137 protein-coding genes and 12 pseudogenes (1 of these 149 only partly in view) are annotated in these 230686 nt (G+C 70.0%); 75 read left to right on the top strand and 74 right to left on the bottom strand.

Annotation, left to right across the window (positions count from 1 at the left end):
• Positions 1-41 precede the first annotated feature (41 nt).
• The 3 genes from OHS59_RS38120 to OHS59_RS38130 all read left to right on the top strand — a co-directional run bounded on the left by OHS59_RS38120 (position 42) and on the right by OHS59_RS38130 (position 5267).
• Positions 42-2330 (top strand): ArnT family glycosyltransferase, encoded by a 2289-nt coding sequence (locus tag OHS59_RS38120; protein ID WP_328497883.1) that lies wholly within the window; start codon positions 42-44, stop codon positions 2328-2330.
• A 466-nt stretch (positions 2331-2796) separates the two neighbouring features.
• Positions 2797-4212 (top strand): NAD-dependent succinate-semialdehyde dehydrogenase, encoded by a 1416-nt coding sequence (locus tag OHS59_RS38125; RefSeq protein ID WP_328497884.1) that lies wholly within the window; start codon positions 2797-2799, stop codon positions 4210-4212.
• A gap of 227 nt (positions 4213-4439) precedes the next feature.
• Complete coding sequence (locus tag OHS59_RS38130; RefSeq protein ID WP_328497885.1) at positions 4440-5267, top strand: aldo/keto reductase; 828 nt, start codon at positions 4440-4442, stop codon at positions 5265-5267.
• Here OHS59_RS38130 and OHS59_RS38135 read toward each other — a convergent pair.
• Entirely contained in the window at positions 5257-7851 is a 2595-nt protein-coding gene (locus OHS59_RS38135) for an MMPL family transporter (RefSeq protein WP_328497886.1), read from the bottom strand. The two genes, OHS59_RS38130 and OHS59_RS38135, sit on opposite strands and share 11 nt — an antisense overlap.
• Positions 7852-7933: 82 nt before the next feature.
• Positions 7934-9295: a serine hydrolase domain-containing protein gene (locus OHS59_RS38140; RefSeq protein WP_328497887.1), complete on the bottom strand. Its 1362-nt coding sequence runs from the start codon at positions 9293-9295 to the stop codon at positions 7934-7936.
• 316 nt (positions 9296-9611) lie between these two features.
• Between OHS59_RS38140 and OHS59_RS38145 the strand changes: the two genes are divergently transcribed.
• Positions 9612-11057, top strand: coding sequence for a sensor histidine kinase (locus OHS59_RS38145; RefSeq protein WP_328497888.1), 1446 nt, complete (start codon positions 9612-9614; stop codon positions 11055-11057).
• Positions 11042-11686 (top strand): response regulator transcription factor, encoded by a 645-nt coding sequence (locus tag OHS59_RS38150; protein ID WP_328497889.1) that lies wholly within the window; start codon positions 11042-11044, stop codon positions 11684-11686. The genes OHS59_RS38145 and OHS59_RS38150 overlap by 16 nt, the downstream gene beginning before the upstream one ends.
• Positions 11687-11768: 82 nt before the next feature.
• Here the strand turns inward: OHS59_RS38150 and OHS59_RS38155 are convergent.
• The 3 genes and pseudogenes from OHS59_RS38155 to OHS59_RS38165 all read right to left on the bottom strand — a co-directional run.
• A pseudogene (locus OHS59_RS38155) lies at positions 11769-11992 on the bottom strand (Tat pathway signal sequence domain protein); the annotation flags it as partial.
• Positions 11993-12027: 35 nt separating this feature from the next.
• A complete protein-coding gene (locus OHS59_RS38160) occupies positions 12028-12654 on the bottom strand; it encodes an SMI1/KNR4 family protein (protein WP_328497890.1) in 627 nt (208 codons plus the stop codon).
• An 89-nt stretch (positions 12655-12743) separates the two neighbouring features.
• Entirely contained in the window at positions 12744-13085 is a 342-nt protein-coding gene (locus tag OHS59_RS38165) for a hypothetical protein (RefSeq protein ID WP_328497891.1), read from the bottom strand.
• Between the two features lie 270 nt (positions 13086-13355).
• Here OHS59_RS38165 and OHS59_RS38170 point away from each other — a divergent pair, with 270 nt between their 5' ends.
• Positions 13356-15065, top strand: a complete 1710-nt coding sequence (locus OHS59_RS38170) for a thiamine pyrophosphate-binding protein (protein ID WP_328497892.1) — start codon at positions 13356-13358, stop codon at positions 15063-15065.
• 27 nt (positions 15066-15092) lie between these two features.
• Positions 15093-16079, top strand: a complete 987-nt coding sequence (locus tag OHS59_RS38175) for a patatin-like phospholipase family protein (RefSeq protein WP_328497893.1) — start codon at positions 15093-15095, stop codon at positions 16077-16079.
• A gap of 147 nt (positions 16080-16226) precedes the next feature.
• On the opposite strand, the gene OHS59_RS38180 is transcribed toward OHS59_RS38175, so the two are convergent.
• From OHS59_RS38180 to OHS59_RS38190, 3 genes are all read right to left on the bottom strand, one after another.
• Positions 16227-17447, bottom strand: a complete 1221-nt coding sequence (locus OHS59_RS38180) for a metallophosphoesterase (protein ID WP_328497894.1) — start codon at positions 17445-17447, stop codon at positions 16227-16229.
• A gap of 137 nt (positions 17448-17584) precedes the next feature.
• Entirely contained in the window at positions 17585-18346 is a 762-nt protein-coding gene (locus tag OHS59_RS38185) for a hypothetical protein (protein WP_328497895.1), read from the bottom strand.
• A gap of 106 nt (positions 18347-18452) precedes the next feature.
• Positions 18453-18872 (bottom strand): hypothetical protein, encoded by a 420-nt coding sequence (locus OHS59_RS38190; protein WP_328497896.1) that lies wholly within the window; start codon positions 18870-18872, stop codon positions 18453-18455.
• A gap of 307 nt (positions 18873-19179) precedes the next feature.
• On the opposite strand from OHS59_RS38190, the gene OHS59_RS38195 reads away from it, so the two are divergent.
• Both OHS59_RS38195 and OHS59_RS38200 read left to right on the top strand, forming a co-directional pair.
• The gene (locus tag OHS59_RS38195) at positions 19180-20394 is read left to right on the top strand and encodes a PucR family transcriptional regulator (RefSeq protein WP_328497897.1); all 1215 of its coding nucleotides are present in this window, start codon (positions 19180-19182) and stop codon (positions 20392-20394) included.
• Positions 20395-21455: 1061 nt separating this feature from the next.
• Positions 21456-21755, top strand: coding sequence for a DUF6083 domain-containing protein (locus OHS59_RS38200; protein WP_328499516.1), 300 nt, complete (start codon positions 21456-21458; stop codon positions 21753-21755).
• Here the strand turns inward: OHS59_RS38200 and OHS59_RS38205 are convergent.
• The 5 genes from OHS59_RS38205 to OHS59_RS38225 form a co-directional block, all read right to left on the bottom strand.
• Positions 21689-22474: a hypothetical protein gene (locus OHS59_RS38205; RefSeq protein WP_328497898.1), complete on the bottom strand. Its 786-nt coding sequence runs from the start codon at positions 22472-22474 to the stop codon at positions 21689-21691. The genes OHS59_RS38200 and OHS59_RS38205 overlap by 67 nt on opposite strands.
• Before the next feature lie 29 nt (positions 22475-22503).
• Complete coding sequence (locus OHS59_RS38210; RefSeq protein WP_328497899.1) at positions 22504-23046, bottom strand: SigE family RNA polymerase sigma factor; 543 nt, start codon at positions 23044-23046, stop codon at positions 22504-22506.
• A 177-nt stretch (positions 23047-23223) separates the two neighbouring features.
• Positions 23224-24174 (bottom strand): hypothetical protein, encoded by a 951-nt coding sequence (locus tag OHS59_RS38215; RefSeq protein WP_328497900.1) that lies wholly within the window; start codon positions 24172-24174, stop codon positions 23224-23226.
• Between the two features lie 108 nt (positions 24175-24282).
• A complete protein-coding gene (locus OHS59_RS38220; RefSeq protein ID WP_328497901.1) occupies positions 24283-24702 on the bottom strand; it encodes an arsenate reductase ArsC in 420 nt (139 codons plus the stop codon).
• Positions 24703-24761: 59 nt separating this feature from the next.
• A complete protein-coding gene (locus OHS59_RS38225; protein WP_328497902.1) occupies positions 24762-25376 on the bottom strand; it encodes an arsenate-mycothiol transferase ArsC in 615 nt (204 codons plus the stop codon).
• Between the two features lie 124 nt (positions 25377-25500).
• On the opposite strand from OHS59_RS38225, the gene OHS59_RS38230 reads away from it, so the two are divergent.
• The 3 genes and pseudogenes from OHS59_RS38230 to OHS59_RS38240 all read left to right on the top strand — a co-directional run.
• On the top strand, positions 25501-25809 hold the full coding sequence (locus tag OHS59_RS38230) for an ArsR/SmtB family transcription factor (protein WP_328497903.1): 309 nt from the start codon (positions 25501-25503) through the stop codon (positions 25807-25809).
• Positions 25806-26915 carry an ACR3 family arsenite efflux transporter gene (gene arsB, locus OHS59_RS38235; RefSeq protein ID WP_328497904.1) on the top strand — a complete coding sequence of 370 codons (1110 nt, stop codon included), beginning with the start codon at positions 25806-25808 and terminating at the stop codon, positions 26913-26915. The genes OHS59_RS38230 and arsB overlap by 4 nt, the downstream gene beginning before the upstream one ends.
• Positions 26916-27167: 252 nt before the next feature.
• Positions 27168-27623, top strand: a pseudogene (locus tag OHS59_RS38240) (TetR/AcrR family transcriptional regulator); the annotation flags it as partial.
• A 267-nt stretch (positions 27624-27890) separates the two neighbouring features.
• On the opposite strand, the pseudogene OHS59_RS38245 reads toward OHS59_RS38240, so the two are convergent.
• The 3 genes and pseudogenes from OHS59_RS38245 to OHS59_RS38255 form a co-directional block, all read right to left on the bottom strand.
• Positions 27891-28016 (bottom strand): annotated as a pseudogene (locus OHS59_RS38245) (methylmalonyl-CoA mutase); the annotation flags it as partial.
• 56 nt (positions 28017-28072) lie between these two features.
• Positions 28073-28987 carry a transposase family protein gene (locus tag OHS59_RS38250; protein ID WP_328499001.1) on the bottom strand — a complete coding sequence of 305 codons (915 nt, stop codon included), beginning with the start codon at positions 28985-28987 and terminating at the stop codon, positions 28073-28075.
• Positions 28988-29111: 124 nt separating this feature from the next.
• Positions 29112-30026 (bottom strand): transposase family protein, encoded by a 915-nt coding sequence (locus OHS59_RS38255; RefSeq protein ID WP_328499001.1) that lies wholly within the window; start codon positions 30024-30026, stop codon positions 29112-29114.
• 210 nt (positions 30027-30236) lie between these two features.
• Between OHS59_RS38255 and OHS59_RS38260 the strand changes: the two genes are divergently transcribed.
• A complete protein-coding gene (locus OHS59_RS38260; protein ID WP_328497905.1) occupies positions 30237-30638 on the top strand; it encodes a hypothetical protein in 402 nt (133 codons plus the stop codon).
• A 12-nt stretch (positions 30639-30650) separates the two neighbouring features.
• Positions 30651-30941 (top strand): annotated as a pseudogene (locus OHS59_RS38265) (transposase); the annotation flags it as partial.
• 410 nt (positions 30942-31351) lie between these two features.
• Here OHS59_RS38265 and OHS59_RS38270 read toward each other — a convergent pair.
• Complete coding sequence (locus OHS59_RS38270; RefSeq protein ID WP_328497906.1) at positions 31352-32176, bottom strand: GNAT family N-acetyltransferase; 825 nt, start codon at positions 32174-32176, stop codon at positions 31352-31354.
• Between the two features lie 1265 nt (positions 32177-33441).
• On the opposite strand from OHS59_RS38270, the gene OHS59_RS38275 reads away from it, so the two are divergent.
• Positions 33442-33909, top strand: a complete 468-nt coding sequence (locus OHS59_RS38275) for an SRPBCC domain-containing protein (protein ID WP_328497907.1) — start codon at positions 33442-33444, stop codon at positions 33907-33909.
• A 262-nt stretch (positions 33910-34171) separates the two neighbouring features.
• Here the strand turns inward: OHS59_RS38275 and OHS59_RS38280 are convergent, their stop codons facing one another.
• Positions 34172-35143 (bottom strand): AraC family transcriptional regulator, encoded by a 972-nt coding sequence (locus OHS59_RS38280; RefSeq protein WP_328497908.1) that lies wholly within the window; start codon positions 35141-35143, stop codon positions 34172-34174.
• A gap of 44 nt (positions 35144-35187) precedes the next feature.
• Here OHS59_RS38280 and OHS59_RS38285 point away from each other — a divergent pair, with 44 nt between their 5' ends.
• The 3 genes and pseudogenes from OHS59_RS38285 (at position 35188) to OHS59_RS38290 (ending at position 37547) form a co-directional block, all read left to right on the top strand.
• On the top strand, positions 35188-36069 hold the full coding sequence (locus tag OHS59_RS38285; protein WP_328497909.1) for an NmrA family NAD(P)-binding protein: 882 nt from the start codon (positions 35188-35190) through the stop codon (positions 36067-36069).
• Positions 36070-36440: 371 nt separating this feature from the next.
• Positions 36441-36677 (top strand): annotated as a pseudogene (locus OHS59_RS44640) (IS701 family transposase); the annotation flags it as partial.
• Between the two features lie 438 nt (positions 36678-37115).
• Positions 37116-37547, top strand: coding sequence for a DUF5980 family protein (locus tag OHS59_RS38290; RefSeq protein ID WP_328497910.1), 432 nt, complete (start codon positions 37116-37118; stop codon positions 37545-37547).
• 276 nt (positions 37548-37823) lie between these two features.
• Here OHS59_RS38290 and OHS59_RS38295 read toward each other — a convergent pair.
• Both OHS59_RS38295 and OHS59_RS38300 read right to left on the bottom strand, forming a co-directional pair.
• Positions 37824-38045, bottom strand: a pseudogene (locus tag OHS59_RS38295) (transposase); the annotation flags it as partial.
• Positions 38046-38332: 287 nt separating this feature from the next.
• On the bottom strand, positions 38333-41233 hold the full coding sequence (locus tag OHS59_RS38300; RefSeq protein WP_328497911.1) for an AfsR/SARP family transcriptional regulator: 2901 nt from the start codon (positions 41231-41233) through the stop codon (positions 38333-38335).
• A 251-nt stretch (positions 41234-41484) separates the two neighbouring features.
• On the opposite strand from OHS59_RS38300, the gene OHS59_RS38305 reads away from it, so the two are divergent.
• Together OHS59_RS38305 and OHS59_RS38310 are read left to right on the top strand one after the other, a co-directional pair.
• On the top strand, positions 41485-41928 hold the full coding sequence (locus OHS59_RS38305) for a peptidase inhibitor family I36 protein (protein WP_328497912.1): 444 nt from the start codon (positions 41485-41487) through the stop codon (positions 41926-41928).
• 120 nt (positions 41929-42048) lie between these two features.
• Positions 42049-42450: a peptidase inhibitor family I36 protein gene (locus tag OHS59_RS38310; RefSeq protein ID WP_328497913.1), complete on the top strand. Its 402-nt coding sequence runs from the start codon at positions 42049-42051 to the stop codon at positions 42448-42450.
• Between the two features lie 23 nt (positions 42451-42473).
• Here the strand turns inward: OHS59_RS38310 and OHS59_RS38315 are convergent, their stop codons facing one another.
• From OHS59_RS38315 to OHS59_RS38360, 10 genes are all read right to left on the bottom strand, one after another.
• Positions 42474-45395: an AfsR/SARP family transcriptional regulator gene (locus OHS59_RS38315; protein ID WP_328497914.1), complete on the bottom strand. Its 2922-nt coding sequence runs from the start codon at positions 45393-45395 to the stop codon at positions 42474-42476.
• A gap of 713 nt (positions 45396-46108) precedes the next feature.
• Positions 46109-47449, bottom strand: coding sequence for a hypothetical protein (locus OHS59_RS38320; protein ID WP_328497915.1), 1341 nt, complete (start codon positions 47447-47449; stop codon positions 46109-46111).
• 238 nt (positions 47450-47687) lie between these two features.
• Positions 47688-47912, bottom strand: a complete 225-nt coding sequence (locus OHS59_RS38325; RefSeq protein WP_328497916.1) for a response regulator transcription factor — start codon at positions 47910-47912, stop codon at positions 47688-47690.
• Between the two features lie 102 nt (positions 47913-48014).
• Entirely contained in the window at positions 48015-48761 is a 747-nt protein-coding gene (locus OHS59_RS38330; protein WP_328497917.1) for a trypsin-like serine peptidase, read from the bottom strand.
• A 91-nt stretch (positions 48762-48852) separates the two neighbouring features.
• Entirely contained in the window at positions 48853-50124 is a 1272-nt protein-coding gene (locus OHS59_RS38335) for an MFS transporter (RefSeq protein ID WP_328497918.1), read from the bottom strand.
• 252 nt (positions 50125-50376) lie between these two features.
• The gene (locus OHS59_RS38340; RefSeq protein WP_328497919.1) at positions 50377-51357 is read right to left on the bottom strand and encodes a TauD/TfdA family dioxygenase; all 981 of its coding nucleotides are present in this window, start codon (positions 51355-51357) and stop codon (positions 50377-50379) included.
• Positions 51335-52264, bottom strand: coding sequence for a thioesterase II family protein (locus OHS59_RS38345; protein WP_328497920.1), 930 nt, complete (start codon positions 52262-52264; stop codon positions 51335-51337). Before OHS59_RS38345 ends, OHS59_RS38340 begins: the two co-directional genes overlap by 23 nt.
• Positions 52261-52467, bottom strand: a complete 207-nt coding sequence (locus OHS59_RS38350; RefSeq protein WP_328497921.1) for an MbtH family protein — start codon at positions 52465-52467, stop codon at positions 52261-52263. Before OHS59_RS38350 ends, OHS59_RS38345 begins: the two co-directional genes overlap by 4 nt.
• Before the next feature lie 90 nt (positions 52468-52557).
• Positions 52558-55674, bottom strand: coding sequence for an amino acid adenylation domain-containing protein (locus OHS59_RS38355; protein WP_328497922.1), 3117 nt, complete (start codon positions 55672-55674; stop codon positions 52558-52560).
• A gap of 216 nt (positions 55675-55890) precedes the next feature.
• Positions 55891-71535 carry a non-ribosomal peptide synthase/polyketide synthase gene (locus tag OHS59_RS38360; protein WP_328497923.1) on the bottom strand — a complete coding sequence of 5215 codons (15645 nt, stop codon included), beginning with the start codon at positions 71533-71535 and terminating at the stop codon, positions 55891-55893.
• Positions 71536-71915: 380 nt separating this feature from the next.
• Here OHS59_RS38360 and OHS59_RS38365 point away from each other — a divergent pair, with 380 nt between their 5' ends.
• On the top strand, positions 71916-72254 hold the full coding sequence (locus tag OHS59_RS38365; RefSeq protein WP_328497924.1) for a hypothetical protein: 339 nt from the start codon (positions 71916-71918) through the stop codon (positions 72252-72254).
• Between the two features lie 113 nt (positions 72255-72367).
• Positions 72368-72670, top strand: a complete 303-nt coding sequence (locus tag OHS59_RS38370) for a peptidase inhibitor family I36 protein (RefSeq protein ID WP_328497925.1) — start codon at positions 72368-72370, stop codon at positions 72668-72670.
• A 207-nt stretch (positions 72671-72877) separates the two neighbouring features.
• On the opposite strand, the gene OHS59_RS38375 is transcribed toward OHS59_RS38370, so the two are convergent.
• Genes OHS59_RS38375 through OHS59_RS38385 form a run of 3 tightly spaced genes read right to left on the bottom strand, consistent with a single transcriptional unit; the run spans position 72878 to position 74021 of the window.
• The gene (locus OHS59_RS38375; protein ID WP_328497926.1) at positions 72878-73069 is read right to left on the bottom strand and encodes a hypothetical protein; all 192 of its coding nucleotides are present in this window, start codon (positions 73067-73069) and stop codon (positions 72878-72880) included.
• A gap of 46 nt (positions 73070-73115) precedes the next feature.
• The gene (locus OHS59_RS38380) at positions 73116-73493 is read right to left on the bottom strand and encodes a peptidase inhibitor family I36 protein (RefSeq protein WP_328497927.1); all 378 of its coding nucleotides are present in this window, start codon (positions 73491-73493) and stop codon (positions 73116-73118) included.
• 60 nt (positions 73494-73553) lie between these two features.
• Complete coding sequence (locus tag OHS59_RS38385; protein WP_328497928.1) at positions 73554-74021, bottom strand: peptidase inhibitor family I36 protein; 468 nt, start codon at positions 74019-74021, stop codon at positions 73554-73556.
• A gap of 405 nt (positions 74022-74426) precedes the next feature.
• Between OHS59_RS38385 and OHS59_RS38390 the strand changes: the two genes are divergently transcribed.
• The 4 genes and pseudogenes from OHS59_RS38390 (at position 74427) to OHS59_RS38405 (ending at position 80320) form a co-directional block, all read left to right on the top strand.
• Positions 74427-75449 (top strand): helix-turn-helix domain-containing protein, encoded by a 1023-nt coding sequence (locus OHS59_RS38390; protein WP_328497929.1) that lies wholly within the window; start codon positions 74427-74429, stop codon positions 75447-75449.
• A 145-nt stretch (positions 75450-75594) separates the two neighbouring features.
• On the top strand, positions 75595-78480 hold the full coding sequence (locus OHS59_RS38395) for an AfsR/SARP family transcriptional regulator (protein WP_328497930.1): 2886 nt from the start codon (positions 75595-75597) through the stop codon (positions 78478-78480).
• Positions 78481-78639: 159 nt separating this feature from the next.
• Positions 78640-79114 (top strand): annotated as a pseudogene (locus tag OHS59_RS38400) (IS5 family transposase); the annotation flags it as partial.
• Positions 79111-80320 (top strand): annotated as a pseudogene (locus OHS59_RS38405) (IS701 family transposase). The pseudogenes OHS59_RS38400 and OHS59_RS38405, both read left to right, overlap by 4 nt.
• A gap of 634 nt (positions 80321-80954) precedes the next feature.
• On the opposite strand, the gene exaC reads toward OHS59_RS38405, so the two are convergent.
• From exaC to xylB, 6 genes are all read right to left on the bottom strand, one after another.
• Entirely contained in the window at positions 80955-82478 is a 1524-nt protein-coding gene (gene exaC / locus OHS59_RS38410) for an acetaldehyde dehydrogenase ExaC (protein ID WP_328497931.1), read from the bottom strand.
• Positions 82479-82702: 224 nt separating this feature from the next.
• Entirely contained in the window at positions 82703-83971 is a 1269-nt protein-coding gene (locus OHS59_RS38415; RefSeq protein WP_328497932.1) for a GAF domain-containing protein, read from the bottom strand.
• A 225-nt stretch (positions 83972-84196) separates the two neighbouring features.
• A complete protein-coding gene (locus OHS59_RS38420; protein ID WP_328497933.1) occupies positions 84197-84808 on the bottom strand; it encodes an N-acetylmuramoyl-L-alanine amidase in 612 nt (203 codons plus the stop codon).
• Positions 84809-84918: 110 nt separating this feature from the next.
• Positions 84919-85932: an acetamidase/formamidase family protein gene (locus OHS59_RS38425; RefSeq protein ID WP_328497934.1), complete on the bottom strand. Its 1014-nt coding sequence runs from the start codon at positions 85930-85932 to the stop codon at positions 84919-84921.
• 478 nt (positions 85933-86410) lie between these two features.
• A complete protein-coding gene (locus OHS59_RS38430) occupies positions 86411-87619 on the bottom strand; it encodes an ROK family transcriptional regulator (RefSeq protein WP_328497935.1) in 1209 nt (402 codons plus the stop codon).
• A 106-nt stretch (positions 87620-87725) separates the two neighbouring features.
• Positions 87726-89171, bottom strand: coding sequence for a xylulokinase (gene xylB, locus OHS59_RS38435; RefSeq protein WP_328497936.1), 1446 nt, complete (start codon positions 89169-89171; stop codon positions 87726-87728).
• A 189-nt stretch (positions 89172-89360) separates the two neighbouring features.
• Between xylB and xylA the strand changes: the two genes are divergently transcribed.
• Both xylA and OHS59_RS38445 read left to right on the top strand, forming a co-directional pair.
• Positions 89361-90527, top strand: a complete 1167-nt coding sequence (gene xylA / locus OHS59_RS38440; protein ID WP_328497937.1) for a xylose isomerase — start codon at positions 89361-89363, stop codon at positions 90525-90527.
• A 362-nt stretch (positions 90528-90889) separates the two neighbouring features.
• Positions 90890-91492 (top strand): hypothetical protein, encoded by a 603-nt coding sequence (locus OHS59_RS38445; RefSeq protein WP_328497938.1) that lies wholly within the window; start codon positions 90890-90892, stop codon positions 91490-91492.
• 158 nt (positions 91493-91650) lie between these two features.
• Here the strand turns inward: OHS59_RS38445 and OHS59_RS38450 are convergent, their stop codons facing one another.
• The 3 genes from OHS59_RS38450 to OHS59_RS38460 all read right to left on the bottom strand — a co-directional run bounded on the left by OHS59_RS38450 (position 91651) and on the right by OHS59_RS38460 (position 97151).
• Positions 91651-92991, bottom strand: a complete 1341-nt coding sequence (locus OHS59_RS38450) for an esterase-like activity of phytase family protein (protein ID WP_328497939.1) — start codon at positions 92989-92991, stop codon at positions 91651-91653.
• 189 nt (positions 92992-93180) lie between these two features.
• Positions 93181-94449: an SWIM zinc finger family protein gene (locus OHS59_RS38455; RefSeq protein ID WP_328497940.1), complete on the bottom strand. Its 1269-nt coding sequence runs from the start codon at positions 94447-94449 to the stop codon at positions 93181-93183.
• On the bottom strand, positions 94446-97151 hold the full coding sequence (locus tag OHS59_RS38460) for a DEAD/DEAH box helicase (RefSeq protein ID WP_328497941.1): 2706 nt from the start codon (positions 97149-97151) through the stop codon (positions 94446-94448). The genes OHS59_RS38455 and OHS59_RS38460 overlap by 4 nt, the downstream gene beginning before the upstream one ends.
• 580 nt (positions 97152-97731) lie before the next feature.
• Between OHS59_RS38460 and OHS59_RS38465 the strand changes: the two are divergent.
• Positions 97732-98773, top strand: a pseudogene (locus tag OHS59_RS38465) (acyl-CoA desaturase).
• A gap of 105 nt (positions 98774-98878) precedes the next feature.
• Positions 98879-99061: a hypothetical protein gene (locus OHS59_RS38470; RefSeq protein ID WP_210891122.1), complete on the top strand. Its 183-nt coding sequence runs from the start codon at positions 98879-98881 to the stop codon at positions 99059-99061.
• 257 nt (positions 99062-99318) lie between these two features.
• Here the strand turns inward: OHS59_RS38470 and OHS59_RS38475 are convergent, their stop codons facing one another.
• The 3 genes from OHS59_RS38475 to OHS59_RS38485 all read right to left on the bottom strand — a co-directional run bounded on the left by OHS59_RS38475 (position 99319) and on the right by OHS59_RS38485 (position 101690).
• Positions 99319-100179 (bottom strand): hypothetical protein, encoded by an 861-nt coding sequence (locus OHS59_RS38475; RefSeq protein WP_328497943.1) that lies wholly within the window; start codon positions 100177-100179, stop codon positions 99319-99321.
• 226 nt (positions 100180-100405) lie between these two features.
• A complete protein-coding gene (locus tag OHS59_RS38480) occupies positions 100406-100723 on the bottom strand; it encodes a hypothetical protein (protein WP_328497944.1) in 318 nt (105 codons plus the stop codon).
• 367 nt (positions 100724-101090) lie between these two features.
• Positions 101091-101690, bottom strand: coding sequence for a class I SAM-dependent methyltransferase (locus OHS59_RS38485; RefSeq protein ID WP_443061567.1), 600 nt, complete (start codon positions 101688-101690; stop codon positions 101091-101093).
• Between the two features lie 199 nt (positions 101691-101889).
• On the opposite strand from OHS59_RS38485, the gene OHS59_RS38490 reads away from it, so the two are divergent.
• The 5 genes and pseudogenes from OHS59_RS38490 to OHS59_RS38510 all read left to right on the top strand — a co-directional run bounded on the left by OHS59_RS38490 (position 101890) and on the right by OHS59_RS38510 (position 106973).
• Complete coding sequence (locus OHS59_RS38490; RefSeq protein ID WP_328497945.1) at positions 101890-102663, top strand: MHYT domain-containing protein; 774 nt, start codon at positions 101890-101892, stop codon at positions 102661-102663.
• Between the two features lie 62 nt (positions 102664-102725).
• Positions 102726-105439 (top strand): annotated as a pseudogene (locus OHS59_RS38495) (sensor histidine kinase).
• Positions 105436-105873 (top strand): roadblock/LC7 domain-containing protein, encoded by a 438-nt coding sequence (locus OHS59_RS38500; protein ID WP_328497946.1) that lies wholly within the window; start codon positions 105436-105438, stop codon positions 105871-105873. The pseudogene OHS59_RS38495 and the gene OHS59_RS38500 overlap by 4 nt, the downstream one beginning before the upstream one ends.
• Positions 105874-105890: 17 nt before the next feature.
• Complete coding sequence (locus OHS59_RS38505; protein ID WP_328497947.1) at positions 105891-106304, top strand: DUF742 domain-containing protein; 414 nt, start codon at positions 105891-105893, stop codon at positions 106302-106304.
• A 63-nt stretch (positions 106305-106367) separates the two neighbouring features.
• Positions 106368-106973: a GTP-binding protein gene (locus OHS59_RS38510; RefSeq protein ID WP_328497948.1), complete on the top strand. Its 606-nt coding sequence runs from the start codon at positions 106368-106370 to the stop codon at positions 106971-106973.
• A 32-nt stretch (positions 106974-107005) separates the two neighbouring features.
• Here OHS59_RS38510 and OHS59_RS38515 read toward each other — a convergent pair whose 3' ends face one another.
• Positions 107006-107434, bottom strand: coding sequence for a PPOX class F420-dependent oxidoreductase (locus OHS59_RS38515; RefSeq protein WP_328497949.1), 429 nt, complete (start codon positions 107432-107434; stop codon positions 107006-107008).
• Positions 107435-107529: 95 nt separating this feature from the next.
• Between OHS59_RS38515 and OHS59_RS38520 the strand changes: the two genes are divergently transcribed.
• Together OHS59_RS38520 and OHS59_RS38525 are read left to right on the top strand one after the other, a co-directional pair.
• Entirely contained in the window at positions 107530-107943 is a 414-nt protein-coding gene (locus tag OHS59_RS38520) for a roadblock/LC7 domain-containing protein (protein ID WP_107018871.1), read from the top strand.
• Positions 107944-108067: 124 nt separating this feature from the next.
• Positions 108068-108949, top strand: a pseudogene (locus OHS59_RS38525) (DUF6397 family protein); the annotation flags it as partial.
• A gap of 526 nt (positions 108950-109475) precedes the next feature.
• Here the strand turns inward: OHS59_RS38525 and OHS59_RS38530 are convergent.
• Positions 109476-110348, bottom strand: a complete 873-nt coding sequence (locus tag OHS59_RS38530) for an acyl-CoA thioesterase (RefSeq protein WP_328497950.1) — start codon at positions 110346-110348, stop codon at positions 109476-109478.
• 19 nt (positions 110349-110367) lie between these two features.
• Complete coding sequence (locus OHS59_RS38535; protein WP_328497951.1) at positions 110368-112881, bottom strand: DEAD/DEAH box helicase; 2514 nt, start codon at positions 112879-112881, stop codon at positions 110368-110370.
• Positions 112882-113026: 145 nt separating this feature from the next.
• Here OHS59_RS38535 and OHS59_RS38540 point away from each other — a divergent pair, with 145 nt between their 5' ends.
• Complete coding sequence (locus OHS59_RS38540; RefSeq protein ID WP_328497952.1) at positions 113027-113821, top strand: metal-dependent hydrolase; 795 nt, start codon at positions 113027-113029, stop codon at positions 113819-113821.
• A 116-nt stretch (positions 113822-113937) separates the two neighbouring features.
• Here the strand turns inward: OHS59_RS38540 and OHS59_RS38545 are convergent, their stop codons facing one another.
• The 4 genes from OHS59_RS38545 to OHS59_RS38560 all read right to left on the bottom strand — a co-directional run bounded on the left by OHS59_RS38545 (position 113938) and on the right by OHS59_RS38560 (position 118871).
• Positions 113938-114219 (bottom strand): type B 50S ribosomal protein L31, encoded by a 282-nt coding sequence (locus OHS59_RS38545; protein WP_328497953.1) that lies wholly within the window; start codon positions 114217-114219, stop codon positions 113938-113940.
• 55 nt (positions 114220-114274) lie between these two features.
• Positions 114275-114745, bottom strand: coding sequence for a DUF5709 domain-containing protein (locus OHS59_RS38550; protein ID WP_328497954.1), 471 nt, complete (start codon positions 114743-114745; stop codon positions 114275-114277).
• Between the two features lie 521 nt (positions 114746-115266).
• Complete coding sequence (locus OHS59_RS38555) at positions 115267-117057, bottom strand: ABC transporter ATP-binding protein (protein WP_328497955.1); 1791 nt, start codon at positions 117055-117057, stop codon at positions 115267-115269.
• Positions 117054-118871: an ABC transporter ATP-binding protein gene (locus tag OHS59_RS38560; RefSeq protein WP_328497956.1), complete on the bottom strand. Its 1818-nt coding sequence runs from the start codon at positions 118869-118871 to the stop codon at positions 117054-117056. The genes OHS59_RS38555 and OHS59_RS38560 overlap by 4 nt, the downstream gene beginning before the upstream one ends.
• Positions 118872-119067: 196 nt before the next feature.
• On the opposite strand from OHS59_RS38560, the gene OHS59_RS38565 reads away from it, so the two are divergent.
• A complete protein-coding gene (locus tag OHS59_RS38565) occupies positions 119068-119811 on the top strand; it encodes a hypothetical protein (RefSeq protein ID WP_328497957.1) in 744 nt (247 codons plus the stop codon).
• 78 nt (positions 119812-119889) lie between these two features.
• On the opposite strand, the gene OHS59_RS38570 is transcribed toward OHS59_RS38565, so the two are convergent.
• Positions 119890-121386, bottom strand: coding sequence for a glycosyltransferase family 39 protein (locus OHS59_RS38570; RefSeq protein WP_328497958.1), 1497 nt, complete (start codon positions 121384-121386; stop codon positions 119890-119892).
• A gap of 118 nt (positions 121387-121504) precedes the next feature.
• On the opposite strand from OHS59_RS38570, the gene OHS59_RS38575 reads away from it, so the two are divergent.
• The gene (locus OHS59_RS38575; RefSeq protein ID WP_328497959.1) at positions 121505-123160 is read left to right on the top strand and encodes a peptide-N4-asparagine amidase; all 1656 of its coding nucleotides are present in this window, start codon (positions 121505-121507) and stop codon (positions 123158-123160) included.
• A gap of 102 nt (positions 123161-123262) precedes the next feature.
• On the opposite strand, the gene OHS59_RS38580 is transcribed toward OHS59_RS38575, so the two are convergent.
• Together OHS59_RS38580 and OHS59_RS38585 are read right to left on the bottom strand one after the other, a co-directional pair.
• Positions 123263-124714 (bottom strand): Gfo/Idh/MocA family protein, encoded by a 1452-nt coding sequence (locus tag OHS59_RS38580; protein ID WP_328497960.1) that lies wholly within the window; start codon positions 124712-124714, stop codon positions 123263-123265.
• Between the two features lie 128 nt (positions 124715-124842).
• Positions 124843-125328: a MarR family winged helix-turn-helix transcriptional regulator gene (locus OHS59_RS38585; RefSeq protein WP_328497961.1), complete on the bottom strand. Its 486-nt coding sequence runs from the start codon at positions 125326-125328 to the stop codon at positions 124843-124845.
• Between the two features lie 95 nt (positions 125329-125423).
• Here OHS59_RS38585 and OHS59_RS38590 point away from each other — a divergent pair, with 95 nt between their 5' ends.
• Together OHS59_RS38590 and mltG are read left to right on the top strand one after the other, a co-directional pair.
• Positions 125424-127223 (top strand): ABC transporter ATP-binding protein, encoded by a 1800-nt coding sequence (locus tag OHS59_RS38590; RefSeq protein WP_328497962.1) that lies wholly within the window; start codon positions 125424-125426, stop codon positions 127221-127223.
• A gap of 43 nt (positions 127224-127266) precedes the next feature.
• Entirely contained in the window at positions 127267-128112 is an 846-nt protein-coding gene (mltG, locus tag OHS59_RS38595) for an endolytic transglycosylase MltG (RefSeq protein WP_328497963.1), read from the top strand.
• 141 nt (positions 128113-128253) lie between these two features.
• Here mltG and OHS59_RS38600 read toward each other — a convergent pair whose 3' ends face one another.
• The 4 genes and pseudogenes from OHS59_RS38600 to OHS59_RS44645 all read right to left on the bottom strand — a co-directional run bounded on the left by OHS59_RS38600 (position 128254) and on the right by OHS59_RS44645 (position 130646).
• Positions 128254-129465, bottom strand: a complete 1212-nt coding sequence (locus OHS59_RS38600) for an NAD(P)-binding domain-containing protein (protein WP_328497964.1) — start codon at positions 129463-129465, stop codon at positions 128254-128256.
• A gap of 54 nt (positions 129466-129519) precedes the next feature.
• Positions 129520-130359 carry an ABC transporter ATP-binding protein gene (locus OHS59_RS38605; protein ID WP_328497965.1) on the bottom strand — a complete coding sequence of 280 codons (840 nt, stop codon included), beginning with the start codon at positions 130357-130359 and terminating at the stop codon, positions 129520-129522.
• Positions 130332-130409 (bottom strand): annotated as a pseudogene (locus OHS59_RS38610) (ABC transporter permease); the annotation flags it as partial. The pseudogene OHS59_RS38610 and the gene OHS59_RS38605, both read right to left, overlap by 28 nt.
• Before the next feature lie 153 nt (positions 130410-130562).
• A complete protein-coding gene (locus OHS59_RS44645; protein WP_373466074.1) occupies positions 130563-130646 on the bottom strand; it encodes a putative leader peptide in 84 nt (27 codons plus the stop codon).
• A 182-nt stretch (positions 130647-130828) separates the two neighbouring features.
• Here OHS59_RS44645 and OHS59_RS38615 point away from each other — a divergent pair, with 182 nt between their 5' ends.
• The gene (locus OHS59_RS38615; RefSeq protein WP_328497966.1) at positions 130829-131251 is read left to right on the top strand and encodes a secondary thiamine-phosphate synthase enzyme YjbQ; all 423 of its coding nucleotides are present in this window, start codon (positions 130829-130831) and stop codon (positions 131249-131251) included.
• Positions 131252-131344: 93 nt separating this feature from the next.
• Here OHS59_RS38615 and OHS59_RS38620 read toward each other — a convergent pair whose 3' ends face one another.
• Entirely contained in the window at positions 131345-132163 is an 819-nt protein-coding gene (locus OHS59_RS38620) for an endo alpha-1,4 polygalactosaminidase (RefSeq protein WP_443061568.1), read from the bottom strand.
• A gap of 307 nt (positions 132164-132470) precedes the next feature.
• Complete coding sequence (locus OHS59_RS38625; RefSeq protein WP_328497968.1) at positions 132471-133181, bottom strand: GntR family transcriptional regulator; 711 nt, start codon at positions 133179-133181, stop codon at positions 132471-132473.
• Positions 133182-133300: 119 nt separating this feature from the next.
• On the opposite strand from OHS59_RS38625, the gene manD reads away from it, so the two are divergent.
• From manD to OHS59_RS38655, 6 genes are all read left to right on the top strand, one after another.
• Positions 133301-134509, top strand: coding sequence for a D-mannonate dehydratase ManD (gene manD, locus OHS59_RS38630; RefSeq protein ID WP_328497969.1), 1209 nt, complete (start codon positions 133301-133303; stop codon positions 134507-134509).
• Positions 134506-135975, top strand: a complete 1470-nt coding sequence (locus OHS59_RS38635) for a mannitol dehydrogenase family protein (RefSeq protein WP_328497970.1) — start codon at positions 134506-134508, stop codon at positions 135973-135975. The genes manD and OHS59_RS38635 overlap by 4 nt, the downstream gene beginning before the upstream one ends.
• Positions 135976-136092: 117 nt before the next feature.
• Positions 136093-137487: an MFS transporter gene (locus OHS59_RS38640; RefSeq protein ID WP_328497971.1), complete on the top strand. Its 1395-nt coding sequence runs from the start codon at positions 136093-136095 to the stop codon at positions 137485-137487.
• A complete protein-coding gene (locus tag OHS59_RS38645) occupies positions 137484-138569 on the top strand; it encodes an L-idonate 5-dehydrogenase (protein ID WP_328497972.1) in 1086 nt (361 codons plus the stop codon). Before OHS59_RS38640 ends, OHS59_RS38645 begins: the two co-directional genes overlap by 4 nt.
• Positions 138570-138703: 134 nt before the next feature.
• Positions 138704-139828, top strand: a complete 1125-nt coding sequence (locus OHS59_RS38650) for a sugar kinase (RefSeq protein ID WP_328497973.1) — start codon at positions 138704-138706, stop codon at positions 139826-139828.
• Between the two features lie 142 nt (positions 139829-139970).
• A complete protein-coding gene (locus OHS59_RS38655; protein ID WP_328497974.1) occupies positions 139971-140786 on the top strand; it encodes an SAM-dependent methyltransferase in 816 nt (271 codons plus the stop codon).
• Between the two features lie 121 nt (positions 140787-140907).
• On the opposite strand, the gene OHS59_RS38660 is transcribed toward OHS59_RS38655, so the two are convergent.
• The 3 genes from OHS59_RS38660 to OHS59_RS38670 all read right to left on the bottom strand — a co-directional run bounded on the left by OHS59_RS38660 (position 140908) and on the right by OHS59_RS38670 (position 155484).
• Complete coding sequence (locus OHS59_RS38660) at positions 140908-141813, bottom strand: helix-turn-helix domain-containing protein (protein ID WP_328497975.1); 906 nt, start codon at positions 141811-141813, stop codon at positions 140908-140910.
• 129 nt (positions 141814-141942) lie between these two features.
• Positions 141943-154239, bottom strand: a complete 12297-nt coding sequence (locus tag OHS59_RS38665; RefSeq protein ID WP_328497976.1) for a non-ribosomal peptide synthetase/type I polyketide synthase — start codon at positions 154237-154239, stop codon at positions 141943-141945.
• A 258-nt stretch (positions 154240-154497) separates the two neighbouring features.
• Positions 154498-155484, bottom strand: a complete 987-nt coding sequence (locus OHS59_RS38670; protein ID WP_328499518.1) for a mannose-binding protein — start codon at positions 155482-155484, stop codon at positions 154498-154500.
• Between the two features lie 543 nt (positions 155485-156027).
• Here OHS59_RS38670 and OHS59_RS38675 point away from each other — a divergent pair.
• From OHS59_RS38675 to OHS59_RS38690, 4 genes are all read left to right on the top strand, one after another.
• Entirely contained in the window at positions 156028-156867 is an 840-nt protein-coding gene (locus OHS59_RS38675; RefSeq protein ID WP_443061672.1) for a type VII secretion system-associated protein, read from the top strand.
• Positions 156864-158144, top strand: coding sequence for a ricin-type beta-trefoil lectin domain protein (locus tag OHS59_RS38680; RefSeq protein WP_328497977.1), 1281 nt, complete (start codon positions 156864-156866; stop codon positions 158142-158144). The genes OHS59_RS38675 and OHS59_RS38680 overlap by 4 nt, the downstream gene beginning before the upstream one ends.
• 166 nt (positions 158145-158310) lie before the next feature.
• Positions 158311-161628 (top strand): right-handed parallel beta-helix repeat-containing protein, encoded by a 3318-nt coding sequence (locus OHS59_RS38685; RefSeq protein ID WP_328497978.1) that lies wholly within the window; start codon positions 158311-158313, stop codon positions 161626-161628.
• Entirely contained in the window at positions 161625-162887 is a 1263-nt protein-coding gene (locus tag OHS59_RS38690) for a S8 family serine peptidase (RefSeq protein ID WP_328497979.1), read from the top strand. The genes OHS59_RS38685 and OHS59_RS38690 overlap by 4 nt, the downstream gene beginning before the upstream one ends.
• A 250-nt stretch (positions 162888-163137) precedes the next feature.
• On the opposite strand, the gene eccCa is transcribed toward OHS59_RS38690, so the two are convergent.
• Positions 163138-167172, bottom strand: coding sequence for a type VII secretion protein EccCa (gene eccCa / locus OHS59_RS38695; RefSeq protein ID WP_328497980.1), 4035 nt, complete (start codon positions 167170-167172; stop codon positions 163138-163140).
• A 455-nt stretch (positions 167173-167627) separates the two neighbouring features.
• Here eccCa and eccD point away from each other — a divergent pair, with 455 nt between their 5' ends.
• From eccD to OHS59_RS38755, 12 genes are all read left to right on the top strand, one after another.
• Positions 167628-169028, top strand: coding sequence for a type VII secretion integral membrane protein EccD (eccD, locus tag OHS59_RS38700; protein WP_328497981.1), 1401 nt, complete (start codon positions 167628-167630; stop codon positions 169026-169028).
• A gap of 44 nt (positions 169029-169072) precedes the next feature.
• The gene (gene eccB / locus OHS59_RS38705; protein WP_328497982.1) at positions 169073-170689 is read left to right on the top strand and encodes a type VII secretion protein EccB; all 1617 of its coding nucleotides are present in this window, start codon (positions 169073-169075) and stop codon (positions 170687-170689) included.
• A gap of 492 nt (positions 170690-171181) precedes the next feature.
• Positions 171182-171517, top strand: a complete 336-nt coding sequence (locus tag OHS59_RS38710) for a hypothetical protein (RefSeq protein WP_267024489.1) — start codon at positions 171182-171184, stop codon at positions 171515-171517.
• 85 nt (positions 171518-171602) lie between these two features.
• On the top strand, positions 171603-171911 hold the full coding sequence (locus OHS59_RS38715; protein WP_328497983.1) for a WXG100 family type VII secretion target: 309 nt from the start codon (positions 171603-171605) through the stop codon (positions 171909-171911).
• Between the two features lie 218 nt (positions 171912-172129).
• Complete coding sequence (locus OHS59_RS38720; protein ID WP_328497984.1) at positions 172130-172594, top strand: type VII secretion system-associated protein; 465 nt, start codon at positions 172130-172132, stop codon at positions 172592-172594.
• A gap of 124 nt (positions 172595-172718) precedes the next feature.
• Positions 172719-176372: an AAWKG family protein gene (locus OHS59_RS38725; protein WP_328497985.1), complete on the top strand. Its 3654-nt coding sequence runs from the start codon at positions 172719-172721 to the stop codon at positions 176370-176372.
• Between the two features lie 244 nt (positions 176373-176616).
• Entirely contained in the window at positions 176617-177072 is a 456-nt protein-coding gene (locus OHS59_RS38730) for a YbaB/EbfC family nucleoid-associated protein (protein WP_328497986.1), read from the top strand.
• A 2-nt stretch (positions 177073-177074) separates the two neighbouring features.
• Complete coding sequence (locus OHS59_RS38735) at positions 177075-177452, top strand: hypothetical protein (RefSeq protein ID WP_189773767.1); 378 nt, start codon at positions 177075-177077, stop codon at positions 177450-177452.
• Between the two features lie 81 nt (positions 177453-177533).
• The gene (locus OHS59_RS38740; RefSeq protein ID WP_328497987.1) at positions 177534-203225 is read left to right on the top strand and encodes a hypothetical protein; all 25692 of its coding nucleotides are present in this window, start codon (positions 177534-177536) and stop codon (positions 203223-203225) included.
• 535 nt (positions 203226-203760) lie between these two features.
• A complete protein-coding gene (locus tag OHS59_RS38745; protein WP_328497988.1) occupies positions 203761-205140 on the top strand; it encodes a hypothetical protein in 1380 nt (459 codons plus the stop codon).
• A complete protein-coding gene (locus tag OHS59_RS38750) occupies positions 205140-205538 on the top strand; it encodes a hypothetical protein (RefSeq protein ID WP_328497989.1) in 399 nt (132 codons plus the stop codon). Before OHS59_RS38745 ends, OHS59_RS38750 begins: the two co-directional genes overlap by 1 nt.
• 124 nt (positions 205539-205662) lie before the next feature.
• Positions 205663-206004, top strand: a complete 342-nt coding sequence (locus OHS59_RS38755) for a DUF5713 family protein (protein WP_328497990.1) — start codon at positions 205663-205665, stop codon at positions 206002-206004.
• A gap of 36 nt (positions 206005-206040) precedes the next feature.
• Here OHS59_RS38755 and OHS59_RS38760 read toward each other — a convergent pair whose 3' ends face one another.
• On the bottom strand, positions 206041-206850 hold the full coding sequence (locus OHS59_RS38760; protein WP_328497991.1) for an alpha/beta fold hydrolase: 810 nt from the start codon (positions 206848-206850) through the stop codon (positions 206041-206043).
• 234 nt (positions 206851-207084) lie between these two features.
• Between OHS59_RS38760 and OHS59_RS38765 the strand changes: the two genes are divergently transcribed.
• Positions 207085-207690, top strand: coding sequence for a TetR/AcrR family transcriptional regulator (locus OHS59_RS38765; RefSeq protein ID WP_328497992.1), 606 nt, complete (start codon positions 207085-207087; stop codon positions 207688-207690).
• 121 nt (positions 207691-207811) lie between these two features.
• Here OHS59_RS38765 and OHS59_RS38770 read toward each other — a convergent pair whose 3' ends face one another.
• Positions 207812-208573, bottom strand: coding sequence for a TetR/AcrR family transcriptional regulator (locus OHS59_RS38770; protein ID WP_328497993.1), 762 nt, complete (start codon positions 208571-208573; stop codon positions 207812-207814).
• Between the two features lie 325 nt (positions 208574-208898).
• On the opposite strand from OHS59_RS38770, the gene OHS59_RS38775 reads away from it, so the two are divergent.
• The gene (locus OHS59_RS38775) at positions 208899-209924 is read left to right on the top strand and encodes an LLM class F420-dependent oxidoreductase (RefSeq protein WP_328497994.1); all 1026 of its coding nucleotides are present in this window, start codon (positions 208899-208901) and stop codon (positions 209922-209924) included.
• Positions 209921-211846 (top strand): AMP-dependent synthetase/ligase, encoded by a 1926-nt coding sequence (locus OHS59_RS38780; protein WP_328497995.1) that lies wholly within the window; start codon positions 209921-209923, stop codon positions 211844-211846. Before OHS59_RS38775 ends, OHS59_RS38780 begins: the two co-directional genes overlap by 4 nt.
• Before the next feature lie 72 nt (positions 211847-211918).
• On the opposite strand, the gene OHS59_RS38785 is transcribed toward OHS59_RS38780, so the two are convergent.
• A complete protein-coding gene (locus OHS59_RS38785) occupies positions 211919-213058 on the bottom strand; it encodes an acyl-CoA dehydrogenase family protein (protein WP_328497996.1) in 1140 nt (379 codons plus the stop codon).
• Positions 213059-213148: 90 nt separating this feature from the next.
• Here OHS59_RS38785 and OHS59_RS38790 point away from each other — a divergent pair, with 90 nt between their 5' ends.
• Positions 213149-213775 (top strand): TetR/AcrR family transcriptional regulator, encoded by a 627-nt coding sequence (locus OHS59_RS38790; protein ID WP_328497997.1) that lies wholly within the window; start codon positions 213149-213151, stop codon positions 213773-213775.
• Between the two features lie 69 nt (positions 213776-213844).
• On the opposite strand, the gene OHS59_RS38795 is transcribed toward OHS59_RS38790, so the two are convergent.
• From OHS59_RS38795 to OHS59_RS38810, 4 genes are read right to left on the bottom strand one after another with little or no spacing between them, the layout of a single operon-like run.
• Positions 213845-215410 carry an aldehyde dehydrogenase family protein gene (locus OHS59_RS38795; protein WP_328499520.1) on the bottom strand — a complete coding sequence of 522 codons (1566 nt, stop codon included), beginning with the start codon at positions 215408-215410 and terminating at the stop codon, positions 213845-213847.
• Between the two features lie 11 nt (positions 215411-215421).
• Positions 215422-216399 (bottom strand): oxygenase MpaB family protein, encoded by a 978-nt coding sequence (locus OHS59_RS38800; protein WP_328497998.1) that lies wholly within the window; start codon positions 216397-216399, stop codon positions 215422-215424.
• A gap of 11 nt (positions 216400-216410) precedes the next feature.
• Entirely contained in the window at positions 216411-217727 is a 1317-nt protein-coding gene (locus OHS59_RS38805; protein ID WP_328497999.1) for a DUF6114 domain-containing protein, read from the bottom strand.
• A 21-nt stretch (positions 217728-217748) separates the two neighbouring features.
• A complete protein-coding gene (locus tag OHS59_RS38810; protein ID WP_328498000.1) occupies positions 217749-218381 on the bottom strand; it encodes a DUF6230 family protein in 633 nt (210 codons plus the stop codon).
• A 201-nt stretch (positions 218382-218582) separates the two neighbouring features.
• On the opposite strand from OHS59_RS38810, the gene OHS59_RS38815 reads away from it, so the two are divergent.
• Both OHS59_RS38815 and OHS59_RS38820 read left to right on the top strand, forming a co-directional pair.
• Positions 218583-219446 carry an oxygenase MpaB family protein gene (locus OHS59_RS38815; protein ID WP_328498001.1) on the top strand — a complete coding sequence of 288 codons (864 nt, stop codon included), beginning with the start codon at positions 218583-218585 and terminating at the stop codon, positions 219444-219446.
• A 1-nt stretch (position 219447) separates the two neighbouring features.
• Complete coding sequence (locus OHS59_RS38820; RefSeq protein WP_328498002.1) at positions 219448-220311, top strand: oxygenase MpaB family protein; 864 nt, start codon at positions 219448-219450, stop codon at positions 220309-220311.
• A gap of 76 nt (positions 220312-220387) precedes the next feature.
• On the opposite strand, the gene OHS59_RS38825 is transcribed toward OHS59_RS38820, so the two are convergent.
• Positions 220388-221035: a helix-turn-helix transcriptional regulator gene (locus OHS59_RS38825; RefSeq protein ID WP_328498003.1), complete on the bottom strand. Its 648-nt coding sequence runs from the start codon at positions 221033-221035 to the stop codon at positions 220388-220390.
• 454 nt (positions 221036-221489) lie between these two features.
• On the opposite strand from OHS59_RS38825, the gene OHS59_RS38830 reads away from it, so the two are divergent.
• Complete coding sequence (locus tag OHS59_RS38830) at positions 221490-222377, top strand: hypothetical protein (protein WP_328498004.1); 888 nt, start codon at positions 221490-221492, stop codon at positions 222375-222377.
• A 130-nt stretch (positions 222378-222507) separates the two neighbouring features.
• Here the strand turns inward: OHS59_RS38830 and OHS59_RS38835 are convergent, their stop codons facing one another.
• Positions 222508-225435 carry a helix-turn-helix transcriptional regulator gene (locus OHS59_RS38835; RefSeq protein WP_328498005.1) on the bottom strand — a complete coding sequence of 976 codons (2928 nt, stop codon included), beginning with the start codon at positions 225433-225435 and terminating at the stop codon, positions 222508-222510.
• Positions 225436-225619: 184 nt separating this feature from the next.
• Between OHS59_RS38835 and OHS59_RS38840 the strand changes: the two genes are divergently transcribed.
• The 3 genes from OHS59_RS38840 to OHS59_RS38850 all read left to right on the top strand — a co-directional run.
• Positions 225620-228946, top strand: coding sequence for an AAA family ATPase (locus OHS59_RS38840; RefSeq protein ID WP_328498006.1), 3327 nt, complete (start codon positions 225620-225622; stop codon positions 228944-228946).
• 103 nt (positions 228947-229049) lie between these two features.
• Positions 229050-230225: a cytochrome P450 gene (locus OHS59_RS38845; protein ID WP_328498007.1), complete on the top strand. Its 1176-nt coding sequence runs from the start codon at positions 229050-229052 to the stop codon at positions 230223-230225.
• An 84-nt stretch (positions 230226-230309) separates the two neighbouring features.
• Positions 230310-230686, top strand: the 5' end (the start) of a protein-coding gene (locus OHS59_RS38850) for an MGH1-like glycoside hydrolase domain-containing protein (RefSeq protein ID WP_328498008.1). It continues 2311 nt past the right edge of the window; 377 of the gene's 2688 nt are visible here — the first part of the coding sequence; it begins with the start codon at positions 230310-230312; the stop codon falls past the right edge of the window.

Below are 230686 nucleotides of genomic sequence, written 5' to 3' on the forward strand. Positions count from 1 at the left end.
GATCACCTTCCGACCAGCCGGTTTGGGCACGGCCCGCGTTGTTGGGCATCGCGGCCCTCGCCGCGCTGCTGTACGCCTGGAACATCACCGAGAGCGGCTATGCGAGCTACTACTCGGTCGCCGCCCGCAGTATGACGGTGAGCTGGAAGGCGTTCCTGTTCACCGCGCTGGACCCGTCGGCCACCATCACCCTGGACAAGATCGGCGGCTTCCTGTGGCCGCAGGCCCTCTCCGCCCGCGTCTTCGGCTTCCATGCCTGGGCGCTGACCCTGCCTCAGTGTGTCGAGGGCGTCGTCTCGGTGCTGGTGATGTACCGGGTGGTACGTCGTTGGCAGGGGCCTGCGGCCGGGCTGCTGGCCGCCGGTTCGCTGACGCTGACACCGGTGGCCGCCTCGATGTTCGGGCACGCGATGCTCGACGGCATGGTTGTCATGTGCCTGACACTAGCGGCGGACCAGTACCAGAAGGCGGTCGGCACCGCCCGGCTGCGCCCGCTGATGTTCAGCGGCCTGTGGATCGGACTGGGCTTCCAGGCCAAGATGATGGAGGCCTGGATCATCGTCCCGGCGCTGCTCGTCGGCTACCTCGTGGCAGCGCCGATCGATCTCCGCCGGCGGGCGGCGCACCTGCTGGCCGCGGGTGCGGTCATGCTCGCGGTCTCGCTGTCCTGGGTGGCCATGATGACCTTCACCCCGCAGGACGCACGCCCGTACGTCGACGGCACCACCGACAACAGTGCCTTCTCGATGGTCTTCGGCTACAACGGCTTCAACCGCTTCGAGCCGGGTCTGATCAGCGGCGCGGATGACGGGCCGTCAGGCGCCCCTGGAAGTGGGGGTGGTGGCGGGCCCGCGCGTGAGGGTCAGGGTGGCCGGGGTGAGGAGGGCGGCGGCCCGAACCCCGGGAGCGGAGAGGTGGCTCCGCCTTCCGGGGCCGGAACCGGGACCGGGGCCGGAACCGAGGCCGGGGCTGGGGATGGGAGCGCGCAAGAGACTCCCTCCTCCGGTGCCGGTGCGGCGAGTGGGCAAGCGGCTCCGCCTTCCGGGGCCGCGAGCGGGCCGGCGGCTCCTTCGCCCGGTGCGGCCGGCGGATCACGGGGCCCGAATACGGCAACTCAGGGCCCGGACCAGGCAAGCCGGGGTCCGAGCACGGGTGATGGTGACGCCACCCGGGAGACCGTGGCCCCCGCGCCTGCCCCCGCACCCGGATCGGGCGGCTGGCTCAAGCTGCTCCGCGACGACTTGTACACGGTGCAGATCGGCTGGCTGTTCCCGCTCGCGCTGTTCGGTCTGATCGCGGGTCTGGTCCGGCATCGCGGCGGCCCGCGTACGGATCAGGCGCGCGCCGGTTACCTGATGTGGGGCGTCTGGCTGGCCATGACGGCCGGCGTCCTGAGTTCCTTCTCCTTCGCCCATGTCGCGTACCTCGCCACCCTCGCGCCTGCGGTCGCCGCACTGTCCGGCGCCGGAACCGTGGCGCTCTGGCGGGCCCACCGCACCGCACGCGCCGGGTGGCACCTCTGGCTGCTGCCCGCGGTCGTCGTGGCGGAGACGGCCTGGACCATCCATCTGGCGTCCGACCACACCGACTTCGCGCCCTGGCTCATCCCGGTCGTCTCCGCGGCAGCGCTCCTCGCCGTCGTGGCCCTCGGTCTCGCGGCCAGGGACGTACGGATCGGAAGCCCGCGTGGCGACGGTCCGAGTGTCGGTAGCCCACAGGTCGGAGGTCTACGGGTGAAGGGCCTGTACGTCGGAGGCGTTGGACTCGGGGTCGCCGGATTGCTGGCCGGATGCGTGGCGATGTTCGCCGCACCGACGGCGTGGTCGCTCTCGGTACTGGACGAGCGGTACGCGGGCTCGGCCTTCGAGGCGCACGCCGGACCTCCCGTCGGGATCGGCGACCCCGACGGCCCCGAGTCGACTTCGCTGACCGCCGCGCAGCGCAGGCTCCTCGCCTACGTCGAGGAGAACAACGGCGACGCCGAGTTCACGCTGTCCGCCGACAGCTGGAGCACCGCGGCGCCCTTCATCCATGCCGAGGGCCTGCCCGTGCTCCCGCTGGGCGGATACTCCGGTACGGCCAGGTCGGTCACCCTCGCCGAGTACAAACGCATGGTCGCGGAGGGCCGTCTGCGCTTCGCCCTGCTCAGCGGGCTCGGCCCGGCAACCGGCGAGCCGCGACCGGACCCGCCCGCTCTCGGAAAGGACGCCCCCGAGACCTTGAAGATCAACAGCTGGGTGTACTCGACCTGCATGGAGATCGCGCCCAGGACCTACGGTGTCACCACCTCCGACCAGGGCCCGATGCTGACCTTGTTCCGGTGCGCCTGAACCGTAACGGCTGAGAAGAGGCGCTTGACGGAGCAGTTGCCCCGTCAAGCGCCCTCTGCCGTTTCCGCTGGTACGGAACCGTCACGTGGTGTCCTGCCTGGTGGGCACCGTTACCTGGCTCTGCAGGTGAGCGTCGTCTCCCGCGGCGTGATCGTCGAGGCGTTCGGTGCTCCGGAAGGCGTGAGTGTGACCCACGTCCGACTGAAGCCGCAATTGGCCCGCCCGTCGTCGTGAGACACCCGCCGACACCCCGAGAACGCGCTGCTTGATGTGCGCTCGCAACGCGACGGAGGGCGCGTGCCGGAAGGCCGTTGACCTGGGGCTCGGACGGGCATCAGAAGAACATCGGAACGTGCGCACCCATTTAGGCCATATGAACGGTTTCGCATTTGGCTGTCGGGTACCCGGGTCGTGGGCGGAACGTGCTGTTCCGCCTGCGCACCTCCCTCGTCGTTCTGGAGATTCCATGTCAGGCCAGCGCAAGAGCTCATTCGCGACCGTGAACCCGTACACCGGGGAGACCCTCGCGGAGTTCCCGGTCGTCGAGGGCGAAGAAGTCGATTCAAAGCTTGAAACCGCAGGTCACGCTTTCGACGCATGGCGGAAACGGCCGATCGCGGAGCGTGCCTCCGTGGTGGGACGCGCGGGTCGACTGATGAGGGAACGGAAGGAGGAGCTGGCCCAGCTCATCACCCTGGAGATGGGCAAACTGATCTCCGAAGCACGCGGAGAGGTGGACCTCGCCGCGTCGATCCTGGAGTACTACGCGCGGAACGGGCCGGATTTCGCCGCCGCCGAGCCGCTCGACGTGGAGGAGGGGGAGGCGTACCTCGTCACTGAGCCCCTCGGCGTCCTGCTGGGCGTCATGCCCTGGAACTTCCCGCTCTACCAGGTGGTCCGTTTCGCGGGCCCCAACCTCGTGCTGGGCAACACCGTGCTGGTCAAGCACGCAGGTATCTGCCCGCAGTCGGCGCTCGCGCTGGAGTCGCTGTTCCGTGACGCGCAGGCCCCCGAGGGCGTCTACACGAACCTGTTCGTGAGCCACGACGAGATCTCGCGCATCATCGACAGCCCGGTCGTCCGAGGAGCCTCCCTGACCGGCAGCGAGAAGGCAGGGGCCCAGGTCGCCGAGCGCGCCGGACGGAACATGAAGCCCAGCCTTCTGGAGCTGGGCGGCAGCGACGTCTTCATCGTCCTGGACGGCGAGGGGCTGGAACGCACGGTCGGAGCCGCGGTGGCGGGGCGGATGGCGAACACCGGCCAGAGCTGTGTCGCCTCGAAGCGGTTCATCGTGCTGGATGACGTCTACGACGACTTCGTGGACGGACTGCGCCGCGGGTTCGAGGCGCTCACGCCGGGCGACCCCGCCGACGAGGCGACCACCGTGGGCCCGCTCTCCTCGGAACAGGCGGCCGCGGACCTGGCCGACCAGATCCGCGAGACGGTCGACCAGGGCGCGGAACTGGTCACCGGCGGCCACCGGATCGACCGTCCGGGAGCCTTCGTCGAACCCACGATCATCACCGGCGTCAAGCCGGGCATGCGCGCCTACGCCGAGGAGCTCTTCGGACCGGCCGCGGTGGTCTACCGGGTCGCCGACGAGGACGAGGCCATCGCCCTCGCCAATGACAGCCAGTACGGTCTCGGCGGATCCGTGTTCTGCGCCGACGTGGAGCGGGGCCGCAGGGTCGCGGAGCGCGTGGAGACCGGCATGGTGTGGGTGAACCACCCGACGTCGACCCAGCCCGACCTGCCGTTCGGCGGCATCAAGCGCTCCGGCTACGGACGGGAGCTCTCGAAGCTCGGCATGCAGGAATTCGTGAACCGCAAGCTGGTGCGCGTCCTGCCGCCCGACGCCGAGCTGCGCGGAATCGCCGGTTGAGCGATCCCCGTCCGATGACGTCCGCACATCGAGTCCGCACGTCGAGTTCCGGACATCGAGTCCGCACATCAAGTTCCGGACATCACGTCCGCACGTCACGTCCGCACACCACCTCCGCTCATCCCTACGCGGACGTGACTCGCACAACCGACCTGTGCGGCAGAGCTGAGCGGGGCCGACCCCGCGCACATCCTCTGCCCTTCCAACCGCGACAGCCAGGAGCCACCGTGACCGCAGTACCCGCCATCACCCTCAACAACGCGGTGCAGATCCCGCAGCTCGGCTTCGGCACCTTCCAGATCCCGCCGGAGGACACCCGCGAGACGACGCTGGCGGCGCTGAAGGCCGGCTACCGGCACATCGACACGGCGCAGATGTACGGCAACGAGAAGGAGGTCGGCCAGGCGGTCCGCGACTCCGACCTCGATCGCGCCGACGTCTTCGTGACCAGCAAGCTCAACAACGACTCGCAGGGCCACGACAACGCTCTCCGGGCGTTCGACCGCAGCCTGGAGGAGCTGGGCCTCGACCACCTGGACCTCTTCCTCATCCACTGGCCGCTGCCCGCCAAGGGCCTGTTCGTCGAGACCTGGAAGGCACTGGAGGAGATCTACCGCTCCGGTCGGGCCAAGGCCATCGGAGTGTCCAACTTCCAGCCCCGCCATCTGCGCCGGCTGCTGGAGAACAGTGACGTGGTGCCCGCGGTCAACCAGATCGAGGTGCACCCCTACCTCACCCAGGACGATGTCAGGGCCTTCGGCGCCGAGCACGAGATCGCCACCGAGGCCTGGTCGCCCATCGCGCAGGGCAAGGTGCTCGACGACCCGACCATCAAGCGCATCGCGGAGCGGGAGGGCAAGTCGCCCGCCCAGGTGACACTGCGCTGGCACATCCAGCGCGGAGACATCGTCTTCCCCAAGTCGGTGACCCAGAAGCGCATCGAGGAGAACTTCGACCTCTTCGACTTCGAGCTCGACGAGGGCGACATGGGCGAGATCTCCGCACTGAACCGCAACGAGCGCACCGGGTTCGACCCGGACCGCTTCAACGGCTGAGAGAGGCCCCGGTCGTGTCGGCCGCCGCGTCGGCCCGGGGTGCGCCGTCCCGTACGAAGGTACGGGCGTTCGCACTCCGGACCTGACGGGGCAGCGTGTACGCGTCGGCCAGCCAGCCAAGTCCGCAGATGCCGAGGGTGCACAGGTGCAGCAGCCCTCGGCGGGTCCTGCCGAGATAGAAGTGGTGCGCGCCGAACAGGCCGAGGAAGAACCACCAGAGGTACGCCACGGCGACCGACTTCCGAGCCCGTTTCGGTATCCGCAGGGTGTCGAGTCGTAGTGGCGGCTCGGTCAGCGTGCTGTCCCGCAGCGGTGCCGCTGCCGCCACCGGATCGGGCCGAGAAGGCGGCGCCACCGCTGCCGGCCGGCCCACGGGGGCGACGGGGATGACGGATGCGGATGCGGGTCTGCGGGAGGGCGCGCCCTCGATGGACACACGCGGCAGGATCCGCTCCAGCCAGACGGGCAGCCACCAGTTCGCCCGGCCCAGCAGATGCATCAGCGACGGCACCAGCACGGTGCGCAGCACGAAGGCGTCGATCGCCACGGCCGCGGCCAGTCCCACTCCGTACTCGGCGATGACCCGCTGCCCGCCGAGGACGAAGGCGGTGAACACACAGATCATGATCAGGGCGGCGGCGTTGATCAGCCGGCCGGTCTCGGCCTGACCGATCCGGATGGCGCGGTGGTTGTCGCGGGTGTGCTCCCACTCCTCGTGCATCCGGCTGACCAGGAAGACCTGGTAGTCCATGGACAGGCCGAAGAGGATGGCCAGCATGATCACCGGAAGCTCGGCCTCCACCGGCCCGGCCTTACCCAGGCCCAGGAGTTCGGAGCCCCACCCCCACTGGAACACGGCGACGACGACTCCGAAGGACGCGGCCGAGGCGAGCAGATTCATCACGGCGGCGGTCAGTGGGACCAGGATGCTGCGGAAGGCGACCATCAGCAGCAGGCAGCCGAGTCCGACGATCACCCCGAGGAAGAGCGGCAGTTTGCCCGCCAGCAGGTCGGCCAGGTCACGGGAGGCAGCCGTCGTGCCACCGACGTAGACCTTCAGGCCGCTGCCCCGCTCGACGGCGGGGACGACCTCCTCGCGCAGGTTGCTGATCAGGTCGCTCGTGGCCTCGTCCTGCGGTGCGCCGGTCGGCACCACGTCGATGACGGCCAGTCCGGTCGCCGCGGTGACGGGCCCGGCCGTCGCCGTCGCCACGCCGGGGGTACCGCGCACGGCCGAGACCAGCCTGTTCAGGGCCGGCGCGTCGCTGGGCGCGCTCAGCTGCGCGACCAGCACCAGCGGACCGTTGGAGCCGGGCCCGAAACCCTCGGCCAGCAGGTCGTACGCGGCCCTGGTGGTGGTGCCCTTCGGGTCGTTCCCGGCGTCCGAGGTTCCCAGACGCAGCGACAGCGCGGGCAGCGAGAGGGCGGCGACGACGAGGAGCGCGGCCAGGGCGAACAGCGTCTTGTGGCGCTCGACCCGCTCGGCCCAGCGACTCCGGGACTTCACTGGCGAGTGCCGCTGCGTGTTCAGAGGCAGTTGAACGGACTCTGGGGACCGGATGGCCGCGGCTCGCCGCTGACGCCTGTTCAGCAGTTTGCCGCCGAAGAGGCCGAGCAGGGCCGGCAGCAGGGTCACCGCCGCGATCACCGTGAACAGGACCGCCGTCGCCGCGCTGATCCCCATCCCGGTGAGGGGACCGATCCGCAGGACGAGCAGGCCGAGGAGGGCGGTCACGACGGTGAGTCCGGCGAAGACCACCGCACGCCCGGAGGTGTCCAGCGCGCGTACCGCCGCCTGCTCGGGTGCCAGGCCGCTCCGCAGTCCGGTCCGGTGGCGGGTGACGATGAACAGGGCGTAGTCGATGCCGACTCCGAGCCCGATGAGGGCCGCGACCGTCGGGGCGTCGGAGCCCAGGGTCATCACGTGCGAGGTCAGCCCGATGGCGATCAGCCCGGCGCCGAGTGCGGCGATCGCGACCAGCAGGGGTACGAGCACGCCCAGCAGCGAGCCGAAGGCGACGAAGAGGATGATACCGGCGGCGACCAGCCCGATCGCCTCGGTGCTCTGCGTCTCGCCCTCGGCCGCGTAACTGATGGCCTGGCCGCCGAGCTCCACCTCCAGATCCGCGTCACGGGCGGCTTGAGCGGTGTCGATGACCCGGGTGACATCGGCGACCGGTATCCGGTCCGCCTGCGCGTCGAACGTCACCGTCGCGTAGGCGGTCCTGCCGTCCTCGCTGATCCGGGGCGCCCCCTCGGAGCCGTACATGCCGGTCACCGAGGCGACCGAGGGCAGTGCCGCGACCCGGTCCAGCATCGAGGTCACCTTCCGCCGGACGGCGGCGTCCCGGACCGACCCCTCGGGTACGTGCACCACGATCCGGTCGCTGTCTCCGGCCTGCCGGGGCTCGGACGCCTGGAGCCGCGCCTGCGCCTTCGACGACTCGGTTCCCGGCAGGGTGAACGCGTCGGAGTAGCGGGTGCCGAGTGTCGCGTAGGGCACGGCGAGCGCGACCAGCACGATCACCCAGATCCCGACGACGAGGAGGCGGTGCCGGAAGCACCATCTGGCCAGTGCGGACATGGCTGAACAACCTTCTTTGCGGCGGTGGGACGAGGTGAGGTGAGACGAGGTGAGGCGTTGTGCGGTCAGGTGTGATGGGGTCTCAGGAGCCGGCCGGCGGGGACGCGGGCGTGGTGGGGATCGGCTTGCCGAGCATGGTGCACACCGCTGCGTTCACCAGGGCCTGATTGGCGGGCCCGGCGGGGTTGGCGGGGCCGTTCTTCGGCGAGGCCAGACCGAAGATCGTGGTGGTGAAGACCGAGACCGTACGGCGGCCGGTCGCGTCGGTGTAGTCCTCGCTGGAGTAGCCGGGAGCCTGACCGTTGTGGCCCCAGACGGTGCCACAGGGGGTGGACACCTCCTCCAGACCGAGCCCGTACCTGCGGTTCGGGAACTCGGACTCCTCGGCGACGGTGGTGCGCATCTCCTTCAGCAGGGCGGGCGGCAGGAGCTTGCCCGAGTTCAGCGCACCGGAGAAGCGGGCCCAGTCCTGCGCGGTGGAGACCATGCCGCCGGCGGCCCACAGCGTGCTGGCGTTGACCCAGGTGGTGTCGACGTGACCCGCGGACCGCTCGGGGCCCGCGAACACAGTCCCCGCGGCGGCGTACGGGGGGAGCAGCGGGCCGACGCGGCTGGCGTCCGGCTCGTAACCGTGCGCGAGACGGGGGTTGTTCGGCTTCCCGAAGCCGGTGACCAGGTAGGTGTCCTTCAGTTTCAGCGGCCTGGCGATCCGCTCCTGGACCAGGTCGTCCAGGGCGTGTCCGGTCACCTTCTCGGCGATCAGGCCGAGCGCGGTGTAGTTGGTGTTGCTGTAGGCGTAACTCGTGCCGGGTGCGAACAGCGGGTCGTGCCGGACGGCGGCGGCGAGCAGCTCCCGGGGCGTCCAGACCCTGGTGTCCTGGCCGGTGAACGCCTTGAGCACCGCGGGATCGGTGGTGTAGTTGAACAGGCCGCTGGTGTGGTTGAGCAGCATGCGCAGGGTGATCGCGGTGCCGTCGGGGACCAGACCGGGCAGCCACTTCTCGACCGGGTCGCTCAGCTTGAGCCGGTGTTCGGCGACCAGTTGCAGGACCACGGTGGCCACCGTCGTCTTGGTGTTGGAGCCCATCCGGAACTGGTCGTTCGCGGTGAGGATGTGGTCGGCCCTGGTCCAGGAGGCCTGCCTGGCGATCTCGATCACCCGCCCGTCGCCCTTGTCGACCCGCACGACGACGCCGGGGGCTCCCGCGTCCACGTCCTTCTGGGCGAGCGCTGCCAGTTGATCCTTCTGGCCCTTCTGGCTCTTCTGGTCCTTCCGGTCCTTCTGAGCCGTCGCCGTGCTGGGCCGTCCGGTCGGGGTGTGGGCGGTGCTCTCCGCCGCGGCGGACGCCTCGCAGCCTGCGAGCGTGGCCGTCAGCGCGGCGGCCAGAGCCAGCGTCAGGTATGCGTGCCGGGCGGGGCGCGGGCGGGGAGTGTTCCGGGGCATGAGGTGTCCTCCTGGAAACAGGTATGGGCCGAGGGAAGGTGGGGAGAGCGCCGGTCAGCTCCGGCGTGGACCGCATCCACGTGGGGCAGGCCGCATCGCGCTCTCCGACCGCTTCAGCCTCCCGGCCCCGGAGACGAGGAACACGGGTGCTGGGCCCCCGCGATGGTGGAGACAACCCCAGTGCGCGGACTCGGTCCGGCCGGTCATCATCAACTTCTGGCCCGTGACAGTGGCCTGACCTGACTCGACTTGACCTGTGACTTGACCTGAGCTGGCGTAGGTCGGCCGACCGACCGACGCACGATGATGGAGCGCGATGACCTACCCCGGCGAGCGTCACTCCTCCCGTGGCACACCACGGTCGGGCGAACACCCCGCGACCGGTGCCAACCAGCGCGCCGACCTTTCCTCACGCACCGGCCCTGCCCCACGCGCCAGCCTCGCCTCGCGCGTCGGCCTCGCCCCGCGTGCCGGTCTCGGTCTCGCCCTGCGGATGAACCTGCTGGGCTGGTCGCTGGTGCTGCTGCTCGGCTCGCTCCTGGGTTTCGGCCTGGCGACGCTCTGGATCACCTCGGTGTCGCTCGTCGCGCTCGGGGTCGGCATCCCGCTGGCCCTGCTCTCTACCGTCCTGGTGCGCTGGTTCGCCGACCTGCACCGCCAGTGGGCCGCCGACCGACTCGGTGAACCGGTGGCCAGGCCCTACTTGCCGGCGCCCGACGGCGGTTGGGCGGTACGGCTGTGGACGATCCTGCGCGACCCGGCGACCTGGCGGGACTGGGCCTGGCTGGTGACCAACTCGATCACCGGGTGGTTCACCTACGGGCTGACGTTCCTCTTCTTCCTCTGCGGCGTCTTCTACCTGAGCTATCCGCTGCTGTACGCGCTGACTCCTCCCGAGGTGTTCCGCACGCCGCTGGGCAACGGATTCCGTCTGCACAGCGTCCGGCAGTCGTTCGCGCTGGTTCCGCTGGGCCCGGCGTTCCTGCTGCTCTGGTACACCACCGCCGAGCGGCTGGCGCACCTCAACGCCCTGGTGGTCCGCTCCCTGCTGGCACCCACCAAGCAGGCACGACTACGAGCCCGTGTGGCGCAGTTGGCCACCTCGCGGGCCGCAACGGTCGACACCCAGGCGGGCGAACTGCGCCGGATCGAACGGGACCTGCACGACGGCGCACAGGCCCGACTGGTGTCACTGGGCATGAGCCTGGGCCTGGCCGAACAACTGCTGCCCGAAGATCCGCAGGCCGTACAGCAGTTGCTGGCCGAGGCCCGCGCCTCGACCGCGGGCGCCCTGGCCGAACTGCGGGACCTGGTACGAGGTATCCATCCGCCGGTGCTCGCGGACCGAGGCCTGGACGGCGCCCTGCGGGCCCTGGCCCTGATCAACCCGATACCGACGCGGGTGGTCACCCGCCTGCCCGGACGGCTGCCCGCGCCCGTCGAGTCCGCGGCCTACTTCGCCGTCGCCGAGGCCCTGGCGAACGCCATCAAGCACGCCCGGGCCCAACGCATCGACATCACCGTGGAGTTCACACCCGACCCGGACACGCCCCATCTGGGCACGCCCCACCCGGGCACGACGGCCGGGATGCTGACGATGCGGGTGTCCGACGACGGCCGCGGGGGCGCCGACCCTGACGGCGGCACCGGCCTGCGGGGCGTCGCGCGCCGCCTGTCGGCCTTCGACGGCACCCTGACCGCCGACAGTCCGCCCGGCGGGCCCACCGAGATAAGGATGTCGCTGCCGTGCGCGTCGTCATAGCCGAAGACCTCGCCCTCCTCCGAGAGGGCCTGATCAGAATTTTCCAGGCCAACGGCTTCGAGGTCGTCGAAGCCGTCGACAACGGCCCCTCCCTGATCAGGGCGCTGACGACCCACCGGCCCGACGTCGCGGTCGTCGACGTACGGCTGCCGCCGACCTTCACCGACGAGGGCCTGCGTGCCGTGATCGACGTACGCGAACAGATCCCCGGCCTGCCCATCGTGGTGCTCTCGCAGTACGTCGAGCAGCTCTACGCCAGGGAACTGATGTCGGACCGCGCCGGGGCGGTGGGCTACCTGCTGAAGGACCGGGTGCTGGACGTCGGCCGGTTCGTCGCCGACGTCCGGCAGGTCGCCGCAGGCAGCACGGTCATGGATCCCGAGGTGGTCAGCGCCCTCCTCACCCACCGCTCGGCGGACCCTCTCCTGCGGGAGCTGACCCCGCGTGAGCACGAGGTGCTCTCGCTGATGGCCGAGGGCCGCTCCAACACCGCCATCGCCGGCCGGATGTTCGTCAGCGAGAAGACCGTCAGCAAGCACAGCTACAACATCTTCGCCAAGCTCGGACTCGAACCGTCCGAGGACGACAACCGCCGGATCCTCGCGGTGCTCGCCTACCTGGAAGGCTGACCGGCCCCGGGCACCGGATACGTGTCATGCCGAAGCCTCCGCGCCACCGCCCGACGCTCGCGCCGCCGCATGGACCGGCTCCTCACAGGAGTTGGTAGCCGCGCAGATCGCTGAGCAGGAGACAGCAGTCCCGCAGAGACCCCGAGGTGTCGCCGAGGGACCGGTAGATGCCCCACTTCGGGCGCACGCGGTCGGTGAGGAAGGTGTCGACGCCGGTCTTCGACTTGTCGATGACGGTGGTGGAGCGTTCTTGAGGATCCAGCGGACCGACCCCGCCGAGCCGTCGCCCACCTTGATCTGGAAGTTCTCCGGCGGACGTCAGGCGCGCCCGCCCGGTCGGCTCACCAGCCGACCAGGTCCATGGAGTTGCGGCCGAGCCAGGATCCGAACGACACCGGCTGCCCGTTCCGCTTCATCGGCAGGATCCGGTCGCACGTGGCTCGGGCGTCGAACCACATCGTCCCCCGATGCGGACCGGTGACGACGAGCAGCGTCGAGAAGCCGCAGCCGTTCTCCTGGATGAACACGGCGCCGGACGTCCTGCGTTCCTGGAACACCTCGTACTCGGCGTCCCACTGCGCCCACGCCGCCCGGTAGGCGTCGTCGCGCGCATGGTTCTCCCGCAGCGGTTCGCGCGCGTCCAGTTCGTCCTGGTAGCCGCGATAGGAGTCCGGATGGGGGAAGGCGGCGGTGAGCAGGCCGTAGTTGGTGCTGGAATCTCCCTGCCAGCCCCAGCCTTCCGCGGCCCGGCGCAGGCGGTTCACCCTGCTGTCGACGTCGTGCCGGAGCAGCCACTCCCGGTACTCGCCCGGAAACGGGATCCCCAACTCCGCCTCCGCCTCACGAATCTCCGCCTCGGACAGCGGTGGATCGGGGGAGCGGTCCTGCGCCGCCGACGGAGAACCGGCCGCGTCGAAACGCCGTCCACGCGTCACGCGTCGGGCCTCCGCCACCCAGTCGATCGTCATACGGGGAAGGGTAGTCAAGCGGTGCGCCGACACCTTCTCTCGGCCAGGGGGGAGGCCGATTCTCGCAGCCAGGGCCGATGCCGGTTCTCTCAGCCAAGGCCGATGCCGACACCGATGCCGACACCGATGCCGACACCGATGCCGACAAGGGCGAGGGTGGGGACAAGTGTGCCGAGAAGGCTGAGTGTCCAGTACGGGGCCGGCCGGAGTCGGGTGCGGTGGGCGAAAGGCCGATTGACCAACCACCAGAGGAAGCCGCAGAGGGCGACGGGGGTTCCGAAGCCGACGAGGACGACGATGAAACCGTCGTTCTCCTCCGGTGCGGGATGTACCCAGGTCGCGGCGATGAAGTAGAGCATCCACAGCGGAATGACGCCGGGGACACCGAGCAACACGTTGGCGCCGAACGCTACGTACCACCGCCCGATCATGGCTCCCCTGCTCCCTTGATCATCTGCCTGGTGACAGTAGTCGACGGTCGGTGCGCTCGATGCGTGAGCCCTCGCTTCGACGCTGCCGCATGTCCACCGCGCCTCCGTCGGCCGGTGCCCCGTCCGCCCGGCACGGAGTGGCCGGTTCCTCCCGCGTGGAGCCTCGTGGCCTCAACTACGCTGCTGACTCCGAGAACGGACAGAACGTAAGGAAGATCGCAAGACGGACATGTGGCGGGTTGTGCGGGCGGGTCGAACGGGGGAGAGTCCATGAAGGTCTACGAGGCCATCGTCAAAGGTCTGGAAGAAATCGGGGTGCAGACCGCCTTCGGCGGTGCGGGGGAGAGCGTGGCCGACCTGATGCTGGCCCTGGAGGACTCGCGCCGGATCCGGACGGTCATCACCCGCAACGAGCAGGCGGCGTCCTTCATGGCCTGCGGTGAGGCCATGTACACGGATCGGCTGGGCTTCTGCTTCGCCACGGCGGGCCCGGGCGCGTTCAACCTGATATCCGGGCTGGGCGTGGCGATGACCGACTCCTATCCGGTGCTGGCCGTCTCGGGCTACGCACGGATGGAGTGGGAGGGCTGGGGAGCGCTCAACGAGACCTCGGGCCTGCACCGTACTGCCGACTCCCGGACCATGTTCGCGGCCACGACCAAGAAGTCGTTCCTGATCTCAGACCCGTCCGACACCTGCGACGTCCTGGAAGAGGCGGTCGACCTCGCTCTGAGCGGACGGCCCGGACCGGTGCACATCCACGTGGCCAGCGACCTGAACGAGCGCGGTTACGACGTGAAGAACTACCGGCCCCTGCGGCTCGACGTGGCGCCGGTACTGCCCGACCCCGCGCGGGTGGAGGAGATCTCGTCGGTTCTGGCGGACGCGCTCGGCCGGCGGAAGAAGATCGTCCTGCTCGCCGGCTTCGGCGCGGTCCGCGGTGGAGCCGGGCCCGGGATCAGGCGGCTGATCGAGCGGTTCCAGATTCCCTTGGTCACCACGCTGGACGGCAAGGGCATCGTGTCGGAGGGGCATCCGCTCGCCGTGGGGGTCTTCGCCGACAGCGGTCACTCCAGTGCCTGGAAGGTCTTCCGTGAGGCCGACGTCGTCCTGGCCGTCGGCAACTCCTTCAACCAGCACGCCACCTTCGACTTCCGCGGCGACCTGTTCGAGGACAAGCTGCTCATCCAAGTGAACATCGACGGGAACGAGTTCAAGAAGAGGTACCGGGCCGACCACACCCTCGTGTCCGACGCCCGCCCGGCGGTGGAGGCACTCGTCGAGGCGCTGGAGCGGCGGGTCGGTGAGGTGCCGAAGGCCGAGGTCGAAGGGCAGGACTACGAGGCCCGGCGCATCATCCGGCTGCCCGGGAAGCTGCATCCCGGGGAACTCGCGCAGGCGATCGGCCGGATGCTGCCGCCGCAGGGGATCCTGCTGGGCGACGCGGGCGCCCACACGGCCTGGCTCGGCTACTACGTGGAGCTGGAGGACGGGCAGCGCTTCCGCAAGGTCGGTTCCTTCGGACCGATGGCAGGCGCCGTCAACGGCGCCATCGGCGTGAAGCTCGCACACCCGGAACGGGCCGTCGTCGTCGGCTGCGGCGACGGGTGCTACGCGATGGGCGGGTTCGAGCTGATGACCGCCGTCGAGCACGAGATCCCTGTCATCTGGGTCATCTTCAACGACGAGGAGTTCAAGCTGATCAAGCTCTACCAGCTGTCCCAGCACGGGGAGTCCGGCCTGGTCGAGTTCCGCAACCCGGACTACGCGGCCTACGCGCGCGCGTGCGGCGCGGACGGCTACCGGGTGGACGCCCTCGACGAGTTCGAGGACGCGTTCCGCAGGGCGCTGGGCTCCGGCCGACCCACGCTCATCGACGCCCACATCACCCGGTGGGCCGTTCCGCACTACAGCCCCTCACCCGACGGCGTGATCGCCGGTCTCGTGGAGGCCGTCGAGGAACGCCTCCGGGAGGACTGAGGAAACCCACACCGGAAGGGGGGAGCCATGCCCGACGCGGACCTGGTTCTGGAAGGCGGCGGAGTACGCGGTCTGGGCACCGCAGGTGCGGTGACCCGGCTGCTGGAGGAGGGGTACACCTTCCAGCGCGTGGCCGGCACCTCGGTGGGTGCCATCGCCGCGGCCTTCGTGGCGGCCGGCATGGACGCCGGCGAACTGCGCAAAGTCATGGAAGACCTGGAACTGAAGCTGATATCCGACCGGGATCCGCTCGGACGGCACCCGATGCCCGGCGTTCCGCTGCTGAGCGAAGGCGTTTCACTGCTCCGTCGGCACGGGGCCTACCGGGGTGCCTGGATCCACGACTGGATCAGGACCGTACTCGCCCGCAAGAAGATCCATACCTTCGCCGACCTGCGACGCGAGGACAGCGGAGACTCCTCGGAGCTGACCGAGGACCAGAAGTACAAGCTGGTGGTGACGGCCACCGACGTCACCCGCGGCAGGCTGCTGCGGCTCCCCTGGGACTACCACCTCTACGGCCTGAAGGCGGACGATCAGTCGGTGGCCGACGCCGTACGGATGTCGCTGTCGATTCCCTTCTACTTCCAGCCGTGCACACTCACCCACGGCGAGACCGGCCAGGATTCGGTGATCGTCGACGGCGGGGTGCTGTCCAACTTCCCCGTCGATGTCTTCGACCGTACCGACGGGGCGAAGAGCCGCTGGCGGACGATCGGGGTGCGCATCCTCCCCGACCTGCCCGCGGGCATCGCCCAGCTGTTCCCGGTCCCGGTCCTGAGGCTGTTCCCGTTGCTGCAGCTGCTCCAGCAGGTCGTGACGACCGCCATCGTGGGCAACGACCAGAGCCACCTGGACCGCCCCGGGATACGGGACCGGACCATCGCCGTCGACCTGCCGGCCCTCGGCGTCACCGACTTCGGCCTGACCCCGGCCCAGCGGCAGGAGGCCTTCCGACTCGGCCGGCAGGCGGCCGAGTCGTATGTGCAGCGGTGTCCCACCGATCCGCCGTGACGGCCGACAGTGTCGCGTCGGTCCGGCGGCGGCCCTCTCCGCCGGGCTCGGCCGCTCCGGCTCCTCGGCCCTGGCGGGTGCCGCCCGGCACGCCCACCTTCTCCTCGGCCACGGAGCGGCACGGACGAGCGCGCCGCCCGTCCGGTGCTACATCGAGGTGGGCTGCTGAGGGGAGCGGAGCACGAGCAGGGTGATCTCGCTGGGGGCGAAGACGCGGAACGGCGGCCCCCAGAAGCCGGTGCCGCGGCTCGTGTAGAGGAGGGTGCGGGTGCCGTGGTGGCTGAGGCCGGCGAGGGCGGGCTGGTCGATACGGACCAGGTGGTGGAAGGGCCAGATCTGGCCGCCGTGGGTGTGCCCCGAGAGCTGGAGGTCGACGCCGCCTGCCGCGGCCCGGTCGATGAACTTGGGCTGGTGCGCCAGGAGCAGGACGGGCAGGTCGGGATCGGCGCCGGCCAGGGCTCCGTCGAGGTGGGCACCATGTCCCTCCAGACCGGAGGACTCGGCGGTGACGTCGTCCACGCCGGCGACCACGAGGGTGTCGCCTTCGCGTTCGAGGAGCAGATGCCGGTTGCGCAGCGGCTCCCAGCCCAGCTCGTCCATCAGGTCGACCCAGCCCTGGGCCTCGCTGTAGTACTCGTGGTTGCCGGTGACGTAGACCCGGGCCCGGGTGGCCCGCACGGTGGCGAGTGGGGCGGCCTGGGCGCGGCGGCGTTCGGCCGTGCCGTCCGCGATGTCGCCGGTGTGACAGACGAGGTCGGCCTCCAGTGTGTTCACCGTCTCGCACACCCGTGCCGACCAGCGGGCTCGGTCGAGGGGACCGTAGTGGGTGTCGGTGATGAGCGCGACGCGAAGACCGTCCAACCCGGCCCCCAGACGCGGCAGTTGCACATCGAGTCGGCGCACGCGTGGCACGCGGCGGGCCTCGGCGTACCCCCAGGCCAGTAGTACGGCGCTCACGCCGAGGACGGCCCAAGTGACGATCCGGGCCCGGTCCTGGCTCTCGCCGACGCCGGCCACGGTCAGGGCGAGCCGCAGGAAGACGCCGAGCAGGACGGACCAGGTGAACAGAACCCAACTGCTGCCCAGCAGGGTGTCACCGATGATCGCCGCCCAGTCCTGCTGGCGCCGGCCGTGGCCGCGGGCCATCGCGAGCGGCATACCGATGAGGCCGAGGACGAACAGGGCGGTGCCGACGAGCGTGACGGGCAGCGGCCAGTGCTGTCCGGCGTACAGGAGCACCCAGCAGGGCACGGCCCACAGCAGGACGGGGGCGATCAGTGGGAGGTATCGCATCACGCGGTGCAGTCCGCCCTGCCGCGGCGCTTGCGCCTCACCGTCGGTGGATCGGGTGTTGCTGGTGTCGGTCACGCTTCCACTCCTTGACCAGGCTGCCGTCTCGCGCACTGTATCCGGTCGTCCTGGGGACGGCCGACGTCGCGCTCCTGGGCTCAGCCCGATGGGACGGAGGGGCCTCGGCGAGGCGCCCATCACCGGATGGGCGCGGCTCACTTCGACAGCAGGGCCTGGGCGGCGGTGAGTTCGGTCCGGTTCATCGCCGCCACCCGGGCCAGCGCGTCGTGGTTCCGCTCGACGAGCGACCGTTGGACGGCCGCCTCGGCCGTGAACCACACGCCGACCAGGTTCGTCCGCCTCTTGCAGCTGACGTCGGCCTTCGCGGTGGCGCGCTCGGCCGCAGACAGCACGCTGCCCTGGAAACGCGGGTCGTCCGGCGGGTCGAGCGGACCGGCATAGTCCTGTCCGTTCGCCCGCATGCACCGCGACCACTGTTCCGTGACGGCCCGGACGACCCTGTCCTGCAGCGACCGCTCGTAGCTCTCCGTCGACAATGCCTGGGCCAGACCCCGGTCCACGTCCCCGGGGCCGCCCGCCCGGAGCCGCCGCCCGGCCTCCCCGGCACACCCCCCTTCCGGCACCGCGAGACCCTTGACCCGCTTTCCTCCCGAACCGGTAAGGACGATGCGTTCCCGCGGCCCCGGCTCGGCCGCCGAGGCCGGCCCGGCCGGGGTGCGCAGCCGGTACCCGCGGGCCGCCGCTTCCGCCGGGTCGGTGATCCCGTACCGCCGCTCCGTCCAGCTCGTCAGACCGCCGCCCGTTCCCCCCTCGGTGACGGGCGGATAGTCGAACCCGAACCGGACCATGCACCGCCGTACGAGCACCCGATGCGCCTCGGTGACCTTCGTCGTCTCGCCGGGGGACAGCAGATACGCGTCCAGCGGGAGCCGGAGCCCGGTGCTCCGCAGCAGCACGGGTGCCTCAATGGGCTGTTCCCGATGGGCTGCGGAGCACCCCGCGGTGAACGCGGCAGCGGCGGTGGCAGTTGCGGCGAGCGCCACCACGAACCCGCGCAACGGACTATGTCCAGTAAATGGACTCGACATTGCCCCGGTAGGTCACGTTGTACTGGCCCCCGGTGTTCGGGGGCGCGCCCGCACAGCTGCCCGTGTAGTTGGTGCCTGTGCAGATCACGGCACTGCGCGTCGAGTCGTAGTTCCAGCCCCACTTCGCGGTGTTGCCCAGCGGCGTGCCCTGACCGAGACCGGGCGTGGTGTAGACGTTGTTGTTGAGGTTGCCGTCGGCGACGGAGAAGTCGGACAGGCTTCCGTTACCGAGGATGTTGCTGGCGAAACAGTATTCGCCACCGGTGCACACACCGTCCTGATTCGCCTGGACGGTCGAGGGTGCCGCGGCCGCCGACGAGGGGACCAGTACGGCCGCCGTGGCGCCCACCGCGAGCAGGGCACCGGTCAACTTGCCGATGGTAGACGTGATCATCGTTTGTCCTCCGCGATCTCCGTGATCTCCGGGCGCCGGAAGCGCCTTGGCCGTGCATCAGCATCACGGAGGCGGCGGGGACTCGTCTTCGTGACTTCATCAGCAACAGAGACCTGGAACGGCGCCGGATTCTGTCACTCCTCACCAGCGGCCGCGGGCCGGCCGACACCTGCCACCGCAACACCACGTGTCACCGCGAAACATCGCAACACCTCAATCCACAAAGGCAGTTCACACGAACAACTGTCCAGGAGCCCCCGCCGCGACGGCGGCGGGGGCCGGACAGGGACGAGACCGGGAGGACGGGATGGGGAATCTCTTCACGAGGCTGATGACACGGGTGGACGCCAACGCACGGCACGCGATGGACGTCTACCGGCAGGGGGTCCGCGAGTACGAGGTGCTGGAGCGGGACGTCCGCTCGCGGGCGGAGGCGCTGGAGTACACGGTGTGGTTGCGGCGCCGCACCATTGAGCTGGCGGAGCGGGAGCAGCCCCTCGGCTCGGACGATCTCGCGTTGATGGCGTCGGTCGGGAGACAGCGAGCCGAGAAGGGGCTGTCCTTACGGTCGCATCAGCGACTGGTCGTCTCGCACACCAGCCTGATGCTCCGTGAGATCCAGGAAGCGACCGAGCCGGGTGACGGCGACGAACTGATGCGCCTGATGCGGTGGTTCGGGCCGCAGGGGACACGCGGCGGTGACGCCTACATGTCCGGTCACGTCGAGGGGCAGGGGCGCCGCGCGTCCATCGTCAGCCGCGTCCGGACGCTGACCGAAGCGCTGCTCGCCGACGATCCCGCCGCGTCGCACCTGGCGCACGGCGTCAATATGCGCGTTCACCCGGGCTACGTGGTGGCCGTGATCCGTCTCCCCGCTCACCCACGCCCCACCGTCGCCCGCCGAGAGGAGATCACCGAGGCTCTCGTACGGCGTCGCGGGGTGCCCGTCATGTGGCGTGACCCTGAGGAACTGGTGGCGCTGGCCCCTGGACACCCGGACCGGTCGCCGGGCACGGGCCAGTCGGTCGACACGGCGCCGGCGGTGATGGAGAGCCGCGCGCTCTCCCTGGTGCGCGACATCGCGGAAGGGGTGGGCGGCGCGTGCGCGATCGGCGTGAGCGCGGGCCCCGTCGGCGCGCTGGCCGAAGCCTTCACCCGAGCGCGTGCTGTCAGCCGGGTGGCCCCGATGCAGGACAGACCGCGTCGCCTGCACACGCTGGCCGATGTCTTCCTCGAACTCGGCGTCGCGCGGCTGCCGGAAGCCCAGGACTGGCTGCGGGACATCGGCAGGAGGCTCTCGGACGGGCCCGACCTCATCGCCACACTGGAAACCTACTATCGGAACGACATGAACCGGGTCCGAGCGGCCGTGGCGTTGAACGTCCACCCACGAACGCTCGACTACCGCTTACAGCGTGCCCGGGAACTCACCGGGATCCACCCTGGTTCCACCCATGGCGTACGGGTCCTGAGCGTCGCGGTGAACCGGGCACTGTCGGGGAGCTCACCGAGCTCGAACTGAGACGCGGAACGAACCGAGCGAAAGGCGCCTGACGGAGAACAGCCCGGTTCAGGCGCCTTTTCGTCCCCTTGGAAGAAGCCGAGAGAAGAAGCCGAGAGAAGAAGCCGAGCTTCTTTGCCGAGTACGACACCAGGAGGTTCTCCGTCTGCTGGTGGTACGGGCTCGCCATAGCCTCTGACCCGTGGCTACGAGCGAAAGCGCCTGCCGCTGAACCGAGTTGGCCCGCACCTGGTCCGGATCTTGGTCCGACCTGTTGCGTTGGCGTGCGAGGCCCGGAATCCGAAATGACGCAAGTAGCCGGAACTGTCTTGGGGTGCCTGTTGTGGCGGGGACCTCGTATCGGAGCGGTCAGTTGCGACGGTCATCGTTGACCTGCTTCGGCGACATCGATTGCGTAGTCGGCCCTGAGTGTGTAGCCAGCGAAGCCGACTCAGCGCCAGGACCCGGTTGTCTGAACAGATCAAGGTCAGGACCCGGCTGCTGGGATCACCGCAGCCGGGTCACCGTGCACACGGCGTGGGCGCGTTGTCAGGTGTCGGTGCTCTTACCGGCTGCGGGGCCTGGGTACCGAGCGCGGACCGACGCCGGGGAGGCGTACACCACGGTGGTTCTCGACGCCGAGGTGGAGGTGCTGGCGGGAAGGCCAAGGCCCGCAGCCGCGCCTGTATGGCCGACGATGGCTCCTCGTACCAAAGTGCCGCGCGTTCGAGATCGTCAGCCGACGGCACGGCCTGGATCGGCGGGCCTGCGCCGTACTCCGCCAACAGGTGCAGCAGCAAGACCCTGCGCCGCAGGTAGGACCACCCGCGAGTGTCACCGTGCCCGGGATGTTGAAGGACGTCACAGACCGAAGCGCGCAGGTTCGCAGATCCCCGGACCACCCTGCGCACGAACCCGTCCGTTGTTCGGTTCATTCTGCCCAGCCGGGCCGCGAGTTCGCGTGGGCGCGGTCGTCAGGGGCGTGAGGAACGGCGGATGGTCGTCACGCCCTGGAGCAGCGGCGGCCGGACGTACCCGGATACACCGCCACCCCAGACCCGCCCAAAGATCCAGATCAGGCGATCAGACGCAGGTTCCGACCCGCCCTTCGGCAACACCGCCAACAGATCAGTAAGCGGCGGCATCGCCCGCACTGCGACGGCAGCGCGTGGTGTCGCATCCCGCATGCCGTGCTCTGCCCGCGCCGTAACCTCACCTGCCGGGTGAGCCCGGCCCGGAGGGGGGCTCCGGAGGCCGCCGGGCCTCGCGAACCGTCGTCCGGCCTCGGCTCCCCGCGCCCGGTTACCCGCTTCGTCTACTTAGTCACCTTGATCCCCTCGTACGCGGTGGACTTCGGCGCCAGGCAGACGAACCAGTCGTAGGGCGAGTGCTTGGGGCTGTGGATGACCGGAACACCGGCATTCGCCCCGGTGGACGCGGACGCACGTCCCACCTTGGTGGATGTGCCGTCCTTCCAGGTGCAGGTGACCTCCCGGGCGGTCTTGGCGACCTGGCCGATCACCAGGCGCGGGGCCGTGTCGTTTTCGGGGAGCAGCGGGAGCGTGACGGCCCCGTACTCGCCGCCGGACAGGACGTCGTCCTCGGGTAGCGCCATGTCCGCGGTCTGGGTGGTCCTCGCCTCTTCACCGGTGACCCGGTGCACGAAGTGCGCGACCTTGCCCACCAGTTCGGAGGCCGTGGAGACGTCCTCCGGGTGCTCGCCGAACTTGGCCATCGCCGCCAGGGTGGCCTGGGCCTCCGCCGTGTCCGCCGGAGCCTTCCACACGTCGATGTACACCCTCCACGGCACTCCCGCGTCGGTGCCGCTCGCCAGGGTCGTCCGCATGTGCGGCTCGGACGCCTCCGCGCTGGCGGCCGGCCGGCTTGCCGGCGACGCCCCCCGGTCCCCGTCACCGGACAGTCCCGTCAGCGCCAGAGCGCCCGTGGAGCCGGCCACGACCAGGGTGGTGGTCGCCACGACCGCCCAGCGACGGGCCTTGCGGCGGCGACCGCCGCGAATCAGGGCCTGGGCGGGGGCTGTGCCGATCTTCACCTCGTCGGCCGCGTCGGCCAGCAGGAGTGCGATGTCGTGCTGTGTCATGTGGTGGCTCGTCTCCCCGTCCGCGCTTTTCACTTCCGTCCTCCCTGCGTCACGGTCTGCGCCAGTCCCGATATGGCGCGCAGCTTCGCGATCCCCTTGGCTGTGTTGCTCTTCACCGTGCCGACCGAACAGCCCATCGCCTCGGCCGTCTGTGTCTCGGTGAGGTCCTCCCAGTAGCGCAGGACCACTGCTTCCCGCTGCCGTGTCGGCAGTTCGGCCAGCGCCTTCAGCAGCGTGTGGCGGTCGTCGGCCTGGGCGATCCGGTCACCGGTGTCGGCCACCTCGTGTGTCAGGCCCGCGTCCTCGCTCCTGGGCGCCAGGAACTCCCGCAGTTTCCTGCGGTATCTGCGGGCATGCGCGTTGATCATCACTCGTCGTACATACGCCTCCGGGTCGTTGGCCGAGGCGACCCGGTGCCAGGCCACATAGACCTGCTCCAGCGTCGACTGGACCAGATCCTCCGCAGCGTGCTGCTCCCCCGTGAGCAGGAATGCCGTGCGCATCAGCCGCGGCCAGCGGCCGACGACGAAGCCCTGGAACTCTCGGTCCCGGGCCTGTTTTCGAACCCCCATGAGCACCTCCTAGATGTTCAAGAGAGGCGATGAGAAGCCGAGACCGTTGCCTCGCCGCGGAATCTTCTTCCGCGTTCTCGTCGGAGCGGGGGTGCCGGTTGAGTCGGCACGGAGGCCTCACCCCGTGTCCTGATCACGATGACAGAAGCGATCCACAGCCGAGTCCGCGCACCGTGTTCAAACTGGGGCAGGGCTCCGGCACTGCCGGCATCGACGGCAAGGGTGTCCGGACCGCGTCTGCAGTCGCACGCCGTCAGCGGTGCGCCACAGGATCAGCCGGTGACCCCTGTTCTCCAGACGTCGATGTGTTTCATGAGATACCGACGGTTGAGGCTCTGAGCGACCCGGCCCGTCACTCCTTCGGCCCAGTGTCGTTGGCGGTGATGTTGTTGTCGTCCGGGGCCTGGGGTGGGTTGTGACTTCGATGGAGCAGACCGCGTAACCGCGGTTCAAGCGGCTGATCGCCGCGCATGAGCTGCATCTGTTCTCCTCGCCGACTCGGGACGAGCTGGAGTGGGCGGCCGGTGCCACCGCTGGTGATGAGCAATCTGCTGGCTCGGCTGCTGATGCTGAGTCGTACCAGCGCATGGGTTGTTTCCCGGCGGTAGAGGACGTGCCCGGGATGGTGGTGGACCTCGTACGGCGGGCCGTGGAACTGCCGGAGGGCACACTGCCGGTGTACTGGGCGGAAAGGTCATCGCGGGTCTTGAGGTTCCTTTCCGCGGGCGGGCAGGCGGGGTCGGTCTCGGCGAGGTCGAAGAGGTAGTCGACGTCGAAGGCGGCGACGTGGTCACGCAGCCGGTTGATCGTCTCGTTCCAGAGGTGGTTCAGCGCGGCGTCGAACAGCCCTACCGAGCCCGCCATGATCATCTTGGCGATGTAAGGCGTGTCCGCCCGCTCCTCGATGGTGAGCTCCTCAATGACGTCGGGGGTGTTCCTGAGGAGGAACTCACGCTGCTCGGCCGCGACGATGATGTTGTCCGTGGGTAGCCCCCAGGCTTCCAGCACCTGGAACATCAGGTTTTCGAATGCCTCCAGATCCGCGCGACCGGCCTGGACCTGGACCTGGACCTGGACCTGGACCTGGACCTGGACCTGGACTGAAGTCTGCGGTGCGGGAAGGTCCAACAGGTCGACCGAGAGGGTGAAGGTCGGCCGCTCCGTCGCGTCCTCCAGCGTCGCCGCCGACGGCCATGACGATGGCTTCGCGTAGGCCGTTCTACGCGATCACGGCGTTCACACCTCCTGCTTGGCGTCGATCTCGGCGATCAGGGCCTCGATGCGGGCCTTGATCCCGTCGCGGATGGGGCGTACGGACTCGACGCCCTTGCCGGCCGGGTCTTCGAGGTCCCAGTCGAGGTACCGCTTGCCGGGGAAGATCGGGCAGGCGTCCCCGCAGCCCATGGTGATGACGTAGTCGGACGCCTTAACGGCCTCGGTGGTGAGGATCTTCGGCTTCTGGTCGGAGATGTCGACGCCGACCTCGTTCATGGCCTCGATGGCGGCCGGGTTGACCTGGTTGCCCGGGATCGAACCCGCGGAGCGGACCTCGACCCGGTCGCCCGCGAGGTGGTTGAGGAATCCTGCGGCCATCTGTGATCGGCCCGCGTTGTGGACGCAGACGAACAGCACGGAGGCGAGTGGAGTCGGGGACATCGGTTCTTCCTTCACGAGGGTGGATCAGGTGGAGCGTCGGTGCGGCGGCCGGTCAGCGGTCAGGCGTGCGGCAAGGAGGCGAGCAAGCCGGTGATGCGGGCGTCCATCTCGTCGCGGATACCGCGCACGACGGCGACCGGGGCACCTTCGGGATCGGTGATGGGCCAGTCCAGGTAGCGGCGGCCCGGTACGACCGGGCATGCGTCCGCGCAGCCCATGGTGATGACGATGTCGGCGGCCTGGACGACTTCGTCGGTGAGCGGCTTGGGGAACGCCTCGGTGAGATTCAGGCCGGCCTCGGTGAGGATCTGGACGACAGCCGGTTCGACGTCGGAGGCCGGGTGCGTGCCCGCGGAGGAGACGGCCATCCGACCGGCCGCCCGGTGGTCGAGAAGGGCGGCGGCCATCTGGGAGCGGTCGGCGTTGTGGGCGCAGACGGACAGCACTCGGGGCGGGCCGACGCCGGGCGTCCTCTCGGCGTGGGCGAGTGCGTCGAGACGCTCGGGGGCGAGGTGCTCGGCGAGGACGACGAGGTGACTGTGGACGCGGGCGTGCTGGGCGAGACGGTCGTAGGAGTCGGTGACGACGCGCTGGATGGTCTCTGCCGAGAAATGACCGCGATAGCGCAACGCGAGCCGGGCCACGCCCGCTGCAAGGCGCTGGTCAGGGAACACCGGGGGTGGGGAGGCATTCACTGGTGACCCCCTTCTACGGGTCATGGGCCCTGTGGGTGCCGGTGACGGCCCAAAGGTCAGTCCGGACTGGTATCAGTCCCGACTGATGTGACAGTATCAGCGCATGCTGACATCAGTCGACACTGATCTGATCCGGGTTTTAGCCGACCCCCTCAGACTCCACATCGTGACCCTGCTCGCCCGCCAAACGCTGTGCACCACCCACCTGGTGGAAGAGACCGGTGCCAAGCAGACCAACCTCTCCAACCACCTGAGAGTGCTGCGCGAGGCGGGAGTCGTCGAGACCGAACCGTGCGGGCGGTTCACCTACTACAAGCTCCGTCCGGACGTGATCGACCGGCTCGCCGGTCAGTTCGCCGAACTGGCCGAGTCCGCTCGCAGCGCCGCCGACAACAAGAGGGCCTGTCCGTGACCCGCACCGAAACACCCGCGACCACCGCCGAGGACCCCTCGGTCGTCGCGAAGCTGTCGACGCTCGACCGTTTTCTCGCCGTCTGGATCCTCGCCGCCATGGCTCTCGGTCTGGGCCTCGGCCGGCTCATCCCCAGCCTGAACGACGCCCTCGCCAAGGTCGAGATCGGCGGCATCTCGCTGCCCATCGCCGTCGGCCTGCTGATCATGATGTACCCGGTCCTGGCGAAGGTCCGCTACGACAAGCTCGACGCCGTCACCGGCGACCGCAGGCTCATGGCCGCGTCGCTGGTCATCAACTGGATCATCGGCCCGGCCGTGATGTTCGCACTGGCCTGGATCTTCCTGCCGGACCTGCCCGAATACCGCACCGGCCTGATCATCGTCGGGCTCGCCCGCTGCATCGCCATGGTCATCATCTGGAACGACCTCGCCTGCGGCGACCGCGAAGCCGCCGCGGTGCTCGTCGCGCTCAACTCGGTTTTCCAGGTACTCGCGTTCGGCCTGCTCGGCTGGTTCTACCTCGACCTGCTGCCCGGCTGGCTCGGCCTCGGCGACGGCGAGCACCTCGACATCTCCATGTGGAAGATCGCACTGAACGTCGTCATCTTCCTCGGCGTCCCGCTCCTGGCCGGCTTCCTGACCCGCCAGATCGGCGAGAAGAAGCTCGGCCGCGACAGGTACGAGTCCAACTTCCTGCCGAAGATCGGTCCTTGGGCTCTGTACGGTCTGCTCTTCACGATCGTCATCCTGTTCGCCCTGCAGGGGAAGACCATCACGTCGCAACCGCTGGACGTGGTCCGCATCGCGCTGCCGCTGTTGGTGTATTTCGCGGTCATGTGGTTCGGCACCTTCGCCCTCGGCAAGGCGATCGGCTTCGCGTACGACCGCACGGCGACGCTCGCCTTCACAGCGGCCGGCAACAACTTCGAACTGGCCATCGCGGTCGCCATCGCCACCTTCGGTGTCACCTCCGGCCAAGCCCTGTCGGGCGTGGTCGGCCCGCTCATCGAAGTGCCGGTCCTGGTCGCCCTCGTGTACGTCTCTCTGGCCTGGCGACGGAAGTTCAGCGCCGACCGGCAGCCGACCGCATCACAAGAGGGCTGATCCGATGCGGGGCTGCTCGGCAATGAGGCAGCCAGAACACCTGCAACACGGCCCACTCGCCGCCGGAGTGTGGGCCGGAAGACGGCCCATGTGACCCGTACCTCGTGATGAGCGGTCAGTACCAGCAGAGGCAAGGAAGTCGGGGCCTGCCAGCCCTCTCGTATGGCAACTACACGCGCAAGAGTCGGCACATAATTCGGTTGAGAGGTAACGGAGTTGGGAGGGGCACGCGTGCGGGCTCGGAAATCGGATATGGACGCCGCGGGCTGCCGCTTCAGAGGACTGCGGACGGACGCGGCACGTAACCGGGACAGGATCCTGGCCGTCGCCCAAGAACTGTTCGGGGAGCAGGGGCCGCAAGCATCCCTGGACGAGATCGCGCGCCGTGCGGGAATCGGCAACGCCACCCTTTACCGTCACTTTCCGGGGCGCCATGCCCTGCTCGCGGCAGCTCTTGAGCGGATTGCCGTCACCGGCGCCGACGCGGCGGAAGAAGCCGCTGTCCAGGAAGACGATCCGTTTGCCGCACTCAGCAGCTTCGCCCAAGCCGTCGCTCATGCCCGCCTTGCCGCCCTGTGCTGTGTGTCAGACGAACTCACCAAGGAATGGCAGGAACTTGCCCAGCAGAGAGAGCGCCTGGTGCACGCCGCACAGCGCCTGCTGAGCCGTGCGCAGCAGGCGCAACAGATACGGGCGGACATCTCGCTGGAGGAGTTCATGGGGTCGTCGTCCAGCTCAGTCGTCCGCTTCCGGGCACCAGCTGGTCGGCCACCGATCAGTTCAGCCCGCGCCTGCTGCAGGTGTATCTCGACGGTCTCTACATCGCGAACTGAATCCGGCGCCCCTGTCCGGGACTCGGCATCGGCACACCGCCGCTGGTACACGCCGACTAGTGGATGGGGTTCAACGGGCCGGCAGATCCCAGGCGGCGGGAGACTGCGTACGGCGGCGAGTCGTACAGGTCGGAAGTCGTCGTGCGGGACGTATGCGCCCCCACACCTCGCGCAGCGCATGGCACACTTCGCCGACTGTCGCGCCCGCTGCGAGTGCCTCTTCCATCGGATACAGCACGTTGTCGGTGCCCGCGGCAGCCTTCTGCATAACGAGTTGGTGCGTGATAGCGGGCGAGGCGTGTTTGGCCTGCTCATGGCTTATTTTCAGATGGTGCTGGTGCGGTCGGAGACGAGGCCGGCGATGGCGCGGTAGGTGTCGGGCAGGCGGTCACGGCGGTGGGTCCAGCGCGTCAGTTGCTTCCAGCGTTTGTGATCAGCCAGGGCGTGTTCGACGGTGATGCGATCGGATGAGTGCCAGTGACGGTCCCGTTCCCACTGCTCAACCCTGCTGGGCGGTGCTCCGGGACGCGGTTTTCTGGGCGGGGTGATGGCTTGTCCGCGGTGGTCGCGGCTCAGGCCGAGGTAGCCGTCGTCCAAGAGAACCTCGACGTCGGGAAAGTGCTGGAAGCAGTCGGCGATGCCTTCGTTGCGGGCGGCCGTGGCGTCGTGCATCCGTCCAGGTCGCAGGGCATCGGTCCATAACGTGCGACCCTGCCAGTCCGCGATGACGGTGGCTTTCATGGTGTTCTGTTTCTTCTTGCCCGACACGAATGCACGCCGGCCGCTGCGGCCGGCTGGTGGCCGGCGAACCTGGATCTCGGTGGCGTCCAGCCGCAGCTCGATTCCCTCGGCCTGGGCGTAGGCGAAAACATCTGTCAGTGTCCGCAGCCGCAGACCGGGACGGTCGGGGACCGCACACCCCCGCGCGGCCAGGAGAGGTCGTATCTCTGTGATCGCGCGGGTGATGGTGGAGCGGTCGACGCCGAACAGTAGGCCGAGCACGGCGTGCGGCAGGTCGTGGCGTAGATGAATCAGCGTGGCCACCAGTCGGTCGACGAACACCAGCTGATGGCGGGCGCCAGCGCCCTCGGCCCGCTTCCTGGCCCCGCCCCGCGCAACATGACGGCGACCGTCAAGACCAGCCTGCCACGGCGCCGCCAACTCCTCGATCAGACAGGCCAGATGATCCTGCGAGATCCCCGTGAACAGCTGATGCGCCAGCACCGCCCGATTGACCATGATCGCCACAGTCGGATCATGCCACCAGCCAGGCACGACACCTCACCCGCTATCACGCACCAACTCGTAACGAGTTGGTGCGTGATAGCGGGCGAGGCGTGTTTGGCCTGCTCATGGCTTATTTTCAGATGGTGCTGGTGCGGTCGGAGACGAGGCCGGCGATGGCGCGGTAGGTGTCGGGCAGGCGGTCACGGCGGTGGGTCCAGCGCGTCAGTTGCTTCCAGCGTTTGTGATCAGCCAGGGCGTGTTCGACGGTGATGCGATCGGATGAGTGCCAGTGACGGTCCCGTTCCCACTGCTCAACCCTGCTGGGCGGTGCTCCGGGACGCGGTTTTCTGGGCGGGGTGATGGCTTGTCCGCGGTGGTCGCGGCTCAGGCCGAGGTAGCCGTCGTCCAAGAGAACCTCGACGTCGGGAAAGTGCTGGAAGCAGTCGGCGATGCCTTCGTTGCGGGCGGCCGTGGCGTCGTGCATCCGTCCAGGTCGCAGGGCATCGGTCCATAACGTGCGACCCTGCCAGTCCGCGATGACGGTGGCTTTCATGGTGTTCTGTTTCTTCTTGCCCGACACGAATGCACGCCGGCCGCTGCGGCCGGCTGGTGGCCGGCGAACCTGGATCTCGGTGGCGTCCAGCCGCAGCTCGATTCCCTCGGCCTGGGCGTAGGCGAAAACATCTGTCAGTGTCCGCAGCCGCAGACCGGGACGGTCGGGGACCGCACACCCCCGCGCGGCCAGGAGAGGTCGTATCTCTGTGATCGCGCGGGTGATGGTGGAGCGGTCGACGCCGAACAGTAGGCCGAGCACGGCGTGCGGCAGGTCGTGGCGTAGATGAATCAGCGTGGCCACCAGTCGGTCGACGAACACCAGCTGATGGCGGGCGCCAGCGCCCTCGGCCCGCTTCCTGGCCCCGCCCCGCGCAACATGACGGCGACCGTCAAGACCAGCCTGCCACGGCGCCGCCAACTCCTCGATCAGACAGGCCAGATGATCCTGCGAGATCCCCGTGAACAGCTGATGCGCCAGCACCGCCCGATTGACCATGATCGCCACAGTCGGATCATGCCACCAGCCAGGCACGACACCTCACCCGCTATCACGCACCAACTCGTAAGACGTCATCTCAATTGGTGAGTATGTGCGACGATTCGGCGGCCAGCAGGAATCCATGAACGGGGGCGAAGGCCGATGCAGTACGTCGCTCTCGATGCGCAGGTCGGCAACCTGTCAGGGGTCTTGGTCCCGGCTCACTACTTGAGCCACCTCCCCTCGATCTCCGGTGACCTGCCGCCGGGCGCCCGGGCTTTCGCGACTGACGCGGACCACTACGACTTCCGCAGCAGGCGCTGTGTGAAGGACCTGACGCTTCAGGCCGTCCGGGGCGCCGGCGGTGTCGACATGGAGGTCGAGTTCCAGCACAACTGCTGGAAGCACGACCAAGACCTGCTGATCCGCTACACAGGGGTGTCCGGCTTCCTCATCGAGCCCGCCGATGAGGACCGAGGAACAGACCTCGGGACTGTGATCCTCGACGAGATCCTGCCGCACAGGGCCGGCTGCAGCCACGAGATCGCCTGCTGGGACGGCACACTCACCATTGTCTGCCGTGACCTCCAGGCGACCTGGACCGAGACCACCTGCTCAAGCAAGCCGTAGGCGCGACAGCTCGTGGGGATTGTCGAGCGGCTGGTGCCGAATGAGCTGTGGGAGCTGTTCCAGAGAGTGGTGCCGGAAGCGCCGTCGCGGCTTTGGGGCGGTGGTCGGCGCCGACATGGCGACCGGGAAGTTCTGGCAGCGATCGTGTTCGTGCCCACGTCGGGCTGCACGTGGCAGCAACTGCCGACAGCGTCCTTCGGGCCGTCAGGGGCAACGGCCCACCGGCGGTTCAGCGAGTGGTCGAAGGCCCGGGTGCGGGCCAAGCTCCACCGTGTGGTGCTCGACGAGCTCGGTGCCCGCGGTCCGGCTGGGGCCGTCTGGGTCGGCCTTGAGGAGTTCAAGACGTCCTTCGCCGGATTCCACGACTGCCCGGACAGCCACGTCCACACGATGATGGGCCAGCTGTTCGACGTCGACGGGGACAAGGCGAACGCCTTCGGCCACGGCACCTGGATCCTCGTGCGCGAAGCCGCCTAAGGTGGGTCCACCTGGACGGATACCGGCTACTACGACGAACTCGTCCGCACCGATGAAGGATGGCGCATCAAGCGCCGCGTGTGCCGACTGCTGTCGTGGACCGGCAACCCCTCGGTGCCCGAGCCTCAGGTCGAGGCCTGGATCGACGGCCTCAAGCGGGTCACCCAGAGCGCACCTTCCATCTGATCAACTCCTTGGCAATCGGGGAGCAAGCGCGCACGGCTGATCCGTTCGAGCTAGTGCGGCACCGCGTTGATCCTTCGAGGGTATGAAGCAGGGCGGACGAAATGCAGCACTGGTTCCCCGCTGTCGAGCAGGAGGGTGCGTCCGCTGGGCGTGAAGCCAGCACGTCGGTAGAGGTGTTGTGCCCGGTCGTTGCTCTCGCCGGTCCATACCTGGAGGTGTGCGTACCCCTGCTTGTGGGCGTGTCCTGAGATGCCCTCGAGGAGGAGCAGGCCCACACGTCGTCCCCAGTGGTCGGGGTGGACGAAAACCATGGAGATGTGACACAGCTCTTCCAGCCGCGCTCCGTGGCCGTCCTGGTCGCGTCCCGGTTCGGCCAAGGCCATGCCGAGCACCCCATCACCGGCCGAGGCCACCAGGACGAGGGCATCGGGTTCGGCGAGCTTGTCTCTTACCCGGTCGATGCGCTGCTCGGTGGGCGGTCGTCCGCGAGCGGTATTGGCTTGGCGCCAGATGTCCACCGCGGCGACGAGGTCCTCGCCGTGTGCGAGGCGTGCTGTGACCGGGGCGCCGAGATACATGCCGCAGGACCGGTCGAGGGCTTCCTCGGGGGTACCGGACGGGTGACCGGTCGGCAGGAGGGTGTTCTCGTAGCGGCCGGTGTCGTCGGTGTAGAGGGCGAAGCCCCACCGGTCGGGGTCTCCGGTGTCGCGCAGGCGGCACAGCGGGAGTTCGTCGCCGTTGTCGAGCAGCGCGTCGAGGTAGGCGAATCCGGCTCGGTAGCGAACAGTGAGCTCGGTGATGGACGGCCAGCGCCGGGCCCGCTCGGCAAGGCGTTGTCGTAGTGCTTGGGCCTTCACCGTGTTCTGCGTCGCCATGGCTTCCATCATGCCGGGGCCGGCACCGGGCCGGGCTGTCAAGATCTGCGGAGGAGGGAAGGGCCGTACGCCTCCACGGAAGCCCGAGCATGTGCTCGGACGATGACCTGCACGAGTCGGCTGTCGAATCTCAACGACGGAAACTCCCGTAGAGCGCCCACAACCAACGCGTTGACCACTGTGGCGAGCAGTACGGTCGAAGAACTCCGCAGCCCATGGTGTACCAGTCTGTCCATCGGATCCCCCGTGCTCGCGTGCCCCCCGTCCCGGCCGCCAACCGTAGTGCCGGCGCCCCCGGTTCGGTCCCTCCCACGTTGCCAGCGGGATTCGGTAGTGAGGATCAGTGCGCGGACCTGTGCACCACGATCACCGCGGCCCTGCTCATCTGGCTCCGGAGTTCACGCGCTGCACGAGCGTGACCGCCTCCGCGCGGCTCATCTCCCCTTCACTCACCAGGCCCGTGCCAGCTCAGGCGATCACCGTTGCATGTCCTGCGGACATGCCTGAAGTGCGCCGGGAGCTGGTCTCCGCGCCCTCCGCTACGAGGAGCGAGGTGGGGAGAGCACCAGTGTGACCTGGGAATGGCTGCCTTGGGCAGCGTGGGGCCATACACGCCCCGGCGAACCTCCACTCCCCGTGAGCCCCCGTCCGTTCTGGCACGGAAGCGGCACGCCCTGCGATACTTTCGATGCGTACTACAGGCAGAGAGGCCGTTGAGGTCAGTTGGGCCGGCCACTTGGGCTGTGGGGGCCGATACCAGCCTACGGTCACGGCGGTAGCTGTACGGCCGCGGCTTCCCGGCGTGGGTAGGCCGCGGAGTGATCGAGGACTCGGAACCCGACGAGTGACTGTGGGGGCATCGTGAACGGACGGCAGAGGGCACATGCGAACACTCAAGGCACGACAGACAGACGTCGGTGGGCGCGTGCGAACACTGACGGCGCGAGCATTGCCCGAACGATTCATCCCGACAGGGACCAACGCAGCGCAGCCCATGACCGGTTTGTGGGCCGCGCAGTCCTGACGTATCTCGTAGGCGTTCCTGTAGGTGTTGGGCTTTTGTGGCTTCTGGACGAGTCCCGTCTCCTGGACCGCCTCTTCGGGGGGTGACCCCTCAACCCTGGAACGCCGGATGGGCATGCAAGGCAGCGGGACACCACCTAGACCGGACCTCAACGGAGCATGACGCCCTGAACCGCTCCGGTTTCCGCGGGTCGTTCCATGAGCGTGAGCCCAGGGGACTTGCTCGGTCCTAGACTCAGGCCATGGACAGGACCGACCGCGCCAGCCGAGTGATCGCGGCATCACCGGCGGCTGTCTACGCCGCGCTCCTCGACCGAAAGTCCCTTGAAGTCTGGCTGCCGCCGGACGGCATGCGAGGACAGGTCGAGCAATGGGATCCCCGGCCTGGCGGCGGGTTCCGCATGGTCCTCACCTACCTCGACCCCACCGACAGCCCCGGCAAGACTTCAGATGCGACGGATGTTGTCGATGTTGCTTTCGCCGAGCTGGTGCCAGCCGAGCGCGTCGTGCAGCGAGCGGTGTTCGAGGCCGACGACCCGTCATTCGGGAGCACCATGACGATGACCTGGGAACTTGCTGCCGTCGGCGAGGGGACCGACGTGACCGTCACTGCCACGGATGTACCCTCTGGCATCGACCAAGCAGTCCACGAAGCCGGAATCGCCTCTTCATTGGCCAACCTGGCCTCCTACCTCGGAAAAACCAACTGATCCAGGCCAACCGCGCCTCCAACTGAACCCCAGGTGGCTGGCCGACATCACCGTGGGCAGGGCACGAGTCAGGGTTCCGGCACTGATCGAGGACCTGGACGCGGACTTCACCACGCACTACGCCTTCACAGCCCGTTGCCACCTCGACGAGATGGCCACTGGAAGTGGCTCATCGCGGGCTTCGACGAGTGCATCACCGACTTTCCCGGCGAGCATGTCGGAGTGATGTGGTGAGGTATTCACGGATCTGTCCGTCTCGCCTTCACACTTTGCGGGACAACGGCGGGACTCGTCCGGCCCGCCACTGCGCTGTTTCCGAGCTCCGGTGATCACTGGGGCGGGTGCCGCGCAGCCGCTTGAATGCCACGCTCAGCGCGAAGGCGTTGGCGTAGCCCACCTTCCTTGCGATCGTGTCCACCGTGTGGTCGGTGTTGCGCAGCAGGTCCGCTGCCAGGGTGATCCGCCAGTGCGCGAGGTAGGCCATGGGCGGTTCGCCGACCAGTGCGGTGAACCGCCGGGCGATTGCCGCCCGTGATACCCCCACCTCGCCTGCCAGGCCCGCCACGGTCCACGGCCGGGCGGGGGTGTCGTGCAGCAGCCGCAGCGCGCTACCCACGACCGGGTCGTCCAGTGCGCGCCACCAGGCCGGGGCATTGGCCTGTGGGGTGTCGAACCAGCTGCGCAGTGCGGAGACCAGCATCAGGTCGAGCAGCCGGTCCAGCACCATCTGCTGTCCCGGTCGGTCTCTGGCGACCTCCTCGGCCACCGTCTCCACCGACGGGTAGGGGCTGTGCTCGGCCGTCACCACCAGCACGGCGGGCAGGGCCTGCAGTAATCGTTCGCTGATCTCTCCCCGGCGTTCGAATGCCCCGCTGACCAGCACGGGAGCTCTCTCGGTCGGCGTTCCGCAGGTCCGGGCCGGCCCGGAGGAGTGCTCGATGCCCTCGGCCCGTGGGCAGTAGTCGGCGCTGGTCACCACCAGCGAGGGCGTGGTCGCGGGGTGGTCGGCCACCGCGTAGGGCGTGTCACCGCGGACGACGGCGATGTCGCCGACACCGATGGGTACCGGCTCGTGCTGGTCGGGAACGATCCAGGCCCGGCCGCGCAGCATCGTGGCCAGCGTCAGCGGGGCGCCACTGGCCATCCGCAGGGCCCAGGGCGGTCGCATGATCGTCTGCCGGAACACGGCGCCACGCGCCCGTACCTCTGCCAGCATCTGCGACACGACGTCCATGCCCTCAGCGTAGACGCCCAGACATCAAGTGGAGCTTCCTGGCCATGGATCGTCTCGGCGCTCGCCGGTTGGCTGGGGTCATGTCTGAACATCCGATTCTGGTCACCGGCGCAACGGGTAAGTCCGGCCGTCGCGTTGTCAGTCAACTGCGGGCCAAGGGGCTGCCGGTTCGTGCGGCGGCCCGTCACGGCGAGTACATCTTCGACTGGACCGACAGCGGTACCTGGGATGCCGCTCTGGAGGGCGTGCGGTCCCTCTACATCGTGCAGTTGGACGGCACGAAGCTCGTTCGTCCGTTCGTCGAGCGGGCGGCGCAGCATGGGGTGCAGCGGATCGTGCTGGCCTCGGGGCGTGGGATCGACGATCCGCACTACGCGAAGGACAGCAGCGGTGTCTTCGAGGGCATCGCCGACAGCGAGGCCGCCGTGCGGGAGAGCGGTCTGCAGTGGACTATCAGCAGGCCGGGCTGGTTTGCGCAGAACTTCAGTGAGGGCTTCTTCGCCGATGCCGTCCTCGCCGGTGAGCTGCGGCTGCCCGCCGGCGACGGGGCTGCCAGTTTCGTCGATGCCGAGGACATCGCCGCAGTGGTGGTCGCTGCACTGACCGAGGATCAGCACGCGGGCCAGATATATGAGTTGTCCGGACCCCGGGCGGTGACGCTGACCGAGGCGGTCGCCACGATCTCCGAGGCCACCGGCCGCGCAATCCGCTACGTGCCGCTCTCCGTCGAGGGTTACGTCGCGGAACTCGTTCAGCAGGGGTTGCCACCCGCGGACGCCGAAGCCCTCGCGGACGTCATTGAGCCACTCAGGGAGGGGAGGGACGAGTACGTCTCCGATGGCGTGCAGCGTGCCCTTGGCCGCCCGCCGCGGACCTTCGTCGAATTCGCCAAGTCCACTGCTTACGCGGGAGGTTGGCCCGCATGATCGCCTTACCGCAACCGGCGTGACCGGGCAGAATCTGCGGTCGCCCAAGGCCGTCACCGCCCGGCGCGGCTGCGGCCGTCGCCGCCTGAGCATCGCGCGCGGACACTATTGCGCAGCACATGGCGACGAACCAGCAGATCGGCGAGCAGGGCCTGGAACGTCACCTCGGGAATCCTGACCGCTCACCCACCCGCCTCTCCACGCCGCAACGGGATGCACTGCGGGTGGATGCGGACCCGCAGGGAGAGCGGAGAGCCGAAGGCCTTCCTGCCGGTAGGCAGTTCGTTCAATCCGGCGAGGGTGTGGGGGGACGGTGAGGCGGGTTGCTCGTTGGCCGAGGGTAGGAGTCATCAGCTTGGCTGAGGGGGAAAATGACTGCCCGCTGTCCGTGTCCGCCTGCGCCGGGGCTGTTGGGGGAGTACGCGGCCCGGTTCGGCGAGCTCTTCTTCTGCCGGACTCAGCGACGGGCGTTTCGTGCGTACCTGACAGGGCTGCTGGCGCCGCGGGAGCGGAACAGGACGATCACCTGTGACGATCACCTGTCTGGCAGGAGCTGAGCAGGTGGCCGGCGCGGGATGCCGGGGGTGCAGCGGCGGCAATTCTTCCTCCCCGGGCTACAGAACCGGATCCGGGGGGAGGGGCCCGACTCGTACGATCAGGGGGTCCTCAGCGGTCGGCGGATATCGGCCAACGGTCAGCGGTGCCTGGACCGCTTCGGGTGACCGACACTTCGCGGCCGGCCCCACAGGCGGAATGAGCGCCGGTGAGCGGCACGTGCGGTCGGCGGCGACCGCACCCATCGGACGCGCCCACCGCTGAGAAGGCGCGGCCCTGGCCGCCTGTGCTGCGCCGTACCTCCGGGCGGAGTTCCTGGTCAGCCTGAGCACCGTCGGGGGCACGGCCCGCTGCATCACGGGTATTTGAGAGTGAAACTACCCTTGTTCGAAGCTGCCGTCCGGGCGAGACTCGTTGGCGGCTGCCGGTTGGTGGAGTCGGCCGGGAGACCTTTTCGTACTGCCTCAGGCGCCACCAACCAGGAGGTATCGATGAAAAGAAACCATCAAGGGGCCGGGTTGCTCCTTGGTCTGTTATCGGTTCTCACCTTGATGCTCGTCGGCTCGTCCCCTGCCTCGGCCTCGACCTCGACCTGGACGTTGGAGGCCGAGGGCCAGCGGATATGCGTCTCTCCGCAGTACGGGTGGCCCAACACCTACGCGTTCGCCCCGGTCACCGGGAGCTGGTCGAGTGTGATCCACCTTGAGGTCAGGAACCTGCCCCCCGGCTCCTCCAGCACGGGCGGGGCCATTTACCCCGGGACCAACCATCACCTCCCCGACGGCTCCCTCGTCATCAACGGCTTCGTCGGGCTGTCGTTCGCACCGGCACCGGCAGGCGAGTACACCGCCGAGATCCGGGCCACCGACGGCCGGCACACCGAATCCGACCCCCTGCTGCTCGTCTTCCGCGACGGATGCTGAAACCCATGACACGGACACGAGCCATGGCGCCCGGCACCGACGACCGGGCGCCACACCGTGTCTGAGACTGAAGCCGGTGCCCGTCGGGCAGCCATCGACGTGTTCGGGATGACACGGGACGCCGTGCAGTTCGCGGCCCAGGTCTACTGAGCCGCAGCCCTGTTCGCACGGTTGATGGGTCGGCTGGCCGCAGAGTGCGGAATCGCAGCGAGATAGTGCAGGGCCGCGTCGATCGCCGTGGGCCCCCGAATCGCGCGGTCTGCGGGTAGTAGGACCGCCGCGGTTCAGGCCGCCGTACAAGGCGCCACGCCCGCGTCGGCGCTCGGGCTCCAACGACAACTCGACCAATGTCCTCACCGGACCATCCGCGCACAGCAGGGCGTCACTCAGCTCGAACAGCGCATCGCGCCGCCCGGTCAGACAGGCATAGAGCTCCGTCCGGAAGCCCGACAGTTCGGAAAACGCATCCTGCGGGGCGCCGTGGTGCAGCAGACTCATAGCGACGGCCTTCGTGTTGATCCCATGCCTCTGTGACGGAGCACAGGACCAAGCGAAGGCCGCTCTTACGTCCGGAACTTAGGCAAATCCATCAGCAAGTTCGAGGCCGTGTTATACGGCAGACCACAAACGCCAAGCTAGGCAGCGGCTGGTGGTCACCTGGGCCGGATCGTCTTGTCCGGCTTCGTTGCGACTCCGGATCTCGACCTCGACCTCATCGGGACCCCGGCGGATCCGGCCGAACCGGACACCGGTGAGCGGTCTCCAGAGGTACGGGACAACGCTTGTCAGGAGCTGACGACTCCGGTGTCTTCGTCCGCGGAGTCGGTCCGCTCGTCGAGCTGACGCAATCTGGCGCGGAGCGCCTCCGCATCCGTGTGGCTGCCTATCTTCTCTTTGATGGCCAGTGCCTCAGCCCACGCGGAGCCGGCCGCGTCCAGGTGACCGGTGTCCGTATGGGCCTCTCCGAGGCTGATGAGGGTGTCAGCCGTGAACAAGGGGAAATCTCCCCGCCGGTTGATCTCAAGGGCGCTGTTGTACGCGGCAACGGCCGCTTCGGGACGGCCGAGGTGGTGCAGCGCGTGACCAATGTGCCCCCAGGTGTCCGCCGCTCCGGTGTCGTAACCGAGTTCCTGGCACAGCTTCAGCGCCCGTCGGCAGTGATCGAGGGCTTGCCGGTGCCGGCCGAGCAGGCTCAGGTACCCGCCCACCGCGTTGAGTGCGGCTGCTTTCGTCATCCGGTCGCGTCTGTCGTCCGCACCGCGATCTCCCGGAGAGGGCTGGAGGGTGAGAAAGCGCCGCGCGGCATCGAGCGCGGCCGGCACATCGCCCCGCTCCTTTTCCACCCAGGCCAGCGTGCGACAGCACTCCGCGCAGGTCCTCGTGTCACCCAGTTCGGTGAACAGTTCGATGGCCCGCTCGATCTGATGGCGTGCGTCGTCGAACCGCCCGAGGTTCCCCGCGGCCCACCCGAGGCCGCAATGGGCATGGGCCTGGGCGGTCCGGTCGCCCAATCGGAGCGCCGCGGTCATGGCGGTGCGGTGCACTTGTTCCTGCTCACGCCAGAGACCACGCCAATGCAGATGATTGGTCAGGGCCCAGGCGAGTTGCCAGCAGTGGATGTCGTACCGGTGGGTGGATGCCTGCTCGACGGCTGCGAGCAGTACCGCCTGCTCGGCGGCTAACCAGGCCGTCGCCTTCGCGGTGTCGCCTCCGAACTCCTCGGCACGTACTCCCTGCACCGCGGGAGGCAGGATGATCAGCGCCCGGGTGAGCAGTTTCAGCGCGACCGCTTCATGGGCGGTGTACAGGTAGTGGTCGAGCATCCGGTGCCGGGCCGCTCGTACCTCCTGGGGCGGATCGACGGTCCGGGCCAGCTCGGTGGCGTAGGCGCGCAGCAGGTCGTGAGAGGTGTAGCGTCCGGCCGTGGATTCGTCCACGAGGTGGGCCTGGATGAGTTCGGACAACAACTGCCGCGTGCGTGTGGTGCCGAGTCCGGCCAGATTCGCCACCGCCAGTAGGGCGACATCGGGACCGGGGTGCAGGCTGAGGAGCCGGAACAGGCGGGCGGCGTCGGGGGAGAGAGCGTGGTAGGACCAGGAGAAGACCGCGCGTACGTCGGCGGCGGTGTCACCTGCGTGCAACGCGTCCAAACCGTCGGAGCTGTCACGTAGCTCGGCGGCGATTGCCGCCAGGGGGAAGGCGGGCCGGGTGGCCGCGTGGGCGGCGGTGACCGCCAACGCCAGCGGCAGCCGTGCGCACAAGGAGACGATCTCCTCGACCGCTTCCGGTTCCGCCGCGACCCGGTCCGTTCCGAGGCGCCGGGCCAGCAGCGCGCGAGCTTCCGCAGCGGAGAGCACGTCGAGCTGGAGGGGGCGGGCTCCGTCCACGGCCACCAGTTCCGTAAGCCGACTACGGCTGGTCACGATGACCAGACAGTCAGGTGTCCCCGGCAGCAGTGGTCGTACCTGCGCGCTGTCGCGGGCGTTGTCCAGCAACACGAGCATGCGTTTGCCCGTGAGCAGGGTGCGGTACAGGGCAGCGAGCGCATCGACTTCTTGCGGCAGCTCCTGCGGGTCGGTGCCCAGCGATTCCAGCAGCGTCCGCAGGGCGTGTGCCGACGGCAGCGGCGGTGCACCCGGGGCGAAACCGCGTAGATTCAAGTAGAGCTGGCCATCCGGAAAACGGTGCGCGACCTGTCGTGCCCAGTGCACCGCGAAAGTGGTCTTGCCGACGCCCGCCATGCCGGCGACGGTGCGGACTCCCACCACACCGTCGGAGGACGGCAGGCAGGCTTCGGCCAGCTCGGCGTCGCGGCCGACGAACGCCGCCAGCGCGGCGGGCAGTTGGGCCGGAACGAGGGAAGCCCGGGCGGGACGGGCGGGTGCGGGGGCCGGATCAGCCCCCGGCGGGGAGGGCGGCGTGAGGAGTTGGGTGTCGGCCCGCAGAATGCGCTGGTAGACAGTCTGCAACGCCGGTCCGGGATCGACCCCCAGCTCATCGGCGAGCAGTGCCTGCGCCTCGCGGTAGGTGGCGAGGGCCGCCGCCTGCCGTCCCAACCGGTAGAGGGCGAGCATCATCAACTCACGCAGCCGTTCGTCCAGCGGGTGCTCGGCGACAAGCGCGGTCAGCTCCGCGGCCACCTCCGCCTGCCGGCCCAGATCGAGTTCGGCCGTGATGCGGGCCGCCTCGGCGGACAGACGCAACTCGTCGAGCCGTTGCCGCTGGACGCGCGCGTACTCGCCGCGCATACCGGCCAGCGCTGTTCCCCGCCACATACCGAGGGCATCCCGCAGGAGCGACGCCGTGCGCCGCGCGTCTCGCTCGCGTCGCGCTCCCTCCGCCTGGGCCAGCAGTTCCCGGAAGACGCCAAGATCCAGCTTCTGCGGCGGGATACTGAGCTGATAGCCGTTCCCCATGGAACGGATCACGGACGACGCGGCGTATCCGGCAGGCTTCAGCGCCTTCCGCAGCCCATGGATATATGTCCGCAGGATACCGAGCGCGGACGCCGGTGCCCGGTTCCCCCAGACGGCGTCGATGAGCCCGCTCGCCGGCACCTGGGAACCCTCCGCCAGGAGCAGCACGGCCAGGACCGCCCGCTGCTGCGCCGGGCCCAGTTCGATCTCGTCCGTGCCGCGCCATGCCCTGACCGGCCCCAGTACCGAGAACTGCAACTGCTCGCGCACCCTGCACCCTTCCTTGAGATATCGCATTCGAACTTCCGGTCGAGGACGGGGCCGGGAAGCGGCCAGCAGGCTGCTCGGCGCTGAGGTCTGCCCGCGTCTCCTCACGGTGTTGGCACGCGCGTCCTATGCGGCAGTCCGTCCGGGAGATAGATTCAATCTAAACGGCAAATCTGTTGTGCTGCTCACCGAATTGCTTCTCCTTCTGTGCAGCGCCGTCGTTTTTTGTGATGGACTCAGGAAGGTATAGAGGAATGCTCGACATCAAATCGCGGATCGGCGCGGTAGTTCTGGCTACGACGGTCGTATCAGGAGGGGCGCTGGCACTGGCATCCCCGGTGAGCGCCGCATACACGTGCGCCGACAACCAGGTCTGCCTCTATAAGAACTCAGACTTCACGGGGTCGGTCTACGTATTGCCGAAGGTCACATTGAGCAGCGGGGCGACCATCTTCTGTGCGCGGGATCTCTCCGCCAGCAAGTACTCCGACGGATCGTCGGTGAGCGATACGGTCTCCTCTGTTGTCAACAACTCGAACTCGGTCCTTTTCCTGTACGAGAACAAGAACAGTGGCGGAAAGCATATGGGGATCGCGGGTGGTTACCGGCTCTGGAACCTCGACAACGTGCAGGTTTTCGACAGTTCGGGTCACGAGACGCGGGAAAGCTTCAATGACAGGGCCAGCACTGCCTGCTGAAAATCGCGACCCCGTATCGATTTCGGTACCGGTCCCGATCCTGTCCTGTGTCGGACCCTGTCGTCCTGACGGACGAAGATGTCCCTCACATTTCGCTCGCTATGCTGGAGATTACACATCATGACGAAGAGGAAAGGCCTCCGGGCCTCTGTCGTTCTGGCGCTCGCCCTGGGCGCGACAGTCTCTTTCTCGACACATGCCTCTGCTGTTACGCCCTGCCCCGTCAACGCTATCTGCCTGTACCAGGACGAGGCTTTCGGCGGTGGCATGTTCGCCTGGGTGGCACCCCCGACGGCTGTGTTGCAGCAGCAGAACCTGAACACCCCCGGCTTTTATTTCCCTCGTGCGGTACCCGTGAACGACAACGTCTCCTCCATTATCAACAACTCGAACTATGTGGGACACTTCTGGACGAACGCGTCCTATAGCGGCTACAAGATCGACGTAGCTGCCCACGGATGGAACTCGAAGCTGTCCACGGCCGGTTTCGATAATTCGATTTCATCGTTCACCAACAGGTGAACGTACGGAAAATGATGACACTGTCACGGCTGTAGTCCGTCCCTCGACGGGCCGTCCGGCTCGTCGAGCCGGCGCAGTCTGGTGCGAAGGTGCTCGGCGTCGGCGTGGCCGAGCTGCTCCATGATGTCCAGCCCCTCAGTCCACGCCGTGCGTGCCGCGTCCTGGTCTCCGGCGCTCAGACAAGTGTCTCCGAGACGCATGAGAGTGCCGCCCGTGAACCAGGGGACGCCGGCGTGCTGCCGGTAGAGGGCGAGGGCATGACCAAAAGCGGTGACGGCCTCGTCGTGATCTTCGAGGTGATGGTGGGCGTGGCCGATGCTGTCCCAGGTGTGCGCCGCGTTGATGTCGTCGCCGAGCTCCAGGCACAGCGCCAACGCCTGTCGGCAGTTGTCGAGGGCTTGCCGGTGCTGCCCGAGCAGAACGTGGTTCCAGCCGACCGCATTGAGCGCGGATGCTGTCGCCGCCCGGCCGCGGCGTCCGTCACCCTCACGGTCCTCGCAGGTGCGGAACAGGGCGAGCGAGCGCTGCGCGGCACCGAGCGCGGCCTTCAGGTCGCCCTGCTGCTCCGCCGCCCAGGCCAACGTGCGGTAGCTCTCGGCACAGGCTCTCAAGTCTCCGGACGCGGTGAACAGTTCGATGGCCCGCTCGGCATGCTCCGCCGCCTCGGCGAAGCGGCCCAGCCCCGCCGTGGCGGTGCCGAGACCTCGGTGAGCATAAGCCTGGGCACTTCGGTCACCCAACCGGGTCGCCGCTTCCATTCCCGCCCGGTGTGCGGACTCCTCCTCCTTCCACAGACCACGCAGGTGCAGATGGTTGGACAACGCCCAGGCGAATTGCCAGGTGTGGACGTCGTACCGATGTGTAGCGGTCTGTTCGACGATCGCGAGCAACACCGCCTGCTCGGCGGCGAACCAGGCCGCGGCCCTCGCCGTGTCCGCGTGGAACCGCTCGGCACGCACCCCCTCGGTCGCTGGCGCCAGGGGAATCAGAGCGCGTGCACGGTTAGTCAGCGCAGCCGCCTCATGGGCGGTGTGGAGGTAGTGGTCGAACATCCGCTGCCGGGCCGCCCGTATCCGCTCGGGTGGATCGACGGCGTCGGTCAGCTCGGTGGCGTAGGCCCGCAGCAGGTCGTGGGAGGCGTAGCGGCCCGGAGCGACTTCGTCCACGAGGTGGGTCTGGAGGAGCTCGCCGAGGAGCTGCCTGGTGCGGGGGACGGTGCGGCCGGCCAGGCTTGCGGCGGCGGGCAGCGTGATGTCGGGACCGGGGTGCAGAGCGAGCAGGCGGAACAGGCGCGCGGCATCAGGGGTGTGGGCATGGTACGACCAGGAGAACACGGCACGCACGTCAGCCGCGGTGTCACCGTCGTGGAACGCGTCCAGACCACCGGCGCTGTCGCGAAGCTCGGCAGCGATCGCCGCGAGGGGGACGGCGGGCCGGGTCGCCGCGCGAGCCGCGGTGACGGCCAGGGCCAGGGGCAGCCGGGCGCACCGGTCGATGATCTCCTCGACCAGGTCGGGCTCCGCCACGACGCGCTGCTGTCCGATCCGCCGGGCCAGGAGTTCGCGGGCTTCCGGCACGGACAGGACGTCGAGGTTCAGCGAGTGGGCACCGTCCACGGCGATGAGCCCGGTGAGCCGATTGCGGCTGGTGGCGATGACCAGACAACCAGGCGCCCCGGGCAGCAGGGGGCGTACCTGCGCGGCGTCGCGTGCGTTGTCCAGGAGCAGGAGCACTCGCTTGCCGGTCAGCAGAGTCCGATACAGACCCGTGAGCGCGTCGATGTCCTGCGGCAGGCGCCGCTCGTCGGTGCCCAGGGATTCCATCAGCGTCCGTAGCGCATGCTCCGGCGACACCGGCGGACCGAGCGGATCGAAGCCGCGCAGATTCACATACAACTGACCGCCCGGGAAGCGATCCGCGATCTGTCGGGCCCAGTGCACCGCGAAAGCGGTCTTACCGACACCCGCCGTACCCGCGACGGCACCGACCACCACCGTGCCCCCCGAAGGCAGGCCGAGCACCTCGGCCAGCTCTGCGGCGCGGCCGACGAACACCGGCAGGGCGGCAGGTAGTTGGGCCGGCACGGTGACGGAGGGGGCCGGTACGGGGGCAGGCGCCGGGGCGGAGGCGGCCCCGGTCGTGACAGGAGGAGCCAGCAGCCCGCTGTCGGCCCGCAGAACACTCTGGTACATCGCCTGCAGTGCCGGGCCGGGATCGACTCCCAGGTCGTCCGAGAGCAGGGTCTGCGCCTCGCGGTAGGTCTCAAGAGCCGCCGCCTGCCGTCCCGAACGGTACAGGGCGAGCATCAGCAGCTCTCGGAACCGCTCGTCCAGTGGATGTTCGCCGACCAGCCCGGCCAGCTCTGCGGCCGCCTGCGTATGGTTGCCGAGGTCGAGTTCGGCCGTGATGCGCGCCGCCTGCGTGGACAGCCGCAGTTCTTCCAGCCGCCGGCGTGTGTTCTGCGCGAAGTCGCCCCCGACACCGGCCAGCGCCGTCCCCCGCCACAGGCCAAGAGCGTCCTGCCAGCACTTCACCGCGCCCTCTAGGTCTTTGACAGCGCGATTCCGCCCGGCCTCCGCGAGCAGTTCCTGGAAGACACGCAGGTCCAGTTCGTGCGGCGACGTACGAAGCCGGTAGCCGTTCCCTGTGTGACGGATCATGGACGACGCGGGGTCCCTGCCGGGTTCGAGCAGCTTCCGCAGCCGATGGACGTAACCCCGCAGGATTCCGGGAGCGGAGGCCGGAACCTCGGTGCCCCACACCGCGTGGACCAGGCTGTCCGCAGACACCTGTGAACCCTCCGCCAGCAGCAGTACGACCAGCACGGCCCGCTGCTGTGGAGGGCCGAGCCGGACTTCGTCCTCACCCCGCCACGCCCTGACCGGCCCCAGTACCGAAAACCGCAACCGCTCTTCCAACTCGCACCCTCCCCGGAGGATCCGCACCTGAGGCGCTGAACCGTTCCATGATCGGTGATATTTCCGGGCGCAGACTCCAGCCGTCGGTCCGGGCCGTGTTCGGCGTGACGGCGGCAGTGGGCCGGTGACCGCGCAGGGGAGCGCATCCGCAGTCCTGTGCTGCGGGAATGTCAGGACGGTTCTCCGTGCCCGGTCGGCCGGTCCGACGGTCGTCACTGTCATGGTCCGAGACCGTGCTCATCGAGCCAGGCGAGCGTGCCGTCGGGGAGTTCGCGCCGGCCGTGGTCGAACGGCGCTGTGATCCCGGTCCTCATGGGTGCGTCCTTCGGACGACGACGGCCGGCACGGTGGGGTCCTTGCCGGGTCCTGCTGAACGCCTTGATTTCGACGACTAGTGCTGTGAGCAGCAGGTTTGCCGAGTTCAGGCCGCAAGTTGAAGAGGTCTGCTCCATCGTGGTCCTCATGGCTGTCATGATCGCGGCCGAGATCGGTCACTGGAGGCGAGCGGGACCGAGGGGAAGTGCGACCTGTGCGGGACGTGAGAAGACGCGCGGGGACGACAAGACCGCTACCTCCTACGAGGCAGCGGTCGGTGCAGCGCCGCCGGGCTGGTTTTTTCGAGCGGCGGTATCCGGTTTGATCATCGCTCCTGAAGGCTGGCGGCCAAAGGCCGGACGACCCAGGAGCGGAATTTTTCGGTTCAGTCGGACGAAACGATCCAGGCTGCGGGCATCGGCGTTTCAGCCGGTGGTCTCAAAACCCTGCAAGCCCAAAGTCGTCGCAATGGTGGCCGCACCGGGAAACGCCACATCTCGGTAGCAGTTACGATTCTGAGCACCCTGGCAAGTCGCCGGCGTGGTCCCGCCGGCCGAGATGATCCCTGTCGCCGTCACCCCATTGTCGTCGAATGTGAAAATGGGGCCACCGCTGTCTCCCGACCCGGCAACGCCGACGTTGGCACTTCCCAGACCTCGGAACATGGGCCCGCGTGCACTGCCGTCGGAGGCGGTGAAGCGATAGTTGGCGCTCACGACCTCAATGCTTCCGGTGAGTCCGGTGAAAGCTCCACTACCGTATACACCTTCTCCCACAAAGGGACTTGCGTAGCCCTTGACATTCATGAGCGAACCATTGCTGGACGCTTCGCCGTACCACGATCCGTAGTGCATCTGCGGGCGCACCGTGACGCTACTGGTGTAAATAGCGACGTCCTGAGCCTGGTTCGCTGTTTCTACCGTTCCGAGCCCTGCTCCTTGCGCGTTACCTATCGTGTCCCCTATCTGACCGCAGTGCCTCGCGGTCAGCATGCGCAAATTACCGCTATTGTTTCGGACGGCAAATCCGGAAGAGCACAACCCCTCGAGGCGCGGGACCGAGATGACACCTCCGCCGAAATGTGGACTTGTCGCTCGATTGATGTTCAGGTCCTTCGGTGCGGAGGGGACGACATCGACGGTCACCGGAACATCACGGGCGTACACTTCTCGGGCGAGTCGACCCGTTGAAGGTGTTCGCGCGGCACCGTCGGCCTGGGGTGCGGAGTCCGAGGTGATCTGCACAGTTATGCCGGAGCCGTCGATGTTGGGGGAAGTCCCGACTATCTTACCTTCGGGGACCGTCCCGCCATCGTCCGATTTCAGCGATCCGGACACCGGCTTACCCAGTACTTCCCGTGCCGGCACCTGAAGCTCCGAAAGCGAGAACTCGGCGTCGTGCACACGAATGCGGACAGCCCTGTCGGCTGTCCTCACCGAACGGCTGACCGAGGGTGGAAGCTCACCTTTCCAGTACAGGTCGACAGCGCGCGACGTAACGTCGAGTTTGATGCCTGTGTAGCCCGGCTCCGAGGCGTGCTCCGCAGCATCCCTGAGAGGAGTTGCATAATGAATCAGGCGGCTCTGGACTTCGTCTTCCGGGGTCTGGCTCCGACTGGACGAACTCGTCGAGTTGGAGTCGACTTGATCGAAGCCGGATTTTTCTGCCCCGATCCGGGAGTCTGCGTGAACCGATGAGGCGCCGGTCAGGAACGCTAGACTCAACGTAGCTGACCAGATCACCGTGCGGAGTTTTATCTTTGGCACGATTTTGTTCCTCGCTCTAGAAGATGCTACTGGGCCCTGCGTCATGCAACGGCTGGGGAACTTTAACCAGGCTTACGCCCGTCTCCATATAAGGGGAGTGCCAGTTTCTTGGTGACTGCTTTGGGCGGTGGTCCGCAGGAGACGGGTGGGCTTCGGCTGGTCGGCCTGCCTTGTGTGGCAGCCCCCGAAACGCATCGCGGCACCCGGCCGCCGGGCCGACTTCGCCATGTCCCTACCTCTACTGGTCAGGTTGGCAGAGGCCTAGTCGTACAGCGAGAAGCACCAGTTGTGAGCGGTTGAAAATCCCGGTCTTGTGTCGGATGCGCCGAATGTGGGTGTCCACGGTGTGTGGGCTGATCCCTAGCCCGCGTGCTATGGCGTGGTAGGTCTCGCCGTCGCAGATTCTTACAAGGATTTCCCTCTCCCTGGAGCTGAGGGAAAGTTGAGATGACTGTGCAGTCATGGAGCGTCCTGGCTGGGTAGATGAGAGGTGCACGATACTAATTCGGTATCGAACTGCGGGAGCGGCCGGTCCGCTAGGTGGGAGAATTTCGCCGGCTACTGGCTACCAGCTGGGATTTTTGTTCGACACTTCTACAGCCTTGTTGTACGTATTGAAGGCGCCACCGTCGAGATATGAAGCGTAGGAGGCGCTTTCCGTACCTCCGTAATTAAGAGCCTTTATCTGGTTCTTGCCATACTCGAACCATGGGCCCCCACTCGCGCCGGGGACGCTTTTGCAGGCAGTCTTCAGAACGCTGGAGCTGCTGGTGCTGGAAGCCGTCGGCTGGTTTTCGCATCGCAGGTACAGTGTGCCGCTCGCGTCATATCCGTAGAAGTCGATGTTGCCGCTCTTCGGTCCATTGAACGTAATTCCTGAAGGGTGAGCCACCGAAGAAAGCATTTGACCCGATGCATTTTTTCCCACGACTGCGAAGGAGACGTCTCCATAGCCTCCCGATGTCCATCCGTTGATGGTGGTGAATGAATATATCGGAAACGAGCCGACCGGAGTCTGCCCGGCGTGGTACTGAGGCATGAACCTCAGCCCGGTCTTCTCGCTGACGCAGTGTGCGTTCGTAGCGATTATGTTGCCCCGCCCTCCGGCCACGACCACCGCCGTGCAGCTGCCCGAGTTTGACTGGAGGAGACCCACACCGGTCAGATTAGGCACGGCCTTCTTCCCGGAAGGGTCGGCTACCGTAATAGTCTCCCGAGGTGCATCAGGGGCCGCCTCGGCGATGCTTGCACTTCCCAGGGATCCGGCAATCATGAATCCGACGAAAGTCAACTTGGCTATTTTGGGCAGCACTAAATTTCTCCTTCATCGGGGGTTATTATTACTTGTACGGTAGGCGATCACTTCTTCTGACGATAGGTTCTGAGTGCCACCGAGATCCCTCTCACCGGGACCACCGGGACCACCGTGTCGACATGGACGGCGAGCCGTCGACAACGTACTGATGGTGGTGAAGTCTGCGAGCAGCCATGATCGAGATTGCCAGGAGCACGACCGCGCCCACACCGAAGGGGGCGCGCAGACCGAGCAGATGGGCGATTATTCCGCTGGCCGCGGCGCCGAGGGCACTGGCGCCGGCGTTGATCAACTGGTAGGTCATGTTGACTCGGCCGATCAGGCGGTCGGGCACGAGGCTCTGCCGCACGGATACGGCCATGACATTCCATGCCAGCGTCGTGGCGCCGTAGCAGCCCACGAAGAAGCAGAACGCCGTGCTGGAGGAAGCGGAGCCCGCGGCGGCCACTGCCGCTGTCTGGCCGATCATGGCCAGGTTGAGTGTCCTGCCGACGCCGATCCGCTCGGACAGTCGAGTGACCACGGCGGCCCCTGCCAGGCCACCCACGGCGAAGGTCACCATGACCAGCGCATAACCGACACCGCTGAGGTGCAGCACATCCCTCGTGTAGAGCACCAGGATCGTGGTCAGCCCTACGACAACGAGGCTGCTACCACCCGAGGCCACACACAGGAGCCGCAGGAGGCGATGGTTCCAGAGCCAGCCGACGCCCTCGGTCACCTCCTGCCACAAGGAAGTCCGCGCGGCCTGGACGGGCTTGTGCGCGCGGTAACTCCCCGGCAGCAGCGCGACCAGCGCGGCAGCGCCCGCGATGCACGCCGTCTGCAGGGCGAAAGGCGCGGCGAGGGACACGGTGAACAGTACGGCGCTCAGCGGAGATCCCAGTAGATTGCCCGTCACCTGTGCTGTCGCCTGGAGTGCCGCGTTGGCACGAGTGCGGTTGGCCGGGTCGACAAGCGCAGGGACCATACCGGCCCACGCACCGACATACATGACCTGTCCTATCCCGAGTGTCAGAGCGACGCCACCGAGGAGAGCGATCGAGGCGTGCCCCGTGAAGACCGCCGCGGTGAACGCCGCCGCCACCAGAGCTCGCAGCAGGTCCGTGATCCACAGAACACGCCGGCGTTCGAGCCGATCCGCCACGACTCCTGAGAGCAGACCGACCAGCAGCCATGGCAACTGCTCGGCGAGGAAGACGAGGGACACCTCCCGCGGATCGCTCGTGAGCTGGGCAGCGAGTAGCGGAACGGCCGTCAGGCCGATGCCGTCACCGAGACCGGCCACGGACACGGAGCTCCACAGGAGCCGGAACCGGCGACCGAGTGGCTCCCGCTGTCGGGGACGCGGAATGGGCATGGGTGTCATGGGTCCTTCGCGAGGTGAGAAGTCATCTCATGTGCGGGCGATGCGGGGGTGATGTGCCGGGAACGGAGCCGTTACCGCAAGCTCGCCGCGGGAGCCGGGTTCGTCCAGGATCAGGCGGTGAAGTCCGGCCCGCACCGGGCCTTGGACCACTCGGTGAAGCGCCGGCGGGCTGCGGCACCGGACGGCCCGAACGAGCCGGGGCGCCTGGAAGCAGTCGGACGCTCCGAACTCTGCTCCGCCGAGTCACCACTTGATCGCGGCCTGTCCGTAGCCGTGTTCTTCCTGTTCCGAGGGGTGGCGGCCCTGCTGCCCCGGGATCCGGGCCAAAGACCTCTTGAGCCAGCGGTCGGTGCCGTCGTAGCGGGCCTTGAAGGGAACACGCCCATGGACGGTGACGTCGTTGTCGACGACCAGTACGTCGCCCGGCTCCAGAACGAGACCTGTCGACACCTCCGCGAGCCCCGCTTCCAGGCGGCGATAGGCTGCCCGGTATCGTCCATCGGCTTTTTCCAGTGGGGTGTAGGCGGGGTCGAAGCGAAGAGTGAGTTCTTCCGGGGGACCCCACAGAGTGGACACTGCCGGAGGGTTCTCCGTGAACTCCGGAGACGTCGTGTACGCGTCGTCGGGGAGGATCGGGAGTACCGGTCGTTGTAGTTCGGCCAGGTCGGCGGCTGAGAGCCGAAGCCGGCGCACACTGGAGGCAGTGGTGGCGACCCTGTCGTGGTTGCGCATACAGAGCAGGAGCAGCAGATGGGCCCGTTGTGGGTGAAACGCGTCCTCGGTGTGCGGGTTGAGCAGGGCTGAGCTGCTTGCGCCGGTCTGCTCGTGCTCATGGCCGGGAGCGGGAACGATGTTGTTGACCGCACGACCATCCTGTTGGCCGGCCCAGGCGATCGGACGCCCCATCAGCCGGGTGATGATCAGCAGCATGACGTCCCAGAGGGCTCCGGCGTCATGGGCCTCGGACCAGTGGAGGGGAGTGGGGGGCAGGGAGCTGTCGTCGATCTCCAGCCCGCGGACGACGAAGAGTCCCGCAGCGGTGAACTCCGGTCGAAAAGTATGTGCTGTCGAATCGTCGAGCCACTTCGTGGCTTCGTCCAGAGCGCCGAATATGCTTGGATTTGTCGCGGATCCGTGATCCCCCAGCAATTTCTCGGCAGCGGCCTTCACCTGCTCGGCACCGTGAGCACTGAGCAGTCTTTCAGGGCATGGAAGCGCGGTCATTCTTGAGTTCCTTTCCTGGGGGAGCCGTCGTCGTGTGCTGCCGTTCCGGCGACTGGAGCGATGGAGCCTCCGACTGGAACGAGGGAGCGTCGTGGATGATCGAGCGCGAGGAGATCTCGGCGGTGACGGCTGCCGCGTGGGGGACGAGATAGAAATGGTTCCCCTCGAAAACCTGGAGCCCGAAGCCTGAGGCCGTCACTTCCGCCCAGGTGGCCAAGTCCTCGGGCGTACATCCGGGGTCTGCCGTGCCACCGAAGGCGGTGATCGGCGCCTTGAGACGTATGACCTCGGCAGGTTTGTAGGCGTCCAGGAGTGTGAGGTCGCCGCGGAGCGAAGGCAGCAGAAGGTCACGCAGCTCCGGGTCGCGGTAGAGGTGGGATCCCGGCTCTCCCGCCGCTACCGTCCAGTCGGCCAGATCGTCGTCGCTCACCGGATGCGCGGTGCCCGCGAGTTCGTGTCCCGGAGCGCTGCGGCCCGAGACATACAGATGGTTCAGTGCCTGCGGGTACCAGTCCTCCAGCCTGCGGGCCACTTCGTACGCCACGGAAGCCCCCATGCTGTGACCGAACAGGGACACCGGGACGTCGAGGTAGGGCAGCAGCCGGCCGGCTATCTCGTCGGCCAACTCCTCCAGACTCCGCGGGGGCTGCTCGCCCAGGCGGTCCTGCCGGCCGGGGTACTGCACGGCAAGCACTTCGATGCCGGGCGCGAGCAGCTCGTACCAGTCGTGGAACATCCCGGCGGTGCCGCCTGCGTGCGGCAGACACACCAGCCGGACGCTGGGGATGTCCACGGCATAGCGGCGGAACCAGGAATCACCGACGTCGATGAGTGGCTGCTGGGCCAGGGCGCCGGAGCGGGGCACCTGGTCACGAGTCGCGGCGGACGGAGGGTTCCGCGCGGTCATCCCATGCTCTCGATCAGGCTCTTGGGGCGCAGGTCGGTCCAGTGGGTCTCGATGTAGTCGAGGCAGACCTGCCGGGTGTCCGCGGGGTGGACGACCACCCAACCCGCCGGGACCTCGGCGAACTCAGGCCACAGCGAGTGCTGGTTCTCGTCGTTGACCAGGACCAGGAAGGTGCCGTCGGTGTTGTCGAACGGATTGCTCATGGTGGTTCCTTCTCGAAGGCGGATGGTTCGTGTCGGGTTCGCGTGTGCGAGGTGTCGCGCGGAGCGCGGACACAGACGGAGACGGCGGCGTCAGCCGGCCGACGGCACAGAAGGGGTGGCGACTTCCTGCTCGGCGAGGTACGCCGCCAGGCGGCATGGCGTCGGAGATTCGAAGATCACGCGCAGTGGGAGCTTCCTGCCCGCGGTCCTTTGCAACTGGCTGCCGAGCCGGAAGGCCGTCAGTGAGTCCCCGCCCAGTGCGAAGAAGTTGTCGTCGGGGCCCACGGACGGGAGCGCCAGTACCTCGGCGAACAGCCCGCACAGCAACTCCTCGTACGCAGAGGCCGGGGCGCGGCCGGTGCCGGTGCCGAAGCTAGGAACCGGGAGGGCACGGCGGTCCAGTTTCCCGCTGGAGGTCAGGGGCAGTTCGGCCATGTCCACCAGCGCCTGGGGCAGCATGTACTCCGGAAGCCGGGCCGCGAGGTGCTCCATAAGCTCCTCAGGGGCGACGCCACCCGCAGCGGGCACCACGTAGGCGACCAGGTGCTTCGTCCCGGGGCGGTCCTCACGGACGATCACCGCGGCGCGGAGCACGGAAGGGTGCCGGCTGAGCAGCGTCTCGATCTCTCCCAGCTCGATCCGCAGGCCGCGGATCTTGACCTGGTCGTCTGCCCGCCCCTCGAAGACCAGGGCGCCCTCTTCGTTCCAGCGCACGACATCCCCTGTGCGGTACATCCGGGTGCCGGCCGGACCGAAGGGATCCGCGACGAACCGCTCCGCAGTCAGGCCGGATCGCCCCAGGTATCCATGTGCCAGTTGCACGCCGGCCAGGTACAGCTCACCAGGGGCGCCCACCGGGGCGGGGCGCAGATGGGCGTCGAGGACATGGGCACGGGTGCGGGCGATCGGCCGCCCGATGGGCACCGAGACGCCGGGCCTGCCCTCTTGGGACGCCCAGCTGGTCACCTCCACGGCCGCCTCGGTCGGGCCGTAGAGGTTGTGGAGCTCGGCTCCCAGCACCGCGTGAAATCGGTCAGCCAGACTCTGGGAGAGTGCCTCACCGCTGCAGATGACCGTTCTCAGACTCGTGCAGGCCGCGGCCTGCGGCACATGCAGGAACGGATCGAGCATCGAGGGCACGAAATGGGCCGTGCCGATGCCTTCCGTCCTGATCAGTTCGGCAAGGTACTCCGGGTCCTTGTGCCCCTCCGGCCGTGCGATGACCAGCGTCCCGCCGACCATCAGCGGCCAGAACAGCTCCCACACCGACACGTCGAACGTCGACGGAGTCTTGTGGAGGACCCGGTCCCCGGTGCCGATGGGGAACCGGGACTGCTGCCACTTGAGGCGGTTCACCACGGCGGAGTGCGGTACCAGAACACCCTTCGGCCGTCCGGTCGAGCCCGAGGTGTAGATCAGGTACGCCGGCTGGCGAGGGTCGGGAAGCCCGGGTACGGGAGGTCCGTCCGTGGCTCCCGATTCTTCGGACAGGACCCGGTAGGTGTCGGGGTCGACCACCAGCACCGGGGCGGCGTCCTCGATCATGTACCGCACCCGGTCGGCGGGAAGTGAGCAATCCACCGGCAGGTAGCCGGCGCCGGTCTTGTGCACGGCGTACAGCGTGACGACCATCTCGAAGGAGCGAGGAAGGGCCACTGCGACAAGTCGGCCCGGCCCCGCCCCCTTGTCCAGTAGGGCTCGCGCGAGTCGGCCGGCCGACCGGTCGAATTCGGCATAGGTCATCGCCGACCCGTCGAAGACCAGAGCGATGGCCTCGGGGGTACGGTCCACCTGCCGGCTGAAGAGTTCCGGAAGCGTGGTTCCGGGCAGGTCCGTGGATGTGATCGCGTCCGGCGCGTTCCATGCGCGGAGCAGTTCGAGCTCCTGATCGGGGAGGAAGTCCAGTCGCCCGGTGGCTGTCTGCGGATCGTCGGTCATGGCGAGCAGCAGCTTGCGCAGTCGTCCGGCGATCCGCTTGGCTGCCGGGCGGTCGAGGACGTCGGGGCGATAGCTGAGGTCCATCTTCAGACGCTCACCCGGATGGGCCAGGAGGCTCAGCGGGTAGTGCATCGCCCCCGAGACTGAGTCGGGCTGCGCCATGGCGACCTGTAGCCGATCGCCCTCGAACTGCGAGACCTCGTGAAGGGACGGGAGATTTTCGAACACCACCGCGGTGTCGAACAGTTCACCGACTCCCGCCGCACGCTGGATCCCGGCCAGTCCCAGGTGCTGGTGTGCGATCAGCTCGGACTGCTCGTCCTGGATGCGCTCCCACAGTTTCGCGACGGGCTCGGCGGAATTCAGTACGGCCCGCACGGGAATGGTGTTGAGGAACAGGCCGACCATCTCTTCCACTCCGGCGAGTTCGGGAGGACGGCCCGACGACACGGTGCCGAAGACGACGTCCGTGTGACCGGTCAGCTGGCCCATCAGCAGAGCCCAGGCACTTTGGACCACCGTGTTCACGGTCACCCCGTGTTCCCGTGCGACCTGATACAGGGCGGCGGTTTCGTCCGGTGCGAGTTCCAGGGTGACGCGCCGTGTCCGGACCAGCTTGCGGGCGGTGTCCGTCCGCGCTATGAGCGTTCCCTGTTCCAGCCCTTCGAGTGCCCGTAGCCACGCGCTCTCGGCCGTGGACCGGTCCTGCGCGGTCAGCCACGCGAGATAGTCCCGGAAGGGGGCAGGCTCCGGCAGCGTCTCGGTGCCGCCGGGGACGTACAGCTTGAGCAGGTCCTGGACCACCAGGGGAACCGACCAGCCGTCCAGGACGATGTGGTGGTTGGTGAAGACCAGAACGTGCCGTTCCGGAGCCAGTCTGACCAGCGTGAAGCGCACCAGCGGAGGGCGCGCGAGGTTAAAGCGGGTGACAAGATCCCGTTCCAGGAGCTTCCCGAACTCGCCGGCCTGCTCATCGGCGTCGAGGCCGGACAGGTCGACCTCGCACCACGGAACACGCGTCTTGCGCGCGATGGCCTGCACCGCCTCCCCCGACTTGCGGGAGATGAAGCCGGCACGCAGTGAAGCATGCCGGTGCAGCAGTTGTTCAACGGCCCGCTTCAGGTCCTCCACGCGTATCGGTCCGACGAGGTCGACGGGTGTCTGCATGACGTAGACATCGTCGCCCTGGTCGTCGTACGACGCATGGAAGAGCATGCCTGACTGCAGGGGCGTCAAAGGAAGAACGGCTTCCACGACTGGCTGTGCCACGACTCTCCTGTTGTTCGTCGCGTGACTGGGAACCCGTTGGTACGAGTCCTGGGGGGGGGTGGGGTCCGATCCGCACGACGCGCCGACCCATGACTCCATTAGGCGGAAGACTCTCGGCTGCGTCACGTCGCACGATCCCGGGTCTTGAATTACTGCCGCGACACTGATAACTCTCAGGTTCTGGGCGTGGCCGGGGCCGGCCCTCGGGTGGCAGCGTCACTCGGATTCGCGCCACGTGGCTTCGAACTCGTTCATCTCCTCCTCGTCCAATGTGACGAGGGGGTCCGTGTGGAGCTCGGGATCCTCCGTAGCCCCGGCGTGCTCGGCCAGGGCGGCGACGGTCCTGAGGGCGAAGACATCTCTCGGAGTGAGAACGAGTCCGGCCTTGCGGGCCCGGGAGACGAGCTGGATGGAGACGATCGAATCACCGCCGAGTGCGAAGAAGCTGTCGTCGCTTCCGACCGCCGGCAGTCCGAGGACCTCGCAGAAGAGATCTGCCAGGATTTTTTCGCGAGCCGTGCGCGGAGGTCGTATCACCCTGTCGGTGTCGTGCCGCGGTGCGGGCAGGGACTTGCGGTCGAGTTTGCCGTTCGCTGTGAGCGGCAGGGACTCGAGCAGCACGAACGCCGAGGGCACCATGTACTCGGGTACGGCTGCCGCCACGTGCTTCCGCAGGCCCTCCACATCCGGCGTTGTGCCTGAGGTGGGCACGACGTAGGCGACGAGGCGCTCGACACCCGTCTGATCCTCCCGGACGACGACAACGGTCGAGGCCACACCCGGCTCGCGGGTGAGCAGCGACTCGATCTCGCCGAGCTCGATGCGGAACCCACGGATCTTCACCTGGTCATCGGCCCGGCTGAGGTACTCAAGGCTGCCGTCGGCCGTCCAGCGCACCAGGTCACCCGTGCGATACATCCGGGTCCCGGCGGGACCGAACGGGTCCGCGACGAACCGCTCCGCGGTCAGACCCGCACGATTCACATACCCGCGGGCAAGCTGCGCACCGGCGATGTACAGCTCACCGACCACGCCGGCCGGTACCGGCTGCAGAGCCGCGTCCAGCACCCACAGGCGGGTGTTCCACACCGGCCTGCCGATCGGCACCGCGCCCAAGAACCCCGGGACGACGGGGGCGGAGGTCACGTCCACAGAGGTCTCGGTGGGACCGTAGAGGTTGTGCAGCGGTACATCGAGCCGGTCGTGGAACCGCTGCGCGACGGTCGTCGGCAGTGCCTCACCGCTGCACAGCACACGCCGCAGACCCGTGCACGACGCGGCTGCCTCGTCCTCCAGGAAGGCAGCCAGCATCGACGGCACGAAGTGCACGGTCGTCACCCGCTGCCCGCGGATGAGATCTGCCAGATACGCCGGGTCCCGGTGTCCTTCCGGCCGTGCCACGACCAGGGCCGCACCCGTGATCAGGGGCCAGAAGAACTCCCACACCGACACATCGAAACTCGACGGAGTCTTCTGCAGCACCCGGTCGTCGGCGGTCAATCCGTAGGTGTCCTGCATCCACAGCAGGCGGTTGACGATGCCGGCGTGCGGCACCACCACCCCCTTCGGCCGCCCCGTCGAGCCGGACGTGTAGATCACGTACGCCGGATGGGACGGATCGTGGGAACGAGGCAGCGTTCCCGGCTCGCAGGCGTCCAGATCCTCGATGAAGACCGACGGCACCTCGGACTGCGGCACTCGGGAATCCCGAGAGGTCAGCACACACATCGCTCCGGAGTCCGCGAGCATGAACTCCAGCCGCTGCGCCGGGTAGTTCGCGTCCAACGGAAGATAGGCGGCGCCGGCTCGCTGAACGGCCAGCAGCGCGACAACCAGTTCGACCGACCGGGGCAGCGCCACAGCGATCACCGACTCGGCGCCCGCACCACGACCCGCCAGAACCCGCGCCAGCTGTTCGACGCGCTCATCCAGTTCCGCGTACGTCAGTACCTGCTCTTCGAACACGACCGCGGTCGCGTCTGGAGTGTGCGCCACCTGCTGACAGAACAGCTCAGGCAGTGCCATCCTTGGCACCGGCCGCGCCGTGTCGTTCCAGCGCCCGAACCGCTCCCCCTCCCCGGCGGGCAGCAGACGTGCGGTGTGGTGGCTGCCGGAGGGGCGCCGGACCATCTCGGTCAGGGCCGCGACATAGCAACCGTGGATGCCTTCCACCTGTGCCCTGGTGAACTCCCCCGTGTCATAGGCGAGGTGCAGGCCCAGACTTCCGGTCGCGCTGTCGACCTGGAAGTCCGCGCTGAACGGCACGTCGGTTTCGACGGCTCCCGCGTCGCTCACTATCCGTACGCCAGGAGTGTGCGCCTCCTGCTCGACGTGGAAGTGGGTGTAGTTGAAGAAGGTCTCGAACAGAGTCGGCCGGCCGGTGATCCGTAGGATCTCGGTCAGAGGGAAACGGCGATGCAGCTGGACATCGGTGTCCAGGGCGGCGGTTCGGCGGATCAGGTCGGACCAGCTCCCATCCGCCAGTTCCATGCGTACGGGCAGGGTGTTGAGGAACAGGCCCATGACCCGGTCGGCGTCGGCCTCCTCCGTCCGCCCGTTGTAGACGACGCCGGTCACCACGTCCTGCGTCCCCGCCACCAGGCCCATGACGCGCAGGTGCGCCGCGAGCAGCACCGCGCGCACCGGGATGCCGAGCTCCGCGGCGAGGGTGCGCACACCGGCCTGCACCGTTTCCGGAATCGGCAGGTGAACGGCGTCCTTCTCCCCGGCTTCGGGCGTGGGCGTGAGACGGGGCAGGGAGGAGACCGGGGCCCCGTCCATCTCGCGGGCCCAGAACTCGCGGTCCGCCCGGCTCTCCAGGGCGGCCAGTTCCAGCTCGACGAAGGAGCGGTACCGCGTCGAGACGGGAGACGCGGTGTGGGTGCCCGAGTAGCGGTTGAGCAGCTCCGTGAACATGGAACGCTCACTCCAGCCGTCCATGATCGCATGGTGCTCCGTGACGAACAGCTGCACCGTGTCGTCGGACAAGCGCTGCACATGGAAGCGGACCAGTGGGGGACAGGCGGTGTCGAACGGCGTCTGTCGCTCGCGGTCGTACCGTGCCTGGACGAGTTCTTCCCGATCGGCCCTCTCCCGCAGGTCTTCCATGCTCAGCGGGACGGGCACGCTCTCGTGCACGAACTGGAGGGGCTGGTCGAAGCCGGTGAGGGCGAAGGAGGTACGGAGCAGTTCATGGGCGTCCACCAGTCCCGACACGGCCCTGTACCAGGAGGCCTCGTCGAACGACGCCTCGATCCGGTACATGGCCACGTTGTGGTACGCGCCGGACCGTTCGCTCGCCAGGACCATGCCGATCTGCAGACGGGCCATGGGGTAGGCGTCCACGACTCCGGCCGGGAGTGCGGCGCGGCCCGATGCCGGCAGCAGCGCGAACGGCTCATGCCGGGCGACGAGGTCGGTCCTGTCGTCGCGGGCGGTGACGGCGGGTGCCAGAGCCCGGATCGTGGTGTACCGCATCAGGTCGGCGAGCCCGAAGTGCAGTTCGCGCTGCCGGGCCAGCGCCAGCACGCGCAGGCTGCGGATGGAGTCCCCGCCGAGCGCGTGGTAGTTGTCGTCGATACCCACCTTTTCGAGCCCCAGCACCTCGGCCCAGACGTCGGCCAGGTCGGCCTCGCACTGATCGCGCGGCGCGACGTAGGCATCGGTGGGGCCCGTCGCCGGCTCGGGCAGTGCTCTGCGGTCGACCTTGCCGTTGACGGTCAGGGGCAACTGCTCCATGACCACCAGATGTGCGGGCACCATGTAGTCCGGCAATCTGGCCGCCAGCTCCTCCCGCAGGTGCTGAGCGGTGGCATCGGTCACGGCGTAGCCGATCAGCTGGTCCTGCCGGTGCACGACCACCGCCTCGGACACCGAGTCGAGGCCCGACAGGGTCGCCTCGATCTCGCCGAGTTCGATGCGGAAGCCACGGATCTTGGCCTGGCGGTCGGCGCGGCCCAGGTACTCCAGGGCACCGTCCGGCCGGCGCCGCACCACGTCACCGGTGCGGTACATGCGTGTTCCCGCCGGACCGAAGTGGTCCGCGACGAAGCGCTCCGCGGTCAGCCCCGGCCTGTTCAGGTATCCGCGGGCCAGACCGGCACCCGCCACGTACAGCTCACCGGCGCTCCCCGGAGGTGCCGGCCGCAGGTTGCCGTCCAGGACGTACAGGTTCAGATCCGGGATGCCCCGTCCAATGACGCTGCCCCGCGTGTCCCGTGCGGTGCGGCGGTCCAGAAGGGCGTAGGTGACGTGCACCGTCGTCTCGGTGATTCCGTACATGTTGACCATGTCCGGGCTCCGGCCCGGATTCTCCTCGTACCACTCGCGCAGCGGACCGAGATCCAGCGCCTCACCACCGAAGATCACCATGCGCAGCGCGGCCACCGCTCCCGAACGGACCTCCTGTTCGGCTCGCAGGAGTTGATGGAACGCCGAGGGGGTCTGGTTGAGGACGGTCACCCCCTCACGCCGCATCAGGCCGAGGAAGTCCGCCGGCGACCTGCTGACCTCGAAGGGCACCACCACGAGGCGGCCCCCGGTGAGCAGAGGGCCGAAGATCTCCCACACCGAGAAGTCGAACGCGTAGGAGTGGAAGAGCGTCCACACGTCCTGCTCGCCGAATCCGAACCACGGCTCCGTGGCCGTCAGCAGCCGAACGACGTTCTGGTGCGGCACGACCACGCCCTTGGGGCGGCCGGTGGAACCCGAGGTGTAGATCACATACGCCGGATGGGCCGGTACCAGAGCACCGGAGCGGTCGGCGTCCGTCGGATCGGTGTCGGTGGTGGCGAGCTCCAGTTCCTCCAGGAGCACACGTGGCGCCGTGCCCGTGGGCAGCGCCCGCGCCGTCCCGCCGGTCGTGATCACCAGGGCCGGCGAGGAGTCGTCGAGGATGTAGGAGATCCGCTCCGCGGGATAGCTCGGATCGACGGGTACGTACGCCGCGCCCGTCTTGAGGACCGCAAGGACCGCGACCACTGTCTCCGGTGAGCGGTGCAGTGCGATCGCCACGAACTGCTCCGGACCCACGCCGTGGGCCAGCAGGCTGTGCGCCACCCGGTTGGCCCGTGCGTTGAGTTCCGAGAAGGTCAGCCTCTTGGCCCCGCAGACGAGCGCGAGCGCGTCGGGGGTAAGGGCCGCTCGCTCCTCGAACAGTCCGGGCAGGGTCACCTGGGGCAGGGCCGTCGGCAAGTCGTTCCATTCCGCCCGCAGCAGGGCGTGATCCTGCTCGGACAGCACGTCGACCCGGGCCATCGGCACGTCCGGGTCGTCGACGACCGTCTCCAGCACCCGGCGCAGCCACGCGCCTAGTTCCGCCACCCGCTCCCGGTCGAACGCGTCGGGCCGGTAGCTCAGGACGAGGCGCAGGCTCTGCCCGGGAAGCGCCGCGAGCATGAGGGGGTAGTGGGTGGCATCGCTGGCGTCCATGTCCCTGATCCGGACGCCGGGGGCGAGTTCGGCGAGCGCGTCGACGTCGAGGGGATAGTTCTCGAAGACGACTGTGGTGTCGAAGAGCTCACCCAGTCCGGTCAGGCGCTGGATTTCAGCGAGCTGGACATGCTGGTGATCGGTGAGCGCGGACTGCTGATCCTGGATACGGGTCAGCGCGGTGGCCAGTGAATCGGCCGGGTTCCACCGCACGCGCACCGGGAGGGTGTTGATGAACAGCCCGACCATGTCCTCCACTCCGGCCAGGTCGGCCGGACGCCCGGAGACCGTGGCGCCGAAGACCACGTCCTGCCTGCCCGTCATACGGGACAGCAGGACGGCCCATGCCCCCTGGACGAGGGTGTTGACCGTCAGGCCCGCCGCACGGGCGGTCCTCGCCAGCGCCGCGGTCAGTTCCTCACCCAGCTCGACATCGACCTGCTCGGGAAGTACGGACGCGCGAGCACCGCCCGGCGGAACGACCAGGGTCGGCTCCTCCAGCCCGGACAGGGTGTCGCGCCATGCCTCGTGGGCGGCGTCCTGGTCCTGCGTGGCCAGCCATGCCAGGTACTCCCTGAAAGCCGGAGCCGGCGCCAGGTCGGAGCCGCCTTCGCCGTACAGCCTGAACAGGTCCCCCACGATCAGGGGCAGGGACCAGCCGTCGTAGAGGATGTGGTGTGCGGTGAACGCCAGCACATGCCGGTCGGTGGCCAGGCGGATCAGCGTGAACCGCATCAGCGGAGCCACGGTCATGTCGAAGCGGCGGAGCCGGGCCTCACTCACCAGCCTGGCCTGCTCCCGCTGCTGAGCCTGTCGGTCCAGGCCTTCCAGATCCACCTCGACCCAGGGCAGCTCGACCTCACCGGCGATGACCTGGACCGTCGCGCCCGACTTCACCTGTGTGAATCCGGCCCGCAGATTGGGATGACGGTTCAGCAGGGCCTGGCCCGCCGCCCTGAGGGCAGGCGCGTCGAGCTGACCGTCGAGGTGCAGGACGATCTGCATGTTGTAGACGTCCACGCTGGTTGTGTCGTCGTCGTAGAGAGCGTGGAACAGCAGACCGTCCTGCAGCGGCGACAGGGGCAGCACATCGGCGACGCCGGTGCTGACGTGCCGGGCCTCCAGATCCTCGATCTCCCGCTGACCGAGCGACACGAGCGGCAGATCGGACGGGGTCAGACCGCCCGCACCGGTCTCCGTGACGTAGGAGACCAGCGACCGCAGGGCCGTGAACCAGCTCTCCGCCAGCTCACGGACATCGTCCTCGGCCAGCAGCGCGCCGGGCCAGGACCAGGTCGCGACGAGCCGGGGTCCGTCCGGGTGGTCCTCGGTCAGTGCGTTGATCTCCAGCGGATGCGGCATCGCCGTACCCTCGTCGGCGCCCGAACCCAGTGCGTCGGCCTCCGGCGCCACCGCCCAGTCCGTACCACCGCCCGTCTCCGCGACCGGGAACCGGCCCAGATAGTTGAAGCCGATCTGCGCACGGTTGCCCGCCGCCAGAATCGCTCCGCTCTCATGACTGAGGTAGCGCAGCAGGCCGTAGCCGATGCCGTGATCCGGCACGGCACGCAGCCGCTCCTTGATCAGCTTCAGCGTCTCGCCGAGCGCCGCACCATCGCGCAGATCGGCCGCCTCCTGTGCGAGCAGCAACGGGTACGCCGAAGTGAACCATCCGACCGTGCGGGACAGGTCGACCCCCGGCACGATCTCCTCGCGACCGTGGCCCTCCAGGTCCACGAGGAATCCGGCGGCCGGACCGGCGCCGCGGCGTCGTGCCCAGTCCCGCAACGCGGCGCTCAAGGCAGTCAGCAACACATCGTTCACGTTCGCGCCGAAGGCGGCGGGCACCGTCGTCAGCGCCGGTGCGACGATCCCCGCCGGCAGCACGAGCTCCATCGAGCGAGCCGTACCCACGACATCACGGACCGAGTCCAGCTCCGGAACGGTCGGCAGCGGCTCGTGCTTCTCCACCATGGAGGTCCACAGACGCAGCTCCTCAAGGCGAGCCGGATCAGCGGCCGCCCGCGTCAGACGGTCCGACCACGTCCGCAGCGACGTGGGCACCGGCGGGAGCACCGGCTCCCGCCCTGACCTGATCCGCTCCCAGGCGGACCGAAGATCGGGCAGCAGGATCCGCCAGGACACACCGTCCACCACCAGGTGGTGCACCATCACCAGAAGACGGCCCGAAGCCTGCGGACCGGCGTCGAACCACACCACCTGCACCATCACACCCGCAGCGGGAGCCAGCCGGTGCTGCGCCGCGTGGGTCCGGCTCGCCACCACCTCGGCCAGTGACTGCGACGCGAGCTCGCGGACATCCACCCGCTCGACCAGGGTCTCTGCCCGTAGCGCGCCCGCCGCCGGAATCTCCAGCCGCCAGGGAGCGCGATCACCCTCGGTCCGGTCGAGGCGCATGCGCAGTGCGTCGTGACGGTCCAGCACCGCCTGCACGGACCGGTTCAGATCGTCCTGGCACATCGAGGCGGGTGCCCGCACCAGCATCGACTGGTAGAAGCCGTCGACCGGACCGTTCAGCTCCCGCAGCCAGTGGATGATCGGAGTCGGCCGAACCTCGCCCACACCGGCGTCGGCCGCCTCGGTCACCGCCGCGTCCACATCCCGCGCCACCTCCGCCAGCGCCGCTACCGTCCGGTGGGCGAACACCTCCCGCGGGGTCAGTACGAAACCGGCGGTACGGGCCCGGGCGACCAGCTGGATCGAGATGATCGAGTCACCGCCCAGCTCGAAGAAGCTGTCGTCGATCCCCACCTCCGGCAGGCCGAGGACCTCGGCGAACACCGTGCACAGGGTCTCCTCACGCGCAGTGCGCGGCGCCCTGCCGGACGCGGAGGCCGTCACGTCCGGTGCGGGCAGGGCCTCGCGGTCCAGCTTTCCGTTCGGTGTCAGGGGCAGCTCCTCCACCACCACGAAGGCCGAGGGCACCATGTAATCCGGTACGGCTGCGGCGACCCGGGCCCGCAGAACCTGCACGTCCGGGGCCGCTGCGGCCACCACGGGCACGATGTAGGCGGCCAGCCGCTTCACCCCCGGAACGTCCTGACGCACCACCGCCGCCGCCTGCGCCACACCTTCGCACCGGGCGAGCACAGCCTCGATCTCACTGAGCTCGATCCGGAACCCCCGCACCTTGACCTGGTCGTCGCCACGACCGACGAACACCAGCTCGCCGTCCCGGCTCCAGCGGACCACGTCCCCGGTCCGGTACATCCGTGCCCCCGCCGCCCCGAACGGGTCGGCCACAAAACGCTCAGCGGTCAGATCCGGACGATTGAGATAGCCCCTGGCCAGGCCCGCGCCGGCGACGTACAGCTCGCCCGCCACCCCGACCGGAACCGGTTGCAGACCCCAGTCGAGCACGTACACACGGACACCGTCCATGGGCCGGCCGATCGGCACCGTGTCGGCGACGCCGGCCGCCGACCGCAGCGGATGACAGGTCGCGAACGTGGTCGTCTCCGTCGGACCGTAGACATCGACGACCACGATTCCCGGGCACGCCCGGAGCACCTGCCGCAGGACCGGGCCTGGCACCGTGTCGCCGCCCGTCCACACCTCGCGCACTCCGGTGAACGATCGGGCGGACTCGCTCGCCAGCAACCGGAAGAGCCCGATCGTCATGAAGAGAGCCGTCACGCCCCGGCCGCGGATCTCCTGTTCGAGTGCGGGGACGTCGAGGTCGCCGGGTGGGGCGACGACGACCGTGCCGCCGTACAGCAGCGGGACCCAGATCTCGTAGGTGGAGGCGTCGAACGCGTGAGGGGAGTGCATCAGGACGCGGCGGTGGGCGTCGGTCCGGAACCGGCGGTCCGCCGCCAGCGCGAGGACGTCCGCGTGTGTGACCGCGACGCCCTTGGGTACGCCCGTCGAGCCCGACGTGTACATCACGTACGCAAGCTGTTCGGGGTGGCCGGCGATCGCCGGGGCGTGTGCCGGCATCACGGCGAGCTCCGGCGCGTCGTCGACGACAAGGGTTCGCGCGGTGTGCCGGAACTCCGGACCCGTGGAGGCCCGGTCCGTCAGGAGCACCGTGGCTCCGGTGTCGGCCAGCACCGTGCTCAACCGGCCGGTCGGGGAGCGGCAGTCCAGCGGCACGTACGCTCCGCCCGCCTTCAGCACCGCCAGCGTCGAGACGACCAGGTCGATCGACCGGTCCTGCAGAACGGCCACCCGGTCCTCGGCCCCCACTCCGTACTCGATGAGCAGGTGTGCCAGCCGGTTGGCCCGCGCGTCGAGTTCGGCGTAGGTGAGTTCCCGGTCGCCGCAGACCAGTGCGGGCGCGTCGGGCGTATGGGCCGCCTGTGCCTGGAACAGCTCCGGCAGCAGGGCGGACGGCAGGTCCACCCCGGTGTCGTTCCACTTCTCCAGCATCTGCCTGCGCTCGTCCGCACCGAGAACGCTCACACCGGCCAGCGGCGCGTCCGGGTCGGTGGCGAACGCCTCCAGAACCCGTCGCAGCCACGTGCCGAACTGCTCCACCCGCTGCCGGTCGAAGACGTCGGGCCGGAAGTTCAGCCCCAGTGACAGTCTCGGGCCGGGGAAGACAAGCAGGCTGAGCGGATAGTGCAGGGTGTCCCGGCCTTCGACGTCGACTGTGAGCGCGGAGCCCAGTCCCGCCGTGAAGCCGGCGTCCATCGGGTAGCTCTCGAAGACGACGACCGTGTCGAACAGTTCCCCCAGCCCCGCCAGGCGCTGGACGTCCCGCAGTCCGAGATGCTGGTGCTCCGCGAGCGCGGACTGCTGGTCCTGGACCTCTGCCAGTACGGCGCTCAGGGAGCGGGCAGGATCCAGGCCGACACGTACCGGCAACGTGTTGACGAACATACCGACCATCCGCTCGACCTCGGCGAGATCGGCGGGGCGGCCGGCGGAAGTGGCGCCGAAGACGACGTCCTGACGTCCGGTCAGGTGGGACAGCAGGACCGACCACGCCCCCTGGAACAGGGTGTTCAGCGTCAGACCGCGTGAGCGCGCCACCGTGCTGAGAGCGGCGGTGAACTCCTCGGAGAGCTCGAACGAAACCTGCTCGGGCAGAACCGCGGCGCTGGCTTCGACGCCGGAGGCGACGCGGGTCGGTTCCTCCAGGCCGTCGAGAGCCTGGCGCCAAGCCGCTTCCGCGGTATTCCGGTCCTGACCGCTCAACCACTCCAGATAATCACGGAAAGGGACGGCCGCCGGCAGCTCAGAGACAGCCCCGGCGTTGCCGTAGAGCGTGAACAGGTCACCCAGAAGGATCGGGTTCGACCAACCGTCCAGCAGGATGTGATGACTGGTGAACAGCAGCAGGTGCTTGTCCGCGCCCAGGCGGACCAGGGTGAACCTCAGAAGCGGTGCGGCCGTGAGGTCGAAGCGGCGCACCTTGTCCTGGTCCATGAGCTCGGCCAGCTCCTCCTGGCGCGCCTTCTCCTCCAGTCCGCTCAGGTCGACCTCGGCCCAGGGCAGCGCCACCTGTTCGGCGAGGAGCTGCACCGTATGCCCGGAGGCCGGCTGCACGAAAGCCGCCCGCAGGTTGGGGTGCCGCTCCAGCAGCGCCTGAGCGGCGCCGCGCAGCGCGGTCGAGTCCAGTGCCCCCTCGAAGCGGAGGATCAGCTGGGTGATGTAGACGTCCACTTCGCTGCGGTCGTACAGGGCGTGGAAGAGCAGTCCTTCCTGGAGCGGGGAAAGCGGCAGGACATCGGCGAGGCCTGTGTGCGCGTACCGGCTCTCCAGTGCTTCGATCTCGTCCTGGCTCAGGCGGACCAGGGGGAGATCGGAGGGGGTCAGACCCCCTCGGCCGCCGTCGGCCGGCCAGGCGGCCAGCGACCGCAGTGCCCGGAACCACGTCTCGGCCAGTTCGCGCACGTCGTCCTCGCCGAACAGCGCACGAGGCCAGGACCAGTACGCCACCAGCCGCGGCCCCTCGGGCCGGTCCTCGGTGACCGCGTTGAGCTCTAGGGGGTGCGACAGCGGCATGCCCGCGTCGGCACCGGCATAAAGGGGTTCCGCCTCGGGGGCGGTCGCCCAGTCCGCAGCCTTCCCCGTACCTCCGACGGGTAGCCGGCCGAGGTAGTTGAAGCCGATCTGCGGAGCCTCCCCCGCGGCCAGCGCGGCTGCGATCCCGGCGTTCAGGTAGCGGAGCATGCCGTAGCCGATGCCGTGATCCGGCGCGGCTCGCAGCTGCTCCTTGACGGTCTTGAGGGCCCTCGCGAGGGCGGCGCCGTCCAACGGGTCCACCTCTCCGGGCGCGAGCCTGACCGGATAGGTGGTGGTGAACCAGCCGACCGTTCGTGAGAGGTCCACGCCGGGCACGATCTCCTCACGACCGTGCCCTTCCAGTTCGACCAGGACACCATGTGCCTGGGCGCGGTCGCGCCGCCGTGCCCAGTCGCTCACGGCGACGCTCAGCGCGGTGAGCAGAACGTCGTTGATCTCGGCGTGGAAAGCCGCCGGCACGGTGGTCAGAAGCGGGGTCACGATGTCGGCCGGTAGGGCCAGTTCGAGCGTGCGCGCGGTCGCCATGACATCGCGCTTCGCGTCCATGGCGATCGCGCTGAGCGGGGGCGTAGGTCCGGCGGACGCGGTTTCCGTCCACAGCCGCAGCTCCGCCACGCGCCGCGGATCGTCGGCGGCCGCAGCCAGCGCGGTGGACCATGTCCGCAGTGAGGTGGGTACGCCGTCGAGGAAGGGCTGCCGGCCGCTTGCGGCCTGGCGCCAGGCCGACTCCAGGTCGGGTATCAGAATGCGCCAGGACACTCCGTCCACGGCCAGGTGGTGCACCATGACCAGCAGCCGACCCGGCTCCCGCGGCCCGGCGTCGAACCACGCCACCCGCACCATGACCCCGGCTTCGGGAGACAGACGGCGCTGGGCATCGCGCATCTCCTCCGCGACGAGCTCCCGTCGTTTCCCGGCATCCACGCCCGAGGTGTCGATCCTGGCGGTGACCTCGGTCGCCACGACCGCGCCGGCCGGGGGGACGTCCAGCTCCCAGCTGCCGTCATGGGCCCGGGTCAGCCGCATGCGCAACGCGTCATGGTGGTCCAGGAGCGCCTGCACGGCCGTCACCAGATCCGGCCGGGTGAGCCCGGCCGGCGTCTGCAGGAGCCTGGACTGCTGGAACCCCGCCATGGGACCGCCCAGCTCTTCGAGCCACCGCACGATCGGTGTGACCACCACCGCGCCCACACCCGCGCCGGCCGCCTCCGACACCACCGCGTGGGATTCCCGCACCACGGCCGCGAGCGCGGCGACGGTCTTATGGGTGAACACGTCCCTCGGCGTGATCGCCAGACCTGCCTTACGGGCCCGGGCGACCAGCTGGATCGAGACGATCGAGTCTCCACCGAGGTCGAAGAAGCTGTCGTCGGCGCCGACCTCGGACACGCCGAGGACCTCCGCGAAGACCTCGGCCAGCGCCTTCTCCCGCGAAGTACGCGGTACCCGGCCCGCCCCCGATCCGGTGATCTCCGGTACCGGCAGAGCGGACCGGTCGAGCTTGCCCGTGGCGCCGAGGGGCAGCGCCTCCATCACCACCAGCGCGGCAGGCACCATGTAGTCCGGGAGCCGGGTGGCGACATGCTCTCTCAGCCGGTGCGGGTCGAGGTCCTCCGATCCGTCCGCGGGAACCACATAGCCCACGAGACGCCTGATGCCCGGCCGGTCCTCGCGCACCACCACCGAGGCGTGAGCCACTGCCTCGTCGCGGACCAACGCGGCCTCCACCTCGGCGAGTTCGATCCGGAATCCACGCAGTTTGACCTGATCGTCGGCACGTCCGACGAACTCCATCTCGCCGTCGCGCGTCCAGCGGACCACATCACCGCTGCGGTACATCCGGGTGCCGGGTGCTCCGTACGGATCCGCCACGAAGCGCTCCGCCGTCAGCTCCGCCCGCCCCAGATACCCCCGGGCGAGGCCGGCGCCCGCGATGTACAGCTCGCCCGCCACACCGACCGGCGTCGGCTGGAGCCCGGAGTCCAGTACGTAGACACGGGTGTTGCCCACCGGACGGCCGATCGAAGGCCGGGAGGCACCCGCGAGTGGGCGGTACAGCGCGTCGACGGTGGTCTCGCTCGGTCCGTAGAAGTTGAACGCCGCCGGGCGCGGCTCCCGCTCCAGAGTGGCCCACAGCGCGGGAGGGACGGCCTCTCCGCCCAGCAGCAGCACATGGGGACGGCGCGGCGCCCGCAGCAGCCCGCTCACGACCAGCTGCTCGGCGAACGACGGCGTCGTGTCCAGCAGGTCGATGGCGTGTTCCCGCACGTAGTCGATCACTGCCTCCGCGTCGCGGCGAATGCCGTCGTCGACGAGGTGCAGCTCATGGCCGCCCAGCATCCAGAGGAGTTCCGCCCACGTCGCGTCGAAGGACAGCGAGGCGGTCAGAGCCACACGGAACCGGTCGAGTCCGGAGACGGCAACGGCCGGACCGTAGAGGGAGGAGCAGTGCTGCGCGAACAGGTTCACCAGGCCCGCGTGCAGCAGCGTCACCCCCTTGGGACGGCCGGTGGAACCGGACGTGTAGATCACCAGCGCCGGGTTCGAGGGCCGCAGCGGGCACAACCGGTCGGAATCGGTCACCTCGGAGTCGGACTTCGCGGCCTCGTCGGCCGCCTCCTCGGCACTGCCCAGGAGCAGTACCGGAGTCCGCGCATCGACCGGCAGCCCGTCCCTGATGCCCGTATCGGTGATGACGAGTGTCGGGGCGGCGTCGGTCAGCATGTGGACGATGCGTTCCGCCGGGTGGTCCGGGTCGATGGATACGTATGCGGCGCCGGACTTGAGCACACCGAAGACGGCTACGACGGTGTCGATGGATCGGGGCAGAGCCAGGGCGACGACCTTCTCCGGTCCCACCTTCCGGTCGATAAGTACCCGCGCCAGTTTGTTCGCCCTTCCGTTCAGCTGCGCGTACGTCAGCGTCTGTGCGCCGGACACCACCGCGGTCGCGTCCGGGGTACGCGCCGCCTGGGCCTCCAGCAGCTGCGGGAGCGTGGTGCCCGTGGTGGTCGAGGCGTCCTGCCCGACCCCCCACCGGGACAGCAGCCGGGTGCGCTCCTGCGCCCCGACCAGATCGATCTGCCCGATCCTCGTCGCAGGGTCCGCTGATGCGAAGGCCTCCAGGACGCGGAGCAGGCGTTCCTGGTGGGCGGCTGTCTCCTCAGCCTCACAGCCGCCGGCATCTGCGTCGAGGACGACGGTCAGACCGTTGCCGTCGGACCGCTCCAGAATGGCCAGCGCCAGGCTCTCCACCGGACCGTTGGAGATGTTGTGCGGGATGACGGGGTACGTGCCGAACCGCATGTCGTAGTCGAACGACATGATGTTGACGGAGAGGCCGAAGAGTTCCTGGCCCTCCTCCACCATCCGCAGATCCCGGCGCATGTCCTCGTAGCGGTACCGCTGATGACGCAGTGTCTGACGCAGCTCCAGCGCAGCGGCCCTGGACACCTCGGAGAGAGACATCCCGGGATCCATGCTGAAGCGCAGGGGCACCTGGTTGGACGTCGCCGCAGGAACGCCACGGACAGCGGCCGGCCTGGCGGCCACGGCCAGACCGAGGGTCAGATCACCGCTCCCCGTCATCCGGTTCAGGTAGGTCGCGGCTGCGGCGACCACCAGTGTCTGCCAGCCCGTCCGGGCCTGACGCGCGTTGCCGCGCAGGCCGTCGAGGACCGACTGCGGCAGTTGTGCCGTGACCCGGACACGATCGTTCCCGACGGCCGGGGACGGGTGTGTGATCAGCGTGACTGCCTCAGGGAGCCCGGCCAGCCGGTCCTTCCAGAACTGGCGGTCGGTGTCGTGCGCGGGCGAGGCGCGGTAGGTCGCGTCCTCCTCCAGAAGTGTCTCCAGCCGTCCGAACGAGCTCTCCACCGTCGGCGCGCCCTCGGCGAGCGTGGTGTATTCGTGCGCGATGCGGCGCGCCATGGCGGCTCCGCTGAAGCCGTCGAGCAGAATGTGGTGGTAGCGCTGGTAGAGAAAGAACCGGTCCTCCGCCACCTTGACGAGGGCGATCCGCCACAGATCATCCGTGTGGAGATCAACCGCGGTGGAGGTGTCCGCCCGCATCCAGTTCCAGGCGCAGACGTCCGGGTCGTCCTGTTCGCTGAAGTCCATCATCTGCAGGACGAAATCGGGCACGTCGGCAAGCCACTGGAAAGGACCACCCGCGTCCTCTCCCAGCCGGACGCGCAACGTGTCGGCATCCGCGACACACCGCGCCACTGCGGCTTCGAGCATGGCGACGTCTACCGGCCCATGGATCTCCAGGCCCTCGCTGATGTTGTATGCCGCTGCGGAGGTGTCCAGCTGATGAGCGAGCCAGATACCCCTCTGAGGCACGGAGAGAGGCCAGGTGCCGCTGCGTGAATGAGACATCATCGACCTTCGTGAAGACGCCAGTGAGGAAGCACATGCCCGGAATGCGTCGGACACAGGAAAGCCACTGGGAGGACCGGCGGACAGACATGAAAAAGGGTTGCCTCGCGGTGGGCGAACGGCGGCACAGCACTACCTGTACGAGTGCTGCCGGTCGGCGACCACCGCGGCGACCCGGTGGGGCGGGGCTGGAGCAGATGGCTTCCTGTCGAGCGGCCCCTGAATCCATTAGGCAGAAGGATTACCGCCGCGTCACGTCGCGCGATTCCGGGTCTTGAAACTCCGCCGCGAACTTGCTAGGGCCTGTACATGGATGTGTGGATGTGTGTGGGTGCCTGCCGTGCCGCGCACTTGGCACTCAGATCCTATTACTCTCAACTGCCGGAGATTACTTTTGTCGCAGCAGGATCAAAAGTCTACTCGGTAAGAGGATACGTATGGCCAAGAAGAGAATTCTCGCGACCGGTGCGCTGGCAGTGTTGCTCGCGGGTGGAATCACGGCGAGCGCGGCCGCGGCCTCCGCACGTACCGCTGAAAACAGTTCGGTGGCGGCTGTGCCTTCGATGACCCAGAGCGCAGCGCCCACCGACAACGGGGGTGTTCTGCGTCTGGCCCCCTGGACCATGTACGCGGGTTACCTCACTTCCGTGGATTGCAATATAGCGCGGGAGCGGCTTGGCCTCGAAGGGGTGAACGGAAGGACGGTCGAAACGAAGTGCGAGTACTGGTCGGCACATTCCAACCCGTACAAGCTCTTCTACAGGTACGTTGACTGAGGCGCTTCCGAAGGTCCAACCTCCCTCTTTTCGTGACGGTCCACCGACGCACACGGTGGGCCGTCACGTCGGGCAATGAGAACAATCACCATTCGAGCTGAAGGATTCGTCACATGAGGAAGCGTAATGTGGCCGGCGCTGCGGTCTCCGTCGGCATCGCGTTGAGTCTGGTGACCACAGTTACGTCATCGGCTTCTGCCGCGAACGAGAAGTGTCCGGTCGGTTACCTCTGCGTATACGACAGCGATTCGTTCACCGGGCAGGTCTACGCTTTTCCTGCCGCCAACGGATATTACAAGCCGGATCTCAACTATGACCCGCCGAAGTGGCTGAGCGGCGTCTACCTCAATGACCACATATCTTCGATAATCAACAACACGAGGTATTCTGCCACCTTCTTCAAGGACGCGAACTAAAAGGGTGCGAAGATCACGGTTTCGGGCGGAGGATGGAACTCCAAGCTGTCCACCACGGGATTCGACAATTTGATTTCCTCATTCGCGGTGAATGTTTCCGGTGCGTGAGGTCTTCCTGTCCGTGGGGAAGAGTTGAGGGAAAGTCGACCGGCTCCACCTGGTGCAACCAGGTGGAGCCGGTCGTGTGTGAAAGAAGGGCGTACCCGGTTATCCGATGGGAGCGGGGTCTTCGTGGCCGCCGCCGCCCGCTGTACGCGCGTCGGTCAGGTCGTTCTGATCCGGCTCATTCATGCCGGCCTCGCCGCGCTGGTTCACTTCATTCATATGGGCCGGGACTGCTATGGCCGTCACACCACCCATCACCATGGCAGACGCTGCAATCAGTGCTCGAAACTTCATTCTAATCCTCCATTGGGACAGTCCGGATGTAGGTTGGACGATCGTTCTAGATCACTCGCATCGAACTGATCCGGTCGTTCATCGCGACCTGGCTGGTCCAGCGACGAGGCGCCAGGACATCGGCAAGGGACCCCCCGTACGAGTGGTCGGTGTAGAACGCGAAGGTGAAGGTGGTGTTGTTGACGACCGAGCTGATGTTGTCATTGACGGGTGTGCCGTCGCTGAACTTGTGCTCGGTCTTGGACAGAGTCACATAGTTGTTAGCCGGAAATGAATACATGGATCCGGCGAAATTGGCATCCCTGTATACGCACACAGCCTGTTCCGGGCAATGTACTGCCGCCGACGCGCTTGGAGCGAAAGTGAGCGCCGAGGCCGCCATGACGGCACCTGCCGCGACGATTCCTGCGAATGGGATCTTCATTTTTCAGCCTGACTCTCGGAGGTGTGCACCCTACGCAACTCTCGGGGTTTTCAGCAGCCGCTACCTGGTGCAGAAGGAGGAGATCACGTCGTTGAAGGCCCCGTAGAGTTGATTGGTGGAACCATCATGGTTGTAAATCACGAAGCTGTTTGACTTGAGATTTAAGATCTGAGAATTCGCCTTGATGTCGATGTACCTGCCGTTCTGCCCTGAATTCTCGTTCAGGCGAACAGTCTGTCCCGTTTTGTTGACGACGGACGAAGTGCTGTCGTTCACGGGCGGGTAGTTGCCCGGGTAGCTCTCACCCTTGAGATCCGAAACGCGATTGGAGTCGGGTACGTAGATTTCTCCGCCGAAGTTGCTGTCGAGGAAAAGACACAACTTTCCCGATGGGCAGTCGGCTGCCGATGCCGCGGCGGCCGGAGTTGTCGAAGCGAGCGCACCGCCGAAAATCAGCGCCACGGTGAGGGTTACAGCCTTGAGTCGCATTTTTACTCTCAAACCCATGTGGAAGACGGACTTTGGCACCGTAGCGAGAGTAAAACGGGGTGCATAGGAGCTCAGTGCCACGGTGAGGTCGTTCGCCGGCTGAGGGGGATTCTCGCGTTCCGCCGGTTCCGTACCTGACGGGTGACACGGCCCCGAGGTCCTCCCTCCGGCCCTTGCCGGTGATGACGGCCGGAACCACCCGGACCGGTCGGCCGGCCACCGCTCCATGCCCTCCAGGACCTGGTATTGCGTACTGCGTCGGGGTGCCCGACAACGAGCCGTGAATCAGTCGTCAACCGGCCGTGAACAGGCAGCAGGTTGTCTTGTCGACGCAGCGCGCGGCCCGGAGGGGCCAGCGCGAAGCCGTGCTGAAGATGAAATGCACTGACGCCCTCGGCCGTCCTCGAACAGCTGCAGGCGTGGGGCGACCGAAAGAAGGCGCAAATGGGCACTCAGAAGTCGGTAGATCTCTCCGCCATCGGCTCGAACCGCGGTCGGTCGACACGGTTCGCAACAGAGATGAACCTAACGGCGCCGCAGTTCCGAAAAGCTGATCCGGTACTCCGAGGGTGGCGAAGCGGTCCGCTGTCACATCTGACTCGTCTCACTGCTCTTCGAACTGCTCCTCACGGCTTCAGACTGTCCGCCGACGGTCATCACTACAACGGCCTGCTCTCGATCAGGTTCTACAGCGATTCACTGGCGGGAGTTTCGGGTCGGGGTGTGGACCAGGATCCGATCGTGGTCGATCTGGTGAATTCCGGTGGGTTGGAGTTCAGGAAAGGTGGGGAATCTTACGCTGTCATGCCGGGGCAGATCTGCATCAGGGACACGAAGTCTCCGTGGGATTTCTCCTGTGCGCCGGCTACGCGTGTCCGGATGGTCGCGATTACCAGGCACGCGTTGATCCCACGGATCGATTCACCGGAGAAGCTCAATCGGCCATATATCGGGGAAGCGGCCTCCCCCGAGGTTGCTCTTCTGGTGAAATTTCTGAATGTCCTGGAGAGCTCCTCTGATGCCCTGAGCCGCTCGACCTGCGCACAGGACGCCGCGCTCGACGCCTGTGCGACTTTACTGTCGGATATCCTGGGGACGCCGTCCAGCAATGGACTGGACGAGTCCCGTGTGGAGTCGCTGCGGGCGGCAGAGACCGCGATAGAGATCAATCTCGACAGGCCCGACCTGTCACCCGCGCTGATCGCCAGAATCCTCGGAGTGTCCACTCGGACGCTGCATCGCACCTTCTCCGGGTCTGGTCACTCCGTGATGTCGTTCACCCGTTACAGGCGTGTACAGAGGGCGCACGATGATCTCGTGAACTCTGGCAGTATGACGTGCGTTTCGGAAATCGCAGCCAGGTGGCATTTTTCGGACGCGAGTCACTTCATAATGAACTTCAAATCAATATTCGGAGCGACTCCGGCAGCGTATCTACGGACTCGTAGGATGTTGGGTATCCACTAACGCTTGCTGTGTTCCGGCTTCCGGGGTCCGGTACCCGGGCGCCTCGCATCCGGGTCCGCGAGTTCGACGCACTTCCTCCACAGGCTTCGCAGGGCTCCGTGCGGGCTCTGGCAGACTGGAGATCGTTCGCGGGGAGGGTGTCGGTTTGAAGCAGCAGTTGCGGTTCTCGGTGTTAGGCCCGCTCAGGGCATGGCGTGGTGGGGTCGAGATCGAGCTGGGACCGCCTCAGCAGCGGTCCGTGCTGGCCGTGTTGCTGTTGGCGGAGGGTGCCCAGGTGTCCGTGGGCGGGCTGACCGACGCGGTGTGGGGACCACGCGCGCCGGCGTCCGCGTCCGGGATCCTCCGCGGCTATGTCCACCGTCTCCGCAGAGTCCTGGATCCGGAGGCCGATGTCGCGGCGTCGGTGATCCGCTCCCTGGGGGACGGTTACCAGCTGCGCACGGTCGGGGAACTGGATCTGGTTCTCTTCCGGGAACTGTGTACCCGGGCCGAGCGGTCGCGTGCGCAGGGAGCGCCCGAGAGCGCTGTGACATATCTGCGGGAGGCTCTGAGTCTGTGGCAGGGGTCGGTGCTCGCGGGTGTGCCGGGTGAGTACGCGCAAGGTCAGCGGCAGCGACTCGACGAGCTGTGGCTGACCGCGCGGGGGGACTGCCTGAGGGCCGAGCTCGATCTGGGTTCGCACGTGACGGCCGTCGCGGAGCTGGCGGAGCTGGTCGCCGAGTATCCGCTGGACGAGCGGTTCCGAGGGCTGCTGATGCTGGCCCTGTACCGGTCGGGGCGGCAGGCGGCGGCGCTCGACTCCTACCACAGGGCGCAGCGCCTGCTGGCGGACGAATTGGGCGTGGACCCAGGTCCGGCGTTGCAGACCCTGTACCAACAGATCCTCCGCGCCGACCCGGAACTTCTCGCTCCGTCGGTATCGGCCACCCCTACGCCCACCCCCACGGCCACCCCGCCTCCCGCTCCTGCCGCGCCCACGAGTTCCACCACTCCGGCGCAACTACCGTCCGGACTCCCGGCTTTCGTGGGCCGAGACGCGGAGCTGGCCGAGATGGCGCGGTTGTCGTCCGGCGGGACGGTGGTGGTGAGCGCGATCGCGGGTATGGCGGGCGTCGGCAAGACCACGTTCGCCGTGCATTGGTCCCGGCAGGTCGCCGCCCGATTCCCCGACGGCCAGCTCTATCTGAACCTGCGTGGGTTCGACCCGGTCGGCCAGCCCGTGGCACCAGAGCACGCCCTGCGGACCCTGCTCGGCTCGCTGGGGGAGGACCTGCGAGGGCTGCCGCAGGACCTTGACGCCCTCGCGGCCAGGTACCGTACCCTCATATCCGACAAGCGCATGCTGGTCCTGCTCGACAATGCCCGTGATGCCGCCCAGGTACGCCCCTTGCTGCCCGGAACGTCCAGCTGCCTGGCCGTCGTCACCAGCCGCAACCGGCTCACCGGACTCGTTGCGATCGACGGCGCCCACCCCATCCACTTGGATGTGCTCACCCCCGCCGAAGCGCGCGCCCTGCTAGCCCGCCGCCTCGGGTCGGCCCGTGTGGCGGCCGAGGCGGACGCCGTCGACGAGATCATCGACAGATGTGCCCGTCTTCCGCTCGCCCTGGCCATCACCGCCGCCCGCGCCGTGACCCGCCCTGCTTTCTCCCTCGCCTCCATAGCGGCCGAACTGGGCGACAGCGCCGCAGTCCTCGACGCCCTCCAGGACCATGACGACACAGCCGCCGACGCGCGCGCCGTCTTCTCCTGGTCCTATGACGCACTCACCCCCGAGGCCGCCCGCCTGTTCCGTCTCCTTGCCGTGCACCCCGGCCCGGACATCACCGTTCCCGCAGCCGCCAGCCTCAGCGCCCGTGCCGTCTGCGACACCCGCCGGCTCCTCGCGGAACTCGTCCAGGCCCACCTGCTCGACGAGATCACCCCAGGTCGCTATGCCTCCCACGACCTGCTGCGCACCTACGCGGGTGAACTCACCGGGACCACCGACTCACCGGACTGGAAGCACACCGCCCGTCACCGCATGCTCGACCACTACCTCCACACCGCTCACCAGGGAACGGCACTGACCAGCCTCGCGCGCACACTCATCCCGCTGGCTCCGGTGGCCGAGGGCGTACAGGCCGAGGACCTCGCCGCGGACAAGACCAGGGCGATGGCCTGGTTCACCGCCGAGGAGTCGGTACTTCTCGCCGTGTTCAAGCAGGCCGCCGCCCACACGTACGACGCCTACACCTGGCAGCTCGCCTGGGCCGTCTCCAACCACCTTCACCTGCGTGGCCTGTGGCAGGAAGCGGAGGAGATGCACCTCACCGCGCTACGGGCGGCGCGCCGACTCGACGACCGTACCGCCCAAGCACGTGTCCTCCACGGGGTGGTCACAGCGACGTGGGGGCAGGGACGCCACGCGGAGGCACGGGCCCATGCCGAGTACGCCGTCGAACTGTTCTCGCAGACGAACGACCTGAGGGCTCGTGCGGAGGGCCATTTCATGCTGGCCTGGGCGGCGGAGGGCCAGGGCGATACGGAGATCGCTCTGGCTGCCGCAGAACAGGCCCTTGAGTTCCACCGTGCGTGCGGCGACTTCGGCGATGCCGATGCGCGCGCTCAGATGGCGATAGCCTCCGCACTCAATGCCGTCGGCTGGTGCCTCAAACAGCTCGGGCACCTGGACAAGGCCCTCGACCACTGTCAGCAGGCGCTGGCTCTGTGCCTTGCGGTGGGAGACACGACCCTGGCGGCGCACACCTGGGACAGCATCGGACACACCCACCACGGTCTGGAACAGTACGCCGAAGCCGCCACCGCCTTCCGTAGCGCGCTCGACCTCTACCAGCAGCAGGGCGAGCTTCCCTGGTTCAAGGGCGGCACCCTGATGCGTCTCGGGGACACCTGTCTGAGCGCCGGCGATCCCGATGGTGCCCGCGCAGTCTGGATCGAGAGCCTGGCCATCATGGAACACCTTGGCCATGCCGACGCCGAGACCCTACGCACCAGACTGAAGGGGCTGGACCAGCAGGACGCTTCGTGACGCACTCCGCCGCGGTACGAGCACACCAGCATGCCGTCGGCGCGAGGAAGGCACCGCCTGCCGCGGCTGTTCAAAAGGGGGCGGGCCGCGGAACGAATCAGGTCGATCCGGTCCTGCGGCAACTGGCCGTTCGGCTGGCGGAGGTGGTCAGATCGGTGAGCGCCTGGGACGCCCCGCGGCGGCCTCAGCACCAAAATCCATCTCGCCGCCGACGGACGGTGCCGGCCTCTCGCCCTCGTCCTGACACCACGGTGACGGCCCCCAGCTTGAGCACGTCCTGGAGCAGATCTCCGTCCGCCGCACCGCAGGGGGACGGCCGCGCACCAGGCCGGACCATGTCCTGGCCGACAAGGCCTACGCGTCCCGGAGGAACCGCCGCTGCCTGCGGCGACGCGGCATTCCCCACACCATTCCCGAACGACTCGACCCGCTCGGACACCGGCTCAACCGAGGCTCCCGGGGAGGCCGACCCACCGGATTCGACGCCGAGCGCTACAAGAGACGCAACACCGTCGAACGTGCCAGCAACCGTCTGAAAGGCTTCCGCGGCCTCTCCACACGCTACGAGAAACGCGCTTACATCTACCTCGGCACCGTCACCCTCGCAGCCCTCATGATCTGGCTCCGAACATGATCCAAGAAACAGTCCCTAGTAGTGCTTTGTTAGGCCTGTTCGTTGCGGATGTGTTCGTCTCGGTGCCGCGCAAGGATCAGCGGGCGAAGGGCAAGTGTTATCTGCGTGGGTTGATGCTGGACGGTCGGCGTAAGTCGATCCAGCCGATGGCCGAGCGTCTGCCGGACGGGAACATGCAGGCCTTGCAGCAGTTCGTCAGTCAATCGCCGTGGGAGTGGATGCCGGTGCGCCGGCGGATCGCTCAGCGTCTGTGCGAGGTGATTCGGCCCGAGGTGTGGGCGGTCGACGACGTGTCGTTTCCCAGGTGCGGTAAGGCATCGGTGGGGGTGGCCCGGCAGTACTGCGGAGCGGTCGGCAAGCGGGCCAATTGCCAGGTCGCGGTCAGCGTGCACGCCGCCACGGACGTCGCGTCCTGTCCGCTGGAGTGGGAGCTCTTCCTGCCCGAACAGTGGGCGGATGACGCCCGTAGACGGCGGGCTGCCGGAGTTCCCGATCACGTCGGGCATGTGCCCAAATCCCGTTTAGCGTTGGGTCTGTTGGACCGGCTGGCTGCCGTCGGTGCCGGTGATCGTGGCAGATGCCGGCTACGGCCGCAGTGTCTCCTTCCGCCTGGCACTGGAGGACCGCGGCTGGTCCCATGTGGTGGCCGTTGACCCCAAGGAGACCGTCCAGTTGGAGGCGGCCGAGCCGTATCGGGTGCCCTACGGCGGGCTGGGGCCGCCCACTCGGCCCTGCTGTCGCGAACCTGCCCGGGCTCTGAGGGACCTGGTCGATGCCGCCACAGCGTTCGAGCAGGTGACCTGGCGCAACGGCAGCAAGGGCGGCATGGCCTCCCGGTTCGCCGTGCTCCGGGTGTGTCCGGCGGGCAAGATTGCCAGCCACACTGCCCAGGAACAGGCCGGCGGGCGCGATCGATGGGACGGTGTGCTGCCGCTGCGGACCCTGCTGGTCGAACAGCCCCACGAGGACGGTGAGCCGACCGGTTTCTGGATGAGCAACCTGCCCGACACCACCCCGGTCACCGGTCTGGTGCGATGCGCGAAGATGCGCTGGCGCATCGAGCACGACTACCGCGAACTCAAACACGGCCTGGGCCTGGACCACTTCGAAGGCCGCACCTGGCACCACCACGTCACCCTCGTCACCGCCGCCCAGGCCTTCCTCACCCTCCGGCGCCTGGACCCAAAGGCCCTGGCCGGAACCTGACCCTCTACCAGGTCCTCGACACCCTGCAGAGCCTCCTCCGGTGCTGGACCGGCACCTGCACCACCTGCGGCCAGCGCCTCAAAGCCAACCGAGCCAGAACCCAACGAAGCACTACTAGAGAGTTTCGGTGTCGCACCCGATGGACGTCTGTTCCGCAATGCAGCGGGAAATTACGTCGATCCATCCGCGTACGGCATCACATGGGGACGTGGGCGTGAGGCTGCGCTGACTCTCGATGAACACGCCGTTGAGCTTGCGAAACGTTTCTACGACCTGCGCCACGCAGGAATCTCATTCTGGCTTGCCTCCGGTGTCGACCCGGCAGAGTGTGCGCGCCGCGCCGGACAAAGCATCCAGGTTCTCTTCCGCTTCTACGCCAAGTTTTTGGCCGAGGCGCGCGACCATGCCAACAGCCTGATCGAGGAGTCGATGCGAAGGTGGGAGGGGCAGGACGGCAGTGCAGAGGACGCGTGAGCCGGGCCTTGGCCCGGAAATGCCCAGGAACAGCTGGTCAGAGATGGGATAGCAGTGGGGCATATCGGGAGTTGCTCTGCACTTCACCCCGTGGCCTAGACGCATGCCGGGAAGGGCGCCTGACAGGTGAAGTGCCTGGTCGGGCGCCCTTTTTCGACGTCTAGAAGAAGCCCAGCTTCTTTGGCGAGTACGACACCAGCAGATTCTTCGTCTGCTGGTAGTGCTCCAGCATCATCTTGTGGTTCTCCCGGCCGATACCGGACTGCTTGTAGCCGCCGAACGCCGCATGCGCCGGGTACGCGTGGTAGCAGTTCGTCCACACCCGGCCCGCCTGGATCGAACGCCCGGCGCGATACGCCGTGTTCATGTCCCGCGTCCACACCCCCGCGCCGAGCCCGTACAACGTGTCGTTGGCGATCTTGATGGCGTCGTCGAAGTCCGAGAACGACGTGACCGAGACGACCGGACCGAAGATCTCCTCCTGGAAGATCCGCATCCTGTTGTCGCCCTGGAAGATCGTCGGCTGCACGTAGTACCCGCCCGCCAACTCGCCGTCGTACTCGATCCGATGACCGCCCGTAAGTACCTTGGCGCCTTCCTGCTGGCCGATGTCCAGGTAGGAGAGGATCTTCTCCAACTGGTCGTTGGAGGCTTGAGCGCCGATCATCGTCTCGGTGTCGAGCGGGTGGCCGGGCTTGATCAGTTCGGTGCGGGCGACCGCCGCGTCCAGGAACTCGCTGTAGTGGCCCTGCTGGACGAGCGCCCGGGACGGACAGGTGCACACCTCGCCCTGGTTCAGCGCGAACATCGTGAAGCCTTCGAGCGCCTTGTCCCTGAAGTCGTCGTCCTTCGCCCACACGTCGTCGAAGAAGATGTTCGGCGATTTACCGCCCAGTTCGAGCGTGACCGGCTTGATGTTCTCCGAGGCGTACTGCATGATCAACCGGCCCGTAGTGGTCTCGCCGGTGAACGCGACCTTTGCCACCCGCGCGCTCGACGCCAGGGGCTTGCCCGCCTCGACACCGAAGCCGTTGACGATGTTCACGACGCCCGGCGGCAGCAGGTCCGAGACCAGGCTCATCAAGTAGTGGATGGACGCCGGGGTCTGCTCGGCGGGCTTGATCACGACGGCGTTGCCCGCCGCGAGCGCCGGCGCCAGCTTCCACACCGCCATCAGGATCGGGAAGTTCCACGGGATGATCTGCGCCACGACGCCCAGCGGCTCGTGGAAGTGGTACGCCACCGTGTCGTCGTCGATCTCACCGAGCGACCCCTCCTGCGCACGGATCGCCCCCGCGAAGTACCGGAAGTGATCGATGGCGAGGGGGATGTCGGCGGCGAGAGTCTCCCGGACCGGCTTGCCGTTCTCCCAGCTCTCCGCGACCGCGAGCTTCTCCAGGTTCGCCTCCATCCGGTCGGCGACCTTGAGGAGGATGTCGGCCCGCGCGGTCACCGACGTGCGGCCCCAGGCGGGTGCGGCGGCGTGCGCCGCGTCCAGCGCGCGCTCCACGTCCTCGGCCGTACCTCGTGCGATCTCCGTGAACGGCTGACCGTTCACCGGACTCGGGTTCTCGAAGTACTGCCCTCGGGCGGGTGCCACGTACTCGCCGCCGATGAAGTGGTCGTACCGCGACCGGTAGGAGACGATCGCGCCTTCGGTGCCGGGCGCTGCGTAACGGGTCATGTGCTCTGCCTCCCGAGGAAGGGCCGCCCGCCGTTGGACAGCTCTCGCGGCGAGCGTAGGGGCGGGGAGGTTGCATATACGTTGCGCGGCAGACGGCAGACGGCAGACGGCAGACGGCAGACGGCAGACGGCAGACGGCAGACGGCGGACGGCAGGCACCAGGCGGTGCGGCGGCAGCGCTCGCCAGGGCAGCGGGCGTTGTCGTGTCCGCCGAGCCGTGGCCCTCAGTTTCGTGCCCGCCGGGGGAGCACGGACAGCTCCGCCTCCAGCTCTGCCAGTCGCGCCCGTATCTGAGCCGTCGGCCGGACGGCGGCCAGCGCCCTCCACACATCGAGGTCGTCCTCACCCCACGACGCCTGGGCCCAGCACGCCAGCAGATCGGGGTCACCACCGGCGACCAGGGCCGCGCGCAGCCCGGCCGCCAGCCGTCGGCGCAGCCGCACCACCGCCGGGGCCTGGGAACCGGGCAGCAACGGACCGGCGTACGCCGCCACCGCCGCCGTGATCGCACCGGCGCCGAGTCTGCGTTCGACTACTCCGACATCGGACTCGACCGGAACCGCGAGCCGGTAGGGCCGCGAACCGAGGACGCCGGTCCCGAGCAGGCGGCGCAGGCGGGCCAGTTCGGCGCGCAACGTCACCGGCGTCACCGACTCGTCCTCGTACAGCGAGCACAGCAACTCGTCGCCCGTCAGGCCGTCCGGGTGCCGGGACAGCAATACCAGGAGCTCACTGTGTCTGCGGCTCAGGCGCAGTTTGCGGCCGCCCGCCACGAGCAGGGCCTCGTCCCGGCCCAGAGCGGTCAGCTGGAGCGCGTCGGTGGCGGCCGGCACCGGGGTGAGCAGTGCCAGCTGGGACTCGGCCGCGCGTGCCACGGCCTGCACGAACCCCAGGCTGTGCGGATGCGCGAGCCCGTCCCCGCCGGTGATGTCGACGGCTCCGAGCAGCCGACCCGTGCGGGGATCGTGCACCGGAGCCGCCGCGCACGTCCATGGCTGGACGCGCCGGATGAAGTGCTCCGCCGCGAACACCTGCACCGGCCGGTCGAGCGCGACCGCCGTCCCCGGGGCGTTCGTGCCCATGGCGGACTCCGCCCACCGCGCGCCCGGCACGAAGTTCATGCCGTCCGCCTTCTGCCGTGTGGCGGGATGGCCCTCCACCCACAGGAGCCTGCCCTGCGCGTCGCAGACCGCTAGGAGGTGCTCGCCGTCCGACGCGAACGTGCCCATGAGTTCACGGAACAGTGGCATGACCGGAGCCAGCGGGTGCTCCGCCCGATACGACCCGAGGTCCCCGTCGGTGAGTTCGACATACGCGGAGCCGTCCGGCCCGACCCCGGCCCGAGCCGAACGCCGCCACGAGTCGGCGACCACGGACCGCACCGGCCGCGGCACCGTCCCCGCCTCGGTGAACGTCTCATGGGCGCGGCGCAGCACACGAACCCGCTCGACAGGATCGGCGCCCGGATTCAGGGCCACCCATGGATCGGTCAACCCGGCCTCCCGAAAAGTGTTGCGACTTGCCGTGACACGGCTGGTGACATCGTCACTCCGGTGGCGGACGCGGACAAGCGTCGCGGCCCTTCCGGATCAGGCCCGCTCCGTCCCGTACCGCTGACGGCCTCCTTCTTTCTCCTGGTCTTCTCTCCCGGTTCCCGTGCGGCTCTATGCCCTCCGCTCTCGCGCTACTCAGGCGGCTCTCGGGTGGCCTTCGGTCGGTCAGGCGAAATTGACGAGTCTGATGTAACGCGTCCAGTCCCAGTTCGGCCCCGGGTCCGTGTGGTCGCTGCCCGGTACTTCGTAGTGCGCGAGGATGTGTGAGCGGTCCTTGGGGATCGCGTACTTGGCGCAGATCGACGCGGTGAGTTTCGCCGACTCCTCGTACAGGGCGTTGGTGAAGTACGCCGGCTTGTCCACCCAGCCCTCGTGCTCGATTCCGATGCTGCGGGTGTTGTAGTCCCAGTTGCCCGCGTGCCAGGCGATATCGCGCTCGCGCACCATCTGTGCGATGTGGCCGTCGGCAGACCGGACGACATAGTGCGCGGACACCTGCTTCTTCGGGTTCTGGAAGATGGCGAGCGTGTCCGAGTACGTCGCCTGCGTCACGTGGATGACGACGAAGTCGACGGGGTGGCTCGTCGGGCGGTTGGCCACCGTGTAGTTGGACGCGCTCGCCGGGGACCACTCGGACTGCGGGTAGTCGATGCCCTGCGGTACCGCGCCCGCCCGAGGGGTGGGGAGCAGCGCGGTGGAGAGGGTGGCGAGGGCCGCACTCTGCAGCAGGCGCCGTCGGCTGGGCAGTGAGGCGGGCAGGTACTTGACTCGGTCCACAGGTTTCCTCTCGGGTGGGGGCGGTGACTGCTCGTCGGGACGGGACGCACGAGCCTCGGGGCGGAGGTTCGAGCAGGTGCCGGACGTGGTTCAGACCCTGGCGCGAGGGATCAACGACCCAGCGCCGCTGCCGTTTCGCGCATCCGGGCATGCAGCCCCCGATGCGTCTCCCGATCGGGCAGCCACTCCTTGCGGATCTTGGCCACGCAGGTGTAGTTGGTGTCGCAGACATTGGCCAGCGGCGACTCGACGGTCTGGGTGGCGAACTGGTAGGCGTCCAACTCGCTGAACCCGTAGTCGCGTGCCAGCCACCGGACCAGGTCGAGCTGCGATATTCGGAACGCGTCCTCCAAGGGGCGCGCCGAGCCGGTCGAGATGACGTGCGTGTCGGACTCGATGCGGGGCCAGGGCGTCGAGATCCCCTTGAGCAGCTCGACGATCACCACCGTGTTCATCGCGCACTCGACGGCGACTCCGCAGGTCTCGCCCTCGCCCTGCCGTGCGTGACCGTCGCCGAGGCTCAGCAGCGCGCCCTCGACGTTCACCCCGAGATAGCACGTGACGCCGGTCCGCATCTCGGGCGTGTCCATGTTCCCGCCGTGAGCGTCCGGCACCAGGGCCGAGCGCACCTCCAGGTTGGCCGGCGCCACACCCACCGTGCCGTGCATCGGGTCCATGGGCAGCTCGATCCGGATGTCGCTGTCCCGTGCGCTGAACAGCGCGGTGCGGCGCGCCCGGTCGAGCTGCCAGATCCACACGGTCTCCGGCAGCGGCGGCTGCAGCGTGGCCGTGGTGTGCGTGGACGTCAGCGCCCCGAACAGCGGGACCGTAGTCGATGCCGCCCAGTCCCGTGCCGGTTCGATCGACACGAAGTGCACCGCGACCGTGTCACCCGGTTCCGCGCCCTCGACATGGAACGGCCCTGTCTGCGGATTGAGGAAGGGGAACTCGCACACCTCCGACACGAGGTCCTTCTCCGAGCGCACGCGCCCGGCGAAACAGTCCTCCGTATAGAGGTCGAGGACCGTGCCCGGCGCGATGTGCGCCACAGGTGGCGCACCGCCGAACGTCCAGGCGTACTCGCCCGGTTCGGGTCGTACGGTCAAGATCCGCGGGTCGCTCATGCCGACACGGCTCCGTTCTGCCGAAGGGTGCTGAAGGGAGTCCTGAGGCCTGCGGAGTCCCCGTGCTTGCTCGGAAAAGCCTCCGTCCTCCTGACGGCGGCGTCTCGCGTGAACCACGGTACGGGTCTTGCCGGTTGGGGAGGAGTGGCCCGCCCAGGTCCGTGGACAGTGCTGTGACTGTGGACAACTCGGCCACCCGAAAGGGGGATCGCAGCCGCCAGAAGCAGCCGAGAGACGGACGAGAGGCGACCGAGCGGCGGATGAGAGGCGACCGAGCGGCGGATGAGAGGCGACCGAGAAGCGATCAGGAGAGAGCGAACGGCGAGCGGGGGACGAGCGAGTGGCGAGCGGTCAGGTACGCCAGGTCCGTGCGCCGTGCGTCACGCGCCGTGCGTCACGCGCCATGCGCCACGCGCCGCGCGTCGCGCAGGTCGTGGAGAGAGGTAGGTCGAGGCAGGTCGGGGCAGGCCGCCCATGCCTACGCCCCGCCACCCACCGCCGCCGGATCATCGAGCACGGCCCGCACGACGGAATGCGCGGCGCCCAGCAGCGGGCCTTCTGGGCCGAGTCGGGACACCGACACCGCGCAGGCGGGACCCGCCGTCCTGCGGGCCAGTTCCCGCTCCAGCGAAGGCAGCAGCCAGGGTGCCAGCCCGGACAGCGCACCGCCGAGCACGACGGCCTCCGGGTCCAGCAGATTGACGGCGCCCGTCAGCGCGATGCCCAGCGCGGTACCGGCGTCGCGCAAGGCCCGCCGTACGTTCTTGTCGCCTTCGGCGGCGTGCTCGGCCAGCAGCCCGACCCGGTCCTCACTCGGTTCCAGGCCGGCCGCGCGCAGCACGGCCTCCTCGCCCGCGTACTGCTCAAGACAGCCGCGCCCGCCGCAGGCGCACGCGGGCCCCTCGGGCCGCACCGGCACATGTCCCAACTCGCCAGCGAAGCCACGCGTCCCGCGCAGCAGCCGCCCGTCCACGACCACGGCCCCGCCGATGCCGATCTCCGCGGAGACGTGCAGGAAGTCGCGCGGCGCCTCCTCGTTGAGCCAGAGTTCGGCCAGGCCGCCGAAGTTGGCCTCGTTGTCGACGGTCAGCGGCAGCCCGTCCGGCAGCAGCGGACCGAGATCCGTGTCGAGCCAGCCGAGGTTGGGGGCACGCACCACGGTCCGGGCGTCACGCGCCACCAGGCCGGGCACGGCGACGGCGAGACCCGCCGGCCACAGCCCCTCCTGGTCAGCCTCGGCGACGATCCGGCGTACCAACGCGGTCAGTTCGCTCAGTACGGGCTCGGGCGCACGGCCGCGGTTGGTGCCGTGCCGCACGACCCGCGCGCGTACCTTGCCGCGCAGATCGACCGCGCACACGGCGAGGTGGTCGACGCCGATCTCCGCACCGATCCCCGCCGGGCCGCGCCCGCTCAGGGCCAGCGCCGAACCGGGCCGCCCCACCCGCCCCGGCCGCTCGGGTCCCAGCTCGTCGAGAAGTCCGGAGCGGATCAGTTCGTCCACGAGGGTCGAGACGGCCGCTCGGGTCAGCCCGATGCGTGAGGCGACAGCGGCACGGGACAGCGGCCCGTCGGCGTTCACGGTGTGCAACACCCGCGACAGGTTGCGGCGGCGCATGCCCTGTTGCGTATCGGGCAGGCGTCGGCCGGGACTGCTGGGGTGGGCCTCGTGGAGCGGTGCTGTCATTGCCTGAGTCGGTCCTCGTCCGGCCGGTCCCCTGAGGGCTGTCCTGTCCGTGCTGGCGCCCGGGGAGCCGGCGGCGACCGGCCCCCGCTCCCCGGAGGAGAAGCCGTCAGCGCTGATCGGCCTCCCGCTCCAGCAACGGGGCCGCGTCGGAGATTACCCCGGCGATCCGCGCGAGCGCCGCCTCGTCCCGTTCCCCGGCCTCCAGGACCGGCCCGCGTGCCGTGTTCCAGCGCCGGGCCACCGCCGCCGGGTCCTCGCCGGTGAGCACTCCCGCGGCCTGCGCGGCGGCGCCGAGCGCGACCAGCTCCTTGGCCTCCGGCACCTGGACGGCACGTCCGGACAGTCGTCGTACGGTCTGCTGCCAGGCCGTTCCCCGGGCGCCTCCGCCGATGAGCAGGAGCGGCGCCGAACGGTCCGCGTCCTCGTCGAGCACCAGGTCGAGGGCGCCGAGGAGCGAGTGGACCGCCCCGTCGTACGCGGCCTGGAGCAGCTGTCCCGCTGTCGTGTCGTGCCGCAGCCCGTGCAGCAGGCCCGAGGCGTGCGGCAGGGCAGGGGTGCGCTCGCCGTCCAGGTAGGGGAGCAGCGTCACGTTCGTACCGGGTTCGACGGCCTCGCGGTCGATGCCGAGGAGGGCGGCGACGCGGTCCACGGCTTGGGTGCAGTTGAGGGTGCAGGCCAGCGGCAGCCAGTCGCCGCGCGCGTCGGCGAAACCCGCCACGGTGCCGGTGGGGTCGGTGGGCCGCCGCGCCGACACCGCGTACACGGTGCCCGACGTGCCGAGGCTGAGCACCGCGGTGCCGGGGCGCAGCCCCAGGCCCAGCGCGGCGGCTGCGTTGTCACCGGTGCCGGGAGCGACCAGTGTGCCCTTGGCGAAGGGCAGGTCGTCGGAGTCGCGAACGGTTCCGACCACCTCGCCGGGCCGGACGACCCGGGGGAGCAGGGCGGGGTCGAGCCCCACGTGGCCGAGTACCTCCTCGTCGTACGCCTCAGTCCCGGACGCCCACCAGCCCGTACCGGAGGCGTCGCCCCGGTCGGTCGTGCCCAGCCCGGTGAGGAGCTCGGTGAGGTAGTCGTGGGGCAGGCGCACGGACGCGGTGGCGCGGACGGACTCGGGCTCGTGCTCGGCGAGCCACGCCCATTTGGTGACTGTGATGGACGGACCCGGCACGCTGCCGGTGCGCTCGGCCCACGCCTTCGGCCCGCCCAGCTCCTCCACGAGGCGGCGGGCCTGCGGTGCCGACCGCACGTCGTTCCACAGGAGGGCGGGGCGCACCGGAGCGCCCTGGGCGTCGAGCGTGACGAGCCCGTGCTGCTGTCCGGCGACAGAGACCGCCGCGGCCTCGCGTGCCGCGTCGCCGCACTGGTGCAGCGCCTTGCGCAGCGCGTCCCACCACTGGAGCGGATCGCTCTCGCGGCCCGCTCCGGAGGACACGGTGTGCGGCGCCTGTCCGCTCGCCACCACTTCGCCGGTGGCCACGTCGACGACGAGGGCCTTGGTGGATTGGGTGGACGTGTCCACGCCGACGACGAGCGGACCCTCGGCTGCTGACATCGAACTCTCCCTCTTCCGCGGCTCCGCGGGGTCTGACCTGGTATTTTCGGGTTCCAGTCGGGCTGTCACGGACCACTTTCCGTCCGTTTTCCCTTTTCGAAGACATGTTGTCTCTTCCCAGGGATGCCTCCGCATACTAATTTGTTAAGCGCCATGACGAAATAGTCGGAGCAAGCAAGGAGCCGCGGCATGAACTACCAGCCCACCCCCGAGGACAGGTTCACCTTCGGCCTGTGGACCGTCGGCTGGCAGGGAAGGGACCCGTTCGGCGACGCCACCCGGGCCGCCCTGGACCCGGTCGAGTCGGTGCAGCGCCTGTCGGAACTCGGCGCTCACGGAGTGACCTTCCACGACGACGACCTGATCCCCTTCGGGTCCTCGGAGACCGAGCGCGAGTCTCACATCAAGCGCTTCCGGCAGGCCCTCGACACGACCGGCATGACCGTGCCGATGGCCACCACGAACCTGTTCACGCACCCCGTCTTCAAGGACGGTGCCTTCACCGCCAATGACCGGGACGTGCGTCGCTACGCGCTGCGCAAGACGATCCGCAACATCGACCTGGCGGTCGAGCTGGGCGCGCAGATCTACGTGGCCTGGGGCGGCCGTGAGGGCGCCGAGTCCGGCGCCGCGAAGGACGTACGCGTCGCGCTGGACCGCATGAAGGAGGCCTTCGACCTCCTCGGTGAGTACGTGACCACCCAGGGCTACGACCTGCGCTTCGCGATCGAGCCCAAGCCGAACGAGCCCCGCGGCGACATCCTCCTCCCGACCGTCGGTCACGCACTGGCCTTCATCGAGCGCCTGGAGCGGCCGGAGCTGTACGGCGTCAACCCCGAGGTCGGCCACGAGCAGATGGCCGGGCTGAACTTCACGCACGGCATCGCCCAGGCCCTGTGGGCGGGCAAGCTCTTCCACATCGACCTCAACGGTCAGTCCGGCATCAAGTACGACCAGGACCTGCGCTTCGGAGCGGGCGATCTGCGCTCCGCCTTCTGGCTGGTGGACCTCTTGGAGACGGCCGGTTACGCGGGCCCGAGGCACTTCGACTTCAAGCCGCCGCGGACCGAGGACTACGACGGCGTGTGGGAGTCGGCCGCGGGCTGCATGCGCAACTACCTGATCCTCCAGGAGCGGACCGCCGCCTTCCGGGCCGACCCCGAGGTCCAGGAGGCCCTGCGGGCCTCGCGCCTGGACGAACTGGCGCAGCCCACCGCGTCGGACGGCCTCCAGGCGCTGCTCGCGGACCGCGCCTCCTTCGAGGACTTCGACGCCGAGACGGCCGCCGCGCGCGGGATGGCGTTCGAGCGCCTCGACCAGCTGGCCATGGACCACCTGCTGGGCGCTCGCGGCTGATCACACAAGGCCGGAGAACGACCTCTGTGCGGAGGCGTCCGGAATCATGCGGTCCACGCCATGAGTCCGTATCAACTTCCGCGCAGGGGTCGCTTCGTGACCGTTTCGAGGCGACTCTTGACGCTATGGCCACGCCGCCCTTACCGCCCGAGCCACCTCGGCCGCCGGACAACACGCCGCCCCATGGGGGTGGCGGGTACGGTCCACCGCCGGAGGGCTTCGGGCCTCCTCCTGACGGTTACGGCCCACCTCCCGGAGGCGACGGTCCGCCGTGGCACGGTGGGGGAGGAGGGGGAGGCTGGGAGCCGCCGCCTCCGTCGCCGCCCCCCGGGTCTCCCGGTGGCTCCGACCCACGGCGCAAGATGCTCCTGGTTCTGCTGGCCGTGATCCTCGCGGTCGGAGTGATCGCCGCGGTCGTGCTGGTTGCCAGTGGCGGCGACGGCTCATCAGACAAGAAGCGGCCGACGGAGAGCGGTTCCACCACGGGGAAGCTGCCGTCGCCCTCGCTCAGCATTCCGTCGCAGGTGCCGAGCGAACTGCCTTCCCTGCCCTCCGGTGTGCCGTCCGAACTGCCCAGCGGCGTGGAGTCGTTCCTCCCGTCCCTCGCCGGCGACGAAGTGCCGTACTACATGCTGCGAACCGGTGACTGCTTCGACATCGACGACGATCGACCGGGCCAGGCGGTGAAGCGTTCGTGCGGTGGAAAGCACGATGCCGAGGTCGTGAAGGTGACCGAGCTCGAAGGCGCGTACACGACCGATGCCGCCCTCAAGAAGGCGGCATCGGGCCTCTGCCAGGAACCCCTGGACGACAAGGCGGCCAAGCAGCCCACCGGCACCGTCCGCGGCACCCTGGTGCAGTATCCCGATCCCGCGGGATTCAAGATCGGCATCGACAAGGTCACCTGCAGTCTGGCCGCCAACGCCGGCGAGGGCGACCGCAAGCTCACCAAGCCGCTGCGGTGAGCCAGGCAGGCCGGCAGGCGGCAGCCACGCACACGTGCAGACATCAAGCCACGCACACGCGGCCGGAGCGAGCCACGCGCGCACGGCCGAACTGAGTCACGCGCGCGTGGAGGGCGAGAACGCCGAGCGGAGCCGCCCCTCAGATCCCGTCAGATCCGTCAGATCCCGTGCGGCAGGCGTACGTACGTCACGGTCGTCTCTATTCCACTGTCCACCAGGCGGCCCTGGGCGTCGAACGCGCCTGTCCCGTCCGTCATCCCGAAGTCGTTGTCGTTGATGAGCGCGAGCGTGTCATGGTCCACGCGCGCGACGCCCTCGATCTTCCCAGGCACCCCCTTCACCTTGCCGAGGTCGACGACAAGACGCTTGCGCAGCACGGGGACGCCGGACGCCGCGGGATCCTCCAACTGCTCAAGGGACGGCGACGTCGTGCTGTCGTCCCACTGGTTGCCGAGGATGTCCGCGCCGCGACTCAGCTTCACCACCTGCAACCGGGCGGCCTTGTCGGTGCGCTCCTCCACCAGCAGCCGGTCGCGGCCCACGGCCACCACGGACGAGATCTTCAGCTCGGACGGGTCGTCCTCGCCCGGATCGACCACACCCACCGCGTCGAACCGGTACGCGTACTCGGCGGTGACGGCCCGCTTCTTCGGTGAGAAGCGCAGCAGACGTGCGGTCAGCGACGCCTCACCGGCATCCGTGTCCGGCAGGGACAGCGGGCTCTGGACGGCCAGCACCAGATCCCCGCCCGGGAGCTGGGCGAGCCCTTCGAAACCGCGGTTGACCTTCCGGTGCAGCAGAACCGCGGGCAGCGCCTCGACCACCGGGTAACCCGCGCCGGTCAGATTCAGCCCCTTCGGGACGTACCGGGTGAGTACCTTCCCGCGCGCCGAGACGTGTACCAAGGAAGGCCCGTATTCGTCGACGAGCCAGAAACTGCCGTCCTCGGAGCGCACGATCCCCTCGGTGTCCAGACCGTTCGGGTTGTACGAGAGCGGCGTCTTCGCGTCGTAGGAGTAGGGCGCCTCGTCGCGTGCCTTCTGGTTGGACAGCCCGGTCACGGGCCTGCCCGAAGTGGTGGTGATCGGAATCGCGTCCAGCACCTTCACCGAGTCACCGGACACCCGGATCTTCACGATCGCCGGGTCGAAACCGGGCACGGGAAACGTACGCCGCTTCTCGCCGTCCACCTTGACCTGGCCGTTGGGGCCGCGGTCGGTGACGGTCCAGAACTCTCCCTTGCGGCCCGCCGGGTAGATGTCGCTCCCGATGCCGCCGAGGTCCACACCCCGGTCGTCGGCCACGGTGCCCGCCAGCAGCCCGTTGCTGAACGTGCCGAGAGGGACGTCGCCGAGCGTCGCGGAGCCCGTGACCCGCGCGTCCCCCGAGGGCGCGCCGGCCGCGGGACCCGCCACCACCAGGGCGGCCAGCACGGCGAGCGGCACGCCGGTGGCGACGGAACGGTGGACACGGCGCCGGCCTGCGGCGTACGGGGACATGGGGCCTCCTGGAGCACAAGTTCGATGACTGCCGCCAGATTTCGCCCTCGCGCCGAACGCCGTACGGCCGCTGGATGAACGCCGGGCGTCCAGCGCTCATCCAGCGGACGCGGCCGTGCCGGGCCTGTCCCTCAACCCGATGCCTCTGTCCCCCTCAGCCCGATGCCACTGTCGTCCCTCGACTCGATGTCACTCTCGCCCGTCGGCCAGGGCCAGTGCCGTCGCCGGGTCCTGGGAAGCCGGTCCGACGGGAGCCCAGCGGCCCCGTTCCTTGCGGTACGGCCACCAGCGGCCGTCCGGACCCAACCGGAGCTGGGTCTGTCCGCCGACAACGGTCCAGTGGTTGCGGGACGCCCGCAGGACGGGCCGCTCGCCCTCCTCCCAGGCGGACTCCAGGGCGGCACGCGCGCGTGCGAGCGTTTCCGCCTCCACCACCACGTCCGCCTCGTGTATGTCGAGTCCGGCCGCACCCCCGTACTCCCAGGAACGGGCCGCGAGCGCCAGAGCTTCGCGGTCGCGCCCCGACCCTTCGGCGAGTCGAGCCGCCACCCGGACCTCGGGCCCGCCCGAGGCCAGCCGCACGGCATCCTGCGCAGGCGTCAGGCCTACCTCCGCGGCGCGCTGTTCGTGGCCCGTCCTGAGCGCGTCGACGAGCAGCCGGTGAGCCTCACAGGCGGCCTGCGCCGCCAGGAACTCCAGCGCGGCCGGATCGACCCCGGGCGCGGGTTCGGTCTCCGTGTCCAGTGACGGCGGAAGGCCAGGTTCCGCGGGCACGGCGGGCGGTTCGGGCAGTGGCGGCAGGATCTCCCCCGCCGCGTACGCCTCGGCGGCGTCCACGCCCTCGTACGTCTCCTGCCGCACCTCGGCGGTCTCGGTCCGGGGGACGCTGCGCAGCTGCAACTCGTCGAGGAGTTCCCGTTCCCCACGCCCGCGCAGGAGAAGCAGCGCGAACGGATCCTGGTCCAGCAGTCGCGCCACCTGGTAGCAGAGCGCGGCGGTGTGACCGCAGTGGTCCCACGCGTCGCAGTCGCACTCCGCCTCCAGATCGCCCAGGCCAGGCAGGAGTTCGACGCCGGCGGTCGCCGCGTCCTCGACCAGATGCGGCGGCATCTCGCGGTCGAGCAGTGCCGCGATGTGCCCCGCCCGCTCGACCGCCATGCCCAGGAACCGGTCCCACTGCTCCTCGGACAGCTCCTGGAGCAGGACGTCCGCGCGATGCGCCGTGCGGTCGCGGTCCTTGACCACCGCGGTGACGCGCCCAGGGCGCACCGAGACGGCCCCCACGGCTCCCGCGCGGGCGAGCCTGCGGCCCGTCTTCAGCTGCTGCGAGTCCAGCGTGGCGTCCTCCAGCGCCTTGAGCCAGGCCTGCCCCCACCAGCTCTGGGCGAAGCCCCGGCCGTGCGCGGGCGGCAGGGCGGCGAAGGTGCGCTCCGGAGTGTTCTCGTACGGATCGCTCATCGGGCGCCTCCTCGCAGTTCCACCAGGTCGGCCAGTTGCGCGTCGGTCAGTTCGGTGAGGGCCGACTCCCCGGATCCGAGGACCGCGTCCGCCAACTCCCGTTTGCGCAGCAGCATGTCCGCGATGCGGTCCTCGATCGTTCCCTCGGCGATCAGCCGGTGCACCTGGACCGGCCTGGTCTGGCCGATGCGGTACGCGCGGTCGGTGGCCTGGGCCTCGACGGCCGGGTTCCACCAGCGGTCGTAGTGCACTACATGCTCGGCCCGCGTCAGGTTGAGGCCCGTGCCCGCGGCCTTCAACGACAACAGGAAGACGGGTACCTGGCCGTCCTGGAAGCGCTCCACCATGGCCTCGCGCTCCGGGACCGGGGTACCTCCGTGCAGGAACTGCGAGTGCACACCACGCGCGCTCAGATGGCGCTCGATCAGGCGCGCCATGCGCACGTACTGCGTGAAGACCAGAACGCAGGCCCCCTCGGAGAGGATGGTGTCGAGCAATTCGTCCAGCAGCTCCAGCTTTCCGGAGCGCCCGGCGATCCTCGGCCGGTCCTCCTTGAGGTACTGCGCCGGGTGGTTGCAGATCTGTTTGAGCCCGGTGAGGAGCTTCACGATCAGTCCGCGCCGCGCCATGCTGTCGGCGCCCGCGATCTCCGCGAGGGTCTCGCGGACCACGGCCTCGTACAGACCCGCCTGTTCCTTGGAGAGGGACACGGCCCGGTCGGTCTCCGTCTTCGGCGGAAGCTCCGGTGCGATGCCGGGATCGGACTTGCGCCGACGGAGGAGGAACGGCCGCACGAGCTGGGCGAGCCGGTCCGCCGCCCCTGGATCCTGCCCGCCCTCGACAGCCTTCGCGTACTGGTTGCGGAACGTGCCGAGCCGGCCCAGCAGACCAGGTGTCGTCCAGTCGAGGATCGCCCACAGCTCGGAGAGGTTGTTCTCCACCGGCGTTCCGGTGAGCGCCACACGCGCGCGTGCGTCGATCGTCCGCAACTGCCGGGCCGTGTCCGAGTACGGGTTCTTCACGTGCTGTGCCTCGTCCGCGACGACCATGCCCCACGAAGCGTCCGCCAGGCGTGCCGTGTCGAGCCGCATGGTGCCGTAGGTCGTGAGGACGAACTCGCCGTCGGCCAGCCCCTCCAGATTCCGTCGAGCCCCGTGGAAGCGACGGACGGGAGTGCCCGGAGCGAACCTCTCGATCTCGCGCTGCCAGTTGCCCATGAGGGACGTCGGACAGACGACGAGTGTGGGGCCCGCCACGCCCTCGTCGGCCTGCCGGTGCAGATGCAGCGCGATGAGAGTGATGGTCTTGCCCAGACCCATGTCGTCCGCGAGACAGCCTCCCAGCCCCAAGGACGTCATCCGGGCCAGCCAGTTGAGCCCGCGGAGCTGATAGTCGCGCAGGGTCGCGGCCAGCGCGGGAGGCTGCCCGACCGGCTCCTGTCCCTCCGGGTCCGACAGATGCTCCCGCAGCATCGCCAGCCACCCCGTGGGCCGCACGTCGACCCTGCGGCCGTCGACCTCCGTGGAGCCCGTGAGAACGGCGCTCAGCGCGTCGACGGGCGTCAGCTTGCGGTCCTGCTGGTCACGGGCGCGGCGCAGCTCCTGCGGATCGACGAGGACCCACTGGTCACGCAGTCGGACCATGGGGCGGTTCGCCTCGGCGAGTCGGTCCAGTTCATCGCGTGTCAGTTGCTGGTCACCCAGCGCGAACCACCAGGAGAACGTCAGAAGCGCGTCGGCCGACAGGAAGGAGGGCGTGTCCGAGACGGACCCGTTCCCGCTCTGCTCGTCGTCCGGGGGTCCGACGACCGCGCGGGCCGTCAGCTTGTGGGCCAGTTCCCTGGGCCAGTGCACCTCCACGCCGGCGGCTGTGAGTGATCGTGCTCCCTCGCCCAGGAGTTCGGTGACCTCCTCGTCGGCTAGTTCGATCGCGTCGGGCACGGTCGCCGACAGCAGGGGAGTGAGCGGGGCCCAGGCCCGAGCGGCGCGGCGCAGCGCGAGCAGGGCATCCATCCGCGCGCGCGGGCCGAAGGCCGGGCTCGACCCGCTCCACACCTCGGCCGCGTCCGCCAGCAGGGCCGGATCGCTGACGCTGTGCAGTTGCAGCACCGCACGGAACGGCAGCCGGTTCTCGTCCGACACGGCCGACGCGAGACCCGGAACCTCGACACGCAGCGAGATCCGTACGCCGGCGTCGTGCCCCGCCGCGACATCGGCCGCCCACGCGCGGTGCTCTGGCACGTGCTGCGGTTCGGGGGCGGCGAAGGCCGCTCCGCCCGCGGCGAGCGTTGCCGCGGGGGAGCGTGGCAGTGTGTCGGCGACGGCGTCGAGGAAGGCGCGCAGCAGCCACTCCGGATCGGGCAGCCGCAGCGGCTCGGTCTCGTCGACTGGCACCGCGTGGGCGTGCGGCGGCATCGCGGCGCCCAGCTCACGGATGCGCTCCAGGTCCCGAGAGCCCAGGGGGCCCGCGCGCCATGCGTCGTGGTCACCGGCGCTCAAGCCGGGCAGCAGCAGGCCGCGCGCGGCGAGTTGCAGCGCGAGTACGGCCGCGGCACCCCAGAAGGCGGTCGCCGCGTGGGCCTGTGGAGCGGCACGCGCGCTTGTGAGGACCGGGAGTGCGGCCCGCATCGGCAGCACGACGGCCGTCACCGTCACCAACTCGACACCGTCCTCACCGGGAAGGACGACGATCAGCTCCTCCACGGAACCGGAACCGGAACTGGAACCGGAACCGGCATCAGGGCCAGAGACGGCACTTGAGTCGGATCCGGAATCAGATCCGGAATCAGATCCGGAATCAGATCCGGAATCAGATCCGGAATCAGATCCGGAATCAGATCCGAGAACGGATCCGGAATCGGTGCCGAGGGCAGGAGGCTCTTCGCCGTCGGGCAGCCAGAAGGCGACGCCGCCCGTTCGGGCCGGGTCGGCGGGGACGAATACAGCGCAGCAACGGGCCAGTTCGGAGATCTCGGCGGGGGACGGTACAGGAATCCTCTGCACAGCGATGAGCGTGTTCCTCAAACTTGACTACCAGGGGTCGAGGTCGCCGAGGGTACAGCGCGGTAATGGATGAGCCAAGCGCCTGCTCTGTGATGCCGGTCACTTCGCGCCGGGAGTGGTGTCAGGTCCACCCCGCGGGCGAGCTTTCCCCCGGCCGGACCCGGGTGGTGGCGCCATGGTCTCCGGCGGTCGCTGATCCGTACGTTTCTACAGCCGGGCCAGGCCAGGCAGAACCAGTTGTCCGCCCCGCCCGCTCCCCTCAGAGATCCGGAGTTCCGCCATGCCCGAAGTCGCCACAGTCGTGGCGGAGCCGCCCTCCAGGGTCGCTGCCGCCAGTGAGTTCACCCCACTCCTGCGCATGGTCAAAGGCCAGGGACTCCTGAACCGTCGGCAAGGCTGGTACGCGCTCACCATTGCCGGCAACGCGCTCGCCCTGGCAGCCGTCGTCACAGGCGTCGTCCTGATCGGCCACTCCTGGTGGGTGCTGCTCCTGGCACCGGTGTTCGCCGTACTGTGCGGCCGCGCGGCCTTCATAGGCCACGACGCGGGCCACGCACAGATCACCGGCGACCGGTCGATGGGCCGAGCGATCGGACTCGTCCACGCGAATCTGCTGCTGGGCCTGAGCTATGGCTGGTGGAACGACAAACACAACCGGCACCACGCCAACCCCAACCACATCGACAAGGACCCCGACGTCAAAGCCGACGTGCTGGTCTTCACCAGCGGGCAGACGGCGGACCGCACCGGCTTCCGGCGCTGGCTCACCCGCTATCAGGCGTGGCTCTTCTTCCCGCTCACGCTCCTCGAAGGCGTCGCTCTGAAGATCCACGGCTTCCAGGACCTGCGTCGGCGGCCTCCGCGTGAACGCCTGGTCGAGGCGTCCCTGCTGGTCGCGCATCTTGCCGCGTACGCGACTCTGCTGCTGAGCTCCATGCCGTTGGGCACGGCCCTCGTTCGCCGCGATCCACCAGGCACTCTTCGGGCTGCACCTTGGCATGGCCTTCGCGCCGAACCACAAAGGCATGGAGATGCCCGACCCCGACGGCGAGGGATGGGGTCATCTCCGTCGCCAGGTGCTCACCTCGCGCAACGTCCGCGGAGGGTTCCTGACAGACTGGTTCCTCGGCGGTCTCAACTATCAGATCGAGCACCATCTGTTCCCGAGCATGCCCCGCCCCCATCTCAAGCTCGTCCAGCCCCTGGTGCGCGCTCACTGCCGGGAGTTGGGTATCCCTTACGTCGAGGCGGGGCTCGTGGACTCCTACCGTCAGGCACTGCGGCACATGTACGAGGTCGGCGAGCCTCTCAGGGTCGAGTAGGGGGTGCGCCTCAGGGTCGTATCAGGGTCGCGGTCCGGAACCGCCGGGAGCGCGGGTCCGTTCTCAGGACAGAGAGCGGCAGTGGCCGCTAAGGAGGCTACGCACATGTCAAGGAACGCGAAGATAGCCGCAGGCGGTGTCGCGGTCGGCATCATCCTGCTCTTCTGGCTGCCCTGGTGGGCTGCCCTTCTGATCGTCCTGGGAGTTCCCGCGGCGGCGTATCTGACGCTGGACCCCTCACAGCGGCGCAGGCTGCGCCGTGTCGGCCGCAAGGAGCTCGGTCGCTGAGGCGCCACCCGCTAGGTCTCTTCTCCTCCGGAGCGCAGATCTCCACCGGTCCGGAGCACGGGTCTCTTCCGGAACGCAGGAGATGACTGCGTCGCCGCTCGTGGGCCTGCCGATGGTGTGGTCCACGGGCGGCTGCGTGCTGCACTCCCGAAGCCGGTGGGTGCACGCCGCACTTCCGCAGTTGGTGATGCGTGCCGCACTCCCGCGACCGGTGAGTGCGCCGGGCGAGGCACCCAGCCGGACCTGGGTGGCCGGGCTCAGTTCGGGCGTACGGCCATCTTGTCCAGAGCCTCCAGCAGGCCGGGCAACTCGGGCCCGCGGCCGACCGGAAGGATCTCTCCGGGCTTCTCGTCGAGCAGGACGAAGGCGATGTCGTCGGTCCGTGCCACCAACGACCAGCCGGGACCGTCGGCGCGGAGCGTCCGCGCGTCCCCCGGGGCGAAGGACGAGCGCACGCGGCCGAGCGGCGGGGGAGCGGCCACGTACGAGTGTGCTTCGGAGAGAACGCGCTGGACGCCGCTGAGCGGCGCCCGGCCACCGCCCCCGTTCTCGTCGGCTTGGGCGGTCCCGTCATTCGGAGCGGTCTTCTCGTCCGCCGAGACGGCGAACTCGGTCTCGTCGATCTGTTCACGCCAGGTGGCCCACTGGAGTGCGATTTCGTCCGCGCCGAGGCGCCGCTGAGCCGCGCCCCAGGTGGACGCGTCCGGCGGGCACAGCGGTGCCTGCTCCGCGATGTCGGGTGCGGGATCGTGCGGGGCGGGCACACCGGGCGCCGCGACCGCCACGGCGAGCGGCCACCCGGGCAGCGCCGCCACCATCGAGCGATCATCCGGCGACAGGTCGTACTCCATACCGCAGTCCCAGGAGGCGATGGCGACGGCCACCAGCGAGACGTCGTCGATGACGACGGTCCACCGCGCTCCGTCGCTGTCCTGCCCCAGCACCAGGCCGTACCCGTCGGCGAGAGGTGCGAGGCCGAGTGCGGCGCAGGCCTCCGGGTAGTCGTCGCCCAGCACGCTGGGGAACTGCGCCGGCGTAAGGAGCACCGCCGTCAGTACATACAGTGCGTCGTCGTCCTCGGTGGCGACGGCCTCGGCCACATCGTCCGTCCCGGCCATCCCAGCCTCCCCATCGCTTCATCCGTCGGCGCACCCTAATGCGCGTCGCGGCTGTTGTCACGGGGTCGGATCGTGCAGGGAGCCGCACCCCTCTTCCTGGACGGGGGAGAAACGAGCACCAGCGGTCGCGCCGGTTCCGCTTTCGCCCCGGCTCGGTCTCGCCCCCGGTCGGGGCGACGCGCATCGAGACACCAGGATGCGGCGACCTGCCCGCCCTCCGTCGCCGTCAGGTGCCCGGCAGGCCGAGGAGCGTCCGGGCCACCGCGGTGGGCGACTCGTCGCGTTCCCGCGCGAGCGCGATGACGGCCCGGCAGGCCAACTCGTTCACGCCGAACGAAAGGGCTTCCGGTGACACCCAGGTCGCGGCCTCGTCGACCCCGTCCTGGTCGTCCTCGACACCCGCCGCCACATAGGCCGCCGCGGCTTCGAACAGGTTGTGCGTCTGCTTCTTCGGATGACGCTTGGCCGGTGGGGCGGGGGGCCGGGACTCGGCCGGTCGTGGGCGTGAAAAGAACTTCCAGAGCCTGGCCATCGTGCCGGACATTCGGGCCACCTTCCCCCGTGTGCTGGTTCTTCGGTCATCGCCCATCTGTCTCTGTTCAACGTAGAGTTGAATCTTCGACACCAGAAGGGGGCGGTGTCGTGAAGCCTCACGGAATGCCCTTTTCGAGCGTGCCGATCATGGGCCGCAGCCACGCAGCCACGCAGCCACGGCCCGCAGCGAAATCGCCTCCCAGGAGGAAGGCGTCTACCTCGACAGTGGCCACGCGTGTGTGCTGCCTGAAGCGCAGCGGCTTCCTGCGGGCTACGACCATTCCGGGCGTTACGGAAGATCCGGGCGATCTTTCGCGGATGAGCGATGCGGGCGACTCCCGGCGGTTGAGCGGTCAGGACCGTCCTGAGCGCCGCTTTCAGGGGCGGCGCGCGGCCAGTGCGAGGAACCGGTCGTCCTCGTCCACGTAAGACGTCATGCGCCAGCCGGAGGCGGAGAGTAGCGGGCCGAGGTTGGCCTCCGCGCGCAGGTCGTCCGGGGTGATCTGCCGTCCCTGGCGCGCCGCGAGGGCGGCCCGGCCGATCGGGTGGAAGAGCGCCAGGACCCCGCCGGGCCGAACGACCCGAGCCAACTCCCGCAGGTTCTCCGCGGGGTTCGGAAGATGCGCGATGAGGCCGGCCGCGAAGACGGCATGGAGCGATTCCGCGCGCAGCGGCAACCGCGACACGTCGGAGAGGAGCAACCGACCTGCCCGGTCACGGCCCGCCCGCGCCGCCGCCTCCAGCATGGCCGGCGTCAGGTCCGCTCCGAGGACCGTCCCGGAGGTACCCACGGCGTCCCTGAGAGGCGGCAGAGCGCGTCCCGTGCCGCAGCCCGCGTCGAGCACGCGATCGCCTTCGTGCAGCCCCATTTCGGAGACGGCTGCCGCGTACGCCGGGCCGTCGTCGGGAAACCGGTCGTCCCAGCCGGCCGCGCGGGCCGAGAAGAACTCCTGGACATGCGTGTGGTCGTCGGTCATGCACCGCATGATCTCGCATCGCATCTCCTGGCCTCACCTCGCACGGCGAGCGAAGCGATCGAACGGCGACGCGAAACACGAGGCGGTGCACACGTTCGAGCGTGACGCGATCGTTCCCCCGCACCTCTTCGCCATATTGCAACAGCTTTCGAAAGGCGCCCCCTCTGTGAGCCTCGGGCCGGACTAGCGTCCCGGAGCCATGGGACACCTGGACCACGCCACCTTCGGCTGGCTGACCCCCGTGCTGTCGTACGTCATGGCATCCATCGGCGCCGCCCTCGGGCTGCGCTGCACGGTCCGCGCGCTCGGCGCCACCGGCCGGTCGCGCCGCAACTGGCTGCTCACCGCGGCCTCCTCGATCGGCACAGGCATCTGGACCATGCACTCCGTGGCGATGCTCGGCTTCGGTGTGAGCGGCACCGACATCCGTTACAACGTGCCACTGACCATGCTCAGCCTGCTCGTCGCGATGGTCGTCGTCGGTGCGGGAGTCTTCGCCGTGGGCTACGGCCGTGACCGGGGCCGCGCGCTCGTCCTCGGCGGGCTGACCACCGGGATCGGCGTGGCGAGCATGCACTACCTGGGCATGGCCGCGTTGCGCCTGCACGGCGCCGTGAGTTACGACCCGCTGCTCGTCGGGGTCTCCGTCGCCATCGCCGTGGTCGCGGCGACCGCGGCCCTGTGGGCGGCGCTCAACATCAGCTCGCCGAGCGCCGTCGCAGTCGCCTCGCTCGTCATGGGCGGGGCGGTCAGCAGCATGCACTACACCGGGATGATCGCGGTCGGCGTCCACGTCACACCCTCCGGGGAAGCCCTGTCCGGGGCCACGGCGATGCAGTTCATCTTCCCCCTCGCCGTCGGCCTCGGGTCCTATCTCTTCCTCACGTCGGCGTTCGTCGCGCTCTCCCCGACAGCGGGCGAGCGCGAGGCCTCCGAGGCGGCGCAGCGGCCCGTCGAGAGCGCCGCCCGCTAGCGGCGATCCCGGACCGGCGGTCCGGCGGACGCGCCCACCGAATCACAGCGAGCGAGGAGGCCATGCGTACATCCCGAAGGACCCCGACAGGCGGCGCGCAGTCGTCGACAGCCCCGGTGCGGGGCCGTCGCGCGCATGCCGGACCGCCGGCCGACGAAGAATCCGGACCCGAGGAATCCGCCGACACGGAGCCGAAGGACCCGTCCACGCGCGCGAGAAGCTGGAGTCCGCGGCCCCGCACCGTGCGAGCGAAGATCGTCTGCCTGCTCATGGTCCCGGTGGTCTCCCTGCTCGCCCTCTGGGCGCACGCCACCGTCACCACGGCCCAGGACGTCTCACGGCTGCGGCAGTTGCAGCGGGTGGACGCCCAGGTACGTGCCCCGGTCGCCGCGTCCGTCGCGGCGCTCCAGGACGAACGAGTGGCGGCCGTCCGCTATGCCACACGCCCCTCGGCCGAACGGGAGACCGACCTCAAGAACCTGGCCGCACGCACCGACCGGGCCGTGGCGGAACTCCGGCTCGGAGGCGGCAGCACCGTCGCCGACAGCGTGGAACTGCCCGCCGGAGTGGCAGGACGCCTCGAAACCTTCGTGACCGGCGCGGAACGGCTCCGCTCCCTGCGGACCGCCGTACTCGACCACAGGACCGGCTGGGACGAGACGTACAAGGGATACACCGGGACCATCACGACGGCCTTCGGCGTGGGCGGAGCACTCACCGGCATCCAGGACGCGGAAATCGGCTCCGAAGCGCGCGTACTGCTGGAGTTCTCCCGCGCGGGAGAGGCATTGGCACAGGAGGACGCGGTACTCGCCGGCGCCCGCCTCGCAGGGACCCTCGACGGCCGGCGGCTGCGGATGTTCACCGGCGCGGTCGACACGCGCAGGCTGCTCACCGACTCCGCCGTCGCCGATCTCGGCGGACCGGAACGAGCCGCCTGGCAGAAGCTCGTGGAAAGCCGTGCGTACGCCGACATGACCGCCGTCGAGGACAAGGCGCTCACCACCCCGCCCGGCGCGCAGGCCCTCCAGTCCTCGCCCGGGGAGACCTGGAACGCGGCCCACGCACGCGTGCAGGACGACATGCGGACCATCGAGGCGGACGCCGGCCGTGACGTCGCGGACCGGGCCGACCCCCTGCGGCGCGGCCTGTTCTCACCCGCCGGTGCCGCGGTCCTCCTGGGGCTCGCAGCCGTGGCCGCCTCCCTGCTCATCTCCGTGCGCATCGGACGCGGCCTCGTCGTCGAACTGGTGACCTTGCGCAACAGCGCCTTGGAGATCGCCCGGCACAAACTGCCGCACGCCATGCGGAAACTGCGGGCCGGAGAGGAGATCGACGTCCATGCCGAGGCACCGCCGGGCCCGCCCGCCGAGGACGAGGCGGGGCAGGTCGCGGAAGCCCTGACCACCGTGCACCGCGCCGCCCTGCACGCGGCCGTCGAACGCGCGGAGCTGGCAGGTGGCATCTCCGGTGTCTTCGTCAACCTCGCCCGTCGCAGTCAGGTTCTCGTCCACCGACAACTCACGCTTCTGGACAGCATGGAGCGCCGCTCCGAGGACCCGAACGAGCTGAGCGACCTCTTTCGGCTCGACACCTCACGACGCGGATGCGACGCCACGCGGAGAGCCTGATCATCCTCTCGGGAGCGGCCCCCGGCCGGGCCTGGCGTATGCCGGTCTCCTTGACGAACGTGGTGCGCGCCGCCGTCTCCGAAGTCGAGGACTACGCGCGCGTGGAGGTACGACAACTCCCGGAGACCCTGGTCGTCGGAGCCGCGATCGCCGACCTCACGCACCTGCTGGCCGAGATCGTCGAGAACGCCGCTCAGTTCTCCCCGCCCCACACCAGGGTGCGGGTCACCGGCGAGCCGGTCGGCAACGGATACGCCGTGGAGGTCGAGGACCGGGGACTGGGCATGGGCAAGGAGACCCTCGTCGAGGCCAACCGCCGTATCGAGCGGTCCCAGGCACTCGACCTGTTCGACAGCGACCGACTCGGCCTCTTCGTGGTGAGCAGGCTCGCCGCCCGCCACGGCATCAAGGTGCACCTGCGGACCTCGCCCTACGGAGGCACCACCGCGGTGGTCCTGCTTCCCACCGCGCTGTTGCACACGAGTGCGGAGGAACGTTCCGGTGCGGGTCGCGCGAACGCGGAGCGACCTGTGGGACGGCCCGCGGGACGACTTGCCGAACGTTCTGCCCAGCGTCCTGCCCAGCCTCCTGCCGAACGTTCTGCCGGACGCGAGTACGCGCGCGTGCCCGGTCCCGCCCCTCGACAGGATTCCGTTTCCTCTCGACATGACCCCGTGGAGGCCCGCATCGAGCGAGCCGCACTCGTCTCGCCCGTGGCCGCCCCGGCGGAGGCGTCGGCGGACGGCTCGCACGACGGCTCCCCACCCGAGGTGATCACCCTGCGCCTGCACCGTTCCGCCGATGCCGATGCCGATGCCGATGCCGATGCCGACGCGGGCGCCGATACCGGTGCCGATACCGGTGCTCGTGGACGTCCCGGTGGTCCCGGTGCGGAGCCCTCCGACGAACTCCCGCGACGCGTACGACAGGCCAATCTCGCCCCGCAACTGCGCGAAGAACGCGCCGAAGAGCCCGCGGACGCGGCGCGTCACCGGGACGACGCCGAGCGCACCCCCGAAGCGGTACGGGACCGGATGGCGGCCTACCGCGCCGGGTGGGCCCGCGGCGGCGGCCGTTCCTCCGGTCTCCGAGCCACGCCCGGCCCCGCAGGGGGCAGCGACAGCAACGAAGGAGACCCCGCATGATCCAGGATCCGGGTATGGGGGCCGCGGACCGGCCCGGCGAACTCGACTGGCTGCTGGACGACCTGGTGTTGCGGGTCGCCGAGGTGAGGCATGCCGTCGTGCTCTCCAACGACGGGCTCGCGGTGGGCGCGTCCACCGGCCTCAGACGCGAGGACGCGGAGCATCTCGCCGCGGTCTCCTCCGGTTTCCACAGTCTGGCCAAGGGAGCCGGTCGCCACTTCGGCGCAGGCGGGGTTCGCCAGACCATGGTGGAGATGGACGAGGGCTTCCTGTTCGTGGTGGCCGCGGGCGACGGCTCCTGCCTCGCCGTCCTGAGCACCGTCACGGCCGACATCGGCCTGATCGCCTACGAGATGGCACGCCTGGTCAGACGCGTGGGCGAACACCTCTACTCGGCTCCGCGCGCGGCCGCCCGTCCGCCCGCGGCCGGGTGAGCGAGGGGACGGCGGGCATGACCGAGGACCGGGCAGTCAGCACCGAGCAGCCGGGCAGCCAGTGGTACGACAACGAGGCCGGGCCGCTCGTCCGCCCGTACGCCATGACGGGCGGACGCACCGAGCCAGGACCCACCGGGGTGCGCTTCGACCTGATAGCACTCGTCACACTCGACACCGGGGCACCCGAGACCGGCGCCGACACCGCACTCGGTCCTGAGCACCGGGCCCTCATCGAACTCTGCCGGGCCGAGACCCAGTCGGTCGCCGAACTGGCCGCGGACACAGACCTGCCCGTGGGCGTGGTGCGCGTACTCCTGGGCGACCTGCTGGAGCTCGGCTGCGTGACGGTCAGCCGCCCCGTGCCGCCCGCGCGCCTGCCCGACGAGCGCATCCTGCGCGAGGTCATCGACGGGCTGAGGGCCCTGTAGACGATGGACGCCATCCCACGTACCGACGTCGACCGTTACCGGCAATCCCGAGAGAAGTGATCGATGGCCCCTGAACACTCCGATGCCACCAGCGGTGAGACGGCCGCCCTGGCGTTGAAGATCCTCGTCGCCGGCGGCTTCGGCGTCGGCAAGACCACCCTGGTGGGCGCGGTCAGCGAGATCAGGCCGCTGCGCACCGAGGAACTGCTGAGCGAGGCCGGCCAGTCGGTGGACGACACCGGCGGCGTGGACCAGAAGGTCACGACGACCGTCGCCATGGACTTCGGGCGCATCACCATCAGGTCCGGCCTGTCGCTCTACCTGTTCGGAACGCCCGGACAGGACAGGTTCTGGTTCCTCTGGGACGAACTGGCGCAAGGAGCCCTAGGCGCCGTCGTCCTCGCGGACACGCGGCGGCTTGAGGACTGTTTCCCGGCAGTGGACTACTTCGAGCACCGGCACATCCCCTTCGTGGTGGCGGTCAACTGCTTCACGGACGCACGCACGTACGGCGCCCACGAAGTGTCACGGGCGCTCGACCTCGACCAGGGGACACCCGTGGTGCTCTGCGACGCCCGTGACCGCGACTCGGGAAAGGAGGTGCTGGTACGTCTCGTCGAGTACGCCGGACGGATGCACACCGCCCGGCTCCTCGACTCGGTCCGCTGACGCGCGGCCGGCCTAGCGCTCCGGCGGCCCGTTCAGTCGGAGACCGAGGCCTCCGCGAGAACCTTCTCGATCCGCAGCCGTACGAGGAGTTCGCCGGGTACGCCATTGCGTGCCGCGAACTCCTCGGCGCGCTCCGCGCCCATGTACCGGCTGCCGATCCGTCCCGCCCACAGCCGGACGTCGTCGAGGTCCTCCGAGATCCGGGCGTGCCCCTGCACGACGACATACGCGTACGGAGGCCGGTCGTCGTCCACGCACAGGGCCACTCGGCCGTCCCGGGCCAGATTCCGCCCCTTGACGGTGTCCTTCCCCGTGTTGAAGACCAGGTCGTCGCCGTCGAGCACGAACCAGATCGGCGCCACATGCGGGCGTCCGTCGGCCCGGACGGTCGACAACTTGCCAGTGCGGGTTCCGTGCGAGACGAACGCCCGCCATTCCTCATCGGTCATCTTGTGTGCCATGCCCCTATCCTCCTTGCTCGGACGGCGACGGTGGGGAAGGCTGGTCGATCGGATCCTCCGGCCCGGGGGAGCCAATCATCACGGGGAGACGGATCATGGCGGAGAACCGGGGACTTGACTGGCTGCTCGACGACCTGACCCAGCGTGTCGAGCACATACGCCACGCACTCGTGCTCTCCAACGACGGGCTGGTGACCGGGGCGAGCACAGGTCTGAGGCGGGAGGACGCCGAACATCTCGCCGCCGTCTCATCGGGCCTGCACAGCCTGGCCAAGGGCTCGGGCCGGCACTTCGGCGCGGGCCGAGTCCGTCAGACCATGATCGAATTCGATGACGCGGTGCTCTTCGTCACGGCAGCCGGCACCGGCAGCTGTCTGTGCGTGCTCAGTGCGGCCGAGGCCGACATCGGCCAGGTCGCGTACGAGATGACGCTGCTCGTCAATCGCGTCGGTGAGCATCTCCACGTCGATGCCCGACATCCGGAACACTCACCCTCCATAGACATCTGACCTGCGCAGACGTCATCGCGATCGAGGTTATCCACAGGCCCGACGCGACATGCGGCGAACCGGCTACGGTTTTTCTCGAAGCAAGCGCACGCAAGCGCACATCGCTGCACGGGGGAGAACCACCATGTCCGGCAACACCATCACGCAGTCCGTCATGTCCGGCTCGAAAGGCCCTGTCGGTGTCGGGGACCCGTTCGCCGCCACCGCGTCCGCCGTCACCACGAACGCGGCAGTCGCCCCGGCCTCGCCGACGACATACGTCCAGAGCCGCGCCGCCCGAGAGCTTGGGCTCAAGCGAGGCGAGTTCGACCTCGCCGTACGGCTCGGGCGCATCCGCACGACGCCCGACGAAGGTGGCGGAGGACGCCGCGTCACCTGCGCGGAGATCGAGAGGGTGAGGTCGGAGGAAGGTTTCCCGGAGGCCTTGCGGGAACGGATCAAAGCGGTGGGGACCTCGGAAGGCGCGGCCCTCATGGACGTCACGACCGCTCGTTTCACGCGTTTCGCCCGTCTGGGCCTTGTGACGCCCGTAAAGTTCTATTTGAACCGCTACAGGGCTGTGGTGTGGCTGTATCTGGCCGAGGAGCTGCGGCGGTTCGCCGAGGACGAGAAGAACGCGCCGCTACTGAACGGCCGTCTGCCCGAGGGGCTTCGCGGCCAACTGGAAGAGGGCCTGGATCTGCGGGCCCGGAACTGGCGAGGACGGCACCTCGGCTTCCTGCTTCGGCAGACCGAGGATCCATGGGCCCGTGCCGCGGCCGCGGCATCGCTGCTCGATCCCGGCCAGGTCGCCGAGACCGTCACCGACCCCTATGAGCGGGCTTACCTGGACCGGTATCAGCCCGAACCGAACCCCCGCGGCGCGCCCGACACACCCGTCGGCCGAATCACCGCCCGGATCATGACAGCGGCGGATCCGGACGAGATCAGCTGGCTCCGGGCCGACTTGGCGAACGGACTCGACGAGGCGCGCGAGCACCGAGCAGCACCGCGACCGACGACGAAGCCCGTGATCCAGGAGATGGGCCACGACCGGTCGGCCCATCTCGCGAACCACCGGGTGCCTACCGAGCACCGACAGCTCGCTGAGCTACGGCGGGCCACCAAGCTGCGGCACCCGTCCGGAACCGGAGTGCGACGTCCGGCCGAGCGGCAACGACCTGCCGAGCAACGGCGACCGACGGACCGGCGACGGTCGGCCGAAGCATTGCATCCCCCCGGCGTACGGCGTCAGGCCGAAGCACTGCAGTCGGCGGGAGCACGGCGTCCGGTCGAATCGCTGCATCCCTCCGAAGCACGACGGCCGACCGAGGCACGGCACCCGGCCGAGGAACGCCATCCAGCCGAGCCATGGCACCCCGCCGAAGGGCGACCTCCGGCCGAGCCGCGACGAACTACCGACCCGCAACGAACTCCCCACGCGCGACGAACTGCCGAGGCGTCACACGTGATCGACGAGCCGGAACGACCCAAGGGCCTCCTCGGCTGGCTGCGACGCAGAAACCCCTGACACGACCCACGCACGCGCCCGGTCAGCTTTCGAGCTTGCGGAACAGCCCCTCCTGGACGACGGAGACAAGCAGGCGTCCCTCCAGGTCATAGATCCGGCCCCGGGCCAGCCCTCGGCCACCCGTCGCGATCGGGGACTCCTGGTCGTACAGGAACCACTCGTCGGCGCGGAACGGCCGGTGGAACCACATGGCGTGGTCCAGGGAAGCCATGTCGAAACCGCGCTGGCCCCAGAGGGGTTCCACCGGGATTCGGACGGCGTCCAGGAGAGTCATGTCGCTCGCATAGGTGAGCGCGCAGGTGTGGACCAGCGGGTCGTCGCCCAGAGGTCCGACGGCGCGCATCCACACGGCGCTGCGCGGTTCGGCGTTCTCGATCTCCTCGGGAGTCCAGCGCAACCGGTCCGCGTAGCGGATGTCGAAGGGCTGGCGCCGGGCCATGCGCTCCAGCGTCTCGGGGAGTACGCCCAGATGTTCCTTGATCTCCTGAGTGACGCTCGGTAGCGACTCGGGATCCGGGACCTCACGGGCCGGCGGCAGCTGGTGCTCGAAGCTCCCTACCTCAGGCTTGTGAAAGGAGGCGGTCAGATTGAAGATCGTGCGGCCCTGCTGCACGGCGGTGACGCGGCGCGTGGTGAACGACCGCCCGTCCCTTATCCGTTCGACCTGGTACACGATGGGCACGCCCGGCCGGCCCGGACGCAGGAAGTACGCGTGCAGTGAGTGCACGGGCCGCTCCGAGTCCGTGGTACGGCCGGCGGCGACCAGGGCCTGGCCCGCCACCTGTCCGCCGAAGACCCGCTGCAGGGATTCCTCCGGGCTGCGGCCACGGAAGATGTTGACCTCGATCTGCTCCAGGTCGAGCAGATCGACGAGTCGTTCCGCTGGGTTCGTCATGTGTCGCGTTCTCCTGTGCTCACAGCTGGCCGACGGCGGTGACCTTGACGATGGCACGTCCCTCGGCGTCGGAGGCCACGAGGTCGATCTCCGCGCTGATGCCCCAGTCATGATCGCCGTTCGGGTCGGCGAACGTCTGCCGGACTCGCCACAGACCGTTCTCCGGCTGCTCCTCGATCTGCAGGAGTTTGGGGCCACGCGCGTCGGGGCCGGTGCCGAGGTCGTCGTACTCGTCCCAGTAGTCGTCCATCGCCGCGCCCCAGGCATCGGCGTCCCAGCCGGCCTCGGAGTCCAGCTCGCCGAGTTCCGAGACATGGTCGAGGGCGGCGAGCTCCACGCGCCGGAACATGGCGTTGCGGACGAGGACCCGGAAGGCGCGCCCGTTGGCCGTGACCGGCTTGACCTGGTCGGCCCGCTCCTGAGCCTCCTCGGCCGTCATCACCTCGGGGTTGGCGAGCTGTTCCCACTCGTCGAGGAGGCTGGAGTCGACCTGACGCACCATCTCGCCGAGCCAGGCGATCAGGTCCTCCAGGTCCTCCGACTTCAGGTCGTCCGGGACGGTGTGGTCAAGGGCCTTGTAGGCGCTCGCCAGGTAGCGGAGCACGATGCCCTCGGTGCGGGCGAGCTCGTAATGGGACACGAACTCGGTGAAGGTCATCGCCCGTTCGTACATGTCCCGGATGACGGACTTCGGGGAGAGGGGATGGTCGCCCACCCACGGGTGGCTCTTGCGGTAGGTGTCGTACCCGTGGAAGAGCAGCTCTTCCAGCGGCTTGGGGTACGACACGTCCTGGAGCCGTTCCATGCGCTCCTCGTACTCGACACCGTCCGCCTTCATCGCCCCCACGGCCTCACCGCGAGCCTTGTTCTGCTGGGCGGCGAGAATCTGCCGCGGGTCGTCCAGCGTGGACTCCACGACGGACACCATGTCCAGGGCGTAAGAAGGCGATTCGGGATCCAGGAGCTCGAACGCGGCAAGGGCGAAGGTCGACAGAGGCTGGTTGAGAGCGAAGTTCTGCTGCAGGTCGACGGTGAGGCGCACGATGCGCCCTTCCGCGTCCGGAGTGTCGAGCTTCTCCACGACCCCGCCGTCGAGGAGCGAGCGGTAGATGGCGATCGCCCGCCTGATGTGGCGCAGCTGCTGCTTGCGCGGCTCGTGGTTGTCCTCCAGCAGATGACGCATCGCGGCGAAGGCGTTGCCGGGCCGGGCGATCACGGACAGAAGCATCGTGTGAGTGACCCGGAAGCGCGAGGTCAGCGGTTCCGGATCGGACGAGATCAGCTTCTCGAACGTGTTGTCCGTCCAGCCCACGAAGCCTTCCGGGGCCTTCTTGCGCACCACCTTGCGGCGCTTCTTCGGATCGTCGCCTGCCTTGGCGAGGGCCTTCTCGTTCTCCACGACATGCTCGGGAGCCTGCGCCACGACAAAGCCCGCCGTGTCGAAGCCGGCCCGGCCGGCCCGGCCCGCGATCTGGTGGAACTCCCGCGCGCGCAGCGTCCGTACGCGAGTGCCGTCGTACTTCGCCAGAGCGGTGAACAGGACGGTGCGGATGGGCACGTTGACGCCGACACCGAGGGTGTCCGTGCCGCAGATGACCTTCAGCAGGCCGGCCTGCGCCAGTTTCTCCACCAGGCGGCGGTACTTGGGCAGCATGCCGGCGTGGTGCACACCGATGCCGTGCCGTACGTAGCGGGAGAGGTTACGGCCGAACTTGGTGGTGAAGCGGAAGTTGCCGATCAGCGCGGCGATCTGGTCCTTCTCCTCACGCGTGCACATGTTGATGCTCATCAGTGCCTGCGCCCGCTCCACGGCCTGGGCCTGGGTGAAGTGCACGATGTAGACGGGCGCCTGCCTCGTCTCAAGAAGCTCGGTGAGCGTCTCGGTGAGTGGCGTCAGCTTGTACTCGTAGGAGAGAGGGACAGGACGGGTCGCCGAGCGGACCACCGAGGTGGGACGACCGGTCCGCCGGGTCAGGTCCTCCTCGAACATCGAGACGTCGCCGAGCGTCGCCGACATGAGGATGAACTGAGCCTGCGGCAGTTCGAGGATCGGGATCTGCCAGGCCCAGCCGCGGTCGGCCTCGGCGTAGAAGTGGAACTCGTCCATCACGACCTGGCCGACGTCGGCCCGCTTGCCGTCGCGCAGCGCGATCGACGCCAGAACCTCGGCGGTACAGCAGATGACCGGGGCGTCGGCGTTCACGGACGCGTCGCCGGTCAGCATGCCGACGTTCTCGGTACCGAACATCTTGCACAGCTCGAAGAACTTCTCCGAGACGAGCGCCTTGATCGGCGCCGTGTAGAAGGTGACCTCGTCACGGGCGAGCGCCGCGAAGTGCGCACCCGCGGCGATCATGCTCTTGCCGGACCCGGTGGGCGTCGAGACGATCACGTTCGCACCCGAGACCACCTCGATCAGCGCCTCCTCCTGGTGGGGATAGAGGGTGAGACCGCGTTCCCCGGCCCACGACTCGAAGGCTTCGTAGAGGGCGTCGGGATCTGCGGTCTGCGGCAGCTGATCGATAAGGGTCACACACCCATCTTGCCTGTCATCCCACCCGATGAGGGAATCGGATGCGAGGCCGAAGATCACGAACGCTACGCTGTGTCGCCGACCAGGTGTCAGCTCACTCGGGCAACTGGCAGTCAGTACAAGAGGAATGGGGCGGGGCACGGCCATGATGGGACCAGCACACTCACTGTCCGGGGCGGCGGCCTGGCTGGGCGTCGGAGCGGCAGCGGCCGCCGCCGGCCACACGATGCCCTGGCCGGTCCTGGTGGCCGGCGCGCTGATCTGCGCGGGTGCCGCGCTCGCCCCGGATCTGGATCACAAGGCCGCCACGATCTCGCGGGCCTTCGGACCCGTCTCCCGGGGCCTGTGCGAGATCGTCGACAAGCTCTCGTACGCCGTCTACAAGGGGACGAAGAAGCCCGGCGACCCGAGCCGGTCCGGTGGCCACCGGACCCTTACGCACACCTGGCTGTGGGCGGTGCTGATCGGCGCCGGAGCGTCGGTCCTCGCGATCACGGGAGGCCGCTGGGCGGTGCTGGCGCTGCTGTTCGTCCACATGGTGCTCGCCATCGAGGGGCTGCTGTGGCGGGCGACGCGTGGCTCCAGCTCCGACGTCCTGGTCTGGCTGCTGGCCGCGACGAGTGCGTGGATCATCGCGGGAGTGCTGGACAAGCCGGGCAACGGCGCCGACTGGCTCTTCACGGAGCCGGGCCAGGAATACCTGTGGCTCGGACTGCCGATCGTCCTCGGGGCGCTGGTTCACGACATCGGGGACGCGCTGACGGTGTCGGGCTGCCCGATACTGTGGCCGATCCCGGTCGGCCGCAAGCGCTGGTACCCGATCGGGCCGCCCAAGGTGCTGCGCTTCAGGGCGGGCAGCTGGGTGGAGCTGAAGGTGCTGATGCCCGCGTTCATGGTGCTGGGCGGGGTGGGCGGCGCGGCCGCGCTCAACTTCATCTGAAGCCGACCGGCCGGGGCGAGGGGACGGGTACAGCCGCCGACCGACAGCCCGCCACCGCCGTCACCTGCCGCTGGGCAGAACCCGTCCGGCGCGGGGAGGCACCCGTCCCGACCGGGTCACTCCACGTCGCCCCCGCTCGACGCCTTGTCCTGGCCCCCACTGCCGTACCGCTTCTCGAAGCGGGCGACCCGTCCCTCGGTGTCCACGGTCCTGGCCGTGCCCGTGTAGAAGGGATGGCTCTCCGAGGAGATCTCCACATCCACGACGGGGTACGTCTGGCCGTCGTCCCACTCGATGGTCTGGTCGCTGGCCGCGGTGGAGCGGGTCAGGAAGGCGTACCCGGCCGCGCGGTCGCGGAAGACGACGGAGTGGTAGTCGGGGTGCTTGTCCTGCTTCATGAGTGCTCCTTGCCTGAGGGAGGGGTGCGGGGACAGGGCGGGGCAGGAGTCGAGGTCAGCCGGACACGGAGTCCTCGTCGACGATGTGCATGGCGGCCTCCTCCGCCGAGGCGGCCGCTCCGTCGATGCCCACGTCGGTGGCGATCAGCCCGCTCTCGTCGTCCTCGTGCGCGCCTTCTCCGGGGGCCACGAGACGTCCGGAGCGGATGGTGCCCACTTCGTTGTCCAGGGGCTCGCCGTCAGAGTCGGGACAGTCTCCGATGCCGTCGCCGTCGGGGGCCGCGATGTCCGGAAGTTCTTCCGCGAGACGTTCGTCGAGGGTCTCGCCGCGGTGGCGCTCGGCCGCTGTCACGTCTTTGCGTTCCACCGCCCAGGGACGTTCGGGAGGTGACCAGCCGCGATCCAGAGGGTCGCTCACACCGTCCGTTTCGAGTGTGTCCTCGGCGTCGAGCAGTCCGGCGTCGTCCTGAACCTCGGATCCGTCGGGCTGGTAGACATCGTCTCCCCAGCCGTCGGCGCTGTCCACGGGTACCTCCAGGTGGTGCGGGCCGGTCTGCTGTCACCGCGTTCGGCGGCGGGTGCGCGGACCGCTCGGCCCAGGCCTCGTCCGTACGGAACACGTGGAACCGGGCGGTTCCGGGGTGTTCCCCGAGCCGGTGCCGACATCCACACTTCCACCCACCTTCGACACCGCGCAACGGCACGGAGCCCTGCCGAGCACGTCGGACGGCTCATGGGAGCGCGGACAGGGGCCGGTCGGCGAGCTCGACGCGGTGGCGGACCGGCCCGATCACGAGCGGATCCCCCACCGGTCCCGGCCTGCCGGATACCGCCGTCCCCGAGGCCGCCCCGCCCGGTACCGGTCCGCCCGACACGGGACGGTCCGATCCCGGACCGGGCGATCCCGGACCCGGACCCGGTGATCCAGGACGGGGCGATGTCGGATGGACCGGTCCCGCAAGGACCGGTACCGGGCGAACCGCTCCCGAGCAGACCGCTCCCGGGTGGGCCGGTCCCGGACAGGCCAAGGGGCGGGTGGGCGCCCGCTCACCCGTGCCAGGACCGCCACAGTGCCGCGTACGCGCCGTCCGCGGCGACCAGCTGGTCGTGGCTGCCGAGCTCGCTGATGCGGCCGTTCTCGACGACGGCGATGACGTCCGCGTCGTGGGCGGTGTGCAGCCGGTGGGCGATGGCGACCACGGTGCGGCCGTCGAGGACCCGTGCCAGGGAGCGCTCCAGGTGCCGGGCCGCCCGCGGGTCGAGGAGCGAGGTGGCCTCGTCCAGGACCAGTGTGTGCGGGTCGGCGAGCACCAGGCGCGCCAGCGCGATCTGCTGGGCCTGGGCCGGTGTGAGCGCGACACCGCCCGAGCCGACCTCGGTGTCGAGCCCGTCGTCCAGCGCCCGCGCCCACCCGTCGGCGTCGACCGCGCCGAGGGCGGCCCACAGCTCGGCGTCGTCGGCACCCGTGCGGGCGAGGAGCAGGTTGTCGCGCAGGGCGCCCACGAAGACGTGGTGCTCCTGGTTGACCAGCGCCACATGGGAGCGCACCCGTTCCGCGGACATGCCGGACAGCTCGGCGCCGCCCAGGGTGACCTTGCCCGTGCGGGGTGCGTAGATCCCGGCGAGCAGCCTGCCCAGCGTGGACTTGCCCGCGCCGGACGGGCCGACCAGGGCCAGCCGGGTGCCGGGCGCGACCTCCAGGGAGACCTTGCGCAGCACGTCGACGCCCGCCCGGTAGCCGAAGTGCACCTCGTCGGCGTGCACGTCACGCCCGTCGGGGGCCAGCGACCCGTCACCCGCGTCCGGCTCGATCTCCCGGACGCCCACCAGCCGGGCCAGCGACACCTGGGCCACCTGGAGCTCGTCGTACCAGCGCAGGATCAGGCCCACCGGGTCGACGAGCATCTGGGCGATCAGGGCACCCGTCGTCAGCTGGCCCACGTCGATCCAGCCCTGGAGGACGAAGTACCCGCCGATCATCAGGACCGAGCCGAGGACCGTGGTGTGGGTGGCGTTGATGGCGGGGAAGAGCACCGACCGCAGCCAGAGGGTGTACCGCTCCCAGGCGGTCCACTCCTTGACGCGCTGGTCCGACAGGGCGATCCGGCGCTCACCGAGGCGGTGGGCCTCGACGGTGCGCCCGGCGTCCACGGTCTCGGCGAGCACGGCGGCCACGGCGGCGTAACCGGCGGCCTCGGAGCGGTAGCCGGACGCCGCGCGCTTGAAGTACCAGCGGCAGCCGACCACCAGGATCGGGACGGCGACCAGCACCGCGGGCGCGAGCGGCGGCGCGGTCACGACGAGCCCGCCGAGCAGCAGTGCCACCCACACCACGGCGATGGCCAGCTGCGGCACGGCCTCGCGCATGGCGTTGGCCAGCCGGTCGATGTCGGTGGTGATCCGGGAGAGCAGATCGCCCGTACCGGCCCGTTCCAGGACGCCGGGCGGCAGCCCCACCGCCCGGACGAGGAAGTCCTCGCGCAGGTCGGCCAGCATCCGCTCGCCGAGCATGGCGCCACGCAGCTGCACCTGGTGCACGAACACCGCCTGCACGACCAGGGCGAGGACGAACAGTGCGAGGGTGCGCTCCAGGTGGAGTTCGCGTGCGGCGGTCGCGCCGTCGGAGACGTGCTGGACCAGGGAGCCCAGCAGATAGGGGCCCACCATCGAGGAGACGACGGCGACCGTGTTGACGGCGACGAGCACCAGGAAGGTCCGGCGGTGCCGGCGGAACAGTTCGGCCACGTAGGCGCGTACTGTCGCGGGGGCGCCGACGGGCAGGGTCTCCGCGGTCGTCGGGGCCGCCGGGTCGTAGGCCGGTGGGGCCACGCCGATCATGCTGTCTCCTCGATTTCTTCCAGTTCCCGCAGTTCCCGCAGTTTTTGCAGATGGTTCAGCTCGTGCTCGGCGGCCTCGTCGTCGGTCTCACGGGTCACCACCGCGCGGTACCGCGCGTCGTTGTGCAGCAGTTCGCGGTGCACGCCGACCGCCGCCACTTCGCCCTCGTGGACGAGTACGACCCGGTCCGCACGGTCCAGGAGCAGCGGCGACGAGGTGAACACCACCGTCGTGCGTCCCTCCCGCAGGGATCGGACGCCGTCGGCGATCCGCGCCTCGGTGTGCGAGTCGACCGCGGACGTCGGTTCGTCGAGGACCAGCACCCCCGGGGCCGTGACCAGCGACCGGGCCAGCGCGAGGCGCTGGCGCTGGCCGCCGGACAGGGACCGGCCGCGTTCGGTGATCCGCGCGTCCATCGGGTCGCCTGCGTCCAGCGACCCCTGGGCGAGCGCGTCCAGGACGTCGCCGCACTGTGCCGCGGACAGGGCGTCCTCGGGACTCACGTCTCCGGAGGAGGGCACGTCGAGCAGTTCGCGCAGCGTTCCGGAGAGCAGGACCGGATCCTTGTCCTGGACGAGGACGGCACCGCGGGCGGAACCGAGGGGCAGTTCGTCGAGCGGTACGCCGCCGACCAGCGCCGACGGCAGTTCGGAGGACTCCGCCGTATGACCGCCGAGCCGTTCGGCCAGTTCGCCCGCGGTGTCCGGGTCGCCGCACACCACGGCGGTGAGCCGTCCCGCGGGCGCGAGCAGCCCGGTTGCGGGGTCGTACAGGTCCCCGGTCGGTACGACGGCCTCGCGCGATCCCTCACCGTCGGTGGCCCGTTCGAGCGACAGGACCCGAGCCGCGCGCCTGGCGGACGGCTTGGAGAAGGAGTACGCCATCGCGATCTCGGTGAAGTGCCGCAGCGGATAGGTGAGGATCATGACCGCGCTGTACACGGTGACCATCTCGCCGACGGTGATGCGGCCCTCGCCCGCCAGGTTCACGCCGCGCCAGACGACCACGATCAGCAGAAGCCCGGGCAGCAGCACCTGGATCGCGTGGATCAGCGCCCACATGCGGGCGCTGCGTACGGCGGCGTGCCGGACCTCCTGCGAGGCGCGGCGGTAGCGGTCGAGGAACAGTTCCTCGCCGCCGATGCCGCGCAGCACGCGCAGGCCCGCGACGGTGTCCGAGGCCAGTTCGGTGGCGCGTCCCGCCTTCTCGCGCTGGAAGTCGGCGCGACGGGTGGCCCGGGGCAGCAGCGGCAGGACCGACAGCGCCAGGACGGGCACGCCCACGGCGACGACGACGCCGAGTGCCGGCTGGTAGAAGACGAGGGCGACGCACACGAGCACGATGGTCACCGCGGCCGCGGTGAACCGCGACACGGCTTCCACGAACCAGCCGATCTTCTCCACGTCTCCGGTCGAGACCGCGACGATCTCACCGGCCGCGACGCGCCGTGTCAGCGCGGAACCCAGCAGGGCGGTCCGGCGGGCCAGGAGCTGCTGGACGCGCGCGGCCGCGGTGATCCAGTTGGTGACCGCGGCCCGGTGCAGCATGGTGTCGCCCAGCGCGATGCCGAGGCCGCACAGGGCGAGCAGCCCGCCCGCGAGGCCCAGTCGCGCACCGGAGTGGTCCACGACGGCCTGGACGGCGAAACCGACACAGAACGGCAGTGCGGACACGGACACGAAGTGCAGCAACCCCCAGACCAGGGCCTTCGCCTGTCCACCGAGCTGATTCCGGCCGAGCCACACCAGGAACCGGGGCCCCGAGCGTGCGTCGGGCACACCCGGGTCGGGATACGGAAGGTCTTGAATCTGCATGACGTCCCAGAGGCTCGTAGTACGGGTGGGGGATGGTGGGGGATGCAACAAGCTGTGAAAGGTTCGCGTCGTAGCGTGTCCGCAGGCAAACGCTTTTCCGTCGTGGGGCAAAGATTCGGCCCGGACCGCCCGGATATGACCGGTAAGCCGAGGGGGCGGACGCGATCGTCCCGATCGTGGTGCGACGATGGACGGCATGCAGATACGCGGTGGGATGCGCACGACGGCCGTGGCCGCGGTCCTGGGTGCCCTGGTGATGCCCCTGACGGCCTGCGGCGGTTCGGACGACGGAAGCGGGAAGAAGAGCAACGGGCAGGCGGGCGACGGGTCCGGGCCCGGACAGGCGCGCACCGTCGACCTCAAGCGCATTCCCGACGTGGGGGACAAGCTGCGGAAGCAGATCCCCGACGACTCCCGCCAGGTCGTCGCGGTCTACGGACAGGGCAAGGACTCGGCGGACTCCACGATCGTGCTCTACACCAAGTCCGGCTCCACCTGGGACAAGACCCGCAGCTGGGAAGGGCACAACGGCAAGAAGGGCTGGACGACCGAGCACCGCGAGGGCGACAAGCGCAGCCCCGTCGGAGTGTTCACGCTCAGCGACTCGGGCGGCGTCCTCGCCGACCCCGGCGCCAAACTCCCGTACACGCAGTCGTCGGGTTTCCAGGCTCCGCACTACTGGGCCAAGTCGCACTGGAACGACTTCGACTACGTCATCGCCATCGACTACAACCGCGTCAAGGGCACCTCGCCGAACGACCCGACCCGTCCCCAGGGCCAGTCCAAGGGCGGCAGCATCTGGCTGCACATGGACCACGGCAGCGGTACGTCGGCCTGCGTGAGCCTGTCCAAGTCGGGCATGAAGTACCTGCTGCGCACCCTCGACCCGGACCGGAACCCGGTCGTGGTGATGGGCGACAAGGCGGACCTCAAGGCCTGACAGCCACTCACCCCCGGCCGCCGCTCAGGGCCTCGCCGCCCGAACCCCCGGCCCCGCGCAACCTCCGTACCCGCGGCCTCAGTAGTAGTGGCGCAGCGAAGGCCACAGCCGGGACCACGGCTTCGTGGTCCCGGAGCACAGCAGCACCGGCGCGTCCTGCTCCTCGTTCTCCACCTCGTGTCCGTTGTCCACGCGCGCGACCTGTCGGCAGTCGGTGAAGTACCGCCGCGTGCCGCCCGCGTCCTCCTGACGTACGACGAGTACCGGTCCGTCCATCGAGTCGGGCGGCGGGCCCCAGTCGGCGTAGCTCATATGACCGGAGTAGGGGCGAGGCAGCCCGCGCGCGGGTCCGTAGCGGTCGAGGGCGCCGGCCTCGCCGTAGTTGCTGGTGAACACCACGGCCCGTGGCCGCGAGCGGACGGGAATAGCCGACCACCCCTCCTCGGCCGCGTCGGCGAGTTCGGGCCAGCCGATCTGCTCCCCCTGCTCCTTGTTGAGCGCCAGCGGCACGGTGAGCGCGCTCTGCGGCAGCACGGGCAGGGTCACCGCCGCATTGATCGCGACGGTCACGACGACGGCCACCACGGGCCACGCACGGCCGTGCCGCCGCGTCCAGCCGACAGCGGGCTCGCAGCCCGCCACGAGCAGCACGAGCAGCAGAGGCACGACGTAGTACCCCTTGCCGCCCAGCGCCAGGACCAGCACGCACAACAGCGGGTACGCCACCGCCGTCGCCCGGGCCCATCGCAGCGCCGGGTCGCGCCACAGCCGCAGCCAGCCCGCGACCCACACGGGCACGAACAGCGGGGAGAGATAGATGAGTTGCTGCGGCACGAACAGGAGCCGGTTCTCGGTTCCGTCGTCCGTGCCGATCCCCTCCGCCACCGTCAGCTGCGGCCAGTCGTGATCGGCCTGCCACCACAGGTTCGGCGCCGCCACGAGGAGGGCCACGGCCGCGCCGGCGAACAGCCACGGGCTGCGCAGCACCCGTCGCGGGCCCACGGCGAGCACGGCCGCGAGCAGCGCGAGGACCAGCAGCGCCACGAGGTACTTGTTCAGCAGACCGACCCCGACGCACAGGCCGATCGCCGGCCACCACCGCCCGTCGCCGGTGCGCAGCAGCCGCAGCGTCAGCCAGCAGATCACCAGCCATGCCAGCAGGTCGAAGCAGGCGGTCGACACCAGATGCCCGACCGCCAACGGTTGCGCGGACACCCCCGCGAGTCCGGCGGCGAGCACCTGCGTGCGCCGGTCGCCACCCAACTCCCGTGCGACGAGGGCGACCACCACGACGACGGCGAGGAACGCGAGCGTCGCCGGAACCCGCAGCCCGGCGGCCGAGTCCCCGAACACCTCGGTGGCGGCCCGTGCGATCAGCGGCGTCAGCGGCGGCTGGTCGACATACCCCCACGCCGGGTGATCGCCTGCCTCAAGGAAGTACAACTCGTCCCGGTGGTACCCGTACCGGCCGGACAGCACGGTCAGTACGGCTGCGAAGACGGCCGCCAGGGCCGCCACGGGACCGAGGGCGAACCGAGGCAACTCGCGCGGTGCGTCGTCCCGTTCCCGATCCACAGCGCCCCCTCGCCAACCGGTCGTACCACGGTACTGACGAGGTCCGATCCGGTCGAGGGTCCTTTCCGGACCCGAGGCCGCATTGCGGGACCGGCCGACTCCCCGTAGAACACCGCCCATGAGAAGACGGATCATCATGTCCATGCTCGCCGGGGCGACCCTCGTGGCGAGCACCCTCCTCGGAGCGGTCCCGGCCCAGGCCGCCCGGCCGGCGGAGGCCTCGGCGGAAGCCCCGACGGCCGCCCGGCTCGCCGACCCGCCCGCCGAGTTCGGGACCGACTGGCACGACCCGCTGACCGCCGCCCCGCCCGTCACCCGGCCCGCCGGCACGTCCTGCGAAGTGACGGTCGCCGAAGCCCGGTTCCGCGACTTCACGCCGTACAAGGGCGCGTACGCACCCCCGCACGGCTGCGGCGACCGCTGGAGCAAGGTCGTGCTGCGCCTCGACGGCAAGGTCAAGGGGCGGCAGTACGACCGGCTCGGGTATCTGCACATCGGTGGTGTCGAGGTCTTCCGTACGTCCACTCCGCAGCCCTCGCCCGACGGCATCGAGTGGTCGGTGGAGAAGGACGTCACGCGCTACAGCGACACCTTCCGCGCGGGCCACGACGTCGAGATGCTGATCGGGAACGTCGTCGACGACACCTACACGGGAATCATCGACGTCAAGGTGACCCTGACCTTCTACCCGGCCGGAAAGCAGCACACGGCCGAGGCCGCCGCGACTCCCGACCGCGTCCTCACCCTCCAGGACGGCACCCTCACCACGCCCCGCAACAGCGAACGCATCGTCGCCGAGGTGTACGCCACAGGGTCGGGCGGCGGCTGCGAGGAGTACTGGTATCTGACGGTGCCCGACGCCGCTCCCTACTCATGCAAGGCCGGGGACGGCCCCTACCGCGAGGTGCAGGTCGAGGTCGACGGCGAACTCGCGGGCATCGCCGCGCCGTTCCCCACCGTGTGGACCGGAGGCTGGTCCAACCCCTTCCTCTGGTACGTGATCCCGGGCCCGCGCGCCTTCGACATCAAGCCCGTCGAGTACGACCTGACCCCGTTCGCGGGGCTGCTCAACGACGGCCGCCCGCACCGGATCGACGTCTCCGTAGTGGGCGTTCCCGAGGGGCAGAGCGGCTGGAGCACCCCGGTGAACGTCCTCGTCTGGCAGGACGCGAAGCGCACGCACGTCACCGGGAAGCTCACCGCCCACAAGGTCGGCGACCTTACGAACTCCTCGACGTACACGCCCGGCGCCGAGCACCGGCTCGACAGCGGGGCCGGGCACCGGCTGACCGTGTCCGGGTACGTCGACACCTCGCACGGCCGTGTCACCACCACCGTCGACCGCGAACTGGCCGCCGCCTCCGTGCACCGCTGGACCGACGGCGAGAACACCGACGTACTCGACGGGACCTGGACAGACGACGAGAAGGTCACCGTGGACGGACGCGGGCCCGCCGTGACGACCCGTACGGACCGCACCTACACCATGGACGGCACCACGACGCTCGGCGCGGGCGACCGGCTGCGGACCGTGCTGTCGCTGGGGGACCGGGCGTCCGTCGTGGAGACACGCGGTGGCCGGCGCTCCGCGTGGTCGCGGCTCGACGACAGCTACACGGGCGACGCGACCTACACCGCTAACGTGCCGCGCGACCAGCGGCACGCCGTGGCCACGACGAGTGAGCACTACCGGCTGTACGGCTCGGACGGGTGCCACGACCGGCTCCTGACGACCGTGCAGGGCACCCTCACCGGGGCCCGCGACCGCTGCTGACCTCGTCGCGCCGAAGGGCGTGGGGCCCGACGCGTCCGCTCCGCGTCGGGCCCCGGCCTGCCCCGCCCCCCTACTCCCGTCCGCACCGTCCGCGTCGCGAGATCACTCCTGCGGCTTCTCAGAGTCCACCCCGGGCCGTTCCTTCTTCCACAGCCCGCGGGTGAAGTCCGGGATCGCCTGCGGTGCCCCGTGCGCCTTGATCGAGGCATGGCTCAGCGGCACCGGCGCGGTCCACGTGGCGGCGTCGTACACGTCGAAGTCCGGTACGAGCCCGAGCCGCAGGGACTGCATGAGCCGGAACAGCATGATGTAGTCCATGCCGCCGTGTCCGCCGGGCGGGTCGGAGTGCTCCTTCCACAGCCAGTGGTCCCACTCCGCGTACGCCGAGAAGTCGCCCCAGGCGTCATCTGTGTGATCGGGCTCTATATAGATCCGTTCCGGGTAGTCCTCGAAGACACCCTTCGTGCCGCCGAGACTGTTGATCCGCGAGTACGGGTGTGGCGTCGACACATCGTGTTCGAGCCGGATCACCCGCCCCTTGGCGGTCTGTACGAGGCTGACGGTCCGGTCGCTCTCGATGTACGTCTCCTTCCAGCTCGGGTCGCCCGGCGGCATGTGCTCGGCGCGGTACTCGGCCAGGCCGAGCGAGGGTGTCCCGAAACTGGAGATGTGGGTGACGCGGTCACCGCGGTTGACGTCCATGTAGTTGGCGACGGGGCCGAATCCGTGGTTCGGGTAGAGGTCGCCGCGCAGCCGGGTGTGCCAGAGCCGCCGCCAGGGACCTTCGTAGTAGTCGGGGTCGAACATCAGGCCGCGCAGATCGTGGTTGTAGGCCCCGGCGCCATGAAGCAGTCGGCCGAACTTCCCGGCGTGCGCCATCCGCAGGACCCGCATCTCGTTCCGGCCGTAGCAGCAGTTCTCCAGCTGCATGCAGTGTCTGCGGGTGCGTTCGGAGAGGTCGACCAGTTCCCAGAGCTGGTCGAGCCGCATCGCGACCGGACACTCCACGCCGACGTGCTTGCCACTGAGCATCGCCGTCCGCGCCATCTCGAAATGCAGGTCCCAGGGCGTCGCCACGTACACGAAGTCGAGGTCACCGCGTTCGCAGAGGTTGACGAAGTCCTGCTCACCCTTCGTGTACGTGGCCGGCGCGGGCTGTCCCGCGGCCACCACCTTGGCCGCGGCGCTCGCGGTCTTGTCCTTGACCGGATCGCACAGCGCGACGACACGCACCCCGTCGAGAGCCAGGAACAGGTCGATCATGCCGCCGCCGCGGTTGCCGAGTCCGATGATCCCGACCCGCACGGTGCCGCGCCCCTCGAAGGGCACACCGATCATGGTTCTGCCCTGCGCGGCCGGTCCGGCGTCCGCGGCCGCTGCCACCGGGGTAGCGGCCACCGGCGTCCCGGGTTCGGCGGCGTGAGCGGTGCCCCCACCCGCGAACGCACCGAGCCCCAGCCCCGCTCCGGTGATGCCCGCCGTGCGCAGTACCGAGCGCCGGGAGTGGCCCTCGGGGTTCTCGTCGGGTTCCGGTGTCGCGTTCTCGTCGTGCATCGGACCTCCTCGGTGGGGAAGCGCGGGTTGGCGCGCTGTCACCCTCCTAGGGGGTCGGCCGGGGGGCAAGGGACGGAAGTGGCCAGGGGTTGGACTTTCCGCACCGGGCCCTCAGCAGTCGCGCGCCGTCAGCACTCGCGCCCCGGCCCCCGGGCGGCATCGACCCCGTCGGCCGGGGCCGCGGCGCCGTCGACCAGCGTGTCCAGCAGGCCGCCGAGCACCGCGCGCTGTTCGTCCGTGAGGGGCGCCAGGATGTCCTCCGCGGCCGCCCGGCGCGCGCCGTGCAGCTCCCGCAGTGCCCGCCCGCCGTCCTCCGTCAGTTCGATGCGGATGACCCGCCGGTTGGTGGGGTCCGGCACCCGCCGTACCTTGCCGCTCGCCTCCAGGCCGTCGACCAGCGTCGTCACGGCCCGGGGCACCACCTCCAGGCGCTCGGCCAGGTCGGCCATGCGCGGCGGCGAGCCGTAGTGGGCGAGGGTGCGCAGCAGCCGGGACTGCGCCGGGGTGATGCCGAGCCCCCGCGTCTGCAGATGGCGCTTCTGGATGCGGTGCACACGGCGGGTCAACCGCAACAGCTGCTCGGCGAGCAGGCCGTCGGCGTCGGGGGTGTCCATGACGGGAACAATATCAGGACCTAGTTCATTGTGAGTATAGGTAACAATGAGCTATGCTCCGTCAGTCCTCTTCTTCTCACATCCCGTAGGAGCCCATGCCCCGCGACGACATCAACTGGACGCCGCCACCCGTCGAGGCAGGACAGCCCCGGCAGGTGCGCCGCATCCTCACACTCTTCCGTCCCTACCGCGGCAGGCTGGCCGTCGTCGGCCTGCTCGTCGGCGCCGCGTCCCTGGTCTCGGTCGCCACACCCTTCCTGCTCAAAGAGATCCTGGACACCGCCATCCCGCAGGGCCGCACCGGCCTGCTGAGCCTGCTCGCCCTGGGCATGATCCTCAGCGCCGTCCTCGGCGGCGTCTTCGGAGTCCTGCAGACCCTGATCTCCACCACGGTCGGCCAGCGCGTCATGCACGACCTGCGCACCGCCGTCTACGACCGGCTGCAGCGCATGTCGCTCGCCTTCTTCACCAGGACGCGCACCGGCGAGGTCCAGTCGCGCATCGCGAACGACATCGGCGGGATGCAGGCGACGGTCACCTCGACCGCCACCTCGCTGGTCTCCAACCTCACCAGCGTCGTCGCCACGATCGTCGCGATGGTCGCCCTCGACTGGCGGCTGACCGTCGTCTCGCTGCTCCTGTTGCCGGTGTTCGTGTGGATCAGCCGCCGCGTCGGCAACGAACGCAAGAAGATCACCACCGAGCGCCAGAAGCAGATGGCGATCATGGCCGCCACGGTCACCGAGTCGCTCTCCGTGAGCGGCATCGTGCTGGGCCGCACGATGGGCCGCTCCGACTCCCTCACCCGCTCCTTCGCGGAGGAGTCCGACAGCCTCGTCGACCTGGAGGTCCGGTCGAACATGGCGGGGCGCTGGCGGATGGCCGTCATCGGCATCGTCATGGCCGCCATGCCGGCCGTCATCTACTGGGCCGCGGGAATGGCCCTGCAGTTCGGCGGCCCCGCGGTCTCCATCGGCACCCTGGTCGCGTTCGTCTCCCTCCAGCAGGGACTGTTCCGGCCGGCCGTCAGCCTGCTGTCCACCGGCGTCCAGATCCAGGCCTCGCTCGCGCTGTTCCAGCGCATCTTCGAGTACCTCGACCTGCCCATCGACATCACCGAGCCCGAGCATCCGGTCCACCTCGACCAGGTCAAGGGCGAAGTGCGTTTCGAGGGCGTCGAATTCCGGTACGACGACAAGAGCGGTCCGATCCTCGACGGCATCGACATCACCGTGCCCGCCGGCAGCAGCCTCGCCGTCGTCGGCCAGACCGGCGCCGGAAAATCGACGCTTAGTCATCTGGTGCCACGCCTGTACGACGTCACGGGCGGCCGAGTCACCCTCGACGGGGTGGACGTGCGCGACCTGGACTTCGACACCCTCGCGCGCGCGATCGGGGTGGTCTCCCAGGAGACGTACCTCTTCCATGCCACGGTGGCCGACAACCTGCGCTTCGCCAAGCCGGACGCCACCGACGAGGAACTGCGTGCCGCCGCGAAGGCCGCGCAGATCCATGACCACATCGCGTCCCTGCCCGACGGGTTCGACACGGTGGTGGGGGAGCGGGGGCACCGGTTCTCCGGCGGCGAGAAGCAGCGCCTGGCCATCGCCCGCACCATCCTGAGGGACCCGCCGGTCCTGATCCTCGACGAGGCGACGAGCGCTCTGGACACCCGCACCGAGCGTGCCGTCCAGGAGGCCATCGACGCGCTGTCGGCCAACCGGACGACGCTCACCATCGCGCACCGGCTGTCCACCGTTAGGGGCGCCGACCAGATCGTGGTCCTCGACCGCGGGCACACGGCCGAACGCGGCACGCACGAGGAGTTGTTGGAGCGGGACGGGCGTTACGCCGCGCTGGTTCGCAGGGACGCCCAACTGGAGCCAACAACATGACTATATGTCGAGTTTATGACGATATGCGGGTTAACGTGCCCGCATGCAGAACTACACTCCGCCCATCCCGCCACGGAGAACGATCCGACTGACGCGCCGGGGCCGGACCGCCCTCATCGCGACCGGCGCCGTCGTGGCGGCCACCGCCGTGGCGGTGCCGCTGCTGAGCACGGACGACAAGAAGGAACCCCAGGCCCTGGTGATCCCGGAGGGCTGGCGCACCGGCCAGGTCTACGAGGCCATGGACAAGGTCCTCGCCCTGCCGGCGGGCTCCAGCAAGAAGTCCCTGGAGAAGGCGCGCCTCAAACTGCCGAACGACGCGAGCGGCAACCCCGAGGGCTACCTCTTCCCGGCGACCTATCCCATCGACAAGAAGTCGACCCCCGCGTCCCTGCTCTCGTACATGGTCGACACGGCGAACAAGAAGTTCGGCGGCGGTACGGTCACGGCCGGGGCCGAGCGCAACGCGATGAACGTCTACCAGACCGTCACCGTCGCGAGCATCGTGCAGGCGGAGGCGGCCACCAAGGCGGACATGGGCAGGGTGGCCCGGGTCATCTACAACCGGCTCGACCGGGGCATGCCGCTGCAGATGGACTCCACCATCAACTACGCGCTGAACCGCAGCACGCTGCGCACCAGCCAGAGCGACACACAGCTGGAAAGCCCGTACAACACGTACGCGCGGATGGGGCTGCCGCCGACGCCCATCGCGAACCCCGGCGAGGAGGCCATGCGTGCCGCGGTCGCGCCGCCCCAGGGTGACTGGCTGTACTTCGTCACCGTCAAGCGGGGCGACACGCGCTTCACGGCCGACTACGAGCAGCACAAGAAGAACGTCGCCGAGTTCAACCGCGCCCACAAGAGCGCTCCGGCATCGGCGGGCTGAGCCGGGCCGCGGCCACGGCGTGGTGCGTGCTCACGGGGACCACCGCGCCCCTCCGGGGGCGCGGGAAGTCATCACGCCGATCGTCGTGTGTCTTCGCGTGCCGTCGCGCGGGCGCGGCCGGTCCACGCGCTCGGCGATCGATCAGCCGGCGGCCTCCACGGCGACCGGAGCGACGGGACCGACGGGGCCGACGGGCGTGACAGGGCCCACCGTGGTGGCAGGGTCCGGCGGGGCGACCCGCGGAGAGTCCGCCAGCAGCCGCCGGATGTCCCGTACCGCCGCCCGCCCGGCCCGGTTGGCGCCGATGGTGCTGGCAGAGGGCCCGTACCCGACCAGATGGATCCGCGCGTCGGCGACCGCCCGGGTCCCCTCGACGCGGATGCCACCGCCGGGCTCGCGCAGCCGCAGCGGGGCCAGATGGTCGACCGCCGCGCGGAAACCGGTCGCCCACAGGATGACGTCCGCGGCCACGCGACGCCCGTCGTCCCACTCGACCCCGTCCGAAGCGATCCGGTCGAACATCGGCAGCCGGTCCAGGACCCCGTCCGCGAGGCCCTGCCGGATCGCGTCGTTGAGCGGCAGCCCGGTCACCGACACGACACTCTTCGGCGGCAGCCCTTGGCGCACCCGCTCCTCCACGAGGGCGACCGCCTCCCGGCCCACGTCCTCGCTGAACGGCCCCTCCCGGAAGACCGGCGGCCGTCGAGTCACCCAGGTGGTTCCGGCCGCGTACGGGGCGATCTCCAGCAGATGCTGAGTGCCGGACGCGCCCCCGCCCACGACGACGACACGCTGCCCGGCGAAGTCCTGCGGGCCGGCGTACTGGGCGGTGTGCAGCTGCCGGCCCCGGAAGGTCTCCTGGCCGGGATAGCGCGGCCAGAACGGCCGGTCCCAGGTGCCCGTCGCGTTGATCAGCGCGCGCGTGGACCACGTACCGTCCGACGTCTCGACGAGCAGTCGTCCCGCGTCGCCCTCGCGCACGGCCCGCACGTCGACCGGCCGGCGTACGCGCAGGTCGAAGGCGTGTTCATAGGCGTCGAAGTACTCTGCGACGACCTCGGAGGACGGCCGGTCGGGATCGGCGTCCGTCAGCTCCATGCCGGGCAGCGCGTGCATGCCGTGCACCTTGCCGTACGTGAGCGACGGCCACCGGAACTGCCAGGCGCCGCCCGGCCGCGGCGCGTGGTCCAGGACCACGAAGTCCCGCTCCGGCTCGAAGCCGGTGCGCCGCAGGTGGTAGGCGCTGGACAGCCCGGCCTGGCCGGCGCCCACGACGACGACGTCGACTTCCCGGGCGTGTTCCCGCACCGGTTCCTGTACCTGTTCCCGCACCTGCGCTCCGGCATTGTTCACGCTTCTACCAACTCCGACGGAGACGCGGATCTTCCCGGACCCGCCGGGCGGGTTTCAGGAGGCTTCGGCGGGCGTATCGGGGCCGAGGCGCGCCAGCAGCCCCGCGCGCAGTTCGGCGAACCGCGGGTCGGTGAGGTCGCGCGGCCGGCCGAGTTCGACGGCGGCCTCGTACGCGATGACGCCCTCGCCCATCACAAGGACGCGGTCGGCGAGCAGCACGGCCTCCTCCACGTCGTGCGTGGCCAGGAGCACGGCGCACCCGCGTCGCTGCCACAGTTCGCCGAGGAGCCGTTGCGCCTCGATCCGCGTCGGGGCGTCCAGGGCGCCGAACGGCTCGTCCAGCAGCAGGAGATCGGGTGTACGCACCAACGCGCGTGCCAGCGCGACCCGTTGGGCCTCGCCGTCGGAGAGCTTCCTGGGCCGGGCGTCGGCGCGGTGGACGAGGCCGACCTCGGTCAACGCCTGCTCGGCGAGGGCGCGTTCGGGCCGGCCGGGCACGCCGAGCAGTACGTTGCGCCACACCTTCTTCCACGGATTCCACGGCGTCAGCCGCGTGGCCTGGAGGGCGACAGCCTTGCGGCGCGGGACGAGTACCGTGCCCTCGATGTCACGGTCGAGCCCGGCGAGGATGCGCAGGAGGGTGGACTTGCCGCAACCGCTGCGGCCTAGGAGCGCCACGAACTCGCCTGGTTTCACGTCGAGTCGAAGGTCGTCGATGACGGCGCGGCCGTCGAAGGCGCGGGTCAGCCCTTGGACGCGGACCACCGGGTGGATCGCCGAGTGGGCCGCCGGGGCGGGTGCCGGCGGCCCGTGCCGCCGGGTGCTCGCCGAGGCATTGTCGGAGCTGACGGGACCCTCCTGCGGGCTCACCGTCCGATGAACGTCGGTCGCCATCGCAGCAACAGCCTTTCGAGGGTACGGACGTCGAAGCCCGCGAGCAGGCCCGCAGCGACGGGCCGGCGGCGAGGGCGCGCGCGGGCGGTGACGGGTGCGCTTCAGCGGCCCGGCTTCCGGCCCGCGTCAGGCCGACGCGGGGAGGCGGGGAAGAGGGGGCGCAGGAGTGCGGGAATGCCGGGAAGTGCTGGGGCGGGAAGGCGTCAGCGGCCGGTGCGACACGCGGCAGAGGCCACCCGCAGCAGGTCGATGTGACCGCGCGTGGTGAGCAGCACTGAACGCAACATGCCGCCGAAAGTAGCCAGCCCGACCGCGTACGGTCAATGCCGTCTCGCGAAGTGGAACCGGGTGCCAGGAGCAGCGGAGCCGAGTCTCACGGGGGACCGGAGCGGAGTGTCAGGGAGACCGGAAGCGGAGGGCGCTGAGCTGTCGAGGGTGTGGAATTCGGCGGATGGGCGAGGATTGGTTCATGTCCGATGCCTTCACCACCCGTGTTCTGAACATCGCCTCCGGATCCAGCGAGGCTGTCGTCGACCTCACCCGCGAGTGCGAGACCTTCCTGCGGGAAGCGGCGGGCGGCCGTGACGGCCTGCTCAATGTCTTCGTGCCCCACGCGACAGCCGGCGTGGCCGTCCTGGAGACGGGAGCGGGCAGCGACGAGGACCTGCTCGCCGCTCTCCACACCCTGCTCCCCGCGGACGACCGCTGGCAGCACCGCCACGGGAGCCCCGGCCACGGCCGCGACCACGTCCTCCCGGCGCTCGTGCCCCCGCACGCCACGCTGCCGGTGATCGAGGGGCGGCTGGAGCTGGGGACATGGCAGTCGGTGTGCCTGGTCGACACGAATCGCGACAATCCGGATAGGAAGGTTCGGTTGTCGTTCCTCGGCTGAGGGGCGGCGCCCAGGATCCCGTGGCCCCTCCCCGCATGGAGCGAGGAAGGGCCACGGACCGTGAGGGGGCCTACCGGACGGGGGACGTCGGGGTCAGCAGGCCTTGCGGACGTAGTCGCTGTCGCCGGGGGCGGTGACCAGCACATCGCGCAGGACGACGCTGAGGCGGCCGCCCCACTGGGCGCACGTCTCGTCGAAGTACTTCTGCTGGTACTCGATCACGATGACGTCGTTGTCGAAGCCCTCGGTGTAGTCGCCGCATTCCTTCCACTCGCCGCACTCCTCGGCGACGGCGAAGTCCAGGCCCGTCGCGGAGCGCTCGGTGGAGAGTTCAGGTGTGTTCTTCTGCCCGATGGCCAGGCCCTTGCCGTGGGCGTGGTCCGCGAGCAGCCTGACGAACGCCTTGGCGTTGTCCTTGCTGATCAGGTCGGTCCGGGTGAAGGAGTCGAGGTTGTCGGGCTCGACGGCGTCGAAACCCTTGTCGGCACAGCTGTCGATCCAGGCGTTGACCTTCGCGGCGACCCGCTGGCGCTTGGCGGCGGTGCGGATGTCGAGGAAGGCCTCGTCCCAGTCCGGGTCGTAGACGACCTCGCCATTGGCGTCCGTCAGCAGCAGGTCGCCCCACTCGTCCTCGGCTCCCGGCTGAGCCTGGAAGGCGTTGACATAACAGATGTTGTACAGGCCTGCCGCCGGGGAGGCGGTGTGGTCGCGGGAGACGACCTTCACGCCGGCGGCCGGGGTGTAGGCCTGGCCGATCTGGTAGTCGAAGGGCTCGTTGACCGGCGGCGGTTCCACCGCCTGAGGGGCGGCGTTCGCGCTTGCGGAGACGAGCAGGGCGCCGACGACGGCGCAGGTCAGGGACGCTGCCATGACGGCAGGCTTGCGAGATCGCACACGATGGGTGTGGGGCATGTGGAGCTCCAGAAGGTGGGGGTACGTCCCCGCCTCGGACCGCGCTTCGATGCGTCCGTCCTGGCGACTGTGTCCGGACTTGCGGTCGGGAGAACCGCTCTACCGGCTGGGCGTACCTCTGGCGCCAGGAGATCGATGTTGGCGCTGCAGGGAGTAAACCGAGCGGCTCAGGCCGTGTCAACCGGCCGGATCCGGTTGCGGAACGTTCAACACGCAAACTCGTCTTTGGCACCAAGAAGCCCGGTTTCCCGACCGGTTGAGGCACTTTGACGACGTGGGTGAGGGCGAGGGCCGGGCCTCCGGAGGGTTACTCCCAGACCACGATGTTGCGTCGCACCGGCACGGACGAGGCGTCGGTGGCGAACAGTTCCGGCGAGTGCGCGCGGATGCGTTCGATGTCGTCGAAGACGGCCCGCAGGTGTGTGCGCATCGCCGTGCGGGCGAGCGGGACGTTCCCCTCGGTGATGGCGTCGAAGATCTCGCGGTGCTGCGCGACGAACACGGCCGGGGACACGTTCTCGTGGAGGCCGAGGCGGCGGGCCCGGTCCAGGTGCCCCTTGGCGGCGGCCACGGTGGTCCAGACGTTGCCGCGCCCGCTCAGCCGCATCAGGCCCTGATGGAACGCCTCGTCCAGGCCGAAGAACTCCTCCAGGCCGAGGTCCGCCCGACGCTGCCGGTCGAGGTTGTCCCGCAGTTCGCCGACGACCGTGGCGTCGAGTTCCGCGGGCAGGTCGTCCAGTGAGGCGAGTTCCACCGCCTCCCGGAGGAACTGCGCGTCGGCGACCTGTCCCGGATCGACCCGGGAAACGAACGACCCGATCTTCGGGAAGACCTGCACCAGGCCCTCCTGGGCCAGCAGGATCAGGCTCTCCCGCACCGGCGTGCGGCTGACGCCCATCGACGCGGCGAGTTCGTTCTCCGAGAGGGCGGCGCCCGGAGCGAGTTCGAGGGTCAGGACCATCTGGCGCAGTTTCAGATAGATGTCGCGCCGGTTCGTCCGCCCGTTCGTTTGAGCCATGACCCCATCGTACGTAGAGCGACGACACAAGTATTGCCCTGCTGCGATACAGATGCTTGTATACAAGTACTTCGCGACCAGGAGAGCCAAGAAGTACCAAGAAGTACCAAGGAGTGCCTGTGAGCAGGATCGAAAGCGTCGAAGTCTTCGTCGCCTCCCCCGACCGGACCTTCGTCACGCTGCGGATCACCACCACGGACGGGGTGACCGGCCTCGGCGACGCCACGCTCAACGGCCGGGAACTGGCCGTCGCGAGCTATCTGCGCGACCACCTGGTCCCCCTGCTGATCGGCAGGGACCCGGCCCGTATCGAAGACATGTGGCAGTACCTCTACAAGGGGGCCTACTGGCGGCGCGGCCCCGTCACGATGACCGCGATCGCCGCCGTCGACACCGCCCTGTGGGACATCAAGGGCAAGACGGCCGGGCTGCCCGTCTACCAGCTGCTCGGCGGCCGGTCGCGCGACGGCGTGCTGGTCTACTCGCACGCCAGCGGCACCGACGTGCCCTCGCTCCTCGACGACGTCGAGCGCTATCTGGAGCTGGGCTACAAGGCCGTACGGGCCCAGTGCGCGGTGCCCGATGTCGGGGGCACGTACGGGGTGCGCAAGGGCAAGGTCTACGAGCCGGCCGCGACCGAGCTGCCCGAGGAGCAGCCCTGGGACACCGAGGCCTATCTCGCCTTCGCACCCACGTATCTGGAAGCCGTACGGGAGCGCTTCGGCTTCGGCTTCCATCTCCTGCACGACGTGCACCACCGGCTCACCCCGAACGAGGCGGCCCGGTTCGGCAAGAGCGTCGAGGGGGCCCGGCTGTTCTGGATGGAGGACCCGACCCCGGCCGAGAACCAGGAGTCCTTCCGGCTCATCCGGCAGCACACCACCACACCGATCGCGGTCGGCGAGGTGATGAACTCGATCTGGGACGTCCAGCACCTCATCACCGAACAGCTCATCGACTACGTGCGCACCACCGTCGTCCACGCGGGCGGCATCACGCATCTGCGCCGGATCTTCGACCTCGCGGCGCTCCACCAGGTGCGGACCGGCTCCCACGGGGCGACCGACCTCTCGCCCGTGAGCATGGCCGCCGCCGTGCACCTCGACATCGCCGTGCCGAACTTCGGCATCCAGGAGCACATGGGCCACCCCGACGAGACCGCCGAGGTGTTCCGTACGGGGGTGACGTTCTCCGACGGCATGCTGTACCCCTCCGAGGAGCCGGGGCTCGGCGTCGAGTACGACGAGAAGGCGGCTGAGCGCTTCCCCTACCAGCGTCGCTACCTCCCGGTCGCACGCCGGCTCGACGGCACGGTGCACGACTGGTGAGCGCCGACGACCTGCTGGGCCGCGGGACCCTTCCCCGGCTCGCCCCCGAACTGCGGCCCGCCGTCGACCCGGCCGAACTGCGCACCCGTGTCGTCCACTTCGGCCTCGGCGCCTTCCACCGGACACACCAGGCCGTCTACACCGAGCACGCCGCCGCCCGCTCCGGCGAGCCCTGGGGCATCACCGCGGTCGCGCCCCGCTCGGCCGGGACCGTACGCGCCCTGCGGGAGCAGGACTGTCTGTACTCGCTCACCGAACGCCGTCCGGAAGGACACCGCACGCGTGTCGTGGGCTCGGTCGTCGGCGCGCTGGCCATGGGCCCCGACGCCAAGGCCGTCGACTCCCTGCTCACCGACCCCGAGGTGACGGTGGTGACGCTGACCGTGACGGAGAAGGGCTATCACCGGTCGATGGCGACCGGCGGGCTGGACACCACCGCCGGGCCCGTCGCCGACGACCTCGCGGCCTCCCCGGACGGGCCGCTCACCACGGTGGTCGGGCGGCTCGCCGCCGGACTGGCCGCCCGGATGAGGGCCGGCGCGCCCCCGATCGACGTCGTGTCCTGCGACAACATGGCGGACAACGGCGCCGCGCTGGCCCGGGTGGTCCACGACTTCGTCCGCGCGTCGGCCTGGCCGGACCGCGCGGAGATCCTGGACCGGATGGCCACGGCCGTCGCCTTCCCCGCGACCGTCGTGGACCGCATCGTGCCCGCGACGAGCGAGGCCGACCGGGCCGCCGCCGTCGCCGCGCTCGGGGTACGGGACGCCCTCGCCGTGACGGGTGAGCCGTACCGGCAGTGGGTACTGGAGGACTCCTTCACCGCGGCCCGGCCGCCCTGGGAACTCGACGGCGCCCTGTTCGTCCCGGACGTCGCGCCCTACCAGCTCACCAAACTGCGGCTGCTCAACGGCTCCCACTCCGCGCTCGCTCACCTGGGCATGGTCACGGGGCTCAGCACGATCGCCGAGACCATGGCGGCGGACTGGGGCGAACGTCTCGTACGGGCTCTGTGCGCGGAGGTCTCGCCCACCCTCCCCGTGGGCGGCCCGGACCCGGCCGCGTACGCCGACGACCTCGTCGTACGCTTCCGCAATCCCGCCATGCGCCATCTGCTGCGGCAGATCGGCTCCGACGGATCACTGAAGATCACGGAGCGCTGGCTGCCCGCCCTGCGCGCACTGCGCGCCCGCGGCGCGAGCACCCCGGTGCTCGAACTCGCCCTCGCCGCATGGGCGAACGGCACCCGCCGGGCCGCCGCCGACGCCCTCTCCGGTCGTGAGGCGGCCTCCGATCCCGCCGCCGAGGCGCTCGCCGCCTGCTGGGGGCCCGCGACCCGCCCCGTCGAGACGGTACGTGCGCTGCTGCGCGTCCTGGGAGCGACGGATCTGGCGGACGACGGCCCCCTCACCGCCGCCGTCGCGGACCGGCTCCCCGCCCTGACCGCCGGCCGCGTCGAGATCTGACCACCCTGCCCCCTGGCCGCCTGCGCCCGTCCCGGTCCAGCTCCGCGTCCAGGTCCAGGTGCAGGTTCCCGCCCCCGTCCCCAACAGCTTCCTCGGTTCCGGACAATGGAGTTCACGATGAAGGACAGCGTCATAGCCGCTCAGCAGACGCCTTCCGCACAGCGCAGCACACGCGATCTGACCCGCGCCGCCGTCTCGGGCTGGCTCGGTACGGCCATGGAGTTCATGGACTTCCAGCTCTACTCGCTGGCCGCCGCGATCGTCTTCAACAAGATCTTCTTCCCGGACGTCAGCCCGGCCGTCGGACTGATCGCCGCGATGGCCACGTACGGCGTCGGATACGTCGCCCGGCTCGCCGGCGCCGTCTACTTCGGGCGGATGGGCGACCGGCTCGGCCGCAAGAAGGTCCTCTACATCACCATCCTGCTGATGGGTGCCTCCACCACCCTGATCGGCGCACTGCCCACGTACGCGGCCATCGGCATCCTCGCGCCGATCCTGCTCGTCGTCCTGCGTCTCGTGCAGGGCTTCGGCGCGGGCGCCGAGATCGCCGGGGCCACCGTCATGCTCGCCGAGTACGCGCCCGTCAGGCGGCGCGGGCTCATCTCCTCGCTGGTGTCGCTCGGCACGAACTCCGGGACGCTCGCCGCGTCGGGCCTGTGGGCCGTCCTGCTCGCCGTGCTCAGCGAGGACCAACTGCTGTCCTGGGGCTGGCGGTTGCCCTTCCTGCTGAGCTTCCTGCTGATGATCTTCGCGGTCTGGGTGCGGCGCAGCCTCAAGGAGAGCCCGGTCTTCGAGGAGCGTCCCGACGTGGTGGACGGTGTGGCGCTGGCCCGTGACGAGGTCGAGTCCGTGATCGCCACGGCCGACGAGCACGAGGGCAGTGTCCTGGCGGCCGGGATCCGCCAGCGCAAGGGAAGGGCGTTCTTCCTCGCGCTGGGACTGCGCTTCGGCCAGGCGGGCAACTCCGGGCTGATGCAGACCTTCCTCGTCGGCTACATCGCCACCAACCTGGCGGTCGGCCGGTCCGTACCGACGGACGCGATCGTGTACGGCTCGCTGGCGGGCTTCGCCACCGTGCCGCTGGTCGGTCTGCTGGGCGACCGCTTCGGACGCCGCGCGGTCTACCTCGCGCTCTCCGCCCTGACCGTCGTCCTCGCCTTCCCGGTGATGCTCCTCATCACCTCCGGATCGACCCCGGGCGTGATGCTCGGCATGGTCCTCGGCCTGAACATCGGAGTCCTCGGCCTGTTCTCGCTGGAAAGCGTCACGATGGCCGAACTCTTCGGCTCCCGCACCCGGTTCACGCAGCTCGCGCTCTCCAAGGAGATCGGCGGCATCCTCGCCACGGCGATCGGCCCGGTCCTCGCGGCCACGCTCACCGCCGTCACCGACAGCTGGTGGCCCATCGCCGCCATGCTCATCGCCTACTCGCTCATCACCTTCGTCAGTGCGTACCTCGCACCCGAGACACGCGGACGCGACCTGGTCCGACTGGAGGACGCCGTATGAAGACGATCGCCGAGGCAGGACATGTGCCCACGGTTGCCGGAGACCACCGCATGAGGGCGGTCGTGGTGCACGGAGCCGACGACGTACGCGTCGACGAACGGGCCCGGCCCGCACCCGGCGCGGGGGAGGTGCTGCTGGCCGTGGAGTGGGGCGGGATCTGCGGATCCGACATCGCGTACTGGAGGAAGGGCGCGTCCGGCACCGCTTCGCTCGCGCACCCGCTGGTGCTCGGGCACGAGTTCGCGGGCCGGATCGCCGAACTCGGCGACGCAGTCACCGGTCTCGACGTGGGACAGGCGGTCACCGTCCATCCGGCCCGGCTGGTCGGCGACGGAGTTCTCCCCGAGCGGCTCGCCGGGCGGACGAACCTCTACCCCCACGTCCGCTACTTCGGTTCGGCGGCCTTCGACCCGCACACCGACGGCGGGTTCAGCGAGTACCGGACGGTCCACGCGGCCCAGATCCGGCCGCTGCCGGACGGCGTCACCACCGAACAGGGCGCCCTCGCCGAGCCGTTGGCCGTCGCACTGCACGCCGTCGGCCGGGTTCCCGAGCTGCGAGGCCGCACGGTCCTGGTCAACGGCTGCGGACCGATCGGCTCCCTGGTCGTCGCCGCCGCCCGGTACCGCGGCGCGGGCCGGGTGATCGCCGCCGACGTGGCGTCGTCCTCGCTCGCGGTCGCCCGCGCCATGGGCGCCGACGAGACACGGGACCTCTCCGCGGGCGAAGGGCTGCCCGAGGACGTGGACGTGGTCTTCGAGGCGTCCGGCGCCCCGGCCGCGCTCGGGCCGGTGCTACGGGCCACGGCCCGCGGCGGAACCCTCGTCCAGGTCGGCAACCTGCCCGGTACGGCCGTGGCCGCGGCCCTCGGCGACCTGGTGACCCGGGAGATCACCTGGATCGGCTCGTACCGCTTCGTCGAGGAGATCGACGACGCGCTGCGCGCACTCGGGGACGGCCTCGACGTGACTCCGCTGATCACTCACCGCTTTCCGCTGGAACGGGCCGCGGAGGCGCTCGCCGTCGCCGCCGATCCGGGGAGCGGGAGCAGCAAGGTCATGCTGCGGCTGCGCTCCGCCTGAAGCGTTGAGCCGCCGAGCCGCCGAACCGCCGAACCATGGGCGCCGTCCGCCACGGCCGCCCCTTTCCAGCCCCTCCGCCCCGCACCCCTCCGTCTCCCCTCCCAGCCACGTCCGCCATCCGCCAGGAGAAGCCCGTGTCCCTGCCGCCCCCTCCCCGCGCCGCCGACCGTCATGAGCGGGCGGCCGACGTCGTGTGCGTCGGCGAGACGATGGCCGTACTCAGCCCGCCGGACGCACGCCCGCTCGCCGAGCAGGCCATGCTGAGCATGGCCGTCGGCGGCGCCGAGTCCAACGTCGCCTGCGGGCTGGCCGGACTCGGGCACCGCGCCGCCTGGCTGAGCCGGCTGGGCGACGACCCGTTCGCTCGACGCATCCTGGCCGAACTGACCGCGCGCGGCGTGGACGTGAGCGCCGTGGAGATCGATCCGGACCGCCCGACCGGCGTGTACTTCAAGGACCCCGCCCCGGCACCGGACCTGACCACCACCCCCCACTCGGCCCCGGACCCCGCTCCGGCCCCGAACCCGAACCCGGACCCGGACCCGGACCCGGACCCGGACCCTGGCCAGGGGCACACCCGCACGCACTACTACCGCAGTGGGTCCGCCGCGTCCGCGATGGGCCCGGACCTGGCCCGGCACCCCGCGCTCCGCCGCGCCCGGATCCTGCATCTGTCGGGGGTCGCCGCCGCCCTCTCCGACAGTTGCGCCCGGTTGCTGGAGACGCTGCTCGTCGGACGGGACGGCCGCGCCGCGCACGGTCCGCTCGTCTCCTTCGACGTGAACCACCGTCCCGCGCTGTGGCGCGGTCGAGGTACGGACGCCGCACCGAGTCTGCTGGCGCTCGCCCGCGCCGCGGACATCGTGTTCGTAGGACGGGACGAGGCCGAGGCGCTGTGGGGCACGGCACGTCCGGACGACATCGCGGAACTGCTCGCCGCCGCGACCGACGCACCCGCCGTGGTCGTCAAGGACGCCGAGTACGGAGCGACCTCGTACGTCGGCGGACTCCGGACGTTCGTGCCCGCACTGCCCACCAAGGTGGTCGAACCGGTCGGTGCGGGCGACGCGTTCGCGGCCGGTTACCTGACCGGCGTGCTGGAGGGCCGCGACGAACGCTCCCGGCTGCGCCTCGGCCATCTGGCGGCCGCCGCCGCGCTGCGGACCAGGGACGACGTGCCCGTCATGCCGCCGCGTACGGAGACCGACCCCTGCCTCGCCCTGGACGAGGACGCGTGGGCCTCCATGGCGCGTCGCTGAGAGCAAGGCCGGTCACAGCGCCACGGCCGAGGCAATCAAGCCAACGAGTGGCCGGACAGGGCGGGTTGGGGCCGGTGATGCACATGAGTCGAGTCGTGAGGAATAACGTGGGCGCCCACGACTACGAGGCACAGGAGCGTCCATGACTGATGAGGCAGAGAACTCCGAGCGGGAGGCGCTCTCCAAGATCGATACCTCCGTGCCGCAGTCGGCCCGGATCTGGAACTACTGGCTGGGCGGCAAGGACAACTACGAGGTCGACCGGGTGGCCGGCGACGCGTTCCGCGCCGTCTTCCCCGGTATCGAGACCGGAGCGCGTGCCGCCCGGTACTTCCTCGCCCGCGCCGTTCGCCATCTGGCCGCCGAGGAGGGCATCCGGCAGTTCCTGGACATCGGCACCGGACTGCCCAACGTGGACAACACCCATCAGATCGCTCAGCGGGTGGCCCCCGAGAGCCGGATCGTCTACGTCGACAACGACCAGTTGGTACTGGCACACGCCCGCGCGCTGCTCACCAGTACACCGGAAGGTGTCACCAACTACGTCGACGCCGATCTGCGCGACCCGGCCACGATCGTGCGGGAAGCCGCGAAGACGCTGGACTTCGACCAGCCGGTCGCTCTCATGCTGATGGGCATCCTGGGCCACATCGAGGACTACGACGAGGCACGCTCGATCGTGCGGCAACTGGTGGACGCGCTGCCGCCCGGCAGCTACCTCGTGCAGTACGACAGCACCGACACCAGTGAGTCGTACGTCGCGGCCATCCAGCAGTACAACGAGGGCGGTTCGATCCCGTACATCCTCCGCAGCCCCGAGCAGATCGAGGGCTACTTCGAGGGTCTGGAACTGCTCGAACCGGGTGTGGCGTCGTGCTCGCGCTGGCGTCCCGACACCGAGGCCCTGGGCCTGCCCGCCGAGGTGCACCAGTACGGCGGTGTCGCCCTCAAGCGCTGAGTCCACCGGTCGGCGTGGGCCGGTGCCGATGGGCTGCGGTCCGTGCGGTCGGCGTGGGCCGACCGACGGCTCACGCCGAGGGCCCACGCCGGGGTTCACACCAGGGGTTCACGCCCGGCGGTCACGTCTCCTGGAGGATGCGGTGCAGGATCGTCGGCGTCTCCTCCGGTGATTCCGCTTCGAGCCCCAGCCGGTTCATGACATCCCAGTAGCGCTCGATCTCGGCCCGCTTGTCGGGATAGAGAGCGGTCGCGAGGTGTTCGAGGTAGACCACGTCGGGGAGTTGGCCGCCGGGCAGGCGCAGGATGGTGACCGGACCGCCTTCGGCGGCGTAACCGCCGGCGTGGAACGGGATGATCTGGACGGTGACCTGCGGGAGCCGGCAGATCTCGATGAGATGCCTGAGCTGGGCGCGCATCGTGTCGATGCCGCCCACCGGGCGACGAAGCGCCGCCTCGTCGATCACGGCCCAGAGCTGGGTGGCCGGCTTCCGGCGCAGGATCCGCTGCCGCTCCACACGCAGCGTGACGCGCCGCTCGATCTCCTGCGGGGCGGCGCCCGGGTGGGCGAGCTGGATGGAGGCGCGCGCGTAGGCGGGGGTCTGCAGGAGGCCGGGAACGCGCTGGACCTCGAAGCAGCGGATGAGGCTCGCCGCCTGTTCGGCCCCGAGGTAGGTCTGCATCCAGGTGGGCACCACGTCGCCGTAGTACTGCCACCAGGCGAGGGTGTTGGCCTCTTCGGCCAAGGCCAGCAGGGTGGCGCGCTCGGCCTCGTCCGTGACGCCGTAGTGCGTCAGCAGGTCGGTCACGTCACGCAGTTTGAACCCGTGACGGCCGGCCTCCAGACGGCTGATCTTGGACCGGGAGGCGCGGATGACATGCCCGGCGGCCTCACGGGAGATCTCCATCTCCTCCCGCAACGCGCGCAACCGCGCACCCAGGAGCAGACGCGGCATCACAGGACCGGCCGACTGGCCGTCCAGAACCCTGCTGTCGGACGGTGAACCTACGGCCTCTGTGGTGCCCATGAGCAGTCTCCCTGCGGTGAACGCAACTCTGCGCGCATCCGAACACTGTGCCCCGCCATCCTAGAGGCTGTCCTGTACATGATCTTGAACTCGCCGATTGATCGCCACGGCACTCCCGCCCCACCCTGCTCAGTACGGCTGCCGCGGCGAAGGTCGGGGGCCTGTCACCCGTACACCTGCCATCCGCGCACCGGCCATCCGTACGCCTCTCGGAGTGGCCGCCCCGACGGTGTGGCCCAGCAGGTGGAGTGGGCCGGCCGTCACCCCCGCGCGTTCCACGGCCTCCCAATGGGCGAGGGCGGTCGTTTCGTCCACCAGGCCGTGCACCGGCGGCAGTTGGGGATCCGCCGCGTGCAGCAGGGACTCCACGCGGCAGGAGGCGAGGGTTCCCTCCAGCCACGGCTGGGCCAGGTAGCCGGCGGCTGCGGCTGCCGGCAACCCCTCGGCGGTCTCCCTGCTGAGGTCGCCGAGGTGCAGGAGTCCGCCGCCCAGGACGAGTACGTCCTGACGGTCTCTCATCCGGGCCAGCGCCCGGCCGGTGTCGAAGCAGTGCGGGAAGGAGTCGTCGACCACGACGGTGCCGGGCTGCAGCCGGTCGACGTCCAGGAGCGCGACGGGGCTGCTGACAGCTGTCACCAGCAGACCGGCCCCGTACACCGCGTCGGGCAGTGCGGGACGGGACTCCATCACCTCCACCGCACCGGCCCGGCCGCACTTTGTGAGCCGTCGTGCCAGTTGCCGCAGCCGTGGTCCGCTGCCGGGCGCGTCGCACAGCAGCAGTCGCCGGGGCGGCCGGGCGGCCCGGGAGAGCAGCAACTCCAGGGAGGAGGCGCCGATCGACCCCAGCCCGACGAACGCCACGTCGAGGTCCGCCAGATCCTGCCCGGTGGCGTCGAGCGCCGCGTGCACCGTCCGCACCACCGAGACGACGGTCGCCGCGTGCCCGGTCGTGACGGCTGCCGGTCCCAGGTTCGTGGACCGGAGCACGTCGAAGCCGTAACCGGTCAGCGACGGGATCATGCCGGCCAGTGAGACGCACCGGGCTCCGAGCGAGGAGGCGAGCGACACCGCGCGGGCGGTGTGTGCGACGAGGCCGGGATCGCGGGCGAGTTCGTCGGAGAAGAGGGGCACGCAGACGAAGCCCGACCTGCCGAGAGGTGTCCGGACCGTCTCCAGCAGGCGTGGAGCGCCGTCGGGGAACAGCATCCGGCGCAGGTCGTCCCGTCGCAGGGCGTCCTCGGGCAGGCCCGCCAGCCGTGCCAGGTGGCCGGGGGCCGGAAGATAGCCGACCAGCGCGGCGTCCATGGTTTCCCGCGTTTCCCTGGGGCCTGACGGGCGGCTCGCGTCGTGTGGGTTCTCGGCTCGTGGGTTCACGGCGTGTGATTGCGCGGTGAACGGGGCGACGGCGCTCGGGTTCACGGCGTGTGCGAGCCGTTCCTGGAGCGCCCGCGCGAAGTCCTCCAGCGTGGCCGGGGAGAAGGCCGCGGCGGACCCTCGTACCGTCACACGCAGTCCTGTGCCCTCCGGCCGTGCGGCCAGGAACACGTCCGTCGCCGACGACGGCGGCGCGAACGCGCTGTCCCCGTCGTCCCACGACACGGTCAGCGCCTGCCCGTTCGGGGACTCCAGGACGGAGAAGTCGAGGAAGGTGAAGAAGAACTGCGAGGTCAGGGGCAGTCCGTCGGCGTTGCGGGGCACGATGTCCTCGTACCTGCGTGCCTCCTCGACCTCGGCCACGACGCGGCGCAGGGAGGCATCGAAGTCCCCCGACCGTTCGTCGCCCCGAGCGATCGACGGCCTTACGGGTACCGCCGTGGCGAACGGGCCGAAGATCCGGTGCACGTCGGGCAGCGGGCGGTCCCGGCCGCTCACCGCCAGGCCGACGACCACGTCCGCCTGCCCCGTGAGCTGCGACAACTGCTGGTGATACGCGGTCAGCAGCGGTGCGTACAGGGTGGCGCCCGCCTTCGCCGCGAGCACCCGAAGCGCCGCCGTCAGGCCGGCGTCGAGCACGAAGCCCGCCACCTCGAACCCGGCCGACACGGGTCCCGCGCCGTCCTCCCCCTCGGCGGCGCGCAGCATGGGCTGCCGGTAGAGGGCGTCGACCCGTGCCCGGCGCTCCGCCGTGTCCGTCGCGGCGGCGGGCTCCGCCTCGGCGGGGAGCAGCGCGTAGTCCCGGAAGGTGGCGCGGAGGGCGGGGAGGCCGGGGGCATGGCCCGCGGTCAACCGGTCGTAGACCGCGGTCAGTTCCTGTACGAGCAGCGCGGCACTGTATCCGTCGCCGATGAGGTGGTGTGCGTGTACGAGGAGGACGTGCTCGCGCTCTCCGAGGGTCAGGACCCGGAGCCGTAGCAGCGGCCAGGCCCATGGTTCGAAGCGCCGTGCCGCCTCGGCCGCCGCGCGTTCGTCGACCTCGGCCGGCTCGGTGAGGGTCTCGAAGACGACCGGCAGACGCAGCGAGGGCGGGAGTTCCTGCTGGACGGGCGGCCGGGCACCGGCGGGGAAGACGGTGCGCAGCATGCCGTGGCGCTCCACCAGCAGGTCGACCGCCGCCTGGAAGACCTCCGGGTCCAGCGGGCCGGACAGCCGCAGCCGCGCGGGCCAGGAACCGCCTCCTCCCGGCGAGAGGGCTTCGGCGAGGAGGAAACCGCGCTGGGCCGGTGTGACGGGGAAGGGTGCCGCGTGGTCCGCCGTCGTCATGGGCCCCGCCGGAGCGGGGTGCCGTTGCGTGGCGGCCGCGTCCACCGCGGCGGCGAGCTTCGCGAGGGTGCGGTTGTCGTAGATCACGGTGGGCCGGGGCAGCGCTGCCCCGGTCTCACCGAGCCGGGCGAACACCTGGAGGACGAGGAGCGAGTCGCCGCCCAGGTCGAAGAAGTCGTCCTCCGGGGAGACGGCGTCGAGGTCCAGCAACTCACGCCAGATCACAGCCAGTTGCTCTTCGGTCGAAGGGCTCGCCGCGCTCGGGGGCGTGGTCCCGCTGGTGACCGTTGCCGTATCGGCGGGAAGCCCGGCGAGCGCGCGCCGGTCCACCTTGCCGGTGCCGCTGAGCGGCAGCCCGTCCATCACCGTGATCCGCGCGGGAATCATGTACGGCGGCAGGAGGCCGGCCAAGTGGCGGCGAAGCTCGGGCGGTTCGGCCCGCCCGGCGCCGGACCGGGCCGTCACGAACGCCAGCAGCCGCCCCTCACGCGCGATGACCGAAGCCCGCGCGATGCCGGGATGTGTCTGGAGCGCTGCCTCGACCTCTCCCGTCTCCACCCGGTTGCCGCGGATCTTCACCTGGTCGTCGATCCGTCCGAGGAAGTCCAGGACGCCGTCCGCGCGGAGCCGGACCCGGTCGCCGCTGCGATACCAGCGGCGACCGTCCCGCACGGTGAACGCGCGGGCGGTCAGCTCGGGTTGGCCGAGGTAGCCGGGTGTCAGGCCGACTCCCGCAATCAGCAGTTCACCCGGTTCCTCCGCCCGGCAGGACGTGCCGTCGGCGCCGACCACCGCCAGGTCGGTTCCGGCCACCGGCCGGCCGATCGGCAGAGCCCGCACGTCGTCGGCCGGACGCGTCGCGACGACGTGGCAGGTGGCGTTGACGGTCGTCTCGGTGGGACCGTACAGGTTGGCGATGCGCTGTCCGTCGCCGAACAGGTCGAACCACCGGCGTACGTGCGCGGCGGGCAGGGCCTCCCCGCCCACGTGCACCCAGCGCAGCGCCGACAGGTCCGGCCGTCCCTCGCCCCGTCGTACCCGCTCCTCGGCGGCGGACAGCACCTGCTCCCACAGCGTCGGAACGGAACTCCACACGGTGATCCGTGTCCGCTCGGCGTACGCCAGCAGCAGCTCGGGATCCCGCAACAAGTCCCGCGGTACGGTCACCACGGTGCCGCCCACCAGCAGGGGCGCGAGCAGTTGGCGTACCGAGGCGTCGAAGCACGGCGACGCGGTCTGCGCCAGCCGGTCGTCGGCGCGGTAGCCGAACGTCCCGATGGCCCAGTCGAGGTAGTTCTCCATCGACCGGTACGTGATCGGGACCGCCTTGGGGCGGCCGGTGGAACCCGAGGTGAAGATGACGTACGCGATCGCGTCGGCGTCGGCGTCGGCGTCGGGCACGGGTGCGGGAAGGTGCGCGGGCACGGGCATGGGTACGGGCGTCTGGTTGTCCGGGGGGCTGTCGGCTCGTACCGCACGTACTTCGTCTCCGTCGATGCCGAGCAGCTCCGCGGTGTCCGCGGTCGGCGCGTGGCACACCAGGGCGGAGGCGTTCGTGCGCTTCAGCTGATCCGACAGCCGGGCCGGCGGGTACGTCGGGTCCAGCGGGACCCAGCCCGCCCCGGCACGCAGGATGCCGACCACGCCGATCACGGTGTCCGGGCCGGGCTCGGTGAGCAGCCCGACCAGCCCGCCCGCACGCACGCCTTCGGCGCGCAGCCGTGTCGCCAACAGGTGGGAGGCGCGGTCGAGTGCCGCGTAGGTGAGAGTCGATCCGTCGGCCTCCACGGCGGTTGCGTCGGGCGTGGCACGCAACTGGCGAAGCAGTCGGCCGACCACACCGCTCGATGCGTCGGCCGCACGAGGAGGCTCGGTGAACGACGTGCACAGAGCGGCCAGTTCGTCGCGGTACTCCCTGTCCAGACGCGCCACCGTCCGCCGTTCGAACAGTGGCAGCGGGAAGTTCCACGACATGCGCAGCGTCGATCCGTCCGCCCAGCACAGCAGGCTCAGCCGGGTCGCGGCCGAGCCGGTGCCTGCCGCGTCGGCCCGCACCTCGACCGGACAGTCGGCCGCCATACGTGCCGGGAAGCGGGCGAAGCTGAAACCCGCCGGGCTTGCCGTGCGGGGACCTCCACCGGGCAGGAGAGCGGCCAGGTCCAGGCTGCTCAGCCCGGCGTGCTGTTCGCTCTCCAGCCAGCCGAGGCGCAGCCGTCGGGCCAGCGCGACGACCGGTTCGTCCGGAGCCGAGTCGCACAGCAGGGGGAGGGTGTCGGCGAGCGGGCCGACCAGCCGGTCCAAGCCGGGGAAGCGTTCTTCCCGCCGGGCTCGGGCCACGTTCACCGCGATGTCCCGCCGGCCTGTCCACCGCGACAGGCAGCGCACGTACGCGGCGAGCAGCAGATGGAACAGGGACACGTCGTGCGCGGCGGCCAGCCGTTCCAGGCCTGCGGTGAGGGGCGCGTCGAGCGAGCCGTGGTGCTGCACGAGCGGACCGGACGGAGGTGCGTCGGGATCGCCGTCGTACGGCAGCCGCAGTGGTTCGCCCCGCCCGGCCCCGTGCTCTGCCAGACGCTCGGCCCAGTAGCCGCGGTCGGCTTCCGACGCGGCGGTACCGGAGGGCCGGGCGGTCGTCGTCGCGTACACCGCGAAGCTCGGCGCGTCCGGCGCCGGGAGCGGGTGTTCTCCCCGCCAGAGCGCGGTGTACGAGGACCACAGTTCCTCGGCCAGCACGTTCAGGCTGTATCCGTCCGCCGCCGCGTGGTGGACCACCAGCAACAGGTGCGCGACGCCTGCGTCCTGGCGAAACAGCACGGCTCGTACCGGCGGTTCCGTGGTCAGGTCGAAGGGCTGGTTGCAGAGAGCCGTTTCGAGGTCGGTCACCTGCTCGGCACCGCGGTCGCGGACCTCGTACCAGGTCGAGAGTGGAGCGGCGGGTGCGATGCGCTGCACCGGGCCCGTGCCGGGGTCGTCGATCCGCAGGCGCAGCATGCCGTGCCGTTCGGCCAGGCCTGCCAGCGCCCGACCGAGTACATGGGGGTCGAGGGGACCGCGGACCGTCATCCGCAGATGACCGCGGGCCGGGACACCGGGATGCAACCGGCTGCTGGTGTGGAGGGCCAGTTGTACGGGAGTCAGGGCGAAGGGCGTGCCGTCCGCAGGGGGTGTGGGCGCGGGCGTCGCCGCCTGTTCCGTGCCCGGGGCCGACCCGATGCCGGTGAGGTCGGCGTCCAGGTGGGCCGCCAGCTCACGGATGGTCCGGTACTCGAAGAAGAGCGTGGCGGCCAGGGGCCTCCCCACCTTGCGTTCGAGCCGCTTGACGAGGTCGACCGCGCCCAGCGAATCGAGGCCCAGCGAGAGGAACGGCGCCTCGTCGTCGACGGTGGACGCCGGGATGCCCAACGACTGCGCCAGCAGTTCCCGCAGCACCGCGGCGGTGCCGGACAGGGGCGTTCCCCTGGTGACGTCGGCGTCGGCGTCGGCGTCGGTGTCGGCCGCGGATGGCGGCAGGGGCAGCGGCTCACATGCGGCAGGCCGGCGGGTGCGGGCCCGGTCCGGGTGGTCTGACGTCCGGTCGGCGAGGACCAGTTGTGCCAGATCGGTGCCGCAGGCGGACCGCAGTGCCGCCAGCGCCGGTGCGGTCGACAGTGGCCGGCCTCCGCCACCGGTGACGCGGGGGAGGGCGCTTGCGGCGAAGTCGGCGGCGAGGCCCGTCTCGGCGAACGGCCCGAAGTTGACGGACAGCCATGGCCGCCCCGCCTGCCGCTCGGCGCCGGCGAACGAGTCCAGGAAGGCGTTGGCGGCCGCGTAGGAGCCAAGTGCCCCCGCGAGTCCGGGCACTGTCGAGGACACGGAAGAGAACGCCACGCACACACCAGGACTGCGGCCCTGTCGGAGGAGCGCTTCGGACAGCAGCATCGTGCCGAGCGTCTTCGCGCCCAGCGCCTCCATCGTCTCCTCCACCTTCGTCCCGCGCAGACTCCCGGGCCGTACGACTCCGGCCGCGTGGAAGACGGCGTCCGGCGCGGGCAGTTCGGCGACCAGTGCCTCTACGTCGTCCCGCGAGGTGAGGTCGGCCCGGTGGTAGCGGGCGTCGGCGCCGAGAGCGGCGAGTTCCTCCAGCAGGCCCGCGGGCGGTTGCGGGGAACGGCCCGTGAGCCGGAGTGTCGGCCGGCCGCGGCGGGCGAGTTCCCGGGCCAGGGCGGAACCCAGACCGCCACCGCCACCGGTGATGAGGAAGGTGCCGTCGGCGGGCAGCCGGTCCCGGACGCCGGGCAGGCCCACCGTCTCCGGCGCGACAGCCGCCTCGGGGACGACTGTCCGTACCAGCCGCCGTCCGCCCCGCCAGGCGACGGCTCCGGCCGCCTGGGGGGCCGCCACCTCGGCGAGCACGGCCCGCAGTCGGTGCTCGGCGTCGTCGAGTGAGGAGAGGTCGACCCAGTTGGCCGTCGCTCCGGGGGACTCCGACGGCACGGCGAGGGTCAGACCTCCCAGTACCGCCTGCATCGGGTCAGGACGTTCACGCCCGTGTCCCGTTGCGTGCACGTCCTCGGTCACGACCAGCAGACGGTCGGCCCCGGTCAGGTCGAACAGGGTCAGGGCCTCTCGGAACGCCGTGACCAGTTCACCCTGGATCCGCTCCACCTCCGCGGCCGTACCGGGTGCGGCCGGCCCGGCCAGGAGCAGCACCGTCTGCGGACGGGTGCCGGGGGTCGGCGCCGTCAGTACGCCCTGGTCCGAGAGCTGCCGCGTGAGACCGTACACGGCTGTCGAGTCCGGGCCGGTCACCAGCACCGATTCACCACTGTCCGGCGGAAGGGCCGTTGACGGGGGCGTCGCCTGCCAGGTGACGTGGTGCAGCAGCCCGTGCTGCGCGGCCTCGGGCCAGTAGCGGCGCCGCTGGTAGGGATAGGGCGGCAGCGACACCCGCCGACGGCCCGCGTCGAGTCCCGCACGGTCCGATCCCGTACGGCCCAGTCCCGTACCGCCCAGTTCCGTACGGTCCAATGCCGCACCGCGTGCCCACAGATGGGCCACCGTCGCCATCAACTCGCCCGCCCCGACCGCGACATCGCCCTGAGCGGTACCGGAACGCTCCGGGCCGAGGGGCGCGGAGACGACGTGTACGTCCCTGTCGGCGCCGTCCGTCGGTTCCCACGCGGCGGACGCCGCGCGTACGAGACCGGCGAGGCTCTCCCGCGAACCGAGTTCCACGAACGTGTCGTAACCCTCGTCGAGCAGCCGGGTCACGGCCCGCCCGAACCGCACCGGCCGCAGCGCGTGTTCGCGCAGGTGGTCCGGGTCCATGCGCGACCGCCACTCCGCGGTGAGCGTGCTCATCAACGGAAGGGCGCCCGTCAGGCTCCCCAACTCGCTTGCCGCGTCGCCCAGTTCCCGGGCGATCGGCTCCATGAGTGGCGAGTGGAAGGCGCGTGATACCTCCAGCGCCCGTACGGCGGCCCCGCGCGCGGAGAGTTCCCGCATCGCCCGCTCGACGGCGCCGGGGCTGCCCGACATCACCAGCCTGCCCGGACCGTTGTACGCGGCGACCGCCAGCTCCTCGGGAGCCGCGGCGACCAGGGCGGCCACGTCCTCCTCGTCGGCCCCCCGCACCGCCGCCATCGCGCCCGGCGGGGTGGACGCTCCCATGAGCCGGCCACGTTGCGCGACGAACGCCAGCGTGTCCGCGAACGACAGCATCCCGCCGGCACAGGCGGCGGTCAGTTCTCCGACGCTGTGCCCGACGAGCGCGTCCGGCCGTACACCCCAGGCCCGCAACTGCCGGGCGAGCGCGACCCCGTGGGCCACCAGCAGCGGTTGAGCCACCTCTGTCGCGGCCTGGGCCCGCGCGTCCACATCGGGTTCGACGCACCAGGCCGTCAACTCCCGTCCGTGCACCGGGCCGACGAGGGCCGACGCCTCGTCGAGCGTGTCCCGGTACACCGGCGCCGTCGAATACAGCGCCCGGCCCTGGCCCGGTCGCAGCGAACCCTGTCCCGGGAACACGAAGACCGTCCGTGGCCGGTTCACCACCGTGCCGGTGACCACACCCGGCAGTCGACCGGGACCGGGGGCGGGACCGGTGGCGGTGGCAGCGGCCAGGCGTTCCCGCAGGTCGCCGTCGGCCACGACGGCGAGGCGGCGCGGGCCCTCGTCGCGGGCGGTGGCCGCCGCCCGGCAGACGTCTCCCTCGTCCAGCTCCGGGTGCGCGCGCAGATGGCCGAGCAGCCGGGACGCCCAGGCGTCCAGACCGGCCGCGCCGCGCGCCGACAGGGTCAGCAGATGCGGGCCGTCGTTGTCGGTCGGTTCCGGTGCCGGGTACGGCGGTGCTTGCTCCAGGACCGCGTGCGCGTTCGTGCCCCCGAAGCCGAAGGCGTTGACACCGGCCCTGCGGGGGCCGGACGAGTCGGCCGACGGCCAGGGACCCGTCTCGGTGACCAGCGCGAATCCGGACCGCTCCACGGCGGGCGACGGCGGTGTGTGGTGCAGGGAGGCGGGCAGCCGGCCGTGCCGCAGCGTCAGGACCACCTTCACCAGTGAGGGCAGGGCGGCCGCGTTCAGCAGGTGCCCGACGTTCGTCTTCACCGAGCCCAGCAGCCGTGGCGGACCGCCCTCGCGTACGGGAAAGGCGTGGGCCAGGGACCGCAGCTCGATGGGGTCACCGACGGCCGTACCCGTCCCGTGTGCCTCGACGTACGTCACCGATGCCGGGTCGACGCCGCAGACCTCGTACGCGCGGGTGATCACCTCGCGCTGACGGAGCGGGTTGGGTGCCATCAGGCTCAGTGAGGTGCCGTCGTTGTTGACCGCGGTGCCGCGCACGACGGCGAGTACGTCGTCGCCGTCCCGGCGGGTGTCTGCCAGGCGTCGCAGGACGAGGGCCGCGCCGCCCTCGCCGGGTACGAACCCGTCGGCGGCCGAGCTGAAGGCGCGGCTGCGTCCGGTGGGGGAGAGGGCCTGCGCGGCTTCCAGTGCCTGGTGTCCGTCGGGAGTGAGGTGGAGGTTGACTCCGCCGACGACGGCGATGTCGCACTCCCCGTCCGCGAGGCTGCGGCGGGCCAGGTGCAGCGCGACCAGACCCGAGGAGCAGGCGGTGTCGACCGCGAGCGCCGGGCCGTCCAGGTCGAGGCAGTGCGAGACCCGGGCGGCGATGAGGTTGGGGAGGTTGCCCGTCAGTGTCGTCGCGGACGGTGCGGGGGAGGCGTCGGCGAGGATCCGGCGGTAGCCGCTGTCCCCTACGGCGGCGAAGACACCGACCCGTAGGCCGCGTCGGCGCGGTCCGGCGTAACCGGCCCGCTCCAGGGCCTCGTGGGCCAGTTCGAGGAAGATCCGGGCCTGCGGGTCCAGGGTGCGGGCCTCTTCGTCGCCGATGCCGAAATGGCCCGCGTCGAAGGCGGCCGGGTCGTCCAGGAACGCGCCCCAGCGGCCGGTGGAGTCGGTCGGCATCGGCCCGTCCGCCGCTGACTCGGGCAGTGCGGTGCCCCAACGGTCCCGTGGCACCTCGGTGACGACGTCACGCCCGGCCGTCAGCAGCTCCCAGAACTCCTCCGGCGTACTCGCGCCGGGGAAACGGCAGGCCATCGCGACGACCGCCGTCGAGGACGAGGTTTGTCCGTCCGCGGTGGTCCCGTGTGACCTGTGCGGGGCGGCGGCCTCCTCCACCGAGGCCAGGTCCGTCATGGCCAGCAGGTGATCGGTGAGGGCGGCGACGGTGTCGTTGCGCAGCACGGCGGGGCCCAGTGTGATCTCCAGGGCCTGTTCCAGCTCGGCGAGCGTCTCCATGGCTTTGAGCGAGGTGCCGCCCAGCTCGGAGAATCGGTCGTCGTCCCCGAAGGACGCCTCCGGCAGGCGCAGGGCCTGGGCCCAGGCCCTGCGCACCACTTGCCGCATGCCGCTGCGCGAGCGGGGGGCCGGAAGCCGCGACTTCCGGCCCGTCGCAGGAGCTGCGGGAGGTGGAGGAGGTGTAGGAGTTGCTGAGGGTGTGGGGATTGCGGAGGCTGCCGGGATCCCGGACGACGCGGCGGGCCGGTACGTGCCCGCCTCGAAGCGGGCCCGCATCCGCTGCCGTTGCAACTTGCCGCTCGTGGTGCGCGGGAAGGCCGACGGCGGCAGCGCGAGCACGCGTACGTCGTCGTGGCCCAAGGCGGTACGGACCCGTCGCGCGACTCCGTCCAGAACCTCCGCCGCGGCGCGTGGCGGCCGGGCCCAGGGCACGAAGACCACCACCCGCTCGCCGCCGGTCACCGGGTCCGTCGAGCCGATCACCACCGGGGTGCCGGGCGGCAGCCCGGGGCTCGCGCTCGCGACCTCCTCCGTGTCCGGGGCGTGGAACGTACGGCCGTTGAGGAAGAGGACGTCCTTGTGACGGCCGGTGACGCACAGCCGGCCGTCCCGCAGGAACCCCAGGTCTCCGGTCCGCAGCCAGCCGTCGGTGAAGGACAGCGCAGTCGCGTCCGGCAGCCGGTGGTAGCCGCGGGCCAGCTGCGGGCCCCGTACCTCGATGTGACCCACCCGCCGGTCGCCCAGTGTCCGACGGGAGTCGTCGGTGATCCGGACCGAGCAGCCCGGCACGGGCGGGCCGACGTCCATCACTTCCAGGACGTCTTCGCCTGCCTCGCGTTCGGCGACGCCGGCACCCGGCTCGCGTCCTGTGCCGCCACCGTCCTGCTCGTGTCCCGTGACACCATCGTCCGGCTTCCGTTCCACCACCACGCCCCGGGCGAGTGCGGCTCGATCCAGGGTGACGGGCGCGGCCACTTCGCCCAGGGGCGGGAACGTGACGGCCAGGGTCGCCTCGGCCAGGCCGTACACGGGTGTCGCCGCCCGCGGGTCCAGTCGGGCGGGACGCAGCTTGGCGGCGAAGTCCCGCCACACCGTCGCGGAGATCGGTTCGGCCCCCACCAGGATCAGGCGCACCGCACTCAGGTCGAGCCCGGACACCACTTCGTCGGGGATGCGCCGAACGGCCAGCGCGAGCGCGAAGTTGGCGGCCGACAGGACCGTTCCCCGGTGCCGGGCGGTCACGTCCAGCCACAGGCCCGGGTTCTTCGCGAACGACAGCGGGCCGATCTTCACCTGCTTCGTCCGCGCGGCCAGCGGTGCCAGATGGGTGCCGATGAGGCCCATGTCGTGGAAGTAGGGCATCCAGCTGACCAGGACATCCTGCTCGGAGAGGGCCGAGACGGCGACTATCTGCCGCAGGTTGGCCACCACGGCGGCATGGGTCAGTTCCACGCCCTTGGGCGCACCGGTGCTGCCGGACGAGAACTGCAGGAACGCCAGGTCGTCGGGTGCGGGCGTCGCGGGCGCAGCCGGTGTCGGGCACTCCCGGAGCGTCTCCAGCCGCAACACCTGCACCGGGCCAGGCAGTTCGTCGGCCACCTCCGCGCAGGCCGCGTCCACCACGACGGGCGGGCGGCCGAGGTGTTCCCACACCGGTCCGACCCGCCGCACGTCGGGCGCGAGCGGCACCGGTACCAGGCCGGCCGCCAGTGCACCCCAGAACATCGGCTGGAAGTCCTCGCTGCGCTCCGCGAGCAGCGGCACACAGGTGCCCGGGGCGACCCCGGCAGCGCGGAGGCCGCCCGCCACACGCAGCGCCTCCTCAAGGAGTTGCCGGAAGGTGACGGTCACTTCGCTGCCGTCACCGTGGACGTGGACGACGACTTGTCCGGGGGCCCGGCGGGCCGCGTCCAGCAGTACGTCCAGCAGTGTGCGAGGAGTCATGGGTCCGTTCGATCGTGCGTGGGCGGATCGTCAGTGCGTGAGCGAAGCGTCTGCGCGGGGAGAAACGGAGGCGGCGCGCTGCGGGGGCTCCAAGTATGAAGAAGGCACAGGCCCCTGGCCCGTTCCCGGTTCGGTGACCGGGGAACGGGCCAGGGGCCTGTGCCTGTGTCCGTGTGTGCCCGCGTCCGGCGCGGCCGGCCGCGCACTCCGGGCCTGCTGCCCGCGGACACTTCTGGCGGGCGGGCTCGCCGCGCGGCGTCAGGTCGACCAGATGACTCCGCCGTTGTGCAGGACGACCACCTTGCCGTCGGCCCGGAGGATCAGCTGGGCGTTCGCGTGGCCGTGGCTCCGGGAGGCCCAGATCGGGCGGTCGTCGCCGTTGTGGATGACGAGGTTGCCGTCCTCCTGGAAGATCGCCCGGTGGTTGGTGCCGAAGGTCATGGACGCCCAGATGGGCTTGTTCTTCTCGTTGTACACGACGAGGTTGCCGTCGGACTGCATGGTCATGCGGATGCGGTTGGTGCTCCAGGACTGGCCGGACTGCAGGACGCTGGTCGCGTAGACGGTCTTGGTGCCCCAGTTCGGCTTCGGGTCCGCCTTGGGCTTGGCCTTCGGCGTGGACTTCGCCTTCTTCGCGGGCGGGCTGCTCGTCTTGGTCTCCGGCGAGGGCGCGACGGCCTTCGGGACGACCTTCGGCGCCTCGGTCTTCTTCGGCTTCTCCTTGTGGGGGGACGAACTGGGCTTCTCGGCCACGTAGTCGTCGAGGCCGGCGGGCGCGGAACTCGCGTTCAGGACGGTGTCGGAGCCGTCCGCGGCCAGTCCCTTGGTGTCGGGCCGTCCGTCGTCCCGCGCGCTGCCGGCCAGCAGCAGCGGTATCGCGATCAGGACGGCGCCCGCGATCGCGGCACCCGCCAGGACCGGCTTGCGGGGACGCCCGCTGCTGACGCCCGTGCCGGTCTTGGTGCCCGGCGGCGTCGTGCCGACGGCCGCCGCCACGGCGACGCCCTCCTCGGGCGCCTCGGCGGTGTCGGCGGCCGGGGGTGCCGCCGGGGGGGCGGTGGTCTCACCGGCGGGGCCGGTGCCGCTCTCCTCGGCCGGGGCGGTGCCGGACTCCGCCTCGGGGGCCGCGGCAGGGCTCGGCGCCCGCGTCTCCGGTGCCGCGGACGCGGGCGGGGACTCGGCCTCCTCCGGGCGGGCGGCGGCCGCCTCCGCGTTCGCGCCGGGGGTGGGTTGCTGGGGGGACATGCGGTACTCCTCCTCGGTGGCGGAGCTGTCGGTGGTGGGCACGGGCCCGAACAACGGCCGGCCGGACCAACGTCAGCTGTCTCGGCGGGCGTTGGTCATGTGCCGCGTCGAGGTGGGCCGGTCCGGCTCGATCCTGGTCGTCGAGTTCCTTATGACCCGCCGCGGTGGCGGCCGCGGACCGATCCGATGCCCTCCTGAACTGCGAGGTCTTCCCGTACGGGCCCTGGCTTGGACGTCCGGGCGGAAGGCACTTGTACGTGGACGGGTCCGATGGCACACCCAACCTAGCCCGTCACGGGGCCGACAGCAGCACCCTCAGCCCCAACCGCCCCACCGCTTTGTCCACCCACGCCTCACTGCTCCCGGAAAGTTCTCCACCCGGGCAGCAAACGGGCACGCGGCTGCCCGATACGGGTCCGCCCCAACGCCCCACGCGTGGGACCGGTGTGGCATTCTGTTGGCTCCCCGATCTGATCAATGTCGGCTTGCGCGCACGTGGTGCGGCACTCAGGATTTCGTACGGACCGAAGAGTTCAGGTGAAGATGCGGCCCGGAGAACGGCAAGAGGGCAGGCACGACGCCTCGCCCGTGCTGCCCGATGACTCCCGCCCGACCGCCGTCCCCGAGTCACCTGTCGTCGTCACTACGGACGCCACGGACACCAGAGGCGCTGCCCCGGACACCGAAGGCGCCACGGACGCCACGGATGGCACCGAGGCAGTCGACACCCCTGACATACCCGAGGCTGTCCGGGACGCCGCCCGCCGCGCGCCAGGGCACTGGATCGGGGTGGTCGACCCGGAGTGGACCGAGGAGCGGACCCCGCCCGAGTGGGCGGTCCTGGGCGAATGGCAGTCGGACGAGAGCGGGGGCGTGGGTGACTACCGCGCCAACCCGGAGTACCGGCCCTCGGCCCAGGTGCTCGGCTGGCCGGAGCCCACCGACCCGGTGGACGCGGCGGCGCAGCGGGCCGCCACCGGCTACGGCTCGGTGGACGAGGCGATCGCGGCGCTCGCCGAGGCGCAGGTCACCGTGGTGCGCGCGCCGGACGGCGGGCCGCTCACGGCCACCGGGCAGGACGGGGCCACTGTGGTCCTGTTGTTCACCTCACCGGCACACGAGTTCATGTCCCCGGTACTTCGCCATGGCACGCTTCCGGCCCGGGAGTTGGCCCGCTCGCTGAGTGGGTCGGGCACCCTGCTGATGGTCAACGCCGGGGCCGCGGCCCCCTTGCTCGTCCCGGCGGACAGTCTTCTCGGTCCCGTACGCGGACCGGGCGTCGAGGCGATGCCCGCAGCGGACGCCGGGGTGGCCGGGCCCCGGACCGACAGTTCTTCCGAACTCCACTCCCACAGCCCCCACATCGCAGGGAGGACCCCGTGACACGTTCGACCCAGCAGGACCCCGCCTCCCAGAGTGCCGAGTCCGGTTCAGGTTCCGGCTCCGGCGCGGGTTCCGCTTCCGGCTCCGGCTCCGGCGGCGAGGAGACGGCCGCGACCTCCGCGGCCGCCACCGTCGCCGAGCCCAAGCCCAGGCCCGAACCCACGGCCACGCCGGAGTCCGACCCCACGCCCGAGTCCGGGCCCGCGGCGACAGCCACGCCGGGCGCGGCCCCCGAGCCCGGGACCGAGCCTGGAGCCGGGACAGAGCCCGGGGCCGGGCCCGAGAGCGGGTCGGCTTCCGGCAGTCGGTCCGAGGCCGAATCCGAGCCTGACACCGAGCCCGAGACGGATTCCGAGCTGGAATCCGGGACCGACCCCAGCGCCGCCGCGGAAGCCAAGAGCCGACTGCCCGCGCTCGTACGGACCATGACCGCGACCGCCATCGACCGGCCGCAGCAGCAGACCGGACCGGTGGGCCGGCCCGGTAAGGCGGTGCTGGCCGGGGCCGCCGTAGCGGGAGCGCTGCTCGTGTCCGTGCCGCTGCTGATGCTCGGCGGGGACGACGACAACGACCGCAGGGGACCGGCGTCCGCGGGAACCGTGCTCGGTGGGAACGCCCAGGACGTACCGGGCGAGTTCGCGGAGACCTCGCCCGACACCGGGTCCTCGGGCGGCGGGAAGAAGGACCCCGTCAAGCAGGGCAAGTCGCCGCAGAACGCCGCTACTTCCGCCCCGGCGAAGAGCGAGGGCAAGGGCAAGGGCGAGGGCAAGGACGCAGACGAGCCGAAGAAGGACACCGCCGCCCAGAAGGACGAGCCGAAGAAGCAGGGCGGCGGGACGAAGTCCGGCGGTGGCGGCAGCAAGCCCGCCAAGTCCGGTTCGGGCGTGACCCTGAGTGCCGCCGTCTCCCTGCGCAGTCACCTCTCGGGCAAGTGCATCGACGTACCGGGCAGTGATTTCGGCGATGGCAAGAAGCTGTTCGTGTGGGACTGCAACGGCGGTGCCGCGCAGAAATGGCAGTTCGCCTCCGACGGCACCGTCCGCATCAAGGGCTACTGCCTGGACGTGGCCAACGCGAACTACAACGACGGCACACCCATCCAGATCGCCCGGTGCAGCGGCAACGCAGCGCAGAAGTTCGTACTGAACTCCAGCCACGACCTGGTGAACACCGTCGTCGGCAAGTGTGTCGACATCAAGGACAACAACCGGGGCAGCGGTGCCTGGCTGCAGCTGTGGAGCTGCGCGGGGACCGACAACCAGAAGTGGAGCGTCTGAGACAAGGCGCACGCAGCCCGAGAGGGCCCCCGGAGAGCCCGGGAGCACCCCTCTCGGCACCCGCCCGCCCCAGGGCGAGGCATGATGGCACCGTCGGTTTCACCGACACGCGCCCCCGGTGAGGGGGCGCCCGTAGCTGAAGCCCCCGTGGCAAGGAGGTTGGTGCGTGTCGCGCCAGGTACTGACGGTCGGTCCGGGGGACCGGGATCGCTACCGGACGATCGGTGAGGCACTCTCGGCTGCCCGTACCGGCGCGCTCATCAGCGTCCGGCCCGGGACGTACGCGGAGAACCTGGTGATCAACACCAGGGTCACCCTCACCGCCGAAGAGGGCCGGGGCACCGTGGAGATCCGGCCGCGCTCGGGCAGTGTGCTCGCGCTGCGCGCCGACGCCGTGATGCTCTCCGAACTGACCCTGCGCGGCGGCGACGCCGAGCAGCCCGCCGTGGACGTCCGGCGCGGGCAGGCCGCGCTGGACGGCTGCGAGATCATCGGCTCCGCATGGACCGCGCTGCTGGCCGGGGGCACCGGCTCGCTCGCGCTGCGGGAATGCCGGGTGAGCAACTCGCAGGGCGCGGGCATCGTGGTCACCTCGACCACGCCCACCACCGTGGAGTCCTGCACCTTCGAACACCTCGGCACCAGCGGCCTGGTCATCGCGGAACAGGGCGAGGCACGCGTCCGCGGCTGCACGGTGCGCGACGCCCGCGGCAACGGACTGCTCGCCAACGGCGAGGCCCGCGGCACCGTCGAGGACTGCGACATCTCCTCCACCGACAAGCCCTCCATCGCTCTGGAGGAGAACAGCGCCCTCTCGGTGATCCGCACCGTGGTCCACGACACCAGCACCGGGGTGCACCTGAGCAGCGCGGGCCGTACGACGCTGGAGGACCTCCGCGTCACCGGGGCGTCGGGGAACGGGATCGTCCTGGCCAAGGGCACCGACCCGGTGCTCCGCCGCTGCCGCGTCTCGCGCACCCGCGGACACGGCGTGCTCGTCACCGATCGCTCGCGCGGCACCTTCGAGGACTGCTGGGTGGACGGCGCGCAGGGCGCGGCCCTGCGGGTCGCCGGAGCGGCCTCCCCGGCCCTGACCGGCCTGACGGTCCGCGACTGCGACCAGACCGGACTGCTCCTGGAGGAGGACTCGGCGGCGGAGCTCGACCACCTGGAGGTGATCGGCGGCTCGCCCGCGATCGCGGTGCGCGGCGGCGCCAACCCGCTGCTGCGCCGGGCCCGGCTGGTGGAGCCCACCGGTGACGGCATCGTGGTCTCCAAGGACGCCCGAGGCCGCGCCGAGGACTGCGAGATCGTCCGGCCGAAGGGCGCGGGAGTACGTGTCGCCTCCGGCAGCACCCTCTACCTGGCCGGCGGCGGAGTCTCCGACACGACGACCAACGGCCTGGTCGTGGAGGACGGCGGCAACGTCACCGTCCGCGACTTCCGCATCGAGATATCCGGCGAGGAAGGCGTGGTCGTCGCCTCGGGCGGCGAGCTGACCGCCAACCGCACCTCGGTGCACGCCCCCAGGGGCCACGGCTTCCTGCTCCGCGAGGGCGCGCTCGCCTCGCTCAGCGGCTGCGAGGTCTCCGGCGGCGCCCAGGACGGCTTCCGGGTGGAGTCCACCGCACCCGTCTCCGTGGTGAACTGCCTCGCCCGGGAGAACGAGGGCGGCGGCCTGGTGCAGACCGCCCCCGGCGAGCGGCTGGCCGTGGAGGGCCTGAACAGCACCGGCAACGGCAAGCGGGACGCCTGGGGTTCCGGCAGCGCCGAGAACACCGACCCGGCAGGATCAGGCGCCGCCGACGCGCCCGCCGCGGACCGTCCCGAGGGCCCGCTCGGCGCCCTCAACGCGCTCATCGGCCTGGAGAACGTCAAGCAGCAGGTACGTACGCTGGTCAACCTGACCCAGCTCGCGCAGCGCCGCGAACAGCTCGGCATGTCGGCCCCGCCGATGAGCCGGCACCTCATCTTCGCGGGCCCGCCCGGCACCGGTAAGACCACCGTCGCCCGCCTCTACGGGTCGATCCTCGCCGAACTGGGTTCGCTGCGCAGCGGGCACCTGGTGGAGGTCTCCCGCGCCGACCTGGTCGCACAGGTCGTCGGCGGTACCGCCATCAAGACCACCGAGACCTTCCAACGGGCCCTCGGCGGCGTGCTGTTCGTCGACGAGGCGTACACCCTCACCTCGGACAGCAACAACGGCGGCGCCGACTTCGGCCGCGAGGCGGTGGACACCCTGCTGAAGCTGATGGAGGACCACCGCGACGACGTGGTGGTGGTCGCCGCCGGCTACTCCCGCGAGATGGACTCCTTCCTGGCCTCCAACCCGGGTCTGGCCTCGCGTTTCTCGCGCACGGTCGAGTTCGAGAACTACTCGGTGCCCGAACTGGTCGCGATCATGGAGAACATGTGCGCCCAGCACCAGTACGAGCTGGGCGAGGGCACCGAGGCGGCGCTGGCCGCGCACTTCGAGGCGATGCCCCGGGACGCCGGCTTCGGCAACGGCCGTGCGGCCCGCGGGGTGTTCGAGGAGATGGTGGACAGACAGGCGGTCCGGCTCGCCTCCCTGCAGCAGGTCGGCGAGCGCGACCTGCGCCTGCTGCTGCCCGAGGACGTCTCCGCGACCGCCGGCACGAAGGCCTCCGAGACCGCGGCACCGGCCGACGACCCGCTGACCCGCCTCGGCGACATGATCGGCCTGGCCGAGGTGAAGCGCGAGGTCGCGGACCTGGTCAACCTCATCACCACGGCCCGCCACCGGGCCGCCGCCGGACTGCCGGTGCCCTCGCTCAGCAACCACCTGGTCTTCACCGGCCCGCCCGGTACGGGCAAGACGACCGTCGCCCGTCTCTACGGGGAGATCCTGACCCAGCTCGGCATCCTCCAGCGGGGCCAGCTGGTCGAGGCGGCCCGTGCCGACCTGGTCGGCCGCTACATCGGCCACACCGCCCAGCTCACCCGCGAGGTCTTCGAAAAGGCCCGTGGCGGCGTGCTGTTCATCGACGAGGCGTACACCCTCACCCCGAAGGGCGGCGGCGCCGACTTCGGCCAGGAGGCGGTGGACACCCTGCTGAAGCTGATGGAGGACCACCGCGACGAGGTGGTGGTCATCGTCGCCGGTTACACCGACGAGATGGAACGCTTCCTCGCCTCCAACCCGGGCCTCTCCTCCCGCTTCCCGCGCCGGATCGGCTTCGCCGACTACTCCTCCGAGGAACTGGTCACCATCGTGCGGACACAGGCCGCGAACATGGGCTACGAGTGCGGACCCGGCACCGGCCCGCTGCTCAAGGAGTACTTCGAATCACTGCCCAGGGACCGGTCCTTCGGCAATGCCCGCCTGGCCCGCCAGGTGGTCGAGACGATGGTCACCAGCCAGGCACGACGGCTCAGTTCGCTGGCCGCTCCTACCCTGGACGACCTGCGCATCCTCCTTCCCGGGGACGTCGTGACCGTGGCACCGAAGGCGATGCCCCGATGAGGGCCTCCGCCCGCGAGGCCGCCCGTCTCCTGTCCGGTGTCGGCTGCGTCGCCGCCCTGCTGCTGCCCACGGCCGTCACGGCCCAGGCGGCGCCCCTGTCGCGCCTGCCGGCGGCGGACGGGAAGGGCCAGGAACTGCCCGGCATGCCTTCCTCGATCGACCCGGACGCGGCCTGCACCCCGGCCTCCCGCGAGAAGGCGAAGAAGCAGGACTGGTCGCGCCAGCGCCTCGACCTGGACCGGCTGCACGGGTACAGCACCGGTGCGGGCGTGACCGTGGCCCTGATCGACACCGGTGTGGACACCGGCGCCGAAGGACTCGACGGCCGGGTCACCGCCCAGGGCACCGCGGGTGACGACTGTGTCGGGCACGGCACCTTCCTGGCCGGGCTGATCGCCGGGGCCGGCGGGGACAGCGCGCGCCTGACCGGCGTGGCCCCGGGTGCGAAGATCCTGGCCCTGCGCGGCACCGACCAGCGCGGTCAGGTCAGCTCCTCGCTGGTCGTGCAGGCGCTGAACGACGCGACCGAGGCCGGGGCCGAGGTGATCGCCGTCGCGGTGGCGCTGCCGCGCCGTGACGCCGCGCTGACCAGTGCGGTCGCCGCGGCCCGCAAGAAGGGCGCCGTGGTGGTCGCCGCGGCCACCCCGGACCCGCCCCGGGGCAGCAACACCGAGGAGATACCGGCCCGCACCTACTGGCCGGCCGGTGAACCCGGGGTCCTCTCGGTCGCCGACATGCTTCCCGCCGGTGCCCGGCCGGACAACTCCCTGGCCACCGGCGGTATCGACCTGGTCGCTCCCGGCGCCGGAGTGGTTTCCGGCGGGCCGCGCGGAGACGGTCACTACCTCGGTGCGGGTGCCTCGGTCGCGACTGCCTACGCCGCCGGGGCCGCCGCGGCGGTGCGGGGCGCGCGGCCCGACGACTCGGCCGACGACGTCGCTCGTCGGCTGACCGCGACGGCGTATCCGGCCGACATTCCGCAGCTCGACGCGTATGCCGCCGTCACCACGGTCCTCAGTGACTCCGAGGCGGCCGTCAAGGGCGAGCGGGCGGAGCCTGTCACCGTCCGCGACACGGCTGTGGCCGATCGGGCCACCGACCGGGCCACGCTCTTCGTGCTCCTCGGCACGGGTGGCGTGCTCGCCGTCCTCTGGGCCGCGTTTGCCCTTCCCAGGGCTCGGGCACGGGGGTGGCGGCCGGCGGGTGCGGGTGCGGGTGCTTCCGTGCCGGCCGGCGCGGCGGAAGCGGAAGAGGACTGAGCGGGTCGCTCGCCGTCTGCGGGTCGGTGGGGCCGGTCGCGCCGTTCCCCGCGCCCCTTAAAGCAAAAAGACTGCGCCGTTCCCCGCGCCCCTGAGGGCGAACGGCAAAAGCTTGCGCTGTTCCCCGCGCCCCTGAGGGGGAAAAGCGAAAGATTGCGCCGTTCCCCGCGCCCCACTTGGGGCACGGAAGCGGGGGCCACCTGTCGGTGGCCCCCGCTTCCGTCGTTCGTGGGGTGGGGTGTGTGTGGTGTCAGTCGGTCTCCGGGGGGCGCTCGTCCACCAGGGCCGTCTGCATCAGGCGTTCGCGGCGGCGGGCGATGTGCAGAGCCCTGCCGGGCGGCAGGTTGCGGGGCTTCGCGTTGCCGAAGAGGCGGCCCTCCGTGGGCGGGCAGGACAGCAGCACCGCCGGGTTGTTGGCCTCGTCGAGACGGCGGATGAGCGCGTCGCTGAGACCGCGCCCGGCACCCATGGCACTACGGGCGACGACCAGGTGCAGACCCATCTCGAAGCCGAGCGTCAGGTACTCGAAGAGCGGCTCCATCGGACTCTGGAAGGAGTTGCCGGACACCATGTCGTAGTCGTCGATCAGGATGAACAGGCGCGGGCCGGTCCACCAGTCGCACTTGCGCATCCGGCCCGGGGCGATGTCAGCACCCGGCACACGGGTCTTCATCGCCCGCGCCGCGCCCTCGATGGTCTCCTTGAGGTTGTCCAGGGAGATCACATGCCCGATGCGGTACTCCTCCGGGATGGTGTCGATCAGGGTGCGGCGGTAGTCGACCACGATGATCTTCGCCTCGGTGGGCGAGTACCGGGTGGTGATGCCCTCCGTGATGCGGCGCAGCAGGTTGGTCTTGCCGCTCTCGGTGTCGCCGACCACGACCAGGTGCGGGGTGCGGCTGAAGTCGTGCCAGACCGGTTCCAGGGCGTCCTGGTCGATACCGAGAGGCAGCCGCATGCCGTCGCCCTCGGTGGACTCGGGCGCGGGCAGTTCGGCGAGCGGGAGCCGGTGCGGCAGCATCCGGACCTGCGGGGCGGGCGCGCCGGGCCAGTGCTTGGCGACCTCCGAGACCAGGTGGCCGACGCCCTCGCCGAGGTCTTCGAGGGAGCCGCTGCCGTCCAGCCGGGGCAGCCCGGCGAGGAAGTGCATCTTGGTGTCGGCGGTGATGCCGCGGCCACCGCTGCGCGGCACGGAGCGGGCCTTGCGGGTGTCGATCTCGGAGTCCATCGGGTCACCCATGCGCAGTTCGAGACGGGTGGCCGCCTGGTCGCGGACCTGGGCGGACAGTTCCACCCAGCGGGTGGTGGTGATGAGTAGGTGGATGCCGTAGTTGAGGCCGCGGGCGGCCAGTTCGTTGAACTTCGGGATCAGGTCGTCGTAGTCCTGGCGGACCGTCGACCAGCCGTCGACCACCATGAACACGTCGCCGAAGGGCTCGTCGGGGAACTCCCCGGCGGCCCGGCGGCGCCGGTAGGACTGCATGGAGTCGACGGTGTGGTCCACGAAGAACTGCTCGCGCCGGGCGAGCAGCGTCATGACCTCGGCGACCGCCCGGTGCACCCGCTCCGGGTTCAGTCGCGCGGCGACGCCGCCGACGTGCGGAAGCGCGGCGAACTGCGAGAGACCGCCGCCGCCGAAGTCGAGGCAGTAGAACTGGATCTCGGCCGGCGTGTGGGTGAGGGCGAGCGCACCGATCAGGGTGCGCATGATGGTGGACTTGCCGCTCTGTGAACCACCCGCGATGGCGACGTGGCCGCCGGCCCCGGAGAGGTCCACGATCAGCGGGTCGCGGCGCTGGTCGAAGGGCTTGTCCACCAGGCCGACCGGGACCCGCAGGCGGCCCGTGCCGGACCAGCCGGTGGCGATGAGGCCACGCTCCGGGTCGGGCGCGATACCGGGCAGCAGGGCGTCCAGCGGAGAGGGCTCGTCCAGCGGCGGCAGCCACACCTGGTGGGCCGCGGGGCCGGAGTCGCGCAGCCGGTCCAGGGCCACGGCGAGCAGTGTCTCCTCGTCCTCCTCGCTCTCCTCGGTCTCCGGCTCGGGTTCGGGCGCGGCCTCAAGCGTGCGGGGCACCACCCAGCCACTGGTCCACGGCACCACCTGGCTGGCCACCCGGGCCTGCACCACCGCGCCGGTACGACGCCGGTAGATGCCCGAGGAGTAGCCGGCCCGGAACCGGGTCAGGGCCTCTACACCCGACTTCAGATAGCCGTTGCCGGGCGAGGCCGGGAGCTGGTAGGCGTCCGGCACCCCCAGCACACCGCGGCTCTCCATGGCGGAGAAGGTACGCAGACCGATGCGGTACGAGAGATGGCTCTCCAGTTGGTGCATGCGGCCCTCGTCCAGACGCTGCGAGGCGAGCAGCAGATGAACTCCGAGCGAACGGCCGAGGCGGCCGATCATCACGAACAGGTCCATGAACTCCCGGTGCGTGGACAGCAGTTCGCTGAACTCGTCGACCACCACGAACAGGCTGGGCAGCGGGGCCAGGTCGGCCCCCGCGGCGCGGGCCCGCTCGTACTCCAGGGCGGAGGTGTAGTTCCCCGCGGAGCGCAGCAGCTCCTGGCGGCGCATGAGTTCGCCGTGCAGGGCGTCCTGCATGCGCTCCACCAGGGCGACCTCGTCGGCGAGGTTGGTGATGACCGCGGAGGTGTGCGGGAGTTCCTCCAGGCCGAGGAAGGTGGCGCCGCCCTTGAAGTCGACCAGGACGAAGTTGAGGGTCTCGGAGGAGTTGGTCAGGGCCAGCCCCAGGACCAGCGTGCGCAGCAGCTCGCTCTTGCCGGAGCCGGTGGCGCCGATCAGCATGCCGTGCGGACCCATGCCGCCCTGCGCCGACTCCTTGATGTCGAGCTCCACCGGGCGGCCGTCCACGCCGACCGCGACCGGCACCCGCAGCCGGGCGGAGCCGATGTGCTTGCTGAAGAGGGTCTGCGGGTCGTGCCGGTGCAGATCGGGGATGCCGAGCAGGGTGGTCAACTCGACGTCGGTGTCCAGCGGCTGCGAGATGTCGGTGCCCAGGCTGATCCGGCGGGCGGTGAGCAGCCGGGCCAGCGACTCCGCGCCGAGCGGGCCGAGCCGGTCCGGACGGCCGAGCGCCACGGAACGCTCCTTGCGGCTGCGGTCGGTGCGCACCAGGCTCACCCGGTCCGGCCCGACGGTCAGCCGCAGCGTGTTGCGGCCGGGCTTCCAGCGCAGCGCTCCGGAGACGTCGAGGACCACGGCGTTGCGGTAGCCGTGCCCCTCCCAGCGGTGCCCCTCGGGAACACTGACGCCGTCCAGCACGATGACGGTGTACGGCTCGTCACGGCCGGGGCGGGCATCCGCGTCGAAGCCGGGGCGCTCGGCGAACTCGGCGCCGAGCAGGTCGTCCAGCTCGGTGAGTTCGGCGGTGATCCGGCGGACCTGTCCCGCGCCGTCCTCCTCGTGCGGGTGCAGCGCGTGCGGCAGCCACTTGACCCACTCCCAGTCGGGCCGCCGCTCGTCACTGACACAGACCGCGATCCACAGCTCCTCGGGCGCGTGGAACACCGCGAGCTGGCCGAGCGCGGCACGCACCAGGGCGCGTACGGCGTCGGCGCCGGGGCCCTCGGCGGGGGTGCCGGCATCGGGCCCGCCCTCGCCGTTCGGCGGGACGGCCGGATCGGCGGACGCCGCCTGGCCGTGCGTCTCCTCCGGGCGCAGCAGTACGCGGGCCGAGGAGCGCAGATAGAGACCGAGGGGCTGCTCGGGGACGGTGGAGTAGGCGCGGATGAAGCGGCGCAGGGCGTGCGCGCAGAGCGGTTCGAGGTCCTCCACCGGGCGGGTGGAGACCGGCTGCAGGGTGAGCGCGAGCTGCTGCTCGCCGACCGCGAGCCGGGCCTCGCCGAAGTCCTCGTCGGCCGGGCGGCGTTCCCACAGCCGCGAGGTGCGGGCCAGCGAGCGCAGGGACGCGGGGTCGGGGTGGCGCCAGGCGAGCGCCCGCTGCTGCTCCGTGATGGTGGTCCGGACCCGCTTGCGGGTCTGCGCCAGGTAGCGGAGGTAGTCGCGGCGCTCGCCCTTCAGGCGCTGCTTGCGCTCGCTGGAGCGGCGCATCAGCTGCCCCAGCAGCATCGCACCGGCGGAGAGCGCCATGACGCCCATCGCCAGATACATGAAGACGCCGTTCCCGCCGCCGGGGCGCAGGAACATCAGCATCATCGACACCGACATCAGTGCCATCGGCAAATAGGTCCATATCGCCGAGGTGTCGGGGACGCTCTCGGCGAGGACCGGTGGCTCCTGAAGGGTCAATTGCCCCTCGGGCATCTGCGGTCCGCGTCTGCGGGCCGGCCGGCGAAACAGCACGACACTCAAGGAACAGAACCTCCGGTTTTACTGGCTTTCCGGCCCGCACCGAATACCGGCCCACCCGGTAGTGGGAAAGACCGCATCGAGACCATTCTCCGGGTCCCGCGTGTCGCGGCGAACGCGGGGTGAATGTTTCGAGCGGATAGCGGGGACGGTCAACTCCCGTGATGGACAACTCCATACCGGACAATGAGTCCGGTCCGCAGCGCGATCCGGCGGGCGTAGGCAGTAGTCTGCATTCACGGAACGCGACCTGTCCACGCGGGAGGGGCGGTCGCTGGCCACGCGGACGTAATTCACCGGCCCGGCACCCCCGTTCCTGGCCGTGCGCGGACCTTCCGTACTCTTCGCACATCCCCGCTCCCGGGGAAGTCCTCCTGCCAAAGCCCCCACGGAAGACGAGAGTTCTGCTGATGACCGACAGCGCGGTGGCCGAACTGTGCCGCCTGACCGTACGTGCGCCGAGCGTCTCCGTCGATCTGGCCGTGCCGGCCGACGTGCCGGTCGCCGATCTCCTGCCCACGCTGCTGCGCTATGTCGGCGAGGAGGCCGAGGAAGCCGGGCTCGACCACGCCGGCTGGGTGCTCCAGCAGCTCGGAGACGCACCACTCGACGAGGAGACCACCCTCGCCCGCGCCGGGCTCTCCGACGGCGCCGTGCTCTACCTGCGCCCGCACACCGAGGCGTTGCCCGAGGCCAGGCTCGACGACCTGGTGGACGGGATAGCCGACACCGCGGGCCGGCGCCTGAACACCTGGCACCCCGGAGCGGCCCGCGGACTCCTGGTGGGCGCCGCCGCGGCGACCGTGGTGGCCGCTCTCGCGCTGGTGATCTGGCCCGGGACCAGCGGGTCCACTCCCGTCACCTACGCGGCCGTCACCGGGATGCTGCTGCTCGCCGGCGCGGGCTCGGCCAGCCGCGCCGTCGGCGACCGTCTCTCCGCCACCGCGCTCGGCGTGCTGGTCGCGCCCTGCCTGGCGCTGGCCGGCTGGCTGCTGCCCGGCGGCGACCTGACCGGTCCGGACGCGCGGCAGGTCGTGGGCGCCCGGCTGCTGGCGGCGGGCGCCGCGGGTGCGGGCGGCGCGGTCCTCGCGCTCGCCGCCACCGCGGTCGGCGCCCCCGCCCTCTTCGCGACCGCGCTGGTCTCGGTGGCCGGCGCGATCGCCGGCGGCCTGATCGGGTACACCGGCCTGGCCGTACAGGCCTCCGTGGCACTGGTCGCGACCGTGGTCGCGCTCGCCGCCGGAGCCGTGGCACCGTTCGCCTTCAAGCTGGCCGGGATGCGGCTGCCCTCGCTGCCGTCCTCCGCCGCCCAGCTCCAGGAGGGCATCGAGCCCTACGCGGGCGACGAGGTCGCCGAGCGCACCATGCTGGCCGGGCGCTGGGTCACCGCGCTCTTCGCCTCCACCGGCATCATCTGTGTGGCCGCCCTGGTCGTCCTCACCGAGCACCCGAACCTGCCCGAGGTGCTGACCGCCGTCGGGCTGACCCTGCTGCTGCTTCTGCACTGCCGGGGTCTCGTGCACATCTCGCAGCGGCTGACCCTGGCCGTACCCGGCGTCCTGGGCCTGCTGCTGCTCGCCCGCGCCTGGGCCGTGGACCACGACGGCACCGGACGCGCGGTCGTCTTCGCGGTGCTGCTCGCCGCCGCGGCCGCACTCGTGATCGCGGCCTGGACGGTGCCCGGCCGCCGCGTGCTGCCGTACTGGGGCCGTGCGGCGGAACTGGCGCACACCGGCTTCGCGGTGGCCCTGCTGCCCTTCGCCCTCTGGGCGGCGGGGCTCTTCGGCTGGCTGCGCGGCCTGTTCGGCTGAGCACGTCCGCACGCCCGGCATGGAGAAGGAGTTGAGGAGAGGCCGTGCAGTCCAAGCGAGACCAGGTACACGCCCACAGTTTCATGATGGGCAGGCTCAGTTCGGGCCTGCTGATGGCCGACCCGGACGCCCCGGAGAGCCCGCTCGGGCGCACCACCCGCGGTGTGGTCTTCGGCGTACTGGTGACCGTCCTGATCGGCGCGGGCGCCACCGTATACGGCCTGCTGCGCCCCGGCGGGAACGACGGCTGGCGCGACGGTGAGCACCTGGTGGTCAACCGTGACACCGGTGCCCGATATCTGTGGACCGGCACCGACGGCGTACTGCACCCGGTGCGCAACTACGCCTCGGCGCGGCTGATCGGCGGCTCCGACCTGGCGACCGCGGACGTCCACACCCCCTCGTTGCAGGGCGTCCCGGTGGGCACCCCGGTCGGCATCCCCGGCGCCCCGGACGCCGTACCGACGGCCGGCCAGCTCGACGACGGCGCCTGGCACATGTGCGTCACCGGGCCGGAGGGGGCGCTGCCCAACACCTCCGGTGTCGTGGCGACCACCGGCGTGGACAAGCCCGGAGCCACCACCGTGACGGCCGGGACGCCGCTGGACTCCCGCGGCATCGGCCGCGACCGCGGTGTGCTGGTGAGCGGCCCGGACGACACCGAGTACCTGGTGTGGCGGGGCAGCAGGCTCCCGCTGGACCGCGACTCCGACGCCCGCAACGCCCTCGGCTACGGCTCCCAGGATCCGATGCCGGTCTCGGCGGCCTTCCTCGACGCGCTGGCACCCGGCCCCGCCCTCAAGCCGCCCGCGGTCCCGGGGCGCGGCGACAAGGGCCCCGAGCTCGGCGGTGAGGCGAGCCGCGTAGGCCAGTTGTTCAAGGTCAGCGTGCCCGGCGGCGGCAGTACCTACCAACTGCTGCGCGAGGACGGCCTGGTGCCGCTGACCCGGCTCGGCGCCGCCCTGGTGCTGGGCGACCCGGCCACCCAGAAGGACGCCTACCAGGGGCAGTCGCCCGAGGTGCGCACGGTCGGCGCGGACGCGCTGCGCGAGCACCGGGCGAAGGACGCGGACTCCGCCGCGTCCGCCGAGCTGCCGGACGCGCCGCCTCTCCCGCAGTCCGCGGAGCGCGGCACCGCGCTCTGCGCCCAGGTCGACGGCGACCACGGCGGCGTACGGATCAGGTCGGTGCTGGTGCCGCTGACCCAGCTCACCCCGGTCGCGGTGTCGGCGGGCACCGCCCAGCCGCTGGAGCCCGCCTGTGTGCCCACGGAGGCCACGGTGGTACGCCCCGGGCACGGCGCCCTGGTCCGTGCCCTGCACGCGAGCGGTGCCGCGCACGCCGGGACCACCTATCTGGTGGCGGAGAACGGCGTGAAGTACCGCCTCTCCGCGAAGGATTCACTGGCCGCGCTCGGGTACGAGGCCGGGGACATCGGCTCGGTCCCGGCACCGTTGCTCGCCGCCTTCCCGACCGGCGCGGACCTCGACCCGGCCGCCGCCGCAGGGGTCACCGAGCCCAAGGCGACGGCCCCGGAGTGCGGTCCCGCCGCTCGGCCGGACAGGAGCGGAGACTCCGAAAAGGTCGACAAGCCGGGCGAGTTGGACAAGCCGGAAACGAGCGACAAGGTGGATGCGGCGGGCACCGTTCCGCAGAGCTGACACCGTATGGCGATTCCGGCAAGGAACGCATATTGCGTCAAGAAAAGGAAAAAGAAAGGAGCGGGCGCGGGGAAACGTGGAACCGAACTCCGCGCCGACGGCGTGAAGTCGATGGAGGGCCGCGGTCGGATACGAGGGAGAAACCTCAGAAGAAGCTCAAATATTCCGGCCGACCGCACTCGTGGAATCCCGCGGGTGCGCGCACAAAGCCGGGAGTGATGCTTCTCCGTGACCGTTCGGTCTCTTCGGGTGCCCGTTTTCCGCCCGCTTCGCGTGTTACCCGTCGGTCGGTTCACGTCCCGCATCCCGGCCGTGCACGCGCATGCGTTCATCCAGCTGCAACGTTCGCACAACTCCGTTGCCATACAGGCGAATTCTACCGAACAGGCTGTTACTCACATCTTGCCTGCACGCGTTGCGCGGAACCCTGTTTTCTCTTTAGCCTCAGCGGGCAACGGTGCGTGAGACGCGCCTGAACGAAGGGAGCGTGACATGGCGGACAGCGCCGCAAGGAAAGCGGACTATGCCAAGGGCTTGGGGGGCGTCTCCTCTCTGGAGTCGGCCCGCAACCAGGTCGAGAAGACCCAGAACAACGTCGCCGAGATCGCAGCGCGTTCGGGTGTCGGCGGTGACGAGGGCCAGGCACTGCTGAAGCTCTTCCGCAGCTGGAACACCGAGGCGCAGAAGGTCGTCGTCCAGATCAGCACGATGATCGACGCGCTCCAGGAGAACGTGACCTCCGCCAACCGCCTGGCGAAGGAGAACCAGGACCTGACCGAGGTTCTCAACAGCAAGACCAGCCAGGGCGTCTTCGAAGCACTGAGCTGAACCACCCGCGGTACCGGCTCCCTTCGGTGGAGCCGGGCTTCGTGAGCTTCCCGGGCCAGGCGCCCGGCCTTCGAGAGGAGACGTCATGGCCGACGGCATCATCGATGTGCAGTACCCCAAGGTCCAGCAGGCCATCGAGGAATTGATGGAGCAGACCCAGGTGATCATCACCACCCTCAACACCCTGGAGGACGAGCTCAAGCCGCTCGTCAGTACCTGGGAGGGTGCGGACCAGGAGCAGTACCGCGTGGTCCAGGCGGAGTGGGACAACGCCACCAAGAACATGGCCAAGCTCCTCGGCGACAACGGCGAGCTGATCCGGACCATCCACGACAACCACTCCCGTGACGAGCGCAAGAGCGCCGACAACTGGGGCAACGTACGGGCCCGTTAGGACCATGTACGGCGCCCGGCCGGAGCTTCCCCTCGGCCGTCCTGAGGGTCGGGCCGGGCGCGTCGTGTGTGTGATCGATGGCCGGTTCGGCGGACCCGGAACACGGGTCCGCCGAACCGGCCGCCGTCCGTACACACCGAGCCAACGGGCCGTCCCGCACAGCCGTCCGGCACGCACGGAGTCGCGTCAGAAGCCCCCTAGCAGCAGGAGATCGTCCCATGGCCGGTGAAAAGGCCGACGTCAAGCATTTCGACCTCAAGCAGATGGAGAACTTCCGGGACAACGAGGTGCAGCCGGTCTACACCGCAGCGAAGAAGCACCGTGAGGACGGCGACGGGGCCAACATCCGCCCGCTCGGGAAGCTCGTCGACGGGCACACCACCCCGGACAACCTCGACCAGGACAAGCAGCTCCTGCGCATCGGCAAGATGGTCACCGAACCCCTGGTCTCGGGACCGAAGCTGATCGAGGGCGTCCGCACCGCGGCCGAGGCCATCGACAAGCTGCTCGGTGACCAGATGGACCTCTTCAAGGAACTGAAGGAGGCCCTCACGGACACCATCGAGGAAGCCAACAAGACCAAGAACAAGAACCTCGACGCGATCGACGCGCAGACGCTGCTTCAGACGTTCGAAGAGGTCGACACCCTCACCGCGGGTGGTTCGGAAGAAGAAGAGGACTGACCTCCCGCGCTGCCGGCAGCGGCCACGGCCGACCGGCGCGTGCCTGTAAGTGACGCACGCCCGCACCTCCGCACGAAGACGCGGTGTGCGGGCACGGACGACAACCGACCAGAAAGGGCGCCCGGTGGCCGATCGGTACGATCCCAACTCCGGCACAAATCTCGACAAGTTCGACAACGCCGGCGATCCCTCGTCCGACACCTGGGCCACCCTGGTCACGCATATCACCGGCTATCCCGTGCCGGACCGCAACACCATCTTCGACACGCTCCGCTCCGACCACGGCGGCAAGCTCTTCAGGATGGACATCAAGGAGCGCAGTCTCAGCCTGATGGTCAAGGACTCCGGGTTCCTGACCAACTCCGGCGAGGACTACGACATCTTCTTCTTCGACGGCGGGAAGAAGACGAAGATCATGCAGGCCCGGATCGTGTTCGAGGGCCGTGTGAAGGCCGGCGAGGAGATCTACTTCGCCGCGCCGGGCTCCGACGACGTCAATAACGCCCAGGTCCGTGAGGGCAACGAGTTCACGGACTACAACAAGGACAAGATGTCCACCATCCCGCTCGCCCGGTACATGAACGGGCCGCGGACGGCGCTCATGGAACTGCTGAAGGGCGGCACCCAGAACGCCCGGTTCAGCAACCTGGGCGTGGGCGGCAGCGACGCGGTGGACCTGAAGTCCTTCGACTCGACGGGCGAGTCCTTCGACTACGCCGCCAAGTTCTTCCGGGACCACCAGGTGGTCCTGAAGGACTGGGAGGACCGTTTCAGCAAGGACGACGCCAGCTGGAAGGGCGAGGCCGCGGAAGTCTTCCGCAGCCTGCTGAAGAAGATCCGCGAGAACTACGACGCCTACATCGAGACCTTCGACTCCTCGGCCGGCACCGGCGACGAGACCGGCACCGGCAACACGGTGTACTCGCGGGCCCTGTCCCTGGGCCGCAAGTACCTGGAGGACGCCGCCAAGAGCCTGCTGGACGCCTGGCTCACCTGGGCCAAGTCCCCGTACTACGACCCGCTGCAGGTGCTGCGCTACGTCTTGGACGACCTCGCCCAGTGGGTGGACGCGAACAACGTCGCCAAGACGAACATCACCTCCACCACCACCCGCTACTCCACGACCGTCAGGCACAGCCCGCAGGCCGGCTTCCTGCAGTCGCACCCCGACTACGGCGACCTGACCGACATCGCCAACTGGGCCAAGGTCGGTGACGCGGCGGTCAAGATCTGGAACCAGGGCGTCGCCGAGTACCTCGGCAAGCCCGCGGCCACGGTGCAGTCCAACCTGAACAACCACTTCCTCGACCTCGGCGAGGACTTCGCGGACAACGTGCCCAAGCCGAAGTCGACCAGCACGGCCTCGGAGGAGTACGAGGAGAAGAAGGCCGAGGAGGAGAAGGAGGAGATCAAGAAGCAGAACGAGGAGAACAAGAAGTACCAGGACGAGCTGCGGGAGGAGCAGAACCGGCAGCGCGAGGAGGACAAGAAGTACCAGGAGGAGCTGCGCGCGGAGCAGGAGCGCCAGCGTGAGGAGGACAAGAAGTACCAGGACGAGCTGCGGGAGGAGGCGAACCAGCAGCGCGAGGAGGACAAGAAGTACCAGGACGAACTCCGCAACGAACAGAAGGCGGAGCAGGAGGAGGCCAAGCGCGAGGCCGAGGAACTGCGCAACGAGCAGAACCAGCAGCGCGACGAGGACAAGAAGTACGCGGACGAGCTCCGCGAGGAGCAGAAGCGCGAGCAGGAAGAGGCCAAGCGCGAGGCCGAGGAGCAGGCCAAGGCCGTGGAGGAGAGCCTCACAGGCCTCAACGACCCCAACGCGGTCAACGAGCAGAACCTCGACGGCCTCGACGACCTGCTGAACCAGAACAACCCGGTCACCACCGAGAGCCTCGGCGACCTCGGAGACATCAACGGCGAGGGCCAGGGTTCCCAGAACGACCTGAACAACGACCTGAACGAGGTCAACCAGTCCCTCGGCACCCTCGGCGGGCTGAACTCCGGAGGCGGCGCCCTCAGGACCCCGACCGGCGGGAACACCCAGGCGGACGGCGGCAAGCTCACCACCGACTTCCCGGACGGCACCACCACCTCGTTCGACCCCGACACCGGGACGCTCACGACCACCTCGCCGGACGGCAATGTCACCACGCAGGATCTGGGTGACGGTCTGAAGGTGACGAACCCGGACGGTTCGGTGACGTCGTTGGGTGACGACGGCAAGCTGACGACCACGTTCCCGGACGGTACGACGCAGACCGTCGACCCGTCGACCGGCCAGGCGACCACCACCAACCCGGACGGCACCACCACCACGACCGACCTGGGCAGCCTCACCGACCTCAACGGCACGGCCAACGGCGACGGAGTGCTCGACGGCCCGACCGGCGCCAGCACGCAGCTGAACAACGCGGGCGACCTGACGACCGACTTCCCGGACGGCAGCACCACCTCGTTCGATCCGGACACCGGGACACTCACCAGCACCTCGCCGGACGGCAATGTCACCACGCAGGATCTGGGTGACGGTCTGAAGGTGACGAACCCGGACGGTTCGGTGACGTCGTTGGGTGACGACGGCAAGCTGACGACCACGTTCCCGGACGGTACGACGCAGACCGTCGACCCGTCGACCGGCCAGGCGACCACCGTCGACCCGGACGGCAGGACGACGACGGAGAACCTCGGCAACCTGGGTGATCTCAACAGCCAGAACAACCTGAACGATCTCAACGACCTGAACGACCTGAACGACCTCAACAACGACGTGACCACCGAGTCGCTCGGCGATCTCGGGGACCTCAACGCCGACCAGTCGGCCCTGGAGACCCCGACCGGCGGCGAGGTCCAGCTCGACGACAGCGGCGACTTCCTGACCACGTTCGCGGATGGCGGCTCGTCCACGTTCGACCCGGACAACGGCATGCTCACCACCACCGACGCCGACGGCAACACCCAGACCGTCGACCTCACCCACGGCGCACGGGTCGCCAACCCGGACGGCTCCTTCACCACCCTGGACAACGGCCAGCTGACCACCACCTTCCCGGACGGCAGCAAGCAGGTCATCGACCCGGACACCGGCATCGCCACCGTCACCGACGCGCAGGGCAACACCGAGAAGGTCGACCTGCACGACCTCAACACGTCGAACAACGACAGGTCGAGCATCCTCGACGGACTCGGCGACCTCAACGGCGTCGGAGGAGGGGGCGGGGGCGGCGGAGACGGCACCACCTCCCGCGACGTACCGCTCTCCGAGCTGAACCTCGGCGGCGGCAGTACGGGCCTGGGGTCCACCGGCGGCGGCCTCTCCGGGTCGGACTCCCTGTCCTCGGACCTCAGCTCGTCCGGTGTCGCACCCCTCTCCGACAGCACGACCACCGCGCTCGGCGCCGGCGCCTCGGCCGCCTCGGGCGGAACCCCCGGCGCCCCGGGAACGCCCGGCAGCCCCGGTATGCCGATGGGCGGCGGGGGCGGCATGGGCGGCGGCGCCGAGAAGGGCAACGGCGAGCGGGTGCGCTCCGTCCTGGTCGACGCGGCCGAGGAGAGCGAGCGCCGCAACCGCCGACGCCGCAGCCCGTGGAACCGGCAGGAGGACAGCGACACGTTCCTGGCCCCGGCCTCCCGGGTGAACACCACCGGCGGCGGTGGTGACTCCACCGAGGAGGAGCAGGAGCCGGGCCGCAGGGCCACCAGTTCCGACTACCTGGACGAGGACGTGGACGTGTGGGGCACCGAGGAGGGCGGCACTCCGGCCGTCATCGGGCGGTGAGCACCGTGGCGGCCCGGCGCGGCCACCGCGGAGACCAACGCGACCACCGCCGGGACCAACGCGACCACCGCCGGGACCGGCGCGAACACCGCGGAGAGACGAATCCCACCCGGCCCCGGCTTCCGCGGACGAGCCCTCACCAGGCAAGATCAGCAGAGCAGTTGCCGGATTACGGGCCAGGGCCGGACGCACGGCCCGTACGTCCGGACATACGCGCAGACCTACGGAGAAGGGCGGAGAGGGCGTGACGGAACCGCTGGAGAAGCGCCTGGAGAAGGCGATGGCCGAGCTCCAGGCTGCCCAGGAGGCGGTCGCGCGCACCGAGCGCGAGCTGCGGCAGGCGTCGTTCGCGGTGCTCTCCTCCGACCGTGCGGTCCGCGCCAGCGTGGGCCCGCAGGGTGAGCTGACCGGGATCGAGTTCCTGGAGAACAAGTACCGCGACATGTCCCACCAGGAGCTGTCCGCCAGCGTCCTGGAGGCGGCGAACGCGGCACGCCTGAAGATGAACCGGCATGTGATGAAGGCGATGGCACCCTTCGCCGAACCCAGCAGCAACGTTCCGGAGCTGAAGGGCTTCGAGCTGGACTGGGAGCGCATCTTCGGCCCCGAGGTGCTGCGCGAGGACGACGAGGACACGGCACGCGACGTCGAGGCCGCCCCCGGCTGGCGGGACGCGCTCGGCGAGGACGGGGAGGACTGACCATGGGACAGCGCTACTACGTCGACCCGCAGCGCATCGAGGCCCTGGCGGGGCAGCTTGAGGAGATCGGCGCCCTCACCAGGAGCATGACCGAGGAGTTCTTCGACGAACTGGCCCCCACGGTCAGGTGGCCCGGCACGGAGGGCGAGTTCGCCGAAAAGGCCAAGCCTCAGGAGCAGAAGGAGCGGCAGACCACCAAGGACACCATGATGTCCATCCGTGATGCGCTGGTGGGCATCACGGACGCCACGGTCAGCCAGGTCCGGCTGATGAAGAACACCCGTGACGCCAACATCGAGGACATCGAGCAGAACAACAGGGAAATCGACACCCATGGGCTGGACGGCAACAGCGGCCCGGGCGGGCATGGTCGCCGCTGACCTCCGCACCGAAGGCCGCTCCCGCGTGATGCCGGGAGCGGCCCTTCCGTCCTGCCCGAACGGCGCGCGAGGCGGCCCCCGATGAGCATGATGGCCTCGCCCGAGGTCAACGCTATGCTCTTCATCCTCACCGGCGAGAAGCTCATCGACGCCGACGAGGACCTCGCCTTCGAGAGCCGCCGGCCCTACTCCGGACTCGGCCGGAAGCTCGACAGGGTGTCGTCGCTGATCGAGAAGTCGATCCACGACATCGCCGAGGTCATGCCCGACGACCTCTCCAAGTCGTACGCCAAGGCGATGGGCATGCTCATCGACGACGGCGGCAAGAACTACCTGCGCGAGTTCTCCGACCAGCTCGACAAGATCGCCGAGGGCCGGCGCAAGACCTCCATGGACATCATGGAGTCCAAGTGGCAGGTCATCGCCGAGGTCATCCGGCTGCTCATCGAGATCGCCATCTACCTGGCCATGTCCTTCTTCACCGGCGGCGCCTCCGCCAGCCAGATCATGATGGCCAAGCTGCGCAGCCGGTTCATGATCCTCACCACGCTCACCCATCTGCTCCAGCGGCTGCACCTGGCGCCCTCGCTCACCGAGGCGTTCGCCGAGGCGTTCACCACCTTCGCGGTACGCCTCGCGATGATGAACTTCGCCCCGAACGGCCGCCGGCCCGACCACTTCGACTGGAACGACATCCTCAAGTCCGCCGCGTTCGGTGCCGCGGCGGGCTTCTTCACCAGCATCTTCGACAAGTTCGCGAAGGACATCGTCAAGGCCTTCGACAGCAACTTCCTGAAGAAGGGCCCGGACGCCGACTTCAAGAACGGTCCCAACTTCAACAACCCCCCGAAGCTCGACTTCAACAACGGGCCGAACCCCAAGCCGAACCCCGACCCCGGCCCCGGTCCCGGCTCCAAGAACGACAATCCGCCCACCAACAGTCCCGGCCCCAACCCGAACCTGAACAGCCCCAACCTCACGAACAAGAACTTGTTCTCGTTCCGCTTCAACCCCTCGTCCTTCAAGAACAACACCAGCCTCTGGCGGAACAACCAGATCCTGAAGCACAACGCCGACCGGCCGGGCGCACTCGCCGGGCACTACGGCCTCAAGGGCACCGCCGACTTCCTCGCCGCCGGTGCCGGTGAGGCGGTAGCGGAGATCCTGATCAAGGGCGCCTTCGACGGCGACTGGTCCACGAGCTGGTCGACGTTCGTCGGCGCGGGCGTCAGCAGCGCGGTCGAGGGCGGCCTGTCGTCCACCGCTGTGAACAGCGGCGCCGAACTGCGCAACGCCATCGAGAAGTTGCGCAACCAGCCGCCCACCGTCTCCGGCGGCAACACCGACTCGGACACGCGGGACTCCGACGGTGACACGCGCTCCCGCGGGGACTCCGACAGCGCCGACGGGCCCTCGAACACGGACACCTCGGGCTCCTCGGGCGGCGGGGCCACGCGCAACTCGCCCACGCCCGGCTCGCAGCAGAACAACGGCACGGGGGACTTCACCGGAGACTTCACCGGGACCGACTTGCCGCCGCCCTACTCGGTCGGCGACCCGCCGCCGTACACCAGCGTGAACCCGCCTGCGTACACCCCGGGTCCGCTGCCGGTGACCGCCGCGGAGAACGAGCTGTGGCAGCAGGTGCACAACGGACCCGCCGAGGTCCGCGAGCAGGCGCTGCGCGACCTCGCCGCGCTGCGTGGCTCCCAGCAGCCCGGCGGCAGCGAGATCGACGTCCGCGACAACCTGCACAGCAACCTGTCGCAGCTGCCCGAGGTCCGGGTGGTCCCGGCCGGCAACAGCCCCGCCGCTCAGATCGACGCCGATGACGTCCGCCGCGCCCTCGACAGTTTCGGCACCCAGATCACGGTGGACAACCCGATCACGGTGGGTAATCCGGGTGCCGCCGACTCCGGCACCCTCGGTGGTGGCCCCACGGCCAACCCCGCTCCCGGCCCCTCCGGGAACACCTCCGGCTCGGTGGCGGACCAGGACCTCGACGTCCAGGTCGACAACTCCGTCGACCTGGAGAGCGTCGACAACTCCGTGGACCTGGCGAGCGATGTCCAGAACTCTCCGGACCTGGCGGGCGAGCACGGCGACAGTACGTCGCAGTCGCAGTCGCAGGGGCAGGGGCAGGGGCAGGGGACTGCCGGCCCTGTCGCTTCCAACAGCCCCACGACCAACGCGCCCGCCACGGGTACGGGCAACAACAGCGGCGCCCGGCCCGGTGGTGCCCCCAGCACCGGAGGCACCCAGAACTCCTCCGCCACGCAGCCTCAGGGCACGCGCAACCCGGACGGCACGACCTCGGTCGACGAGACGCAGTCCTCGACGGACAACAACGCGCAGTCCTCGACCGACAACGACTCGCAGATCACGACGGACGACAGCGCGCAGATCACGACGGACAGCGGCCCGCAGACCTCGCAGTCGTCGGAGACCACCACTTCTCCGGAGACCACCATCTCTCCGGAGGCCACGGCCACTCCGGAGACCGCCAACTCGGCCGAGACGCAGGTCACCTCGGACTCCGCCGAGAACTCGCCCACCCCGGACGCCGACATCACCACGGCCCCGCCGAAGGTGAGCACCACCGGCTCGTACGCCGACACGGGCGACGTGGGCGACAGCGGTGACCGGGGCGACGTGAAGGCCGGTCCGGCCCCTGCCACGACGAACTCCTCGACCACCCAGCCGCAGCCGCAGACACAGCCGTTGACGATCGTGGTCTCGGAGGTGCCGCCGCCGGGGGAGGGGGCGCCGGAAGCGGCCGAACTGCTGGACGGGGCCGGGGTCGACCGGGCCGTCGTGCTCGGTCCCGCTGTCTCGTCGGACGGGTCGGGGCGTCCGGTACGTGCCGCTGTCGAACTGACCCGCGAGGGTCCGGGTGCCCCGGTCCGGGTCCGACCGCTCACCGGTCCCCCGACCGCCGTGCTGCCGGACGGCACCTCGGACACCTCCGACACCGCCTTCCCCGGCGCGGACGTGCTGCTGCCGCTCAACGACGCCCTCGGCCCGGCGCCCTCCACGACCTCCGACCCCGACACAAAGGGCGGCGTCACGACCGACAGTGACCCGGCCCCCGAGCGAGCCGCGCGCCCGAAGATGGTCTCGGACGCACTGGCCGGTCTGAACGGCAACGGAGTCGCTCCGAACCCCACGGACACCGGCGCACCCGTCACGGCCAAGCTCGCCACCCTGTCCCGCCCCTGGACCGAGACGGCCACCGACCTGCACCTGGAGTCGGGCAACGGCGATTCGACCGGCGGGCAGATCTCCGGCCTCGGCGGCGGGCGCGGGCCCGGCGACGGTGGCACCCCGCCGCCACCGCCACCGACCACGCCACCCACCACCTCGGACAATGCCCCCGCGACACCGCCGCCCGTGGTGCTCCCGCCCACCGGGCGGATCGTCGTGCGCCCCGCGAACAGCGGCCGGACCTCCGCCAACGGGAACAGCCCGGCCCGGCCCACGGGCGAGCCGGTCGTCACCACCCTGGACGGCCACAAGGTGCCCGTCGCGCAGCTCCGGCGCTTGGTGCCGAGCTCGACGGTCAAGCCCCGACCAGGGCGCGCCGTACAGACGTTGACCATCTCGCAGGGCCCGGCCGAGGACGGTACGGCACACGGCGCGGGGCGTCAGGCGCTGCTCGGCCAGGACACCTTCCGCGGCGTGCGCACCACGTCCGTCACCCCGGCCACCGCAACGGCCACCACCTCGGCTCCGGCCCCGGAGACCGCCGCGGACCCGCCCGTCCGCCGTACCGTGTTCACCGGCCCGCCGACCGCACTCCCCGGCTCGGGCACCAAGCGTGGCGCCGACTACTTCGTCGGGCACGCCACCTCCCGTACGGTCACCCTCGGCACCGACGACGCGGCGCTCCCCACGGTGAAGGTCAGCGGCGTACAACTCGGCGAGGTGCTCAAGCTCTGGGCGCAGGACGGCGATCAGGACCGGCCGCTGGTGCTGTTCTCCTGCGAGACCGGGCGGCAGCCGATGATCGCGGGCCTGCCGGTGGCCCAGCACGTGGCGAACCGCACCGGACGGCAGGTGTACGCGCCGACCACCGAGGTGGGCACGGCCCGGGACCGGGACGGCAACGTCCGCGCGGTGCTCACCGAGGGGCCGGACGGCCCGGGAGGGTGGCGGCTCTTCACCCCGGAGCCCACCGGCGCCGACCTGGACGGGCTGGCGCGCGACGCGGGCCTGCACGCGGGCCCGGATCCGGCCGACGCCTTCGCCCAGGCCCGTACCCTCCAGCAGATCCGCACCCTGCGAGGTGTCCTCGGCCCGGACGCCGAACAGCGGCCGGAGAACCGGGAGCTGCTCGCCGGACTCGCCTTCGTGGACAACCTGCGCTGGCTCAGCCAGGAGACGGCATCCCGTTACGGCGACGGCCGGATGACTCCGGACCTGCTGCGCCGGATGGTCGTCGACCGGGGCGCTGCGACGGGCCCCACCGGCAGCGTCACAGTCGGCAGTGTCACCACGGACAGCGATCCGTCCGCTGAACCCACCGTCGAGCAGTACACCGAATTCCTGCGTGCCGCGGCCGAGTTGCGGAGCACCGCCGGGCCCGACACCACGCTCGACGCCCTGCTGCCCCCGCCACCGCCCGCGCTCCCGCCGACCACCCTGGTGTCGCCGGAGGACGTGCGCGGACTCTCCTACTCACCCGCCGCACAGATCACCTGGTCGCTCGCCGGCACGCCGCTGCAGTTGTCCGAGCTGGGCCTGAGCGCCGAGGACACCGCCGAACTCGCCCGCCGCAGGCCCGACCTGGCGCCCGCGTCGAGCCGTCCGGAGAGCCTCGCCGAGGACCTGACCCTCCTCAGCAAGACCACGCCCGGCACCGCGGACATCGTGCACGCGGACGGCCTGGCCCTCCGGCGGCTGGACACCCCCGGCGGCGGCAACTGCCTCTTCCGGGGAGTGCTCGACAGCGCGCGCAGCCAGGACATACCGCCGGCGTGGGCCGCGCAGAACATCGCCAACCTTCGCCGCCTGTTGCGCGACCGGATCGCCGGGACCGAACTGGGCGACAACATGGGCGCGGCGATCGCGGACCCGGTGTTCGCCGTGGTGGACGACCTGCGGATGCGCGCTCTCGCCGGGGTGGAGGACGAGGCCGAGCTGAAGCAGATCACGCAGGACTGGGACCGGATCGCGCAGGACGTCATCACCGGCGCCGACACCGCCGAGTGGCAACGGATCATCGGGGAGAGCGACTACCCGCAGCTCGCCGCCGTGGTGCCCACACCCGCCGCCGCGCGAAAGCTCGGAACCGGGAAACTGGTCGCCGCTGCGGCCGAACTGTCCGACCTGTGGGCCTCCCCCTTCGCCGACCTGCTCCCGGAAGCGCTGGCGCACACCCTCGACCTCGACCTGCGACTCGTCCAGCCCGACCCGAGGACGCCGGGTACCACCTTCGTCAACACCCTCAACCCGGGCGGCCAGGGCGGCACCCTGCACCTGTCCTACAACGGTACCGACCACTACGACGCCCTGGTTCCGGCCTCGGCGCCCATCACCCCCGTACCGGACCCGAACACGACTCCGAACCCCAACAGCAAGCCGGACTCCGGCACCACGAAGGACCCGGCCGTCCAGGACCCGACGGTTCTGGACTCGGACGGCGACGGTGTCTTCGGGGAGTGGCTGCGCAGCATGGGCGGGGTCACCGACCTCGACAGCCCCGACACCGACACCGAGACGTCCGACACGGAGACACCCGACACCGAGACACCCGACACCGAGACGCCCGACCGGGGCGACCCGGTACCGCTGGAGACCCAGCTCGAACGGCACCGCCCGGCGCGCCTGCTGACCGGCCTGGACGCCCCGCCGCCGGGGCCGGCACCGACCACTGTCACGTTCGAGGACGGCAGCCGGCTCCTCACGGTCCTGATCAGCCCGGACGCCGATCCGGGCGACGGCACCCCGGCCGCCCCGACGACCGGAACCCCGCTGAGCCCTCCGACCGGACTCTTCACCGGCCTCGGCAAGACCACGCTCCGCTCGCCCGAGCAGGTGGCCGAGGAGATCCTGAGCAAGCTTCCGGCGAAGCTGCGCGCCCAGTTCGACAGAGCGGAGCTGCTGCGGCTCCTGACCCAGCAGCCCGACGCCTTCACCGCCCCGCGCGGTGCGCGCTTCGTGGGCCGGGAGAAGTCGGGGGTCGGCCACGAGATGACGGTCGAGGCCATCCCGTACCACCGCTGGGAACGCTTCTCCAACGTGGGCGGCGCCACCGTCCGGCTGGACACCATGCGACGCGGCCAGGCAGGCACGGGCGGCGGGCGCAGTGTCGGGTTCGGGCGGCGCATCGCCGGCGGTCTGAGCATGGGACCCCCGCTCAACTGGCTCCTGAAGATCGGCTTCTCGCTCGGCTGGACCCGCAAGACCGACTACGCGCAGGGCACCCAGGCGTACAACCAGTCCGAGTGGCGCAACTGGGAGGGTTCGCACCTGCACCTGGACGACGTCCACTACCGCGTGCGGGTGGACCGTGTCACCGAGGCGCCGACGACCACCACGGCCGCCCCCACGACGACCACCCCGCCCACCCCGGCACGGCCGACCCCGAACTGGCAGCGCACGAACGTGCACACCGCGGAGTTCGCGATGCGCGACGGGCTGAGCTGGCGACTGCCGGACGACCTCACCGTGCCCTACAAGGGGCCGCAGCGGGCACCGAAGACGCTCACCTTCCCGGACGGCATCGAGCCGCGGATGACCGACACCACCGGGCTGCACCTGACGGACTCGCCGGAGGACGTGGCGATCGCCATCTCCGGTGCGCGGCCCGGAAGTTCGGCGCACCGCACCCTGGTCTCCTACGTCCGGCCGGGTCGGCTGCTCTCTCTGTTCGGCCGGTTCTCCGGACCGGTGACCGGGCCCGAGCTGACCCGGGGCAGCGGGCAGCATCCGCTGGGGCACCTGATCGTGGAGCGGTCGGTACCGAACCGGGCGACCCTGGTCACCGAGTCGGTCAAGGCGGAGCTGCGCGACCTCACCCAGACCACCTACCAGAACGAGCGCGGGCACGTCCGTGACACCCGTCTGGGCTTCCAGGTCACCGCGGGACCGAACTACACCCTCGCCGGTCTGGAGACCGACGTACGCCTCCAGGGCGGCCCCCTCGTCCGCGCCGACCTCTCCACCGGGCGCGGTCACTATCTCGGCGTCGACGCGGCCCGGAAGACCACCGGCCGCATCCGTAACCAGCCTGTGGCGCTCTACCGGGTGGAACGCACGCTGATGGTGCGCAAGCCCGGCGAACTGCCGTCGGCGGCCCGCCCGGTGCGGGTGGTCAGCCTGGACTGGATCTCCACGCAGGACGCGCGCCGCCTCGCGGGCTGGGACAGTCGTACCCCCGGCCAGGCGGGCCCCAACCCGGACGCCGAGCCGCCGGTGCCGTGGTACCTCAGCCGGGAGGACCCGGTCCACCTGAGCGGTCAGGTCCGGGCCGAGGGTTTCCGTCCGATCGCCGCCCCTCAGACGCAGACTCCGCCGCCGCTCCCGCCTCCTGTCCAGACCCAGACCCAGACCCAGTCTCAGCCGCAGACTCAGGTGCAGCCGTCCACCCAGGGCCAGACCCAGACCCAGACCCAACCCTCGACCCAGAATCAGCCGTCGACCCAGAAACAGACGCCGCCGCCCGCCCCGCAGGACCCCATGGTGGCGTTCACGGACACCGTGCTGGACACGCTGCACCGCTCGTACCCGTCGCTGTTCGTCCCGCCGTTCATGCTGCGGCATCCGCGGCTGGCCAAGTTCTGGTACGGCGACGGCCGGATGCGGACCGCGCTGCACAACGACCGTCAGGTGCGCGAGGCGCTGAACCGGCCCAGCCTGGCGCAGAGCCTGGACGACCTGTCCACCACGGGTGTGCCGGTCACCCTCACCGAGGACGGCAAGGTGCGCCGCGGCCACCACACGCTCATCCTCAGGGCGCGCCTCACCGACCGACGCTTCGAGACCACCATGAGCGAGCGCTCGCTGCGCAACGCGGTGATCGGCACCGAGGTCTCGGGCCAGGGACAGCAGGCGTCCGTCACCCTGTCCGGCGGTGTCGAGATGGGTGTCGGGCCGCGCGACCACGACAAGGACCCCGAGGCCGGAGTGCCGCGCCAGGCGGGCAGCGTGGCGGTCGGGCTCCGGCACGCGCGGACCGACCAGAAGGCCACCAGGAACACGGTCGCGGTCGTCCACGACCACCTGATGTTCCAGACCGGCGCCGACCTCTACAGCTACCAGGTGGAACTGGGCGCCACCTTCGAGGGCCACCGCCGCCCACGCGGCTGGGCGAGGCTCGCCTCGGTCGGCCTGCTCGGCGCGGGCGTCTTCGTCAGCAAGGTCGAGGAACGGCCCCTGTTCACCCGGGGCAACGAGACCGTGGGCCGGGTGGAGCTGGCCGTACCGGCCGCGCACGGCTCCGACCGGTACGCCCCCGCCGATCCGCCGCAGACCGGTACGACGTCGACCGGCACGACGCCGACGGGTACGACGCCCGCCACCGCGACCACGCCCGCCCCGCGGCAGCTCTCCGCGACCGTGGCGGACGAACTGCTCGACGGCATCCGCCCGTTGCCGGGGACGGACTCGGCCGACCAGCAGCTCACCAAGAAGCTGCTCAGCGCCCCGCACGTGGTACTCAGCGCCGAGGGCGGCCCGCAGCGCCAGCAGCTCATGCAGGACACCGCCGACCGTGCCTCGGGCACCTCCTGGCACGTCAGCGCCCCCGGCGCCCCGGTGCGCACCGCGCTGCGCCGCGCGATGGCGAACCTCAGCGTTGCCGGTCAACTCGGCCAGTACCTGGGCCCGTTCGGCTCCCGCGTCGCCGGCCTCAACGGCGCCGGACCGTTCAGGACCCACTACCTCAAGGGAGTGGTCCGCGGAGAGCTGAGCAACTTCCGCGTCAAGAGCGACCCCAAGCCCGCCAGCTCCGAGACCACCGTCGGCAACGAACACCGCGTCAACGGCAGCGCGAGCACCGGCTCACGCACCACCCTCGGCCTCCAGGGCGCCGACACACCCCTGCAGCGGTCCCCGGGCGGACCGGCGGTGGTCGGCTCCTACTCGGCCGCCCTGCAGTACGCCTGGGGCAAGGGCCGCAGCGTCTCGCAGACCCTCACCCGGGGGCGCAACACCACCCTCTCCTACGCCGGGCGCATGTACCTGGTGGTCGCCGACACCGCCGAGACCATCGCGGTACGGGACCGGTGGACGGCCGCGATGGGCGCGATCGGCACCCGTGCCGGGGCCGGTATCAGCTCCGCGGCCGGACTCGTCTCCGACCGCCTCGGCAACAGCCTCGCCCCGCGCCGGGCCGCCGCCGCGCTCCAGCGCATCCGCGACGCGGTGATGTTCCATCTGCCGATGCAGGACGTCATCGAGGCCGGACTCGCCCCGGACGGGCTGGGCGACAAGACCCCGCACAACCTCGGCCGCGGCTACCGGCTGCCCCCCTACCTGCGGTTCCGCCGCTTCCCCACCCACCCCAGCGGCCAGCTCGACGCCGGCCCCGTGGTGAAGCAGCTGATGCAGCAGCTGGAGCAGATCGGGGTTCCCTCGCACGACCGGGAGCAGGTCCTCCAGCGGCTCTCCCCGGACTTCCTCGCCGCCCACCTGCACGAGCTGACGACCGACGGGCTGAACCTGCCGGTCCGCTACCGCACCTGGAAGAACCCCTTCCACCTGCCCGTCAACGGCAGCCCGGGACAGCTCCAGTTCAAGCTGACACCGATCACCACCACGGTGGACAGGCTGCGTACCGGCTACGAGCTGGAGGACTACCGCACCACCGCCCGCGACGACGCCGGGGGAGTCTCGCAGGACCGCGGCGCCGACGTGACGCTCAGCGGGGGCCAGCGCGCCGCGGAGGACGGCATCCTCATCGCCAACCCCTCCCTCCAGGGCACCGCGGCCAAGCAGCGGTCGAGCAATCGGATCCAGACCGCCGGCACCACCGCGATGCCGAACATCGCCACCACCCAGGCCCACGCCGAGATCATCACCAGCTACTCCCTCACCGTCACCATGACGAACGCGACCGGGGACGCGCTCGCCCCCGGTATCCCCGCCACCCCCGTCGGCACCCTCAACGAGGTCCTCCCGGCCAGCCTGCTCACCCCGGAGGGCGACGGCGCCGACGGCGCGCTCACCGAGCAGGACGTACCGGAACCGCAGCGCGCGGTACGGGTACTGACCGCCGCGCAGGCCCGCCCCGAGGGCATCGCCACCTGGCGCACCTCCGCCGCCGGGGACCCCGGCGGCAGCCCCGACCCGGACGTCCTGCCCTTCGACGACCAGATCGGCTCCGGCATCCTCGCCGTGGACATCCGCGGCGCGGCCAACGTGCACGACGCCCTGACCATCGCCACCGCCCGCGCCGACGGCTTCGGAGACAGCGACCTCGGCAGCCGGCACACCGGCGCCGGCCTCGGCAGCCGGGTACGCATGGCCCGCCTCACCTCGCTCACCGGCCTCGGCACCGCGCCCGGCCAGGCCCAGCAGGAGGCCACCACCCAGGTCGGCCTGACCGGCGGCTTCCGCGAGGCACTCGGCGCGAACGGCGCACCACTGCCCACCCAGGCGTCCTCCCACCTCTTCGGCCAGTCGCACACCGCCGACTCCCGCCTCTACGCCAAGATGCACCGCCGCGGGGCGCGGCTGCTCGCCGTGGAGAACAAGCCGCGCATGGAAGCCATGCAACGGGCCAAGACCTCCGACGCGTTCGAGGCGGGCATCACCGACAACGTCGAGGGCGCGGTCGGCACCGCGCCGCTGGCGGGCAACAGCAACGCCGGTGTGACCAACCCGGGCGCCACGGTCCCGATCGGCGGCACGAACGACGGCACCAACCTCAAGAGCACCACGGACACCACCCTCGGCACCCACAACAAGGTCCTCACCGACCGGAGCATGCTCTTCGCCCTGCCGGTGAGCTGGCTTTCGGTGGCCGAGGTGGACCACCGGTTCACCGACAGCCGCGCGATGCACGCGCTCGGCAAGGCCAAGCGCGGTCCGCGCGCCGCCGAGGCCGAGACCACCGCCCTGGTCTGGCTGCGCGAGGACCTCGCCCGCGACTACGGCCTCCTGGACGAGTCCACGCTCACCGACGAGGTCCTCAAGGCCTGGGACAGCCAGGCCAAGGCCGCTGCCGACCTCGCCACGGCCGAGAAGAACTACTACGACGCCCGGGCGCGGTCCCGGGAGACCTGGCTCGACCTGAGCGACGAGGACCGGACCGCGCTCGGCGACGACAACTCCGGCGAGCCGACCGACCTGCCGCCGGACGTGTTCTACTCCCCGGCCGTCATCGCCTGGCAGGCCGCCCGCGAGGAGGTGTACCGCTGGGAGAAGCGCACCGACGCCGCCGCCGAGGACCACCACCGCCTGCAGCTCGCCGCCTCCCGCCTCACCGCCCACCACCAGGGTTCGGCCACGGTCACGGTGCCGGACCGGCCGCAGGAGTACACCGAGCCGGGCTGGCGCTCCGAGGCACCCGCGCCGTACGTCGTCGCCGACGGGACCGACTCCGCGCCGCGCACCATCACCTCGCCGGACGGCGCCACGGTGCGCGAACTGCACGACATGCCGCACGACGGCGCCTCGTTCTTCCACGCGCTGCTTGCCGCCGCCGACACCCGGGGCCGTCTGCCGTACCTGCTCGGCGACGACCTCGCCGCCCGGTTCACCAGCGACCCCGGCAACCCGGACGTAACCGCGGAAGCCATCGGCACCGCCCGCGACCGCCTCGCCTGGGAACTGGGCAAGGACGGCAACGGCGACCTGCTCGACGCCCTTGCCCTGGACGCCGCGGACACCTTCACCCAGGCCGAACTCGACGCCGCGGGAGTGGAGTTCACTCCCGCTCAGCAGGCCGAGTTCGATGCCTTCGGCCGGCTCCCGCAGACCTACTGGCCGACTCCCGATCAGCGGGCGGCGCTCGCCACGCAGGCGCTGTCCCGCCCGTTCGCGAGCGAGCCGCGACAGGACGGCACGGCCCTCTCGGACAACGAGCCGCCCGAGCGCCGCGCGGGGGACCACGGTGGCGCCGACCTGCTGCCCGCCCTCGCCGCCCGGGTCCTGGGCACGCCGCTCACCGTGGTCACCGACGAGGGCCGCGACCAGCTGTTCCTGCCGCACGGCATCGACCCGGCCTCCGTCGACCCGGCCGCCGATCCGGTCCTCTTCGCCACCGACGGCTTCTTCCACGCAGCCCTCCCGCCCGGCACCCCGCCGCCGGTCGCCACCGCGCTGCCGGGTCCGGCGACCTCTGAGACCTCGGAGACTTCGAAGTCCTCTGAGACCTCGACCACAGCGACCAACTCCGGTACGAACACCGGGACCTCGACCACCGGGACCGTCGCGACTCCGGACACCGACACCACACGGCCCGCACCGGAGAAGCCGCCCGCGCACCGGACCCACACCACCGCGCCCTGGCTGCCGCCCGCCGACAGCACAGGCCCGCGCTACCGCCTGAACCGCGACGGCGTCCTCACCGCACCCGACGGCGCCACCTACACCCAGGGCACGCCCACCGGCCGTGGGAACGGCTTCTTCGGCGCGCTCTCCACCACCTTGCTGCAGGCCGCGCAACAGCCCGGACTCGCCCGCCCGGTGGCGTCTCGGCTGCGCCGGCGCGCCGGGGTGTCGCCCGCCGAACTGATGCGCCTGAACGGTCTGCCCGGCGACCAGGCAGAGCGCGACTCGCTCTTCTCGCCGCCGCCTCCGGTGGTCCGCCTCGGCGACCCGGCGCCGAGCCAGTACACCCTCGACGGCATTCTGCGCCGCCACCTCGCCGAGGCCCCGTGGGGCCCCGGAGCCGACCAGGCGCTGGCCAAGTGGGCCGCCGCGGCGACCGGCGCCACCGTCACGCTGATCGAGGAGAACGGAACCGCCCACACCTACGCCGGCCCGGCCGGCGACGACGGCCCGCACCTCCGGCTCCGCCGCCGGGGTGGGGACTTCGTCCCCCTGACCCTGCACACCCCGGCGCCCCCGCCGAAGGCTTCCGAGTCCAAGGACTCGAAGTCGCCGGAGTCCAAGGACTCGAAGGCCCCCGAGACGAAGGGTCCGAAGACTCCGGAGACCAAGGGCCCGAAGACGCCGACGCCGAAGGACACGACGGCGCCGAAGGACTTGACGGCGCCGGAAGACTTGTTGGCGCCGAAGATCGAGGGCACGGAGGGCGAGGGCACGGAGGTCGAGGTTCTGGGGCCGGACACTTCGACGCAGACTCCGGTGGTGCCGCCCGCGCCGCCCCTGCCGCCGGTCCCGGACCCGGCCTCGCAGGATGCGACGTTGCAGGACGCGGTCGTCCTTCCGTTGCCCCCGTCGCCGACCGGCAACGACCTCCCGGGTCTCCTGGAGGAGGAGGCGTACGAGCTGAGCACGCTGTCCGGCGCCGACGACGGCACGGACGCCCCCGCGAGCTCGGACACGGCGCCGGTCCCGTCGGAACCGGTCCTGCGCCCCTTCAAGCTGGGGAACTTCGAGTTCACCAACCTGAACCAGACGGACAGGTACATCGACAAGGCGGTCAGGATCGCCGGGCTGCTCGACGAGCACAGCACCATCAAGAACTACGTCGGCGACCGCCCGGTCCGGATCACCCTGCACCTGCGCACGACGGAGACCCCGGCCGACGTACGCGACCTGGGTGACGAGGGCGTTCAGATCAACCTGGCGAGCTACTACTTCGAGAAGTACGACACCGGTTACATCATGGGGATGCTGGCCCACGAGATCGGCCTGCACCCCCTCGCCTCCCGCAACACGGAGATTCCGGAGCAGGAAGAGGCGTACCGGGGCATGCCCCTGCCGGTACCGGGGCTGACCGACCTGAAGACGCCGCGCACCATGAACACGGAGGGTGCGGGCCAGGCCGACCACATCATGGCCGCCTACTCCAAGACCATCCGGTACGGGATCTACCGCGACATCGTCATAGAGATGGCCAAGGTGCTCGCTCAGCACGCCCGGGTCGGCGTCGCGGGAGCCAAGTCCCAGGACGTCACCGACCTCTTCGACACCTACCTGATGGACCTCGCCTCCATCGCGGTCACCAGCGACTACCGGATGAACGCGGTCAAGGAGCCCAACTACACGGCGAGGGTCTACAACGCCTACAAGGTCATGCTCCACGACCAGTTGGAGGGCAACACCGCTCTTCGTGACCTCCTGCCGTCGAACAAGAGCCTGTTCGGCATCGCACGGTCCTTCACCCAGCTCGCCACCAGCATCGCGACCAACAACCGCGGCGACAGCATCCAGCAGCCGGTTGCTCCGGAGCAGGCCGCGGGCAACACCGGCGAGGCACGCCCCCGGCTGCCCGAGCCCGGCACCACCGGCACGGGCACCGGTAGCGAGACGCCGACCCCGCCACCCGGCACCTCGCAGCCCAGAGGGCCGCGCGACAACCGCCCCCGGTTCGTGGTGCGTTCCGGCTTCGACGCCCGCCGGTTCTCGTACCGGGGCGAGCCGGTCACCGACCTCACTGTCCGCATCGCGTTGCGCGGCACGGACGGCCAGGCCGCCCATGTGTTCGACCAGCTCACGGCTGGTGTGGAGGAGTTCCTGAACGCCCCGCACCACCGCCTGCTGAACGGTGACCGGCTGCATGTCACGGTCGAGCTGGTCGACCCCTCGCAGTCACCGCGGTCACCGAATTCAAAGTCACCGCATCTGACGGTGGACCTGGCGGGCCGGGACCAGGCGATGGACCAGGTCACCTGGTGGGCCGACGCCGCCCCGGTCCAGTTGGTGCACGAGCTCACCCATCAGCTCGGCCTGCGCGACGAGTACCGGGATGCCGAATCCCCGCACCGCCCGCACATCCTCGGCAGCCTGCTGGGTGATCTCAACGAGGCCCCCGAAGACCCCTCGCTCGCCGCCGCCGGCCTGCGCGACCGGCACATGGCCCTGCTCGGAGCGCTCATCGGAGATGTGACTCCGGCGCCTCAGCAGGACGGCGACCAGGCCGACGAGAGCTGGGCGGCGGCCCGAATGTCCGCCACCGAGCAACCCCGCGAGGCCATCTGGGTGGACCCGGTGTCCCTGCCCCGGCCGGCGGACGACACGGCCGTCACTGAGGTCCCGGCCCGCACGCCGCAGGACCCGGATGCGGCACCCGTCGTGCCGGAGCCGGTCCTGCGTTCCTTCAAGCTGGGGAACTTCGAGTTCACCAACCTGAACCAGACGGAGAAGTACGTCGAGAAGGCGGTCCGGATCGTCGAGCTGCTCGACGAGCACAGCACCATCAAGAACTACGTCGCCGGCCGTCCGGTCCGGATCACCCTGCATGTGCGGACGACGGAGACCCCGGCCGACGTGACGGACCGCGGTGATGCCGGTGTCGACATCAACCTGGCGAGTTACTACTTCGAGAAGTACGACATCGGTTACATCATGGGGATGCTGGCCCATGAGATCGGCCTGCACCCCCTCGCCTCCCGGGATACGAAGATCCCCGAGGAGGAGGACCTGTACAGGGGCATGCCCCTGATGGTGCCGGGCCTGGAGACCCTGAAGACGCCGCGCTTCATGAACACCGAGGACGCCGGTCAGGAAGACCACATCATGGCGGCCTTCCCGCACACCATCCGGCACGGCATCTACCGGGACATTGTGCTGGAGATGGCCGAGGTGCTCGCGCAGCACGTACGGGTCGGTGTCGCGGGCGCGAAGCCCAAGGACGTCACGGACCTGATCGACACGTACCTGATGGATCTCGCGTCCATCGCGGTCACCAACGACCACCGGGCGCGAGCGGTCCGAGACCCGGCCTACACGGCGAGGGTCTACAACGCCTACAAGGCCCAGCTCGCCGAGCGTCTTGCCCAGGACAGTCCCGTACGGCCTCTGCTGCCCGCCGACAAGGGCAGGTTCGGTGTTTTGGGTGACTTCGCCGCACTGGCCACCAGCGTCGGTACCAACAACCGCGGCGACAGCATCCAGCGACCCGTCGCCCCGGAGCAGCCCGGCGGCAACCCCGGCGAGGCTCGCCCCCGACTGCCCCAGACCGACACGGCCAACACGGACGCTACGGCCAACACGGCCAACAGGATCGGCACGGCGGCCACCGGCGTCTCGCCGCGCATGCTGCAGGACCCGAACGCGACGCCCACAGCGCCTGAACCGGTCCTCACCCCCTTCAAGTCGGGGAACTTCGAGTTCACCAACCTGAAGCACACGAACGAGGTGTACCGCGACAAGGCGGTCCGGATCATCGAGCTGCTCAGGAAGCACGACACGATCCGTAACTACGTGGGCAGCCGTCCGGTCCGGATCACCCTGCATGTGCGGACCACGGAGACCCCGGCCGACGTGACGGACCGCGGTGATGCCGGTGTCGACATCAACCTGGCGAGTTACTACTTCGAGAAGTACGACATCGGTTACATGATGGGGATGCTGGCCCATGAGATCGGCCTGCACCCGCTGGCCTCCAAGGACACGAACATCCCCGACGAGGAGGAGATGTTTGCCGGAATGCCGTTGGCCGTGCCGGGGCTGTCGGACCTGAAGACGCCGCGCTTCATGAACACCGAGGGTGCGGGTCAGGCGGACCACATCATGGCGGCGTTCCCGAGCAGTACGAGGCATCGGATCTACCGGGACATCGTGGTCGGCATGGCCCATGATCTGGCGGAGGAGGCGCGGACGGGTGAGGAGGGTGCGAAGGCGAAGGACGTCACGGACCTGATCGACACCTATCTGATGGACCTGGCGACGATCGCGCTCACCAATGACAAGCGCAAGGACGCTGCCTGGGAGCCGCGTTACACGGCGAAGGTCTACAACGCCTACAAGGAGCAGTTCGCCGCACAGCTGACGCAGGACAGCCCCGTGAGGAGCCTGCTGCCGGCCGACAAGAGCTGGTACAACGTGACCGGCAACTTCCTGGGTCTGGGCAGCAGCGTCGCGTTCAACAACCAGGGCGACAGCATCCAGACCGTCGCTCCGGCACAGGCACAGAGCGGCACCGAGACCGGCGAAGCGCGCCCGCGGCTCACCGGCAGCAACACGGATGCGCCACTGGGGTCCCGGCCGAACGGCTCACCGCGCTCTGGGGGATCGCGGGACAGGCGCCCTCGTTTCGTGGTGCGGTCGGGCTTCGACGCGCGGCGGTTCACCTACGACGGTGACCCGGTCACCGATCTGACCGTGCGTATCGCGCTGCGCGGTACGGAGAGCCAGAAGGCGCATGCCTTCGCTCAACTCGGCGCGGGTGTCGCCGAGTTCCTCAACGAACCCGGCTACCGCCTGCCGAACGGTGACCTGTTGCATGTGACGGTCGAGTTGGTCGATCCGTCGCAGCTGTCGCAGCCGTCGCCGGAGTCGTCGCCGAAGGGTCCGCATCTGACGGTGGACCTGGTCGGCCGGGACCGGGCGATGGACCAGGTCACGTGGTGGGCGGACGCGGATCCGGTGCAGATGGTGCATGAGCTGACGCATCAGCTCGGTCTGCGGGACGAGTACCGGGACGCGGACTCCCCGCAGCGTCCGCACATCCCGGGCAGTCTCCTCGGCGATCTCAACGCGGCTCCCGAGGATGCCTCACTCGCCGCCAAGGGCCTTCGCGGCAGACACCTGGCGCTGCTGAGCGCGCTGATCGGGGACGTGACCCAGCGGCCCGAGCGAGGTGCGCAGGAGGACGGCGAGCAGACCTGGGACAAGATCCGCGAGGACACCGACGAGGTCCGCCGCGAGGCCATCTGGGTCGACCCGGTCTCCCTGCCCCGACCGGCGGACGGTACCGACAACAACGCGTCGTCCACAGGGGTCCCGGCGCACATGCTGCAAGGCTCCAACTCCAACTCCAACTCCAATTCCAACCCGACACCTGGCACCGCCGCCGCACCCGACTCCGGACCCTTCGTGATGGAGAACTTCGAGTTCACCAATCTGAAGCGTTCGAATGAGAGGTACCGGGACAAGGCGACTCGGATCGTCGAGCTGCTCAGGGACCATCCGACGATCAAGGCGTACGTCGGCGACCGTCCCGTCCGGATCACCTTGCACGTGCGGACGACGGAGCCTCCGGCGGACGTGCGCGACCTGGGTGACGAGGGCGTCCAGATCAACCTGGCCAGTTACTACTTCGAGAAGTACGACATCGGTTACATCATGGGCATGCTGGCCCATGAGATCGGCCTGCACCCGCTGGCCTCCAAGGACACGAACATCCCCGACGAGGAGGAGATGTTCGCCGGAGTGCCGTTGGCCGTGCCGGGGCTGGCGCACTTGACGCCGCCGCGCACGATGAGCACCGACGGTGCGGGTCAGGCCGACCACGTCATGGCCGCCTACCCCAGTGGCACCAGGCATGGGATCTACCGCGACATCGTGCTGAAGATGGCGGAGATGATGGCGGAGTTCGCGCAGGCACAGGTGCCGGGAGCCAAGCTCCAGGACGCCACGGACCTGATCGACACCTACCTGATGGACCTCGCCTCCATTGCGGTCACCAACGACCACCGGGTGAACGCGGCACGAGAGCCCGGCAACACGGCCAAGGTCTACAACGCGTACAAGGAGCAGTTCGCGGCGCGCATGGCCGACGACAGCCCCGCCCGTGCCCTGCTGCCCCCGGACAAGGGCATGTTCGGCGTCATACGGGACTTCGCCACACTGGCCGCCGGCGTCGCCACCAACAACCGCGGCGACAGCATCCAGCCGCCCGCGCCGACGGACGAGGCCCGCCCCCGTCTCCCGCAGCCGACCGACAGCGCTCAGCAGACCGAGGAGTCCATCGAGCAAGCCCCGTCGACCGAGCAAGCCCCGTCGACCGGACCGCGGTTGAAGGGGCCGCGCGACAGCCGACCTCGGTTCGTGGTGCGCTCGGGCTTCGATGCGCGGCGGTTCACCTATGACGGCGAACCGGTCACGGACCTCACGGTCCGCATCGCGCTGCGCGGAACGGCGGAGGAAACCCCGCGCGCGTTCGGTCAACTCAGCGCGGGTGTGGCCGAGTTCCTGAACAGTCCCGGCTACCGGCTGCCGAATGGTGACCGGCTCCATGTGACGGTCGAGTTGGTCGATCCGTCGCAGCCTTCGATGGGGCGGTCGCCGGAGTCCTTGCCGAAGGGTCCGCATCTGACGGTGGACCTGGTCGGCCGGGATCAGGGGATGGACCAGGTCACGTGGTGGGCGGACGCGGATCCGGTGCAGATGGTGCATGAGCTGACGCATCAGCTCGGTCTGCGGGACGAGTACCGGGACGCGGATTCTCCGCAGCGTCCGCACATTCCGGGAAGTCTCCTCGGTGACCTGAACGCGGCCCCCGAGGACTCTTCGCTGGCCGCCAAGGGTCTTCGCGGCAGGCACCTGGCGCTGCTGAGCGCGCTGATCGGCGACGTAAAGCCTCGTCCGCAGGGGAGCGAACTTGAGGACACCGGGCGGACCTGGGACGAGGTGCGCATCGACACCAAGGAGGTCCTGCGCGAGTCGGTCTGGGTGGACCCGGTGTCCCTGCCCCGGCCGGCGGACGACACGGCCGTCACTGAGGTCCCGGCCCGCACGCCGCAGGACCCGGATGCGGCACCCGTCGTGCCGGAGCCGGTCCTGCGTTCCTTCAAGCTGGGGAACTTCGAGTTCACCAACCTGAACCAGACGGAGAAGTACGTCGAGAAGGCGGTCCGGATCGTCGAGCTGCTCGACGAGCACAGCACCATCAAGAACTACGTCGGCGACCGTCCGGTCCGTATCACCTTGCATGTGCGGACGACGGAGACCCCGGCGGACGTGCGCGATCTGGGCGACGAGGGCGTCCAGATCAACCTGGCCAGCTATTACTTCGAGAAGTACGACATCGGCTACATGATGGGGATGCTGGCCCACGAGATCGGCCTGCACCCCCTCGCCTCCCGGGATACGAAGATCCCCGAGGAGGAGGACCTGTACAGGGGCATGCCCCTGATGGTGCCGGGCCTGGAGACTCTGAGTACGCCGCGCTTCATGAACACCGAGGGTGCGGGCCAGGCCGACCACATCATGGCGGCCTTCCCCCACACCATCCGGCATGGCATCTACCGCGACATCGTCGTAGAGATGGCCGAGGTGCTCGCGCAGCACGCGCGGGTCGGGGTGGCGGGTGCCAAGGCGAAGGACGTCACGGACCTGATCGACACCTATCTGATGGACCTGGCGTCCATCGCGGTCACCAACGACCACCGGGCGAGGGCGATCAAGGACCCGGCCTACACGGCGAGGGTCTACAACGCCTACAAGACCCAGCTCGCCGAGCGCCTTGCTCCGGACAGCCGTGTCCGCCCGCTGTTGCCCGGGGACAAGGGCAGATTCGGTGTCCTGGGTGATTTCGCCGCACTGGCCACCAGCGTCGGTACCAACAACCGCGGCGACAGCATCCAGCAGCCGACCGCCCCGGAGCAGACCAGCGGCGATCCCGCGGAGGCACGCCCCCGACTGCCCCAGACCGACACCGACGGCACGGCCGACACGGACGCTACGGCCGACATGGACGCTACGGCCGACACGGCGACCATCGGCGTCTCGCCGCGCATGCTGCAGGACCCGCCCGCGGCACCGACCACCGCCACCGACACTGCCGCCGAACCGACTCTCATCCCCTTCAAGTCGGGGAACTTCGAGTTCACCAACCTGAAGCACACGGACGAGAGGTATCGCGACAAGGCGGTCCGGATCATCGAACTGCTCCGGAAGCACGACACGATCAAGACCTATGTCGACGATCGTCCGGTCCGTATCACCCTGCACGTGCGGACGACGGAGACCCCGGCGGACGTACGCGACCTGGGCGAGGACGGCGTCCAGATCAACCTGGCGAGTTACTACTTCGAGAAGTACGACATCGGTTACATCATGGGGATGCTGGCCCATGAGATCGGCCTGCACCCGCTGGCCTCCAAGGACACGAACATCCCCGACGAGGAGGAGATGTTTGCCGGAATGCCGTTGGCCGTGCCGGGGCTGTCGGACCTGAAGACGCCGCGCTTCATGAACACCGAGGGTGCGGGTCAGGCGGACCACATCATGGCGGCGTTCCCGAGCAGTACGAGGCATCGGATCTACCGGGACATCGTGGTCGGCATGGCCCATGATCTGGCGGAGGAGGCGCGGACGGGTGAGGAGGGTGCCAAGGCGAAGGACGTCACGGACCTGATCGACACCTATCTGATGGACCTGGCGACGATCGCGCTCACCAATGACAAGCGCAAGGACGCTGCCTGGGAGCCGCGTTACACGGCGAAGGTCTACAACGCCTACAAGGAGCAGTTCGCCGCACAGCTGACGCAGGACAGCCCCGTGAGGAGCCTGCTGCCGGCCGACAAGAGCTGGTACAACGTGACCGGCAACTTCCTGGGTCTGGGCAGCAGCGTCGCCTTCAACAACCAGGGCGACAGCATCCAGACGGCCATGCCCGCGCCGAGCAGCAGTGATACCGGCGAAACGCACCCCCGGCTCTTGCAGGACAGCACCCAGTCCGCGCTGCGGGGCGGGCCGTCCGGCACCGAGCGGCCGAGGAGAGGACCACGGGACAGGCGCCCCCGTTTCGTGGTGCGGTCGGGCTTCGACGCGCGGCGGTTCACCTACGACGGTGACCCGGTCACCGACCTGACGGTGCGCATCGCGCTGCGCGGTACGGAGAGCCAGAAGGCGCATGCCTTCGCACAACTCGGCGCGGGCGTGGCTGAGTTCCTGAACAGTCCCGGATACCGGCTGCCGAACGGTGACCTGTTGCATGTGACGGTCGAGTTGGTCGATCCGTCGCAGCCGTCACAGCCGTCGCTGGAGCTGTCGCCGGAGTCTTCGTCGAAGGGTCCGCATCTGACGGTGGACCTGGTGGGCCGGGATCAGGCGATGGACCAGGTCACGTGGTGGGCGGACGCGGATCCGGTGCAGATGGTGCATGAGCTGACGCATCAGCTCGGTCTGCGGGACGAATACCGCGACGCGGATTCTCCGCAGCGTCCGCACATCCCGGGCAGTCTCCTCGGTGACCTGAACGCGGCCCCCGAGGACGCCTCGCTGGCCGCCAAGGGCCTTCGCGGCAGGCACCTGGCGCTGCTCGGTGCGCTGATCGGGGACGTGACCCCGCGGCCCGAGCGAGGTGCGCAGGAGGACAGCGAGCAGACCTGGAACAAGATCCGCGAGGACACCGACGAGGTCCGCCGCGAGGCCATCTGGGTCGACCCGGTCTCCCTGCCCCGACCGGTGGGCGACGGGACCGACACCACCGCGTCCACCGGGGTCCCGGCGCACATGCAGCAGGACCCGGACCGGACGCCCGCCGCGCCGGAGCCGGCCCTTCGTGCCTTCAAGGTGGGGAACTACGAGTTCACCAACCTGAACCAGACGGACAGGTACGTCGACAAGGCGGTCCGGATCATCGAGCTGCTCGACGAGCACAACACGATCAAGAACTACGTCGCCGGCCGTCCGGTCCGTATCACCTTGCACGTGCGGACGACGGAGGCCCCGGCCGACGTACGCGATCTGGGTGACGAGGGCGTCCAGATCAACCTGGCCAGCTATTACTTCGAGAAGTACGACATCGGTTACGTCATGGGGATGCTGGCCCATGAGATCGGCCTGCACCCCTTGGCTTCCCGCAACGCGCGGATCCCGGAGGAGGAGGACCTGTATCGCGGCATGCCCCTGATGGTGCCGGGCCTGGAATCCCTGAGTACCCCGCGTTTCATGAACACCGAGGGTTCGGGTCAGGAAGACCACATCATGGCGGCCTTCCCGCACACCATCCGGCATGGCATCTACCGGGACATCGTGCTGGAGATGGCCGAGGTGCTCGCGCAGCACGTACGGGTCGGGGTGGCGGGGGCCAAGGCGAAGGACGTCACGGACCTGATCGACACGTATCTGATGGATCTCGCCTCGATCGCGGTCACCAACGACCACCGGGCGCGAGCGGTCCGAGACCCGGCCTACACGGCGAGGGTCTACAACGCCTACAAGGCCCAGCTCGCCGAGCGTCTTGCCCAGGACAGTCCCGTACGGCCTCTGCTGCCCGCCGACAAGGGCAGGTTCGGTGTTTTGGGTGACTTCGCCGCACTGGCCACCAGCGTCGGTACCAACAACCGCGGCGACAGCATCCAGCGACCCGTCGCCCCGGAGCAGCCCGGCGGCAACCCCGGCGAGGCTCGCCCCAGGCTGCCCCAGGCCAACACCGAGCCGACGTCGGAGCCCACGCCCGAGCCCGCGCCGACGCCACTGACGGAGCCGACCCCGGAGCCGGTCCTCACCCCCTTCAAGTCGGGGAACTTCGCTTTCACGAACCTGAAGCACACGGACGAGAGGTACCGGGACAAGGCCGTCCGCATCATCGAGCTGCTGCGGGACCACCCGACGATCAAGTCGTACGTCGGTGAGCGCCCCGTCCGGATCACCCTGCACGTACGGACGACGGAGACCCCGGCGGACGTACGCGACCTGGGTCAGGACGGCGTCCAGATCAACCTGGCGAGCTACTACTTCGAGAAGTACGACATCGGTTACGTCATGGGGATGCTGGCCCATGAGATCGGCCTGCATCCGCTCGCCTCCCGGAACGGGGACATCCCGGACGAGGAAGCCATGTTCCGAGGCATCCCGCTGCCTGTGCCGGGGCTGGCCGACCTGCGGACTCCGCGCACGATGAACACCGACAGCGCGGGTCAGGCGGACCACATCATGGCCGCGTTCCCCAGCAGTACACGGCACGGGATCTACCGGGACATCGTCCTGAAGATGGCCGACATGCTGGCCGAGGCCGCGCAGGCGGGTGTGGAGGGTGCCAAGGCCAAGGACGTCACCGACCTGATCGACACCTACCTCATGGACCTCGCCTCGATCGCGATCACCAGCGACTACCGGATGAACGCGGCGAAGGAACCGGGCAACACGGCCAAGGTCTACAACGCGTACAAGGCGCTGTTCGCGGCGCGCATGGCTGATGACAGTCCCGCCCGTGCCCTGCTGCCGGCCGACAAGGGCATGTTCGGCGTCGTACGGGACTTCGCGACTCTGGCCGCCAGCCTCGCGACCAACAACCGCGGCGACAGCATCCAGCAGCCCATCCCGGCGTCAGAGGCCCGCCCCCGGCTTCCGCACGACACCGATGGCGCCCAGCAGGTCGGGAAGAGCATCGAGCAAGCCCTGGCCGGTACACCGCAGTTGGTGGGCCCGCGCGACAGCCGGCCGCGTTTCGTGGTGCGGTCGGGCTTCGACGCCCGGCGGCTCTCCTACCAGGGCGAGCAGATCACGGACCTCACCATCCGCGTCGCGATGCGCGGCACGGACTCACAAAGGGCGCGCGCGTTCGGTCAACTCGACGCGGGCGTGCATGAGTTCCTCAACGAACCCGGCTACCGCCTGCCGAACGGTGACCTGTTGCATGTGACGGTCGAGTTGGTCGATCCGTCGCAGCCGTTGCTGGGGCCGTCGCCGGAGTCGTCGCCGAAGGGTCCGCATCTGACGGTGGACCTGGTCGGCCGGGACCGGGCGATGGACCAGATCACGTGGTGGGCGGACGCCGACCCGGTGCAGATGGTGCACGAGCTGACCCACCAGCTCGGTCTGCGGGACGAATACCGCGACGCGGATTCTCCGCAGCGTCCGCACATCCCGGGCAGTCTCCTCGGTGACCTGAACGCGGCCCCCGAGGACTCTTCGCTGGCCGCCAAGGGCCTTCGCGGCAGGCACCTGGCGCTGCTGAGCGCGTTGATCGGCGATGTGGAGCCTCCGCTGGAGCGGAGCGGACCGGAGGACACGGGGCGGACCTGGGACGAGGTGCGCATCGACACCAAGGAGGTCCTGCGCGAGTCGGTCTGGGTGGACCCGGTCTCGCTGCCCCGACCGGCGGACGATGCGGCGGTCACCGAAGTCCCGGCCCGTATGCAGCAGGACCCGAACACGGCGTCCGACCCGGCAACAGACCGAGCGACACCGGCCTACGCACCGTTCTCCTCGGGGAACTTCGAGTTCACCAACCTGAAGCACACGGACGAGGCATACCGCGACAAGGCGATCCGCATCATCGATCTGCTCCGGAAGCACGACACCATCAAGGAGTACGTGGGTGACCGCCGTGTCCGCATCACCTTGCACGTGCGGACGACGGAGACCCCGGCCGACGTGACGGACCGCGGTGACGCCGGGGTGGACATCAACCTGGCGAGCTACTACTTCGAGAAGTACGGCATCGGCCACATCATGGGCATGCTGGCCCACGAGATCGGTCTGCATCCCCTCGCCTCCCGGAACCGGGACATCCCTGACGAGGAGGACATGTTCCGGGGAGTTCCGCTCACCGTGCCGGGGCTGTCGGACCTGAAGACGCCGCGGACCATGAACACCGAGGGTGCGGGTCAGGCGGACCACATCATGGCGGCGTTCCCCAGCAGCACCAGGCACCGCATCTACCGTGACATCGTCCTGAAGATGGCCGGTGTCCTGGCGGAGGATGCGCGCCTGGGCGAGGACGGGGCCCGGGCCCAGGACGTCACGGACCTGATCGACTGCTACCTGATGGACCTGGCCTCCATCGCCCTCACCAACGACTACCGGATGAACGCGGCGAAGGAGCCCGGCTACACGGCGAGGGTCTACAACGCCTACAAGGAGATGCTCCTGGCCCAGCTGGCGGAGGAGACTTCCCTCCAGGCACTCCTCCCGTCGAACAAGACCATGTTCGGCGTGATGAACGACTTCCGCCGCATCGGCACGTACATCGCGATCAGCAACAACGGCGACAGCATCCAGCAGGCCCACACGACCTGACCGCACCCCGGCCAGGTCGTCCCGTCGTCGTTTTCGGCCAATTCCCGGCCGTCCCGCGTGGTGGTTCACGTTGTCGCGTTTGCGGTCTGGCGATTCGTGCCGTCCACCGCCAGGATGCCCGCCTGTCGAGGAACGGGGGAGCGGGATGGCGGTCGGGTGGGGCGCGCGTGCTCGGGGGAGGGCACGGGCGGACGAGGCCGAGTGGCCTGCCGTCCCGGTTCAGACGACCCCTGTCGGCCTCGGGGCCGACCGTCCCGTACAGGTGGACCCCACATCGTCCGAAGTGACGCGGCTGCTGTGTCAGGCGGTCTATGCGCGCCCTGACCGGGTGAAGGCATTGCAGGCGTGGTGGCGAAGGATCCGGGGGAAGTCGGGGAAAGCCAGGAAGCCTCGGCGCAGTACGAGGCGGCCGGTCTACCTGGAAGGCCGCGACGACTGTCCGCCTCTGGGGGAACCCACCGCGCAGTGGGTGGTGGACCATGTGCTGCACGGTCCGCCGCTGCCCGTACCGTCGTATGGCTTCGACCTTGTTCCAGTGACGGCGCACAGCCTTCGTGCGCGGCGCCGGCGCTGGGCCCGGCGTCTGTGCATCCTGATCCTTTGTGCGCTGGTCGCCCATGTGCTGCCGTGGGCCTTCGGGATCTGGGCGGCGGCCGTCATCGCCGCCCTGCTCCTGCGATGGACCGCCTTCCGTGCGAAGCGCAGGTCCGGCAAGGGGCGGTGGACGCCTTCGCGGCGCCTGGCGTACGTGGTGCTGCTCGCGCCATGGTTGCTCGCTCCGGTCCCGATCGGACCCGTCGGCGGTGATGTGTTCGAGCTGCGCCTCGAAGTGGCGCTGCTGCCTTTCGGACTGGCGGCGGTCGTCGCGGTGGCATACGCGGTCGACCGCCTCGTGACACGGTCCGCGCTGGGCGCTCTGACGCGGGACGGTGTGTCGTCCGACGACCTGCCGTGGGTCGCTGCCAAGGCCGGCCGCAGGATGTCGGACATCGGCAAGGAACAGTCCCAACTCGCCCTGCCCTACGACACGTCGGAGTGTTTCGTCGGTGCCGGACGCGATGTCTGGGGACCGGCTCGTATCAGCATCCCGCTGACGCCCAAGGATGCCGACGAGTCGGTCAAACCGTTCGGGGAGGCGGAACTCCTTCGACGCACAGGCACCGCTCTCAATGAACTGGGCCGTGGTGCCAGGGAGATCACCGACCCGCTCCCCGGGTTCTCGATGGAGCGCGTACTCGGCCTGCCGGCAGCCCGGTGGCTGCAGCGCACCCGTGAGACGAAGGTGGAGCTGCCCGACCTGACGGGACTGGGCCGCAGGTCCCCTTCCGGTGTGCCGGACCGGCTCTATCTGCGGGCCCAGTGCATCAGCTGGGACGGACAGATCGTGGTGAGCGTGTTCGTGCATGCCGCACTGGAAGCCGGTGAACTGCGGCTGACCATTCGGCCGCACGTCATGACTCCGCTCTACAACGAGCTGCGGGTGACCGCCGCACCGGCCCGGACACGCGGAGCACGCCTGCTCAGGTGGCTTGCCGCGCAGGCGCTCCTGGACACGGCCGCGGGTCCCCTGGCCGTGTGGCGGCTGGTCGCGCGCCTGGGAGAGAAGACCGAGAGCCGTGCCGAGGAGGAAGACCCGGTGAGCCTGCGCGACCGGTACTCCACCGAGGAAGTGACCGACATGCATCAGAGTGACGATGCCAAGCGACACGTCGTGCTGATGCAGTCCTGCGTCTTCCGGACGGTCGCCGAGTACCTCGACGAGCAGGGGATCGACCTGGTCGCGTACGAGCGGCAGGTCGCCACCGTGACCAACAACATCCTCGTCTACGGGGACAACAACGCTCCCATCCAGAACGTCGCCGGTAGCGGTATCAGCGGCGTCGGCCAGGACAACAAGAACCAGGGAGGCAAGTGATGGCAGTGGGACGGCGTCGGCCCGATCCGAACCCGGGCCACGGCTCGGGCATCAGCATCGGCGGCACCAACAACGCACCGTTGCAGAACGTCGTCGGCGAGAACATCTCCGACGTCCGGCAGACGTCCTCGGTTCAGGGAGCGGTCGATGTCGACGCGGTGCGGGACCTCCTCGCGGCGTTCCGCGCGGATGTCGACCGCAACGCGGCGGCACTGCGGAACACGACGGTTCTCCGCGCCATGGCGGACACCGTGGACACCTCACTCGCGACCCCCGACGGGCCACAGGTCGGCACGCTGCGCGGGATCGCACAGGCGTTGCCCGCGCTTGTGGTGGGCACCGCGGTGCAGCAAGGAGGCGAAGCGCTCGCCACTGCGATCGGCGGCCTGTTGAGCTGAGTCGCAGCTTCGGCGGGGAGGCCGGACCCCGTGAGAGCACCGCGTCTGCCGCGGTCGGACCTTCGCCCTGTCAGTGCGGTGCTGCATGATCGGTGCGTCGGTTCTTCTACGGGGATGGGGCACCATGCCGATCACGAATGAGCAGGTGGCGGGGCACGCGTTTCTGCGGCAGTTGTACGCGGACCCGTACTACCCCGATCACGTCGTCGACAAGGGCAAGGCGATCCTGCTGCGGCTGTGCCGGCGGATCGAGGCCGAGCGGCCGGCGGATCTGGCGAACCTGTACGTGCTCACGCATGCCGCGACAGATGAGTTCAACCTGTTGGAGGCGGAGTTCGAGGCGGCCGGGAGCGAGATCGAGACGGTGGCCCGGGAGGAGATCGCCGAGGATTTCTGGTTCGTCTCGTCGGCCTACGGGTTCAGCGACGCCGACGCGGAGGAACTGATCGCCACTCGGGAGTGGTGAGCGGCGGCCGGAAGGCCGACTGGCGGGCCGGGGCGGTCAGTTGTGTGTCCGGCTCGTGGCGTGCGTCTCCGTGAAGTCCCACACCACCGGCAGGAGTTGTTCGGGCGTCTCGGTCTGGGGCATGTGGCCCGTGCCCTCCAGCAGGCGGAACTCCGCACCGGGGACGGCCCGCGCGTACGCACGCCCGTAGTCGGAGTCCACGACCTGGTCGCTCGCGCCCCAGGCGACCAGGGTCGGGTGGGTGACCTCGGCCAGGCGGTCGGTCAGTGTGGGATCGGCCATGTAGTTCGGGCCCGAGTAGACCTGCAGCGCGACACGGTTGGCTGCCATGACCGCAAGCTGCTCCTCGGAGAGCGCACTGGCGTCGAAGCGGAACTTCGAGAGGTCGTGGAACGAGAGGCGGGCCAGCTCGGGGGGAGCGAGGGAGAACGTGTCGGCTATCGGGTGACCCGGCACGCGTACGCCGACCGCGTTGACGAGAGTCACACTGCTGACCCGCTCGCTGCCCAGGATCGCCAGTTCGGCGGCGATCCAGCCGCCGATGGAGTTGCCCACCACCGCGACGTCCCGCAGATCGAGCTCCTCAAGCAGCTGGGCGTAGACCTGAGCGAGGGCCGGGACATCGGTCAGCCACTCGGGCCGGTCCGTGCCGCCGAATCCCGGGTGGAAAGGAGTGAAGACCCTGGCGGGCCGCTGCCCGGCCAGGAAACCCGCGAACGGGGTGACGGTCTGCGGACCGCCGCCTCCGTGCAGCAGCAGGAAGGGGCGCCCTTCCGACCCCCGCAGGTCGACGGTGACGTCGACGGTGCCCTGGTCGAGCTTGAGCGTGTGGGTGGCGCTGGTCATACGGTGCTCCTCAAGTAGGCGCTCTCGTCGTGAGAGCTGACTCTCATGAGATTAGAGGGGCGGAGTGTCGTAATGCAAGTGCACTCTCATGTCGAGAACGCGCTGTTATCCTCTGCATGTCAGTGAGTGACCTCGAATGCCCTCGACGGCCCTCGAATGCCTTTGGGTGCCCTGGGGCGTTCTTGGGTGACCCAGGTGGCATCGAGTGTCGTCCGGAGAGGGAGTGTGATGAGGATGGCGAGCCAGACCGGTGCCGGCCGCACCAACCAGAAACAGCGCACGCGGACGGCGATCCTGACGGCCGCCCGGGAGTTGATAGACGCGGGTGCCGAGATGACCATGCCCGCGATCGCCCGCGCCGCACTGGTCTCGGAGGCCACCGCCTACCGGTACTTCGCCGACCTTCCCTCACTGATCAGTGAGGCACTCGCCGGTGCCTGGCCGTCTCCGGAGGAGGCGCTCGCGCCGGTGGCCGACTCCGCCGACCCCGTCGAACGCATCGCGTTCGCCTGCGAGTACCTGCTCCGCGGCATCCTCGCCAAGCAGGGTTCGGTACGGGCGATGATCGCCGCCACCGTCACCCGCCCCGAGGCGGTCGCCGCACGCCCCGGAATCCGCTTCGGGCTCATCGACCAGGCGCTCCTCCCGCTGGAGGGCACGCTCGGTGCGGCCGACCCGGACGCGTTCGCCCAGCTCAAGCGCGGCCTGGCGGTGGTGGTGAGCGCCGAGGCCCTCTTCGTACTCACCGATCTGTGCCGGCTCGAAGCCGACGAAGCCGTCGCCAGCGCCGTGCGCACCGCGGTCGCACTCACCCGCGCCGCCGTCCCCCCGGTCGCATAACGGCCAAGGGTGTTCGTCAGCGCCCAATTCCCAATTCCCAATTCCCAGTTCCCGGTTCCCAGTCCTCAGTTCCCAGAGTTCAGCTCTCGGCGCCGAGCGCCGAGTGCCCTGCGTCCTGTGCTCAGTGATCGGCGCGCGGTTCGCGCACGGCCTGCTGCTGTCGTATGCGGCCGACGCGGCCGACTCGACCTGTGCGACCGGCGCCGGTGCCGACGTCGGCACCGATGTCGGCGCCCGTGCCGCCGCCGAAGGGCGGCCCCGCGTACCCCACCGTGCCGAGGCTGAGCAGGACGTGCCGCCGGGCGACCTCCTCGGCGGTCAACGGGCCTTCCGTGCGGTACCAGTTGGCCACGCCCTGGCACATGGTGAGGATCGCCCGCACCGCGTCGGCCGGGATCGGTGTGGTGAACGCGCCCTCGCGGATCCCGGCCCGGACGGTGTCCAGCAGCATGTGCTGCAGATAGTCGCGCAGCGCCACGTACCGGGCCCGGTTCTCGGGCTCCAGGCTGCGGATCTCGGTGTCCAGGAAGGCCATGCCCTTGCGGTTGGCCATGTAGAGCACGATCGACTCCACCATGCCGCAGAAGCGTGGCAGCGGATCGTCGCCCGCTTCGGAGGCCGCGGCCCGGCAGCGGTCCAGGACGTCTTTCATGGACGTCTCCAGCAATGTGGTGAGCAGGGCCTGCTTGTTCTCGTAGTGGTAGTACAGCGCGGGCACCGTGACGCCGACCCGGGTGGCTATGTCCCGCACCGAAGTGCCGTGGTAGCCGTGTTCGTTGAAGGCCTCCATGGCGTGCAGAAGGATGGGGTGCAGATCGAGCGGACCGTACGAGCGCCAGTGCTCCCCGGGAGAGACGACGGCCGGGCTCGGTTCGCTGCTCAACTGCGCTCCTCGGATGGCTCGGTGACGAGTGTCATCGTATGTCGACGGGATGCGACGCGTGGGGAACGGGCACTTATCGATCGATCAGCGAGTGCAGGCGAGTTGATGTCGGACGCAGGTCCCCTCCTCCATAGTCTGCCCGAAATCATGCTGTCTGTACGGTACTTGTGCGTGTGATGATCCATCAGGTCTACCAATGATTGTCCTCTGTCGGGGCGTTGACCCCTCCGGCGACTGCTTCTACTGTCTTAGCGAACGCTCAGTAAGTTCTCGGTCTGGTTGAACCGGAGACCGTGTCGACCCCCGCAGCCAAGGACGTCAACTGATGCAACTGTCCACACCCCTGACCTACGCGGGAGACCCGCGCGCCGCCGCGGACCGGGCCGCCGCACTGGAGTCGGCCGGTCTCGACGCGGTCTGGGTGGCCGAGGCCTACGGCTTCGACTCCCCGACGGTCATGGGATATCTCGCCGCCAGGACCGACCGCGTGAAGATCGGCGCGGCTGTTCTCAACGTCTACTCCCGCACCCCGGCGCTCATCGCGCAGACCGCCGCCGGACTGGACGCCCTCACCGGCGGTCGCGCGCTGCTCGGCCTCGGCGCCTCCGGACCCCAGGTCGTCGAGGGCTGGCACGGCCTTCCCTACGACAAGCCGCTCGGCCGTACCCGCGAGACGATAGAACTGGCCCGCCGGATCTGGCGCCGCGAGGTGATCGAGCACCGCGGCATCACCGAGTTGCCCCTGTCCCCGGAGAAGGGCGGCACACTCGGCAAGCCGCTGAAGCTCCTGACACGGCCCGTGCGCGACAGCATCCCGGTGCACGTCGCCGCCCTCGGGCCTGCCAACGTCCGGATGACCGCCGAACTCGCCGACGGCTGGCTGCCGTTCCTCTACGTACCGGAGCACGCGGCCAAGGTGTGGGGCGGATCCCTCGCGCAGGGCGCCGCGCTGCGCGACCCGGCCCTCGGCCCCCTGTCGGTCGTGGCCGGAGGGCTCCTCGCCGTCGGGGAGGACGCGGAGGCGGTACGCGATCTGATGCGGCCCACCGTCGCGCTGTACGTCGGCGGCATGGGCGCACCGGGCCGCAACTTCTACCACGACCTCGTGTGCTCCTACGGCTACGAGGCGGAAGCCGCCGCGATACAGGAGCACTTCCTGGCCGGCCGCAAGAAGGACGCGGAGGCCACCGTCCCGGCCGAACTGTGCGAACTGGTCAGCCTGGCCGGACCCGAGGGCTATGTGCGGGACCGCGTCGAGGCGTTCCGGGAGTCGGGCGTCACCATGCTCAACGTGACGCCCGTCGGGCCCGAACCCGCCCGTCTGGTGGAGCGCGTCAAGGAGTGGCTGTGACAACCGAACCTTCCCCGCAAACCCCCGTCCCCGCCGAACAGACCCTGCCGCTGCTGCTGGAACGCAACGCGCGTCTGTACGCCGAACTCCCTGCCCTGTCCTGGCAGACCCCGGAGGGCAGCGGACCGGGCGGCGGCCGACCGGAGGGTGGCCGATCGGAGGGCGGCCGACCGCAGGGCGGCGGACCGGACGGGACCGGACCCGACGGCGCCGAACCGGGCGAGGGCGGCTGGACGACGCTGACCTGGGCGCAGGTCCGCGAGCACACCACCCGCCTCGCGGCCGGCTACGCGGCACTCGGTGTCGGCCGCGGCGACCACGTGCTGCTCATGATGGCCAACCGGCCCGAACACTGGCTCTCCGACCTGGCCCTCGTGCGACTCGGTGCCGTACCCGTCACCGTCTACGGCACCTCCGCCCCCGAACAGGTCACCCACATCGCCCGCAACTGCCGGGCCCGGGTGGCCGTGGTCGAGGGTGCCGCGCAAGTGGACCTGTGGGAGCCGCTGTTGGCGGACGCCGCCGTCCCGCTCGACCGGCTCGTGGTCGTGGAGGCCGACGCGATCGGAGGACACTTCCCCTACGCCGCCCTGGGCCGGGAGCCGATTCCGGAGCAGTTCGGGAAAGCTCTGGACGCCGCACGCCCCGACGACCCGCTGACGGTCGTCTACACCTCGGGCACCACCGGTGAACCCAAGGGCGTCGTCCTGAACCACCGCCATGTGCTGGCCGACGCGTCGGCGCTGGACGACGTGGTCGAACTGCCGCCGCACGTCGAGCACATCTGCTACCTGCCCTTCGCGCACATCGCCGAACGGATGCTCGGCATCTACCTGCCCTGCCACCGCGCCTCGCACGTCCACCTGTGCGCCGACCCCACGGGCGTCGCCGAGACCGTACGCAAGGTGCGTCCCGCCCAGTTCTTCGGCGTGCCGCGCGTCTGGGAGAAGCTCGCGGCCGCCGTCCGGGCCGTGCTGTCGCTGCTGCCCACGGAACAGCGGGCGGCGATCGAGGAGGCCGGCCGGGTGGCCCGCGAGCACGTCGGGTACCGGGAGCGGGGCGAGCGGCCTACCGCCGAACTCGAAGCGGCCTACGCCCGGCAACGGGCCGAGGTCCTTGAGCCCTTGCTGGCCGCGGGCGGCCTCGACCGGATCACCTGGGCGGCCAGCGCCTCGGCCCCCATGTCGATCGACGTGGTGCGGTTCTGGGCCGGTTTCGGCATCGTGATCATGGATGCGTGGGGGCTCACGGAGACCACGGGCGTGGCGACCACCAACAGCCCGCGCACCGGCTTCCGGCTGGGTTCGGTGGGGCGTCCCGTCTCCTCGGTGGAGGTCCGCGTCGCCGCGGACGGTGAGATCGAGGTGCGCGGCTCGACGGTGTGCTCCGGCTACCTGCGCGAGGACGGCACGGTGCGGTCGGTGGTGGACGAGGAGGGCTGGCTCCGTACCGGCGACATCGGCCGTCTCGACGAGGACGGCTACCTGTGGCTCACCGACCGCAAGAAGGAAATGATCGTCACGTCGACGGGCAAGAACGTGTCCCCGGCGCTGGTGGAGAACGCCCTCAAGGAGCACCCTCTGATCGGCCAGGCACTGGTGCACGGCGACAACCGCTCCTACCTGGTGGCGCTGTTGGTCCTCGACGCGGAGACGGCGCCCGCCTGGGCGGCGGCCCACGGCATCGACGGGGACACCGGCCCTGCCGCACTGGCGGCGCATCCGGCCGTACGGGAAGAGGTGGACCGGGCGGTGGCGGCGGCCAACGCGCGGCTGAACCGAACCGAGCAGGTCAAGCGGTACCGGCTGCTCTCGGAGGAGTGGGGTCCGGCCACGGGGGAGCTCACGCCGTCGCTGAAGATGAAGCGCCGGGTCATCCGGGACAAGTACGCCGCCGCGCTGGGGGAGTTGTACGAGGACTGACCGCCGATCCCGGTGTGAACGACGGGGGGTGCCCCTCCCGGACGGGGGAGGGGCACCCCCCGTCGTCGGTCGTCAGAGCCCGTAGGTCTTGCCGATCACGTCCCGCTGGATCTCGCTCGTCCCGCCGTAGACGGTGGAGACGACCGCGGCGCGCAGATGGCGCTCCATGTCGTACTCGGTGGCGTACCCGTAGCCGCCCATCATCTGCATGCCGTCCAGGGCCGCCCGCTTGGCGGTCTCGGTGGCCTTGAGCTTGGCCATGGACGCCTCGCGCGGGAACAGCCGGTCCGGTTCGGCGTCGCAGTCAAGGGCGACCTCGCGCACCAGCAGACGGGTGCACTCGATCTCCGTGGCGAGGTCGGCGATCCTGTGCCGCAGGGCCTGGAACGAGCCGACGGGACGGCCGAACTGCTCACGCTCGCGTACGTACCCGACGGCGTCGTCGAACGCGCGGCGGGCCAGACCGAGCATGGTGGCGGCGAGGAAGAGCCGTTCGTGGTTGAGCCCGGCCATCAGCTGCCGCCAGCCCGCGTCGACCTCGCCGACGACGGCGTCGGCGGGCAGCAGTACGCCGGTGAGGTAGACGTCGTTCACCTCGCGGCCGCCCATGGTCTCGATGCCCCGGATCTCCACGCCGGGTGTGCCGGCCGGGACGTGGAACATGGTGAGTCCGGCGTGCTTGTCCCCGGAGGTCCGGGCCACGAGCAGGATGCTGTCGGCGATGTGGGCGTTGGAGATCCACGTCTTCTGTCCGTCGATCAGCCAGTCGCCGCCCGGGTCCCGTCGGGCGCGGCACGTCAGCGCGCCGACGTCCGAGCCGGCGGCGGGCTCGGACATCGCGATCGCGAGGACGTCGCCCCGAACGACTCCGGTGAGCACCTCCCGCTTCTGCCGTTCGGTACCGAACCGTTCATAGGCCTTGGCGGTGATGACGCTGGTCACGAAGCCGCCCGCAGGGACCATTCCGTACGAGGTCTCCTCCAGGAAGAGGCAGGCGTCGGCCAGTCCGCCGCCGGAACCGCCGTACTGCTCGGGCAGACACACGCCGAGCCAGCCGAGCCCGGCGAGCCTGCCGTAGAGCCCGGTGTTGTGGGGCTCTCGGCCGCCCCCGGTCAGGGCGTCCCGTTGTTCACGCGTGCCGCACTCGCGCTTGGCGAAGTCGCGGACCGCCGCGACGAAGTCGGACTGTTCCGGGGTGAGTCGACTGCCCATGGGGTCCTCCGGGTTCCGGCTGGTTACAAAGAAATGACAGTTGTCTCATAGTCTCTTCGGTGGATCTCGGGCGGTATCGTGAGGAGCACCATGACGACTTCTGCGAACGACTCCCTGCTCGCCCGGGCCATCGCCCGGCCCGAGACGGAGGAAAAGGTGGCGCGGCGCATCCTGGACGCCGCACTGGATCAGTTCACGACGTTCGGCCTGCGCCGCTCCTCCATGGACGACGTCGCCAAACGGGCCGGGGTCTCCAGGGTCACGGTCTACCGCCGGTTCCAGACCAAGGACGGACTGGTCGAGGCCTGCCTGCTGCGCGAGGGCAGCAGGTTCTTCCAGAAACTGGACACCGCCGTGGCGGCGCTGCCGACCATGGAGGAGCGGGTCGTCGAAGGTTTCGTGGTGGCCCTGCGGTACACCAGGGCCCATCCGCTCTTCGGCGGCCTGCTGCGCCTCGAACCCGAGGTGGTGCTGCCCTACCTGACCGTCCAGGGAGGCCCCTCGCTCGAAGCCACCTGCGACTACCTGACAGCCCATCTGCGACGCGCTCAGCAGGTCGAGGGGCGCGGCGACTCCGACCCCCGGCCGGTCGCCGAACTGATGATCCGCGTCGCCGTCTCCTTCCTGCTGAACCCGTCGAGCTGCATCGAGATGGAGGACGAGGACCAGGCCCGCGCCTTCGCCCGCCGCTACCTCGCCCCGCTCCTGGACGCCTGACGGCCCGTGACGCCGGGATACTGCGCCGGGGCACGGGCGCGGCGTGCCGCCCGGGTGGCATCCCGGCCGTCAGCGCCGATGGTGCAGCCACCGCGCCACCGCGACCGCGCGTGCCCGGGCGGCCGAAGGAGTTCTGAAGGAGGTCAGGTCGACCGGCGGGGCGAAGCGCTGCACCGTGACCGACTGGGGCGCGGTGAACGCCCGCAGCCCGTCCGCGCCGTGGATCCGCCCGAAGCCCGACTCCCCTGAACCGCCGAACGGCAGCGCGGGGACGGCGGCGAAGCCCAGCACGGAGTTGACGGACACCGCCCCGGCCCGCAGCCGGGCGGCGATCGCGGCACCGGCCCGGCGGTCGTGGCAGAACACCGAGGCGGCCAGCGCGTAGGGCGAGGCGTTGGCGCGCTGGACCGCCTCGTCCGTGCTCGCCACCGCGTTGATCGCCACGACCGGCCCGAACGTCTCCTCGGTCATCGCCGCCGACTCCTCCGGTACGTCGACCAGGACGACCGGCGTGACATACGCCCCGGACGCCGGGCCGGAGGTCGAGACGGATACCGAGGTCGATGCGGGGGCGGGGGCGGAGTTGGAGGTCGAGGCCGTGCCGCCGAGCAGCGCACGCGCGCCGGCCGCCAGCGCCTGATCCACGTGCCGACGGACCACGGCCGTCTGGGCAGGCGTCGTCATCGGACCGTAGTCGGCGTCCGGCACCGGACCCACCCGGAGTGCCTCGGCCCGCTCGACCACCTTGCGGCAGAACAGGGCGTGCACCTCCCGTACGCAGTAGACGCGTTCGACACCCGCGCAGGTCTGCCCCGCATTGCTCATCGCGCCCCACACGACCGCGTCCGCCGCCGCGTCCAGGTCCGCGTCGACCGTGACGATCGTCGCGTCCTTGCCGCCGCACTCGGCGAGGAGGGGCGTCAACGACCGCGCGCACACCGCCATCACCTTGCGCGCCGTGCCGGGGGAGCCGGTGAACGCCACCTTGTCGACGCCCGACCGGGCCAGCGCCTCCCCCGTAGCCGCCGCACCGGTCACGATGGTCAGCAGACCGGCGTGCTCGGGCACGGCCGAGGCCAGGAGTTCGGCCAGCAGTACGCCCGTACCGGGGGTGTGCTCGGACGGCTTGAACACCACGGTGTTTCCGGCGGCCAGGGCGTAACCGATGGAACCCATGGGTGTGTAGAGGGGGTAGTTCCACGGGCCGATCACTCCGATCACGCCGAGCGGCCGATGGGCCACGGTGGCCCGCTGGTTGACCGCCAGGAGTCCACCGCGCACACGCCGCCCGCGCAGTACCCGGTCGGCGTTGCGGGCCGCCCAGTCCAGGTGCTCCAGAGTGAGGATCACCTCCAGTACCGCGTCGCCGCGCGGCTTGCCCGTCTCCGCCGCGATGGCCTGAGCGACGGCGTCGAGGGAGGACGCGAGCTTCCGCTTCCACCGCAGCAGGTGGTCGCGGCGGTGCGCCGCGGAAAGCGCCGCCCACCCGGCCGCGGCGGTCCGGGCCCGCTCCACGGCGAGGGCCACGTCCTGCGGACCGTGGACCGGGTGCTCGCCGAGGGGGTCGCCGCCGGCGGGGGAGTGGACGGTGAAGGTGGCGGGGCGGGGCCCCGCGTCCTCGTCCGTGCCGGTCATCTCCGTGCGGGTCATCGAAACTCCTGGTGTGTGGGACTGCCGTCGGCCGGTGGAGGGCGGTGCCCGTCGTCCCCGGGTACGGCGTTCGTGCCGTCGCCGTGTACGGCGTTGCCGCCGTCCTCGTCCGGAAGCGGGCGCAGCGGCCTGGAGTGGGACCAGTGCGGACCCAGGTCGTCCAGCGTCCAGCCGAACGGGTAGCTGCGGGGCTTGGGCCGGTACGGGCGCCAGGCGGGCCGGGGAGGCATACGGCGTACCAGCGCGGCCCGGGCCCGCAGGGCGCGGTGGGTGGCGGTCCGCACCCGGCGCGGCTGCGGGCGGAAACCCAGCGCGGCGAGCAGCGGCTCGTCCAGGACGGCGAGCGAGGCGCGCGCCACCAACGGCCGCAGCCAGTTCGGGTACCACTGGGTGACGACCCTCATCGTGGCTGCCGCGACCCGCCTGTTGGCCGGGTCGTAGGCGAACATCCGCCGCTCGTAGGTGTCGTGGAGGCGGGCGAAACCCGCGTAGTCGACGGGCAGTTCGGCGATGCCCATCATCTCGCCCAGGCGCCGCCCCACCAGTGCGAGACTCTCGGTCTCCTGGGGCGACAACGACCGCCAGCCGAACCGGTCGATCCACCGTTTGGGGCCGACGACGGTCGTGGCCAGGACGTAGAGGAAGTCCTCGTCGGCTATGCGGTAGCGGCCGTGGATGCGGTTGAGATGACGGGCGGCGGCCCTGCCCTGTTCGGAGTCCATGCCGTCGCGCACGATCTCGTGGGCGATCAGCACGGTGTCGTCGTACCGCTTCTGTCCGGCACGCTCGAACTCCTGCGTGTGGTCGAGGAGTCGGGAGATGCGTGGCACGCCGTAGTCGCGCAGGAAGGCGACCGAGACGCCCTGGAGATAGTCCCAGGGGAACTCGTACTCGGTGATCAGGCGGAAGATCTCCTCGTAGTCCTGCTGCGGGTCCATCCGCTCGATGCGGTGGAGCCGGCTGTAGCGGCCCATGAGCGGGTCTCCTATCGATGCCTGCTGTGTACTTTCAGGTCGGTGAAGTTCACGGTCTCGGCGTCGACCAGCACCTGGCCGGCCTCCACGGCGGTCACCGACAACTCGGGCAGCCGCACGGCGATCGGCAGGTTCGCCGGGACGACGTCGGCGCCGACGCAGATCCGCGGGGTGCCGACGCCGATGACGGGGATGGTGAGGGAGCCGGTGAGCCGGGTGACGTAGATGTCCACCTGGGGGATGTCGAGGTCGACGTCGATCGTCTGGACCTGGTCGCCCGCCTCCAGCCGGAAGGCGTAGTCGTCCGCGACCAGCCGGTCGGCGTGCACCCACAGCACCTTCATCCGCCCGCCGGCGACGGTCGGCAGATAGGTGGCGCCGTGGATGACGGCGCCGTACGCGGTCAGGGTGTCGGCGCCCACCTCCGGAGGGGCGGGGCTGACGGGGTAGGTGGCGCGGGGACGGCCGGGCCGGTCGCCCACGACGATCGGCGGACGCAGCGCGGACAGGTCGTCGGAGGTCTCACCGGGGGTGGCCTCGGGGACGGCCTCCGGATCGGGAAGCCCGCCGGTGTCGACACCGGTCAGGCACGGGAGCGTCACCTGCGGACCCTCGTCGTCCACGCGCGTGGTGCCCATGCGTGTCGTCCCGATGTCGCGGTCGGCGACAGCCCGACTGGCCGTCGCCACCAGGGCGGTCACGACGGTCACGGCGATCACGGCGATCACGGTCGTCACGGCGAAGAGGACCGCGCGGCGTGCGGAAATCCGGCGGTTGCCGGACGGCGCGCGGTCCTCACGGGCTTTTGGGGCGTCGGCCTCCGGTATCGGGCCCGTGTGGGGCAGGTGGGCAGCTGTGCGCGCCGCCGCCTTCGGGCGCCCGCCCTCCTCGTGCTCTCCGCGCACGCGGTGCGGCTGCCAGCCGAAGGCCATCGAGGAACCGATCAGGCCCGCCGTCATGCCGATCCCGAACCCACCCAGGTTCGTCGTCGCCAACGAGGTCAGTGAGGCGATCGCGGTGACGACGGAGACGAACATCCGCTGGTCCGGCCTGAAGAGGAAGAAGACCCCGCCCGCGATCAGGACCAGGCTGATGCCGACGGCCGACATGGCACCCACTCCCACCCGGATCATCAGGGGGAGCGGTGCCAGCGGAATGGCCACCATCTCCACACCGCCCGAGATGACCCACACCGCCGCCCAGAACGGCCTCCGGCGGCGCCAGCCGCGCAGCGAGCGGCGCAGTCGCGGCGCGGGCAGGATCCGGTCGAGCCGGTCGCCGATCTCACGTGCCAGTTCCCACAGGAACCCCAGTACGAAGCTGAACATGGCCGAGTCCGTCCGTCGCCGTCAGAAGCACTGCTTGCCGGTGCGGCTGAACTCGATCTCCAGCTTTTCCAGCGTCAGGGTGCCCCCGTTGGCCGCGTAGGCGGTGCTCTTGACGTCATGGGCGACGGCGGTGCTCGCCTGGACACCGAAGGTTCCCCTGGGGCCGGTGACCCCGGGCGCGGCGGTCAGGGTGGAGGCGTCCCGGCCGGCCTCGACACCGGTGACCTTGCCGCCGCCTCCGGTCAACGCGTCCGTGTTCACCACGAGGTTGGTACCCGCGAGCGGCTTGTCCGCCCCCGAGCGCACCAGCATCGTGATGTCCCCGATCACGGGAACCTTCTGCTTGAGCGAGACGCACACGTCGGAGATCTTGCCGCTCTTGACACCGGCCAGCAGTACCGGCTTGGCGCCGCTCGCGGAGTCGCCGACGGACGACGGGAACGAGGACACGCCCTCCGCGGTGACCTCGGAGGCCGAGACCTGGAACGCGGCACCGGAGACGGCGAAGGAGGCGGCCAACGCCCCCTGCGCCAGGGCGATGCCCAGCGCGCCCACGGCCAGGGTGCCGGGGACGAACATGACGGCGGCACGCTTCCAGTGGGTACGGCCCTCTCCCGGGGTGATCGTCCGGTCGTACGCGTATCTGGCGCTCATGGGAAGTCCCTTCCGCAGGGCGAGGTGATGGCGACGAGGACGCGGCGGCCATCGATGAGTCGAAGATACAAAAACTATTGACTTGTTTCACGAGGCGCGTCAATACTCCCGACACAACGGAGACCCGGAGGCGCCATGACCGCTCTGCCGCACACATCCGCCGACTCAACACCCCATGAATCAATAGGAGTTGAGGAAATCGTGGCCGTCCGGGCACCGCGCCGGGGCGGGATGGCCTGGCGCTACTTCGGCGACGCCCGCTCGACGCTCATGGCGCCCCAGCTGCTGCTTCTGCAGGTCGCACACCCCGTCGTCGGCGCGGGCGTCGCGGACCACAGCACCTTCCGCGCGGAACCCTGGCCCCGCCTCGTCCGTACGCTGCTGTCACTGAGCACCGTCGTCTACGGAGGCCGGCAGGCCGCCACCGAGGAGGCCCGTCGGCTGATCCACGTGCACGCCGCGATGAAGGGCACCGACTCCGCGGGGCGCCGCTACCACGCGCTCAACCCGGAGGCCTACCACTGGGTGCACGCGACCCTCGTCAAGGCGCCGGTCGACGGACAGCGACTGTTCGGCAAGGGCATGACCGACGAGGAGACCGAGCAGTACTACCGCGAGATGCGGGACGTCGGACGCGTCTGGGGGCTCAAGGACCACCATCTGCCCGCCACCTGGGCGGAGTTCAGCGCGTACTACGACGACATGGTCGACCACCGGCTGGAGCACAACCAGTCGGTGCAGGACGTGCTCGACGAACTCATCCGCCCCGCCAAGCCGTTCCGACGGCTACCCGGTTTTCTCTGGCGGCCCTTCGCCCGGATCGCCGCGCACTACGCACTGCTGGTCACCGTCGGCACCCTGCCGCCGCGCCTGCGCGACCGGCTCCATCTGACCTGGGACCACCGGCGGCAACGAGCCCTGCGCCGCTTCGCGTTCCTCGTCCGGGTATTGGTGACGCTGGTCCCCCCGCCACTGCGCATCACGGGCACACTCGCCATCGCCTACTGGGCGACCCACCGGCCGGGCACCGATCCCGCTGCGTGGCGCCCGCTGGGGGCGAGGTGACATGACGTCCTCCTCGACCCCGTCACCCCCGCCGCCCACCACCTCCGCCACCGAGCCGGCCCCGCTCGCTCCCGGCACCATCCTCTGGGACATCGCGGGCGACATCCGCCTGCTGCTCTCCCTGCCCGCCGCCCTCGTCCTCCAGGTCGCCCATCCGGCGGTCGGCGCCGGGGTCGACGAACACTCGGTGTTCCGGACCGATCCCTGGGGCAGGGCCGAACGCTCCCTGGAATCACTGCAGTTGTGGGTCTACGGCGGCGACCGGGCGATCGAGGAGGGACGCCGGCTGCGCCGCCTCCACAAGACCATCAGCGGGACCGACACCCGGGGACGCGCCTACCACGCGCTCACCCCCGCCCACTACGCCTGGGTGCACGCGACCGCCTACCCCGTCTTCCTGCGGGCCGCCCGCTACCTGTCCCGCCCGCTGTCCCCCGAGGACGAACACCGCCTCTACGGCGAACTGCTGCACCTCGGCGCCATCCTCGGCATCGACGCGCGTGACATGCCCGGCACCCCCGAGGAGTTCTGGCCGTACTTCGACGCGATGATCCAGGACGAACTGGAACGGACAGCCGTGGCGGGTGAACTCCTCGACCCGCGCCGCCGCGTCCCCCCGCCGCCGGGCTCGGGCGCACTGCTTCGCCGGCTGTGGCCCCTGTGCGCCCGACCACTGTCCAGGCTGCATGTCTTCGTCACCACGGGCCTGCTCCCACCTGCTGTCCGCGAACGGCTCGGCCTGACCTGGCGACCGCGTGACGAACGCAGACTCCGTCGACTCGGCGCCCTGGTCCGCACCCTCGTCCCGCTGCTCCCCGAACGCCTGCGCTTCCTCCCCACGGCCCGCGCCGCCCGCTCGGCATGACGTGGAGTGATGTGAGGTGGAGTGACGTGAGGCGGAGTGACGTGACGTAGGTGGACGACGGTCCGGGGATGACGGTTCAGATCAGCCCGGCCCGTATCGCGTAGGACACGGCATGGGCGCGGTTGCGGGTCCGGGTGCGCTTCATGGCCCCGTAGAGGATGTATCTCACCGTGCGTTCGGAATAGGAGAGTTCGACCGCGATCTCGTCGCACTGCTTGCCTTCCGCGATCAGGCGCAGCACGTCCACTTCGCGGGAGTTCAGCTTGGGTACGGTCCGGGCCCGGGTGGTGGCGGTGTGCCGGCCCGGGTCTTCGGCCTGACGCGTCTGACGTACAGGTGCGGGCGGGGGAGTGGGAGCGCTCCCGTCGCTCTCGGCCACCGCCCGTACGGAGCGGGCGAAGACGTCCGGGCTGCAGAAGTCCCACCACACGACGGCGCGGACACCCCGTTTCCGCGCCGTCGGCATGTCGGCCCGCCACTGTTTGCCCACCACCACGAGGAAGCGTGCGTCGGGCTCGTCGGACAGGTGGCGGAGCAGGTCCAGCGCGGCGGCGTCCGCCACGTCCACGGCGACCACGATCGCGTCGGCCTCCCGGATCCTGTCCCGCGGCAACTCGTGCAGACGCGGGTCCAGGGCGACGAAGCCGGACAGCGCGGCGCGGACCAAGGGGGCAGGCGCGTGGATCGCCACGCGCACGGTCCCGGTGAGTACCTGCTGAGGCATGGGCCCTCTCAACTCGCGCCTGTGGTCGCCCATGAGGAATGTGGTCGTCCAGATGGTTCAGGGGCCGATGCTGCCACCCGCGGAGACCGGACAGCCGTGCCAACGGCCCGAGGTGCTTCAACCGAGGGAAACCTGGCGTCAACCGGGGGAGACCCGGCGCGAGCCCCGGCCGGCTCCGGCGCGGGTGCCCAAGAACTCCCTGTACAGAACGGCAAGGTTCGCGGCCATGGCTTCACCAGGGGCCGAAGCCCCACAACGATGGTGAAAGCACGTTCCGACGCGCTCCGGACGCCGGAGTGCGCGTCGGTCCGAACCGCTGGTGGGCCGTCCCGGCGGGTGGCGGCGCGAACCGGTCCGCGGGCCGCCGTGCGGCCCGTGACCACTCCTGGCGATGCCCGGCAACTCCCGGCGTCTCCGGCAACTTCTAGCAACTTCTAGCAACAAAGGTAGTCGCATGATCGCGTCCCTTGTCCTGTCCGTGGTGCTCGGCCTGGTGCTGCTCGGGACCGCTGCCGCACTCACCCGGCGCAAACGCAACTCCCCCTCCGGACAGGCCCGTACCGCGGGACCGGGCGCCGACCGGAAGGTGCTCGACACCGTCGCCCTGGGCCTGCATGCACTGGCCGAGGGACGTGCGCACGACGTGCGGCCGCTGCCCGACGTGCACTCGGTCGTCCACTCGGAGCAGCGGCTGACGCTGCAACTCGCGCAGGCCGACGCGGCGGCGCCGTCACCGTGGACGTCGGACGTCTCCGGGAAGGAGTGGTCGCTGGACCCGGCGAGTCTGCGCGCAGCCGGCACCATCGGCGCGGGGCGCGCGCATCCGTACTCCCTGACCGTCACCCTCGGCCTCCACAGGGGAGACAGGGTGCTGGTCGACCTCTCGCAGCTGTCGGGGCCGATCGCCCTGACGGGTGACGACCACGAGGTGCTGCGCCTGGCGCAGGCCGTCATCACCGAAATCGTGTCGGGACCGGTCGGGGTCCTCGCCACGGTCGTCCTGGTGGGCTCGGCGACCACCCCTCCGGTGACCGACGGACTGGGTTCGCGGTCGGCGCGCCTGCGCACCGCGGCCACCCGCGAGGAGGCCCTGGCGGACGAGGACGGCATGCCGGCCGGCGGGACGCACGCCCGCCGTCTCTTCGTGGTCACCGCCGCCCAGTTCCGCGACGAGAGCTGGGGGAACGCTCCGCTGCGCGAGACCGACGCGCTCCTGGTGCTCGGCTGGATCACCGACGCGGAATGGCACGTCGGGGTGAACGCCGACGGCTCCCTGGACACCGGCCGTCTGGGTGTCCTCGTCGACACCCACACCGCCCGCTTCTCCGGCCTCGTCGACTGACCCGTCGGTCACGGGGCGGACCACCGGGGATGAAGGACCACGGGGGTGAAGGACCATCGGGGGTGAAGACGGCCGCCTTCCGCCCCCGGGTGGTCCACCCCGTTCGCCGACGAGTTCCGCACCCGCCACGTCACCGCCCGGCCGTCGGCACCCAGGCGGGGTCCGGGAAGGGACCACGGCCTCCCGGCGAGCCGGGCAGAGTCTCCGGGACCAGGCCGCGGTCGGCGAGGCTCCCGTCCAGCCAGGCCGCGGCCAGCTCGGCCCGGGAGCGGCACCCGGCGCGCTGGAACAGCTGCGTCAGCCGGCGCTCCACGGTCTTCTCGCTCGACGCCAGCCGCGCCGCGATCTGCCGGTTGGTCGCCCCGTCGCTGACCATCACGGTCAGCCTGACGTCCTCCTCGCTCAACCGGTCCCTGGCCGGGCGCGGTCGCGGCAGCACGAAGCTCCGTCGGCGCGTCATGTGGCCGAGTGTCGTCAGGGTGGCGCGTCCGATACCCAGCGTCTGCGCGATACGGGAGGCCTCGGCCAGCCACCGTTCGGAGTCCTCGCCGATCTCCACCAGGCACAGACAGCAGAGCAGGCCCAGGTACACGTCGCCGCGCTGTCGCACCGCCCGGAGGGCGGCCAGCGCCTGGTCGCCGTCGCCGTGCACCAGGCCGCGGCCGAACAGCACGGCCTCACAGGTCATGGGGGAGTCCACTTCCCGGTGCAGCGCCTCCAGTTCGTCCAGCGCCTCCCGCATGACCTGAGGCATGCCTTCCAGCAGGCCGTACGCCAGATACCGCAGCAGCACCTTCTCGACGCCCGCGAGCAGACCGCTCCCGCGAGCCCGCCGTACGTCCTCGCGCGCTCCCTCCAGTGCCTCCTCCACCTGGCCCGACCAGTACCGCAGACTCATCCTCGCCCAGGCGACGAGCGGGTGCGTCACGCTGTCCGGAATCAACTCCAGCCACGCCCGGGCATGCCCCAACTCCCCGCGTGCGCAGTGGATCTCGGCCGCCAGCGCGCGGGCGGACTGCGCGGTGGCGGCCGCCGTGCCGCGGGTCAGGCTCCGCGCCTCGATCCGGCGGGCGGACGCCAGGGCCTGGTCCCAGTCGCCCTCCAGATAGGAGTGCACCATGGCGTGATACCGCGCGGCCGTACTGTCCCCCGCCCCCGTGGAACGGTCACCGAGCACGGCGGCCAGGGCGTCGGCGAGGTCCGCGTGTGTGGCCGCGTGCCGCAGCCGGTCCAGGACGGGCGCGCTGTGCACCTCGGGCGGCAGTGCGCCCAGCGCGTCCAGCAGTTCGGCGCGGCTGCCCGAGGCGGCGGCCAGCAGCCGCAGTTCGGCGGGCGAGGGCAGCGGCCCGGATCCGGACGCACCCCCGTCGACCGTCGTCGGGCGGGCGTCGCTCCCCGGACGGCACGTCACCACCCGGCCGAGCCCGTACGGACCGGCCAGCGCCGCGTAACCGGCCACGGCGGGCAGGTGTTCGGGAACAGCACGGCCCTGGGGACCGGAGCCGTCGGCGTACGGCAACCGGTGCTCGTGGAGCGCCGCCAGAGCCCACACCTCGGTGACGTACGCCAGCCGATCCCGATCCCGATCCCGATCCCGATCCCGATCCCGATCCCCGTCCCGGTCGGACGACGCGTCCAGACAGGCGAGCAGCGGTTCGCCCAGGGCCAGCGCACCCGCGTGGTCGGCGTGGCGCAGGCTCAGTTCGGCGGACTCGTACAGCACACCGGGTGCCCTGCGGTCGTCCGGAGCCAGGCGTCGCAGCGCCGAGGAGTAGGCGCGGACCGACCGCGGCCAGTCGGACCTGGCATCCGTACGGGCCGCGGCCAGCAGCACGTCCACCGCGAGCGCGTCGCCCAGCACGGCCCCGGCGGCGGTCACGTGATCGGCCAGGCGGGGATGGCCGCCCCCCGCGGTCTCCGCGCCCAGCCGGTCGCTCAACGACCTGACGATCAGGGCGTGCAACGACGACACGTCGTGGTGGGTGGGCAGAGCGCGCAGGGCCGCCGCGAGCGCCGGGACCGCGAACGACGCCCGGCCGTCGCCGTCCACGGTCAGGATCCCGTCCCCGACCAGCGGTGTGAGGGCCCGGTCGAGCAGGCCGGCCCGCCGGGGACCGCCGGGCTTCAGCCGGTGCAGATCGTCGAGCCGTATCTCGGTGTGTTCGAGAGCGCGGGCCACCGCTGCCGCCGCGTCCAGGTCGAGGGCGTCCGGCGGCTCGTCCGGCCGGCAGAGCCGCCTCAGCTGTGCCACGTCCGTGGTGAGCCGCAGCGCCTGCTCCGGCTCGGTCAGACAGGCATGGCCGCCGAGTTCGACGAAGTCGCCGCGCTCGTCCATCGCGTCGAGCACGGACAGTACGGCCTCGGGGGTGCCCGCCATCGGGCCCAGCGCCCGCAGTACCGCCGTCACCAGTGCCGGTTCGACCGGGCGGCCGAGTCCGCGCACCGTCAGGGCCTCGACGTCGGCGGGCCGCAGCGGCGGCAGATCGAGCAACCGGTCGGCCGCCGACGTCAGTTGCGACGCGCCGCCGTCTCTCGGGTGTACCGGCCGGCCTGCCATCACCATCGGCACGCCGGCCGGGCGGAAGACCCGGATCAGCAGACCGAGGGCGGCGGCCGTGGGCGACGGCATCCGCTCGACGTCGTCGATCAGCAGCGCGAAAGGTGCGTCCCTGGCCGCGTCCGTGAGTACCTCGCGCAGGGCGGACAGCTGAGTCAACTCCCCGTACGGGGCCGGGGGTTGACGTGATGTCCGACGGGCGCCACTGACGCGCACCGTGCTCCGGCGGTTGTGGACCCTGGCGAGCGCGCTGTGGACGCCGGCGGCCAGGGCGGCGGCACCGGGTGTGCCCTCGGCGTCGTGGCAGCGCAACCGGAGGACCTTGGCGCCCTCCTCGACGGCCGCCCGCCGCGCGTGTTCCAGCACGGCGGTCTTGCCCGATCCGGCCGCGCCGACGACCAGCAGTACGCGGGCCGCGTCACCGGTGGCCAGCAGGGTCCGGGTCACCTCCCGGATCTCGTTGTCCCGGCCTATGAGAGGTCCGCCGTCCTGCACGCCCACGCCTCCGGAAACGACCAACGGAAATGACCAACAAAAATGACCACAGGTAAACAGCCACTGGCAAATGACCATAATGGCTGTCGTCGGCCGAAGGCCCGCACGAAGAGCCGGCCGACAACGGTCTCCGTACGCGGGTACGTCACCGCCCGCCCGGCACCTGTCGTCGAAGAGAACACGGTGGACCATGACCGCTCCGTCCGAAACCCCCTGGCTGCTCCACGGGGGCACGGCCGTGAGCCTGGACCGTACGGCCGGTCGACCGGTCGGCCGCGAGCGGCAGTCGGACGAGATCCACGGCCGGCTGAGTGATCCGGACGGACCACGCCTGGTGCTGGTCCGCGGCGAACGAGGTGTCGGACGCACCGAGTTCGTGCACGCGGTCGGCGAACGGCTCCGTGCGGACGGGGCGGCCGTGCTCACGGTGGGCTGCGTTCCGGGCGACGAAGCACGGCCGTTTCTGCTGGCGCTGCGGCTGGTCATGGCGCTGGAGGAACACCGGCCCCCCGCGGCACACCCACGCTCGTCGAAACCGGCCACCGAGGCACCGCGGGCCACCGAGACACTACGAGCCACCGAGGCACTGCGGGCCTCCGAGGCACTGCGGGCGGCCGAGCAGCGTGACGGGCCGGCCATGGCGGGACTGCTGCGCGCCGCTCTGGCACGACCCGTGCCCGATCCCGTGGTCGTGGTGATGGACGACATCCAGCACGCCGACACCGGATCGCTGGCCGTGCTCGGTGAGACCGACCTCGCGCGAATGCCGCACACCGTCCGGCTGTTGGCCTCGGCGGTGGGAGGTGCCGAGCCGAGCGCGGGTGACACCGACGGAGGCCTCCCGACGGCCCGGTCGGCGGCCGTCCGGGGCGCCCACACGATCGTCCTGCCCCGGCTGGGACCGGACGAGACCACCACCGTGGTGGCACGTCGGCTGCGGGCCACACCCGACACGACCCTTGCCCGGCGGGTGCGCGAGCTCACCCTCGGGGTCCCCGGCGCGATCGACGCCCTGCTCACCGGGTGGACGCGTGAGGGGGCGATCAGGGTGGCCGACGGCCACGCCTTCGTCGGCGCGAGGAGACCGACGCCGGTGCTGCCGGACGGCGACCGGTTCATGACGGCGCTGGACGCGCTGGGCGAGCCGTCCCGCACGGTGGCCGGGGCCCTGAGCATCCTGTGGCCCCTCGGCGGGCGGGCGGCGCAGCTGATATCGGCGTCGACCGGTCTGTCCGCCGACGCGGTGGGCGACGGGATCCGCGACCTGACCGACGCGGAGATCGTCGAAGTCATCCCCGCACCCGACGACGGTCGACTCCCGGGCCCTGCCGATCCGGACGCCCCCGGCCCGGGAGCTCCTGACGCCCTCGGGTCCGGCGACACCGAGGTCCTCGAATCCACCGACTCCGACGACGCGGGCCTCCCCGCACCCGACGACGTGACCCCGCGAGGCTGGCGGCTCCGGCTGCCGCTGACGGCGCACGCCGTCCGGGAACGGCTGGGGCCGCTGGAACGGGGCCGACTGTCCGCCACCGCGGTCGAGGCACTGTGGGCGGACCAGGACGCGGCGGACGCGACGGGCGCGGAGGACGCGACGGACACCCCGCCTCCGCGAAGCGCGGAGGCAGCCGCACACCCGCGAGGTGCGGAGGGCACCACGCACCCGAGAGGTGCGGAGGCCGCCGCACACCAGCGAAGCACGGAGGACCCCGCACACCCGCGAAGACCCCCGGTGGTGGCCCTGCCGGACGAGGCGGACGCGGTGGCCTATCTCGCTGACCGGGTCGCGGAAGCCGGATCGCTCGTCGACCTCGACCGCGCGGTCGCCGAGCTGACGGCCGCCGCGCAGAGACTGCACCCCGACTCCGAGGGCAGGGGAGTGCTCCGTTGGTGCCGGGCGGCCGGCCACCTCGTCGAGCGGCCGGCCGATCGGGTCGCGGCCCTGCACCGGTACGCCAAGGCCGCCTACAACGCGGGCGACCACCGCACCGCCCGGACCATCGCGGAGTCGATCCTGCGTAACCTGGCGGACGTCCTCGGCCCGCGCGAGCTGCAGAACACCGCCAGCCTCTTCACGGCGGCGACGGCCGACGACCTGGACTGGCGGGCGCTGTCCCGGCTGACCACGGCCCGGTGGTGGGACGAGCTGCGGCTGCCCGCCCTGGTCGCCGTGACCGGCCGGGCCCTGGCCCTGAGTCAGCTGGAGAGGTGGCAGGAAGTACTGGACCTGCTGGCGGACACCGAACCGCTGTGGACCGCCGACGCCCGTGCCCGGGTCAAGCCCGCCTACTTCCGGGCCGTGGCGGAACTGGCGCTGGGCAGGCCGGAACGGTTCCGGGAGTCACTGGCCTTCCCGGAGGCGTCGTACCTCGATGCCGGTCACGTCCACGCGCTCGCCACCACCATGTTCGACGAGCTGCTCAGCGGCCGGGACCTGCGCGCGGCCGAAGTCCTGCTGGACGCCCAGGGCCTGACCGCCGACGTGCTGGCTCCGCGCAGCCTGTTCCTCTGGCGCCATCTCCAGGGCCGGTGGGACGAGGCACTCGAGTCGGCCCGCTGGATGCTCGCGAACGACCGGACGAACACACCCGCGGCGGACAGCCATCTGGTCCCGGCACGGACCGCCGCCATCCTGCTGGCCCGGGGCCGCACCACGAGCGCCCGCCGACTCCTCGACAGCGTGCGCGGCGACAGTGCGCGCGGCCACGGGGAGGGCCCGCTGGAGTACTCGCTGGACGCCGCCGAGGCGGAGGTGCTGCGGACGCTCGGCGATCCGGCCGGCGCGGAGAAGGTGCTGCGGCGCGGCCTGGACGCGGCAGCCTTTCGCGGACAGGTCGCCGGCACCGACGAACTGTGGGCCGCGCTCGCCGAGGTGCACGCGGAGGAGGGACGCGGGCACGAGGCGGCGACCTGCCTGGAACGCCTGGAGCGGATCTCCGACCGCACGGGCGACGGAAGGACACGGCTGAGGTACCTGCTCGCGTCGGCCCACGTCCTGCGACAGGCCGGTCGGGTCGGTCGGGTCGGCCTTGGCGGTCAGGCCGGTCCGGTCGGTGCGTACGGTTCCGGCTCCGCCCACGGGAACCTGCGGGAGGCGGTCGAGCTGGCCCGTTCCCGCAGGCAGCCGTTCGAGACGGCGGTGACCCTCGTCGCCGCCGCGGAGGCGGGCGCGGGCCCGGCCGCCCTGCTGCACGAGGCGTACGAACTGTTCGGCGAGACCGGCGCCGCGCTCTCCCGCTTCCGCGTCAGGGCCGCCATGCGCGAGGCCGGAACCACCGTCCCCGGACGCAGGCAGGCCACCGCCGAGAACGAACAGCTGCTCGCGACCCTGATCGCCGAAGGGCTCACCAACCGCCAGGTCGCCACGGTGCTGCGGCTCAGCGAGGACGCGATCGCCAACCGCCTGACCAGGCTGTTCGCCCGCACCGGGCTGCGGTCCCGCACCGAAGTGGTCACGGCCGTGCTCACCAACTACCGGGTCCACCGGGTCGCGCAGGGCCCGGACGCCGATTGTTAGCCTTGCGTGTGATCGGATACCCCATACCCGCCCGGACCGCGCGAAGCCGCACCGCCCGATGCGGCATCCCGCGACGCAGCACCGTCCGACGCCGGACCGCCCGATGAACGCCGTCGGTTCCTTCCCGCTCGGTGCGGCGACCACGCTCGCCGAACTCAGCCAGGACCCCCACGCACGACTGGCGCTGCTCCGTGCGCACGAGCCCGTGTCCTGGCTGCCCGAGCTGGACGGCTGGCTGGTGACCCGCCGTGACCTCGCGCTGAGCGTGATGAAGGACGCCGAGACCTTCACGGTCGACGACCCCCGGTTCTCCACCGCACAGGTCGTCGGACCGAGCATGCTCTCCCTGGACGGCGACCCGCACGCCCGCCACCGTGAGCCCTTCACCGCCCCCTTCCGCCCCCGGGCGGTCCATGAGGGCTTCGCCTCGTTCATCGAGGGGAAGACCGACCGGCTCATCACCGAGCTGGCCCCGGCCGGCACCGTCGACCTGCGCCGTGCCTTCGCCGGTCCGCTCGCGGTCGCCGTCGTCACCGAGGCGCTCGGGCTGGTCGGCACGAGCACCGCCACGGTCCTGTCCTGGTACGACTCCATCGTGGCGTCGGTCTCGGACATCACCGCCGGACAGGCGGCGGGCCCCGCCGGCACCGCCGCCTACGCCCAGCTGCGGGCGGCCGTGGAAGCCACCGTCGCCGACCGGAACGCGGCCTCGCTCCTCGTCTCCGCCGCCGGGCGCCTGACAGTGCCCGAGGTGGCGTCCAACGCCGCGGTCCTGATGTTCGGCGGCATCGAGACCACCGAGGGGATGATCACCAACGCGCTGCTGCATCTGCTGCGGCACCCCGACCAACTCGCCCTCGTCCGGGCCGACATGAACCTGCTGGACGGTGCGATCGAGGAGTCGCTGCGACTCGAACCGGGCGCGGCGGTCGTGGACCGCTACGCCACCCGGGACACCGTCCTCGGCCCAGCCACCGTCCGCCGGGGCGACCTGGTCACCGTCTCCCTGACCGGGGCCAACCGGGACCCGGCCGTCTTCCCCGACCCCGACAGGTTCGACGTCCGCCGTGAGAACGCGCGCCTCCAACTGGCCTTCGCCCACGGCCCGCACTACTGCCTCGCCGCGCACCTCGCCCGCCTGGAGGCCCGTATCGCCCTCCAGCGCCTGCTCGAACGCCTCCCCGCCCTGCGCCTCGACCCGGCCCGCCCCACCACCCCGTACGGACTGGTCTTCCGTAAGCCGCAGAGCCTGCACGTCCTGTGGGACCGCCCCGTCTGAGCGCTTACGGCCCGAGGACCATTGCCGCCCGGCCCGAACCGTCCGAGTCTGGACGCACGTGCCGGGCTGTGAGGAGGACGGGCGATGACGACGGACAGCGGCGCACCGGACGTCGAGCGGCAACGACTGGCCGAGGCCGACGAGGGCACAGCGCCCTGGCGGCGCTGGGGGCCGTACCTGAGCGAGCGGCAGTGGGGGACGGTCCGCGAGGACTACAGCCCCGACGGGGAGGCCTGGGGACACTTCACCCACGACCAGGCGCGCTCGCGCGCCTACCGCTGGGGCGAGGACGGCATCGCGGGCGTCAGCGACGACAAGCAGCGGCTGTGCTTCGCCCTGGCCCTGTGGAACGGCCGCGACCCGATCCTCAAGGAGCGGATGTTCGGCCTCACCAACGGCGAGGGCAACCACGGCGAGGACGTCAAGGAGTACTACTTCTACCTCGACAGCACCCCCACGCA

This window comes from Streptomyces sp. NBC_00414 (assembly GCF_036038375.1).
Classification (GTDB): Bacteria; Actinomycetota; Actinomycetes; order Streptomycetales; family Streptomycetaceae; genus Streptomyces.

Coding starts and splice junctions, on each gene's coding strand:
- OHS59_RS38125 (WP_328497884.1), top strand. CDS start 2,797: ATGTCAGGCCAGCGCAAGAGCTCATTCGCGACCGTGAACCCGTACACC.
- OHS59_RS38135 (WP_328497886.1), bottom strand. CDS start 7,851: ATGTCCGCACTGGCCAGATGGTGCTTCCGGCACCGCCTCCTCGTCGTC.
- OHS59_RS38140 (WP_328497887.1), bottom strand. CDS start 9,295: ATGCCCCGGAACACTCCCCGCCCGCGCCCCGCCCGGCACGCATACCTG.
- OHS59_RS38145 (WP_328497888.1), top strand. CDS start 9,612: ATGACCTACCCCGGCGAGCGTCACTCCTCCCGTGGCACACCACGGTCG.
- OHS59_RS38160 (WP_328497890.1), bottom strand. CDS start 12,654: ATGACGATCGACTGGGTGGCGGAGGCCCGACGCGTGACGCGTGGACGG.
- OHS59_RS38165 (WP_328497891.1), bottom strand. CDS start 13,085: ATGATCGGGCGGTGGTACGTAGCGTTCGGCGCCAACGTGTTGCTCGGT.
- OHS59_RS38170 (WP_328497892.1), top strand. CDS start 13,356: ATGAAGGTCTACGAGGCCATCGTCAAAGGTCTGGAAGAAATCGGGGTG.
- OHS59_RS38175 (WP_328497893.1), top strand. CDS start 15,093: ATGCCCGACGCGGACCTGGTTCTGGAAGGCGGCGGAGTACGCGGTCTG.
- OHS59_RS38190 (WP_328497896.1), bottom strand. CDS start 18,872: ATGATCACGTCTACCATCGGCAAGTTGACCGGTGCCCTGCTCGCGGTG.
- OHS59_RS38195 (WP_328497897.1), top strand. CDS start 19,180: ATGGGGAATCTCTTCACGAGGCTGATGACACGGGTGGACGCCAACGCA.
- OHS59_RS38205 (WP_328497898.1), bottom strand. CDS start 22,474: ATGACACAGCACGACATCGCACTCCTGCTGGCCGACGCGGCCGACGAG.
- OHS59_RS38210 (WP_328497899.1), bottom strand. CDS start 23,046: ATGGGGGTTCGAAAACAGGCCCGGGACCGAGAGTTCCAGGGCTTCGTC.
- OHS59_RS38220 (WP_328497901.1), bottom strand. CDS start 24,702: ATGTCCCCGACTCCACTCGCCTCCGTGCTGTTCGTCTGCGTCCACAAC.
- OHS59_RS38230 (WP_328497903.1), top strand. CDS start 25,501: ATGCTGACATCAGTCGACACTGATCTGATCCGGGTTTTAGCCGACCCC.
- OHS59_RS38250 (WP_328499001.1), bottom strand. CDS start 28,987: ATGGTCAATCGGGCGGTGCTGGCGCATCAGCTGTTCACGGGGATCTCG.
- OHS59_RS38255 (WP_328499001.1), bottom strand. CDS start 30,026: ATGGTCAATCGGGCGGTGCTGGCGCATCAGCTGTTCACGGGGATCTCG.
- OHS59_RS38270 (WP_328497906.1), bottom strand. CDS start 32,176: ATGGCGACGCAGAACACGGTGAAGGCCCAAGCACTACGACAACGCCTT.
- OHS59_RS38275 (WP_328497907.1), top strand. CDS start 33,442: ATGGACAGGACCGACCGCGCCAGCCGAGTGATCGCGGCATCACCGGCG.
- OHS59_RS38280 (WP_328497908.1), bottom strand. CDS start 35,143: ATGGACGTCGTGTCGCAGATGCTGGCAGAGGTACGGGCGCGTGGCGCC.
- OHS59_RS38285 (WP_328497909.1), top strand. CDS start 35,188: ATGGATCGTCTCGGCGCTCGCCGGTTGGCTGGGGTCATGTCTGAACAT.
- OHS59_RS38290 (WP_328497910.1), top strand. CDS start 37,116: ATGAAAAGAAACCATCAAGGGGCCGGGTTGCTCCTTGGTCTGTTATCG.
- OHS59_RS38305 (WP_328497912.1), top strand. CDS start 41,485: ATGCTCGACATCAAATCGCGGATCGGCGCGGTAGTTCTGGCTACGACG.
- OHS59_RS38310 (WP_328497913.1), top strand. CDS start 42,049: ATGACGAAGAGGAAAGGCCTCCGGGCCTCTGTCGTTCTGGCGCTCGCC.
- OHS59_RS38325 (WP_328497916.1), bottom strand. CDS start 47,912: ATGACTGCACAGTCATCTCAACTTTCCCTCAGCTCCAGGGAGAGGGAA.
- OHS59_RS38335 (WP_328497918.1), bottom strand. CDS start 50,124: ATGCCCATTCCGCGTCCCCGACAGCGGGAGCCACTCGGTCGCCGGTTC.
- OHS59_RS38340 (WP_328497919.1), bottom strand. CDS start 51,357: ATGACCGCGCTTCCATGCCCTGAAAGACTGCTCAGTGCTCACGGTGCC.
- OHS59_RS38345 (WP_328497920.1), bottom strand. CDS start 52,264: ATGACCGCGCGGAACCCTCCGTCCGCCGCGACTCGTGACCAGGTGCCC.
- OHS59_RS38350 (WP_328497921.1), bottom strand. CDS start 52,467: ATGAGCAATCCGTTCGACAACACCGACGGCACCTTCCTGGTCCTGGTC.
- OHS59_RS38365 (WP_328497924.1), top strand. CDS start 71,916: ATGGCCAAGAAGAGAATTCTCGCGACCGGTGCGCTGGCAGTGTTGCTC.
- OHS59_RS38370 (WP_328497925.1), top strand. CDS start 72,368: ATGAGGAAGCGTAATGTGGCCGGCGCTGCGGTCTCCGTCGGCATCGCG.
- OHS59_RS38375 (WP_328497926.1), bottom strand. CDS start 73,069: ATGAAGTTTCGAGCACTGATTGCAGCGTCTGCCATGGTGATGGGTGGT.
- OHS59_RS38380 (WP_328497927.1), bottom strand. CDS start 73,493: ATGAAGATCCCATTCGCAGGAATCGTCGCGGCAGGTGCCGTCATGGCG.
- OHS59_RS38390 (WP_328497929.1), top strand. CDS start 74,427: ATGGGCACTCAGAAGTCGGTAGATCTCTCCGCCATCGGCTCGAACCGC.
- exaC (WP_328497931.1), bottom strand. CDS start 82,478: ATGACCCGTTACGCAGCGCCCGGCACCGAAGGCGCGATCGTCTCCTAC.
- OHS59_RS38425 (WP_328497934.1), bottom strand. CDS start 85,932: ATGAGCGACCCGCGGATCTTGACCGTACGACCCGAACCGGGCGAGTAC.
- OHS59_RS38430 (WP_328497935.1), bottom strand. CDS start 87,619: ATGACAGCACCGCTCCACGAGGCCCACCCCAGCAGTCCCGGCCGACGC.
- xylB (WP_328497936.1), bottom strand. CDS start 89,171: ATGTCAGCAGCCGAGGGTCCGCTCGTCGTCGGCGTGGACACGTCCACC.
- xylA (WP_328497937.1), top strand. CDS start 89,361: ATGAACTACCAGCCCACCCCCGAGGACAGGTTCACCTTCGGCCTGTGG.
- OHS59_RS38445 (WP_328497938.1), top strand. CDS start 90,890: ATGCTCCTGGTTCTGCTGGCCGTGATCCTCGCGGTCGGAGTGATCGCC.
- OHS59_RS38450 (WP_328497939.1), bottom strand. CDS start 92,991: ATGTCCCCGTACGCCGCAGGCCGGCGCCGTGTCCACCGTTCCGTCGCC.
- OHS59_RS38455 (WP_328497940.1), bottom strand. CDS start 94,449: ATGAGCGATCCGTACGAGAACACTCCGGAGCGCACCTTCGCCGCCCTG.
- OHS59_RS38470 (WP_210891122.1), top strand. CDS start 98,879: ATGTCAAGGAACGCGAAGATAGCCGCAGGCGGTGTCGCGGTCGGCATC.
- OHS59_RS38475 (WP_328497943.1), bottom strand. CDS start 100,179: ATGGCCGGGACGGACGATGTGGCCGAGGCCGTCGCCACCGAGGACGAC.
- OHS59_RS38480 (WP_328497944.1), bottom strand. CDS start 100,723: ATGTCCGGCACGATGGCCAGGCTCTGGAAGTTCTTTTCACGCCCACGA.
- OHS59_RS38485 (WP_443061567.1), bottom strand. CDS start 101,690: ATGACCGACGACCACACGCATGTCCAGGAGTTCTTCTCGGCCCGCGCG.
- OHS59_RS38490 (WP_328497945.1), top strand. CDS start 101,890: ATGGGACACCTGGACCACGCCACCTTCGGCTGGCTGACCCCCGTGCTG.
- OHS59_RS38500 (WP_328497946.1), top strand. CDS start 105,436: ATGATCCAGGATCCGGGTATGGGGGCCGCGGACCGGCCCGGCGAACTC.
- OHS59_RS38505 (WP_328497947.1), top strand. CDS start 105,891: ATGACCGAGGACCGGGCAGTCAGCACCGAGCAGCCGGGCAGCCAGTGG.
- OHS59_RS38510 (WP_328497948.1), top strand. CDS start 106,368: ATGGCCCCTGAACACTCCGATGCCACCAGCGGTGAGACGGCCGCCCTG.
- OHS59_RS38515 (WP_328497949.1), bottom strand. CDS start 107,434: ATGGCACACAAGATGACCGATGAGGAATGGCGGGCGTTCGTCTCGCAC.
- OHS59_RS38520 (WP_107018871.1), top strand. CDS start 107,530: ATGGCGGAGAACCGGGGACTTGACTGGCTGCTCGACGACCTGACCCAG.
- OHS59_RS38530 (WP_328497950.1), bottom strand. CDS start 110,348: ATGACGAACCCAGCGGAACGACTCGTCGATCTGCTCGACCTGGAGCAG.
- OHS59_RS38540 (WP_328497952.1), top strand. CDS start 113,027: ATGATGGGACCAGCACACTCACTGTCCGGGGCGGCGGCCTGGCTGGGC.
- OHS59_RS38545 (WP_328497953.1), bottom strand. CDS start 114,219: ATGAAGCAGGACAAGCACCCCGACTACCACTCCGTCGTCTTCCGCGAC.
- OHS59_RS38555 (WP_328497955.1), bottom strand. CDS start 117,057: ATGATCGGCGTGGCCCCACCGGCCTACGACCCGGCGGCCCCGACGACC.
- OHS59_RS38560 (WP_328497956.1), bottom strand. CDS start 118,871: ATGCAGATTCAAGACCTTCCGTATCCCGACCCGGGTGTGCCCGACGCA.
- OHS59_RS38565 (WP_328497957.1), top strand. CDS start 119,068: ATGCAGATACGCGGTGGGATGCGCACGACGGCCGTGGCCGCGGTCCTG.
- OHS59_RS38575 (WP_328497959.1), top strand. CDS start 121,505: ATGAGAAGACGGATCATCATGTCCATGCTCGCCGGGGCGACCCTCGTG.
- OHS59_RS38580 (WP_328497960.1), bottom strand. CDS start 124,714: ATGCACGACGAGAACGCGACACCGGAACCCGACGAGAACCCCGAGGGC.
- OHS59_RS38585 (WP_328497961.1), bottom strand. CDS start 125,328: ATGGACACCCCCGACGCCGACGGCCTGCTCGCCGAGCAGCTGTTGCGG.
- OHS59_RS38590 (WP_328497962.1), top strand. CDS start 125,424: ATGCCCCGCGACGACATCAACTGGACGCCGCCACCCGTCGAGGCAGGA.
- mltG (WP_328497963.1), top strand. CDS start 127,267: ATGCAGAACTACACTCCGCCCATCCCGCCACGGAGAACGATCCGACTG.
- OHS59_RS38605 (WP_328497965.1), bottom strand. CDS start 130,359: ATGGCGACCGACGTTCATCGGACGGTGAGCCCGCAGGAGGGTCCCGTC.
- OHS59_RS44645 (WP_373466074.1), bottom strand. CDS start 130,646: ATGTTGCGTTCAGTGCTGCTCACCACGCGCGGTCACATCGACCTGCTG.
- OHS59_RS38615 (WP_328497966.1), top strand. CDS start 130,829: ATGTCCGATGCCTTCACCACCCGTGTTCTGAACATCGCCTCCGGATCC.
- OHS59_RS38620 (WP_443061568.1), bottom strand. CDS start 132,163: ATGCCCCACACCCATCGTGTGCGATCTCGCAAGCCTGCCGTCATGGCA.
- OHS59_RS38625 (WP_328497968.1), bottom strand. CDS start 133,181: ATGGCTCAAACGAACGGGCGGACGAACCGGCGCGACATCTATCTGAAA.
- OHS59_RS38640 (WP_328497971.1), top strand. CDS start 136,093: ATGAAGGACAGCGTCATAGCCGCTCAGCAGACGCCTTCCGCACAGCGC.
- OHS59_RS38645 (WP_328497972.1), top strand. CDS start 137,484: ATGAAGACGATCGCCGAGGCAGGACATGTGCCCACGGTTGCCGGAGAC.
- OHS59_RS38655 (WP_328497974.1), top strand. CDS start 139,971: ATGACTGATGAGGCAGAGAACTCCGAGCGGGAGGCGCTCTCCAAGATC.
- OHS59_RS38660 (WP_328497975.1), bottom strand. CDS start 141,813: ATGGGCACCACAGAGGCCGTAGGTTCACCGTCCGACAGCAGGGTTCTG.
- OHS59_RS38665 (WP_328497976.1), bottom strand. CDS start 154,239: ATGACTCCTCGCACACTGCTGGACGTACTGCTGGACGCGGCCCGCCGG.
- OHS59_RS38670 (WP_328499518.1), bottom strand. CDS start 155,484: ATGTCCCCCCAGCAACCCACCCCCGGCGCGAACGCGGAGGCGGCCGCC.
- OHS59_RS38675 (WP_443061672.1), top strand. CDS start 156,028: ATGCGGCCCGGAGAACGGCAAGAGGGCAGGCACGACGCCTCGCCCGTG.
- OHS59_RS38690 (WP_328497979.1), top strand. CDS start 161,625: ATGAGGGCCTCCGCCCGCGAGGCCGCCCGTCTCCTGTCCGGTGTCGGC.
- eccCa (WP_328497980.1), bottom strand. CDS start 167,172: ATGCCCGAGGGGCAATTGACCCTTCAGGAGCCACCGGTCCTCGCCGAG.
- eccD (WP_328497981.1), top strand. CDS start 167,628: ATGACCGACAGCGCGGTGGCCGAACTGTGCCGCCTGACCGTACGTGCG.
- OHS59_RS38710 (WP_267024489.1), top strand. CDS start 171,182: ATGGCGGACAGCGCCGCAAGGAAAGCGGACTATGCCAAGGGCTTGGGG.
- OHS59_RS38715 (WP_328497983.1), top strand. CDS start 171,603: ATGGCCGACGGCATCATCGATGTGCAGTACCCCAAGGTCCAGCAGGCC.
- OHS59_RS38720 (WP_328497984.1), top strand. CDS start 172,130: ATGGCCGGTGAAAAGGCCGACGTCAAGCATTTCGACCTCAAGCAGATG.
- OHS59_RS38735 (WP_189773767.1), top strand. CDS start 177,075: ATGGGACAGCGCTACTACGTCGACCCGCAGCGCATCGAGGCCCTGGCG.
- OHS59_RS38740 (WP_328497987.1), top strand. CDS start 177,534: ATGAGCATGATGGCCTCGCCCGAGGTCAACGCTATGCTCTTCATCCTC.
- OHS59_RS38750 (WP_328497989.1), top strand. CDS start 205,140: ATGGCAGTGGGACGGCGTCGGCCCGATCCGAACCCGGGCCACGGCTCG.
- OHS59_RS38755 (WP_328497990.1), top strand. CDS start 205,663: ATGCCGATCACGAATGAGCAGGTGGCGGGGCACGCGTTTCTGCGGCAG.
- OHS59_RS38760 (WP_328497991.1), bottom strand. CDS start 206,850: ATGACCAGCGCCACCCACACGCTCAAGCTCGACCAGGGCACCGTCGAC.
- OHS59_RS38765 (WP_328497992.1), top strand. CDS start 207,085: ATGGCGAGCCAGACCGGTGCCGGCCGCACCAACCAGAAACAGCGCACG.
- OHS59_RS38775 (WP_328497994.1), top strand. CDS start 208,899: ATGCAACTGTCCACACCCCTGACCTACGCGGGAGACCCGCGCGCCGCC.
- OHS59_RS38785 (WP_328497996.1), bottom strand. CDS start 213,058: ATGGGCAGTCGACTCACCCCGGAACAGTCCGACTTCGTCGCGGCGGTC.
- OHS59_RS38790 (WP_328497997.1), top strand. CDS start 213,149: ATGACGACTTCTGCGAACGACTCCCTGCTCGCCCGGGCCATCGCCCGG.
- OHS59_RS38795 (WP_328499520.1), bottom strand. CDS start 215,410: ATGACCGGCACGGACGAGGACGCGGGGCCCCGCCCCGCCACCTTCACC.
- OHS59_RS38800 (WP_328497998.1), bottom strand. CDS start 216,399: ATGGGCCGCTACAGCCGGCTCCACCGCATCGAGCGGATGGACCCGCAG.
- OHS59_RS38805 (WP_328497999.1), bottom strand. CDS start 217,727: ATGTTCAGCTTCGTACTGGGGTTCCTGTGGGAACTGGCACGTGAGATC.
- OHS59_RS38810 (WP_328498000.1), bottom strand. CDS start 218,381: ATGAGCGCCAGATACGCGTACGACCGGACGATCACCCCGGGAGAGGGC.
- OHS59_RS38820 (WP_328498002.1), top strand. CDS start 219,448: ATGACGTCCTCCTCGACCCCGTCACCCCCGCCGCCCACCACCTCCGCC.
- OHS59_RS38825 (WP_328498003.1), bottom strand. CDS start 221,035: ATGCCTCAGCAGGTACTCACCGGGACCGTGCGCGTGGCGATCCACGCG.
- OHS59_RS38830 (WP_328498004.1), top strand. CDS start 221,490: ATGATCGCGTCCCTTGTCCTGTCCGTGGTGCTCGGCCTGGTGCTGCTC.
- OHS59_RS38840 (WP_328498006.1), top strand. CDS start 225,620: ATGACCGCTCCGTCCGAAACCCCCTGGCTGCTCCACGGGGGCACGGCC.
- OHS59_RS38845 (WP_328498007.1), top strand. CDS start 229,050: ATGAACGCCGTCGGTTCCTTCCCGCTCGGTGCGGCGACCACGCTCGCC.